This window comes from Rhodococcus sp. IEGM 1381 (assembly GCF_030056795.1).
Classification (GTDB): domain Bacteria; phylum Actinomycetota; class Actinomycetes; order Mycobacteriales; family Mycobacteriaceae; genus Rhodococcoides.
The window spans coordinates 461374-692059 of sequence record NZ_JASHKQ010000001.1; the positions used below are offsets into that span (position 1 = coordinate 461374).

Below are 230686 nucleotides of genomic sequence, written 5' to 3' on the forward strand. Positions count from 1 at the left end.
TCCTCGACCTCCTGCGCCAACGCCTGACTGAATCCCTCGAGGGCCCACTTGGAGGCATGGTACGCACCGACATTCGGGAACGCCGAGATTCCGCCGATGGACGACACCTGCACGATGTGGCCACTGCCCTGCTCACGCATGAACGGCAGCGCCGCCTGCGTAACCCAGAGCGCTCCGAAGACGTTGGTCTCGATCTGCGCCCGAGCATCTTCCTCGGAGAGTTCCTCGATCATGCCGAACTGGCCGTAGCCGGCGTTGTTGATGACGATGTCGAGTGAGCCGAATGTCTTGTGCGCCAGCTCGACGGCTGCGAAGTCAGCGGCGCGGTCGTTCACATCCAGTTCGATCGGCAGAATCGCGTCGCCGTACTGCTCCACGAGATCTTTCAGGGTGTCGGTGTTGCGAGCAGTCGCTGCGACCCGGTCCCCACGCTCGAGGGCTGCGATCGCCCACTCGCGGCCGAATCCCTTGGATGTACCGGTGATGAACCACGTTTTGGCTGTCATGAATCTCGTCCCTTCGCTACACGGACAAAAGTAGGGACGACGTCCGCTGCAAACGCCTCTCGGCGAGTGGTCGCTCGAAGCGACAAATGGGGTGAGGCCCGGGGCTTGCCAAGCGAACGCCGTCGAAAGAGTCCAACGAGGTGTCGTCGCCGACTATTCCCCACACGTCAGCTGTGTTCGGTGACCATCACTGCCATGGTGTTCGGCTCCAGCGCCTCGAAGATGTGCGGCACGTCGCCCGGGTAGGCGACATAGTCGCCCGGAGCCAGTTCGACGGCATCCCCCGTCGGCCCCACCAGGGCTCGTCCTGCACTGAGCACCACATGCTCGACGACATTCGGCGAGTGTGGGTCCGAGCGCCTCGGCTCGCCGACGTCTGCGCTGATCAGATAGATGTCCCGTCGGGCGTTCGGCGGTGACGACGCCAGCAGCGTTGCCGTGTAGTCCGCTCTGTCCGACGCGAATCTCGGCCCCTCCCCCGCACGGATCAGCCGGACCGACTGCCTCGCGGGCTCGACCAGTCTGGAGAACGGCACGCCCAGGGTGACGCTGAGCGCCCAGAGGGTCTCGAGACTGGGGTTCCCGGTTCCCGATTCCAGTTGCGAAAGAGTCGACTTCGCAATACCGGCACGGCGGGCCACCTCGGCCAGAGAGAGTCCGACGCGTCGTCGTTCCTGTTGGAGGGCTGCGGCGATAGCTGCTATCGGTGGACCGGTATCCGCCATTCGTTCACTCCATCGGTACGTACGTTTGATTTGACGAACACCTTAACATCGTCCACTATAACGATCATGCGTTCGACATGGCGAACCCTGCAGGGGGTCAACATCCGCGACATCGCGTTGGTCTGTCTGGCCGACGCCCTCGTCGGAGCCTCGTTCGGTGCGATCTCAGTGGCCGCCGACCTGCCGCTGTGGCTACCGGTGGTGATGTCGCTGGTGGTCTTCGCGGGCTCCTCACAGTTCATCTTCGTCGGCATACTGGCCGTCGGCGGTAACCCCGTCGCCGCAGTCGCGAGCGCGTTGCTCGCCAACACTCGACTGGTTCCACTCGGCTTCTCCATAGGAGCTGTGTTCGAGAACGTGTCACCGCTGAAGCGGCTTCTGGGCACGCACCTCATCACCGACGAGGCCGTCGCCTTCACCGTCGCAGAAAAGGACGAGGGCGACCGTCGAACAGCGTTCTGGCTGTGCGGAATCGGACTGTTCGCCACCTGGAACATCGGGGTCCTGATCGGCACGCTCGCAGGTGGCGCGATCACCGATACCGCCGCGCTCGGACTCGACGCCGCATTCCCGGCCATCCTGCTGGGACTGATCATGCCCGCACTACGAGACCGAGCTACCCGTAACGCCGCCCTCGCCGGCGCAGTGATCGCCCTGATTGCCTCGATGTTCCTGCCCAGTGGACTGCCGGTGCTGCTCTCTTTGATCGCCGTCGTTCCGGCCATGCTCTCCACTGCTCCTGGCCCGCAGAAGGAACCCGCATGAACCTCACGATCCCGCTGATTGCACTGGTTGTCGGCACGTACGCGCTCCGCATCGCTGGGCCGGCACTGCGCACACGGATCACTATCTCGCCACGCATCGACAGGGTCATGAATACCTCGGTTGCCGTTGTGTTCGTCGCGTTGGTCGCGACCTCCACCCTGCTCGTGGGCAAAGACTTCGCGGGCTTCGCTGCCCCGATCGGCGTCACCGTCGCGGGCATACTCGCCTGGCGAAAGGCACCCTTCGTCGTCATCGTGATCGCCGCAGCGGCAACCACTGCGGGGCTGCGCTGGATCGGCGTCAACTGACCATCCACATACGAACCACATCCGCCCCCCCGCTCGCGAACACCGACCCCCAAGTCCACTCGATGTGACATTGACCCCCAAAAAGGCCACCAGATGTCACATTGAGTACCGGGGAACGGAAACAATGGCGACCCGGCCACCGAACCTTTCGTGCACTCCCGACACGGCAACCAACCGATCGCGCCGCATTAGCGATCTCCCCCTGGGTGCCATCGACATACGGCGTGGCCAGGTGGTCGATACCTAGAGCCAACTGACCTGAGCGTCCACTATTCGCCTGCAACCACGGAATCCCGCTCCTTGGGCCAAATTGTGGACACTGACAGCAGTCGACTCGAACGGCCCGAGACCGCCGACGCATGCGTGGACCCGCCCGTCCCATGGGGTCACCATCTCCCGTACTGCCCCCTTCCCCCCGTTCACCGACGCCCCAAGTCCACTCGATGTGACATTGACCCCCGAAAAGGCCACCAGATGTCACATTGAGTACCGGGGAACGGGAACAATGGAAGAGGAACACGACTGACGACTTTGGGAGCAGCAATGACCGCGCTGGATGCAGTACGACGACGGTGGCCGAAGACGATGCCTCTGCAGCCGTTGCCGTCGGAGTCGTGGGCCAAGCAGGAGCCCACCTGGAAGGGTGCGAATCCCCAGGTCATCGAGTCTGCTCTCAAGCGTGCGAAGACGCGGACCTCGGGCAACTGGTTCGTGTTCGCCGCCAGTCGCGACATCAAGGCCGATAAGCCGTTCGGACGCTACGTGGGCACCACCGAACTCGTTGCCTGGCGCGACTCGGCAGGCAAAGTACACATCGGCCCCGGCGCGTGTCCGCATCTCGGCGCTGCGCTGGACACCGCGAAGATCGAGTGCGACACGTTGGTCTGCCGCTGGCACGGTCTGGCCCTCGGCCCGAAGGGCAAGGCGGGTTGGCGTCCGGTTCCCGCATTCGACGACGGAGTTCTGGTGTGGGTGCGCCTCGACGAGCTCGGCGGTGAGGAGCCGACGCCCGTCCCCGTGGTCCCGATCCGTCCGCCCGCCTCGACCGCCATCGCCGGCGTGGTCACCCTTGTCGGCAAGTGCGAGCCAGACGACATCATCGCCAATCGTCTCGATCCTTGGCACGGCGCGTGGTTCCACCCGTACTCGTTCGCGAGATTGAAGGTGGTCAGCGCACCCACCGAGATCGACGTGTCCGACGAGGACGATCGCTTTCTCGTCGACGTGACCTTCCGAGTCAGTCGTGGCGTCGGAGTTCCGGTACGGGCCGAGTTCGTCTGCCCCGGTCCCCGCACCATCGTCATGCGCATCCTCGACGGCGAAGGCGCGGGCAGCGTCGTCGAAACGCATGCAACGCCGCTCGCCCCAGCAGCCGACGGCACGCCGCGTACCGCAGTTATCGAGGCCACCATCGCCAGCTCCGATCGTCCGGGATTCCAGATGGCGCGCAAGGCATCCGGGCTACTGCGTCCGGCGATGAACTTTACCGCCGCGCGCTTGTGGAAGGACGATCTGGACTACGCCGAACGTCGCTACGAACTGCGCTCGACGGGCCGAGCCTGAATGGAGCTTTACCACGTGTGCTTCGCCGTGCAGGATCTCGACGCGGCGATGTCGGACCTGTCGACGACGACCGGTGCACGTTGGCGAGCGCCACGCGCAGGCACGCTGGGTGAGTGGACGTATCGCATCGTATTCTCGGTCGCCGCTCCACATTTCGAGCTGATCGAGGGACCACAGGGCAGTCCATGGGACTGCACAACCGGCCCGCAATTCCACCACCTCGGGTTCTGGTCCGACGACATGGACTTGGACCGTACGGCTCTGGACGGCGTCGGAAAAACTGTGTTCGACGCCTGCCCACTGGGCCGGGCGTTCAGCTATCACCGAATCGACAGCATCGGCGCGAGCGTCGAAGTGGTGGACCGCTCAGCCGAAACGGGCTTCCGCACGACGTGGAACCTCTGACCACCTACCCCTCGACGAACTCAGCGAGTTGCGCGATGACGGTGCCCCAACCGTCGTAGAAGCCGTACTCCTCGTGCATCTTTCGGTCTTCCTCGTTGCGGTGCATCACGTGGGCGTAGTACTCCGTTCCGTCGGGGTGGTCGGCGAACGTGATCACCGCGGTCATGAACAACTGCGGTGCGGGCCGCCATCCTTCGACGAGTGAGTTCGTGAAGACGATGCGCTCACCATCGTCGACGGCGAGGAAACAACCGTCGATGTGTGGTTCGTAAGGACCGCCGGATTCGCTGATCAGCGTGCGGAATGCACCACCGGGCTTCGGATCCCAGGCGGCGACTCGACATTGCGCCGGGGCGGGAATCCACCACTTCTCGAATTTTGCCGGGTCCGTCCACGCACTCCAGACGGCTGCGCGTGGAGCCTTGATCACGCGGGAAATGGTCAGGTCCAGAGCAGCATCGATCGATGTCATTGCGCTTCACTTTCTTTCGAGGTGTCGGTGACGAAGTGTTCGAGGCGATCGGTGCGCGATTCCCAGACGGCCCGCTGTTCCTGCAGCCAATGGCCGGCCGCATCAAGGTTGGATCGTTCGATCGTGCATGCGCGCACTCGTCCGACCTTGCGCGTGCTTATCCAGCCACTGCGTTCGAGCAGACGAATGTGCTTCATGAACGACGGCAATGTCATGTCGAACGGTTCGGCGAGCTCCCCCACAGTTGCCGGTCCCGACCCGAGCCGACCCAGAACCGCGCGCCGAGTCGGATCGGCCAAGGCCTGGAATACGTCGTCGAGAACCTCCGAATACTGAGCCATAAGGCACACTATCCAGATCCGATACTTAGTGCAAGAGCTAAGCGTTGGCGACGCGGCGTAGGAACTCGACCCCCTCTGCGCCGCAGCACTATTGGAACTGAAAATTTCCCAAGAAGTTGTCCGAAGACTCTTGGCACTCGCCACATGAGAGTGCTAATTTCTGTTCTGCACAGTTGAGGAGCGACTCACCACAGGGGTGAGCGCATCTGCGTACAGGAGGTGGTTGCTGTGCTTCGATTCGATCCGTTCCGTGACGTGGATTCACTGGCCTCGGCGATGTTGGGTGTCTCTTCCGGTTCGGACCGCGCCCCACGATTCATGCCGATGGATCTGTACAAGGTCGATGATCACTACGTACTCAGTGCCGACTTGCCTGGCATCGACCCCGGATCCATCGACGTCGACGTCGATCGCGGCACCTTGACGCTCACCGCCCATCGTTCGGTACCGGAAAGCTCTGGTGTGCAGTGGATTTCCTCGGAGCGCTTCGCAGGAACCTATCGTCGTCAGGTCTCACTCGGTGACGGCGTCGACACCGAGCGTATCGCTGCGACCTACGACAACGGCGTTCTGTCGGTGACGATTCCACTCGCAGAGCGTGCGAAACCTCGAAAGATCGACATCGCTCGCACCGAGTCGACCGGCGAGCAGAAGTCGATCGATCACGAGCCGGCCTGAATCGAACCGGCCACGACACGTCGGTGGGGTGATGCGCAATGGAATCCGACGCAGTGGTGTGGGCGGAATCGACCGACCGTGAGCACTGGTGGCGCACGGTGGTAGGCGTCGAGACGAGCATGCGGGAATGCTCGATGGCCGATGTGCTCGATCAATGTTCAGCCGAGCCTCTCGACGACGATCTCTACCCGCATACCCAGCAAGCAGCATGACAAGAGGGCCGGCACCGAACACTCGGTGCCGGCCCTCTTCGTCGAAACCCCTACAGAGACAACGAGTAGAACGTGCTCGACGGATCCAGCACGTAGACCCCGAAGGGCGGGCACTCGACGAATCCGTGGCGCACATACAACCTGCGGGCGGCGGCGAAGTAGTCCTGGGTTCCCGTTTCCAGGCTCACCCGCCCGTACCCGCGACGACGAGCATCGTCGAGCACGTGATCGAGCAGACTCGACGCCACTCCGCGACCTCGCGCCGCCGCCGACGTGCGCATCGACTTCAGCTCGCCGTGATCAGGTGTGAGTTCCTTCAGCGCAGCGATACCCCACAGCGTGTTCGCATCCCATACCGTCCACACGCTGACATCCGGCCTGCTCAGACCGGACAGATCGAGGGCGTGCACACTCTCGGCAGGCGAGCTGGCGTGCATGTCCGCGAGATGCTCGGTGAGCAGTGCCCGCACTTCCGGACGCGACAGATCGTCGACCTCGATCCGCATCTCCGACGTCACCGATTCATGAGCTTTTCGATGGCGTCGAACATCTTGAATCTTCCACTCGTGGGCACTGTTTCGATGTCATGTCCCGCGATACCCCAGCTCGACAGAAGGGTGTTGGCGGCCTTCAACCCTGTCGTGGCTGCGCGCTCCATCAACGCGACCGGCAGATCGATGCGGATGCCGTCGCCCGCGAGGACCAGCCCAGGTTCGGGGGTGCGCACTGTCGGGCGCTCGGCGAACGCACCGAGGCCGAACATGGGGCAGTCGTCTCGCCATTCGGATCGCTCCGCAATCACCTCTGCCGCAGCGGTTTCCGGGTAGATCTCGTACATTCGATCCATCAGCTGCGCGCGGGTGACCTCTTCCGATTCCTCGGCGGCGTAGGCGTGCAGCTCGACGACGGAGCCGCCGGTGCGAGCGGCCCACTGCGCCGCTTCGTCCTCGAAACGTTCGAGAACACTGATGTTGTCGATCGGCGGCATTCCGCCGGTGCCGATGAAGGCGGGCCGATCGGCGTTGACCGGCTTGCTCAGCCAGACTCGGTGCACCAGGAAGGGCGGTGTGTTCTGCAGCGCAGCAACCTGTTTACGCCACGAGGACGTACCGAGCTCGGGTGACTGTTCGAGCACCCGTTGCAATCCGGCGACGTCGGTTGCGAGTACCACGGCGTCGGCGTCGATGATTCCGCCCGCATCGACGCGGAACTTACGCAGGCCGCCGCGGGTGATCTCGCCACACGGTATGGACGTTCTGATCTCGACACCGAGCCCGGTGAGATACTCACCCAACGGATTCCACAGCGCCTGCGGGTACGCGTCGCGGGGGACGTCGAAGATCAGCCCCTCGGAAGAACCCAGGAAGTAGATGTGGAACATCATCGCCAGCTCGGCGGCCGACATCTTCTCGGGGTCCGCGAAGAAGCTGCGAGAGAACACCCCGAAGGCCAGGTGCCGCGCGGCCTCGGGAAAGTTGATGTTGCGCAGAAACTCTGCTGCCGGAGTGGTATCGAGCTCGTCGAAGGTCTTGGGCACGCTCACCGTCATCAGCGGCAGTGCCGCGATGCCGTTGAGGTCGGTGAGATCTTTCCACCGGAACGTCGGACTGCGCTTGACGAACGCGAACGCGTTGAGCGGCGGCGTATCCGGTAACCCCTTGAATCCGTCGATTCGGCCGTCGCCGTCGATCAGCGGGTAATCGTCGACCGGACGCAACCGAGCCAAGTCCGGATCTGTGCGGCGCAACAGATTTCGGAGATTGTAGTACTGCCGAAAGAACGCGTGGAAGCCGCGGCTCATGGTCGCGGGCGAGCCGTCCTCCAGCGTCGTGTCCCACCCGCCGACGCGTCCGCCCAGGTAACTTTCACGCTCGACGAGATGCACCCTCACACCACGCTCGGCCAGGGCGGTCGCGGCGCTCAGCCCTGCGATACCCCCGCCGACCACCACCACATGTGGAACGTCAGCCAGCTGACCGGCATCGGAGTATCCCTGCGACGCAGCATGGGTGACTTTCTTGGAGTCGGTCAACGCTCTTCCTCCGCGGGCCGAGAGCCGAGGAACGTGTGCACCACACCGTTCTGCCATCCGGTCATCGTCTCGCGGGCGACACTCGTGTAGCCCGCGCGCTGCATCCGCCGCATGAAGGCCGACGCGCCGTCGAAAGTCACAACGCTGCGCCACAGGTGCCGGTACAGCGTGGCGTCGCGCGTCGCCAGCCAGCCGAGCGGAATGATGATGCCCCAACTGACCACGTTCCAGGAGATCCTGGCCCGGAGCGAATCGTGTACCGAGTACTCGTGGAACGCGATGGTCGAGCCCGGACGCAGCAGCGCCAGCAGTGATTTCAGCTCGGTATCGGGTTCATCGACATTCCTGATGAGGTACGCGGCCAGGATTGCGTCGAACGGGCCGTCGACCCCGTTGACCGCCAGATCCTCGACACGCGAGTGCACGAATGTCACGTTCGAAGGCCAGTCCTTGCTACGGGCCACCTCGAGCATTTCGGCAGACGCGTCGGCAGCGACGATCTCGGCGTGCGGCGCGGCTTCGAGCAGCGCAGCAGTGGATGCACCCGTGCCGCAACCTATGTCGAGCAGACGCAGGCCTGCACCGAGATCGGGGATCCGCAGGCGCTGGGCCGACTTGAGCAGGTGTTCGTGATAGCCGGGATTCGCTCCGACGAGTCGGTCGTACGCCTTCGCGCCGACGTCGAATGCTCCGGGAACTTCGTTACGCGGCAGTCCGCTCTTACCGACCTTCACAGTGCCTCTTCCTTGCTCACGCGGGCAGAGGGCCCACCCTGGACCGTTACGACATCACCATGCTGCAACTGCCGTCCGCGCCGCACATCGACGTCCCCATTGACGCTCACCAGACCGTCGGCGATCACGCCCTTCGCCTCCGCACCGGATTCGATGAGGTTGGCGAGCTTGAGAAATTGGCCCAATCTGATCGATTCGTCGCGAATGGGGACATCGTGTGCGTCGGACATGGCTCCATCCTGTACTAGCGCGCCGTTCACTGCTACCAACGAGTCACATCGACGAGCGGAACCTGCGCAATCGCAGGCTGTTACTCACCACGAACACCGAGGACAGAGCCATCGCGGCACCGGCGAGCATGGGGTTGAGCAGACCCGCAGCGGCAAGCGGAACGGCAGCAACGTTGTAGGCGAAGGCCCAGAACAGGTTGCCCTTGATGGTGCTCAGCGTGCGCCGTGAGAGCCGGATGGCATCGCCGACGGCCCGCAGGTCGCCTCGAACCAAGGTGAGGTCGCTCGCCTCGATCGCCACATCGGTGCCGGTCCCCATCGCGAGCCCCAGGTCGGCCGTGGCCAGCGCGGCCGCGTCGTTGATGCCGTCGCCGACCATCGCCACGACCTTGCCCGACGCCTGCAGCGCCCGGACGGCGTCGACCTTGCCCGTCGGCAGGACACCGGCGATGACCTGTTCGATTCCCACCTCGGCGGCGATGGTCCTGGCGGCGGCCTCGTTGTCGCCGGTCAGCATCACCGGAGTCAGGCCGAGCGCCCGCAGTTCCGCGACGGCCTGCTTCGAAGTGGGTTTCACCGAATCGGAGACCACCAGCACCCCGCGGGCTCTGCCGTCCCACCCGAGCGCGACGGCTGTGCGGCCCTGATGTTCGGCGGTCTCGAAGGCGTCGGCCAATTCTGCCGGCAGGGGCATCGACCAGTCGGCCAACAGCGAGCGACGGCCGATGACGGCGGCGCGACCGTCCACGACGCCCTGCACCCCGAGTCCGTCGAGGCTGGTGAATTCCTCGACGGTCATGGACTGGGTCGAACCCGCGATGGCTCGGGCTATGGGATGCTCCGAGCCCGATTCCAGGGCCGCCGCAATGTCGCGCACCGTGTTCTCGCTCTCACCGTCGGCAACGTGCACCGAGTGCAGTGTCATCTCGCCGGTGGTGACGGTGCCGGTCTTGTCCAGTACGACGGTGTCGACGCGGCGGGTGGATTCGAGAATCTCCGGGCCCTTGATCAAAATCCCTAGTTGCGCGGCTCGTCCGGTGCCGACCATCAACGCGGTGGGAGTGGCCAATCCGAGCGCGCAGGGGCACGCAATGATGAGCACCGCGACCGCAGCGGTGAACGCACCGGCCGCGGAACTGCCTGTACCGAGCCAGAACCCGAGCGTGGCGACCGAGATCGCGATGACGATCGGCACGAAGATGCCCGAGATGCGATCGGCCAAACGCTGCGCCTGCGCCTTACCCGTCTGTGCGTCCTCGACTGCCTTCGCCATCTGTGCCAGCTGAGTATCCGATCCGATTCGGCTTGCCCGCACCACTATTCGGCCACCGACGTTGACCGTCGCACCGACCACGGCGTCTCCGATGCCGACCTCCACGGGCACGGATTCACCCGTCAGCATCGACCGGTCGACGGCCGAGGAGCCGCTCTCGACGGTGCCGTCGGTGGCTACCTTCTCGCCCGGACGAACGACGAACAGATCTCCGACGACCAAACTGTCGATCGGAATCTGTTGTTCTTCATCACCTTTCAGCACCGCGACCGTCTTCGCACCGAGGTTCATGAGGGCGCGCAATGCCGCCCCGGCCTGCCGCTTCGATCGGCTCTCGAACCAGCGCCCCGCCAGAATGAACGTGGTCACTCCCGCAGCGGCCTCGAGGTAGATGTTGCCTGCCCCATCCGTCCTCGCGATCGTGAACTCGAACGGATGCGTCATGCCCGGCGTGCCTGCGGTGCCGAAGAACAGTGCGTACAGCGACCATCCCAACGCCGCAAGGGTTCCCATGCTGACGAGGGTGTCCATCGTCGAGGTGCCGTGCCGCAGATTGGTCCACGCGGCGCGGTGGAACGGTAGAGCCCCCCACACGACGACGGGAGCGGCGAGCGTGAGCGAGAGCCACTGCCAGTTGGTGAACTGGAAGGCCGGGATCATGGCCATTGCGATCACCGGAATGCTGAGCACTGCCGAGACGATCAACCGCTGTTTCAGCGGATCGGTAGGGAGTTCGTCCGCGGGTTCGGCGGCGGGCAGCGTGGCGGTGAAACCGGCGGCTTCGACGGCGGCGATCAGATCCTCGGTGGCCACGCCGTCACTGGTGACGCGCGCCTTCTCGGTGGCGTAGTTGACCGTCGCCGATACCCCGTCGAGCTTGTTGAGCTTGCGTTCGATGCGGTTGGCGCACGACGCGCACGTCATGCCCCCGAGGATCAGTTCCGTTTCCTGACTCATGCCTGCCCCTCCTGTACCTCGATGGTGAATTCGGCCGTGTGCACGACGCCCCCGTGCTGGAAGTCCAGATAGAGCGCATATGTTCCCGCGGTGGGCGCGTCGACGGTGAAGTCGACCGTCGGGCCCGGCGGTCCTTCTTCGGGGTGTACGTGCAGGTAGGCCAGGTCGTCGGCCCGCAGTGCCACCAGATGTCCGTAGGCACCGAGGTACGGCTCGAGATCGGTGATCTCGCGTCCGTTCTGCTCGATGGTCGATGCGACCGTGGATTCCTCTCCTGCGGCAACCGCACCGGCGAGCGTCACGTTGTAACCGTCGACCCTCGATGTCACATCTGGTGGACTCAGGGGCTGCGGCCGATACTCGCCGGGAACGGTCAGCTCGGCTCCGAGAGTGATGTTCTCCCCACCGGCCGGGGTGAAGTCCGCGAAAAGACGGTACGGGCCGGGCGTAGTGAGATCGAGAGCCGTCGACCACATCCCCGACGCGTCACGAGTCGGATGTACGTGCTGAAAGTCCGTCAGATCGCGACGCACGACGACGAGGTGCAGTTCCTTGGTGTGCATGTCGTCGTAGTCGGTCAGAGCAGCCCCGTCCGGTCCCCGGATCGTGAAAGCGACCGGTACGTCCGCGCCGGCCGGGGCGACGGATCGATCGAGCTGGAGCGTGTAGCCATCCTGGGTGGCCTGCAGCCCGGCCGGAATGGACGACTCCCCGTCGTGCACGTCGTGCACGTCGTGACCGGTGTGCGACGCGGCCGCGGTTGCCGGGGCCGCTGGTCCGATCGTGTCGCCGACGAACAGTGCCGCGAGAAACAGAAACGCGGTCCCCACGAAGAATCCGACGAGCTTGGTGGGGGCGTCGAGTTCCTGCCGTCTTGAATGCATGGCCCTACCCTACCCCCCCAGGGTATCTAAGCGGTAGGCCCGATCGTCATCTTGAAACCGACATGGGAGGCAGCGAAGCCCAGGCGGGTATAGAAGCGGCGGGCATCCACTCGACGCGAGTCGGACGTCAACTGCACCAGAGCGCACTCTCGCCGCGTGGCCTCCTCCACCGCCCACTCGATCAACGCACCACCGAGTCCTCGGCTGCGCCACGCAGCAGCCACCCGCACGCCTTCGATCTGAGCCCGCAGCGCTCCCCCGCGCGACAGCCCCGGAATGACGGTCAGCTGCAGTGTTGCCACCACCTCGTCACCATGTACCACCACGACCTGCATGTTCCGTGGATCCGACGAGATGTCATCGAAGGCGGCGCGATACCCGGCCACGTTGTCGTCGAATTCGCGCGTTGCGCCCATCGAGTCGGCGACCAGCAGCGCCACGATCGACTCCAGGTCCGACGCAACCGCCTCGCGCACGACACACGTCGACCCGTCGGTCAGGTTGAATTCCGTCGATGTCATTCGGGGGTGAATTGTCATGCGCACGACGGTAAATCATCCGCTTTGTAACGCGAACGATCCTGAGTACGAAATGCCGGGTAACCCACTGGCAATTGCAGTCGGGTAAATCGGTTCGGGCCGTGAGCGATGGGGATCGAAACATGAATGTTGGCAAGTCGAAGCTTGCACGCGTTGCGTTGAGCGCGTTCGCGATCGGAGCACTCGGTGCCGGGGTCGTCGTTGCAGCTCCGTGGTCGACACCGGCCACCAGCACCGAGGCCTCCATCGAACTGGTGTCGACGGCAACGTGCTACGACATGGTCAGCATCGCCATCGGCGGCCGCGGCGACACGCCACGCGAGGGCGTCAAGTGGCTCACCACACCCGATGGCGAACGACTGCCTGCCGCGATGTCCGGTGACTACTCCAGCGACTGGATCGACCAGGCCGTCCGCGCGCCCAACAACGGCAACGTAGTTCCGGATTCGTACGCCGCGGTGTACGTCGAGTACCCGGCCGACCTGGCCAGCTACGAGAACGCCGTGCAGACCGGTGTCACCAACTCGCAGACCATCATGAAGTCCATCACGGCGTCCTGCCCCAAGACGCGGTTCGCCATCGTCGGGTACAGCGAGGGTGCCGATGTCGCCCGCCGCACCGCCATGGAGGTCGGTAACCAGGTCGCCTCGGCCGACGGCACGTACGGAATCGTCGATCCCTCGCAGGTCGTCGGAGTCGTCATCTTCGCCGACGCCGGCCGCGTCTCGGGAGATGGCCCGTTCCCCGGTGCCGAGAACCCGTTCAGCAACCCGGACGGCTTCGACACCAAGTACCAGAACGGCAGCAACGCAATTCCCGGACAGGGCGCATTGCCCGGCACGTCCGGCGGGTTCGGAGCGCTCGACGGCCGAGTGGCGTCCTTCTGCTCCGACGGCGACCTCACCTGTGCACTGCCGGAGAACACGTCACTGATTCATCTGGCCGCCAACGTCGGTCGTCAGGTCAATGCCGACGCACTGCAGAACGAGCAGCTCACCCCCGCCACCGGTGCAGATCTCGCACTGGCCCTGGGGCGCATCGCAGTCAACGCCTTCAACGACATCGCCTCGCAGCCCAACTGGATGCAGAGCGACGAGACATTCCTCGACGTGCTGATCAAGGTGTCCGAGCCGAACTACAAGCCCGGCACCGTCACCACTCCCGTCTCGGCCAAGGTCGACGGCGAGCAGGAGCCGATCGAAACCGGTCAGATGGTCGACCTTGTGTACCTGCCGCAGAAGATCTTCCGCGAGATCACCGGCTTCATCTCGTCCAACCAGAACACCGTTCCAGTGATCATGAACGATCCGTACGGCCTGACGTTGGGACCCGGATCCGGACACCACTTCGATTACTGGCGTGACGCCGATGCCGCCAACGGCAAGCCCTTGACCTCGGTGCAGTACGCCGCCGCGTGGCTGACCCAGCTGGCAGAGCAGGCCAACAAGGGCGAGCCGGTGAAGACCAAAGAGGTTCAAGAGAAGGCGGGACGGGCAGCGATCGAAACGATCGTGGCACCCGCGACCACTTCGCCAACACCGACTCCGACGGCCACCACGACCGCACCGGTCACCACCAGTCCCGTAGTGACCACCACGGTTCCGGTTGTGCCTGCACCTGCACCTGCGGCAGAGGCACCGGCACCGGCGGCCGAGCCGGTCGCAACCCCCGCGTGCACCGTCCCCGTCGAGGGTGAGACTCCCGTCGAGGGAGCACCGCCGGTCTGCGTCACCCCGACCGAAACACCCGCTGCAGTAGCACCCGAGACTGCGGTTCCAACCACGACGGCGGCGGTTCCTGCACCGTAGGTGAACAGAAATTCGTAGTCCGCTACGAAGTTCCGCTCACGACGGTGGGCCTGCGCATCAGCAGCACGCAGGCACCCGTCATCACCGCAACGACCACGAGCCCGGCCACCGATAGCACCAGGTGGTCGGGCTCCGTTGTGCGTGTGGCGACTGCGCGGTCGTAGGTCGAGGCGACCTGAGAGCTTGCGGCATACACCGTCACCGGCAGGGTCATGGTGAACAGCACGGGAAGCGAAAGCGCCTGTGCGCCTGATGAAGTCGCGAGAGCGGACACTACCACGAACGCGGTGACCAAAGGCAGTCCGAACGTAGCTCCGGTTGGCAGGTCGAAGTATCCCTCGATCCCGCTCGCAATGGCGATCACGAGCAGCCCACCCAGTCCGACGTACAGCTGCGGCCACCGGTAGCCGATTCCTACTCCGACGATCAGCAGGCCCACACTCAGAGCCAGCTGCGCGCCATCGCCGGAGGCGAAGCCGAACGACCCGAGGGCAGCCGCCGACACTGCGACGAGCGCCAGTAGCAGGCGCCCGTCCCGCCCGGGAAGAACGAACGCCGCCAGCACCGCGAGAACCGTCATACCGGCGAGTGCACCGAGCCACTCGACGCTCCGGGCTTCGTGACCTGCGGCAACCCAACTCAGAACGCCAGCCGCGATGGGCAACGGAAGACCGACGAGCAGAATTTTTCGGGGCTCGTGAGGCTGCAACACCTGGTTGCGGTGAGCCAGGAACAGCGCAATCGCTGCAACCGATGCGACGATCACCATCACTATCGCCCGCTGCGGGCTCACGTCGTCCTCGGCACCGACCACATCCCAGACGAACACGGGACCGTCGTTCGCCTCCAACAGCGCATCCAGTGCAGCGCCCATGAGACCGGCCCCGAGGACGGCAACTGCCAACGTGGCCTGTGCACCTCGATGCCGCCCCGCCAACACTGCAGCCGCGGCGAGTAGTGCACCGGTGGCCACTGCACCGGCCCAGTGGCCGAGCAATCCGGTCACCATTCCGACGGTCCTAAACACGATGACAAGCAGCGCTGCGATCGCCACACCGATCGAAGCGCGTGCGCTCGCACGCGCCAGCGCGACCGAGGCCACACAGGCAGAAATCGCAAAGACGTTCAGCCCGTTGACAATTGCCGAAAAAGAACCGAACTCCGCGGTGCTGCTCAACAGGGAATCGAACGGGCCGATCTCACTGATCGCATAGCCGACGACGAAACCGGCCAGAACCATCGACAGTAGTTTCATACCGCCGATCATGCCGTCAGCCGAACTTCACTCCCTGCGCCAGGGGCAGTTCGTTGGAGTAGTTGACTGTGTTGGTTGCGCGGCGCATGTAGGCCTTCCATGCGTCCGAACCGGATTCGCGTCCGCCGCCGGTTTCCTTCTCACCGCCGAAGGCGCCGCCGATCTCCGCGCCGGAGGGTCCGATATTGACATTCGCGATGCCGCAGTCAGAGCCGGCGGCGGACAGGAAGCGCTCCGCTTCGCGCAGGTCGGTGGTGAAGATCGACGACGAAAGACCCTGCGGCACATCGTTGTGCAAGGCGATTGCCTCGTCCAGGGTCTCGTACGTCAACACGTACATGATGGGTGCGAAGGTCTCGTGCTTGACGATGTCGGTCTGCGCGGGCATCGTCACGATCGCGGGCTGCACGTAGAACGAGTACTCGTCGACCACGTTCACCCGCTCCCCACCGACCACGATCGTTCCGCCGTCGGATACCGCGGTTTCGAGCGCCTTCTGGTACCCCGCGAACGCACCGGCATCGATGAGCGGCCCCACCAAAGTGTCACTGGCCAAGGGAGATCCGATAGACAGCGTCTCGTACGCCGCAACCAACTTGCCGACCAGTTCGTCCGCGACGGAGGAATGCACGATGACGCGTCGCAGCGAGGTGCAGCGCTGACCGGCCGTCCCGGCCGCCGAGAACACCAACCCACGTGTGGTCAGATCGAGATCGGCCGACGACGTCACGATCGCTGCGTTGTTGCCGCCGAGTTCGAGCAACACCCGGCCGAATCGTTCGGCAACCCGCGGCGCGACGGCCCGGCCCATTCTCGTCGAACCGGTTGCCGAAACCAGTGCGACGCGTGAATCGTCCACCAGCGCTTCGCCGGACGCGCGTCCGCCGACCACCAATTGAGAGATCTTGGGGTCCACTCCCGCCGCTGCGGCCGCACGCTCGAACAGAGCCTGCACTCCGACGGCAGTCAACGGAGTCTTCTCCGACGGCTTCCAGATGACCGTGTCTCCCGCGACCAGAGCGAGAGCGGTATTCCAACTCCACACCGCGACAGGGAAATTGAAGGCCGTGATGACGCCGACGACTCCGAGCGGGTGCCACTGTTCCATCATGCGGTGCCCGGGCCGCTCGGTGGCGATGGTGTTGCCGTAGAGCTGACGTGAAAGTCCGACGGCGAAGTCGCAGATGTCGATCATCTCCTGCACCTCACCGAGACCCTCGGAGACGATCTTTCCGGCCTCGATGGACACCAGTGCGCCCAGTTCCTCCTTGTGTGCGCGCAGTAGTTCGCCCAGTTCGCGGATCACCTGGCCCCGCACCGGGGCGGGCACCTGCGACCACGACGCAAACGCGGTGCGAGCGTCGGCGATGACGCCTTCGACATCGGCTGCCGACGCAGACGCCAGCGTCGCCAGGTTTCCGCCGGTGATGGGCGAGCGCGCGACGATCGCATCGGGTCCAGCCGGAGCGTCGAGCGCGATCGTCGCACCCAGCCGGTCGAGGATGGCGCGAGTGCGCACACTCAACTCGTCGTGGGTGATGGATGCAGACATGCGCGTACACCTTCCGTGGAGAGAACCGAACCGTCGAAGATCAGCCTACCGATGAGGGTCTTAACCGTATAATTTCCTGCGTTATGGGCTTGCTTACGGAATATTAACGCGTATCTTCGACGTTATGACGCAAGTATTACAGCGCACCGGAGTGGCGATCGACGCCTCCAACGTTCGCGACGTGATCGGTGAACACCTACTGGCCGACGGTTTCGAGCTGATCCTCGACCTCGATGCCTCGACCGGGTCCACCCTGGTCGACGCCAGAGACGGCACCCGCTACCTGGACCTGTTCACGTTCTTCGCGTCCAACGCGTTGGGTATGAACCATGCTGCCCTGATCGACGACCCGGAGTTCCGGGCCGATCTGATGCAAGCGGCCATGAACAAGCCCAGCAACTCCGACATCTACACCCTGCCCATGGCCCGATTCGTCGACACGTTCGCCCGTGTACTCGGTGACGATCGGTTGCCGCACCTGTTCTTCGTCGAGGGCGGTGCACTGGCGGTGGAGAACGCGTTGAAGGTGGCGTTCGACTGGAAGTCACGCTGGAACGAGGGTCACGGCATCGATCCGTCACTGGGCTCGCAGGTCATGCACTTCGAGCACGCGTTCCACGGCCGTTCGGGTTACACGATGTCTTTGACCAACACCGATCCGAACAAGGTTGCCCGCTTCCCGAAGTTCGACTGGCCGCGAATCCCGTCCCCGTTCATCAGATCCGGCGCGAACATGGACGAACTCGAGAACGCATCGTTGGCCGCTGCCCGCCTGGCCTTCGAGGCCAACCCGCACGACATCGCCTGCGCCATCATCGAACCCATCCAGGGCGAGGGTGGAGATCACCACTTCCGGCCCCGCTTCCTGCAGAAGTTGCGCGACCTCTGCCACGAGTTCGACGCCTTGTTCGTCATGGACGAAGTTCAGACCGGTGCCGGAATGACCGGTACCGCATGGGCTTTCCAGCAGCTCGACGTCGTTCCGGATATCGTCGCCTTCGGCAAGAAGGTGCAGGTCTGCGGCGTCATGGCCGGCGGTCGTGTCGACGACATCGACGACAACGTCTTCGCCGTCAGCTCCCGCATCAACTCGACGTGGGGTGGCAACCTCACCGACATGGTGCGGTCGCGTCGAATCCTGGAAGTGGTCGAGTCCGAGAAGCTCATCGACCGCGCAGGCACGCTCGGGGTAGTGCTGCTGACCATGCTGGAGGAGTTGGCAACGCGCCACACCGTGGTCTCCGAGGTACGCGGACGCGGTCTGATGTGCGCATTCTCCCTGCCCGACGCCGCAACTCGCGACCGAGTGATCGAGCTCTTGCGTACCGAGGAACACGTCCTCGCCCTCGGCTGCGGCGACACCGCGGTGCGATTCCGCCCCGCACTGACGATCACCGAAGCCGAGCTGACCCAGGCAGTCGACTCCATCGACCGGGTGCTGAGCATGCTCTAGCGCTCAGGCTCTATGTCTTTCTGCACCAATCGAATTTGTGATGTCGAAATGACGCCTGGACGGAAGTAGTGGTACTCCGGCGACTGCAAGAGATCACCGTCATCGACGCCACTGACTTCCCAGACATCGACCGGACCTCCGGTGTTGTTCATGCCGACAAACCAATCACGTTCCCCTGCATCGGCAGCCAGAAAGCAACCTTCCTGCTCGGGCTGGTGGCTACCCGCGATACCGCGAGCGGCACCCATTCGACGCCAGTCGAGTCCGTGCCGTCGAATCGACTCACGGTTGAGCACCGAGGTCACGTGATAGTGAATGGTCATCGGCACAAGCTAACAACGCGACACGATTGGGTACAGCGATTATTGACACATAGGAGGCCACAACACCTCCTTCGCGCATACCGCACCGCCCAGCCGGGGCGACAGCCGTCATTTTACTGACGAGACATCTCGACGACGTCATCTTCAGTGGGCGCACTCGAAGTGTGGAGGGTCAGACACATCGGTGTCTTTATCTTCTTGAACCGTCCGTTGTCTACACCCTCTAAAGATGCGAAGAATGTGCCCGCCGGGAGCCTACCGATTCCCTCCATCGAACTCTGCCTCGACTTGGCAACGTCCTCGGCAGCCTGTGTCTGGGCGGGAGCGGTCAATTTACCGAAGAATTGAGTGGATGCATTGCCTGGAATTCTGTTGTCCAACCCTTTGGGGGCCTGGGTCGCAAAGATCATGCCGAGGCCGTACTTCCTCGCCTGCGATACCAAGGCGATCGTGCTTTCCGAGGAGACTCTTTGCTTACCAGCAGGTACGAAATTCTGGGCTTCGTCGATAACAAGCAACCCGCCAAGTGGCTTGTCAGAGGGGTTCTTCCTCAACCAAGAGAACAAAGCCATTTCTAACTGGTTTACGAATCCTTCTCTCTGGAGGTCCGACTGCAGTCCAGAAAGGTTTACTATCGAGACCCTGGCCTTGAAGCCGCTAGCCGGCCTGAGAAGTTCGCCGGGATCAGCGGCTGTACCGGACTCACCGAACATGGGATCGATGGAGATCTGCGCCTTCAGATTCTGAGCTAGACCCCGGGCTAAAGTTCCTGCATCGTCCAAATCGCTGACACCATCCGGCAAATCTGACAGCAGATTGATGAAGTCATTGAGGCCGCCCGAATTGCCGCGTCCAAACCAACGGAGCGCTTCCTTGAGTACCGCACGACCGTGCATTGCCCTGTTCGAGGTTCCGGTAACAGCGCGCGGTACGAGTGCGGAGTACGCAGAATCCACAGCACTTTCGAAGAGTTCGTTGTCGTCTCTGATCGCTGCGAAGTCCGGTAGAGGATGAAACATCAACGGTCGGCCTGAAGACCGGTTCGGAGTCCAAACTTTCACATCTGTGGTCTCGAAGAACAGCTTTCGCTTGACGATGTCATCGTCGTGGTGGACTGTCGAGTCCGATGGCCAAGGTTGACTGAGACGCGCAAGATCGTTATTCGAATCAATAATGATGGACGACACGCCCTGAAGCGCGCATTCTTCCACGATGCGACGTATCAGAACGGTCTTCCCGGACCCCGACCCCGCGAAGATTGCCGTGTGCTTTCGGAGTGCACTGAGAGGCAATTCGATGGAAGCACCCGACGCCGTCTGACCTACTACAATCCGACCCTCCAACTGCGGTTCCTCGACTGGCACCGTTGGCTTGGACCCGTCGGATCCTATCGAGTCATCCTTCGACTCCACCGTAGTAATCAGATCGCTGAAGAAGCTGACTGCGGAGGCGGGCTTACGCGACGAGATCCATCTACCAAGGTCGACGTTCTCTCCGGCTAACAGGTCACGGAGTGCAACAAGGATTTTGATGTCGCTATCAGTAAATGGACGAGTCTGTCCTCCGGCGTCGTGGAACCCCGATACTGTCTGTGCCGTCTTCGGACCCGATGGCCACTGATCGTTTCTCAACAACACGACAGTTCGGTTAGGTAAGCGCTGGTCTAGGTTTGCGTAGTCACTGGCCTTCTGAATCTTACTGGTCGCGCTGGTCGGGCTTGCCGTCGTCACAACGCGGAAGTACCACTGGTGCGTCTCTTGATCCGCGTCATCAGTGCGGCTGATCCGGCCGTGCACTGACGGTTTGTTGCTAGGGACGGCGTCCGGGCTCCACGTCTGATCCGATCGGGTCGACTGCTGCACCAGGACACGGAACCCGGACAACAAGAGCGGGGGAAATGCCGAATCCTGCTTCTTGTCATCCAGAACGTCCGCGACGTCGGCTGCGTCCTTTAAAGCCTTGAATTCTTGATCCAATTCAACGAGAGCCCAGTCCGTCAAGTCCGGATTAGGATCAGGATTCGGCACCTCCCCATCGTTGGGTGCCTTGCTCTCGAACGCAAGAGTCAGCATTTCCGTCACAGTGTCAGTATTCAGACAATGGCGAATATGTTTGTCGATATTCTGCAGTAGTGAACGAGGCGTGTAGTTTTTCGCCTCACCAAACGCAGCACCCGCCACGGGCCAAGTCGCTGACGGAGCGTCGTATCCGACCTTTCGGAAGCACGTCTGAAAACGATGTTCGACCATCGTTCGAGCGAATTCAGGGTTTGGAATCCTTTGCAGAGGCGTTGCCTCCCGGAATCTGTCGCGAACAGTGGCCGTAGCCCGAGTCTCGATCTGCGTCCAGGCGGCGGGTAAGCAGGCAACCACGGTGACAGTCCTGTGAAGGTTCTGCCGCATCGACATCAACCCATGTGCAAACCCTTCCAGCGCCTGATCCTCCGCACTTGCCGCATCCTGTCCGGTCGACTTGGTCGAGCTGCCAATAACCGTATCGATCTGGTCTACCGCCATGACCGAAGGACCTGTGAGCGCCAGCAATTGCGAGATGCTTTCCACCACATCTTGATCCGTCATGGTTACCCGCTGTATGCCCCACGGCTTCAATGATTCGAGAACTGAACTGTCGGTCTCGTGAGGCTGTAGAAAGATGTAGCCCAGATCGTTGACGTCCTGGTCCTCCGCCGCTGCCAGCACAAGCGCACGAAGGGTGTTCTGCGCTCGCCGACGATACTTAGCATGCACCTTGAAGACTGCTGCAACGAATGTGTCGAGTTGTTCTTTGTCCAACGGCGCTTGACCGACAATGGGTGCCCGCTCACCCTCCGGTATTGCTGCCTGTTCCGAAAGACGCCACAGCATTTCCTGGAGCTGCGATCGCTGGGTCTGCACAACGGGGCGACTGAAGTCCTCGAGGACCGTATTCAAGATCGTCGACCAAAACCGCTCTCCGCTGAGCATGTCCACGAGAAAGAAATACCCGCGCTGTTCTTGCACGCTCGCACGGATCTCGCCGAGCAGGTGTGTCTTGCCCGCACCTGCGGGACCTGGAATCACTACCCCCAGAGGGCTCTTTGTCCGGGTGAGTTCGGTATCGCCGAAAGCAGCCATGACCTCGCGATAGGCATGCGCGTGCAGACCGCCGACATGCACATCGGACTGCGACTCCCAAATATCATCTGGCGTCGTTGCCCAGTCGAGCCGGATGGACTCAAGAGCACGCCGCTGGTCACGGTTCATCGCGTTGGCTCGATCGCGAGAAGATGGGTGAGCTGAGTGCCAACAAGAACGGCGGCAAGGCGGTCTTCGTCAGTCAACGTTTTTTGGTTCTCTTCGGGGATCAGGCTGACTCCTTCATGCTGCTGTAACTCGACAAGTGCTGTATCGAGGCTCTCTCGGCCAACATCAGACAGAGCTTCGCGGAGTAATCGCAAACCAACCCAAGCGCCGGGCCGGGATGCGAGCGCCTCGTATGCTGCTCGAATTCTTTTCTCGATCGAAGTTCGACCGAACAGCTGCGCCGCAACGAGCCCTCTCGGCTCCAAAAAGCGCTCGACACCTCGGAGCAAGGTAAACAAGACACGGGTTGCCGGGTTCGAGCCATCGGGGGCATCCGCGACGAAGAGGTTGGTGCAGTACTCCCAGCCTTTGGCCGTCAGCGTCAACTCGATGAACCGATTCGGTTTCGCAGATTCGATCAGTCCGAGCTTTACCAGTTTTGCCCTGCTGCCAGCGTCGAGTACTGGACCGAAGTTCTTCAGATCGGCATTCTTGACTACCCGATCTTCCGACATCAGAACAAGCAAGACCAGGATTTCGTTTTGAGTCAGGTCGGCGGTACTCATCCGGTGTAATTCCTCACTGTTCGCGGGTTGCGGAGTAAAGCGACTGCAGCACGGATCTGGTCGAGAACCGCAGTCAGGTCTTGCAGAACTTGGCCGTTGGTGTAACGCAGTGTCACGTATCCGCGGAGTTGGAGCATATTGTCACGTTTGCGGTCTGAAGCGTACTTGCCCACTGCACGATGCTCGTCCCCGTCGATCTCGATGACCAAGGCACTGTCCTGCCACACCAGGTCGACCCGAATGGGTGAAGTGAGCTGTGTCCCCACTCTCAATGTTTTGTTCCACTCCCGGTCGTAGGCCCACAGCTCCTTGGACAGTGCTTCTTCCAAGATGCACTCGACATCACTGTCGGCGCGCGGCGAACCAGACTTCGGGACAGAACGTCCCGGAGGCTGCGGCGGCCTTGCTGTCGTCGTTGATTCAGGAATCCTCAACTCCCACTGAGTAAATCGTTCGACCACACTGTCGGTCATCCACACACCCATACGGCCGTGGCGTGAGAGCCAATCGGCTGCAAGTTCGAGGTCGCGACCCGCAGGTCCTTCACCCTCGACGTGCACTAGCAAGGCCAGACCGGGCCGGTCTGATCCTCGCTTGAGGATGCGGGAAAGCTGCTCGGTCTGGATCTCACGTGAGAAGCCAGCGGTGGACGAAGGCGAGCCCAATGCAGTCCGAGTGAGTGCACACAGGTAAGGCGCAAAGGCACCTGTGCGAGTCGATTCACGACGCGCCAGATCATCGGCAGCCAAGAGCGACTGAGCAGTGAGATCGCCTAGTTCGGCGGCCCCAGGCAACCAGGCTGGAAACATATCGATAGCGGATTGTTCCAGCAGGCCGATGACGTTGCCCACCAGATTGCGAAACCCCACATCGACGTCTGATTTGTAGCCGAACACCAGCGGACAATCTTCAGGCAGGGGGTCAAGCGCCCGCTCCAGAGCATCAAAACTGTTGCCAAATAGCTGAATGGGCTTATCAAGAGGTAGCTGCGACCAACTCACGGCTAGCAAATTACGTAGGCCTCCCGCACACATTCGATGGCAATGGATCGGCTATGTGGGGGAAGCGATCCGGCATGGTGGCTGACTGTACGTGTGGATCAGACCAGGTGAGCGCCTGCAGTCGATGCCGACCCATGTCAAGTCATTCAGTTGGTTGTATTGGCGCACCTTGCGTCTGAGCAATCGGGAGACGCCCAGTGGGGCGACGTGCAGTCAAAGCTTCCCCCTAGGGGTTTGAGGATTGGGGGCGGATCCGTGTCAGGCTTTCCTTGACAAATCAACGTTCCGTCGTCAGGCTTTACCTGACACAGGAGGTCGATCATGGATCCCATCACCCTTGCCATCGAGGCGGATATCTCTGCTGCAACGCGGTCGGTTGTGACAGCAGCGGCCATCGAGGCCGGACGGGTTGCCGACGAGATCATCGGCACAGGTCCCCTGCCGGGCACACCGGAATGGGAGGCCGAGCAATCGACCGACCTGCCCGCACGACGCAGCCTCGCGTGGCATCTGTTGAGCCTTCGTGTCCAACTGGCGGCGGGACTCGACGGCCTCGAAACCGTTGTGGTGCTGCGGGTTCAGGGTGCAACGTGGGCGACCATCGGCACCGCAGTGGGCATGTCGCGGCAGTCCGCGCACGAGCGGTGGGGTGCCCGGTCGGCGGCCGTTCTCGATCTCGTCGGCGACGGACTCCCCAAGATCGTGCCGAACGACGACCCGGCCTGAACTACAACAGCATCCTCGCAGCACCTGCTGCCACGGCGTCTGCTGCTCGCTGGAGTGCGGGTGAAGACAGCGACCACTGCTGCCAGTACAGCAGCACGTCGTCGATTCCATTGTCATCGAAGCACTTCAGCGAGTCGCGGGCCTGCAGATCGGGGATCATGCCCCAACCGAAGCCGAGGTCGACGGCCCGCGCATAGTCCGCTGACGCCGGCACCAGATGCCGCGGCGGTTCGTGTGGTTCGACACCGAAGCGCTGTAAGTAGTTGTCCTGCAAGCGGTCGTCGGCGTCGAAGACGACCACGGGGGCGGCTCGTAAGGCTTCGGCCGTCACCCCTGCAGTGAACCATCGTTCGACGAATTCAGGTGTGGCCGACGGCCGGTAGCGCATCGCGCCGAGGCGTCGAACGGTGCAGCCACGAACCGGATCGGCGACCGATGTTATTGCGGCGGAGACGATCCCGTCGTGCAGCAGTTGAGCGGTACGGTCCTGATCTTGCCGATGCAGGTCGAAGGTCGTCTGGGACGCCAGTGGCGCGAGCACCGGCAGTACCCAGGTCGCCATCGAATCCGCATTGACCGCAAGGGAGACCGGAGCGGCGATTCCGTCGTCGTTCAGTTCGGCCCGAGTCTGGTCGGTCAAGGTGTCGATCTGGCGCGCCAGACGCAGCACAGCAATGCCGGATTGAGTGGCCACCACCGGTTTGCTTCGCTGGACCAATGTTCGCCCCAACGACTGCTCGAGTGACTTGATTCGCTGGCTCACCGCCGACGGCGTCACGTGCAACGCTCGAGCAGCGGCCTCGAACGTTCCTTCCTCGACCACTGCTTTGAGGGCTCTCAGCTGCTCGATCTCCATAATATGAAGGTACGCTTATCAACACTGAAAAACATTCGCTGGACCTAACCACGATGCCCTCCTAGCGTTACAGACATGACATCGCTTGCCGCCGCACAATCGACCCTCACCGGATTGGGCGTCGGACTCTCACTCATCGTCGCCATCGGCGCGCAGAACGCGTTCGTGCTGCGCAAAGGCCTGCAACGCACGCACGTGTTGCCGGTGGTGGCGGTATGCGCCCTGTCCGACGCGGTACTCATTCTGGCTGGGGTGGCAGGCATCGGAGTACTCGTCGACCGCTTCCCCGTCGCTCTGCGCGTCGTGACCATCCTCGGTGCCGTGTTCCTCCTCGTCTACGGACTGATGGCACTCAATCGCGCGCGCACTCCCTCGACGATGACGACCGAGACGACCGGTGGCGGTTCACTGATCGCGGCCCTCGCCACCTGCCTGGCGCTGACCTGGCTCAATCCGCACGTCTATCTCGACACCGTGGTGTTCCTGGGTTCCATCGGCAACCGTCAGCCAGGAGACCTGCGGTGGTGGTTCGCCGTCGGCGCGATGCTGGGTAGCGTGCTGTGGTTCACCGCGCTCGGCTACGGCTCACGTGTGCTCAGTCCGCTGTTCGCACGGCCGCTGGCATGGCGAATCCTCGACCTCGGGATCGGGATCATGATGCTGACCCTGGCGGCGCTGCTGGTCTTCGGCTGAACCTGATTATCTGGGTCATTCCGCAGGCTCCACTCCCGACACTTGATCCGCGGTACAACGAGTGATCTGATAGTCGCGGTAGACCGACCGCACGGTCTCGAAAACCCTGGAGGACTCCCGTGCCGTACCTCGGCCTGTTGATCATGCTGATGGCCATCTTCTGTCTGATCGACGTCATCACCGCCGACGACTCCGGCATCCGCCACCTCCCGAAAATGGTGTGGCTACTGCTCGTCATCGTCCTGCCGTTGGCCGGCTCCATCGCGTGGCTCGTCGTGGGACGACCCGAAGGCGGCGGCATCTGGGGTGGCAGCGGTGCACCGCGCACCGCGTCGGCATACCCCGAGTACGACGCCAAACCCGGCCGGGCCGTCGCCCAGTCGCAGGAAAGTGACGAGGAGTTCCTGCGCCGCTGCCGCGCCCGCGCCGAGGAGCAGCGCCGCGTCGCCCGCGAGCAGCGCAAGAGCGAATGACACCACAGCCCTCAGTGCACGCGGAATAGAAACACCATGGCCAAGCTGACGACGTTTCCCGAACCGAGTTCCGCCCTGTCCGATCCCGCCGACCTGTTTCGCGAGTACCTACGCTTCTATCGCGGCGAGTTGGTTCGGCGAATCACTGCCCTGAGCGGCGATTCCTTGACCACCACGGCCGTTCCCTCGGACTGGACGCCGCTGCAGATGCTGACGCATCTGGTGCACATGGAGCAGCGCTGGTTCGTCTGGGGATTTCTCGGCAGGTCGGTCGACGCGCCGTGGGGTGACGAGAAGGACGGCTCCTGGCATGTGCCGGCCGAGGTGGACGCCGAGACCCTGCTGACCAGGCTGAACGACGGTGCCCGACTCACCGAAGAAGTACTGAGCTCACACCGGATGGACGAATTGGCCACTCTCGGTGGACGATTCACCGATGAGAGGCCGACTCTGATCTGGATCTGCTTCCATGTACTCCAGGAGTACGCCCGTCACCTCGGCCACCTCGACGTCGCTGTCGAACTGGCCGGCGGGCCGAGAGGTGAGGGACCGGCATGAGAATCAACATCACCAGCGTCTTCGTCGACGATCAGAGCAAGGCGCTGACGTTCTACACCGAGGTACTGGGCTTCGTCGTCAAACACGATGTAGCCATGGGTGGCCCCGATCGTTGGCTCACGGTCGTCTCACCGCAGGATCCGGAAGGCACCGAGTTGCTGCTCGAGCCCAGTGGTCATCCCGCAACCGCACCGTTCAAGGATGCGCTCTTCGCGGACGGCATCCCGTTCACGCAGTTCGCGGTGGACAGTGTTGCAGCAGAATACGATCGGCTCATCGGCCTCGGCGTTCGGTTCACTCAGCAGCCCACCGAGATGGGCCCGGTGATCACTGCGGTGTTCGACGACACCTGCGGAAACCTGATTCAGATCATCGCTCCGGCGAGCTGACGCCTCAGAGGTTCGCGTACAGATCGACGGTGGTGCCGTCGGGATCGTGCACGACGGCATAACGCTGACCCCAGAACGCATCCCACGGCTGCAGGTGGCCGGTGTACCCCGCGTCGGTCACCGCTGCCCACGCCGCGTCCACTCCGGCGGCGGAACCGCAATCGAAGGCGAGCGCAACGCGATGACCGCCGCTGGGCGGCGTCCACGTCGGGTCGAAGGAGGTGATCGTGGACGGGAGATCGAACAACAGTCGAACGCCGCCGAGGTCGACCTCTACATGTTGCTCGGCATCGGCGTCGGCCGGAATATCCAGTCCCAGAACGCGATAGAACGCCAAAGCGGAAGCCATATCGGCGACGACGATTTCGATTCCTGCCAGACGTGGTGTCACGACGACAAGGCTAACCGCGTCAGCCCCAGTTCGCGGCATTTGTCAGGCAGAAGGGATGCCCCGCCGGGTCCAGCAACACGCGCCAGGTCTCACCCGGCTGGTCGCCTGGCAGCGTCGCACCCATCTGTACGGCGGCCGCCGCCGCGGCGTCGAGATCATCGACCGCAAGATCGAAGTGAAACTGCTTGCTGCCATTGGTATTCGGCCACGGCGGCGGCTGATAGTCGTCGACGCGACCGAATCCGAGCGCACTGCTCGGCCCCTGCAGCATCGCGTACTCCTGCTCCGAATGTACGACGCTCCAGCCCAACAGCGACGACCAGAATCTCGCATTGGCCGCAGGGTCTGCGCAGTCCAGGGTGACCATCTTCAGAGTGGCCACGGGTGTCTCGGTCATGGTGTTCCTCCTTCACATTGTCGATTTCTCGGGGGGTGTCGGACCAGACTCCTACACTGACGCCCGTGCCGGATAGGAAAAATGCGACAGCCACCCAGTCCGGCGTCCTGCGGCCGGATCAGCTGGCGCAGTACGTCGACCTGGTGCGGCTGCCGTGCGCGGCGGCGTTGGAACCGTGGGTCGAGAATTACTGGCAGCTTCAGTGGAATGTTCCGCCCGGCACCTCGTACCGCAGTTCGACGCTCCCGCACCCGGCCTGCACGCTCAGCGTCGAACACGGCTGGACCAGAGAAGGCGTCGTCGACCCGGTGGTGGTGACGGGAGTGCTCACACGCCGCTTCGACGTCGTGCTCGCCGAATCCGGTTGGGTCTTCGGCGTCAAGTTCCGGCCGGGCGGCTACGCGGCCTTCACTGGAACGGTGGCTCGAAGCCTGCGCGACGTCCACGTGGCTCCGCCCACTGCGTTCCAGCCCGACACAGTCGACGCCTTGGCAAATCTGGGCGGACATCTGAATGCCGACCACTGCCGAACCGTCGTCGACGCGGTTCTCACGCCCTATGCACCGGAGGTCGAGCCGGAGTACGAGGTCGTTCTGGACATCATCGGGACCATGCTGGGAGATCGGACGCTGATTCGCGTCGCCCAGGTCGAAGAGCGTTGCGGTATCGGCGCTCGGCGAGTGCAGCGGCTGTTCGAGCGTTATGTCGGAGCGACGCCCAAGTGGGTTCTCAGCCGGTATCGCATTCACGATGCACTCAGTGAGCTCGACGACGGCTACTCAGGTCCCCTGGCAGACCTTGCGGCGCGATACGGCTGGTTCGACCAGGCGCACTTCACCCGCGAGTTCACCGAACTGGTGGGAATTCCACCGAGTTCGTATCAACTGTGAGTAACGCCTTCGTCACGCATTGGGACTTTTGCCGATTCGTTTGGCACAGTATCCCGCGGTGCTCGGTAGTACCGGGCGGGGAACAGCAGCACAGAGGAAGGGTGGGCTCCAACGCATGATCAACATTCTCGTTACCGGCGGTATCGCGTTGGCGGTCTCGATTCTGTTGACGCCATTTCTCATCGCGCTGTTCACCCGGCAGGGCTTCGGCCAGGAGATTCGTGTCGAGGGCCCCGTAAGCCATTACGCCAAGCGAGGGACGCCGACGATGGGCGGCGTCGCGATCATCGTGGGTTTGTGGGCCGGCTATCTCGGCTCCCACCTCGTCGCGATGGGCGGCGACGGGCCATCGGCGTCTGCCCTGCTGATTCTCGGTCTTGCCACTGCTCTCGGCGTCGTCGGCTTTCTCGACGACTACATCAAGGTACGTATGAAGCGAAGCCTCGGCCTCAAAGCAACCGGCAAGTACGTCGGGCAGATCAGTGCAGCGGTGATATTCGCAGTATTGGCGCTGCAGTTCCGCAATGGGAACGGGCTGACGCCGGGCAACGTCGAACTCTCGCTGGTGCGCCAATCGACGTTCTTCACGATGGCACCGATCGTTTTTGTGCTGTTCTGTGTTTTCCTCATCGTCGCGTGGTCCAACGCGGTCAACCTCACCGACGGGCTCGACGGTTTGGCGGCAGGGTCGATGACCCTCGTCCTCGGCGCGTACACGGTGATGACGTTCTGGCAGTACCGGCAATCGTGTGCAACCAACTCCGTTGCCGGGTGCTACCAGGTGCGCGATCCACTCGACCTCGCCGTCGTCTGCGCCGCCGCTGCGGGTGCCTGTATCGGGTTCCTCTGGTGGAACGCCGCCCCGGCCAAGATCTTCATGGGCGACACCGGGTCGCTCGCCCTCGGCGGACTGCTCGCAGGCCTGTCGATCGTGAGCAAAACCGAGCTGATCGCCCTCGTCTTCGGAGCTCTCTTCGTGGCCGAAGCTGCGTCGGTCGTCATTCAGGTCGCCTCGTTCAAGAGCACCGGCAAGCGGCCCTTCCGGATCGCGCCCATCCACCACCACTTCGAGTTGGGCGGCTGGGCGGAGACGACGGTCATCATCCGGTTCTGGCTCTTCGCCGCGATTGCGTCGGCGCTGGGGCTCGGGTTGTTCTACAGCGAATTCCTCGCAGCAGTCGGCTGACCTCTACGATTCCGATATGACCGACGAACTGTCTCCAGTGGCCAAGGTCGATGCTCTCGCCGCCGAACTCGAACAACTCGATGCTCGACGCGTCGCCATCGGGGTCGAACTCGTCAACCTTCAATTCGGCCTCGACGGAAATGCCAAGATCCGCGCGACAGAGGTGTTCCACAGCGACTACCTGGAGCGACTGTTCAACTTGGTCGACGAACTGCGCACCGACGAGTAGGGCTCCTTACACAGCGTCCTGATCCGAGCGCGACACCACAGTCAGGCGGTAGTCCCGCAGCGACAGAGTGAGTGCGGCCAATGCTGCAATTACTACTCCACCGATCGGAAACACCGACCACGGATTGCTGATGGTGGGACTGAAGGTCGATTGTGGTCGACTACGCGTGACGTAGGACGTATCGGAACTGTAGGTCTCCGATACGGAAGGGTCCAGTGAAGTCCAGCCGAAATCTGACGCTGAAGTAGATACTTCATCACCCCAATCGACGAACATCAGCGTGTTCAGGTACGTCGCAGAGCTGCGTGGTTCCGACCGTTGCGGTGGCCAGTGCGTCCAGGCAAGGGCGCTGCCGGCTCCCAGAGCCGCGCCGATGACGATCAGCAACGCGAACAGGTGGGCGCAACTGCGCTGCCGATCCTGAACAATGCGCAGACCCGAATCGACGAGAAACGAGGCCACCACCAGACCCGTCACTACCCCTGCTGCAACAAGATAGAGCGTAATCGGGAACCAACTCGGCCGAATGTAGGTCATGCCCACATTCGGTGGACCCGCGACTGCGACATGCCAGACCACCGCTGCGCCAGCGCCCGTCGAAGCACCGACGGCGGCAAGCACCGCGACGAGCGCTTTATCGGATGGCCTGTCCACGATCGGGACTCTACCCACGGTGAGCACCCGTGTGCCGGTCCACCTGTCCTGGACCCGTCTCACATTCGGAGAATCCTCCATGCCACCGCTCGTATTCCTACTTGCCACTGCCGTTTTCGCCCAGGGAACGTCCGAGTTCATGGTCTGGTGGCATCTGAACTGTTGACCTGAAGCGTGGTTGAGGTTCTACTGTCGCTTCCATGAACACACAGGCACCCGTACACCCACGACCGATGCAGCCACCCGAACGACAGCCGATCGGATTCTGGACCGCCCGCGCCGGCGAGGCCATCCGAGCACGTACTCGCGGCGCCCTCCATGACATCGGGGTCACCCAGCCCGAATGGTGGCTCCTGCATCAGATCTCGCTGCAACCCGCAGGGGCCGACAGAGAAGCGACGATCGAGAAGATCGGCCACAACGATACCCCGGAGGCAATCGTCGAGGCGCTCGATTCCGCACGCGCGAAGGGCTGGATCACGGAGTCGAATTCACGCGTGACATTCACCCCGGAAGGTAAGGAACAATTTCGACGAGGGGCGGACGTTCAGCAGATGCTGCAGGACGAACGTATGCAGGGCATCAGCCAGGACGAATTCGTCACCGCAATTCAGGTGTTGCAGAGAACAATCCAGAACGTCGGTGGCGACGCCTGGCATTGGTGAGGTCAGTTGCGGCGAATACGGTCGACCGATACCGCGATCGCCAGTCCCAGAAGCGCGCCGAGAACGGGCAGGCCGATGATGATGAGCAGCGTCGTGTTCTGTAAGCCGAGAATTCCCGTGTATGCCGAATCGTCGACGACGAATGCGTAGTTGACCCGTCGCGGTCGGTTCTCCCACACCAGATAGCCGAGCGAGCAGACGAGACCGAGCGAAAGTCCGATGAGCGTGAACAACTTACGCATCGTTCGACGCCTCGCCGGCAGCCGTTGCAAAGGCAGCCATGCTCGGGAATTTCATGTCGAAGCTGTACTTCTCCGTGGGCTCCGGGGTTGCGCCCCAACCGGGTCGGTCGTGACGCCGGTCGATCCACACCGAGGCGATGCCGTGACGCTTGGCCGGTACATGGTCGTGGAAGAGGCTCTGGGCGACGTGGAGCAGACGCGACCGAGGGACGCCGAGGTGATCGAGGACTCCATCGATTGCGTCGAAGTGATTGTCGGACGGCTTGTATGCCCCGACATCCTCCGCGGTAACGATGGCGTCGAACTGGACGCCGAGCCGGCGATTGCTACCCGCGAAGCCTTCGCGGTGGACATTCGACAGGATGACGAGCTTGTAGTTCTCGGCGAGACTCGCCAACGCCTCGGCGGAATCCGCGAATGCAGGCCAGTCCGGTACCGACGACCCCAGCCGGTTCGCCCTTTCCGCCGATACGGGGATTCCCAGGGCATCACCGGTCCGCACGAACGCCTCGGCGAGAATCGCGGGATAGAGCATCGACGGGGAATCCTGCTGAACCCGAGACTCATTGGCTCCGAATGCGGCGAGCAGCTCGTCTTGGGACAGGGCCGCGCCGGACTGCTCCGCCCACGCAGTGAGAACGTTCAGAATCCCGGCCTCCCAGTCGATCAGCGTCCCGTAGCAATCGAAGCTCAGTACGTCGTAGTCGGCGAGGTTCATCTGGCAGGCACTCCTCAGAAGATTCGGTAGCGGCCGACTGCTCATGTCGATGCCGTCTACAGGTCATGAGCATCGTACTGCGATTCAGAGGGCCTCGGATCAGTCGATCGACAGAGGGCCCTCACATGACCAGCAATATCGCCAATTCCCAACTGTTTCAGTATCTCTCGCTCCGCAACCTAACTGATCCAGAAGCACACCTGCTGCGCGACAGAGCGTATCGAGCCGTTCACATCGGTCCTGTCACCGAGCTGACCGGTGAGTAGAGTCTCTCGTGACAGCCGATCGGGCGACGACGAAGGGCGGATCCCATGGCCATGTACAGGGACGGCGAGGTATCGGCTCTGCTGTTCGAGCGATCGGGCACCGCGGATGCGGGCGGCGACAGGACCTCGCAGGTCACAGAGTTGTGACGCGCATTCTGCTGCGGCCCGCCGTTCGGTCCGACGCCGAGTTCCTGTTCTCGATGGCGTCGGACGTCGAGGTAGTTCGATGGGTCGGAGACGGAACGCCATGGAGCAGAGAGTATTTCGATCGCCGATTCTGGCAGGCGCTGAGCGCGACAGGCAGCCGCGATCCTGACGTGCAGAGGTGGTTCATCGGGACTACCGAGGAATCGCTGCGCGTCGGGTTGCTCAGCATCATTCGTCGATCCGACCACCTGGAGGTCGGCTATTGGGTACATCCGGACCATTGGGGTCTCGGCTACGCGGGCGAGCTCCTCGTTCACGCGCAAGAGCATGCGACCGGTCTACCGTTGGCTGCGCAGGTGTATCGGGCGAACGCTGCCTCTCGTCGGGTTCTCGAGCGGGCCGGGTTCGCACTCGTCGACGACGGAGATCCGCTCACCTACCGGCGTCGCCCGATACCCTGACTCACCACATCCTGACAGGCCGGGGACGAACGGTGGTGCGGCCCGTCGTGACGCCACGCACCATGGGACGCATCAGGAATTCGTGGGGAAACCCAGCGTCGACAGCGCTGACTGTATGCAGTTTGTCGAGTTGCGACTGGTCGAATACGACATCGAGCGCAGAAATATTCTGCTGCAACTGTTCCGATGTTCGCGCCCCGATCAGCGAGCTGACGACCGATGGATGCCGAAGGGTCCAGGCCAACGCCACCTGAGCAGCGGTCACCCCGAGTTCGTTCGCGACGTCGACGACAGTCGCCGCAATCTCGAGCCCACGCACGGTCAACGTTCCGTTGGCCTTCGCGTGATCGCGACGCGTCCCTGTGGGACTCGCGGAACCGGGCGTCGCAAGATCTGCGGCAGTGTATTTCCCCGTCAACACTCCTCCGCCCAGCGGGGCCCATGGAACGACGCCGATGCCGAGATTCGTTGCCATCGGGAGCAATTCCCGCTCGGTGGTTCGTTCGATCAAGCTGTACTCCACCTGGAGGGCCGCAAACGACGGCCAGCCGCGCAGCTCTGCTGTGGTCTGCATGCGCGCGACTTCCCATGCCGGTGTATCGGAAATGCCGATGTACAGAACCTTTCCCGAACGGACCAGCTCACCGAGCGAGGCGATGATCTCGTCACTCGGCGTCATGCCGTCCCATGCGTGCAGGTACAGCAGGTCTATGTGGTCGGTGCCGAGATTCCGCAGGCTTGCTTCGACGGAGCCGCGCAGACTCTTTCTACCGCCGCCACCTGCGTTCGGGTCCGACGGATCACGCGTCGCCGCGTATTTCGTGGCGACGACGACAGAATCGCGGCGGCCCCGGAGAAATCGGCCCAGGTACTGCTCCGACTGGCCGTCGGTGTAGATGTTGGCGGTGTCGACCATGTTTCCGCCGGCATCGAGGTAGGCGTCGAATATTCGTCTCGAGTCGCCCTCATCTGCCCCCCAGCCCCAGGCGGCTCCGAATGTCATGGCCCCCAGCGAGAGTGGTGATACTCGAAGACCGGAGCGGCCCAGCAGTCGGTACTCGTCCATACGTGTCATGGTCATGTCTCCTTCGTGTGCGGTCCCACTCACCGTCCTGGCCCCGTCGGGAAACGGGAAGGACGAGATCATCCTGGGAAGGGCGATACCAGGCTGATCGAACCGAAGTGGCCTACCGTGGATCGGGTGAGTACGCAGTTGGGTCGAAACGAACTGGCAGCATTTCTGCGTGCCAGGCGCGAGGCGCTCAGGCCGTCGGATGTCGGTCTACCACCACGGATAGGGGCCTCCCGGACACCCGGTCTGCGGCGTGAGGAGGTCGCTGCGTTGGCCGGAGTGAGCGTGGATTACCTCGTTCGGCTCGAACAGGCACGGGATGTTCGGCCATCCGCCCAGGTGGTTCAGTCTCTGTCGAATGCGCTCAGGCTGTCTCCCGATCAGACCGGCTACCTGTTCTCACTCGCCGGCCATCGTGCACCGGAGCGGGCCTCCGCCCACGAGGTGCCCGACGGCATTCGGCAGTTGATCGACGACGTCGCCCCACTGCCGGCGATGGTGCTCGATCACCGACTCGACATCCTGGCCACGAACGAGATGATGGCCGCGCTGTTGCTCGACATCGACAGACGACCCGTCGCAGACCGCAACGTCCTACGAATGTGTTTCCTGGACAGTCGGTTCGATGGATTCTACGAGGCGCGCGATGACGTCGTTCGCGGTGCAGTGGCCGACCTTCGCGCTGCCTGGGTGAACCACTCACACGACGCGAAGTTGGCAGCGTTGATCGAGGAGCTCGAACGAGAGAGCACGGAATTCTCCCGCTACTGGCAGTCCCGAGAGGTGTCCGTGCGGAACCGAGGTGACAAACCGATGCGGCATCCACTTGTCGGGCTGATCACCGTGACATTCGATGTGCTCACGCCACTCGGCGACCCGGACCTGCGGCTCATCGTCTACCGTCCGGCGGACGCGCAATCCCGTTCTGCCTTGGACGAACTCGGGCGTCTGCGCGGGCAGCGATCGCAGCGGCACTTGCGCACCATCTGAATCCGACTGTGCCGGGCACAGAAAGTCGGGTTTGCGCTGCCGTTTTTGCCTATCGTTTCGGTCAGAACGAGGGAAGGTCTCCGACACATGCTCGAACGATGGAACGCAGCACTCGACTACATCGAGGACAATCTCGACCACGAGATCGACACAACCGAGCTCGCTCGCATCGCGCTGACATCGGAATACCACTTCCGGCGCGTGTTCTCGGCCCTCGCCGGGATCCCGCTGTCGCTGTACATCCGACAACGCCGAATGACATTGGCAGCAGCGGAAATCCTCGACGGACAGGGCGTACTCGACGTTGCGACCAAATATGGTTACTCGGCAGATGCATTCACCCGAGCCTTCCGCGATCTACACGGCATCACACCGTCTCAGGCACGCCGGCCCGGAACCGTCCTTCGTTCCCGACAAGCAGTGACATTTCACCTGACCATCGAAGGACGAAGCACCATGCGATACCGCATCACCGAACTGCCGCCATTCCACATCGTCGGCAAAACCACCCGAATCCCACTTCGGTTCAGCGGCGAGAACACCGCAATGACCGAATTCCACCGAAGCCTGGCCCCGGGAACCGGCGAGCAACTGCGTGAACTCGCCGACCTGCCAGAACTCCCCGAGATCCTGTTCGTCAGCGACGGCTTCGAACCCCAACGCGAGGACGGCAGTCTCTTCGACTACTACTTCGCCGTCGCCACCACATCGCCGGCAACACCCGAATGGAACACCCTCGCCGTCCCCGCATCGACCTGGGCGGTATTCGAAACACGCAGCGACACCGCACTCGCCCCCGCACTCCAACAACTCTGGGCCGACTCCTTCGGCGAATGGTTCCCCTCCAACCCCTACGAAGCAATCCCCGGACCTGAAATTCTCACCGTCACCGAAAGCACCTCCGACTGGTCCTCCGGAACGGGAGAACTGTGGATCCCGATTCAACGAAGCCTCTAGCCATTGCCTCCGTTCTTCCTCGCACCCGCCTTCCGGCGGTACTCAATGTGACCTTTGGTGGCCTTTTCGGGGGTAAATGTCACCTTCGGTGGACTGAACGAGGGGGTCCGGCATCCGACGCTCGGTAATCTGGCGATATGGGTACGAATCGACGGCAGGTACTACGTCGTCGATATTTGTCCCTGGGTTTGGGCGAGTTGGCCGCAGCCGGGGTGTTCCTGACGATTGCACTTGCGTCGGTGGTGCCGAGGCTCGACGAGGAAAGCCGTCTGGCGTTGTGGTTTGCGCTGGTCCCACTGCTGGCCGTGCTGGTGCAAGCGGGAACCTACTGGCTGCTGGCGCGCTCCTGGGTCGAGAGTCATCCGATGCCACCTTCTCTGCGCACGATCTACCGCGCCTTTCGCAAAGTAGACCTCGCGTTGCTGGTCGGCGGTTTACTAGGAGTGATGGTGTGGCTCCCCGACAACCTCGGTGCCAGTCTCGGAGTTCTTGCCATCTGGTTCTTCGGGCTCATCGAATACGTCAACTACTTCGCGATTCGACTGTCCTATCCCCCGCGCCTCTGGGTATCGACCGTGGGCCAGTTGCGCGCACCTCGTCTGGTCCGGGATCTGAACGCCGGCAGCTGACCCAGCACAGAGCACAGACGCGCAGTGCACTCGATGTGACATTCGGTGGCCTTTTCAGGGGTCAATGGCACATCGAGTGGACTGCAGGATCCCGGCCGTTGTAATCAGGAAATCCGGCGAGCCAAGATCGTCGTGAGGTCGGCCAGGGCTGAGGTGGCCGCAGACAGTGCTCGACGACCCTCTGGGGTCAGTTCGTCGAGCGCATCGGAGAGCACCTGAGAGCTGACCGCGTCGTATTCCGCCAAGAGGTGCATTGCCTTCGGTGATGCTGTGAGAGCCGCTCCGCGCATGTCGTCCGACGAGACCGATCTTTCGACGAGTTCTGCGTCAACCATTGCCTTGATCAGATTGCTCACGGTGGACCGAGCGAGGTTCAGGTGTGCGGCGAGGCTCCCCGGGCTCATATACGGCTCAGCGACGAGCGCTCTCATGATCTCGATGTGCGAATCGGGGATGTCTGGTAGTCGGGCGGCTTCTCGCGTCGCACGAAGCAGCGACCGTCGCAGCGGTCCCAGGTGTCGACCGAGTTCGATCGCGGTGGAGTGCATCGTTCGATGGTCCCACAATTAGTTTTGCCGCAAACATAGTTTTGTGACAAAATGGCTTCATGAGCGCAGACACCACCGTCCACAACCCTGTTCCGACTCAAGACCTCAGCGGCATCGTCGGACACCGCTTCATCTACACCTATGCGAACAACTGGCAGTACGAGATGTACGTCAAGAACGCGACCACCATCGACTACCGCATCCACACCGGCATGGTCGGCGGACGGTGGGTCAAGAATCAGGAAGTCGACCTTGTCCAACTCGACGACGATGTCTACAAGATCTCCTGGAACGAACCCACCGGAACATCCGTCGTCGTCAACCTCATACCCGGTAAGCGACGTCTGCACGGCACTATCTTCTTCCCTCAGTGGATCGAGCTGGACGGTACGAAAACCGTTCTGTACCAAAATGATCATCTCGACGAGATGCGCGCCTACCGTGATGCCGGACCGACCTACCCCATTTACGTGGTCCCCGAATTCGCCCGAATCACACTGTTCGAGCACGTCGGCGTCGACGACGAGACGATCGTGTCGGTCGCGCCCACCGACCTGCCCGACGGATTCGCCGACCGAACGAACTGACGTGGTCCCCGAGTTGATCTTCGTCGCACATCTTTCGTTGACCGTGGGTGAACCGATCGACGTGGGCGAGGTGGTCGATGGTCACCGCTGCCTCGTGCCGATCCTCGGCGGGACCGTCGAGGGCCCGCTACTGCGCGGCCGAGTGCCCGGCGGAGCGGATCATCAGATTCTCCGAACGGCCACACTCACAGAGTTGGACGCCAGATACGCGCTGGAGACCGATGCGGGCGAACGAATCGCTGTACACAACATGGGCATACGAAGTGGTGCCGAAGATGACATCGACGCACTTGTCCGCGGTGAAGATGTGCCCCCCGATCGGATCTACTTCCGAAGCCAACCACGCCTGTCCTGCGCCGCAAGCCGCCTCACATGGATGAACGAGCGACTGTTTCTCGGATCCGGCCAGCGATTGCCGAACTCCGTGGAGCTGGACGTTTATCAGGTGACCTGAGCGGTGCGACGACATGCACTCAATGTCACTTTCGGTGGCCTTCTCGACGGTCGATGTCACATCTAGTGGACTTAGAGGGCGGTCAGGCGAGGGACTGGCCGTAAACGTGGGTCACGGAGATGGTCACCAACACTCGTCGGTCGGCGACCATGACTGCTCGGTATTCGTTCCAGTCAGGGTGCTCACCAGCCGCGGCGCGGTAGTAGTCGACCAGGGCCTCGATTTCGGGGCTGTTCGGTGACGTACCCGGACCGGTGAGGGTGACGGTCCCTTCCGCCGTTGCCCATGCCGTGCCGTCGGCGTTGGTCACTTCGAGAGCGGCACGTGGATCTCGCCGCAAGTTGGCCGTCTTCGCTCGTCCTTCGGTCACCGAGATCCGGATGGTGTCGGCGGCGCGATCGTAGAACGGTGTCACCGGCGAGAGCTGCGGAAGTCCGCTGGACTTGATGGTGGCCAGCACGCCGATTCGGCTCTGCTCGAGCAGGTCGTGTGGATCGAATGCGCTGTCGGTCATGGATTCCCCTCAGGTCGTGTGGACAACTCGGCCGCGTAGGCCCCGATCGCTCGACGATATTTCCCCGTCGCCGGGTTCGCTGCCTGAAGCGCACTCCGTAGTGCCTGCGCCGCATCCCCGATATCCCAGAGTGTCAGCGCCGCGAATGCGTCGCGTGCAGAAAGGTATTCGCTCGAGAACTCGAAGTCTCGGAGCACGTGCAGCGCATCTGTTGGTCGCCCGACATTGCGCAACGAACTCGCCAATTGGATCCGGGCTCGGTTCTCCAGGTCATCATCGAGCCCAGCCGACAGGGAGGCTTCATACAACGGGACTGCGGCCGCTTCGTCACCCAGAAAGTCCTCCAGCGACGCACGCTCGAACAGCGCACGAGCATCCGAATACGATGCGGCCGAGAGCAAGTCCGTCATCTCGACTCGCATACGGACGGGGTCGGCGTCATCCGCTTCGCGCCAGAACGCCACTAGCGGGTCCACATTGCCTCCCCTGTCGTCATGCGGTCCATCGTCGCAGACACCGCTTGGTCTCGACGGATGGATGTGGAACTGTCCCTGCTCGAGTTGCTGGTGGAAATCGACTGGCGGCGTCGCTGATGTACATCGTCTTCGCGATACTGACCGGAGCCATCTCGGTGGGTCTGTGATCTATTGTGCTGCTACGAATTCGATGCGATTACCCACCCCGTCGCTGGTATGGAACCGTCGTCGCCCCGGGATCTCTTCCGAGTCGGCCCAGTCCACCGGATAGCCGGCCGACACCAACGCCATAGCAGTCGCATCGACATCCACGACGAAGGCCGGATGAGCCTTCCGCGCCGGCCGGAAGTCGTCCTCTATGCCGACATGGACCTCACCATCGGGACCGCCCACCCCCGGCACACGAAACCAACAGCCCCCGCGCACAGCCAACAGCGGCGGCTTCGCGATTTCCTGCCAGCCCAGCGCACCCACGTAGAACTCACGCTCGCGGTCCTCGCCGCCCGCCGGACATGCGACCTGCACATGGTGAATCATCGACCGAACGTACCGCCATCTCGATTGACACGTCGGTGAACGGTAGGCAAACGTATGGGTATGCAATTGAGATTTCTGGCCGGCGTCTCGACGGCCTTTGCAGTCAAGCTCCTGGTGATGCGAGCGCTGTCACTCAAGCTGCAGCGAGACATCGCGGCACTCAACAACGGCGACTACCGTCCCCTGCTGTCGTCGTTTCACCGAGATGCGGTGCTCAAATTTGCCGACGGTTACAGCCGCTGGTCTGGTACCCACCGCGGCCGCCCGGCCATCGAAAAATTCTTCCAGGACTTCGTCGCCGCCGGCATCAAGGGTCAGATCACCGAAATCTATAGCGGCGGCGCACCCTGGCGAATGACCCTGCTCGTGCGCTTCGACAACCAAGCCCACACCGCCCAAGGCACCGAGCTCTACAGCAACCGCACAGTGCTGCTGGTCCGTACGAGCTGGGGAAAAATCGTCTCGCAGGAAGACTTCTTCGAGGACACCACACGCATCGACGCATTCGAGAAGAAACTCCGCCAACTCTGAAATCGCCCGCCCATTCCTCCGGTGCACCACTTCTGCCTGCACTCGATGTGACATCTAGTGGCCTTTTCGGGGGTCAATGGCACATCGAGTGGACTCATGGGCGGGCCGGTAGCGAGAGGAATCAGGGACGTCGATAGGTCACCTGTGGATAGTTGTCGGCATTCGTGACGCTGGCGTGCACGTTGTATACCGTGCGGACCAGGTGCTCGGTGATCACATTTGCGGAGGTTCCCGATGCCACGATGGTGCCGTTGTTCAGGACGACGATGCGGTCGCAGAACATCGCGGCGAGGTTGAGGTCGTGCAGAGCGATGTAGCTGCTCAGAGGTAGGCCGGCGACGAGGGTGAGGATGTCGAGTTGATGTTGGATGTCGAGGTGATTGGTCGGCTCGTCGAGCAGTAGTTCGGTGGGCTGTTGAGCCAGGGCCCGCGCGATCTGGACGCGTTGGCGCTCGCCGCCGGAGAGCGTGTGCCAGCGCCGGGTGGCTTTCGACGCCATGGCGGTGTCGGTCAGTGCTCGGGCTATCGCGATGTCGTCGTCGGCCGCGTCTCCGCCGAGGATTCCGTGGTGCGGTATTCGCCCGAGGCGCACGACATCGCGGACGCTGATGTCGACGTCGGTGTCGGAGTGTTGGTCGACCATCGCCACGCGCCGGGCGATGCGTCGTCGACGCAGTGTTCGCAGGTTGTCTCCGTCGAGGAGCACGTCGCCACTGTCGGGGACAACGATGCCCGCAAGAATTCTCAGCAGAGACGACTTGCCCGATCCGTTGGGGCCGATCAGACCTATGGTCTCGCCCGGCTCCGGCTCGAAGCTGATTCCGTCGAGAATGGGGTGTCCGCTCCGTGTCCAGCGAATGTCTCTGACGTGCAGTGTCATCGGGATCTCCTGAGCCGAAACAGAATGAGGGCGAAGGCAGGAACCCCGATCAGTGCAGTGACCACTCCCACGGGAATTTCCTGAGGTGCGAACACTGTTCGGGCAATGGTGTCGACCCAGACCATGAAGATGGCACCGATGACTACCGTCGTCGGCAGCAGTCGGCGGTGCCGCGCTCCGACGAGAAAGCGGGCGGCATGTGGGAGGACCAGCCCCACGAAGCCGATTGCCCCTGCAGCGCTGACGAGGGCAGCGGTGATCAATGCAGTGATGACCAGCAACAGGATTCGCACCCATTTCACCGGAACGCCGAGAGATGCGGCCGCGTCGTGCCCGAACGTGAAGGCGTCGAGGGCGGAGGTGTTGAACAGGCACACCGTCATTCCCAGCAGCGTGACCGCACCGCACAGTGCCACGTCCCTCCAGTCGGCACCGCTCAGCGAGCCGAGCAGCCAGAACAGCACCCCACGAGTTTGCTCGGCATCGGCAGAGGAGATGACGATGAACGACGTCAAGGCCGAGAACAGTTGCGTACCTGCCACTCCCGCCAGTACGACGCGGTCGTTCCCGCCGCCCGCTCCGACGGCGAGCAGCATGACCAGGACGAACGACAACAACGCACCCGCGAACGCTCCGGTCGACAGCGACAGTGCGCCACCGCCGACTCCGAGCACAGCTACGACCACGGCGCCGGTGGACGCGCCCGACGAAATTCCCAAGACGAACGGGTCGGCCAGGGGATTACGCAGCAATGACTGCATGATCGCGCCGCACAGCGCCAGTCCGGCACCACAAACGGCGGCGAGCAATGTCCGGGGCAACCGCAGCTCCCAGACGATACCGTCCTCGATGCGACTGACCTCGGCCGTTCCGATCCCGATGTGCCCCAGTATCACTCGATACACATCGGAAACAGAGACACTGGCCGGACCGATCGTCACGGCCACGCCGATCGAGAGCACCAGCACCGCACAGCCACCGAGCAGAAGCGGGATCAGCAACCCGCGATCGGTTCGGGTCATCGGGTCGTCAGTCCCCAATTCTCGAGAGCAGCAGCCACTTTCTCGACTCCATCGACGGTGCGAATCGACGGGTTGAGATCGGCACCGTTGACGACGATGTAGCGCTTGTCCTCGACTGCGGTCAGCCGGCTCGTGACCGCATTCGACTCGAGGAACTCGATCTTGCTGTCGAGGGCATCTCCGGCGATGCTGCGGCGACTCAGATCCGCGAGGACGAGCGCCGTCGGATTGCGGTCCAGAACACTCTCCCAATTGACCTGCGGCCATTCGTCGGTGGTGTCGGCATAGATGTTCTCGGCACCCACGGAATTCGTGATGATCCCCGACGACCCGCAGCACCCTGCCATGTAGGGGGTATCGGTGTCGGCGAACCAAAACGCCAATGTCGTACCCGAGGCGTCGACCGCACCCGAAGCCTTCGCGAAGCGATCCTGCAGCTCGCTGACGAAGCGCTCACCGCGCTCGCGCACGTCGAAGATCGCCGCCAGATCACGTATCTCCTGATAGACGGTCTCGATCTCGAGCGGCTGCGTGCGAGCTCCGTCGGAATTGACGCTCTCGTCGGTCTTTCCGTTGCAGTCGGTCGGTGAGAGGTAGTTCGGTACACCGAGTTGGTCGAACTGGCTTCGGTCGGCGACGCCCCCCGGACCGAGGGTCCCGCCGAACGACGCCGACACGAAATCGGGCTCGGTGTCCAGCACGACCTCGAGTGACGGCTTGTTGTCCGCCAGCCTCGGCACCGTGGCGTTGTCCGCTTCGAGATTGGAGCGAACCGGGTCGGTCCACGTGGCGGTGCCCACCATTCGGTCGGCCAGTCCCAGGGAGAGGAGAATTTCCGTCGAGCTCTGATTCAGCGACACTGCGCGTTGCGGCGGTGCGTCGACGACGACCTCGCGGCCGCAATTGTCGATGGTCAGCGGATAACTGCCGGTCGTATCGGTCGACGCATCGGGCGTCGGTGCCGTCGAACAGGCAGAGACGAAGAGGATGGAGACAGCGCCGAATGCGGCGAGAGTGGTGCGCATCGAAGGGCTTCCTGCTTGGGGCTCGTGTCGCGGAGCCGCGGGTGGGGGGTGAATCACGACGTCCGAGCATTCGGACTTCGAGCTCTCACCCGTCACCGTTGCGCGCCAGCTCCGGAATTACACCGGATTCCCTCGTTCGTCGCGTGCTGACCCTATCGTGCGGGGGACCGCAACGGTCAGCGTGCCGCTGCTGTCACCGGTTCCTGTGCGTGGATTCGAGGGAAAGTGTTGCGCGCCAGTACAACCACGGCCAGGGCACCGGCAACCAGAACCGTTGCAGCAGCGGTGACGGCCACGATGCCACTGACATCGACGACGACACCGCCCACCAGGGCGCCTGTGGCGATCGCCAGTTGGAACGCGACCACGTAGATGGCCGACGCCTTGTCTGCGTCGGCGGGTGCCGCCCGCACAACGGCGGATTGAATGCACACCGGGAGCGTGGTGAATGCCAGCCCCCACAACGCAATGGCCACGACGGCGAACACGGCGAAGCTGCCCGGCGCTCCACTGAGCGCGCACCACAGAATCGCCGCCGCGACGGCAACCGAACCGAGGGCCGCGATGGTGGAGTGACGGGGCCAACGGTCGTACGTTCTGCCGATCACCCAGATGCCGACTACTCCGAACAGGCCGTACAGCATCAACATCAGCGTCAGTGTGGTTCCTGCCGAACCGATTGCCCGATCGACGATCAGAGCGAAATAGGTGTACGCGGCGAAATGACCGAGGACGGCCAGAAACGTCACACCACACAGAATCGCCAGGGTGCCGTCGAGCACCCGCGGTGTCGTTTTCTTGTCCGAAACAGCGCGGCTGACCGGTAGGGACGGAAGTACGAGATACAGCGCCACCGCGATGGCGGCTGCGACTACCCCCAGAATTGTTGCAGCGGTGCGCCATCCGAGCCATTGTCCCAGTGCGGCGGTGAGTGGGTTGCCGGCAACCAATGCCAACGAGGTGCCCGCGTAGACGGTGGCGATGGCCTTACCCTGCTTGCCGGGTATCGCCAGTGACGCTGCGACGGGCGCAACGACGGCCCAGAAGATGCCGTGCGTTGCCGCACAGAGCATTCGCGAGATCACCAACATCGGATAGCCGACGGACACAGCGGAGAGCAATTGCGAGAGTGCAAGCGCGGCAACGGTGATCACGACGACTCGGCGACGCGGCCATTCGCGCACGAACCTGATCAACGGCATGGTCATCACAGCGACGCCGTAGGCGTAGAAGGTCAGCAGGAGCCCGACGGCTGATTCGCCGACACCGAGGTCGCCGGATATCTCCGGGAGCAAGCCCACGGGCAGGGTTTCCGCCGTGACGTAGACGAAGGCGGCCGCTGCGAGCACCAGCAGCTTCGGAACTGGGGAAGACATGTTGTGTATCGTTACACAACATGTCGGTCTCGCGCTACAGTGACCCGGTGAACACTCGGGTGACCATGGCCGACGTCGCCGCGGCCGCGGGCGTCTCCACCATGAGCGTGTCGTACACCTACAACCAACCGAATCGCGTGTCGGATGCCACCAAGGACCGCGTCCACGCGGCAGCGGCGCGTCTCGGCTACACCGGGCCCAACCGCGCGGCCCGCTCGTTGCGGAGCGGCAAGCACAACAGCATCGGAGTCGTACTCGGAGAAAAACTGACCTATGCCTTCGAGGATCCGCAGGCTCGACGCTTCCTGTCGGGTATCGCCGACGCGTGTCTCGACGCCGACACCGCGCTGGTGATGCTTCCGAACCTGCATCGCGACAAAGATATTGCGCGAATCCGCGACGCCCAAGTCGACGGATACGTGGTGTGGACCACCGAGAGCGACGACCCCCTCCTCGACGCACTCGTCGACACCGGCCGTCCGACCTGCATCCAAGGTGGACCCGACCATCCGGGTCTGGAGTGGATCACCATCGACGATCGCGCAGCGGCCGACGCCGTGGCCACTGTTGCGTTGGACGACCGAACACGAACACACCCGGCGATCGTGGCCCTTCGACCTGATTCGCTACGCACGTCGACCGTCGTGCGCGGCGCAGACCCGTCGGACGTCTCGATGCCGGTGACGCGCGCTCGATTGGACGGTTATCGCGACGCGTGTCTGCGCCTGGGTATCGACTGGTCGACGGTGCCGACTCTGTTCACTACCCACAACGCGCGCGCAGAGGGTGCTCGCGCTGCGAGACTGTTGCTGCAGGACAACATGATCGACACCCTGCTCGTGATGAGCGACGAACTCGCCCTCGGAGCTCTCGACGCCGCGGCGGCGTTCGGGGTCGAGATTCCATCACGGCTGGCCGTCACTGGCTGGGACGACTCCACCGCTGCAGCGGCCGCGGGGTTGACCACGGTGGCGCAGTCCTTGTTCGATCAGGGACGCTCGGCGGCTCGGTGGGTACTCGGGCTGAACGACTCCGTGGACGCCGCGGCCTGGAGGGTGGAAGAACGCGGCTCGACGGGACTCGAAACGGGCCCCAAACCGTGTCCGACGTGATCTAATAGGCCTTAAAAAAGGGGATGTGCCCGGTTTATAGCGTTAAAGCAAACTCTCCGCTAGTATCCGTTGTGGCTATCCGGCCATGAGGGGGAACAGTGAGCCGAGAGCACGACGCGCCGCCCCGTCATGTCGCCGCCACCACCCGTCACGATGCGCTGACCGGACTTGCTAGTCGTGACGAGATTCTTACCCTCATCACCGCAGAACTCAATTGCCAGAGCTCGGACCGCCACTTCAGCGTCCTGCTGGTCGACATCGACGGATTCCGAGAATTCAACGACGCACTCGGACCGGACCGAGGTGACGAACTGCTGTGCATGATCGCCGACCGACTCACCGCGTCTCTGCGCCCCGGCGACACCATCGGCCGACTCGCCGGCGACGAATTCGTCGTCATCGCACGCCGATGCCACTCCATCGCCGCCCGAGCGATGGCGGCAGGATTCGCGAGCATATTCGAGCCCGCCTTCGAGCTCGGCAACCGGCAACTGACCCTCACGGCCAGCGTCGGAGTCGCCTCCAGCACCGAAACGGACATCAGCGCAACGCAATTGGTTCACAATGCCACCGCAGCGATGCACGCCGCGAAAGCCGTCGGGCGGAACAAGCATCACGTCTTCACCGACGAGTTGCACAACACCAACCGCACCCGACTCGAACTCATCGAACGGCTCCGCGGCGTCGCCATGGTCGAGCGTGAACTGACGATGGCCTACCAGCCCATCGTCGAACTGGCGACGGGGGCCGTTGTCGGCGCGGAAGCGCTCATCCGATGGAACCACCCCGAACTCGGCCTGCTGATGCCCGACAAGTTCATACCCCTCGCCGAAGACGCCGACCTCATCGTCCCACTGAGTATGTGGATCATCACCGAGGTCGCGCACACGATCGCCGACTGGCAGGCCCGCGACATCCACCTCCAGATCGGGGTGAACGTCAGCCCGGCACACTTCGCCACCGGAACCCTTGCCACGGACGTCATCGACATCGTCGACACCTATCGCATCGAACCCGGACGGCTTGCACTCGAAGTCGCCGAATCACAGACACTGCACGACCTCGATGCCGTTCATTACCAACTTCGCGACGTCCAACGCCACGGCGTTCTCATCGCCATCGACGATTTCGGCACCGGCTTCTCCTCCCTCGAGCGACTCGCCACCCTTCCGGTCGACATCCTCAAGATCGACAAATCCCTCACCCAACATCTCGACAGCGACAACCTGCACCGACGCCGCGCCATGACCACGCTGTGTACAGCCCTCGTCGACGTCACTGCCACCCTCGGCAAGGACACCGTCATCGAGGGAATCGAGACCGCAGAACAACTCCAGATCTGCACCGACATGGGCGTAACCTTCGGCCAAGGACACCTACTCGGGCGGCCCATGTCCAGTGCAGCACTCGAACAATTCATCGCCCGACACAGCACCCACAGCGAATCCGCATAACCCGAGGAACCGAACGTGAAGATCGACAACGAAGTTCAACGCTTCACCGACGCACCCCGAGCTCAGCTCTCCACCATCAACCCCGACGGCACACCACACCTGGTACCGATCGTCTTCGCCGTCGCGGACACCGGCGACCGCATCTTCACCGCCATCGACTGGAAGCCGAAGACAACCCGAAAACTCCAGCGACTCGACAACATCCGCGCCGACCCCGCCGTCAGCCTCATCGTCGACCACTACACCGACGACTGGTCCCAACTCTGGTGGATCCGCGCCGACGGAAACGCCCACATCGCCGAATCCTCCAGCACCGACGGCGCAGCAGCCATAGACGCCCTGGTCGCGAAATACAGTCAATACAAGAACAACAGACCTGGGGGCCCGGTGATCATCATCGAAAAACTGTCCTGGCGATCTTGGTCCGCTTCCTGACGCGCAATCGGCCCGCCCACTCAATGTGACATTCGGTGGCCTTTTCGACCGTCGATGACACATCGAGTGGACATGGCAGCGGGCAAACATACAACAAAATCGTTCGCCGATATGCCGCACAGTCGTCAGACTGATCACTATGGCCGCCGCACCTCCCGAGTGGATCGAGACCGAACGCCTCGTGATTCGTCGTGAGTCGGCGCACGATTCAGTCGCCGTTGCCGATGCGATTGCTCGCAATCACGCTCGGCTACTTTCGTGGATGGGGTGGGTGGCGGATGAATCTGCCCAGTTCACTACGCAAGTTGCTCGTATCGCAGACGCGCGTGAGCAGTGGGACGCCGGTGAGATGTTCGACTATGGGATCTTCGATCTTGTCGACGGGTCCTTCATGGGCAAAATCGGTATTCATCGCAGGATCGGCCCGCACGGAATCGAATTGGGGTACTGGCTCGACGCCAACGCCGAAGGACGTGGAGTGATGACAGAGGCAACCACGGCGCTCGTGCGAGAGGCACTCGAACTCGACGGCATCACATGCGTCGAAATCCATTGCGATGCAGCAAATTCGAGGAGCCGGGCCGTACCCGAAAGACTCGGCTTCGCCCTGGATCGCATCGAGCATCGATCGATTGCAGCGGCGTCCGAAACCGGCCGACACATGGTGTGGGTGTATCAGCCGGATCGTCGGTAGGTCTGGTCCGTTGTCGGGCGCACCCTGACGTTGGGACGCTCCCGTGCTTTGGCCTGTTCGTAACGTGACCGCAGATCCGACAGCACCCGTTCCGGATCCTCACGTATGTCGCTCGGAAGGTGTGTTACCACGATGAGGCCGGCGTTCTGCGCTCGCTCGCGTCTCTCCACCGTCGCTCTGTGGGCCACCGGCGACAGGTGGTACTCGAGCGAATCGATCTCCCAGTCCAATGCAACGTCGTCGAGCCAGTTGTCGGCGATCAAGAGGAATTTTCCTTGCGCGTCGTAGACGGCCACGTTGTGTTGCATCGCCGGAAGTCCGCTGCGTCGATACAGCTTCTGGGCTCGGGCTTCGGCCACAGAATGTGCGCCCGCAGCCAATTCCCGCAACACTCGCCGGGGCATCGCAGTCCCTCGCGTGCTGCCGGCGTCGAGTTCCTTCATGATCGCGTCCACCGTGGCCGCTCCCCGCTGAACGACGCTTGCGATCAGAGCCATGCACTGTTCGGTATTCCTCATTCGCCGTACCGCATCGCACAGGCACCGAACAACCGGCGCGACGCGCAGCCCCGACTTGGTCTCCGGGGTCGGCATCCGCCACGTACGCTCCACCGCTGCAAAACCCACCGACTTACGATGCTGCGACTCGGGAATGAGTGCAAACGTTTCTTCGAACGATCCGGCCGACCCCAATCCATGCAACGCCAACCCGGCCCGACCGCTGATCACGGCATCGCGGCCACAATAAATCGACACCGCGGTCGCTCGTTCCAACGGCGTCAAGGACCGGTTCTTCAAGAACACCAGTCCGGGCAGCGCCCGAGACCAGATGCCGTCGGGCAGGGTGCGTCGAACAATTGTCTTCGACGCCACCCCGAGCTCGAGCAGTTGCGCCGTCCGCACCAACCCACGATCCGACGCAGCCGCGATCACCTTCGCATCGATTTTTGCGCCGCCCCGCTTCATATCCCTGATGATGCGCTGCCCGCACGAGAACAATCGCACACAACGTCGGTAAACGTTCTGGGCTGTGGATAACTCACGCCCTGTGGACAAACGCCTGCCCCTCCGATGCGTCACCGGGTGATGGTGATCCCGCAATCGGCGTCCAGTCGGGAGTCAGGGGGCCACTCGATGTGCCATTGACCGTCGAAAAGGCCACCGTCGGTCACATTGAGTGGGCGAGCGGGGTGGGGAATGGTCGCCTGACTCGAGGCTGACGGGGATACCGTCTACCTTGCATAGGTGCATTCTGACTTCGGGAGTGAGATATGACGGCGACAGCAGTTCCCTCGGAGCGGTCCGGTTCTTCGGCTCCCCGGTCGTTTTCGCCACCCGAGCGCGGTCGTTTGCGCGAGGTTCCGCACATCGCCGGACTGGTGCTCGGGGTGTTCGCTGCGGCGTTGTTTCTGTGGAGTCTGTCGCCCACTCTTCGATACCTCATTCACGCCCCTCGTGAATACGTCGACAGGTACTACTTCGACGCGCCGGATACGAGCTTGTCGTGGGCCCTCGTTGTCGGGCTGCTGGCGGCGGCGTTGGCCAGTCGCAAGCGAATTGCGTGGTGGTTGCTGACCGTTTATCTGGTGTTGTTGGCGATCACCAATGTAGTCGAAGGCATCCAGGACAAGGACGTCAATTCGTGGATCGCGCTGGCGGTTCATGTGGTAGCGGCAGGGTTGCTGATCGCGGCGCGCAAGGAGTTCTACACCCGTGTCCGTCGCGGTGCGCTGTGGAAGGCACTCGGCGTGCTCGTTCTCGGGGCGACCGTCGGAACCATCATCGGCTGGGCGCTGGTGGCGTTGTTCCCCGGGTCGCTGCCGGAAAGCCAGACATTTCTGTGGGCCTTCAACCGCGTCACGGCGTTGGCGACCGTGGACAACGAGCAGTTCGACGGCAGGCCCAACGGCTTCGTCAACACGGCGTTGGGATTGTTCGGCGCATTGGCGCTGTTGGGGGCCGTGGTCACGTTGTTCCGATCGCAGCGGTCCAGCAATGCGCTCACCGGTCGCGACGAATCGGCGCTGCGTGGCCTGCTCGACAAGTGGGGTGCCGACGATTCCCTCGGCTACTTCGCGACGCGACGCGACAAGGGCGTCATCTTCGCCACCAGCGGCAAGGCGGCGGTGACGTATCGCGTCGAGGTGGGGGTGTGTCTGGCCAGCGGCGACCCGATCGGCAACCCCGAGGCCTGGCCGCATGCCATTTCGGAATGGCTGGACCTGGCCGAGAAGTACGGCTGGACCCCAGCTGTCATGGGGGCCAGCGAGATCGGAGCTACCGCCTACAAGCGCGCCGGGCTCAGCGTCCTCGAACTCGGCGACGAAGCAATCCTGAAAACCAGAGATTTCAACCTCAATGGACGCGAGATGCGCCCCGTGCGTCAGGCGGTCAACCGGGCTCGCAAGGCGGGTGTTGTGGTCACGGTGCGTCGTCATCGCGATATCTCGTCGGAGGAGATGGCGGAGATCATTTCCTGTGCGGATGCGTGGCGCGATACCGAGACCGAGCGCGGATTTTCTATGGCGTTGGGCCGGTTGGGTGATCCGCTCGACGGCGATTGTCTTCTGGTGCAGGCGGTTCAGGGCGAGAAGGTGGTGGGTGTTCTCTCCCTGGTGCCGTGGGGACGAACCGGTGCGTCGCTGGATCTGATGCGCCGCGATCCAGCGTCACCGAACGGAGTCATCGAACTGATGGTCACCGAACTGGCCACCGGTGCAGATCATTTCGGTGTCAGCAAAATTTCGCTGAACTTCGCCGTGTTTCGCGCTGCATTCGAGGAGGGCAGCCGAATCGGTGCCGGTCCGGTGCTGCGGATCTGGCGCAGCATGCTGGTCTTCTTCTCTCGGTGGTGGCAGCTCGAGGCGCTGTATCGGTCGAACGTGAAGTATCTGCCGGAATGGGAGCCGCGCTACCTGTGCTTCGCCGACAATCGGGTGTTGCCCAAGGTCGGCATCGCGTCGGCAATCGCCGAGGGCTTCCTCACGCTCCCGACTTTCCGGCGCGCATCGAAGCACACCGGGTCTCATGTCGCGGTGCCCGCCGCTCTGGCCGACGCCGAGGACATCCATCCCGACGGCAGCGGACCGAACACTCTCGCAGACGAACCCGTGCCCGGCCGCAAACGTCCGGACCAGGTGCGCGTCCGCATGTCGAAACTCGACCGCCTACGGAGCGAAGGTATCGAGGGCTATCCCGTCGCCTATCCCCCGACCCACACGGTCGGCGAAGCGGCAGCATCACCCCAGGGAACGACGGTCCGGATCGCGGGCCGCATACTGCGTATCCGCGACTACGGCAGCGTGTCCTTCGCCGTCATCCGAGACTGGTCGTGCGATATCCAGGTGCTGTTCGACCGCGAACGCGTCGGCGACAGAATCGAAGAGTTCGATGCCGACTTCGACCTGGGTGACCTCATCGAGGTCAGCGGAACCATCGGGTACAGCAGGCGTGGTGAGCTGTCGCTGCTGGCCACCGAGTGGCGGATGAACGCCAAATGCCTACATCCCCTGCCCGACAAGTACCGCGGTCTGACCGACCCGGAAGCGCGGGTGCGGCAACGCTACGTCGATCTGGCGATCAATCGCGATGCCCGCTCCCTGCTCATCGCGCGGTCCAATGTTGTTAAATCCCTGCGCGATTCGCTGGGAGATCGCGGATACATGGAAGTCGAGACCCCGATCCTGCAGCAGGTGCACGGCGGCGCGAACGCGGCACCGTTCGTCACCCACATCAACGCCTACAACCTGGATCTGTATCTGCGGATCGCCCCGGAGCTGTATCTCAAGCGCCTGTGCGTGGGCGGTATGGAGAAGGTGTTCGAGATCGGCCGAGTGTTCCGCAACGAGGGCGCAGATTTCAAGCACAATCCCGAGTTCACGATCCTCGAAGCCTACGAGGCACACAGCGACTACGAACGCGCAATGGTGTTGTGCCGAGAACTGATTCAGCGTGCAGCCGTTGCGGCGCACGGTCGCGAGATCATCCTGCGTCCCGACGGCCCCAACGGGGAGATGATCGAGATCGACATCTCCGGCGAGTGGCCCGTCAAGACACTGCACGGTGCCGTCGCCGAGAAGCTGGGGGTTCCCGTCGAACCGGCGACTCCACTGGAGGAGCTGCAGCGACTGTGCGACGAGAACGACATTCCATACGAGAAGTCCTGGGATGCAGGGGCCCTCGCGCAGGGTATGTACGAGCATCTTGTCGAGGACTACACGGAGTTCCCCACGTTCTACAAGGACTTTCCGACGTCGATGTCACCGTTGACGAGACCGCACCGGAGCATTCCGGGCGTGGCAGAGAAGTGGGATCTCGTTGCGTGGGGCGTGGAGCTGGGTACCGCGTACAGCGAGCTGACCGACCCCGTCGATCAACGACAGCGCCTCACCGAGCAGTCGCTGCTGGCAGCCGGTGGCGACGAGGAGGCGATGAGCTTGGACGAGGATTTCCTACAGGCGCTCGAACACGGAATGCCGCCGACCGGCGGTCTCGGAATGGGCGTCGACCGGGTCGTCATGTTGATCACCGGGGGCAGCATCCGTGAAACGTTGGCTTTCCCGCTGGCCAAGCCGCGGCAGTGACGCCGGCGTTCACCGGCCGACTGGACTGAACGACGCAAAACAGGGAATATGGTTGCAAACAGTGGCGAAAACCGGAAACGCGTCACCGCTATCGCCCTGGAGAGAACATGGACCGTGGAGACAGAACCGAGAGAAGTGCGTTGTTTCCCGTGAAACATCCGCCGGGGCAGTTCGTCGAAGTGGACGGACAGCGTCTGCATCTGTTCGTGCGCGGAACCGGGCCCACAGTCGTCCTGTGCGGTGGCCTCGGCAGCAATTGGTTCGATTGGAACGACACCGTCGACATCTTGAGCGCCCACCATCACGTCGTCGTTCTCGACCGACCCGGCTTCGGACTCAGTGATCCGCTTCCCGCCGGAGTCACCCCCACCGTGCGAGGGGAAGCCGAACGCATCCTCGGAGTTCTCGAGGCACTCGGCGTCACCGGACCGGCGGTGGTTGTCGGTCACTCGATCGCAGGCTTCTATGCCGAGGCTGTCGCCCGGCTGTACCCGTCGCGCATCCGCGGGGTTCTGCTCCTCGACTCCAGCGCCGAATCCGACCCTCGACGAATCATCCCAGCGGCCATACGCGTCGAGGCCGCTCACGCGATCGCGGCGGTGCTCAGTAGAACCGGCCTGCAGAAACTGCTCGGCCCCCGCGTTCGACGCGTCCTCAATCAGGCAACCCCGCCCGACGGCATACCGCAGCCAACGTTCGACTGGGTGGACGACATCTACCGCCGACCCACCTATCTCGCCGCCGCGCTGACCGAAGACGTCGTGTACCCGGATCTCGCTGTCGAACTGAACCGCATTCGTAAGAGGTTCCGACTCGACGTGCCCGTCATCGTTGCAGCAGCACATACGGGCCGACCGTCGCCGTGGGGCAAGAGATGGATACGAACGCAACGCAAACTCGCTGCCTACCTGCAAGCCGATTTCACGGTGCTCATCCCTGCACATCACCACGCCATGATCGACAACCCGCCGAGGTCGCAGCCCTCATCGCCGAACTGGTGTGAACCGCTCGCGGCGACGCACGTAACGTGTGTCACCGAGCCCGCAGCCCAAGACCCGAGCCGAAGCTCGGCGATGGCGCGGTAGCACGAGAGGAAATTGAAGATGGTTGCGATCAGCACAACGCAAGGTCGACAGTCGAAAATGCTCGGTCTGGGCGTTCATCGTCCCGAACGAATAGTGACCAACGACGAGATCTGCGAGTTCATCGACTCGAGCGACGAGTGGATTCAGACACGATCGGGAATCAAGAACCGGCGCTTCGCCGCACCCGAGGAGAACGTCGTCCAGATGTCCATCTCGGCAGGCCGCAAAGCCCTCGAGGCCAGCGGAATCACGGCCGACCAGGTCGACACCGTCATCGTCGCCACGTCGACTCATCTCGAGCTGACCCCCCAGGCTGCCGCAAAGGTGGCACACGGCCTCGGCACCAAGGGACCGGCCGCCTTCGACATCTGCGCTGGCTGCGCCGGCTTCTGCTACTCCCTCGCCGTCGCATCCGACCTGGTCAAGGCCGGAACATCGAAGTACGTGTTGGTCATCGGCGCGGAACAGCTCAGCGTCACCACCGACCCCTACGACCGCACCACTCGTTTCATCTTCGCTGACGGCGCGGGTGCCGTCGTCGTCGGACAGAGCGACGAAGCCGAGATCGGGCCCGCAGTGTGGGGCTCCGACGGGTCACAGTCCGACGCGATCGTGCAGACCACCGACTGGTACGAGTACATCACCACAGCCGACATGGAACGACCCTGGATCAGGATGAACGGCATCTCCGTCTTCCGCTGGGCCGCATTCGAGATGGGCAAAGCCGCGCAGAAGGTACTCGACGTGGCCGGCATCAAAACCGACGAACTGCACGCCTTCATCCCTCACCAGGCCAACAGTCGCATCACCGACCTGCTGGCCAAGAGCCTCAACCTCGACGAAGGCACTCCCGTCGCCAACGACATCGCGGAAACCGGCAACACCTCGGCAGCCTCGATTCCCCTGGCCATGGAAGAACTGTTGCGCACCGGCAAAGTCAAAGCAGGAGACACCGCACTCCTGCTCGCCTTCGGTGCCGGACTGTCCTACGCCGGACAGGTAGTCAAACTCCCCAACCTGTAATCGACGACCCCACCTCGACTTCACTCGATTCCCCACCGCGCCCGGATCCCCCAGTGCACTCGATGTGACATTCAGTGGCCTTTTTGGCAGTCAATGGCACATCGAGTGGACTTCGGGGGCGGTGTGGGCGGAAGCACGACCGGAGCGCGGGTCGAGTCGTAAGGTTGTCGTATGCCGAAGCCCCCGTTGCCCGATGATGCTGTGGAATTGTTGAAGAAGCCGAATCCCGCTGTCATGGCTGTGGTTCGTGCCGATGGAACGCCGATCACCGCACCCACCTGGTATTTGTGGGAGGACGGGAAGATCGTGCTCAATTTCGACGCGTCTCGGAAGCGTCTCGAGCACATCAGGGCCAATCCGAAGGTTTCCATTTCGGTGTTGGACGAGGCCAGTTGGTACACACATGTGACGGTGCACGGTTCGATCGAGTTGCAGGACGACCCTGATCTGGTGGATATCGACCGCATTTCGACGCATTACACCGGAAATCCGTATCCGGTTCGGGATCAACCTCGAGTGACCGGTTACGTGACCGTCGACGCGTATGTGGGCTGGGGCAAGCTCGGGACATAACCACTGCGTGCGCTCTTGCGGCGACGGTGTCGAAGTGTCAAACTCCCGCAATGGTGAATCCGCAGGGCGAGGGCAGCGATCCGTTCGACGCATCCAACAAGGATCAGCCGTACCCGGGCCAGCAGCAGTACCCGCGGTACCAGAACCCCCAGTACCAAAATCCCGAGTACCAAAATCCCCAATACCCCAACACCCACTACCAAAATTCCCAGTACCCCAACCCGCAGTACGGGAATGCACCGTATGCCGGCGGGGGCTATCAGACGCCTGCACCCACCAACACGCTGGCGATCGTCTCGCTCGTGTTGGCGGTACTGGGTCTGACGTTTCTGCCGCTGATCGCGTCGGTGTGCGCTGTGGTCTGCGGCCACCTTTCGCGTGGTCAGATCAAGCGCACCGGCGAGGGCGGATCCGGGTTCGCTACGGCAGGCCTGATAGTCGGGTACGTATCGATCGCGCTCTTCGTCATCGTCGTCGGAGCGATCATTATTTTTGCCATCGCTGCCGCGAACACGTCAACCTACTGAGACAGGCTGCGCCAGACGGCCGTTCAGGAGCGCGGCCCAGATTCCTGCGATCACCGCCAATGCAATGACAAACAGCGCCAATGCATTCCATCCCAGGGACTGGAAGACAACTCCGCCGAGCCAGCCGACGATGGACGATCCGCCGTAGTAGAAGAGGTTGTACAGCGAGGTCGCCTGAGCCCGTCCGTGTACCGCGCGTTGTCCGGTCCATCCCGACGCGATGGCGTGGGCGGCGAAGAAGCCCGTCGTCAGGATGACCAGTCCGATCAGGATCACGGCGAGGTTCGACGCCATCGTCAACGCCACTCCGACGATCATCGTCGCGGTGGCTCCGGCGAGAACTGCCGAGCGTCCGTGCTTCGTCGGCAGCTTCCCGGCCACTCGCGAGGAGACGGTACCGCTCAGATAGGCCACGAAGATCAGGCTGATGAGCGATTGCGGTAGTCCGAAAGGCACGGCCTCGAGACGGAAGCCGAGGAAGTTGTAGATCGCGACGAAACCGCCCATCAGCAGGAAGCCCTGGCCGTACAGCGCCAGCATTCCCGGCTCACGCAGGTTCACCCACAGTCGACCCGGCAGGTCGCGAATTTCGCTGTGTACGAGTGTCGTTCGCGGTTTCGGGGCCAGCCACACGAAGAGCGCCGCGGCCAGCGCAGCTATCAACGAGACGGTCAACGTGCCGATGCGCCAGTTGGTGTACTCCGCAACGGGTCCGGCGACGATGCGGCCCAGCAATCCGCCCAGCGTCGTCCCGGATACATAGGTGGCGGCGGCCAATGCGGTGTGACTGCGGTGCACTTCCTCACTGAGGTACGCGATCGCAATCGCCGGAAGTCCGCCCAGCGCAGCACCTTCGAAGAATCGAACGATCAGCAACACCTCGAGCGACGGCGAGAGCGGAACCAGCAGACCCAGCGTCGTCGCAACGAGGATCGACGCCGTCATCGCCCGCACTCGGCCAACGCGATCGGCCACCACGGACCAGGGAATCACCGACACTGCCACACCGACCGTCGCGAGACCGACGGCCAGCGACGACTGGGACGGCGTGATGTCGAGATTCGCCGCGATCAGCGGCAGAATCCCCTGCACCGAATACAGCTGAGCGAAGGTCGCGACTCCGGCGAACAGCAATGCCAGCACCAACCGTCGGTACTCGCGCGATCCCCTGGGGTGTCCCTCCCATTCGAGGACGTCGGTACGCGTCGTAGTCATACCGATCACGTTAGAAGTGCTCACTACATTCGTCCAATGCATGAGATGCATCCAATCGATACGGCAGGGCTATGATTGGTCGATGCGGCGAGGAACGATCGAGCTGTTGCCCCTGCTGCCGACGCTCGTCGCCGTAGCCGACACCGAGCACATCACCGACGCCGCCCACGTTCTCGGCATTCCACAACCCACCGTCAGCCGTCAGGTCGCTCGCGCGTCGGCGATCCTCGGAGTCGACATCGTGGAACGGCGCGGCCGCGGAATCGTGCTCACCAGCGCCGGACGCGTGTTGATCCCGTACTTGCAGCGAGCATTGAGCGACCTCGATGCCGGCATCGACGCCATGACCGAGCACGACGCCCGAGCTCGGGGCCGCATCGCCGTGGCGTTCCAGAACACTCTGGGCGAGGACGTGGTACCCGCACTGATCCGTCAGTTCCGCGTCGACCACCCGGCCGTCACGTTCGATCTGAACCAGGGCGCACGCGCTCGCTGCCTCGAACGGCTCGCCGATGGGGTATCGGACCTGGCGTTCGTGTCCCTCAGCGCCGAACACACCGACGCCAACTCGTTCCAGCTCTACGACGAGCGGCTGATGCTTGTCGTGCCCTCCGATCACCGCCTCGCGTCGAGAAGAACGGTCGATCTCGCCGACACCGCCGACGAGAACTACATTGCGATGGGCCACGGCTTCGGAATGCGATCGATCTGCGACGAGTTGTGGGCCGACGCCGGCTTCAGCCCGCGCATCGCATTCGAGGGCCAGGACACACACACTGTGCGCGGACTGGTCGGTGCCGGTCTCGGGATAGCCATCCTGCCGCGAATCCGTGCGCATGGCGGTGAGGGCGGCACCGTCGACATCGGCCTCACCCAACCCGCGGCACGCAGGCGCATCGGCATGGTGTGGAATCCTCCGGCCGACCTCCCGCGCCAGGTGGCCAGTTTTCGGTCGATGGTGCAACGCAGCGGTCGAACACTCGTGATTAGGTGAGTCGATGCAACTGGTTCTGGTGCGGCATGCACTGCCGCAGCGTTCGGAGACCTCGGCCGATCCTGCTCTCGCCGAGCTCGGCGTCGAACAATCCCGGCGGGTGCCGGATGCCGTGGCCCGGTTCCCGATTTCTCGAGTCGTCGCGAGTTCCCAGCTCCGCGCCGTTCAGACGGCACAGCCTCTGGCCGATCGGCTCGGTCTGACCGTCGAACCCGACGAGCGCTTGACCGAATACGATCGCGATTTCGGCGGCTACGTCCCGATCGAAGCGGCCAAGACCGAATTCCGCGAGGCCTTCGATCGCATCAAGGCCGGGCATCTCCCCGAACAGGTCGACGAGCACGCGTTTCGTCAGCGCGTGCTGGCCGGAGTAGCCGACATCGTGTCGGCCGGCCAGCACAACGACACCGTCGCACTCTTCGCCCACGGCGGCGTCATCAACATCCTGCTACAGGACATCCTGCAGACCCCGAAGGTCTTGGGATTTCCGATCGACTACTGCTCGGTGACGCGCATTCTCTTCTCGCGGAGCGGTGCGCGTTCGGTCTCCTCGGTGAACGAAACCGAGCACGTCTGGGACCTGCTACCCCGCAATCGGCAATCCACAGAGACCTCTTAAAATCCCAGGTCAGCACCGTCGAACACGACGTCTGCGATTACCTGTCGGTTCGGAACGGCGTCAGCGGCAGTTAGCCTCGAACTCATCATGGGTGAACTGCGTATCTTCCGACGTCCTGCCGTTGCTCTCACCGCACTGGCGTTTCCACTGGTGGCAGTCGGTGCTTTCGCACTCGGCACCGGCTACGACCTCGGCGGCGAGTCCGCTACCGACACGACCACCGTCGTCGCCGACAGCGAACAGGCCCCAGCAGCGGAACAGCAGACAGCCGATCCCCTGTCCAAGGCCAGGACCAGCCTCAACAGCGCGTCCCTTCCCATCACATTTCTCTCCAGTGGCATCGGTCAGCTGACCGAAGGCGGAACGCAGCTCAACGACGGTGTCGGGCAGCTCGCGGACGGAATCACCCAGGCTCACGACGGAACCATCCAGCTCGCCGACGGGTTCGGGCAGTACCGCGACGGCATCGGCCAGCTCGGTGACGGCGCATCGCAGATCAGCGGTGGCGTCGACCAGGTCGTCGACCAGCTGGCCGGATTCGGAGCTCTGCAGGCCGACTTCACCGCCAAGCTCGCCGCCACGGCAGACACGGTCGATCGCTTCCCGCATCCGGGATCCGACGCGATTTCCGGTGAGATCCGCGGGGTGATCGACAACCTCAACACGCAGGCCTTCGGACCGGACACCCTCGCCCAGCTGCAAACCCTCAAGGGTGGTGCTCAGCAACTGTCGACCGAACTCAACGACCCGAACAGTCAGTTCCTCGGTGCCACCGCGCAGCTCGGCGACGCCACGGTGCAGTTGCGTGACGGCCTCGGCCAGCTCGACGACGGCGGGCAGCAACTCAAAGCCGGAACCGATCAGCTCGTGACGTCGGTCAAACCCGTCGAGGGAATCGTCAACGGCATCGCCACCAACGTGCGCGACGCCTCCGCGGCACTTCCGCAGGGAACCGCTGCCGCCGGCGGCGACGACGCCACCTCCGATCAGAACGTCGCAGCCACGTCGATAAGCACCGGCACCGGTGCCACCCCGTACCTGATCGCGGCCCTCGTGGCAATCGGAGCTCTCGGCTGCGTCAGCCTCGTGAGGGTTCTCGGTAGGGACACCAAGCCCCGTTGGCTCGCCGTCGCAGCAGCCGTCGCCGCAGTGGGTGTCAGCGCCGCGTTCGCGTTCGCCTTCGCCACCGACGCCGCCATCGGACCGGTGATCGGAGCGGGCGTATTCCTGATCGTCTCCGCCGCGGCATACCTCGCTGCAGCGGGCGCAATTCAACGCGTACTCGGTGCCGTGGTGGGTCAGATCGTCAACGTTGTCGCCCTCGCGGTGCAGGTCGTCGTCTGCGGGTTCGCATACGCGTCGACGGCACCGATCTGGGGCGACCTCGCCGCATTCATGCCGATGAGCTACACCGCAGCCGGTGCCCGCATCATCGCGTCGGGCGAGATGAGCGGGACCGGGTGGCTCGCGATCGGTGCCACGGTCGCTTTGCTGGCCGTCTCGGCACTCGTATACGTGAGCGCGCGGGGTGACTCAGCCGACGGGCCGGAGCGGGTGGATAGCGGGCGGAGCCGCGAGATGGGCACCGAACTCGCTTAGAGCCTGCTGCAGATGTGGCGTCTGCATGTGACCGTCCAGGTCCTCCTGCGACTTCCACAACTCGACGGTGATGAAGGTCCCCGGCTCGACCGCCGACTCGAACAGCTCGTACGAGATGTTGCCCTCCTCCTTCCGGGTTTCGGCCACCAGGGCCGACAAGCCGTCGCGTACAGCGTCGATAGCGTCGGGCTTGGCGATGATCGTCGCGACAACCTTCAGATCGTTGCTCATGAGGTGATGTTTCCTTCTTTCGGCGAGTCCCACTTTCCTCACCGAACGTACTCCCGACACCCCTAAGCTGGGGTGTCCGTACGGAAAGGGAAGTCACAGTGAGCCACAGGACTATCGAGCAGCGCGCCACCAAGAAGGATTGGCTCGGCCTCGCAGTGCTGGTGGTACCCATTCTCGTCGTGTCGATGGACATGTCGGTTCTCTATCTGGCTCTGCCGTTCATGACGGCCGATCTCGAACCCACCAGCAATCAGACGCTGTGGATTCTCGACATCTATGGATTTCTCCTCGCCGGCCTGCTCATCACCATGGGCTCTCTCGGTGACCGGATCGGCAGGCGCACCCTCCTGATGATCGGTGCAGTCGTGTTCGGTGCGGCCTCCCTCGCCGCGACGTTCTCCACGTCCCCCGAGATGCTTCTCGTCGCACGTGCCCTGTTGGGAATCGGCGGAGCGACCATCGCGCCGAGCACGCTGTCTTTGATACGCAACATGTTTCACGATCCCGCTCAGCGCAAGGAAGCCATCGGGCTGTGGACCGCAGGTTTTGCCGGCGGAGCGGCCGTGGGTCCTGTGATCGGAGGTGTTCTGCTGGAACACTTCTGGTGGGGCTCGGTGTTCCTGATCAACATTCCGATCATGGTGGTACTCTTCGTCGCCGCACCGCTGCTGGTGCCCGAGTTCAAGGATTCCGACCCCGGGAAATTCGATCCGATCAGCGTGATACTCGCGATCTCCTCGATGCTCTCGATCGTCTATGCAATCAAACACGGCGCGCAGGAGGGGATCGATGCGGCAACGATCACCACGGCCGTGCTCGGGCTGGCGCTGGGCACAGTATTCGTCATCCGACAACGGAAGGCCGCGAATCCGCTCATCGACGTGACGCTCTTCGCCGAACGGGCCTTCAGCGCAGCAGTTGTGGTGCAGTTCCTCGTCATCTTCGCCATGACCGGGTTCAGCCTGTTCGCCTCGCAGTACCTGCAACTCGTCGTGGGCCTCGGGCCGCTCCAAGCCGGGCTGTGGCTGCTCATACCTGCTGTAGCGGCGGCGGCCGGAGCCGTCCTTGCGCCGACACTGAGCAAGGTGATCAGAACCGGAACCATCATCGCCGGTGGCCTGCTGTTCATCGCCTTCGGTTGCGCAGCAATGGTGTTCGTCGCTGCCGACTCGGGCCTGCCGTTACTGCTCACCGGGATGGCGCTGTTGACGTTCGGTATCGGAGCGGCGTCGACCTTGAATTCGGACATCGTCCTCACCGCCGCCGCACCCGAGAAGGCCGGTGCCGCATCGGCACTGTCGGAAACCGGAGCCGAATTGGGCGGGGCCGTCGGCATCGCAATCCTCGGTACGATCGGCAGCACCGTCTACCGCCACCGCATGGACGACGCCATCCCCGCGGAGACGCCTGCCGAGATCGCCGATCCGGCACGAGAGACCATCGGTGGCGCCGTCGCCGTTGCCGACTATCTGCCGGAACCGTTCGGCTCGCAACTGACCGCCGTCGCCAACTCGTCGTTCATCGACGGCTTCAACCTGGCTTCAGGCGCAAGCGCCGGCCTGATGGCCGTCAGTGCAGTTGCCGTCTTCGTGCTGCTACGTCGTCAGACTGCGTCGGCGAGGTAGCGCGCCAACCACCGCGTCGCGGACTGGCCGTTCTCGACGTTGTTGCTCTGGTATTCCTGGTGAATTCCGGAGCGGTAGAACGCCTCGATCTCACGCTGACGCTGAGCGTTCGCCTGATCGGACAGCTGGCCCTGTAGCACCGGCAGACCACCGGCTGCTGCGAGGTCCGCGATCAGGGACTGCGCTTCCTGTGAGTATTGATCGGCGACGTTCGGCGAGGGGTTGGACGAGACCGCCAAGAAGCCGGCCAGCCGCGCGACGTAATCGTCCTTGGGCGTCGAGCAGTACAGATCGCCGACGGCGCAGAACGTTCGGACCACGGGGCTGACGTAACCGAATCCGCCGACGCGGGGTCCGCCGACACCGGTTCCGACCACGGGCGGCCCCACCAGAGCGTCGGTATCGGAGCGCTTCGGGTCGGAGATCAAGCCCACCGCCACCACCTTGTCCGCGGGCACGACGCCCACTCCGGTGCCGATGGCAGCGGCGAGATCGCCCGCCGCGTCGGCCCCCTGGCTGTATCCGATGATCCCGAGTTTCGTTGCCCCACAACGATCTGCCATGGCCTTGAGCATGCCGCCCGCGTTGGTGACGGCCGCAGCACGAGACTGCCCGTACACCTCGCCCTCCCAGGGGAACGCCGTGGCGGGATACGAGACGTAGTCGGTGCGGATGTCGCTACCGAGACGGTCGGTGACGTCGGTGAGCATCCCCGGCTTGGGGGCCGCGCCCGAGCTGGTCTCCCAGGTTCCCGGAATGGCCACGACGTACATCGTCGGGCAATCGGCTGGGTCCGCGACGGCGGGCGATGCCGCCCCGACGACCAGGCCGGACGCAACAGTTGCCGCGACGCCGATACCGGCGCAGATCTTCTTGACACTCATGGGGAGGGGGCCTCACTGGTGATCGAACGCTTCGTTGTTCGATCACCACAATGACAGCGGCCTGTGACCATCAGATGCCTACATGGTTAACGGACGTAACCGTGTGGCGGATGGTCGTGAAACGCAGACGAGCTCGAAGTTGTGGACGGAATCGCACGGTAATCCGTCCACAACTTCGAGCTCGGCGAAAAAACGCGACTTACCGCTGCGGTGCCTGGGTGGGCACGATCGGCGACGGCAGTGCGGTTGCTCCCTGCAGGAAGGTGTCGACGGCGGCCGCGCAGGAGCGGCCCTCGGCGATGGCCCACACGATGAGCGACTGGCCACGACCCATGTCTCCGGCGACGAACACGCCGGGGACGTTGGTGACCCACTCGTTGGTGCGCTCCACGTTGCCGCGCTGGTTGAAGTCGACGCCCAGGTCGGTCAGGAGACCGCCCTTGTCGGGTCCGACGAATCCCATGGCGAGCAGCACCAGATCGGCTTCGAGGGTGAACTCGCTGCCCTCGACCTTCTCGAACTTGCCGGCCTTGAACTCGACCTCACAGGCTTCGAGTGCGGTGACCTTGCCGTCCTCGCCGACGAAACGCTCGGTGTTGACGGAGAAGACGCGCTCGCCACCCTCTTCGTGTGCCGACGCGACGCGGTACATCAGCGGATACGTCGGCCACGGGGTGGACGTCGCACGCTCCTCGGGCGGTCGGGCCATGATCTCGAACTGGTGCACGCTCTCCGCGCCCTGTCGGTGCGAGGTACCCAAGCAGTCGGCACCGGTGTCGCCGCCGCCGATGATGACGACCTTCTTGCCCTCGGCGCTGACGGGCGGCGCAGCGAAGTCGCCCTGCTGGACGCGATTGGCGGGTGGCAGGAACTCCATGGCCTGGTAGATGCCGTCGAGTTCGCGGCCCTCGATGGGCAGGTCGCGCCAGGCGGTGGCACCGCCGGACAGCACGACCGCGTCGAACTGCTCACGCAGTTCGTCGGCCGAGATATCAACGCCCACATCGACGCCCGTGCGGAAGACGGTGCCCTCGGCCTCCATCTGCGCCAGCCGACGATCGATGTGGCGCTTCTCCATCTTGAACTCGGGGATGCCGTAGCGCAGCAGTCCGCCGATGCGATCGGCACGCTCGAACACCGTGACGGTGTGGCCGGCGCGGGTGAGCTGTTGTGCTGCAGCAAGTCCCGCGGGACCCGAGCCGACGACGGCGACGGTCTTACCGGTGAGGTGCGTCGGGTAGACCGGCGTGACCCAGCCCTCCTCGAAGGCCTTGTCGATGATCTCGACCTCGACCTGCTTGATGGTGACCGGATCCTGGTTGATGCCCAGGACACACGACGCCTCGCACGGAGCGGGGCACAACCGCCCGGTGAACTCCGGGAAGTTGTTGGTGGCGTGCAACCGATCGATGCTGTCGCGCCAGCGGTCCTTGAACACCAGGTCGTTCCACTCGGGAATCAGGTTCCCCAACGGGCAGCCGTTGTGGCAGAACGGAATACCGCAGTCCATGCATCGACTTGCCTGGGTGCGCAGAGTGTCCTTCGAGAAGTCTTCGTAGACCTCTTTCCAGTCCATCAGGCGCAGGTCTACGGGCCGCCGCTTCGGCACTTCGCGAACCGTGTTCTTCAGAAATCCCTGTGGGTCACCCACGAGCTGCCTCCATGATCGCTTCGTCCACGTCCGCGCCGTTCTTCTCGGCTTCGGAGATGGCCAGCAGTACCTTCTTGTAGTCGCGAGGCATGACCTTCACGAAATGGTTCACCTGCTGTGACCAGTCCGCGAGGATCCGCTCGGCCACCTCGGAGCCGGTCTGCTCCTGGTGACGGGTGACGATGTCCTTCAACCAGGTGAATTCGTCGCCCTCGAGCTCGTCGATGTCGACCAGCTCGGTGTTGAGGTTGGCCTCGAACGTCTTGTTCGGATCGAAGATGAACGCGACGCCACCGGACATGCCGGCACCGAAGTTACGGCCCGTCGCGCCGAGGATGACCACCTTGCCGCCGGTCATGTACTCGCAGCCGTGATCGCCGACGCCTTCGACGACGGCAACAGCACCCGAGTTACGAACGGCGAAGCGCTCGCCGACGACGCCGCGGATGAGAGCCTCACCGCTGGTGGCACCGAACAGGAAGACGTTGCCGCCGATGATGTTGTCCTCGGCGACGAATCCCTCGGGGGCATTCAGCGAGGGGCGCAACATCAGATGCCCACCGGAGAGACCCTTGCCGACGAAGTCGTTGGCGTCGCCGTGCAGACGCAGTGTCATACCGGAGGGCACGAACGCACCGAAACTGTTGCCGGCCGAGCCGGTGAACGTGATGTCGATGGTGTCGTCCGAGAGCCCGACGCCGCCGTACGCCTTGGTGACCTCGTGCCCGAGCATCGTTCCGACGGTGCGGTTGACGTTGGTGATCTTGGACTCGAAGACGACCTTCTCGCCCTTGTCCAATGCGTTGCGGCTGGCCGCGATGAGCTGCTGATCCAGAGCCTTGTCGAGGCCGTGATCCTGAACCCCGGTGTTGTAGAGGTTCTGGTTCATGAAAGCCGATTCGACCTCTTCGAGGATCGGCGACAGATCCAGCTTCGACGCCTTCCAGTGCTCCTTGGCAGCGGTGGTGTCGAGCAGACCCACCTGTCCGACGGCCTCGTCGAGTGTGCGGAACCCGAGCTCGGCCATGAGCTCGCGAACCTCCTCGGCGATGAACATGAAGAAATTCTCGACGAACTCGGGCTTGCCCGCGAAACGCTTACGCAGCAACGGGTTCTGCGTTGCAACGCCGACGGGGCAGGTATCGAGATGGCAAACACGCATCATGATGCAGCCCGAAACCACGAGCGGAGCGGTGGCAAAACCGAACTCCTCGCCGCCGAGCAACGCGGCGACCATCACGTCACGGCCGGTCTTGAGCTGACCGTCGACCTGCACGACGATGCGGTCACGAAGACCGTTGAGCAGCAACGTCTGCTGGGTCTCGGCCAAGCCGAGTTCCCACGGTCCACCTGCGTGCTTGACCGACGTCAGCGGCGTCGCGCCGGTGCCGCCGTCGTGACCCGAGATGAGCACCACGTCGGCGTGCGCCTTGGACACCCCGGCCGCGACCGTTCCGACGCCGACCTCGGAGACCAGCTTCACGTGGATGCGGGCCTGTGGGTTGGCATTCTTCAGGTCGTGGATCAGCTGCGCGAGATCCTCGATCGAGTAGATGTCGTGGTGCGGCGGCGGCGAGATCAGACCGACACCGGGCGTCGAGTGCCGAACCTCGGCGACCCACGGGTACACCTTGTGCGCTGGAAGCTGGCCGCCCTCACCGGGCTTGGCTCCCTGCGCCATCTTGATCTGGATGTCGGTGCAGTTGGTCAGGTAGTGCGAGGTGACACCGAAGCGTCCCGACGCGACCTGCTTGACGGCCGACCGTCGCCAGTCCCCGTTCTCGTCGGGGGTGAATCGCGAGACATCCTCGCCGCCCTCACCGGAGTTCGAGCGTCCGCCGAGACGGTTCATCGCGATGGCCAGGGTCTCGTGCGCCTCGGCCGAGATGGAGCCGTAGCTCATCGCACCCGTGGAGAATCGCTTGACGATCTCGCTGGCCGGCTCGACCTCGTCGATCGAAATCGCTTGTCGCTCTTCGGTCTTGAAGCGGAACAGACCGCGTAGCGACGCGAGGCGCTCGGACTGGTCGTCGACCATCTTCGTGTATTCCTTGAAGACGTCGTACTGACCGGTGCGGGTGGAGTGCTGCAGCTTGAAGACGGTGTCGGGGTTGAAGAGGTGGTACTCCCCCTCGCGGCGCCACTGGTACTCGCCGCCCGTCTCGAGCTCGCGGTGAGCGCGTTCCTGACGGTTGTCGAGGTAGGCGACCGCATGTCGCGCTGCGACGTCGTCGGCCACCTGATCGAGATCGATGCCGCCGAGGTGACTGTTGAGCCCGGTGAAGTACTCGTCGACCAGTTCCTGCGAGAGGCCGATGACCTGGAACAGCTGAGCACCGGTGTACGACGCGAGAGTCGAGATGCCCATCTTGGACATCACCTTGAGCACACCCTTGCCCGCGGCCTTGATGTAGTTGGCGACGGCCTTGTCGAACTCGATGCCGGTGAGTGCACCGCGCTCGATCATGTCCTCGATCGACTCGAACGCCATATACGGATTGACCGCTGCGGCACCGAAACCGATGAGCAGAGCCATGTGATGCACCTCGCGAGCGTCACCGGCCTCGATGATCACACCGACCTTGGTACGGGTCTTCTCACGAACCAGGTGATGGTGCACCGCGGAGGTCAGCAGCAGCGACGGAATCGGCGCGAGCTTCTCGCTGGACTCGCGGTCCGAGAGCACGATGATCCGTGCGCCGCCCGAAATAGCAGCGGAGACCTGAGCTCGAATGGCCTCCAACGACTTTCGGAGACCCTCGCCGCCCTCGGCAACCGGGTAGAGGCCGCGCACGACCACCGAACGAAGTTCTTCCTGCGTGCCTTCGTCGTTGATGTGCACGAGCTTGGCGAGATCGTCGTTGTGCAGGATCGGCTGCGGCAGCACGATCTGCTTGCAGCTGTCGGCGTTCGGGTTGAGCAGATCGCCCTCGGGGCCGATCGTGCCGCCGAGGCTGGTGACGATCTCCTCGCGGATCGCGTCGAGCGGCGGGTTGGTGACCTGCGCGAAAAGCTGCGAGAAGTAGTCGAACAACATCCGCGGGCGAGCCGACAGCACAGCGATCGGGGTGTCGGTACCCATGGACCCGATGGCCTCGGCACCGGCCTTCGCCATCGGCGAGACCAGCACGTTCAGTTCCTCGGTGGTGTACCCGAAGATCTGCTGCCTGATGAGAACGCGATCGTGCGGCATGTGCACGTGCGGGCGCTCGGGCAGATCGTCGATCGAGGTCAGACCCTCGTCGAGCCACTGCTGGTACGGATGCTCTGCGGCGAGCTCGTCCTTGATCTCGTCGTCGGAGACGATGCGTCCCTGTGCGGTGTCCACCAGGAACATCCGGCCCGGCTGGAGCCGAACCTTGCGGACGACCTTGGACGGGTCGATGTCGAGAACGCCGACCTCGGACGCCATGACCACCAAGCCGTCGTCGGTGACCCACAGCCGGCTCGGGCGCAGGCCGTTGCGGTCGAGGACCGCTCCGATGACGGTGCCGTCGGTGAAGCACACCGACGCCGGTCCGTCCCAGGGCTCCATCAGCGACGAGTGGTACTTGTAGAACGCCCGACGCGCGGGGTCCATGGACTCGTGCCGCTCCCACGCCTCGGGAATCATCATGAGTACGGCGTGCGGCAGGCTTCGTCCACCGAGATGCAGCAGCTCGAGCACCTCGTCGAAACGTGCTGTGTCACTTGCTCCGTGGGTGACCACGGGGAAGATCTTCTCGAGCGCCTCGGAGCCGCCGAACACGTCGGAGGTGATGAGCGCCTCGCGGGCGCGCATCCAGTTCTCGTTACCGGTGGCGGTGTTGATCTCGCCGTTGTGCGCGACGCGCCGGAACGGATGCGCCAGCGGCCACGACGGGAACGTGTTGGTCGAGAAGCGCGAATGCACAAGTCCCAGTGCGCTTTCCACACGCTCGTCCTGCAGGTCGAGGTAGAAGCCCTTGAGCTGAGGGGTGGTCAGCATGCCCTTGTAGACGAAGGTCTGCGAGGACAGCGACGGGAAGTACACGGTCTCGCGACCCGGGCCGTCCTTGCCCGCGCCCTCTTCGCCCAGCTCGTGCTCGACGCGCTTGCGGATCACGAACGCACGACGCTCCAGGTCGAGATCGGTGACCGATGCGTCGGGGGCGGCGAGAAACAGCTGACGGAAGGTCGGCATCGCGTCGCGAGCCAGCGCGCCGAGGGACGAGTCGTCGGTGGGAACCTCACGCCAACCGAGAACCGCCAGGCCCTCGCTCTCGACGATGCGCTCGACACCCTCGCAGGCGCGTGCCGCGTCGCTGCGGCCCTGCGGCAGAAATGCGACCCCGGTTGCGTAGGCACCGGGAGCGGGGAGCTCGAAATCTACGACGGCGCGGAAGAACGCGTCCGGAACCTGGATGAGAATGCCTGCACCGTCACCGGTGTTCGGTTCGGAGCCGGCGGCACCGCGGTGCTCGAGGTTGACCAGTGCGGTGATCGCCTTCTCGACGATGTCGCGACTGCGGCGACCGTGCATGTCCACCACGAACGCGACACCACAGGAGTCGTGCTCGTTGACGGGATCGTAAAGGCCTTGCGGGCCCGGAGTGTGCTTCATACCTAGCCTTCGGATAAGTCCAGCCTTGAAACTCGTCGGCGACGGTGTGGTGTAACCGGCTGCTCGAACGGCCTGCGGTGCGTCCTCGCCGTTGAAGCAGCACCTGTCGATCGTCGACGCTTTCCTCTGCACGGGCAGGTGGGCACGTGATAGAAAAGTGCGGGTCGAGGTGGATCCGGCCGTGGTGAGGCCGCTCCAACTACGAACGATAAGTCAGCACCTGGGTACCTCTGCAAATAAGGTAAGCCTATTGTGGGCTTTCACCTGCGATTTTCCTTACATTCGTCGGCGTATCGGCCCCCCTCTCGGGATGGCCGGCCGCGGCGGCCGAAAAGTACACGCATGTAAGACGATCGGGCTGAGACCGTATCGGAAAAAACTGGCCGCAGCGATCGAGATCAGCTGCGGCCAGTGTGGTGGGCGGAGGGGGACTTGAACCCCCACGTCCCGAAGGACACTGGCACCTGAAGCCAGCGCGTCTGCCATTCCGCCACCCGCCCGGGTGACGGCGAGAACACTAACACGCACCCTGCCGCGCTCGAAAATCGCGGGCTTGCGTCGTTCGGAGCGAACGGCGGCACGCGGTCTGCGTCGGCGGCACCGTATATCATGCTTGAAGCGCGACCTCGTGGTGACACGCGGCTGTCGCACTCTGCGCACCTGCAGGCACCACACGGTGGAGGAACACAGTGAGAGGAGGGGTCACGATGGGCATCGTTCAACGTTTCGAGCGCAAGCTCCAGGGCGCTGTCGGCGACGTCTTCGCCCGCGTGTTCGGCGGTGGCGTCGTACCGGCCGAGGTGGAAGCGGCGCTCCAACAAGAAGCGTCGGATCTGGTTCGGCCCCTCGACGGCGGCCATTACCTGGCACCCAACAGCTACGTGATCACCATCAACAGCTCGGACCACGACGAACTCGCCGGTGATCGGGAACTCACGGTCAAGGCATTTTCCCGCCACCTCGACGATTACATCCGTGATCAGGGGTGGCAGACCTACGGTGACGTGGTGGTTCGCTTCGAGCCGTCGCCCACTCTGCACACCGGTCAGTTCCGGGCCAGTGGCTCGGTCGACCCCGATGTGGGACGATCGGCGACTGCTGCACGAAATCCGTCTGCGCAGCACGGCGCGTCGGCCAAGCAGAACGTATCGGCCCAGCAAAACGTATCGGCCAAGCCGGCACCCAGTCCCGTCCCTTCAGCTACGCAGCGACCGTCTGCCCCACCGATGTCGATACCAGGAGCCGGCCACATGACGCAGAACCCAGGCTACGACCCGCAGCGCGACCCCGCGGACGGTCATCGTCCCGATCCGCGTGCTCGCAACGGTCACGCCGGTGGCCAGGATCCCCGCTACGCCGCGCGGGAGCAGAACGGCTACGACGCTCAGGCTTATGCGCCTGCCGATTACGATCCGCGCTACGACCAGCAGCCGTACAACGGTCAGGGCTACGACGAGCAGCAGCCGTACGCCGAGCAGGGTCAGGCATACAGCGCGGCAGGCGCTCAGGATCAGGGCTACGACCCGCACGCCTACGGCAATGCCAACGGTCAGGACCAGGGCTATGACGCCCAGGGCCACAACGCGCAGGGCTATGACGCCCAGGGGTACAACGCGCAGGGGTACGACGCCCAGGGCTACCAGTACAACGGTGCCGAGGGCGGCACCTACTCCGAGTCCCCGTACCAGGAGCAGGCCTACAGCGACCCGGCAGGGCAGTACGCCGAGCCCCAGGCCGCCGGATATCAGCAGCCTGGCTACCAGCAGCCTGCGTACGACTATCCACCTGCCCCGGCTGCCTACGGTCGTGGCTACCCGCAAGGCGCGGGCGACCGCAACGACGGGTACGGCTACGACCAGCCCGCCGCGTACGCCGGTCAGGCTCAGTCGCTCGCAGCCACACTGCAGCTCGAAGACGGCAGCGGCCGTTACTTCCAGCTCCGTGACGGTCAGAACATCATCGGCCGCGGCCAGGACGCGCAGTTCCGGCTGCCCGATACCGGTGTCTCCCGCCGCCACATCGAGATTCGCTGGGACGGCCGAGTGGCCATGCTCTCCGACCTCGGGTCCACCAACGGCACCACGGTCAACGGTGCCCCGGTTCAGGACTGGCAGCTGGCCGACGGTGACGTCATCAGGGCCGGGCATTCCGAAATTCTGGTCCGGATCGTCTGACATACGGGCTGCCAGGCACGAGCGATGTTCGACTCTCGTGCTCGTCCACCCGAATGTCGTCCACCCGCGCGGCTTCACCCTATGATGCTGCGAGACAACCATGTCTGCCGCGCCGCAACGTCGAGGCGTGTGGGGAGCAGGTCCGATCGCGAAGGAGGAGGTGAATCGTCGTGCAGGGATTGATTCTGCAATTGACCAGGGCGGGCTTCCTGCTTCTGCTGTGGTTCTTCGTCTGGGCCGTCCTTCGCACCCTGCGCAGTGACATCTACGCGGCCGCAGGCATGCGAGTACCAGCGCGCTACACCGGTGGCTCCAAAGTTCTTCCGTCGTTCAACAAGCAGAAGGTGGCCAAGTACCTCGTGGTGACCCAGGGCGGTCTCGCCGGAACGCGCATCTCGCTCGGTACGCAGCCCGTCCTCATCGGACGCGCAGACGATTCGACTCTCGTTCTGACAGACGACTATTCGTCCACCAGGCATGCACGTCTCTCACCTCGTGGCGGAGATTGGTACGTCGAGGACCTCGGCTCGACCAACGGGACTTACCTCGACCGAGCCAAGGTGACCACCGCAGTGCGGGTACCCCTGGGAACCCCGGTTCGTGTCGGCAAGACCGTGATCGAGTTGCGCCCGTGACCCTCGTTCTCCGCTATGCCGCCCGCAGCGACCGCGGTCTGGTCCGCTCCAACAACGAGGACTCCGTGTACGCCGGAGCTCGGCTGTTGGCACTGGCAGACGGTATGGGCGGTCACGCTGCCGGTGAAGTGGCCTCGCAGTTGATGATCGCCGCGTTGGCCCACCTCGACGACGACGAGCCCGGTGAGGATTTGCTGGGCAAGCTCGAGGCGGCCACCCGTGAAGGCAACGCGTCCATCGCCGATCAGGTCGAGGACGAGCCCGAGCTCGACGGCATGGGCACTACCTTGACAGCAATCCTGTTCGCGGGCAAGCGAATCGGGCTTGTTCACATCGGCGACTCACGCGCATACATGCTGCGCGACGGATCGCTCACCCAGATCACCCGCGACGACACCTTCGTCCAATCACTCGTCGACGAGGGCCGCATCACCGCCGAGCAGGCGCACACGCACCCGCAGCGATCGCTGATCATGCGTGCCCTCACCGGCAACGAGATCGAGCCGACGCTGACCGTCCGAGAGGTGCGAGCAGGCGACCGGTACCTGCTGTGCTCCGACGGCCTGTCCGATGTCGTCAGCGACGAGACCATCGAGAACACGATGAACGAGGGCGAAACCGGTCCCTGCGCCGATCGTCTCATCGAACTCGCACTGCGCAGCGGTGGACCGGACAACGTGACGGTCGTCGTCGCCGACGTCATCGACCTCGACTACGGACAGAGCCATCCCATCCTCGGTGGCGCCGCCAGCACCGAGGACGAGGAGGACGCTCCTCCCCCCAACACCGCAGCAGGACGCGCCGCGGCGATGCGACCGCCTCGCTCGACGCCCAAGCGCGTCACCACACCGGTGGTCACCCCCGAGAAGAAGTCGCACAAGCTGCGCTGGACGCTGATCGCCCTCACCCTGGTGTTGCTCGCCGCAATCGGTGCGCTCGTTGCCAATTCGATCATCAAGGGCAACTACTACGTCGGCGCCGACAACAGCAAGGTCACGGTGCTGCGGGGCCTCCCCGGCTCGGTGCTGGGGTACTCGCTGCAGAGCGTGGAACTGACCGGATGCCTCGACGGCGATGGTGCCGTCACGTTGACCGCCCCGGACGCTGCGCCTGCTGACTGCATTCCGTTCGAGATCGACGACCTTCTGCCTGCCGCACGCGAGCAGGTCACGGCCGGGCTACCGTCGGGATCGCTGAACGATGCGCGCGGCCAGGTGGAGCGGTTGGCTTCCGGTGATCTGATGCAGGTGTGCGAGACCGAGCCCGTGGTCACGACAACGGTCGAGCCCGCGCCGACGACGATCATCCCGCCGCCCGGTGTGCCGTTGCCTCCGGCCGCCCCTGAGGCCGCCCCGACCACCACCGCGGTGCCGACACCGACGGTTCCGCAGATTCCCGGCCAGAACTGCAGGACCGGTACTCGATGAGTTCCCCCACCTCCGCCGGAGGGTCCTTTCCGAGTCCGCCCGGGGGGTTCGCTCCGGCACCGATCCAATCGAACCGGCGCGGAGTCGAGTTGCTGCTGCTCGGGGCCGCGGTCCTGATCACCACGATCTCGCTGGTGTTGGTCGAGGCCAGCCAGGAACAGACCATCACCTGGGATCTGGCGAAGTACGCGCTCGCGTATCTCGCGCTGATGACGGTGGCGCACTTGGCCGTACGACGCTTCGCGCCTCACGCCGATCCGCTACTGCTCCCGATCGTGGCACTCCTCAACGGCCTCGGTCTGGTGCTCATTCACCGACTCGACCTCGCCGATCAGCAGCAGGCGCAGTATCTCGGTAATCCGATCCCCTCACCCGATGCCAACCAGCAGGTGCTGTGGACGACACTGGCGATCGCCGGTTTCGTGGCGTTGCTGGTGCTGTTACGCGACTACCGCACCCTGGCCCGCTACGGCTACACCGTCGGTCTCGCCGGCCTGATTCTTCTCGCAATCCCGGCGATGCTGCCGTCCGCATTTTCGGAGGTCAACGGGTCGAAGATCTGGATCCGGCTGCCCGGCTTCAGCATTCAACCCGGTGAGTTCGCGAAAATTCTGCTGCTCATCTTCTTCGCTTCGCTGCTGGTCGCCAAGCGCGAGTTGTTCACCGTCGCGGGCAAGCACGTGCTGGGTATGGACTTTCCGCGAGCCCGCGATCTGGGTCCGATCCTGGTCGTCTGGATCGTCTCGGTCGGAGTGCTGGTATTCGAGAAGGACCTCGGCACGTCGCTGCTGATCTTCGGAACCGTGCTGGTGATGATCTACATCGCGACCGAGCGGGTCGGCTGGTTGATCATCGGGTTCGGCCTGCTGATCGTCGGATTCCTGTTCGCGTATCAGGTATTCGGCCACGTCAAGATCCGAACCGACACTTGGCTGCACCCGTTCGACGACTACAACGACACCGGATATCAGATCGTCCAGTCGATGTTCAGCTTCGCCACGGGCGGCTTGGCGGGTACCGGCCTCGGAAGCGGTCGACCGTCCCAGGTGCCGTTCGCCAAGACCGACTTCATCATCGCGACCGTCGGCGAAGAACTCGGCCTCATCGGCCTGACCGCAGTGCTGATCCTGTACTTGCTGTTCATCATTCGCGGCATGCGCACCGCGCTGGCCGTCCGGGACAGTTTCGGCAAACTGCTGGCCGCCGGCTTGTCGTTCACGATCGCAATCCAGCTGTTCGTCGTCGTCGGTGGCGTCACCAAGCTCATTCCGCTCACCGGCCTCACCACGCCGTATCTGTCCTACGGAGGATCTTCGCTTCTCGCCAACTACCTGCTTCTCGCATTGCTGATCAAGATCTCCGATGCGGCCCGTGAGCCGGCAACCCCCAAGAAGAAGCCCGCTCCTGCAACACCTATCGCGGACGCGCCGACCGAAATGGTGAAGCGCCCATGAACACTCCTCTACGCCGCGTGTCCATCGCTGTGATGGTCATGGTCGTCGCGTTGCTCGCCAACGCCACCTACCTCCAGGTCATCAAGGCCGACGATCTGCGAACCGACCCACGCAACTCACGGGTGTTGCTCGACGAGTACTCCCGCCAGCGCGGTCAGATCTCGGCGGGCGGCCAGGTTCTCGCGTCCTCCGTCGCGACCGACGACCGCTACAAGTACCTGCGTACCTACCCGCAGAACTCGATCTCTCCGGCCAGCCCGCAGGCCAACGCGCCGATCACCGGCTACTACTCGATGCTGTACTCGAGCAACGGCCTCGAACGGGCCGAGGACCCCGTGCTCAACGGATCCGACGACCGCCTTTTCGGCGGGCGATTGTTCGACCTCATCTCCGGCCGAGATCCGCGTGGCGGCAACGTCGTCACCACCATCGACCCCGTCGTCCAGCAGGTCGCATACGACCAGCTCACAGCCAAGGGCTACACCGGTTCGGTGGTGGCACTCGATCCCGCCACCGGCAACGTGCTGGCCATGGCCAGCACCCCCAGCTACGACCCCAACCTGCTGGCCAGCCACGACGGCAGCACCACAACGACGGCGTGGGAGAACCTGAGCAACGACCCGAACAAGCCGATGGTGAACCGTGCGATCTCGCAGACCTACCCGCCCGGCTCCACCTTCAAGGTGATCACCACCGCCGCCGCACTCGAGTCGGGTGCGACGCCTGATACCCAGCTCACAGCCGCGTCGAACATCACGTTGCCGGGAACCTCGACGACACTCGAGAACTACAACGGTTCGACGTGTGGCGGCGGCCAGACGGCAAGCCTGCGCGAAGCGTTCGCACGGTCGTGCAACACCGCCTTCGTCGAGCTGGGCATCGACACCGGTGTGGACAAGATGCGCGACGCCGCGGCTGCTTTCGGTATCGGCGAGGACACCTCCATTCCGCTCCCCGTGGCCGACAGCACAATCGGCGCGATCGACGACGACGCGGCCCTCGGCCAGTCCAGCATCGGCCAACGCGACGTTGCGCTTACCCCCTTGCAGGACGCCGTCATCGCCGCCACGGTCGCCAACGGCGGCGTACGGATGGCCCCGAACCTGGTGCAGCAGCTGCAATCTCCCGACCTGTCCGACCTGTCGAGCTACCAGCCGAAGTCCATGGGAGAGGCCATCAGCTCCGATACCGCTGCGACCCTGACCGATCTGATGATCGGCTCCGAGAACAACACCAGTGGCGAGGGAAAGATCCCCGGAGTTCAGATCGCCTCGAAAACCGGTACCGCAGAACATGGTTCCGATCCACGCAACACCCCACCGCATGCCTGGTATATCGGATTCGCGCCCGCGAACGATCCCAAGGTCGCCATCGCAGTCATCGTCGAGGACGGCGGAGACCGAGCGTTGGCCGCAACCGGTGGATCCGTGGCCGCACCCATCGGGCGGGCCGTCATCGCAGCCGCATTGCAGGGGAGGTGAACGTAAGGTGCCATTGAGCAACGGGGCCGTCATCGCCCAGCGTTATCGACTGCTGCGCCTCATCGCCACCGGCGGTATGGGTCAGGTGTGGGAGGCGATGGACAATCGTCTGGATCGCCGAGTGGCCGTCAAGGTACTCAAGGCCGAGTTCTCCGAGGACCCGGAGTTCTTGCAGCGCTTCAGGTTCGAGGCCCGGACCACAGCGCAGCTGAACTACCCAGGGATCGCCGGGGTCTACGACTACGGCGAGACCCGTGACGGTGCAGGCGAATCGCTGGCCTACCTCGTGATGGAACTGGTCAACGGTGAGCCGCTCAACGCCGTGCTCGGCCGCATGTCGAGGTTGCCGCTCGGCCATGCCCTGGACATGCTCGAGCAGACCGGTCGCGCCCTGCAGATCGCACATACGGCCGGCGTCGTGCACCGTGACGTCAAGCCCGGCAACATCCTGATCACCCCCACCGGGCAGGTCAAGATCACCGACTTCGGCATCGCCAAGGCCGTCGACGCGTCCCCGGTGACCAAGACCGGGATGGTCATGGGCACCGCGCAGTACATCGCCCCCGAGCAAGCGCTCGGCGAGGAGGCCACCTCGGCCTCGGACGTCTACTCGCTCGGCGTCGTCGGATACGAAGTGCTCGCAGGCACGAGGCCGTTCGTCGGAGACGGAGCCCTCACCGTCGCGATGAAACACGTCCGCGAACAGCCGGCACCGATGCCGGTCGACCTGCCGCCTGCCGTTCGCGAACTCATCGAGATCACGATGGTCAAGGACCCGGCCACGCGTTATGCCAACGGCGGCGAATTCGCCGACGCGGTCGCCGCGGTCCGTGCGGGTCGCCGACCTCCTGCACCCGGGAACTCCCGCGGCTCGGGCACCGGCCGGGTCATGATGCCGGGCGTCGTGCCGAGTCCGCAGCCGCCGTCGAGCACCCAGATGATGCCGACGTCCCAACGCGAGTACCGCGGACCCGCCACCGGAACGGCTGCCGCAGCTGTACCGGAGCCCACCGGAATGTCGTCGGCCCAGAAGGCACTCGCCTGGGGTGGCGGCGCCCTGCTGCTTCTCGCCATCCTGATCGGCGGTTACGTACTGCTGACCGGGGGCAGGGACGACACGCAGACACCGTTCGTACCGCCGACCACCACGACGCAGCCGGTCACGACCACTCGGACGACCACCGAGCCGACGACGACCACCACCGAAGAAACGACCACCGAAGAAACGACCACAACAACCACCACCACGACCACCGAACCCACCACCACCACGACGAGCCCGACCACGACGTCGGAGGAGCCGACGCAGACGACGACTACTACCCCCCGGCCGCTATTCGAGAATCCGTTTCAGCAAGAGCCACAAGGACAACGATGACGACTCCCCGTACGCTCTCCTCTCGCTACGAGCTGGGCGAGATACTCGGTTTCGGCGGTATGTCCGAGGTTCATCTGGCTCGAGACACCCGACTCGACCGCGACGTCGCCATCAAGGTCCTGCGCGCCGATCTCGCCCGCGACCCCACGTTCTATCTGAGGTTCCGACGCGAGGCCCAGAACGCTGCTGCCTTGAACCACCCCGCCATCGTCGCCGTGTACGACACCGGTGAAGCCGAGACCGAAGCCGGTCCGCTCCCGTTCATCGTCATGGAATACGTCGACGGCGACACCCTGCGCGACATCGTTCGCGGCGAAGGACCCATGCCACCGCGCCGAGCCATGGAGGTCATCGCCGACGTCTGTGCCGCACTCGATTTCAGCCACCGCAACGGCATCGTGCACCGCGACGTCAAGCCCGCGAACATCATGATCAACAACGCCGGCGCTGTGAAGGTGATGGACTTCGGCATCGCGCGCGCCATCGCCGATTCCTCGTCGCCGATGACCCAGACCGCCGCCGTGATCGGAACCGCGCAGTACCTCTCGCCCGAACAGGCTCGCGGCGAGCAGGTCGACGCTCGATCGGACGTCTACTCGCTCGGCTGCGTGCTGTTCGAGATCCTCACCGGAGAACCACCGTTCAAGGGGGACTCCCCGGTCGCCGTCGCCTACCAGCACGTGCGCGAGGATCCCCAGCTACCGTCCCTGGTCAACGACACAGTGCCGCGCGAACTCGACTCGATCATTCTCAAAGCGATGGCCAAGAACCCGGCCAACCGCTACCAGAGCGCTGCCGAGATGCGAACCGATCTGGTTCGCGTTCTCGGCGGTCAACGGCCGAGCGCGCCGATGGTGATGAACGACGAGGACCGCACCACCATTCTGGGGTCGGTCGACTCCCGTCAGGCCGACTTCTCCGGGCGGGACAAGCCCGCTGAGGCCGCCGAAGCATCGCGCCCTTCGCGACACACCGGACCCGACGACCAACCGAAGAACCGACGCGGCCTGAAGATAGCGCTCGCCTCACTCGCGGCCGTGGTCGTCGTCGCGATCGTCGGTGCCTTCCTGTGGTCGCTCGGTCCCGGTGCGGACCCCAAGACCGTCACGGTGCCGACCGTCGTCGGACTGGCCGGGGATGAAGCCCAACGCCAGCTCGAAGACATCGGACTCCGCGTCACGATCCAGGAGAAGCCCGATGCGTCGGTGCCGGAAGGATCTGCGATCGGTACCAATCCGGCGGCCGGGTCGCAGACCGAGTCACCCGGAGCCATCTCGCTCGACGTGTCCTCCGGACCTCAGCAAGTGCAGGTTCCGCGACTGACCGGTCGAACGCAGCAGCAGGCGTCCGACGCGTTGAACGAGGTGGGACTCGAACTCGATCCCACCATCGCCCGCGCACCGTCGACGCCGGAGAACCTCGACAAGGTCGTCGAGCAGAATCCGTCGTCGGGCGTGAGCATGAACGCCAACTCACAGGTGCGCATCACCCTGGGATCCGGACCGGCGCAGGTACGCATACCCAACGTCGTCGGCCAGCTCGTCGACGTCGCACAGCCGAATGTGGAGGGTGCCGGCCTCCGCGTGCAGGTCCAGAACATCGATTCCTCGCAGCCGGTGGGTCAGGTCGTCTCGACCGATCCCGCAGGCGGCACCAACGTCGCCGAGAACACCGTCGTCACGTTGCGGGTTTCCAACGGAGACAAGATCCCGATGCCGGACCTGTCCGGCCTCACCGATGCACAGGCTCTGACGGCACTGCAAACGGCGGGATGGACCGGAACGGCGTCGAACCTGTCGGCGTCGAGGCAGGCGACGCTAGACCCACTGATGGTCGGGCGAATCGTCAACCAGGCTCAGCCTGCCGGCTCCGAGATCAGCAAGACCGACACGATCACCGTGAGCATCGGTGCGTTGGGGATTCCCACCGGCTAGTAGGCAACTCAGGCGAAGGCTTCGGATACCTGAGCTTCGAGCTTGGCGACGAGGCCGGCGTCGGTCGGCATGCCGCAGACGGCGAGCCAGTTGGCCAGCATGCGGTGCCCGCCCTCGGTGAGGATGGATTCCGGGTGGAACTGAACCCCGTGAATCGGCAGCTCGGTGTGCCTCATCGCCATCACGAGACCCGATTCGGTGCGACCGATTATCTCGAGTTCCGCCGGAATGGTGTCTGCACGAACGGTCAGTGAGTGGTACCGAGTGGCGGTGAAGGGATCGCTCATCCCCTCGAGAACTCCGACGCCCGAATGATGCACCAGGCTGGTTTTTCCGTGCAGCAGTTCCGGGGCTTTCTCGACGGTCGCACCGAATACGGCTCCGATGGCCTGGTGGCCGAGACAGACTCCCAGCAGCGGCGTCTTCGCGCGGGCGGCGGCCGACACCAGATCCATCGTGGCACCAGCCCGCTGCGGTGTTCCCGGCCCAGGGCTGAGCAGAATGCCGTCGAACTGGACCGCGACCGCTTCGCGGTCGGTGAGGCGTACGTCGTCGTTGCGCCAGACCTCGACATCGACGTTCAGCTGGCCCAGGTACTGGACGAGGTTGAAGACGAAGCTGTCGTAGTTGTCGACGACGAGAATACGCATGTCGACAGCGTACTCAGCGTGGCTGCGCGTACCGCATGCGCACCGATTCGGTGTAGGCCGGCACAGAGATGTCCGCGGAGGTCGCGACGTCGTAGCGCAGGCCGTAGCGCAGCGCGTACTGCTCGTACAACCGCACGCCGGGCTCGTTCTGCAACGCTGCGCGCAGCCGGTCATGGTCACCGATCGCCGTCATCACGTACGGCGGACTGTATGTCCGGCCGCCGAGCAACAAGGTGTTGCCGATGCAGCGCGGAGCAGACGAGGCCACCAGGCGCTGATCCTGCATCGCGATCGCCGACGCGCCGCCGGCCCACAACGCGTTGAGCACGCTCTGCACATCGACCTGATGGACCACCAGATCGTCGGGCGAGGCGTCGGATGCATATGCGCCGTCGGGACCCCGGGGAGCGTCGGCCATCGTCACGGTCAGTCCGGCACCGGACGCGGCCTCGCGCCCAGCCGCGTCGGCGAGGGAATCGATACGCGCCAACGCATCGGCGACGTCGGTATCGCCGGAGGCGGTGCGCTGCTGGATCGTGTCGACCTGTTGCTCGAGCAGGTCCCTGTTGCCTCGGGCATCCTCGCTGCTGGCACGAGCCGCGTCGACGAGATCGGCGAGACGAGTGGTGTCCCCGCTGCGCAGTTCGGTGCCGTCCGAAATATGTCTGGTGGTACCGAGCAGTAGACCGACGACCGCACACACCGCGACGGCGAGAACCCACCAGCGGGTGTCGGCGCGGGTCGATCGTCGTGTCACGGGTGCTCGCAATTTGTCCGGTGGGTCGGTGCTGGGCTCACCTGGGTTAGCGTGTACAGCAACCGGGTCGGTGACTGTCACGGTCCTCGAGGAGACAATAGCCTGGGGATGCGCGACTCCTGCCGATCCACAGGTTCCCGTCGTCAGTTGTCCACAGGTCGGTCGCAGGACCGACAGCCGTCAAGAACGCGAAGAGGAAGCAATGCCGAAGTCGAAGGTACGGAAGAAGAACGACTACACGATCAACCCGGCGAACCGCACGCCGGTGAAGGTCAACGCCGGACCGTCTCCGGTCTGGTACGTGGTCCTGATGCTGGGATTCATGCTGGTCGGCCTGCTGTGGCTGATCGTCTACTACCTCGCCGCGGACGACATCGCATTCATCGGAAACCTCGGCGCCTACAACTTCTTGATCGGCTTCGGCTTCATGGTCGTCGGGCTCGTCATGACCATGCGGTGGCGCTGACAGTCGAGCGAGTTACACCGATGTCATTCATCCCCAATGTGGATAAACCCTGTGGATAACTTTTCGAACGATCCACAGGGTGTGTACGAAGAGCGCTGGGCAACACCCGTCGTTGCCATCGGAGCACTGGTGGTGGGCGGTTTTGCCCTCGGAATCGGTGCCCTGCTGTCCTCCACCGATGCCGCCGGAACGTTCCTCGTCGGCGTGGCAGCCGTCGGAATGTGGGTGATTGCGGCACTCGCCGCCGCACAGCGTCCCCGCCTGGCCATCACGCGCGACGGATCGCTGACGATGAAACGCCTCGGCGGCGTACGCACGTACTCCCGCGCCGACATCGTGCGCGTCAAAATCGTGCGCTACCCACGACTCGGCCGACGCGTCCCGATGCTCGAACTCGACATCCGCCCACCCGGCGAGGACGACGACCGACTGATCATCTTCGGCAGATGGGACCTCGGCACCGACCCGCGGGACGTATTCGATGCGCTGGACATACACGGTCTGGTGCCACCCAACGCCTGAAAGCCGAGCGGCCCGGGGTACTCGATGTGACGTTCAGTGGCCTTTTCGGGGGTCAATGGCACATCTAGTGGACCTACGGAGGGCCGAAGGCGGACAGGGAACTGTCAGATGCCCATCTGCGCGCGGAGGTCGAGCATTCGCACCGCGATGATGCCGAGGGTCACCAGAGCGACCGCGATCACCGAGATCCAGGCCATGGACACGCCGGCCGAGGTTCGTGAACTTTCCGGCCCGCGGCGTCCGTTGGGGAGAAACACCAAACCCGCGGTGGCGGCAGCACCGGCGACGAGTCCGCCCATGTGACCCCACAGCGAGATGCTGGGGATCGAGATGCTGATGAAGATGTTGAGCGCGATGACGATCAGAACCGGTGCCGGGCTTCGCTTGAGCCTGAGCAGGATGACGGCCTGGGCACCCAGTAGCCCGAATACCGCGCCGGAGGCGCCGGCGGTGAGAGACAGCGGGTTCTCGAACACCATGACCGACGCGCTACCGCCGAGCAGCGACAGGAAGTAGACAGCGAGATACCTGCTGCGGCCCAGGACCAGTTCGACATCGCGACCGATGAGATAGAGCGCGAACATGTTGACCAGCAAATGAATCGGCCCGATGTGAACGAATCCATTACCGATCAGGCGAAACACATCGCCCTCGGCCACGAGCAAACTGTTCAGAGACCACGCCTGAGCCACAGCAGAGCCGGTGAAATTGCTGGTGACATTGCCGGACTGAGCGGCGGTGATGCCGAAGACCACGACGTTGATCGCGATCAGGGCGTAGGTCAACGGGGTCTTGGCAGATCGCGTGACCGGCGCTCCGGCGACAGTCTGCGCAGTGCGGACGTTCTTGTTGCCTTCCCGCACACAATCGACGCAATGCTGACCTACAGCGGCGGCCTGCAGACACTGCGGGCACGCCGGGCGACCGCAGCGGGAGCACGCCAGACCCGTGGGGCGATCAGGATGTCGGACGCACACCGACTGGGGTGGGTTGGGTTGGTCGCCGTACGGGCCACCCCAGCCGGGGTTCGTCATCGTGAATCTTTCTGTGGAACTGGATCAGGCAATCGTGACGCTGTTGATGACGACCTCGTCCACTGGACGATCGCCGCGGCCGACCTGCGTGCTCGAGATCGCGTCGACGACCTTCTTGGACGCCTCGTCGGTGACCTCACCGAAGATGGAGTGCTTGCGGTTGAGGTGCGGGGTCTTGCCGGTGGTGATGAAGAACTGCGAGCCGTTGGTGCCGGGGCCTGCGTTCGCCATGGCCAACAGGTACGGGCGATCGAACGAGAGCTCGGGGTGGAACTCGTCCTCGAACTTGTAGCCCGGTCCACCGGAGCCGGTGCCGGTCGGGTCGCCGCCCTGGATCATGAAACCGTCGATGACGCGGTGGAAGACTGCGCCGTCGTAGAACGGTCCGGTCTTGGCACCCGACGCGTTCTGCGTCGTGTATTCCTTCGACCCGTCCGCGAGACCGACGAAGTTCGCGACGGTCTTGGGGGCGTGATTGCCGAACAGTTCGATGACGATGTCGCCGCGGTTGGTGTGCAGCGTTGCCGTTTGGGTCTTGTTTGGTGAAGTCACGTCCACCATCGTGCCATCTCGAGCGACCGGGTAGTTCACAGGTGGTGTATCAGGAGGGTCGATCGGGGTGCTGTTGTGGAACAGTGAGGGTATGACGAGCACTACGAAAACCGAGCAGGTTCACTCCTCCACCGGCGCGGCGGCATCGACGCTGCTCGGTGCCGCTTCTGCCGTGAGCAAGGGCCCTGCCGGAGTGGGTCTGCTGCTCGCCAAGCGCGGCTACGGTCTGGCACGCAAACAGGCTGCACAGCGCCGCGCCGCGACTGCGGAACGGATCATCGAGGCCAACCTCACCAGGACTGCTCTGACGGTCGAACCGAAGTCGGGAAACAAGCGCCGCGTGCTGGTGTTCGGAGTTGCCGCTGCTGTTATCGGTGGTGTCGTGTTCTACCTCGGCCGTCGTCGAAACGAGGTACCGCCGCCTGCCGACGTTCCGCCGAGCCTGGACGACTACGCCGACGGCTCGTCATAGATACAGAATCTTCTGCAGTAGGTCGAACAGGGCCGGCCTGGTTCTGATCACGGCGTCCTCGCTGCGGTCGGCGACGACAAGGGCGGTGTTGTACCGACTGGTCGATCCTTCGGCAAAGTAGTCGCTGTGACCGATCGATCCGCTGCGACCGTCGGATCCATCGGTCGAGAGCAGCGTGACCCCGTCCAGCGTGCCTGGATCACGGCCGAAGGCACCGAGGTCGGCGACGATGTCGCCGAATGCTTCGCCCGTGAACACGTGTCCGTCGGGTAACCGAAGATCCGAGACCGTGTGCGTGCCCAATCCTGGGGATCCGAGCGCCACGAACTCGTCGGCCCCGGTGTCGGCTCGAAGCGCCGACGCTGCGGTGAGCGACCCGTAAGAGTGGGCAAGCACCGACAGGTGCGGATCGCTCGCACGCGCTGCGTCGAGTCCGTCCAGAAACGGACCGAGCCGATCTGCCCCTGCGTCGGCCGCGATCGCGGACATCACGGTTCGGTTGGGATCGAGTAGGCTCCAGCCGAGCTGGGGGGCCTGGTAGTTCATCCACGTCACGACCGCCGCACTCTCGTCCTGACCTCCTGGAAGCAGTTGCTGCACAGTCGATTTCAATCCGTCCATATCGCCGTCGTAGCTCTCGATGTCGCCGTGCACGGTCGAACCGAGACCAGGTACGAACACGGCCACATGAGTAGCTGTATCGACATCACCCACCGCAACAGCCGCTGTGGTCTCCTCGTACGAAGAGTTGTCCAATACCAAAAGTTGCCGATCTCCCTGCGCCAGTACAGATTCGATCGCAACGAGCGACTCGAGTCTTTTACGCGTCTGTTCCAGCCCCGCATCCGCGTCGCTGAAGATTCCTCCGAACACGTTGTTGTCCAGCTCTTTCCGCAGCTCGGCCTCGGCCGTGAGGAGGCGAACACGCTCGGCGGCCAGAACCCGCCGGTTGGCACTGTCTCGCACTCGACCCGGCAGACCGTCGAGATTGCCGATGAGCCCTGGTTGCTCCACCATCAGCATGGTTCGTACGGCAGGCGAGAGCGCGCTCCAGAACGCGGAATTGGCAGCCGGCGTTGCGCCCGGAGTCACCGAGGCCGCAACTGCGGTCGAGACCTCCATCTCCGGGGTTCCCCCGGCAAGGCGTCGAGCAAGGGTTTCGTCGAAAGCCGTTGCTGTGCTGATCAACTGAGAGATTCGCGCCGCCAACTCCTCACGGAGACCACGGCGGTCTCGCATCGTCGACCACAGGTCCGAAAGCGCTACCGAGTACGACGCGACCGTGTCGGTCACCGAACCGTCGGAGTCGATTCCGAACCGAGATTCGCCGGCCTCCTGCTCCACGGCGCGCAGAGCTGCGATCAGACTCGCCATATCGATAGAGGCGTCGGCGACACAGCTCGCGATCCGAAGCAGCTCATCGGAGGAAGCGCGGACATCGGATCGGACGCCTCTCATCGCCTCTCGGGCAGCGTCAGCGGCCGCACCGACCCATTCGTCGCCGAACACGGCGTCCACGGACGAACCATGCACGACGACCAGTTCGCGCCACTGCCGCATCAGACCGTCGGAGGCAGTGATCAACTCACGGCTGTTCCACGATCTGAACTCGTCGAGTGTGACCATAGTGAATCCCCCGCAGCGTCGTCGTATCCGACGAGTCAACGCGACAGGCGAGTCCCGCTATGAAATCTATCCCCAGCCTGTGGATGAAATCTGGGGATCAAGGCATGCTGGGGATGAGCGTCCTGTGCACGTCACCGCGCGATTCTGTGAACCGGTCCGCTGAAGCCGTCTCCTGGGTCGGTAGGACGGCTGGTCCGAGGCGGCCTGCTCCGCTTCGCCCGGTAGAGATCTGCATCGGCTGCCCGGTAGATCTCACCCCAACGACGACCCGCGGGCATGCACGCCAGGCCGACGCTCCACTCGGCCCGATGGGCACGGCGCAACCGATCGATGATCTGCAAGGCTTCTTTCTCGAGGACCCCGGGCATGAACAACACGAACTCGTCTCCACCGAGGCGACCGAGAACATCTCGTTTGGTCAGCTGCCCTTTCCACGCTTTCGAGACCCGAGTCAGGAGTACGTCGCCCGCGATGTGGCCGTACTCGTCGTTGATCTCCTTGAAATTGTCGAGATCGAGCACCGCCAGGCTGACCGAGAGTCCACGGGCGGCGCAGGCCGGAAGCATCTTCTCTATCTTGGACTCGAAACCGAAGCGGTTGAGAAGTCCGGTCAATGCGTCGTGGGTCGAGAAATACCGCATCCGGCGTGCGAAGACGCCGAACACCTCGGTCGCACCGACAATTCCGAGAGCGACGAGAATATAAGAGATGAACGGTGTCCCGTACGGCGCGATCGCGGCACCGATCACTGCTGAAACAGCAAGCACCGCAACCCAGATGCCGGCGTTGCGCTCGGACCAGAAGGCGCCGATATGCATTCCGAGGAACATCGCGGCCTGCACACAGATCAAGAAGGCAGGCATGGTGTCGCTGCTACCCAACGCACATGCGAGTCCCACCACCGACAGGGCGGTCGCACAACCCACCGCTCGTTTGGGGCTCGGCACACCCGCCCGCACCAGAACCACGATCGCCAGTGGACCCATGACCAAGGCCAGCGCCGCCAGAACCTGCTGGGGGCCGGAAAGATTGGACCACGATGCGACGGCGCTCGCGGCGTACAGGACGGTGGTCACAGCCGCGAATACCGCGAGCATGCGGCCGGACTCGTCGAACCTCGGCCTGCTCACCAGTCGGTGCCGGTTGCGTCGGGCGATGCCTGCTCGTGCTCGTGGCAACGCTCACCGAACCGGACCACACCACTCACCTGATACCCCCCAGGCACCATCGGCCCTCCCCACGCACTACGGCCATCGCCTCACATGACCCAACGATGCCCGGACTCTAACACCTTCGAGGCGCGACCACGATTCTGCGCAGAGGAGACGCAGCAGGTCAGGATGCCTTCTCGGCGCGCGCAGCCTCCCTGGCGAGCAATCGATCCCTGGACTCCTCGAACTTGGTCGCCTTGGACTCCAAGTCCTCGACGAATGCGGCCAGCCGATCGCGATCCCGCTCGCCCTCACCCGTGAAATCGTTGCGCTCGAAGATATTCCACTTTCGCAGCACCGGCATCAGCACTTCGTCCAGATGTTGCCGGAGGTCGTAGATTCCGTTCTTGGCCAGAATCATGGCGTTCTTGCGGAAATTCGGCATGTTCAGGCCAGGCATCTGGAAGTCCGTTGCGACATCGGCGATGGCGCGAACCATTTGATCGGGCACGAGATCCAACGACGCCTCACCCAGGTTCCGATAGAAGATCATGTGCAGATTCTCGTCCGCAGCAACACGAGCCAACATTCGATCCGCCACCGGATCGCCACACGCCAACCCCGTATTACGGTGCGACACCCGAGTCGCCAACTCCTGGAACGTCACGTACGCAACCGAATGCAGGAAGTTTGCCCCGTCCATCGGCGCATCTACGCCAACAGTCATGTGGTGCATCCGAGCCCGCTCCAACTCCACCGGGTCGACTGCACGTGTCACCACCAAATAATCGCGCATGACGATTCCGTGGCGATTCTCTTCCGCAGTCCAACGCCCCACCCACGTGCCCCAGGCACCGTCCAACGAAAAATTGTCTGCCAATCCCCGGTGGTACGACGGCAGATTGTCCTCGGTGAGCAGATTGGTGATCATCGCAGTGCGGGCCAGTTCCGACAGTGACGACTGCTCGAGAGACCAGTCCTCCCCACCCATCGCCGCGAAATTCCGGCCCAGATCCCACGGAACGTAGTCATGCGGATGCCATTCCTTCGCCATCGACAGATGGCGATTCAAGTTGGCTTCCAGGGTGCCGTCGAGTTCGGTCAACAGCTCTTCATGATCGAGAACACGTGTCATCTGCGGGGCTCCTTCGAACATCGAGGTGCCCGAACCGACAATCGATTCGAGGCAGGGGCGAACACCGTCCGCCGAGACAGCTGCGACGGCACACCCCCCTGCGGTGCGCCGTCGCTACTGTTCACGCCGGTCGTGGGACCGACGTTCTTGCACACCGAGAACGCTAGGGACCACGCCCCGATTGCGAAACAGAACAGCCGAGTGTCTGGACAAATGGGCGCCGGCGACGAGCACCCTTGGGTACGGTCACAACCTTCGCGCTCGGCCCGCCTCGGATCCGTCGGCACTCGATGTCACATCTGGTGGCCTTTTCGGGGGTCAATGGCACATCGAGTGGACTTGCGCTGCCGGTGTGGGTGCGGACACGAAAAAGGACGCCCACGAAAGTGGACGTCCTTTTGTTGTGGAGCCTAGGAGATTCGAACTCCTGACATCTGCCTTGCAAAGGCAGCGCTCTACCAACTGAGCTAAGGCCCCGGGTGTTGCGGTTGAACGTGCACGAACATTACACGTTCGATCCGAGCGATCGTCACCCGGTGGAGATACTGTGCCAGACGCCGTCCGAGCTGCGCGTCGAGCGCACCTTCGATACTGTCAGCACTGCGATCACCACCGATGCGACGAGAAGAAGGATTCTCACGTCCTGCCTCTTTTCGTTCGTTCGGTGTGGGCCTAGGAGGACTTGAACCTCCGACCTCTTCCTTATCAGGGAAGCGCTCTAACCGCCTGAGCTATAGGCCCTCATCACTGATTTCGGCCGAAGAATTCCTCTCCTCGAACCGAGGGATGAGATTACCGTATCGGGCCGCTGTCTTCCAAAACGGCCCGATACGGCCACTCGTTGTGCAGGTCAGTCGCGGTCTGCCAGTGTCACTTCGACGCCACCGACCAGGTCCGACGACAGGTTGTAGATGAACGCGCCGATGGTGGTGAGAGCGGTGAAGAGTACGACATTGATCACACCGATCACCGCTGCGTAGCCGAACACCTGTCCGGCGCTGACGAGTCCACCGTCACCGGATTCGTTGACGATCTCGGTGAAAGCACTGTTGAGACGGTCCCAGACGCCCATACCGTCGAGCACGGCGTAGAGCAGGCCGACGGCCACCATCCAGACGAAGAACAGTGACACCGCGATGACGAGCGCGATCTTCAGCGTCGACCACGGATCGATCTTGCGAAGCTGAATGGTCGCGCGCAGTGGGTTGCCGTCCGCGCTGGGCACCGCCGTGATGGCGGCGGGCGCGGCGCGGTCGGCCTGGCTCTGCTCGGGATGCCGGACAGCGGACAGATCGGGCATGTCCTTTGCCAGATCCTTGCGTTCGATATGACGGGTCGGTCCGTCGATCACCGCTGCCTTCGACCTGGCGGCCTCGCGCCGTTCGGTCTTGTCCTCGGTGGACTTACGCTGAGCGGGCTCGGCGGTCGTGCGAGCAGACCGGTCGAACTCGGCATTCGGTGGAAGGGCTGCGCCTCGACCGGAGAGATTGGTCTGCGGCTGGTTCTGGGGCTGGTTCTGCGGCTGCTGACGGTCCTCTGTGCCCTGCTGTGCCGGACGCTGACCGGCACCACGCTGCCACGGCGGCGTTCCCGACCCACCTTGCGGACCCTCGGCAGGCTGAGCAGGCATTGCCTGGGTGGCGGCCGGAGCGGCGTGGTCTTGCTCGCGAGTAGCCGTGGGAACCGATCGACTGGCGCGAGTCGCGTCACCGTCACCCTCGGCCGACCTCTCCGGTGCGTGGGATACCTCGGTGGGTGCCGGGCCCCGCGGCGGAGCCGGACGAGACGGCGGCCCTGCCGGTGCCTGTCGCTGTGGGGGCTGACCGTTTACCGGCTGAGCCGCGGTGGGCTGGCCGGAACCGGGCTGAACCGGCCGAGCGGGCGGGCCCTGGTTGGTCGCTCCCGAAGGAGCCTGCGGCCGGGGTCCCTGAGGTGCAGGGGGTCCCTGAGGTGCAGGCGGCCGCTGCGGGGGCGGGCCCTGTGTCGGTCGTGCCGGGCCGTTGGGAGCACCCTGTGCCGGACGCACCGGCGGGCGGGAGTTCCCCTGGGGAGCCGGCCCGCGGCCGGCAGCGGGTGCCGGACGAGCGGCAGGCTGCGGGCGGCTACCCGGACGAGCTCCCTCAGGCCGCGCGGGCTGCTCGGCCCGCGGCGCGTCGCGGCCGTCCGGTGCGCCGCTGGGGCCGGGCCTGCTACCAGGCCGGTTGGGAGTGCTCACTTACGACTCCTTCGCTGCATCGTCTTCGGTGCCCACAGCATCCGGTTCGATCTCGTCGGCGTTGCGCGCGATCGCGAGCAGTGTGTCGCCTTCACCGAGATTCATCAACCGCACGCCCTTGGTCTGTCGGCCGGCTTTCCGGACCTGCTTGGCAGCAGTCCGAATGACGCCACCACTGGACGTGATGGCATACAGCTCGTCCTCGTCGTCGACGATGAGAGCTCCCACCAGCGTGCCACGCTTGGGGTCGTACTGGATTGTCAGTACTCCCTTTCCGCCGCGGCCCTGCTGCGGATAGTCCTCCATCGCAGTGCGCTTGGAGTAGCCACCCGACGTGGCGACCAGCAAGAACTTGTTCTCACTGACGACGTTGAGCGAGAGCAGCTCGTCCTCGCCGTTGAATCGCATGCCCTGCACACCGGACGTCGCGCGGCCCATGGGTCGCAGCACCTCGTCGGTGGCCGAGAACCGGATCGACTGACCCTGTGCCGAGACGAGCAGCAGATCGTCGTCGGAGGACGCCAGGACTGCGCCGACCAACTCGTCGTCGCCGCGGAGGTTGACCGCCACGATGCCGCCACTGCGGTTGGAGTCGAAATCGGTCAGGCGTGACTTCTTGACGAGACCGCCCTTGGTGGCGAGCACCAGGTAGGGAGCATCCTCGTAGGTCTTGATCTGGATGACCTGGGCGATGCGCTCGTCGGGCTGGAACGCCAGCAGGTTGGCGACGTGCTGTCCGCGAGCCGTTCGGTTCGCCTCGGGCAGTTCGTACGCCTTGGCCCGGTAGACGCGGCCCTTGGTGGTGAAGAACAAGATCCAGTCGTGCGTCGAGCAGACGAAGAACTTGCTGACGATGTCGTCCTGCTTGAGGCCGGCACCCATGACGCCCTTACCGCCGCGCTTCTGCGAGCGGTACAGATCGGTTCTGGTGCGCTTGGCGTATCCGGTCTCGGTGATCGTGACGACCACGTTCTCCCGGGCGATCAGGTCTTCGTCGTTGACGTCGCCGTCGGCGGCGATGATGCGCGTTCGACGATCGTCACCGAATTTCTCGACGATCTCGGCAAGTTCGTCGCGCACGATCTGCCGTTGCCGCTCCGGCTTGGCCAGGATGTCCTTCAGATCGGCAATCGTTATTTCCAGCTCCGCCAGGTCGTCGATGATCTTCTGACGCTCGAGAGCTGCGAGGCGCCGCAGCTGCATGTCGAGGATCGCCTGTGCCTGGATGTCGTCGATATCGAGTAGGTCGATCAAGCCCTGCTTGGCGACATCCACTGTCTGCGACGCGCGAATGAGGGCGATGACCTCATCCAGTGCGTCGAGCGCCTTGACGAGTCCACGCAGGATGTGGGCGCGCTCCTCTGCCCTCCGCAGCCGGTACCGCGTACGTCGAACGATCACGTCGAGTTGATGAGTGACGTAGTACCGGATCATCTGATCCAGTCGCAGGGTGCGCGGCACGCCGTCCACGATCGATAGCATGTTCGCACCGAAGCTCGTCTGCAGCTGCGAGTGTTTGTAGAGGTTGTTGAGCACCACCTTCGCGACCGCGTCCCGCTTGATGGTGACGACGATGCGCATGCCGACGCGATCGGACGACTCGTCGTCGATCTTCGAGATTCCGGCGAGCTTGCCGTCACGCACCTGCTCGTGAATCGACTGAATCATGTTGTCCGGGTTGACCTGGAACGGCAATTCCGTGATGACGATCGTGGTGCGACCCATCGCGTCTTCTTCGATCTCGACGACGCCGCGCATGCGGATGGAGCCTCGACCGGTGGCGTATGCGTCCTGAATCCCCTGGCCACCGACGATGAGCCCGTGGGTGGGGAAGTCGGGGCCCTTGACGCGTTCCATGCAGGCCGCCAGGGTGGCTTCCTCGTCGGCCTCGTGGTTGTCGAGAGCCCAGAACACCGCATCGCCGAGTTCACGCAGGTTGTGCGGAGGGATATTGGTGGCCATGCCGACGGCAATGCCGTTGGAGCCGTTCATCAACAGGTTGGGTACTCGTGACGGAAGGACCGTCGGCTCTTGGGTTTTGCCGTCGTAGTTGGGGATGAAATCGACGGTTTCCTCGTCGATGTCGCGCAGCATCTCCATCGCGAGCGGGGTCAGGCGCGCCTCGGTGTATCGCATGGCGGCGGCACCGTCGTTGCCGCGCGAACCGAAGTTGCCCTGGCCGTCGACCAATGGGTAGCGCATCGACCACGGCTGGGCCAAACGCACCAGTGCGTCGTAGATCGAGGTGTCGCCGTGGGGATGGTAGTTACCCATCGTTTCGGCAACGGGGCGTGCGGATTTGACGTAACTGCGGTCGGGGCGGAAGCCCGAGTCGTACATCGCGTACAACACACGGCGGTGCACCGGCTTGAGACCGTCGCGGACCTCGGGCAGTGCGCGACCGACGATGACGCTCATGGCGTAATCGATGTAGCTTCGCTGCATTTCCTGCTGGATATCGACCGGATCGATCCGGTCTCCACCCTCGGCATTGGTGGTCGAGCCCGGCGGGGGTCCTACCGGCGGTTCGGTGATGTCAGACATACAAATCTCCTCGAGAAACGGTCACCTCCACGCACCGAGTGAACTCGTCGGTGCGTGGAGGGAAGTGACTAAACGTCAAGAAAGCGAACATCTTTCGCGTTGCGGGCGATGAAGCTTCGGCGTGCGGACACGTCCTCGCCCATCAGCACGCTGAACAGCTCGTCGGCGGCAGCAGCATCGTCGAGGGTGATCAGCCGGAGCACACGAACAGACGGATCCATGGTGGTCTCCCACAGTTCCTTGGCGTTCATCTCGCCGAGGCCTTTGTAGCGCTGAACGCCGTCTTCGACGTTGATCTTGCGCTTGTTGGCGATGCCGGCTTCCAGCAGTCCGTCGCGCTCACGATCGGAGTACGCGAAATCCGGTTCGCCGCGGCTCCACTTGAGCTTGTACAGCGGCGGCATCGCGAGATACACGTGGCCGTGTTCGATCAACGGACGCATGAACCGGAACAGCAACGTCATCAGCAGTGTCGAGATGTGTTGGCCGTCGACGTCGGCGTCGGCCATCAGCACGATCTTGTGATAGCGGAGTTTGGCGATGTCGAACTCATCGTGGATGCCGGTGCCGAATGCGGTGATGATCGACTGGACTTCGTTGTTCTTGAGCACGCGGTCGATGCGAGCCTTCTCGACGTTGATGATCTTTCCGCGCAACGGCAGGATCGCCTGGAACATCGAGTCGCGACCTGATTTTGCCGAGCCACCTGCGGAGTCGCCCTCCACGATGTAGATCTCGGATTTGCTCGGATCGTTGGACCGACAATCGGCCAGTTTGCCGGGCAGACCACCGATATCGTTCGCGCTCTTCTTCCGCACCAGCTCTCGTGCCTTGCGCGCAGCCAAGCGGGCTTGTGCTGACGACACGGCCTTGTTGATGATCGTCTTGGCGTCGGCGGGGTTGGACTCGAACCAGTGCGAGAGATGCTCGTTGCAGGCTTTGAGAACGAACGACCGAATCTCGGTGTTGCCGAGCTTTGTCTTGGTCTGCCCCTCGAACTGCGGCTCGCCGACCCGCACCGAGATGACTGCGGCCAAGCCCTCGCGGATGTCGTCGCCGGTGAGATTATCGTCCTTGTCTTTGACGAGCTTCTTGTCCTTGGCGTACTTGTTCACGGTGGCCGTCAGCGCGGTACGGAAGCCCTCTTCGTGGGTGCCGCCCTCGTGCGTGTTGATGGTGTTCGCGAACGTGTGCACGGATTCGGAATAACCGGCGTTCCACTGCATCGCGATTTCGACCTCGTGGCCGACACCCTTGGCGGTGAACCCGACCACGGACTTATGAATTGGTGTCTGGTTCTTTTTGGCGGTGATGTGTTTGACGAAGTCGATCAGACCGTCCGGGTAGTGATAGGTCCGTTTACGTGCCTTTGCCGGCTTCGCCTCGACGGCGTCAGCCTCTTCCTCGGAGGCCGATTTCGGAGCCAAGGCAGTCTCGCCGAGTTCGTCCTCGGTAACCGCCGCAACGGCTACCCGCTCATCGGTGAAGTTGATGGTCAGTCCCTTGTTCAGGAACGCCATCTCCTGCAACCGGCGGTGTACGGTCTCGAAGCTGTAGTCGAGGGTCTCGAAGATCTTTCCGTCGGCCCAGAATCGCACCGTGGTACCGGTGTCCTTGGTATCGCCGACGGTTTCCAGCGGCCCCGGCTTGGCGTAGTCGTAGGTCTGCGTGTAGCGGTGACCGTCACGCGCGATCTGCAATTCGACCTTGGTGGACAGGGCGTTGACGACGGAGATACCGACGCCGTGCAGTCCGCCGGAGACGGCGTAGGAGTCGGAGTCGAACTTGCCACCGGCGTGCAGCTGGGTCATGACGACCTCGACGGTGGGAACACCGGAGGAGTGCATGGCGACGGGGATACCGCGGCCGTCGTCTTTTACCTCGACGCTGCCGTCTTCGTGGATGGTGACGTCGACAGTGGAGGCATAGCCGGCCATGGCCTCGTCGACGGAGTTGTCGACGACCTCCCAGATCAGGTGATGCAGGCCTCGTTCACCGGTGGAACCGATGTACATACCGGGCCTCTTACGAACTGCTTCCAGGCCCTCGAGGACCGTGATGGAAGACGCGCCGTAATCCTTGCTGTTCTCACTGTTACCTGACTTCTGGGCAGCCACGGTTAGCTGGTTCTCCTTCTACGCGTCCACTACCCCGCTCACACCTATATCAGGTGCTACCGCAGAGGGTCGGCACGGTCTTTCGGCCGTGCGCGTTCCATGCGTTTGTTCCGGGCTTGATGTCGTACCGGTCCATAGTACTGGTTGGTTGCGACAGCGTGGGCACGATGACACCCCTAAAAGGCCCCTGATTGCCTCACAGGCGCATTTTCTCGGTATCGGACGGCAAAGATGAAGGGTAAAACGGGCCACTCGGCTACAGATCGAGCACGATCCGTGCGCCGTCGGAGCGCGACACACAGATCAACATCTCGTGTTTCTGCTCCTCGGACGTGAGGCGGTTTTCGCGGTGCTGAGGTGTTCCGCTGAGCACTCGCACCCGACACGTTCCGCAGAACCCCTGTTGACACGAGTACGCGATATCGGGCCGGACGCGTCGAATAGCGTGCAGCGCAGTCTCTTCCGCACCGACAGACAGAATCTCTCCCGAGTCGACGAGCTGCACCTCGAAGTTCGTACCGTTCTTCACCGGCGGCGGCGAGAATCGCTCGAAGTGCAGATGGGTCGCCGGGAGGGCATCGAACGACGCGCGAACCAGATCGATCATGGGCGGCGGACCACATACGTAGACCGACCCGCCGGGTTCCGTGGCCCCGAGCAGATCCATGCTCGACGGCATCCCGTCCACGTCGTCGGTGCGGACGGTGACTCGTGCCGGATCCCAACCCGCGACTTCGTCCAGGAACGGCATCGACTCACGCGAGCGGCCGCAGTAGACGAGGTGCCAGTCCATCCCGAGTTCACGGGCCTTGCGCACCATCGAGATGATCGCGGTGATACCGATTCCGCCGGCCACGAACACCGCATGTTCGGACGGGACGAACGGAAATCCATTGCGCGGCCCCCGAATCGACACCTGTGTGCCCACCGTCAGGGCGTGCATCTCCGGCGATCCACCGCCGCCGCCGGGCACCAGTCTCACTGCGATCGAGTACGTCTTCTCGCTCGGCTGGCCGCACAGTGAGTACTGACGTCGACGACCGGACGGAAGGTAGAAATCCAAGTGCATTCCCGGCGCCCACGCCGGTAGAACAGACCCGTCGGCCGCGGCGAAGGTCAACTGCACCACCTGCTCGTCGATGCAGAGCACTTTCCGGGAGACCAGCGTCAATTCTCGAATGCGCGCGACCGGAGGTGCCGCATACGAGCCGTCGTACCCGTCGTTGTCGAGTAGGGCGAACCACTTGTCGAGGGCGTCGGTGACCAGAGACACCGTCTGATCCGGCTCGTCACGCCCGTACAGATTCTGCGGAATCGTACGACCTACTCGAAACGTGTCGACCTTCTGAGCCATTGCGCCGAGCCTGCTCCGCAACGTGCGTTTGGTCATCGATCAGCGGACCGCGCCGCCGGAGAGGTAGCGAGATACTGCACGGCTTGAGCCGTCGAGCCTTCCTGGGACGGATGGTAGGTGCTCTTGAAGTACCGCAACGACGCCTTGACCATGGACATCGGTGTAGGGAACAGACCCGACTTGGCCACTCGTCGGAATTCCCCGAACGACGGCGTGCGCTGCTTCGGCGACAGATGAGCCAACGTCGGATCCTGGCTCATCAGGTAGCGAACGCCGCGCGTCCAGAACCAGACGAGGGTGGGTGCAATGACGACGTAGGTACGGATTCGCCGCGTCGGCCTGACATCGAAGTAGCGCATCACCTCGTATGCCACCGAACGATGCTCGACTTCCTCGGCACCGTGCCAACGAAGCAGGTCCAGCATCACCGGATGGACGTCGGCTCGGTCGAGCTCCTTCGCATTGAGAACCCAGTCGCCGAGGAACGCGGTCAGGTGCTCGGCTGCAGCGATCAGGGCGAGCCGCTCGACCAGACTGTTCTGTCCGTGGCCCGAGCGATTACCGAGAGCGCGGCCGAACAGGAACTTCATCTGATCCACGTACGGATCGACATCGATGCCGTGTGCACGAAGCTGGTCGTGGACCTCGGTGTGGGCCTGCGCGTGCATGGCTTCCTGGCCGATGAAGCCGATCACGTCGTCGCGCAGCTGATCGTCGTGAATCAGCGGCAACGCCTCCTTGAACGTGCGCACGAACCACTCCTCGCCCTCAGGCAGAAGCAGGTGCATCACGTTGATCAGGTGCGTGGCCAGCGGATTGCCGTCCATATAGTGCAGCGGCAGAGTTTCCCAATCGAACTCGACGTTCCGAGCGTGCAGGACCACTCTGTCTTCGGGGGTTCCATCGACGTCGACAGCCGTTGTCGACGCCTTCTTCGTAGGTGCAGACACAACTTCTCCTCGTCCGATGGCCGCGTGTAACAGTATTCGGTCCCCCGACCGTCGCGTGTTCCGAATCACGCTACGCACACAGATAGTCTCACAGCAACACTGCACTCAACATCTGTTGAGGAGCACGTGGACCAGCGGGTACGACAAACCGACTTTGGGAACAATCACTATCCGTAGGTGTCTCGCGGACCCCGACCGCGCACGTGACGTTCACCTTTCCGCCAGCTCTGCGTGGTCGGACCAGTGATTCGAAGTGAGGTCACCACACCGTGGCCTACCGCCGCGGCGATCTTCGCCAGAATCTGCGACTGCATCAGCCTCAGCTGCGTCGCCCATGCCGTCGACTCGGCGGAGATACTGAGCACTCCGTCCTTGAGCGCGGTGGGTTCCGCGTGCGCCGAGATGTCCTCACCGACGACGCTGGCCCACCGCCCCAACACAGCACCTTCGGACACCTTGGCCGACCACCCACGCTTGGACGCGATGGAATTGGCGAGCGCGCCGAATGCCTGCGGATCTCGGTCGTCGGGCCCGGCTCCCGACCAACCCCGTCGCCGACGCCCCCGCAGCGCACGGACGCCACCCGTCGGAGACGAGCGCCCTTGCCCCACCGACTTACCACTGGCCTTGGCCGCGGCGCGCGCGTCCTCGAGGGCACGACGGGCAAGATCGACGCCCTTCAACTCCGGCGTCTCACCCTTGTCTGCAGATGCTCCTTCGTCGTCGTTCATCGAACCTCGCTCTCCTCGCGTGCGGTGTCGATGGTGGCCGCCAGATCCGTGATACGCGAGATACGCCCTGCCGCACCGGAATCCGAGTTCTGTTGTGCTTCGACGCCATAGCGACGAGCGTCGAGCTCGGGTGGTACGTCCTCCGGTACCGCAGCGGTGATCAACACCTGCTCGGCACCGGCAGCCACCGTCGCCAACGCAGCACGCCTCTTTCGGTCGAGTTCGGCGAACACATCATCGAGCATCAGCACGGGATCTGTGCCGTCCTCGCGCAACAGACCGAAGGATCCCAGCCGCAACGACAGAGCATACGACCACGATTCACCATGGCTGGCAAACCCTTTGGCCGGCTGGTCACCGAGCATCAATTCCACATCGTCCCGATGAGGCCCCACCAGACACACGCCACGTTCGATTTCTCGCTGCCTCATCACCGAGAGTTGGTGCAGAAAAGCAGCTTCCAGTACATCGACGTCGTCCGGTAGCGGGGCTCGGCCGGCGTCGGAGAATTCCGGCGGTAATGCTTCGGCAAGACTGCAGCGATACGACAGTGTTGCCGGGCGCGATTCCGGCGCGATGGAGCCATAGGCCTGCTGTACGAAAGGCATCAGCTCGTGCACCAAACCTATTCTGGCAGCGAGCAATCGAGCTCCGTGCGCCGCGAGATGCCCGTCCCAGACATCGAGGGTGGCGAGCGCACTTGCTCCGTCGCTCGATGACGATCCTCGACGCAACGATCCGCCGGCCGTCTTGAGCAGTGCTGAGCGCTGACGCAGAACCTTGTCGTAATCGGCACGGACAGTGGCCATTCGAGGAATCCGACTGGTGAGCAGTTCGTCCAGATACCGTCGTCGTTCGCCGGGATCCCCACGTACGAGCGACAGATCTTCGGGAGCGAACAGCACACTCTGCAACACACCCAGAATCTCCCGCGGTCGTCGCAGCGGCGAGCGATTCATCCGAGCCTTGTTGGCCTTGCCCTCGAGCAGCTCCACGTCGATGATCAGCTCACGACCGTGATTGACCACGGCGCACCCCACGAACGCCTTGGCGGCGCCCGCTCGAATCATCGGAGCGTCCGTCGACACGCGGTGCGAGGACAACGTCGACAGATAGTTGAGCGACTCGAGCAGGTTGGTCTTGCCGTGTCCGTTCGGTCCCACGAACACGGTCGAGCCCGGTCCCAGGTCGACGGTGACGTCGTCCCAGGATCGGAAGTCGTATAGCTGCAGAGACCGGACGAACACTTACTCGTGTTTCGGGGCCGGTGCGCGCAGGGTCTCGTCGGCGTCTGCCTTCTTGACCGCATGCCCACCGAATTGATTCCGCAAAGCCGAGACGGCCTTCATGGCCGGCGAATCCTCTTGTCGCGAAGCAAATCTCGCAAACAGCGCGGCGGAGATCACCGGAGCGGGCACGGCGTGACGGATGGCTTCCTCGACGGTCCAACGACCCTCACCGGAGTCCTCGGTGTATCCGGAGATCTCACTGAATTCCGGATCCTGACCGAGCGCCTCGACCAACAAATCGAGCAACCAGGACCGCACGACCGTGCCCTTGCTCCACGCCCGCAACACACCTTGCACGTCCTGCACGAGCTCTTCGGCTTCGAGGATTTCGTAGCCCTCGGCGTATGCCTGCATCAATCCGTATTCGATGCCGTTGTGCACCATCTTCGAGTAGTGACCTGCGCCGACCGGGCCGGCGTGCACAAATCCGTCCGCGCGTTCACCTTCCGGACGCAAGGCGTCGAAAATCGGCATCGCGTGGGCGACGTGCTCGTCTTGACCGCCGACCATCAGGCCGTAGCCGTTCTTCAAGCCCCACACACCACCGGATACACCGGCATCGATGTAGCCGATTCCTTTGGCGTCCAACAACTCTGCGTTGGGCTTGTCATCGGTGAATCGTGAGTTTCCACCGTCGATCACCAGATCGCCCGGCTCGAGGACATCCGCCAGGCCGGTGATGGTATCGCGGGTGATCTGGCCGGACGGAACCATCACCCACACCACCCGCGGTGCCGTCAACGCCTGAGCCAGACCGGCCAACGACGGGGTGTCCGTCACCTCCGGCCGAGGGTCGTAGCCGATGACCTCGTGACCGTGCTCGCGCAACCGCTCGCGCATGTTGAAGCCCATTTTTCCGAGACCGACCAAGCCCAGCTGCATGATGACGCGTCCTTGTCTGTGTCAGGTGCGAAAGTTCCCGCGGGTTCAACAGTAACCAGGCAGGATCAGCCCGGCAGCCTGACGGGCATCAGCAGATACGTGTATTCGGATTGCGGTGCCGCGAACTTACCTGCGTCGTCGGCCACCAGTTCTTGGTCCGACGTCGGACGCAGCACTGCAGGGCGGCTCGGCGTCGTAAATCCGAACGTCACCTTCTCGCTGTGCAGCGAGGACAACCCGTCGATGAGGTATCCCGGGTTGAAGGCAATGGTCAGTGCCTCGCCCTGGAAGTCGGCCGGCAGTGCCTCCTCGGCGCGACCTGCGTCGTCGCCACCTGCGGACAGCAATACGCCGTCGGAGTTGAATTCCAGGCGGACCTGCGCGCCACGCTCGGCAACGAGAGCCACACGCTTGATTGCCTCGATCAGCGACGCGATCTCGAGCGTCGCCACCGCAGTGTGTTCGGCCGGCAGCAGTTGACGGAACTTCGGGAATTCGGCGTCGAGCAGTCGGGTGGTGGTGCGGCGCCCGTCGCTGACGATGCCGAGCAGGCCGTCGCTACCGATGGACGAACCGGAACCGAGAGCCAGTTCGACCGGTGAGCCGGCGTTGCCGCCCAGAGTTTTTGCCGACTCGGACAACGTCTTGGCCGGGATGAGCACCGCGGTGGTGGTGTCGGCCCCGGCGGGAGTCCATTCCACTTCACGAACCGCCAACCGGAAACGGTCGGTGGCAGCGAGAACGACGTTGGTGCCGTCGATCTCGACGCGGATACCGGTGAGCATGGGAAGCGTGTCGTCCTTGCCCGCCGCAATCGCGACCTGGGCAATTGCCTCGGAGAAGACATCACCGGCCAGCGACCCGGTGTTGCTGGGCAACTCGGGGAGCTGCGGATAGTCCTCCACCGGCATCGTCGGCAGAGAGAACTTGGCGCTTCCGCAGTTGACCAGAACGCGGGTTCCGTCGACTGTGACGTCGACCGGCTTGTTCGGCAGCGACTTGGTGATATCGGCAAGTAGCTTGCCCGACACCAGAACTCGGCCTGCCGTGGCGACCTCGGCAGAGACTTTGACCTGAGCGGAGACCTCGTAGTCGAATCCGGAAACCGTCAGCCCCTGCTCGTCGGCGGCAAGAAGAACTCCACCGAGAACGGGAACGGGCGGCCGTGACGGCAGGCTACGAGCTACCCACGCCACGGAATCGGAAAAATCTTCACGAGCAACGCGAAACTTCAAACTTCCAAGCTCCATCGCTCGGCATTTCCTCTCGTTCGGTGGCGTTCGTCCTCACGGCCGGAGCGGTACAACCTCGATGGTTGCGGCTCGAACCGATGCAACGACGAGTGTGGCACATCCAGCGCAAGCACACCGTATGCCCTCCGAACCCGAGACGAAAGCTCGAGGTTCGCGCCGTGCGTGGGATTCGGGTGATCTCTTCGGGCCTGTGAACGGATCGTTCCCCAACACCTGTTTTCAAAGAAGTTCTTTCAAGGAGAAAACAGAAGTATTAATAGGTCCTGTGCAATCTGTGCACGGACGGTTCGATCCGCTGGTCGCCTCGCGTGGTGTCGTGAGGATGAATTCGGGACCAATATGCGATTGACGCTCGGCTGCCTGTGGACGAATCCCATCGGTGCACAGGCGCCCACACTCCATCCCCAGAACTTCGATGTTGTCCACATAGTTATCCACAGGTGTGAATCAATGGTCGACGTCGGAAAAATCGATCGAAATCGAGTCGAAAATCGGTCTGGATCATGGGCGAGAAACAGCGACGGCACCGAACCCGCGATGGGATTCGGTGCCGTCCTCTGCGTTCGTCTGTGCCCGGTGGGCTAGCGCTTCGAGCGCTGTTTGATCCGGGCAGTGAGCTCTTGGACCTGGTCGTACACCTTGCGGCGCTCTGTCATCTCCTTGCGAATCTTCTTGTCCGCGTACATGACCGTCGTGTGATCTCGTCCGAATGTCTGACCGATCTTGGGCAGCGACAAGTCGGTGAGCTCGCGGCAGAGATACATGGCGATCTGCCTGGCCATCGCCAGCGCTCTTGCCTTACCCGGGCCGCACAGGTCCTCGATGGAGGTGTTGAAGTACTCCGCCGTGACAGCCATGATCGTCGCGGCATTGATCTCGAGACTCGACGAATCGGGAATGAGATCGCGCAGCACCACCTCCGCCAGAGTGAGGTCGAGTGCTTGCCCGTTGAGCGATGCGAACGCCGTCACGCGAATGAGGGCGCCTTCGAGCTCACGGATGTTTCGTTCGATGCGGCTGGCAATCAGCTCCAGGACGTCGTGTGGCACGTCGAGGCGATCCATTCGAGCCTTCTTACTCAGGATCGCGATGCGTGTTTCGAGCTCGGGCGGCTGTACGTCGGTGATCAGGCCCCACTCGAAGCGGGTTCGGAGCCGCTCTTCCAGGGTTGCCAGCTGCTTGGGGGGCCGGTCGGACGACACCACGATCTGCTTGTTGGCGTTGTGCAGGGTGTTGAAGGTGTGGAAGAACTCCTCCTGGATGCCTTCCTTGCCCTCGATGAACTGAATGTCGTCGACGAGCAGCACGTCCGTCTCGCGGTAGCGGCGCTTGAACGCCACCTTGCGGTCGTCGCGGAGACTGTTGATGAAGTCGTTCGTGAACTCTTCGGTCGAGACGTACTTGACGCGCATTCCCGGGAACAGTCGCTGCGCATAGTGACCGGCCGCGTGCAGGAGATGAGTCTTGCCCAATCCCGACGCACCCCATATGAACAGGGGGTTGTAGGCGCGGGCCGGTGCCTCGGCGATGGCCACGGCGGCTGCGTGAGCGAACCGATTGGAGGCGCCGATGACGAACGTGTCGAAGGTGTACTTCGAGTTCAAGCTGTTGGCGCCCGACGACGGGGGCGTCGACTCGGGAGGTTTCGTGAAATACGTCGGCCACGAGTTCTGCACGCTCGCCAGCGCCTCGCGCTCGTCGTCCACCTCTTCGTAGTCGGCGGTCTCGGAGTCGGAAGGCTCGTCGTCTCTGCTGGTCAGGACGCGGCGCCGGTAGGTGGGCGAGCTGACGGCGTCGGGATAGGCCGACCGCTCGGAGTCGATCTTCTCGTCCTCGGGAGCGGAGATGCGGACACCGAGACCCTCGACACCCTGACCGAGATGGCGGCCCAGTGCTCCGAGAATCGGCTCCCGAAGGTCACGCTCGATCGCTTCTTGAGCGAAGGTCGAGGGAACGGCGAGCAGGGCGAAACCCTGAGTCAGAGTCAGCGGTTTGACCAGCGCGAGCCAGGCTTTCTGACCCTTGGTCAGCGGAGACCCACTGTGACGGTCGGAAGTGAGCTCCGCGACCACCTCGGGCCAGATACGCGCGAGCGCATCCGGATCGTCGTTCACGTCGATCCCTCCGTTGTCGAGCATCGGTGTCTCGGCGGTGGTTGGACCGTCGAGCGTTGGTCTCGTACGGGTACGACGCGTGAAACTCGTGCGTCGTTTCTTGCCCGCGCGGCGTCGGCGTCGGATAGCGTCGTCGATCGTGCGTCGCCGCGGCTGAGACCAGGGTCCGTGGGTGGACCCCGCAAGGTACGAATATGCCACCTGATCTGTGTTTCCACACAATTATCCACAGGTGTGGATAAACGACACCGATGTGACCCCAGGACTCTTGCCGGCTCGTGTTATCACGCACGCACAAGTCTGACCTGCATCGATGGTCGTTGTCTGTCGTACGATCGGACGAACCGCGTCGACTCGATCGGTCATCGGTGAACGATGTGGACGCGGATCACACCCTCGGTCGCCGAATCCGCCGGTGCCTGTGTATGAACTGCCGAGACGATCGGTCCGGAGCGAGTTTGACCACCGGTGATTCGATCAGTACTCTCGAACAGTCACCCAATAGCGAGGTGGCCGATGCTTGCTGGCTGCTCACAGTCTGTCTTCACTCGGATTTCTCGCTCGGGAGGCAAGCGACTTCATCCGAACTCGCTGAAACCTTTACAGCAGGCGCCGACAGATCGGCGTCTTCGAATCTCGAGGAGTGTTGACCGTGGCCAAGGGCAAGCGGACGTTCCAGCCGAACAATCGCCGCCGTGCGCGCGTTCATGGCTTCCGTCTTCGTATGCGTACCCGTGCGGGTCGTGCAATCGTTTCCGCACGTCGCGGCAAGGGCCGTAAAGAACTCACAGCCTGATACTCGTTCGTCCGAACCTTGGAGCTCGGGATGCTTCCTGAGCCGAATCGACTACACCGAGCACGTGATTTTTCCGTAGCGGTGCGTCGAGGACGCCGAATGGGTAGATCTGATCTGGTCGTCCACGCCGTTGTGCGGGACGAGCAGGACATCGCATCGACCGTTCGGGGACCACGATTCGGATTGATCGTCAGCAAGGCAGTCGGGCCGGCCGTAACTCGTCATCGAGTTGCGCGCCGGCTTCGGCATATCTGTACCGACGTGATCGGTGAGCTCCCCGAGACCACCGACGTGGTCATCCGCGCACTGCCGGGTGCCGCGACATCGTCTTCGGCAGATCTATCGGTTCAACTGCGTTCAGGATTGAAGAAGCTCGGTCTTCTCGAAGCTCCGAAGGGTCCGCCGTCATGACATTCATGGGCAACCTTCGTTCCATTCCTGTTCGATCTCTCATGTATTTCATCGGGTTGTACCGAACCTATGTGTCCCCGATGAGACCCCCTACCTGTCGCTTCTCCCCCACCTGCAGTGAGTACGCCGTCGAGGCGCTCGAGGTGCACGGGATGATGAAGGGCTCGTTGCTGGCAGTCGTCCGCCTCCTCAAATGTGCTCCCTGGCACTCTGGAGGATGGAACCCGGTGCCTGAACCCGGTAGGTGGCGCGCGAGCGTCATCGAGCTGACCGAAACCGAAGAACACCACGATCTCGTGCGAGTGGAAGAACAGAGGAGTACATAGAGCCGTGCTCGACTTCATTTACTATCCGGTTGCCTGGATTCTCTGGGTGTGGCACAAGGTGTTCGGCTTTGTGTTCCAGGATCCCAGCAATGGATTCGCCTGGGCGCTGTCCGTCGTCTTCCTCGTCTTCACCCTCCGCTTGATTCTGTACAAGCCCTTCGTCAAACAGGTTCGCACGACGCGACAGATGCAGGAGCTGCAGCCGCAGATCAAGGCTCTGCAGAAGAAGTACGGCAAAGACAAACAAAAAATGGCCGTCGAGATGCAGAAACTGCAGAAGGAACACGGCTTCAACCCGCTGATGGGCTGCCTACCCGTGTTGGCACAGGCACCGGTGTTCATCGGACTGTTTCACGTGCTGCGCTCGTTCAACCGCACCGGTACCGGCTTCGGTCAGCTCGGGTTGACTCCCGAGGAGAACCGGGAGCTGTCGAACTACGCGTTCAACGTCGCCGATGTGCAGTCGTTCCTCGACGCTCGACTGTTCGGTGCTCCGATCTCGGCGTGGATCACGATGCCGCAGGATCAGCTCAACGCATTCGCCGTGGGTCCCGACGCCTCCATCCCGGCCACGTGGGTCATTGCCGCTGTATCGATCCCACTCATGATCATCGCGGCCGTGATGACGCACTTGAACTCGCGCGCGTCTGTGGCCCGCCAGAGCGCCGCTGCAGCGGCGAACCCGCAGTCCGCAATTATGAACAAGCTCGCGCTGTACGTGTTCCCGCTGGGTGTGCTGGTCTTCGGCGCCCTGCTGCCGATCGCGATCCTGCTGTACTGGGTCAGTAACAACACCTGGACGTACGCACAGCAGCACCTGGTATTCGGAAAGATCGACAAAGAAGAAGCTGCCAAGGCTGCTGCTGCCGTGGAGAAGCGTTCCGAGAATGCGCCGAAGCCGGGTGTGAAGCCGGTATCGGTTACCAAGCCGAAGCCGGGTGCGCGGCCCAAGCTGTCGAAGATGGCGCCGGTAGACGACGATGCGACGACCGACGGCAGTGATACCTCGGGTACGACCAACGGTGCGGCAACTCCGGTCAGGCCGAAGCCGCAGGCGAACCGGAACAAGTCGACCAAGCGCAAGCGGCGCTGACCGACACGTCGAGAGAAGGACGAACATGGCAGCGGACGTAGAAGAAGCCCAGAACGACGAAGTACAGAAGCCAGTCGGTGCGGTATCCGGGGATGGAGTGAATGACGTGATGGTCGAGGCCGATCAGCTCAGTGCGGTCGACGCGGATGCGGACGAGAAGCCCGTGATCGAGGAATCCCTCGCCTCCGAGGTGGTCGAAGAAAAGGCCGCGAAGGCCGCGCCTGACGATGCCGATGACGACGATGATGACGACGACGAGGACTACTTGGTCGAGGAAGGCGAGATCGCCGGCGATTACCTCGAACAGCTTCTCGATGTTCTCGACTTCGACGGAGACATCGATCTGGACGTCGAGGGCGACCGGGCCATCGTCAGCATCGATGGCGGGGACGATCTTGCCAAGCTCGTGGGCCGTAAGGGTGAGGTTCTCGATGCTCTTCAGGAACTGACCCGCTTGGCTGTTCAGCAGTCCACCGGAGAGCGCAGCAAGTTGATGCTCGACGTTGCCGGCTGGAGGTCGAAGCGTCGTAGCGAACTGGGCAACCTCGGTGCCGAAGCAGCGCGTCGTGTGTTGGAATCGGGTGAGCGAGAAGAACTGACTCCGATGACTCCCTTCGAGCGCAAGATCGTGCACGATGCAGTCGCGAAGATTGACGGGGTCGCCAGCGAAAGCACAGGAGTCGAGCCATCTCGACGGGTCGTCGTCTTGAAGGCATAGCAGCGCTCCACAATCCCAACAGCTCCACAATCCCAACAGCTCCACAATCTGGTCAGCTTCACAATCTGATGGCCCTCACTTCGGTGGGGGCCATCGTTGTATGCGGACGGTTTTCATTTAGCGCAGCTCGAATCCCATGGATGTTATTCGGTGGTGTGTTTCCGGCCGAGAAGGGTTTGTGATCGACCTTGTCGCCGAAAAGTTCCGATCCAGGTATGCGCGACGCTTTCGTCACTGTGACGCGTGTATTGGCCACGGACTGTCTGCGGTTGACGCGAGTTGAGCGTTGTGGTTTCACGTGAAACAAATGACAAGAGTCTTCAGACGCTGCGCGGGAAGTGTGGTTCGGCAGCCCAGCAAATCCGAGGCTCGGCGGTGTAAAAGTAGGTGCCCGCAACGCTCATGGCCGAGTCGCGATGTTTCACGTGAAAGTAGGTTCACGTAAATCTGGTTCGAATCGAAATTCACTGCCTGTGGCCCGGAGCGATCATGAAGCGGGTCGCGGCATCGTGCGCTCGAGTCCAGGTGAGATTCTCTAGGTTTTGCACGATCGGAATATCCCGACTCGCGTGGGCTACGAACCGGAGTCATGGGCATAGCCGAGGACATGGTTCGGTGGAACCAGCGGCGAATGAGAATTTGATTCGATCTCACGCCCACCATCTCCCAGCGGATGGTCGACAGGACCTTTCGGGAGCAATCGAAGTATTGGTCAGTGGTTGCTCGGATACTGGGACATCGTGCGCACGGACATTCGAGTTCGTTGTCCGTCTGAGTGGCCTGCTCTGTAATCCTCGTTGCCGCGGCAGCTCGGTCTCCATCCTGGGTGTCGCCGCCCGCATCGAACTCACATGCAGTCGGGCTTCTCAGCAATGCGATACCGATTGCCTACGGACTATCTACTGCAGCCGGGCGTGGACCGCTTCCCCGGCTCGCCAACAGGTCGAGGATCTGTCACAGCGGGAATCAGACGCGACGATGTTCACGACAGAGCACAGAACTCCCGGTTCCCACAGGCCATTGCACGGCGCCGCCCTTCGGTGCGGAGCGAATTGGCGTGGGGTGATCGATCGGTTTCACGTGAAACATCGTTGTCGGCGGACCGTCGAGATGCTGAGCTGACGGCCTTCTCGAGACGAGCGGACCTGGGGTGTCCGCAGGATGGAAGTCGAAGCGTCGAATATGAAGAGTGTTTCGGTTTGTCGTCAGCTTCCGATTCAGACTCGATCCGCCCGGTTCACCCAGGGTCCTCCGCAATCGGGAGAAGGCTGCGCCAGGCGAATCCCAGGTAGGTCGAACTGGATACAGTTTCACGTTGACCACCGCTGCCAGCGATCTGTCGAGGTCCTGGAGACCCGAGGGATTTCTCGAGCTGATCGGGGTGCTTCCTAGAATGACGCTGGACAAATCGCACATGCAGTGATCGTCAGTGCGTCGACAGCGTCTCCCGCCAAACCAGCTTGGGTTACTTCTATCGAGTGTGTAGGGCTATCGGTCGAAAGCTGGATCATCAGATTCCTGCCCCCTTCGAACTGGAAGCAGTTTCACGTGAAACATCTCTGGGGTGCCGACAACTCTGGGCAACCCTCGTGACGGGTCATCGACCTGTGTCGAATCATCGCCCCGGCGACGCGTCCGGGGTTCACCATCGTCGGGCGTCGTGAAGTGCCGAGAGCCAAATCCGGATCTCGAGAGCGGAGTTTGGCAGACGCCGCCCTGGGTTTGGCAGCCGTACATGGTTGGGCATCCAACAGGAACGGCACCGCGTGGTTTGGGGAGTACACCGGAGAGCCCGACTATCAGAGCGGGACTCGGATCGGTGTGCCGCTTCGCGTAGTTACAGCGATGTCGTTTGGCGTTCCGCGCCCGGGCACGGGAAGATGTTTCACGTGGAACAAGAACGCTCGGATAGCACCCAGTTGATGGCAATCGCGGAGCAGGTATTCGGGGACCGACTCGAATTGGCCAGGCGGTATCACGACTCGCTGGCGACTGCGGGGGTCGAGCGGGGGCTCATCGGACCTCGAGAGGTTCCACGACTCTGGGAACGCCACATCCTCAACTGCGCGGCAATTGGCGAACTCATAGACGAGGGCGAGACCGTTGTGGACATCGGCAGCGGCGCGGGACTCCCCGGAATCCCGTTGGCAATTGCGAGGCCGGACTTACGTGTCACCCTGGTGGAGCCGCTTCTTCGCCGCACCGTGTACCTCGCCGAGTTCATCGAAGAACACGATCTGAACGTTCTGGTTGTGCGCGGTCGCGCAGAACAGCCCGGTGTGAAGAAGGAGGCGGGCGGTGCCGACGTGGTGACGTCGCGGGCGGTGGCACCGTTGGAGAAGCTCGCCAAATGGTCGCTTCCTCTCGTCCACGATCACGGTCGGATGCTGGCGCTGAAGGGATCGAGCGCCGGTGAGGAGATCGAGCGAGACCGGGCTTCCCTCACTCGGATGGGTGCTGGCAAGCTGGAGGTAGTGGAGTGCGGAGTGGGCCTACTTCCTACTCCTACCATCGTCGTCAGAGCGGTCCGTCAGCCTCGCAGACCGGGCCGCTACTGAGCTTCGGTTGCGGACTCATAGGTCCCGCGCTCGTCCCTATCGATCGTATTGAACAGTCAGTTCCGCACTAAGGAGCACATATGTCGGGTGGGTCCGATCCCGCTGTTTCACGTGAAACAGCATCCAAGAAGAACGCGTCCGACTCGGCCGAGTCGGCGCCGGCGGTGAAGAAGACTTCCGACTTCGAGTACACCAACGCGATCTCGCCCGACGACACTCCGATCGGTGCCGCGGCACATCGAGCCAGTCAGGTTCTGCACCCTGGATCGGTGTCGCTCCCGAAGCCGGCGAAGCGTCGCATGCTGACGATCGCCAATCAGAAGGGCGGGGTAGGCAAGACCACCACCGCCGTGAACCTGGCTGCCGCACTTGCGCTGCAGGGCCTGACGGTCCTGGTGGTCGATCTCGACCCCCAGGGCAACGCCAGTACCGCCCTGGGCGTCGAACACCACTCCGGTGTGCCGTCGAGCTACGAGGTGCTCATCGGTGAAGTCAGCGCCAAGGATGCCGTGCAGCAGAGCCCACACAGCGAACGACTGTTCTGCATTCCGGCGACAATCGATCTTGCTGGAGCCGAGATCGAGTTGGTGTCTATGGTTGCCCGTGAAGGCCGGTTGAAGACGGCCCTGTCGGTCAAGGAGCTCGCCGGAATCGATGCGGACTTCATCCTGATCGACTGCCCCCCGTCGCTGGGCCTGCTGACCGTCAACGCACTCGTTGCGGCGACGGAGGTACTCATTCCGATCCAATGCGAGTACTACGCACTCGAAGGAGTGGGACAACTTCTGCGCAATATCGAGCTGGTGCAGTCGCATTTGAACCCTGAACTTCATGTTTCCACGGTCATCCTGACGATGTACGACGGCCGCACGAAGTTGGCGGACCAGGTCGCGGAAGAGGTCCGCAAGCACTTCGGGGACGCCGTCCTGAAAGCCGTCATCCCTCGGAGCGTGAAGGTATCCGAGGCACCCGGTTACGGCATGACGGTGCTCGATTACGACCCCGGTTCACGAGGTGCGATGAGTTACCTGGACGCCGGACGAGAACTCGCCGCGCGGTCGGCCGGCATCGACGAAGCACGAAAGAAGTAAGTAGATGAGCCAAACGCGTAAAGGTGGCCTCGGCCGAGGTCTGGCCTCGCTCATTCCCACGGGTCCGGATGCCGGGCCGCGCCTCGGCAGCGCAGCCGCAGACGTGATCATCGGCGCGGATCGCAATGCCAAGGACAGGCCGGATACGTCCACAAAGCCGAAGCGCGCGCCGTCGGTCGACGACGCAACGGAGACCGCTACGGCTCCCACACCGACCCCGCCGGTGCTCAACGGAGACGACCTCTCCCCCGTCGGTGCCGTGTATCGCGAGATCGCACCGGATCGAATCGAAGCCAATCCGAAGCAGCCGAGACACGTCTTCGACGATGAATCTCTGGGTGAATTGGTGCACTCGATCCGCGAGTTCGGGCTCATGCAGCCCATCGTGGTTCGACTGGTTTCGGGTACCGCGGCCGACGGAGACGCGAAATATCAGCTCGTCATGGGCGAGCGTCGGTGGCGTGCAAGCCAGGAAGCCGGCCTCGAGACGATCCCCGCGATCGTGCGCGAGACGGCAGATGACGCGATGCTGCGCGATGCGTTGCTCGAAAACATCCATCGGGTGCAGCTCAATCCTCTCGAAGAGGCGGCGGCGTATCAGCAATTGCTCGAAGAATTCGACGTAACCCACGAGGAATTGGCCGCTAAAATCGGCCGTTCACGTCCGGTCGTGACCAACATGATTCGACTGTTGAAGCTACCGATTCCGGTGCAGCGCCGAGTGGCGGCAGGAGTTCTGTCGGCCGGGCACGCTCGTGCGCTGCTGTCGTTGGACGCAGGTTCCGATGCACAGGAGTCGTTGGCTGCGCGGATCGTTGCCGAAGGGCTGTCCGTCCGCGCGACCGAAGAAGCGGTCACCCTTGCCAATCGGGAAGATGGAACGAGCCCGGAACCGGCACTTCGACGTAAGCCGATTCAAATGCCGGGGCTTCAGGACGTCGCCGATAGGCTCTCCGATTCCTTCGATACGCGAGTGACGGTCAGCTTGGGCAAGCGAAAAGGCAAGATTGTGGTCGAGTTCGGGTCGGTGGACGACCTCGAAAGGATCGTCGAGATGATGGAAGCGCAGAAGAAAAAGTAGCGGCGTTTTTTCAGGACCAGACATACGCGGGTAAAACGTCACTGTGACGTAGCTCCGCGATCGACGGTCTCGAAAGTTGCAGTTGATGTCGAAAAAGATTGTCATGCAACACATTTCAGGGAAATGGTCCGCGCGGGCGGGTCGACGAACGGATCGCCTATTCTGGTCCAGTAACGGATCGGTTCCGAGACAGAATTTTCACGTTGGAACGAGTGCACGAAGGCTGAGGTAAGCGGTGTCGGCGATGGTGACCGGAGTGACACTCGGTTCGTTCGAGCATCTGCCGTCGCATTCGAGGCGCTGTAGCTTCTGGGTGCTCGATCCTGCATCGGAGGATTCGTCGGTCGACCTCGAGTTCGAGAACGAAGTGTGGTTATCGACCATCATGCTCGAGTGGGGATCATGTGGTCAGGTGTTGTCCGTCGACGGCAAGACGATCGGCTGCGCACTCTATTGCCCGCCCCGTGCCGTTCCGCGGGCGAGTACGTTTCCGACATCGCCCGTCAGTCACGACGCGGTTCTGCTGACACAACTACGGATCGATTCTCCGGAGGATGCCGATCTGCACTCGGCCACGCTGATTCAGGCGGTGGTGGGAGATCTCGTCAATCGAGGTGTTCGCGCCCTGGAGGCATTCGGCATTCGGCACAACGCCGACGACGCGGCGCCTGTGGTTCCGAATGCGACGGCACATCTGACGTGTTCGGCACCCACATGCATGATCGAAGCCGATTTTCTCGAGAAGGTCGGATTCGAAGTGGTTGCACCTCACCACAGATTTCCCAGGCTACGACTCGAGCTGGACCGGGATCACGGATGGAAGCAGGATGTCGAATCTGCACTGGAACAGTTGCTCATCGCAGCGAGCATCTCCGTCGTCGACATCGAGCAGAAGTCGACCGTCGGAGCCCGCTGACTCTCGAACAGGAGATCAGGGGCGATCGGCCGCGGCGAGTTCCTCGGCGAGCAATTCGGCGAACGTGAAGGTTCCGGTCGGCTGATCGTCCTGACCCAGGAGGTACAGACGTTTGACGGCGATCAGAATTGCCTCGGCGATGATGTCGCGGAACCGTGGGTCGCTCAGTACCTCGACGTCGGATTCGTTGGTGAGGTATCCGACGTCGATCTGAATGGTCGGCATGTTGGTCAGGCGCAACAGATCCCACGTCCGGCCGTGGCTGCGGCAATCGAGAAGCGGTGTGCGAGCGACAATTTCGCGCTGAACGTAGCTGGTGAGCACTTGCCCGATCATGGATGTGGAACCGTGCGAATTGCCGAAGTGGAAACTGGCGACGCCGTTGGCCACCGGGCTGGTGCTCGAGGCGCACCGGAGGGAGATCATCAGATCGGCACCCCAGGCATTGGCCGTCTCAGCGCGATCGGCCACGGAGGGATTGGTGCCACGGGCGCGGGAGAGGAACGTATCCATTCCGGTCGCAGCCATTCGGCCTTCGAGGCGACTGGCCAGGTCCCACAGGATTTCCGATTCGGAGACTCGACCCAGTGCCCCCTCGACGATGCGTCCGGTATCGGCGCCGCCGAGGTCGGGATCGATGACGATGCGCTTACCGGTCAGCTGTGGTCCCGACTTTCGGACGAGCTCTTCTTCGCTCATGGCATGCGGTGATCCACCGGTGACACGCGTTCCGAGAAGATCCAGCGAGCGCAACGTTGCCGGTCCGCAGATGCCATCCGGCGAAAGACCGATTTCGCGTTGGAACGAGGACAAGCCCTCGTGGGTGCGAGGGCCGAAGAAGCCGTCGACGCGTTCGTTGTAGAAACCGAGGTCCTGCAGTCGCGTCTGCAAGGAGGCGACGTCGTCTCCGTACAGCGGAGCGGACAACTGGTAGATGAGGGTTCGCGCGCCGAGGTGGTACGACGCTTCCTTCAATGCGCGATACGTGGCCGGGCCGACGACACCGTCGACCAACAGACCACGGTGCTGCTGGAATGCGCGTACGGCCCCACCGAGGGCACCGTCGAAGACGGAACCGGGAGCTGTCCAGTGACCGTCGTCCATCGGACCGGGCGGAACCACGGCCTCATGGAGAAAGCCGAGAGCCGACAGGGTGCCGCGGACCTCGGCGACGGCGGGTCCGGAATCGCCGTGACTGAGTTCCTGCATCCTCGAAACGCCTCCAGATCGTTCTGACTGCACCGCATCCAGATGCGGCTGATGTGCCGACGCTGGGCATCGGCACATCAGATGATTGTCGCAGAAAGACTGCCTTCCGCTGCAATCCACGCGATTCGGAGGTGAATCAGATAACGCCTTCGAGGTCCTTGAGCAGCGCGGCCTTGCCCTTGGCACCGACGATTTGCTTGACCGGCTTGCCACCCTGGAACAGGATGAGCGTCGGAATCGACATGACCTTGAAGTCGCGGGCGGCCTGCGGGTTGGCGTCGATGTCGAGCTTGGCGATCGTCAGCTTGTCCTTGTGCTCGGCGGCGATCTCCTCGAGAACCGGAGCGACCATCTTGCACGGGCCACACCAGGTTGCCCAGAAGTCGACGAGGACAGGCTTCTCGCTGGTCAGCACGTCGTCGGCGAACGATGCGTCGGTAATGGTGACTGTGCTCTTGTCGTCGGACATTTCTATCTCCTCGATGTTGGAAGCGGTGTGTGAAGGGGGCCGGTCAGGCGTTGACTGCGTCGACCGGCTGGTCGGCGTGTTCGAGCGTGTTGCTGGTGATGTCGCCCTGCTCGGCGAGCCAGCGTTCGGCGTCGATCGAGGCGGTACACCCGGTACCTGCGGCGGTGATCGCCTGCTGGTAGACGTGATCGACGAGGTCTCCGGCGGCGAAGACGCCCTCGACCGAGGTGGCCGAGGATGGGGACGCGACCTTGACGTAGCCGGCGTCGTCGAGGTCGACCTGACCCTTGACCAGCTCGTTACGGGGATCGTGGCCGATGGCGACGAACATCCCGGTGACATCGAGGGTCGTCTTCTCTCCGGTCTCGGCGTGCTCGAGCGAGATGCCGGTGACACTGGTGTCGCCGAGGACTTCGAGGACCTTGGTGTCGGTGAGGAAGCGGATCTTGTCGTTGTTCTTGGCACGCTCGAGCATGATGCGTGACGCGCGGAACTCACTGCGCCGGTGCACGATCGTGACGCTACGAGCGAACCGGGTGAGGAAGGTCGCCTCCTCCATCGCCGAGTCGCCACCACCGATGACGGCAATGTCCTGGTCGCGGAAGAAGAAGCCGTCGCAGGTTGCGCAGGCGCTGACGCCGCGTCCCAGAAGCTTTTCCTCGCCCGGGATCGACAGGTAGCGTGCTGCTGCACCCATGGCGAGGATGATCGCGCGCGCCTGGTACGTCTCGCCGCCCGCGGAGACGGTCTTGATCGGACCGGTCAGCTCGAGCTCTTCGACGTCCTCGGTGCGGATGTCGGCACCGAATCGCTTCGCCTGCTCGCGCATCTGCTCCATCAGATCGGGGCCCATGATGCCCTCACGGAACCCGGGGAAGTTCTCGACCTCGGTGGTCGTCATGAGTGCTCCACCGAACTGGGTTCCCTCGAACAGGATCGGTTCGAGCTCCGCGCGGGCCGCGTAGACACCGGCGGTATATCCGGCCGGTCCCGAACCGACGATGATGAGATCGTGAACCTTGGGGGTACTCAATGCAGACCTTCCGATCTTGTGCGGCGTGTACTGGCCGCCGACAGCCGAGTGCACACTGCACGCGCCGGTCGACGTACATCTGGTCAACACCACCCTAGAGGCAGTTGTTCCCCGGAGAGAGTTGTGTCAGCCGATATCGCGCCGAGTCAGCACATCGGGGTTGGTACCGCCGCAGTCGTTGCCCACGGCCAGGGCGATGAACTGGGCCGGCTGCGCGCCCGCCAGCACCAGCAGGGTCCCGTCTCGGCCGTCGATCCTGACCTGAGTGGATCCGAGGACCGGCGTTGCGGGGTCGACGTCGTTGGCCGCCAGACACGCCTCGAGGTCGGCCGGATCCGACAGGGCACCGGCATCACGCTTGCCGAGAATGCTGAATGCGAAACCGGAGTCGAGGTCGGCGGAATCGAGGATCAGCGATTCCTCGGGTGCCGATGACGGTTCTGCGGCAACGGATTCGGGTGCGTCCGGGGTGCGCCACACCGCTGCGAACACGACCGAACCGGCAGCGAGAAGCGCTGCGGCAGCGGCAATTCCGAGAACGACATGACCCCTGCGGGACCGGAGCGGTACGACAACCGGATCGCTGAACTGAGGACCGGATTGCTCGACGGAATAGATCGTGCGATCGATCCGTTCGACGACGTCGGGCGGAATCGACAACGTCCCGGTCGGATCCTCGCCCACCTCGTTCAGCCGAGCCGACACCGCGTCGAGACCGGCGAGGATCTGCATCGACTCCTCGTCGCGACGGACCAGCGGCCACAGCCGGCTGCTGACATCCTCCGGAAGGGCATCGGCATGCAGTTCGGCCAACAGCTCCGGCGAGAACGGGGCATCGGGTAGCGCATCGGTGCTCGACGACACGTTCCTGCCTCCCTTCGCCGAATCTGCTTTCTCTCTCACACGATATAGACGCGAGGGGCCTAGATTCGGTTCCCCGCGTCTTTCAAGTAGGCGAGCTGCGTCGACAGTTTGAGTCGACCACGTGCGCATCGACTCTTGACGGTACCGGTGGGAACGCCGAGCAGAACGGCAGCGTCGGCCACCGAGTAGCCCTCCATGTCCACGATGACGACGGCTGCACGCTGATCGGGCGGCAGCGTCATCAGAGCCTGCCGAACCAGAATGGTGGTCTCCGTCTCGGAGATGCGGTCCCTGGGGGACGCGGGCTCGTGACTTTCGTTCTCGCTCAACGGAACCGAGGGCCGCACCTTGTTGCGGCGGATGCGGTCCAGGCAGGCGTTGACGACGATCTTGTGCAACCAGCTGCGGACGGCGGCGTCGGCGCGGAACGACCCGGCCGTGCGATGGGCGGAAAGCAGCGCCTCCTGCAGAGCATCGGAGGCGTCCTCGGGTGTGTAGCTCGTGCGACGAGCCGTCAGCCACAGATGCTCGTGGTGTCGGTAGATCAATGTTGCGAATGCGTTCGGCTCCCCGGCCGCATGAGCAGCCAGAAGTTCCGCATCCGTGCGCTCCCCTAGCGCCGAATCGATACGTTCGGTCATACGAAAACGGCTCCCCCCGTGTTAACGCATTGGGGGGAGCCTAGGCCATGGAGACCGTGAAGTACGAAACAAGCCCGTATTACGTACCGAGCGTCGGGTCTAAGTGTCGAAACCGATCCCGGAGATCGACGTGGCGATGCGGCCGCCCTGCTCTCCGAGTGTGGTGATCCAGACGAGCACGTTGCCGGTGGGCTCGGCGTCGTCGAGGGCGATATCGGTTCGGCCGTTCTGCAGGGTGGCTTCACCGAGCAGAGTGGTGTCGCTCAGGCCGGGAGAGTCGTTCGGTGCCGACCTGATCTCGACAACCGTTCCCGGGGACGTCGACTCGATCCACGCATTCTTCAGCGCGGTCGACGGAATGGTGACGAGCAGGCCCACGCCGTTCTTCAGAGCGGGGAACTGCTGGAAGTACGAGTCGGTCGTCCACGCCGTACTGGGATCGTTGTCGATCACGTTGGAAGCCGTGCCGGGGTTGTCGGCCGAACCCTGCGGCGAGAAGACACTGACACCGCTCGAGGCAACGGGCCCACCAGTCTCGGCAGGGGGCGCAGCAGTATCGCCTGCGGGAGGGGCCGCCGCCGGAGTGGTCAGGCCGAATTCCTGGCTGTCGAGGGGCGCATCCGTGCTGTCACCGGCGATCGAGGTGAACAGCCAATAGCCCGCGAACGCCAGAATGACGACCGTCAACGCACCGAGTATTGCGATGGCGATATTGGTGCGGGTCGATTTGGCCTTCTCGGCGGCAATGTCCTCGGGGTCGGCGAGCGAATGCCCGGTGGCCCCCGGTGCGCGCTGCCCCAGTCGCAGAGCCGGCATCAGATCGGTCTTGTCGTTGACGACAGCTGCCTGATCGAGGACGTGCTGCACGGTGGCAGCAGTGCGGATGCCACTGTTCTGCTCCAGCGCCCGCACTGCGACAGCGGAGATCTCGAACGGAACATCGGGACGAACCTGCCTCGGCTCGAGCGGCGCGCCCTTGTCGTCCCGGTCGGCCGGTCGCATGCCGCCGACGCTGCGAGCCGGAGCCGCATCACCGGACACGACCGATCCACCGGTGGTGTCGGACAGCGGCCACCTGGCCGTGATCAGGGCGTAGAGCATGGCACCGAGACCGCGGACGTCCGAACTCGGATCGGCGTCGGCGAGAGTGGCCGGGAACGCGAGGACGGCATTGCCGCTGGAGCTGATGCGCACGCGATCGGGGTGATCGATCGACAGGGCACCGCCGCTGCGGTGTGCTGCCTCGGCCGCCGCAGCCAGAACCTTGATGGCGCGAGCAGCCCCGGTGGGTGCAGGCACGGTGTCGGCCATTTCGCGCAGCGAGCGGCCGGGCGTCCACTCCGCGACGACGATGCCGCCGGAGCTGCCACGCACCACGTCGAGCACGCGCGCCAGCCCGGGAGAATTGATCCGACCAAGGCGCAGGGTGCGCGAGAGGATCGCCTGCGGACCCTCGGTGCGATCGTTGGGTGACGCGGTGGACTGCTGATCGGCATCGACGAACGTCAGCGCCACCTCGCGGTCCAGCTTGACGTCGTGGGCCTGCCAGAACTTGAGTCCGCGTGCGCCGCCGTGCGGAGCCAGGAGTCGATACCGTCCTCCAGCGACGGAGGCGCCGGGAATGAGCGTCGGGCCCCGAAGAGTCCGCTCGGGAGCGGGGGCAGCCGCACCGGTCGCCTCGGACTTGTCAGCGGTGGTCTTCTCCGTCGTCTTGTCCGTGGTCGGAGCCGTTGCCGTGTCCTCGGAAACGGCCTCGGGCTTCGAGTCCTTGTCTGTTGTCTTCTTGTCGGCGGGGCTTTCGACCGGCAGTTGTGCCTTCGAGATCGAGACGGTCTTGTCCGTCGGGCGCGAGGCCAGAGCGGACTTGGAAATGGAGACCGTTCGATCGACCGGCTTCGGAGCAGGCTGGGTGGCGGCGGTCTTGTCGCTGCTGGCCTTGCCATCCGATTCGACCGCGTCGGCCGTCTCTGCCGACTTCTCGCTGCCCTTGTCGGAATCCTCAGCAGCCTTCGGTGCCTCGGAGGACACAGGAGTGTTGGCCTTGGTGGGAGCCGCTGTCTTGGCCGGTGTCGTGGGCTCGGCCTTCACAGGCTCGGTGCGGTCCTGGGTGTCGACTTCGACTCCGCCGCTCGTTCGGTCGGCTTCGTTTGCTGGAGACTGTGCCGGCCCCCCAGCAACATCGTCGTCGGTCACTGTCACTCCTTCAGGCGAATATGCCCCGTGTTGTTCTGCAAACGGTCGACCCGTGTGGGCGTGTGCCCCCGGGTGCCGAGGACCAGGGTACGGGAGCCGATCCCGCGCAGTGTCCCATGTGGGCTCGGTTCGAATAACGGGAATCACGCCGGTTTCTGCAGCGGCCAGATCGGCGTCTCGGTCGGCGGGCGCGCCACGGAATCTACGAACGACGCGGCTCAGGGCCACCGTGACCGCCAGGACTTCGGGAATCTTGCCGAACCAGAGGATCGAGAACGTGATGCCGAGCATCACGATGGCGTCGATCGCGACGCGGACGAAGTTTCCGATCCAGCCGTTCGTCAGGGCGTCGAGCCCGAGGATCCGGTCGATCGCGAGCATGGCAGCGCCGCCGGCCAGCGACGCGATGAGGACCAGCCAGATGGTTTTGCCGACGTTGGCCATCCGCAGGTTGCCCAGGCTCTTGTGCAGCAGGTATCCGCCGATGACCGCGCCGACGGTGTAGCCGAGGCCGGTGGCCGTTCCGAGGAGCAGCACCACCTGGTCCGGATCCGACGCGACGATCGGGGCCAGGAGCGACAGGCCGATCTTCACGGCGGTGATGCCGAGGATGATCCAGGTCGGTGTCCAGGCCTGTTCACGTGCGTAGAAGACACGCAGATGGATCAGCACCAGGGCGTACGGGATGAGGGAGAACGCCGACCAGCTGACGGCCTCACCGAGTCGGCTCGCGACATCGGCGAATCGGCCGATCCCGTACAGCGCCTCGCCGACCCACGGACCCGCGAAGGTCAGGAACACCACGATCGGGACCAGCGCGACCATCGTCAGCCGGGTGGCGACCGAGAGATCGTCGACGACGGATGGTGTGTCTCCGTTGGCGGCGTTGCGGCTGAGTCTGGGCATGATGGCCGTCAGAACCGTCACGCCGAGGATGCCGTAGGGCAGCTGCAGCACGATCCAGGCCTGCGAATAGATCGTGTTGCTTGCATCGTCGGTGCCCGACGCAATATTGGTGGCGACGATCAGACCGACCTGACTGACGACCACGTAGAGCACGATCGCCGCGGCCATCGCGCCGAACTTCTTGAGGCGCTCGTCGAATCCCCACAGCGGGCGCAGGTCGATGCGTTCGCGCCGCAGCGCGGGAATCAGCGCCAGTACCTGCGTGATGACACCCGTGGTGACGCCGAGGCCGATGACCAGCACCTGCGTGGTGCTCATCTCGTTCGGATTCAGTGTGGGGTCGTCCGGAATCAGGAAGTAGATGCCGAACACCGCGAGTACGACCAGGTTGTTGAACACCGGTGCCCACGCGCCGGGCTTGAAATTCTGTCTGGTGTTCAGCACCGCGGTGAGCAGGCCGGACAGTCCGTAGAACAGCAACGCCGGAAGTACCAGGTACGTCAGCGAGATGGTCAGGTCCTCGTTGACCTTCGGATCTCCCGACAGCATCAGCCGCGCCAGCAGTGGCGCGGCCATCGTGGCCCCGAGCGCCACGGTTCCGAGGAGTGCCACCGCGATGGTGAAGAGGCGTCGAACGAATGCCCGCCCGCCGTCGGCGTCCTCCTGCTCGGCCCGGACCAGCACCGGAACGACGATGGCTCCCAGTACCGCGCCGAGGACCAGCTCGGAGATCATGTTCGGCAGAATCGTCGAGACGGTGAATGCGCTGGCCAGCCCTGCGCCGAGGGTGGCCGTCATGGCGACCTGCTTGGCGAATCCGGTGATGCGGCTGACCAGGGTTGCTACCGCAATGGATCCCGACGCGGCCAATAACGACTTCTGCGGCCGCGGCTCGGGCTGCGGTGCGGGTCCTGTCCCGCCCGGCGGAATCCTCGTCGGAGGAACCGTTCCCGACGGCGCCTGGGGGTAGTCCTCGTCGCGGAACCGCGGGATGAGTTGGGTGACGGCGTCGTCGGCGGCCGGTTGACCGTCGAGCGGGGGCGGTGCCGGGTACGAGCGCAGCTCGGGAGCCGACTGCCGCTCCCAGGGTGCCGACCGCGGTGGCGTCGTACGCCGGAAAACCTGCGCTGCCGGCATACGCGACCTCGGCAGGTCCCCGTCGTACGGGACGTTTCCTGTCATGGTCTCTCGTACCCTTCGTCGGCCGGGTCGGGTTGGCCTCTGAATCGATGCCAGAGTCGTCGACCTGCAAGTAACAGTAGGAGAGCGCCGGCGCAAGCGGTAATTATGGCCAGCGCTTGGCCGTACGCGTTCGACCGTACGGACACCGTGGACACTTCGCCGAGCCTGCTGCCGTCGAGCGCGGTCACGGAGAAGTCGACCGACAGGTTGCGGGTGGCGTCTACCTCTGCCGGGACGGTGATGGTTCGTGATCCACGGGCCGGGAGCTGGGTGACGCCGACGTCACTGATCGTCATTTCCGGTGGCGCATCGACTCGAAGCAGCACGTTGACCGGCATCGGCAGGTCGTTGCGCGCGACGAGCAGCAACGGGCTCTGCTCGGAAGCGAGGGTGTACACGCCGCCGGGCGCGAGCACGGTCACCGATCCGTAGATGGTGTCGATGCCGATCCGGGTCGCGGCGAGTCGGGTGAATGCCATAGTGCCGGTCTTGTCGGCCATCGAACTGGCTCGGCCCGCCGTCGAGAGTGCGCGGAGCATATCTTCGCGCAGCGGCGCCGTGAACAGACGCGGGGTCAGCGCCGACTGGGGATCCTCGACCAGCGACTGCATCAGGGTCCCGATCCGAGCGCTCTGCGAACGCACCAGGTCCACGGTGCCGGTATCGAGTTCGGTGGCCGCATCGACGCTGCTCACCGGGGTGCCCGAGGTGGGCTCGGCCATCAGTTGGGAGAGCGGGCGGGGCGTCGCCAACCCGGAACGCAGCAGCGAGGACACCGTCGACAGAATGGCCGACGGCTCGTCTCCCCCCGCGGTCCAGTACTGCGGGGGTGCGACCGTGACGCTGCGCCCGGGTCGATCGGTGCCGACGAGAGCATGGAAGTTGACGGCGCCGAGTGCGTCCTGCAACCGCGCCGTGCGGGAGTCCGTGTCGAGGTCGTAGCGCTCCTCGGCGGGAGTGAGGGCAGGAGTGGACGGGGTGTCGCCCACACCGGCCAGTGCCGCTGCGGTGGCGGCGTCGTAGTGGGCGGCGGCCAGCCTGGTGGTCGATGCCGGGTCTGTGGCGGGCACATTCGTCGACAGCAGCTGGGCCATCGGTGCCGATGTCGGCGGGCTGATGCTGTTGTCGGCGACCAGCACGGTCCCGGTGCCCGCGGCGCGCAGGGCGTCGGCGGTGTCTGCGTCCACGCCTCCGGTGGTGCTCCACGTGAAACCCCGCGTCGAGGTGATGCCGAGGATGCCGTCGACGATGTCCGCAGGCCCTCTGATCGCCCCGTCGATCAGCGAGGCGTCGCCGATGTCGGCCACTGCCCCCAGGTCGGTTTGCGCGAACGGCATCGCAGTCACGCAGGTGCTCGACGCGATGGTTTCGAGACGGGACAGCCACTCGGTCGCGGCCGCGCTTCCGGTGCCGTCCCGAGCGGTGCTCGCGGGATCAGCCGGGTTGTCGACGACGAGATAGCCGCGGGTCATGTTCGAGACGGTGACGAGCAGGTCGGGATCGATGCCGATACACAGGCTCGACGCGAGGTTGCCGCCGGGATCGAGGCCCGGTTTCGTTGCGAATTCCACGGCCTTGAGGAGGGTGTCCAGCCGACCGCCCGAGGCGAGTTCTCCGGCCAGCTCGTCGTCGATCAGTCGCACTCGCTCGTCGACCGAGCCGGGTATTCCGGCGGCGAGGCGCGGGATGTCGGCCAGTGGCCACAGCACGGTCATCGCGACGGGGTTTCGGGTGTTCGGCGGCAACGGCGCCGCGTCGGGGGCGACGGGGTCCAGCTCACCGGGATTGCGGGGCAGGCCGACGACGGGGAGCAGGAAGCGTGCGTCGTCGAGTCGTGCGGTTCCGCCGTACTCAGGTGTGCCGTTGACGTTCAGCAGCAGCGGGTACACACCGGGCGTCACGATTCCGAGCGAAGGTTGGGTGGTGCTGCGCAGCTGCATCGACAGGTCGAACTGGCGACTCTCGTCGGTCTCCAGCGACTGCGCGACCGTGACGAAATCGCCGACGCGATCGAATCTTTCCTGGTCGAGAGTCAGCGAGGTTCGTAGGCCTGCCGTGGTGTCGATCGCGGCCGAAGCCTGCATGCGGACACTGACGTCGTCGACGCGTCGATCTCCGGTGTTGGTCACCGTGGCCCGGACGGTTACGAACGGATCGCTGCTGGTGGTGACGGTCGACGGGGCGACGGTTTCGATGCTCAGCGTCAGAAAGGGGTTGCCGGCCTGCGTCATCGGAGTGTCGGGAACGGCGCTGGTGGAGACGATATCGCCGACGGACGCGTCGGGCTGAGCGATGGCCATCGGAAGCTGCGTGGGGACGACCGCTGTCACACCTACGGCCGGTGCCACCGCAAGGAGGAACGAGGTCAATGCGGCGGCAGTGACCTTCCGAGCCCGCACGATCACTTCTCGCCGGGGGTCGGTGCGCTCGAGTTCCCGTTGTTCGTGTCGTCGTCGTTCATGTCATCGATGAGGCGGGTGGCGATAGCGGCGAGTTTGCGTTCGTCTGCGTAGGCGAGTCGCGACGGCAGTTCGCTAAGCGGTACCCAGGCGACTTCGGTGACTTCCAGATCCTCGTCCGAGAGTTCGCCGCCGAGGAATCGGAGAAGATAGTGGTGGACGGTCTTGTGGACGCGTCGGCCCTCGGTGACGAACCAGTAGTCGATGCTGCCCAGCGACGCCAGGACGGTTCCGCGAATGCCGGTTTCCTCGGCCACCTCGCGCATGGCCGTCTGTTCGGCGGTTTCGCCTTGCTCGATATGACCCTTGGGCAGGGACCAGAGAAGCCGTCCCCGACGGTCGGTACGCCCGATCAGGGCGGCGCAGCGGGTAGCGGGCGGACCGTCGAGGCCATCGACCACCAGGCCGCCTGCCGAGGTTTCGCGGACGGTCCGCAGTTTGGGTGCTTCGGTGTCGGCGCGTGCCTGACGCCGCCGCGGGTTGCGGCGACTCCTGTTCGATCGTTCGGCAGCAGACACCCGATCCATACTAGTTGCCCTTGCGCACTCTTCGACCGTGCCGCACCGCGGTCAATGGCCGAGACAATCGAGTCCTCGCTGCGCCAGTAGGCTCTTCCACCGTGGCCGATCAGTCCCTGTCTTCCGTTTCCGCCGAGCAGACCCATGCCCGCCGGGAGAGGTTGCTGGCCGGAGCGGCGGTCACGCTGCGCGAGCTTGCTCCGGTGTTGACTCCGCTCGGCGCTCTGTTCGCGGCCGCCGGGCACGAGCTGTATCTCGTCGGCGGAACGGTGCGCGACGCGGTTCTCGGTCGACTCGGCACAGATCTGGATTTCACCACCGACGCCAGGCCCGAGGACGTACAGGCGATGCTGTCGGGCTGGGCGGACCATCAGTGGGACACGGGCATCGCGTTCGGCACCATCAGTGCGGCCAAGGACGGCCAGCAGATCGAGATCACCACCTACCGCACCGATTCCTACGATCAGGTCTCCCGCAATCCCGAGGTGCAGTACGGCAGCAGCGTCGAAGAGGACCTCGTTCGACGCGATTTCACGGTCAATGCCATGGCCGTTCGCCTGGGTGCCGACGGCGCCCAGGAGTTCGTCGATCCGCTCGGCGGGATGGATGCGCTGCTCGAGGGCGTACTCGACACGCCGTCGGCACCGGAGGTCTCCTTCGGCGACGATCCCCTCCGCATGCTGCGTGCCGCGAGGTTCGTCTCCCAGCTCGGATTCTCGCTGATGCCCCGGGTGCACCGGGCCATCGAGGACATGGCGGATCAGATCGACCGGATCACGGCCGAGCGCATCCAGGTGGAGCTGGACAAGCTGATGCTCGGCGCGCACCCGATAGACGGCATCGACGTGATGTGCGAGACGGGGTTGGCGCAGCGGATCATCCCCGAGGTTCCCAACATGAAGCTCGAGATCGACGAGCATCACCAACACAAGGACGTGTACACGCACTCACTGACGGTGCTCAAGCAAGCGATCGATCTCGAGGACGGCGATCCGGATCTCGTATTGCGTTGGGCTGCACTGCTTCACGACATCGGCAAGCCCGATACCAAGCGTAACGAGCCGGGCGGTGGAGTGAGTTTCCATCACCACGAGGTCGTCGGTGCCAAGTTGGTGCGAAAGCGTATGCGCGCCTTGAAGTATTCCAAGAAGATGATCGAGGAAGTCTCGCATCTGGTGTTCCTGCACCTGCGATTCCACGGCTACGGCAAGGGTCAGTGGACCGACTCCGCCGTCCGCCGCTACGCCACCGATGCGGGTGAGCTACTCCCCAAGTTGCACAAGCTCGTTCGAGCCGATTCGACCACCAGGAACAAGCGGCGAGCAGCCGCGCTGCAGGCGACGTACGACGATCTCGAAGAGCGCATCGCCCGAATCGCCGAGCAGGAGGATCTGGCGCGGGTACGCCCCGATCTCGACGGCAACGCGATCATGGAGTTGCTCGGCATCCCGGCCGGTCCCGACGTGGGCAAGGCATGGAAGTTCTTGAAGGAACTTCGACTCGATCGGGGACCACTCCCCCGCGAGGACGCCGAGGCCGCGCTGCTCGAGTGGTGGCCTACGCACTAGGCGCGTCCCGCGCACGTGCGCGGAAGTTCGTGACCCACTACGAATTTCCACTTACGTCGAGCGAAGCTCGGGAAGTTTCACCACGTCAGCGCCGTGTGCGCCTACTGACGACGGCCACGGCGACCAATCCGAGGGCGTAGAGGCCCGCTCCGACGAACACCAGGGCGTGTGCTGTCGGATCCTGGCTCAGATCGGTGGTGGTGGGCCCGACGGCGAATGCCGCAGCGGCCAGAGCGCCGACGAACGCGATGTTGAAGACCGTGTCCTGCAGAGCGAACACCCGCCCGCGATGGGCATCGTCGATCTCGATCTGCATGGCGGCGTCACCGCTGAGTTTGACGGTCTGCCCGGCGATCCCGAGAAAGAAGGCTCCGATCAGCAGGCTGTTCTGCGTCAGTCCGGAGACGGCTCCGAGCTGGGCCGCCATGGCGAGGGCGAGAGCGGTGGCGATCGTGGGGGTCCGTCCGAACCGCGGCACGACGAACGGGGTGATGACGGCGGCGAGGAACATGCCGACGGCCGTGGCACCGACGGCTATCCCGAAGCCCGCGAGCCCTCCGGGCAAGGTGCTCGCGGTGGCCTCGCGCAGAACCAAGACCATGATCAACGTGTTGATGCCGAACACCACGCGGTGTGCGCCGATACCGATCATCGCGGCCGTTACTCCGGGCGCCTGCCATACGGCGAGAGCCCCCGACTTCAGTCCGGCAGCAACATCTTCGACGGGATTGTCGGTTCGGATCTCGGTGCCCGGTCCGAGTGACCGTGGTCGGAAGCGCGCCGCCGCGATCGCCCCGACGATCGACCCGGTGGCGGCGACACCCACTGCGACACCCGAGCCGAGATCGCCGGCACCGACGATGCTGATCACGGCGACGGCGAGACCGGCACCGGCGGCAGCGAAACCGGACCCGACGGTGGCCAATACCGAGTTCATCGGGACCAACCACGACTGCCGAACCACGTGGGGCAGTGAGGCAGAGGCCCCGGCAAGGACGAACCTGCTCAGCCCGACGGTGGCCAGCGCCAACAGCAACAACGGCGTCGCGCCGACCCCGGCGCACAGCAGGATGGCGGTAGCCACGATCAGCACGATGCGAACAATGTTCGCCCACAACAGAACCGACCGACGGTCCCAGCGATCCAGAAGGGCACCGGCGAAAGGCCCGACCAGTGAATACGGTACGAGCAGCACCGCAAATCCGGCCGCGATCTCAGCTGGATTCGTCGCGCGCTCGGGATTGAACAGGATCGCGCCGCTCAGTGCCGCCTGGAACAATCCGTCACCGAACTGCCCGGCGAACCGAACGGTGGTGAGCTTGCCGACTCCCGGCGACTCGCGTAGGCGGGTACGGAAGGAGGCGTCGTTCACCGAGGAGACTCTAGTTGCCGCTGGCCACCGCAGGAACCGCAGCCTTCCACCACGCCATCGTTGCGGCGGTGCCGTCGGCGAGCGAGGTGGGTTCGAGTCCCAGCATCGTCTCGCTGCGGCTCGAGTCGAGGACGTAGGGGTAGCGGAACTGGTAGAGGGTGTCGCCGAGCTCCTTCATCGGCCCTGGCACGACGCTCAGTGTGCGCATCACCCAGGCCGGAATGGTGCCTACCTTGGGCGTGGGCACGTGGGCCGCGGCGGAGAACATCTCGATCATCGACCGCTGCGATACCGCCGGAGCGGTAGGTGCGTGCAGGACGGTGTTCCAGGTCGTCGGTGACGCGGCCGCGGTGATCATCGACGCGGCGAGATCCGGTACGTAGGTGAACGAGTGGGGTAGGTCTGCGGAGGCGATGACGCGGACGGTCTTGCCGGACAGAATGGGCGCGATCACCCTCTCGCCCATGTGGGACGTCATGACGCGAGGCCCGTAGAAGTCCGAGGCAGCGACGCTGATAGTAGGAGTCGAGTGCTTCTCGCGGGCCGCCAGGAGCTGCGTCCGCACACCCAACTTGCGGTAGGTGGCGTCGCGGGGAGTGTCCTCGCGGATCGGACCGTCGACTCGGCCGTAGGCGTACAGACTTTCGGGGAACGCGACGATCGTGCCCGCGGCCGCGTCGAGCACCCGCTTTTCCATCGCTTCGAGCTTGTCCCGCCAGACCGTGTCGTCGTAGGCGGCGTGCGTGCAGTGGTAGACAGCGGTGGCACCGTCGATGTGGGGTCGTAGGTCGTCGGACTCGATGTCCACCGATCGTCGCTCGATCATCGGGTGCTCGGGCCCGCTACCGGAGCGCGTGAGGATTCGGACCGAATGGCCCTGCGCAGCAAGTTGTTCGGCAACGGTCCAGCCGACGGGCCCGGCTCCGGTGACGACGTGTAACTCGGCCATGATGTGCTCTCTTTCCTGGAAACGAGAGCGGTGCTCTCTGTTGATACGAGTGTGCGCCCCCAACGCGAGAAAAACAAGAGCAGTGCTCTCACAGAAGAGCGGCAGTTACAGTGAGCCCATGGCGAGCACTCCCCGCACCCGAGCCCGCGCGCAGACCCTGGCCGACATCACTCGGATCGGGCGCGATCATCTGGCCGCCGGTGGCGCGGCCGCATTGTCGTTGCGCGCCGTCGCGAGGGATCTCGGCGTCGTGTCCTCCGCGGTGTACCGATACGTCTCGAGCCGGGACGAATTGCTGACCTTGCTGGTGGTCGACGCATACACCGAGCTCGGGGACACCGTCGACGCAGCGGTGGACGCCGCCGAGGGACCCAGAGAGAAGTTCCTGGCACTCGGCCGGACGGTGCGGCAGTGGGGATTGCGAGAGCCGGCACGGTATGCGTTGCTGTTCGGCAGCCCGGTACCCGGCTACCACGCCCCCGCGGAGCAGACCACCGGGCCGGGCACCCGCGTGATCACCGCGCTGGTGCAGGTTCTCGACACTGCCTGGGCGGGCACCCGGCCCGCCGCCCCGACCGATGTGTCGGTACCGGCATCACTGCACGGCAGCTTCGAGGAGATCCGCCGGGAGATGGGAACAGACCTGCCCGACGAGCTGATGGCCCGAGGAGTGATGGTGTGGGCGTCGCTGTTCGGAGCGATCAGCTTCGATGTGTTCGATCAGTACGGGGCCACGACATTCGCCAGCAGGGACGACTTGTTCGAGTATCAGTTGGGATTGTTGACGAAGATCGCGGGCCTCGAGTAGGAGCAGGGACTGGCCGCATCGCTTGTGCCACATCCGGCGGTGCGCGGTGCCACAATGGCTACGTGGCAACGCATGCGGAGGAACCCGAGGACCAGACGGCGTCGGCGTTGCGCGATGTCCGGCCCGGCAGTCTGTTGGTGTCGTCGATCGAGCTCGTCGAGCCCACGTTTCGACGCACTGTCATCTACATCATCGAACACAACGATGCCGGCAGCCTCGGTGTCGTGATCAATCGTCCCAGTGAGACCGCCGTGCAGAACGTACTCCCCGACTGGGCCGATCTGGCAGCCAAGCCGCAGGCGCTGTACGTCGGTGGTCCGGTCAAACGCGATTCGGCACTGTGCCTGGCGACGCTGCGTACCGGGGTCTCGATCGACGGCGTTCCCGGATTGCGCCGCGTCGACGGCCGAGTGGTGATGGTCGATCTCGATTCCGATCCCGCCGATATCGCCCCACTGATCGAGGGTGTGCGTGTGTTCGCCGGCTACTCGGGCTGGACATTCGGGCAACTCGAAGGCGAACTGGACCGTGAGGACTGGATAGTGTTGTCTGCCTTGCCATCCGATGTGATCGGACCGCCACGCGTCGATCTGTGGGCACACGTGTTGCGTCGTCAGCCGATGCCGTTGGCGTTGCTCGCATCCCATCCGATCGACGTCGACCGAAATTAGTGCCGTAGGCACTAGTGAGCGAAAGCCTGCGCGCTCGAGTGTCCCCCTGATTTGAGTCCGGCGATCACTTCATCGATGGCAATGCACAGCATGCGACCCAGATCCGCGCTGAAACCCTCTCGGACAACGACTCTGAGTACCGCAACATCGGTGGCGTTGTCGGGCATCGTGTATGCCGGTACCTGCCAGCCGCGGGCGCGCAGCTCGTGGGAGACGTCGAAGACCGTGAATCCACAGTCTGCCTTCAACATGAACGACAGCACGGGAATCGCCGATCCGTCGGTGATCACCTCGATGTCGGGGTGTTTGTCGAGGTGTCGGCTGACGCGAACGGCGGTGTCGCGCAACGCTTTCATGATGTCGGTGTAGCCGGAGCGGCCCAGACGCAGGAAGTTGTAGTACTGACCGATCACCTGGTTGCCCGGCCTGGAGAAGTTCAGCGTGAAGGTGGGCATGTCACCGCCGAGGTAATTCACGCGGAACACCAGGTCCTCAGGGAGGTCTTCCTTGGTTCGCCAGACGGCGAATCCGATTCCCGGGTAGGTCAATCCGTACTTGTGTCCACTGGCATTGATGGACTTGACCCGAGGCAACCGAAAGTCCCATTCGAGCTCCGGATACAGAAACGGAACGACGAAGCCGCCGCTGGCCGCGTCCACATGGACCGGTACGTCCGGCCCACCGCCGTCGGCGACCTCGTCGAGTGCAGCGCAGATTTCCTGTACCGGTTCGAGTTCTCCGGTGAACGTGGTGCCGAGGATCGCGACGACGCCGATGGTGTTCTCGTCCACCGCGTCGCGAACTTGTTCCGGGGTGATGACGTAGCGACCGCGCTCGACCGGAAGGTACTTGGGCTCCACGTCGAAGTAGCGGCAGAATTTCTCCCACACCACCTGAACATTGCTGCCCAACACCAGGTTCGGAGTGCCGGTGCCGGCTCCTTTGGCTCGCCAGCGCCACTTGAGCGCCAAGCCGGCCAACATGACGGCCTCACTGGATCCGATCGTCGAGACCCCGGTGGCCGACGACGGGTCCTCGCGGTCGAGTCCGGGAGCATGGAACAGATCGGCGACGATGTTGACGCACCGTTCCTCGATGGCAGCGGTGGACGGGTACTCGTCCTTGTCGATCATGTTCTTGTCGAACGTCTCCGCCATGAGCTTCTCGGCCTGGGGGTCCATCCAGGTGGTGACGAACGTCGCCAGATTGAGGCGCGAGCTGCCGTCGAGCATCAGTTCGTCGTGGATGAAGCGGTAGGCCGCGTCGGGATCGAGTTGCTCCTCGGGAAGTCGGAGTGCCGGAACAGGATTGGTGGCGAGCCGGCCGGTGTATGCCGCCGAGACGACACCGTCGGTGCGAAGTTTCCTGCTCATCGTCTTCTCCCCATTGCCTCGAGTGACACCCAATCTAGTCCGCGGCGCTGCCCACCGGGGCCTGTTCCGATTCCGCTCGGCGCGCGAAATGCTGAGCGATCACGGTGCACACCATCAGCTGAATCTGGTGGAAGATCAACAGCGGCAGCACGATCAGTCCGACGGGTTGGCCGACGAACAGCACTGCTGCCATCGGTAGCCCGCTGGCCAGGCTCTTCTTGGATCCGCAGAACAGCAGCACCACCCGATCTTCGAAGGCGAAGCCCAACCACTTGCCTCCGTACCAGGTGATCGTCAGCACCAGGGCGAGCAACACAACGCACACTGCCACGACAACGCCGATGCGCCACGCCGCCACCGAGGACCACACGTGCTGGTTCATCGACTCGCTGAAGGCAGCGAAGACGACCAACAGGATCGAGCCTCGGTCGACGAGCTTCGTCGGCGCGCTGTGCCGGGTCAGCCATCTCGTCACCCATGGCCTGATCAACTGACCGATGGCGAACGGCAGCAACAACTGGACCACGATGTCGAGGATCGAGCCCGGATCGATGCTCACCGATCCGGTGGTGGTCATCAGCGCGATCACCAGCAGCGGGGTGACGAAGACGCCGATGATGTTGGAGAACGACGCACTCACCACGGCACCGGCGACGTTGCCGCGGGCGATGGAGGTGAAGGCAATCGAGGACTGCACCGTCGAGGGAACGAGACAGAGAAACAGCACACCCGTGTATAGGTCGTCGCTGATCAATCCGGGCTCGAGTATCCGTAGGGCCAGCCCCAGCGCGGGGAACAGCAGATATGTCGACGCCAGGATCACCGAGTGCAGCCGCCAATGCTTGAGGCCGTCCCAGGCATCTCGCGGAGACAACCTCGCACCGTAGAGGAGAAACAGCAGCGCAATGGCGATCCGGGTGACCCAGGCCAGCACCTCCTCGGCCGTGCCCGTCGCCGGGAAGAGACTCGCCAGTACCGCCACGGCGAAGATGCTCAGCAAGAAGGGATCCAGCACGGTATCCCGCAACAACTTCACTCGGCCAACTCAATCCACCGTTGCACTACGAGTGCGGGCGGTCAAGGTGTTCAGGGTGCCTGCGATCGTGTCGGCCTGGGCGGAACCGATGGTGAGCCGGTCGCCGTTGGCGAAGGTGACGAAGGCCGCGGGGCCCGCTTCGGTAGCGACGGCGTAGTTTCCGCGCCCCTTGGCTCGCAGACCCCAACCGCCGAAGTCCTTACCCGGATCGACGGTCCGCACCGAGGCACCGGTGATCTCGTCGATGTCGTAGTCGAATGCCGCCATGCCCAGGCTGGACACGTAGAGCCCGTCGCTGTCGATGTGCACGGTGAAGCGCAGCAGCGACAGAGTCAGAATTGTCAGCGGGACGAAGAGAAAGATCGGCCATGGCGAGCTGGTCAGGTAACACGTCAGCGCGGCTCCGGCGAGCGACACCGCGATGACGGTGATCCCGGCGACGCGGCTCGCACCGACCTGGACCACCAGGGGTAGCTCGGGATTGCAGCGCGGGAGATCGGCGTGCGGTGCCGACGTGCCGACGACCCGTTCGCGTTGGTCGCGCAGCCTGGACGCACCGAACAGCCCGGCGGCGAATCCGATGACGGTGCCCATCGCGATGGCCCAGCCCGGGATGGTGACGCTCTGGCCGGACGCGAGGTCCAGCTCCCGCGTCAGGGTCGCGATCTGGAGAACGCCGATCATTCCGACGACGGTGAGTCCGATGACGAGCATCGTTCGGCGCATGATCAGCAACACCCGAGCGAGCGACGCGACGGCGCTGCACCCGCCCCCCACCAGCACGATCACGATCGCGAGCGTCCAGGCGTTGGAGAGTGGATCGGCGAGGTCGTCCGGTTCGGTGCCGCTGAAGTGTGTGGCGACCTGGTCCGGTAGTCGGCCCTGCCACAGGTAGGCCAGGACGAGAACCAGGGCAGCGACAACGAGCGGTCCGAGAACACCGAAGACCACTCCGGCGGGATCGAACGTGCGGGCAGCTCTCGCTTTCATCTGCTCAGCTCGGCTGGCAGGCGTCCTTGAGGCTGCACGAGATGCACGACTGTCCGCATCCGTCCGCCTCGGCGGGCTTGGGGAGGGCCGCTGCGGCGCGTGCCCCGATGGATCCGCCGGCCGCAGCGATGAACAGCGCGGCCACGAGAGCAACGACGACTGCGACGACGGCCGATACTCCGCTCAGAGCAATAGCGGCCACTGCTCCGAGGGCCAGCACCAGTGCCGATGCAGCGGTGGTCGGCCCAGCGACGCGATTGGCGAGAACGAACGTCTCGTCGTCGCGCATGGCCTCGGTGGTGCGCACACCGGCGAAACGGTTACGCGGGAGCCGACCCAGCAGCGACAGGGCAGCGACAGCGACGACGACGAGGGCGAGCACGAACAACACAACCGAGACGATGACCACCTGGCCAGGATACGGCGCAGCGAGGTCCTGGTACCAGGCGGGCCGCGTCACACTTTAGGCTGGTCGACGTGACCGATTCCGTTGACGCATCCACCGAGTCCGTTCCCGAACACCGCTATACCGCGGAGCTCGCCGGGCACATCGAGGAGCAGTGGCAGGACCTGTGGGAGACCCAGGGCACCTTCGACGCGCCCAACCCGGTCGGCACGCTCGCCGGAGACGTCCCGAAAGACAAGCTGTTCGTCCAGGACATGTTCCCCTATCCGTCGGGCAGCGGCCTGCACGTCGGCCATCCCCTCGGTTACATCGCCACCGACGTCTTCGCGCGCTACCACCGCATGCAGGGACGCAATGTGCTGCACGCGCTGGGATACGACGCGTTCGGCCTGCCCGCCGAGCAGTACGCCGTGCAGACGGGCACGCACCCGCGCAGCACCACCGAGGACAACATCGCCAACATGCGACGCCAGTTGCGACGCTTGGGCCTCGGGCACGACCGTCGACGGTCCCTGGCGACGACGGACGTCGACTTCTACCACTGGACGCAGTGGATCTTTCTGCAGATCTTCAACTCGTGGTTCGACGCGGACCTCGGTAAAGCCCGGCCCATCTCGGAACTGGAGGCGGCATTCGCCTCGGGTGAGCGGTCTTTGGACGACGGCCGCTCCTGGGAGTCGCTGACCATCGGCGAGCGCCGTGAGGTGATCGACGGCTTCCGTCTGGTGTACGAGTCCAACTCGATGGTCAACTGGTGCCCTGGCCTGGGTACGGTGCTGGCCAACGAAGAAGTCACCGCCGACGGCCGCAGCGATCGCGGCAACTTCCCGGTCTTCCGGAAGAACCTGCGGCAGTGGATGATGCGCATCACGGCGTACTCGGACCGGCTCGTCGACGACCTCGAGTACCTGGATTGGCCCGAGAAGGTCAAGACCATGCAGCGCAACTGGATCGGACGTTCCCGCGGTGCGCAGGTCTCCTTCTCCGGCGTCGAGGTGTTCACTACTCGCCCCGACACACTGTTCGGCGCGACCTACGTGGTGCTCGCCCCCGAGCACAAGCTGGTCGACGGGCTGATCGCTCCCGAGTGGCCGGCGGATGTCTCCGACAAGTGGACCGGCGGAGCCGGGACCCCCGCGGAAGCCGTTGCGGCATATCGCGCGTCGATCGCCGCCAAGTCCGATCTGGAGCGGCAGGAGAACAAGGAGAAGACCGGCGTCTTCATCGGCGCCTACGCGACGAACCCGGTGAACGGCGAGCAGGTGCCGGTGTTCATCGCCGACTACGTGCTGACGGGCTACGGCACCGGTGCGATCATGGCCGTACCCGGCCACGACGCGCGTGACTGGGAATTTGCAACGGCCTTCGGTCTGCCTGTGCGAGAGGTGATTTCGGGCGGCGACGTCACCGAGGCAGCGTACGTCGGTGACGGCGCGCTGGTGAACTCCGACTTCCTCGACGGTCTGCCGGTCGACGAGGCCAAGGCCGCCGTCATCGCACGCCTGGAAGCGGACGGCACCGGCCGCGGCACCATTCAGTACAAGCTGCGTGACTGGCTCTTCGCGCGTCAGCGCTACTGGGGCGAGCCGTTCCCGATCGTCTGGGATGCCGAGGGCAACCCGCACGGACTGCCGGATTCTGCTCTGCCGGTCGAACTTCCGGAGGTCGAGAACTACGCACCGGTCTCCTTCGACCCGGACGACGCGGGCTCCGAGCCGTCCCCGCCACTGGCCAAGGCGTCCAAATGGGTCAACGTCGAACTGGATCTGGGCGACGGGCTGCAGACCTACACCCGTGATACCAACGTCATGCCGCAGTGGGCCGGTAGTTCCTGGTACCAGCTGCGCTACATCGACCCCACCAACTCCGAGGCCTTCGCGGACCCGGAGAACGAAAAGTACTGGGTCGGGCCACGTCCTGAGATCCACGGACCCAACGATCCGGGCGGGGTCGATCTCTACGTGGGTGGCGTCGAGCATGCGGTGTTGCACCTGCTGTACTCGCGTTTTTGGCACAAGGTGTTGTTCGATCTGGGTCACGTCAGCTCGAGCGAGCCGTACCGTCGCCTGTACAACCAGGGCTACATTCAGGCCTACGCCTACACCGACGTGCGTGGGGTCTACGTGCCCGCGGCCGAGGTGATCGAGCGCGACGGCGGCTACTTCTACCAGGACCAGCCCGTCAACCGTGAGTACGGGAAAATGGGTAAGTCACTGAAGAATTCGGTCTCCCCCGACGAGATCTTCGCCGAGTACGGTGCCGACACCCTGCGTTTCTACGAGATGTCGATGGGCCCGCTGGACACCTCGCGTCCGTGGGCGACGAAGGACGTCGTCGGCGCGCAGCGGTTCTTGCAGCGCGTGTGGCGACTGGTGCTCGACGAGGTGACCGGCGAGGTCCGCGTCACCGATGCCAAGCCCACCGAGGACACGTTGCGAGTGCTCAACCGAGTGATCGACGGTGTGCACGCGGATTACGCTGCGCTGCGCGACAATACGGCCGGTGCCAAGTTGATCGAGCTGACCAACCACATCACCAAGGCCTACCCGGACGGTGCACCGCGTGGAGTGGTGGAACCGCTGATTCTGATGCTCGCTCCCCTGGCTCCGCATCTTTGCGAGGAACTGTGGGGCAAGCTGGGTCACGAAAAGTCGTTGGCGCACGGGCCATTCCCGCGCGTGGAGAAGAAGTGGCTCGTCGCCGATACCGTCGACTATCCCATCCAGGTCAACGGCAAGGTGCGCAGCCGCATCACCGTCTCGGCCGATGCGACGAAGGACGACGTCGAGAAGACGGCTCTGGCGGACGAGAAAATCGTGGCCCTGCTCGACGGCAAGGCCCCGACCAAGATCATCGTGATCCCGGGTCGAATGGTGAACATCGTCCTGAAGTAGCCCCCGCCGAACTCGAAGTTATGGATGAAAATCTGGCGATTTCCGTCCATAACTTCGAGTTCGTTGCTGCACGGGACGAGAACGTAACACTAGGTTTCGTTTTGAGGAGATGTGTGGTGGACTCGGTACGAGTCGACAGGCGCACCATTTCGTTCAACGGAGGCACGAATGTCTACCCTTTCGCAATCTGTCCCGTCCAGAGTGCCGAGTACTGCGTCGATTGTCGTCCTGGCTGTGGGGTGCCTGATTGCCCTTCCTCTGAAGTACGCCGGGACTGCCTACTTCGTCGAACTGAGCACCGGGTCCGTCACTGTCGACGAGGTGACGCAGGCCAACGTCCTGCTTGCCGTTGGCGATACCGTTCCATTGTTCGCACTGGCGGTTTTCGTAGTGCTGCAACCGGTGTCGGCTGTGCGTCGGGCGCTCGGAGTCCTCGCGCTGGCAGCCATGATCCTCCTCGACTTCACTACGGTCCTGGGGGCCTTGACCCTCGGCCTGGAGGATCCGCTCCTATTCGGTGGTGTAATGGCCACGATTCTGATGGCGACGTCGTCGTGGGCATGGATTCTCGCACGTCGACGCTCGCTGCTTACACTGATATTGATTCCTGTCACGGCGGCCATGGGGTTCTTTTTTCACTACTCGATGTTTGCGTCGTTGATCTACAGCCCGAACGTAGCGCCGATCGCGGCGCAGATCATCTCTCAATTACTTTTGCTGTTGTCGGTGGTGGCGGTGGTCTGGCTCGCCGTCGGCATGGACGCTTTGGTCTCGTCCCCAACCACGCCACCGGTCACTCCGTCGAACAATCAGCAGCCTGTTGGGTACACCTCGGACGGCCGACCGGTCTTCGATTACAAGCCGAACTCGCGGTAAACCACGTCAGATCGCACCCAAATCGGCCGACAGCCAATGCTCCGGTTGCAGGTAGAACACAACGCTCTCCTCGTGTTCGCTGTTCGCCATCTCGAGGTAGCCGTCGACCTTCTCCGGGGGCAGGTAGCGCGCTGCCATGGCGCGCAGCATGTCGGGGGTGCATGGCTCTTCATGAGTGACCGGCCCGTCGACGGACACGTATTTGATCGTCGGATTCGACTGCTCGACCATGAGGGTGAATCGACCTGCAGCCCTGATCAATTGGGCCTTCTTCGACGTGACGCCGGTGAGGACCCACGCTTGACCGCCCGGGGTGTAGTCGTACCAGATGGGGACGGTGAGCGGCCCCCGATCCGGTCCAGCAGCGACGGACAATGCGGCGACCCGAGATTCGGCCAGAAATTCTTCGCGTTCTGCCTTCGACAGTGCCATGTGTCCACGGTAGGACTTCCGGCGTCGAACATCCAGACTTCGAGCATCGCCAGGTGACGGATCGGCGTCGAGTGTGGACAGTGGAGGGATGCCGATCGACGAACGAGAGATTCCCGGGAGTCCCGTGGGTCGCCGGGTCGTGCTCGGCCTGCTGGCAGCGGGTGCCGCGGGCATCGTGGGCGGCGGGGCACTGCAGAAGGGGTTGGCGTCCGTACTCGGGCCGATCGGAAACCGCGACCCGACTGGTCTTATCGGGCTGATTCCCGTCGGGAACAATTTTCGGTTCTACTCGGTGACGCAGGGCGCGCCCCGCAAGGACGAGAGCTCCTACGCCTTGACGGTGGGCGGGTCGGTCGACAACGCGCGCGCCTTCACTCTGCAGGACCTGCGCTCGATGCCGCAGACGTCGTTGGTTCGTGACTTCCAGTGCGTCACCGGCTGGCGGGTGCCCGAAGTGCCCTGGAGCGGAGTGCGATTGGCGGACATCCTCGATGCCGTCGGACCAACCGCGTCTGCGACTTCGATGCGCTTCACCTCGTTCGACGGCACGTACACCGAGAGTCTGACGCTCGAGCAGGCGCGTAGCGACGACGTCCTGGTTGCGCTGACCATGTTGGACGGTGCGGTGACGCACGATCACGGTGGGCCGGTTCGGCTGTTCGTGGCCTCGATGTACGGCTACAAGAGCATCAAGTGGCTCGGCGGAATCGAGCTCACGGACAACGTGGTTCCCGGATATTGGGAGAATCGTGGATACGACATCGACGCGTACGTCGGCGAATCGAACGGGCGTCGCGATGACCCCACGAGCTGACGACCGCGACCGGTTCGGCCGGGTCGAACGATACGTGCACTGGGCAGTCGGGGCCTTGGTGATCGTCTGCATGGTGACCGCGGCAATTTTGTACATCGGGTCGCTCGCGGTGATTGTCGGCAATCGCCCGGTCGTCGAGTTCGTGCACGTGTGGTCGGGCTTTCTGCTGCCGATTCCGTTGCTCGTCGGCGCGGTGTCGAGGGGCTATCGACTCGATCTGGGACGACTCAACCGATTCGTCGCCGACGACTGGAAGTGGTTGCGCTCCAAGGCTCGTCGCATCGGTGCGATTGGCGTCGGCAAGTTCAATGCCGGTCAGAAACTCAACGGCGCGCTCAGCGGCGGATCGATTCTGGTGCTACTGCTGACCGGTGCGGTGATGTATTTCCAGACCTGGAGCCCGCTGAACTGGCGTATCGGCGCGACCTTCGTACACGATTGGTTCGCACTGGGATTCGGCCTTCTGGTGGTCGGTCACATCACGTATGCGTGGCGGGACACCGAGGCGATGCGAGGCATGACGGAGGGTGTCGTGACACGCGACTGGGCGGACCGTGAACACCCGGAGTGGTGAAGGTTTGTCGTGATCCGGGGTCCCGAGCGATCCATTCGGTCGAACGGCAAACACACGCAGGCTACGGCACTCGAACCTCGTCCACCATGCGCGCGATGTGCAGAGTCAGGTAGGTCACCTCGTCGTCCGTGAGCGGAGTACCGAGTCGAAGTTCCAACACTGCCTGCAGTTTCACCGCGGTTGCGTGCGCGTCCGGGTACACGTTTCGGATTGCATCGCGCAGTTTGCCCGACCGCTCGTCCAGTTGCTTTCCCGTGCTCGCGCGGACGAAGAAGTACCGCAGGTGCGTGATGAATCGCGCCGCGTTGACAGAATCGCGATCGAATTCGCGGTTGTACTCGGCACCCATGATGTCGAAGAGCTGTGTGAAGACGCCGGTCATCTGATATGTGTACGAGAGGTCGCCGCTCGCGAAGCCGGCGTTCACCAGGTGCAGTGCAACGGCGACCGCCTCGTCCATGTTCAGCGGAGTACTGAGTTGCGTGTTGATGTAGGTCAGTACTTTCGTTGCCGCGGCGTATTCGTCCGGATACAGATGTACCACCTCGCCTCTCAGCGGGTAGGTCATCGGAATGGCGTTCTCGCTGCGCACGATCGCGAAGCTGAGATGGTCGGCCAGCGCGATCACCGTCGTCGACCCCAACACGATGCCCAGTTCGTCGCGGGCGATGTCGAGTGCTCGGTCTGCCAGCACCAGATGCTCTGGTGGAACGGCGGCGACGAGCGACCCGAAGTTGTCGGGGTCGCGTCCATCCTCGGGGACGAAGACCTTCACAACGCGGCTTTCGTCGACGGGCTGACCGGGCTTGGCCTGGAACCCCAGCCCGCGCCCGGTCACGATCACCTCGCCCCCGTGGTCTGCGCGCGCGAGAACGACGTTGTTGTTGAAGACCCGCAGGATCTCCATCACGCCTCCCGTCGGTGACATCAGGTCAACGCAGCACCGTTGCTGCGGATGACATCTCGATACCAGAAGAAAGACTTCTTCCGATAGCGTTCCAGCGAACCCGAACCATCGTCGTTCCGATCGACGTAGACGAAACCGTACCGTTTGCTCAGCTGGGCAGTGGAGGCACTGACGAGGTCGATACAACCCCACGACGTGTAGCCCAGAACGTCGACACCGTCGGCCAACGCCTCGTTCACCTGCAGCAAGTGTTTGCGCAAGTAGTCGATACGGTAGCCGTCCTCCACAGTGCGAACACCGTCGATCTCCACGAGTCGGTCTTTGGCGCCGAGACCGTTTTCGACGATGAAGAGTGGCTTCTGCCAGCGTTCCCAGTAGTCGTTCATGACAACGCGCAAGCCCTGCGGATCGATCTGCCAGCCCCACTCGGACGCCTCGAGTGTCGGATTGGTGACGCCACCGAAGATGTTGCCCGCGCCGGTGACTCGCGACGAGTCGGCCGTCTCGCACAGGCTCATGTAATAGCTGAAGGAGACGAAGTCGACGGTATTCTTCAGGTCCTCACGGTCCTGCTCGGTGATGTCGAGTTCGATTTCATTGTCTCGGAAGTAGCGCAGGAGGTAGCCCGGATACTCACCGCGGCAATGAATGTCACCGAAGGCGTAGCTCCGGTGCTGCGCTTTCATGGTGGCCACGACGTCGTCGGGGTTCGGAGTCAACGGGTATATCGGCAGTGCGAGGATCATGCACCCGATGCGTGCGTTCGGCATGATCTCACGGGCCAACCGGGTCACCCGAGCAGATGCGACCAGCTCGTGGTGGACCGCCTGGTACAAATTCTGCTGCGTCAGTTCGGCTTTCGGTGTAGCGATGCCGCCGGACAGAAATGGCTCGTGCAGAACGGAGTTGATCTCGTTGAATGTCAGCCAATACTTGACCCGGGAGCCGAATCGGTCGAACAGGACGCGGCAGTAGTTCTCGTAGAACCCGATCATCTTCCGATTGCTCCACCCGTCGTACCGGCGCGCGAGGTGCAGGGGCGTTTCGTAATGGCTGATCGTGATCATGGGTTCGATACCGTGTTTGTCGAGCTCGTCGAGCACTCGGTCGTAGAACTTCAGGCCCTCCTCGTTGGGCTCGTCCTCGTTGCCCATCGGGAAGATTCTGCTCCAGGCAACCGAGAATCGGAAGACTGTGAAACCCATTTCTGCAAACAGGGCGATGTCCTCGACGTATCGGTTGTAGAAATCGATGGCATGCAGTTTGAGATTGTCTTCGGTCGGCGTCCCGGATGGGGGTGTTGTGATGCCGTGCGGCATCACATCCTGAATGGACAGTCCCTTGCCGCCCTCGTCGTACGCGCCCTCGATCTGATTGGCGGCCGTGGCGCCGCCCCAGAGGAATCCGTCGGGAAAGTAGTTGTTCGTCATGGTGTTTTCCTCTTCAGACCGTGATTGCGATCGCAGGGGAACCGTGTACGACGGTTCCCGTCCCGATGGTTTCGATGGATGCCAGTTGCTTCGAGTTGGTGACCACCACGAGCGTCATGGGATCGAATCCGGCCTGCTGCACCGCCGCGATATCGAACTCCGCGATGACGTCTCCAGCGGTGACCGCGTCGCCGCGGGCGACTCGGGGCGTGAATCCCGCACCGTTCATCCGGACGGTGTCGATTCCGATGTGTACCAGAACCTCCACGCCCTCAGCGGATTTGATGCCATACGCGTGCCCGGTCTTCATCACGGTCACCACGGTGCCCGAAATAGGGGCGCGTACAACGCCTTCGCTGGGGATGACGCCGAACCCCTGTCCAAGAATGCCGGCGGAGAACACTCGGTCGGGGACCTCGGCGAGCGTGACTATCGTGCCGTCGACGGGCGAGACGACGTCCACCGAGCCTACTGCGACGGTTGCGTCGATCACTTCCTGTGCCTTCTCGCGATCGACGAAGAAATAGGTCAGCGTGAACGCGACGGAGATCGCGACGACCACACCGATGACTTGCAACGCGAAGCTGCCGACCGTGGTGAAGGCAGAGAGGGCGAGCAGAGACGGAAAGACGAACGTGGTGGCCGCGCTACCTCCTGTCGACGCGATTGCCCCACCGATGGCTCCACCGGCGATTCCGAAGAAGAACGGCTTCTTGAGCGGCAGGTTGACGCCGTAGATTGCCGGTTCCGTCACCCCTGCAACGAATCCGGAGATTGCGGCCGGACCGGCGACGCCGCGTCGCATGGCATTGCGGGTGCGGAAGAAGACGGCCAGTGTTGCGGCGGCCTGGGCGAGAACTGCGCTGATCAGCGGTCCCATGAGAACGGAGTTGCCGGTGACTGCAATGTCGTTGAGCATGGTGGGCACGATTCCCCAGTGCAGGCCGAACAGGACGAATACCTGCCATAGGCCGCCCATTATGGCTCCGGCGAGCCAGGGAGCGAACGCGAAGACGTTGACGATGCCCGTGGAGAGCGCGTTGGCGAGGAACGACGTGACCGGGCCGACGGTGAGGAGGACGAGCGGAACCATGACGATGATCGAAATCATGGGCGTTGCGAAGTTGCGGAACATTGTGGGAATGAACCGCATCAGTACCGTCTCGAACCGCGACTGGATCAATACGGCCACGATGATCGGAATCACCGAGCCCGTGTAGTTGAACATCGCCACCGGAATCGAGAAGAACTGCACCGGAGCATCCGACGCGCTGAGTTCCACGATGGACGGATAGACCAGCGCCCCGGCGATCACCATAGCGGTGAACTTGTTGGCACCGAACCGATTCGCGGCCGTGTAGCCCAGGAAGATCGGGAGGAAGTAGAAGACCGAGTCGGCAGCGGCGGCCAGGATGACGTAGGTCTGTGTAGTGCTGTCCAGCCAGCCGAATTGAAGGGCAAGGCTCAGTAGTGCTTTGAGCAGACCTGCGCCGGCCAGCGGCCAGACGATCGGCTGGAAGATCGAGGACACCACCTCGATGAACCCGTTGAGCAGACGCTTCGGCGACCACATCGAGCCGTCGGCAACTATGGCCGTTCGCTCGACGGGCGAATCGGTCGCGGTCAGCCGGGTGATCTCGGCGTGCACGGTCGGCACTTCGTCGCCAATCACGACCTGGTACTGGCCGCCCGACTTCATCACTGCCAGAACACCGGGGATGGATTTGATCGCGTCGGTGTCCGCCTTTCCGGTATCGCGCAGTTTGAAGCGAAGTCGGGTCGCGCAGTGGATGACCGAGTCGACATTGCCTGGGCCACCCACCCCCTCGAGAATGCCCGTTGCGAGCGACCGATGGTCGACGATTGCCATGCTGATCCTTGTCGTAGTCCCGTACCAGGGCACAAAAAAAGACCCGAGCCGCACGCATCGAAAGCGTGTAGCTCAGGTCTTGCCTCGTGACCGAGTAACAATCCTGGTGAAGCTGTGATGTAGGACACTAGCTGTTCGAGTGTCCGGGTACAAGTACCTCGTCGAGCCGCCGCCCAACTCGACGTTATGGACGGATAGCGGGCTGATGTCGTCCCTGGCTTCGAGTTCGTTGCCACCGGGGGCAGGAAGGTAACGATAGGTGGCTGTTGCTACTCGGAGAAGAAGGCCATGTGCGGGCGGGAGTGAGCGAGCAGGCGACGATGATGCTTGCGTTGATCGACGGCCTGCATCTGACGCTACTCACGGTGCCGGGCGACCGTATGGTCTATCTGGACTGCGACATCAGGCGTCCGTGAGTTCGACCCCGGTGACGCTGTGCACACGTGATCGCCGGTGCCGCGGGGTGCCAACTGCTGCAATACCATTCGCCCGTCACCGGAAACGTCGACGAGCGCGAGATCGGTGATGATGCGTTCACGACACCCTCCCCGGTGAGCGGAAGCGTGCACGTGTCGAGGATCTTCGGATTGCCGTCGCGGTCGCTGCTCCACGACGACGATGGCCCGCCGGGCGCGCCGTGGACGAGGTTCATCGCCGCCCATGCCGTTGACCATCCTGCCGGGCAGCGTGGTTCGCTACGTCCGAGGTCTTGGACACCTTCACAATTGGGTTGTTCAAGACGGAGGCGGTATACGAGAGAAGCCCGTTCCTGAACGGCCCGATGAAGACCATCGACGATGTCGAGGTCGCCACGATGGGATGGGTCGGCTGGTTCAATCCACGCCGACTCCACAGCACCCTCGACTACTCCCCACCAGGCGAACTCAGGAGTTCTACTCCTGTCAAGAATCGGCACTCCGCCCGGAGATGGTGCGAGCGTACGAGCGGCAAGAAATCCGGGACGGTTCAGGTAGCAGGCAGCTGCGAATACAGCCAAGGTTCGTCGCTGACTGCTGTTTGCCTTCTCTGGGTTGGGCAGGTGTGCATGTTGCAGACGGGCTGATTGAGAGAGGTCTACGTGCGCTCGGTGTGTTTCGGTAGTCTGCCGCGCAGTCTCATTGCTTCGCGGACACGATGCTGTGCCGTGGTTCGGGCCACGTGATGTGTTGTCTGCGAGTGGGCGGTCGATGCTTCGAGTGTTTCGATGGTGCTGGCGCGGAGCTTGGTGGAGATCGACTCGAACACGGCGGCTGTTGCTGGTCGAATTCCGGAGTATCGGGCGTCCATCGCTACGGCGGCGGCGACGACACCGCCGGCGTTGGCGATGAAGTCGGGTACAACGGTGATACCTCGCTCGAACAGCACTTGTTGCGCTTGCGGGCTGCTCGGCAGGTTCGCGCCTTCGACCACGATCTTCGCCGGTAGTGTCGCGGCCAGGTCGGCGTCGATGACGTCCTGCAGTGCGGCTGGAATGAGAATGTCCGCAGAAATGGTCAGCTCTTCCTGGGGGGCGAGTGGTTTCGCTGCAGAGTTGTAGTGTGTGACCAGCTCGTCGCCGAGATGGTCACGCAGTTCGAGTAGTTCGGCGACGTTGAGGCCGTCAGGATTGTGTAGTCCACCGCGGGAGGTCGACACGGCGACCACGTTGGCACCGAGTTGCGTGAGGCGTCTGGCTGTTGCGGCGCCGACTGCGCCGAATCCTTGTATCGAGACGCTGAGCGTTTTGATGTCGAGCCCAAGTGCTTGCGCTGCGGCGTCGGCTGATTCGGCGACTCCGTGGCCGGTGACACCGAGTTGGTCGTAGGGGAGCCCACCTAATGCGTGTGGTGTGCCGACCGCACCGCCTCTGCCGCCGACTTCGTCGAGCATGATTGCCGCATCGTCTTCGGTCAGACCGACGTCCAAGCCGAATACGTACTCCTCGGGGACCTCGTTGCGCAGTGCACGAACGAAGGATCGCAGTACCGCTTCTTTCGAGGTTGCATTCGGGTCGGCACAGATACCGGCCTTGGCGCCGCCGTAGAAGAGGTCGACTCCGGCCCACTTCCATGTCATGTTGCGTGCCAGACGAGCAACTTCGTCGACGCTGACGGTGGTGGACATGCGTGTGCCGCCCTTACCCATCCCGCGCGCAGTGTTGTCGATTACCAGTACTCCGCGCATGCCGGTGCGTGAATCAGAGACGCATACGATTTTCTCTGGGCCCCACTCATCGATCAGATCGAACATCGTTGTTCTCCTTGTAATTCGAAGATGGTCACGCGAAGCTGACGCCTTGAGCTAAGGGAAGCTCACGGGAGTAGTTGATGGTGTTGGTGGCGCGGCGCATATATGCGCGCCAGGCGTCCGAGCCGGACTCACGTCCGCCGCCGGTCGTCTTCTCGCCGCCGAAGGCTCCGCCGATCTCGGCTCCGGAGGTTCCGATGTTGACGTTGATGATGCCGCAGTCCGATCCGTCGGCGGCGATGAATTGCTCGGCTTCTCGCTGATCGGTAGTGAAGATCGACGACGACAATCCTTGGGGCACGTCATTGTGCAGTGCGACAGCCTCTTCGAACGTGTCGTATGTCAGGACGTAAAGGATCGGTGCAAAAGTTTCTTCCTTCACGATCTCGCTCTGGCCGGGCATCTTTACGATGGCCGGCTCGACGTAGTAGCTGTCTTCGTTACTGTCGCGGCGGACACCGCCGACGAGAATTCTGCCGCCTTGCTCGACAGCTTTGCCCAGTGCAGCCGCCATGTTTGCGTGTGACTTGCTGTCGATCAGAGGCCCGACCAGGATTCCGTCGGTGAATGGGTCGCCGATAGGCAGTCGCCCGTATACCTGGGTGAGTCGATCGATGAGTTCGTCGGCGACGTCGGTGTGCACGATGACGCGGCGCATGCTGGTGCACCGCTGGCCGGCGGTGCCCGCGGCAGCGAACACGATGCCGCGGGTGGCGATGTCGAGGTCGGCGGAAGGTGTGACCACTGCCGCGTTGTTACCGCCGAGTTCGAGGATGGCGCGGCCGAACCGGGCAGCGACCCGTGGTGCGATCTGCTCGCCCATACGCTCGGAGCCGGTGGCGCTGATCAGAGGAACTTTGGGGCTGTCGATGAGGGCCTGTGTGTCGGCAGCGCTCGCGGACACGAGGACGTTCAGGTTGGCCGGGGCTCCGGATTCGGAGGCTGCGCGATCGAACAGGGCGCTGCACGCCGCGGCCGTGAGCGTAGTGAGCTGTGCGGGCTTCCAGACAACGGTGTCGCCGGCAACGATGGCAATTGCGGTGTTCCAGGACCAGACAGCTGCCGGGAAGTTGAATGCCGACACGACACCGACCACACCGAGTGGATGCCACGTCTCCTGCAACCGGTGGCCCGGGCGCTCCGATGGCATGGTCCGCCCATCGAGCTGACGAGACAGTCCTACAGCGAAGTCGCAGATGTCGATCATTTCCTGCACCTCTCCGAGCGCTTCGGAGCGGATCTTGCCTACCTCGATACTGATGAGGTCTGCGACGTCTTCTTTGTGCTCGGTCAGTAATTCGCCGAGACGCTTGATCAGAAAGCCGCGGACCGGCGCCGGGACGGTTCGCCACCGCAGGAACGCCTCGTGCGCGTCGTCGATTGCCTTCTCGACGTCGGCAGCGTCGGCAGCTGGATAGTCGAAGAGGGCCTCGCCCGTGATCGGTGTTCGGGTGGTGATCGAAGTCTTGACAGTGGCGTCGAGGATAGTCAAGTCGACCCCGCATCGTTGCAAGCTGCTGCGCGCCGAATCGCGCAACTGATCTGTAGTCGGCAGAGCTATCGAGGTGGACAGTGAGGCGCTCATCGGTTTGACTCCTGGGGGGTTGTCGATGGGGTTGGTTCGATCGGCCAAGCGAGGCCTAAGTGTTCGGCTGCTGCGGTAAGCGATGCGCGCCTGATTTCTGAGTAGAGCTCGTACGGGTCGTGAACTGTGCGGCCGAGCACTCCGGCCATCCAGTCGGCATTGATCTGATCGGTACTCGTCTGGGTAAGATCCCTGCGACCTTCCGAGGTCAGATTGGACTGAAAGATCCCCGCAGCGGACTTCGGTAAAAAGTCTTCGTAGACAATGGGATCAGGGCGAAGCCACCCCTGCGCGATCATACCGCTGAGCGAGGCGCTCGGCACGGATCCGTCGGCACGTCTGTCTGTCGGTGTGAAAGTGAAGTAGGCCAAATCATCAAGCGCCAGAACATATTCGGTGGCCGGGACGTTCTTGTTCCACAACGCCGCTGCGATGGTCGTTCGGTCCGACGCCGTGACCGGTCCGTGCACTGCTGCTTCGCGTACGGCCTGTTCTATGTCACCGGTGAGCCGGTCGTAGACGCCTCTACCGCGGGGTGTTGCTGCGATTCCGCGGGCTTCGACTTCACCGAAGCGCACTCGCAGAGAGCCCTTCACGACAGTGCCGTCCGACTCGCGGAACACTCTGGGCTCGGCCAACGCGCGGAACGAAGTTTGGCGGAGCAGAAGATCGGGTCCGTTCCATCGGGGAGGTCCCTGGATAGTTTCGATCATCTCGATCCCCCGGCGTTGCATCTGCTCGTACAGCGAATCGATGTCGAGTACACGAGGGGTCAGATGATTGATGTGGGTACTTGTCACGCCTCCGATATCTGCGGCCACTGATGAGACCTGTTCGAGTTCGCGGTACCAGGCTCGATCGACGGCAGCAGGCGAAAGCTCGAATGCACTCGTCGCCAGCCGCAAGAAGGTTTCGGAATCCTTCTCGTCCAGTCCTCCGTATGTTTCGGCGCGATCTGCTAAGACGAGTAGCTCTGGCTCGAACAACCGGCGTCGTCCCAGAAAGTTGTCGAGACGCTGTTGAAGATCGGCAGAGAAGAACCGGCGATCGGAGGGTACGAGCATCGAGGTGAATACCCGGAAAGGGTTGCGTGCAAGTTCTTCCGCTTCAATCGGACGGAAGGCAGTCGACACGACCGGAACAGAAGATGAAGACGCCTCACGTAGATCGTAGAAGCCCACGGGATGCATACCCATTCCGCCGAATATCCGTGCAACCTGTGCAAGCTCGTCAGGGGTGCCAACCCGGATGGCTCCGTGACGCTCAGCGGTGACCCGCGCAGCAGATCCGAGGCGTTCGCCGACGACTCCTTGGTTAGTCAACACTTTCTTGTTGACTGCGTTGGCGACCTCGAGCATTGATGCGTACGCAGGCACTTCGTGTCCGTACAAGTCGGACAGACGCCGCGCAAACTCCGCCCGCAGTTCCCATTGCTGAATAATTGGCATGACTTGCGGCTCCAGGATTCGATTCGCGGGTCGGCAGGACAAATGAATTTCAATAAGTTCTTTTCGAAAGACAGACGCACTATCCACAGGTTGCGATGCGTGCAGTAGTCTTGGATATCCTGCAATCTTGACTGATTGAGCTGTTCGGCGCCAGCGCGGAAAACTTACAGCCTCTTTAACTAATGCTGTGGGATACGTCAGAAATAGTCTTGACTTTTACCCGTGCCGCAAACCCCGCATGGGCTCGGATTCCTATGATGCGTTTGAGCGGACGGTGCATCCAATTTCGGTACCAAAAATCGGAGATTTGTCTGTTGGTCGCAGCGATGCAATGACGCTAAGAGCTTCGATCACCGAACGTGATGGCGATGGGACTGTCCAACCGTGATGCAAAAGCTTTGTTCGTCCAGGCCACAAAATCGTCGGCGGCTTGGTCGAGCGCGTTGACAGCTGCGCCGATCAACGGGTTTGTGTCGGCTCGTCGGTAGACCACGTGGACGCGTCGACGTGGAGGAACGGGCCCGATGCGATGAAGCTGAATAGATCGGTCGATGCCCAGTGCCAAAGCCGGGACCACCGCAAGTCCGAGCCCCTGCTTCACCAGGCCACGGACGACGTCGAAGTCATTGCTGGTGAACATGACCTGGGGCACGAACCCGGCGGCCGCGCAGACCCGGTAGAAGTTTTCGGACCCGTCGGAACCCACGCGGTTGGTGACCCATTTGCGCTCGGTCGCGTCGGTGAGAACCAGCCGGTCATCGGGTGGGCTGGGCCCTTGTCCCCCTTCGATAACCACTAATTCCTCGTCGAGGATGGTACGAACGATGTTGTCCCCCGCCCATGTTCTCGGAACCAAGCCGTATTCCATTACGACTCCCAGGTCGACCTTGCCCTCGGCTACTGCCGAGGTCATGTCGTGTTGCAAGAGTCCTTCGTCTTCGACTGTGATCTTGGCACCTGGGTGCGAGAGGACTAACCGCGACAGGGCTGCTGGAACAAGCTGAGCCCCTGCCGTACCGGAGGCCCCCACTCGTAGCCTGCCTTTGGTTCCCAAGGCGTAGGTCTGCATCTCGTCCTCGGCCTCGCCGCTTCGTACAATGATTGCGTCGGCATGTTTGACAAGAGCGTCACCTGCGGGGGTTGGCCAAATGCTTCGTGGGCCTCGTTCGAAGAGAGGTACACCCACAGACTTTTCCAGGGCCGCGATCTGCTGGGACACGGCCGACGTGGTGTACCCAAGTTCTTTCGCTGCGCTGCTCAGGGAACCGACTCTGATCACCATTCGGAGAGTGTGGAGATGAACGAGGTTCAACATATGGAGCTCCTCGGTAGATGTGCTCGCCGGGATCCTGCATGTAACCAGTCAATCAGTGTGAGCGCATCCCACACCGGCTTCTCAGTTGCAACACCTATAGCGTCGGCATAGGGAGGAAGGTTGGTGCATTCGAGAAGAAACGCGCCGATGTTGGGGAACCGTTCGACGGCTTGCTCGGCCAGCGCCACAATTTCGTGTTCGGCGACAGTAGGATCGAGTGCGAATTTCTCATCGACCAATGCGGGGTACAAGTGTTGAGTGTCCTGAAAACCGACCAGGAGGAGCCGCTGCCTGTGACTTTCGGACACTCCGACAGCATCGAGATGTGCAATTGACAACGTCGTAGCGTTTGCCGTGAGAACACAAAGCCTCTCGTCCGGTCTTAAAAGCGAGAGGATCAGAGGAATCTGAAGCAGACTTGATGTGGCAACGGGAATGCTCACTGCAGCAGCGAGCGGGTGCTGATAGATCGACAGAAAGCCACAGCTCGAAGCTACTGCGGAAACGCCTGACTGCTCGAGTTGACGGGCGGTGTCAACGAAGTGATCACACAAACCTGCGGCACCGAATTCGACTACCTGGGAGTTTCGTGCGCCCGAGGTGACCGCGAGAGCCACTGGGTAGTGATAACTATCGCGGTTACCGATGTCGCCGACAGGTCGTGTGAGCGAGTTGTCGAGCATGATGATGCCAACACCTTCATTGGACTGCCCACCGCCCGTCGCTTCGACCCCCGTCATTCTGCGGCCAGATCCACTCGGAACGTCTCCTTGAGAGCAAAGACACAGGCCAGGGAGATCACGGCACCAATCATGACATAAAAGGAGACTGCGAAAGTGGCACCTGTCGCACTGACAAGCGCGCCGGCCACGAGTGGTGCCGGGGCTCCTGAGACCACGGAAGATCCCTGGTAGGCAATCGAGCAGCCTGTGTACCGATAGCGGGTCGGGTACTGCTCGGTGTACATCGGGCCCTGGATCGAACCGGGGAGCGCCCATCCGAACACAAGACCTAGGGCGATAGCAACGATAATCACGATGTTATTGCGGGTGTCCAAAAGCCAAAAGAACGGAAATGCGTACAGACCGATCAGCAGGGTGCCGGCTGCGTAGATCGGGCGTCGGCCGAATCTGTCGGAAAGAGACGCGTAGAACGGCATCGCCACCAGACACAGGCCTGCTCCAACTAGCACGCCGGTCAACGGAACCGATCGCGAGATATTCAGCTCCGTCGTTACGTATACCAAAGAGTAGACCGTAAAGAGAAAGTATCCGATGGTGTTTGCGAATTGCACAAATATGAGCAAGAAAGTAACTTTCTTCTTGTGCTCCCACACCTCTGCTACTGGTCGTCGGGTCACTTTTCCAGACTTCTGAGCAGATTCGAAGTGAGGGGTTTCACCTTGTTTGAGGCGTACGTACAGTCCTACCCCGACTATGAGGGCGCTCATCAAGAATGGCACTCGCCAACCCCAGCTGAGAAACTGCTCGTTGGGGAGTAGCCCGAACAGTGCCAGCATGCCAGCGGACGCGAGCTGTCCAGCAGGGACTCCGAGCTGCGTCGACACCGCGTAGAAGCCTCGTTTTTCGGTCGGTGCGGATTCCATTACCAGGAGCGAAGCTCCACCCCACTCGCCGCCCATAGCGACACCTTGGATGATGCGCAAAAGAACGAGAATGATGGGGGCGGCAATGCCGATTTGGGCCGCCGACGGCAGGCACCCGATCAGGAAGGTGCCGACACCCATCATGAGAAGAGTGACGACGAGTGCATTTTTTCGACTGACTCGGTCGCCGATCTGACCGAAAATTATGCCGCCGAGCGGCCGGAAAAAGAATGCGACGCCGAAGCTCGCCAAGGATGCCAAGGTGCCGGCCGTGGTCCCCATTCCTTCGAAGAACACTTTGGGGAAAACAAGGGCGGCGGCGCTTCCGTATAGAAAGTAGTCGTACCATTCGGCTGAGGTGCCGAGGAAGCTGGATTTGGCTGCTTGAATAGCCGTTTTTCGGGTGATTGCGTTTTCAATCGCGGACTCCTCCGGGCTGCCGGGGATGGGGCCAGTACGATGTACAGTGGACATAGCGGGCTCTCTTCATTCAGGTGTGACGCGTGAAATAAACGTATCTGGATGTCGGACAGCAATCCAAGGTCAGGCAAACCCCTAGTAAACCGGTCGGTCTTTGGCACCTCCGTCGAGTGCCGCCTGCCATGGGGCGACGGGTGGCGGTGCGTCCTGGTGCTCGGGAACAGGTACGTGAATAACCGTGGGTCCTTCGCGATGCAGTGATTCAAGAGCCAGCTTCTTCAGCTGAGCGACGTCGGTTGCAAGGTACCCCGGTAGGCCCATGCCGTGTGCGAGTACCGCTGGGTCGATCGGCCCTGGTTCGGTGGCGAAGTACTTCTGTTGGAGAAACAGGTGTTGAAGCATTTTGATCCAACCGAAGGACACATTGTCCAGGACGACGTAGGTGATCGGCAGGCTCAGCCGTTCGGCTGTCTCCCAGTCGCCGATCCCCATTGCGAGGCTGCCCTCTGTGGTGATGCAGAGCACTCGCTCGCCGGGATGGGCAATAGCAATGCCGATCGCTGCGGAGATCGAGTACCCCATGGGACCGTGTCCACGTGGGATCACGACTCGCCAGGCTGTTCCGTCGGCCTCCCAGTAAGCAGCGAGGTTCGGTGTCGGAGTCCCGGGGTCTGCGGCAACCCAGGTGCTGGAGCCGAAGACCTCGTGCAATGCCTCGATCACTTTGCGTGGGTGAATCTTGCCCTCGGCAACAGAAACCTGTTGACCGCCGACTTTGTCGGCCCATGCCTGTCTGCGTTCAGCAATCCAGGCTTCGCGACTCGAAGTCAGAGTGGGACCGACAGCGGGAATGTTCTTGATCAGCTGGGTCAGGACGGTTGCGGCGTCTCCGGCGAGGGGTAGGCTCCCCTCAAAATTTCGACCGGCTCGTGCGCGATCGGAATCGATCTGTGCGACCCATTGGCCCGTTCTGCGAACAACGGTGAAGCCGTTGGTGTCGGTGGAGTTGGCTCGGCTTCCGACTATCAGGATTGCGTCGCTTCCGGTCAGGTACTCGTTGGCGTACCCGCGGCTTCCGTTGCCGCCCGCAACGCCGAGTGAGAGTGGGTGGTCCTCGGCAAGGGCACCCTTCCCGTGGATGGTGGTGGCTACGGGTATGCCGGCCTTCTCGGCGAAGGCTCGCAGCTCGGCCCAGGCACCCGACGTGTGTACACCACCGCCTGCAAGAATGGCAGGCCGCTCGGCCGCGGTAAGTCGTTCCGTAGCCTTACTCACCCGATCTTGGACAGCGGGGTATCGGTCGAGGGGAAAGTTGGAGCTACCGCCGGGCACTTGTGCGTCCGATGACTCGTCCAGGACGTCCTCGGGGAGTACGACGGCGACTGGGCCGGGTCGACCAGAAACTGCGGTCTCGATGGCCTCGGTAATAAGCGATGGAATGTCGGATGCTGTTTGCGCGGTCTTGCACCACTTTGTGACGCCCGCGAAGAGTGCCTCTTGATCGATCTCGGTTATGGCCCCAGAACCCCGGCTCGAGCGATGAATGTCCGTCGTAAAAACGAGCAAGGGGATCGACGCCGCCATGGCCTCACCCAATCCACTAGCGAGGTAGACCGCGCCGGCTCCGCTCGAGGCCTCGCAGACACCCACCTTGAGATGCGAGCGCGCGTACCCGTCTGCCATGTACGCAGCGTGCCGTTCGTCACGAGCTAGCACGTGGCGGATCTCGTTACTACGCAGGCGCAACTGCTCGTAAACGACGACACCTGTATCGCCAGGAACACCAAAAATAGTGTCGACGCCGTTGCGAACAAGCGTATCGATCAGAAGCTCGGCACCTGATCGGGCGGTGCGGTCGGCGCTCGGTACCTTGGTTAACTCATGGACGGTCATTATGAAGAGTCCTAACTGATCGGGGGTAGTGCTAGAAGACTGCGTTTTCGAGATCACCGAGTACGGAATTCACGAACCTGTCGAAGTGCAGTGGTGACAGGTCGAGGTCGGTCTCGCCGGTCAGCAAAAGTTGAGCGATGCTCTCCCCTACCGCGGGTGACTGCATGAAGCCGTGGCCTGAGAAACCTGCTGCGATGTAGAGTCCGGCTACCTCTGCTGCCGGACTTACAATGGCGTGATCATCAGGTGTCATCTCACGCAGCCCTGCCCAGCTACCGGTGATTTCGAGTTCGCCGAGAAGGGGGAAGCGGTGAGACAGTGCGGTCGCAAGGCCCTCCACTCGATCCCAATCAACGCTCGCTTTCTCTGATGTCTGGACTTGGCGATCATTGCCGCCGACGACCGCGCCGCCAGATTTCTCAGGGTGCAGGTAAGCGCCGGTGGCCATATCGACGGTAAGCGGGAGGCCTCCGTGGACGGACTCCTTGGGTGCCGTGGCGAAAGCTTGACGGGAATGCGGAAACACAGGGATATCGAGACCGCACATTTGCCCAACCGTGCGTGTTTGTGGTCCTGCGGCGATTACGACCACTTCTGCCTCGATGACACCAGCGGAGGTAACGATGCCTGATACGGCGCCGTCCGTACCTACCGTGATGTCGAGGACATCGGTGTTCTGCAGAATCCGAACTCCGTTGCGGCGAGCAATATTTACGTAGCCAGCAACGGCATCCGCAGGTGATGCGGATCCGTCGCGAGGGGTGTAGGTAGCGGAGAGAAGGTCGTCGGTACGGACTCCGGGGAAGGCGTCGCTGATCTGATCGGTATCGAGAACTTCTACCTCGACGCCCAACGAGCGTTGCAACGCTACATTCTTCTCGAAGGCCACAGACGTCGCTTCGTCCGATATTAGAAATAGGTACCCGTGCCTGCGAAAATCCAAGGGCCGTTCAGTTTTGTCTTCGAACTGCTCCCAGAAACTAACGGATCGCTGAACCAATTCGATATTTACTCGTGAAGAGAATTGATGGCGAATTCCTCCCGTGGCGTAAGCCGTGGCCCCTTCGCCCAGGAGCTTACGTTCGACCACCGTGATATCGCTGTACCCGCTGGCGCTGAGATGGTATGCGATGGAAGTGCCGATAATCCCACCGCCGATAATGACGACTCGACCACCGTTTAAATGCATTTGCTCACCTGATTCATTGAAGTGTCAAGCGCTTCGGATGCGGAAATGGAAGTGCCGTTCATGCGGATCTGGTAGATCACTTCCGCGTAGGGCTTTAAGCGCTCGATGACTCTTCAATTTTTACTCCGCAGTGATGGGAGCTACAAGAGCCCGAGGTTCCAAGATTATTCACCTGCCGTGCAGCTGTGGTTCAACTCATACCTGAAGGTCGACGCGGCGTAACACCGCTGCAACTAGGCCGCCGTCTCGGTGTAGCAATGGCCGTCGGAGGGGGCTTCTGGTGCGTGTGACGACACTGCTAATGTCGACTCGACGGCAAGGAAAGACCAATGATTGAGCTCGAGTATATGGTCCGTTAAGAACCGCAACAGCTCGAAAGTCCGGCGTCGCCCTCCGAATGACAAAACGCTGCCTGCCGCGCGGCATGATTCTGGAAACGCTGCGCGGACAACTCGTGATATCAGGGCTGTTGCTCGAACCGCCTGAGGGGATTCGTGGAGTTGCGGCGAGGAATGTAGCAACCGCGGGTGCCCGGACTGGGTGCTTTGTAACGGTTGGCCCGTGCCCGGAAGCCGTGGAGTAGCCATCCATGGGAGTCGAGTTCGCCGACTATGGCGTGCGTGACCATATGGGCGGGCGCGGATGTGACTGCTGTTGCCCATGCTCTGCACTGGCGTCAGGTCGGTTTGTTCGATCGAAGGTTCGGACGTAGGCGAAGCCAAAGACTGGTTCCAGGCGTCGAGCGCGATGACGGTGGTATTCAGGACGAGCGGGCCACGAAGGGCGTAGTTTCTGCAGCCGTCAGGGCACACACCCAGATCGCTGCGATCGTTCCAACGGTCCCAAGCAGCACTGTCGACTGCTTCGAATAAGCCGAATTTACTTCACCGTGCCTCCACTCCCCCTTTTCTTTTGGGTGTCGAGCAGTCGGATTCACGAAACTGGTGCAATGGCTCGGCGCTTGACGCTCGTGTACCGCAATTCCGTCGACGTATCAGGCCGGCCAGCAACCCGATGGCCGGCAAGGCCGACGCTCCTGCCGCCGCCAATCTGGACGACGATTTTCGGCGTTGATCGTCAAGCCGCAGGCTATGGCCTCGGTCAGAGGCCGCGGAATTCGTCCCTGATCTTGACCCGGTCGGGGACGATAGGGATCGAATTCCTCGTGGTCCCGACCGGGTTATCAAACTAAATTGTCATTGTGCTCTCATCGTCCGGATCGGTATTGTTGTGGTCTGAACCCATTTGGGCAGATAACAACTGGGCAAGGTGCTCTCCGCGGCGATCGGTGAGATCTGCCAACTGAGTACGGCAGGAGTACCCATCGGCCAGGATGACTGTGTCGGCATCCGCGGCGGACACAGCGGGCAACAGTTGTTGTTCGGCAACGGCCAAGGACACTTCGTAGTGTCCCTTTTCGACACCAAAATTTCCGGCGAGACCACAGCAGCCCCCCAGTCGCTGCACTTCGGCACCGGCTGTTTCCAAAAGCGCCGCATCGGGGCTCCATCCCATCACTGCGTGGTGATGACAATGCGGCTGAGCTACCACTTTCGTACCCCGGAGAGACGGTGGGGTCCAGCCCCGGTCGGTCAGAAGTTCTGCCAGAGTCCGTGTGGCCTCCGAAACCTGACGAGCTGCATCATTGTTTACCAGTTCGAGTGCGTCAGAGCGTAAGACCCCCGTACACGAGGGCTCCATACCTACGATCGGTGAACCGCCGCTTGCCGCATCGGCCAGCGCATCTACCGTTTTACCCAGAATCTTCTTTCCACCGTCGAGCTGTCCAGTCGAGATCCAGGTCAACCCGCAACACTGCTGCTTAGTGGTGAGTCGGGGACTGTAACCAGCGTCCTCTAGAACTCGGACAGTTGCAATACCGACATCGGGTGTGAAGTAGTTCGTGAACGAATCGACAAACAATGTCACCGGGTCGCCGGTGACATCGCGACGAGCGTGGGTGGCAGCGAACCATGATCGGAAGGTTTGCTTGGCGAACGGGGGAATTGTGCGGCGTCGGTCGACACCCGCCGAGGACAAAGCAATCGGACCGAGTCCGGGAAGCTGCATGGCTGCGTTTACCAATTGCGGTGCCTTGCTTGCGATCTTGGCCCACCGCGGTAGCCATCCGAGCGAGTAGTGCGACGCAGGTCGGATCCGGCCCTTGTAGCTTTGGTGTAGCACCTCGGATTTGAAGGCCGCCATGTCCACCCCCGTAGGACAGTCGGATGCACACCCCTTGCACGACAAGCACAGATCCAACGCATCATGGACCTCCGGTGAGCGCCACCCTCCGGTAACTTCTGTGCCGTTTATCATCTCCTGAAGGACCCGCGCGCGGCCACGGGTGGAATCTCTCTCGTCTCGCGTTGCCTGATAGGAAGGGCACATGACGCCGCCTTCCGCAGTATTATCGGCTCTGCATTTTCCGACACCAGTGCATCGGTGTACCGCCTGCGTAAAGTTTCCATCGTCATTGTGGTAAGCCAACGCAAGATTGCGTCGTAGCAATGGTGCTGCGGGCACGCGCAGGTCAGCATCGAAGGGGCGTGGATCCACCACAACTCCGGGGTTGAGAATGTTTTTAGGGTCAAAGGCGTGTTTCACAGCCGCAAACAGCCCGAGTGCATCGGTGGAGTAGATCAATGGCAGCAGCTCGCTACGAGCGCGACCGTCACCGTGCTCTCCGGACAGTGACCCTCCAAACCTGGCCACGAGTTGGCCGGCAGCGAGTAGGAAGTCGCGGAACACCCGGGTGCCCCCCGGCATGTCAAGAGGAAAATCTATTCGCACGTGCAGACAGCCGTCACCGAAGTGGCCGTAGGGAAGGCCAGTGACACCGAAATCCTCCATGAGTGTGTCGAATTCTCGCAGATAGTCACCGAGTCGAACGGGAGGCACCGCTGCGTCTTCCCACCCGGCATGAGCTGGCAGGCCGGCGGGGCTGCGGCCAGCGAGGCCGGCTCCGTCGGCCCGAATCCGCCACAGGTTGGCGGCAAGTGCAGGATCGGTGACGACTAGGGAATCTAGTGCTCCGCATCCTCGCTCAACGACTCGTGCCCTGTCGATGGTCTCATCCATTGTGTCCCCAACCACTTCGACGAACAGCCATGCCGCCCCCCGCGGTAAAGGAGGAACGGCCGCCGGCCCGCGACGCTGGCGCACCACATCGACAATCCGCGAGTCGATTCCCTCACATGCAGTCGGTGCGAATTCGAGCACGGTCGGTGATGCATCTCCGGCCGAGGCAATGTCGGCATAGCCGAGCACGACCAGGATGCGGTGAGCTGGCTCGGTGACGAGCCTGACAGTTGCTTCGGTGACAAGCCCGAGCGTGCCTTCGCTGCCGATCAACATACGCGCGACGTCAAATCGGTTCTCGGGTAACAGGTGTTCGAGCGCATAGCCAGAGACTTGACGCCCGAATTGAGCGAACTCGGTGCGTATGGTTGCCAGGCCCGACGCTGTGGCCGACTGCAGGTTATTCAGTACAGCGGAATTCTTGGGTCGTCTGACCGTCGATCCTCCTACCGAGGACGTAAGGCGCAAGTCTTCACCGGTACCTGCGAGAAGGCGTAATTCTGTGACGTTGTCTGATGTTCGGCCGTAGCCCAACGTGCGCGATCCGCATGCATTGTTACCGATCATGCCGCCGATAGTGCAGCGTGTGTGGGTCGAAGGGTCGGGTCCGAACCGAAGGTTGTGCGGTGCCGCAGCGGCTTGTAGGACAGCTTGAACCGTACCGGGCTGTACAACGGCAGTTCGGGTGTCCGGGTTCATCTTCAGAACCTGGTTCATATGGCGGCTGAAGTCCAGCACGATTCCGGCACCCACAGCGTTACCTGCGACCGACGTTCCTGCCCCTCTGGCCGTGATGGGAATACCTTCGTCGCGGCACACCGTCAAAACAGATGCCACTTCATCGGAATCGCGTGGACACACAACCGCCATCGGGGTCACCCGGTACAAGGAAGCATCGGAGGAGTAAGCAGCACGTCGCGCCCCATCGACGTGGACATCTGCGATGCCACATCGGCGAAGGAGCCCGGCGAAGGATTCAACGGAAGTCATCTGTAGCATGCTACAGGATGTGGCATGCTACAGACGTGTAATGGTTGATATAGTTACCGAGTGCCCGACAACCTCCTCGAACCTCTGACTCCATCTAGTGGGCGCCGGATGGAGCAAGTCGTGACTGCTATCAGAACTGCCATCGACAATGGCCGGATGACACCTGGGGTGAAGTATTCGGTCTACCAGTTGGCTGACCAACTGAGTGTTTCTCGGACCCCGGTACGCGACGCGTTACTGCGCTTAGAGGAAGCTGGGCTGATCCGCTTCGAGGCGCGCCAAGGCTTCCGAATCATGCTCCCACATCCTCAAGAGATCGCAGACATCTTTGCTGTACGTCTCGCGCTCGAACTGCCTGCGGTTCGTAGGGCAGCTGCGCGCTGCAATACTGACACGGGAGATATTCTGAGGGATCGAATGCGGTTGATGCATCATGCTGTGAAGGATGCAGATGAGAGGTCCTTCATGAGCCATGACCAGCTACTGCACGATCATATTCTGGATTCCTCAGGTAATGCTCGTGCCCGAAAAATAGTCGCGTCGTTGCGGGAGTCGACTCGGCTTCTAGGAGCGTCCACCGCAGATCGCATCCGAACGCTTTCAGATATAAACGATGAACATACCCCTATTGTCGCCGCCATTGTCGCAAACGATCCAGACGCTGCCGAAAGAGCAATGTCTACACATCTGGTGGTAACAGGAAGACTTCTTGTCACTCAGGCAGTACGCGATCAAAAGCTCGAAGATCTGGACGTGGATACGATCTGGAACAACACAATTTCCGCATAGCGACAGGCATTTCCGAAAGCCGTCAGAAAATCCCCTACTACTCTATTTGAATGCAACCACAATGCAGCGGTGCATCACATCCGTCGACGTGTGCACAGGAGACCAAGTGGTCTGAGCCGTTAGTTCGTCGGGGCCATGGCGCTTCGCTGCTTTGATCTATCAGTTTGAGTTGTCGGTGGAGGTCGCGGCGGGTGTATACCCAGGCGAAGGGTTCGGCGGTGCGGTTGTAGCGTTCGGCTGATGGAAAGTCCGTGTTAGCAGCCTATCGCAGGTCGCCAACACGGCTGCAAAATCAGAACGGTGCTGAGCTGGCGTTTCGGCCAAGACGGTGCGGAAAATGCAATTACCGACCGACGCCCCGCGCAAGTCAGTCGAACCGTCGGACAACCAGAGTTCACCAAAACCTTTGTCGTGAGCGGAAACTCGACCCCTGCTACGAAGTTCCGCTCACCTGGTGCGAAGCACCAACTCGGTGGGGTGTGCATCCGCCGGCGTATCGATGGCATTGCGGACCGCACGCGCAACGGTGCCGGGCTGCAAGAACTTCGATCCGTCGTACTCCCCACCCTCGTGCGCGACGATCTCCCGCTGCATCTCGGTGTCGATGCGTCCGGGATGGACCGAGGTGACTCGCAACGACGGCTCTTCCAGACGCAATGCATCACCGAAGGCCCGGAGTGCGAACTTGCTCGCCGCGTAAGCTCCCCAACCCGGGTTCGCGCGAATGCCCGCACCCGAATTGATCAGCACCACATGGCCTTTGGCAGCACGTAGTGCAGGGAGTAGCAGTCGAGTGAGTTCGACGACGGCGATGACGTTCACCTCGTACTGGCGTCGCCAGTCTTGCGCCGTCGACTCCTCGACCGTCCCGAGCGCTGCCACTCCGGCGTTGTGCACCAACACGTCCAGAGAATCGATGCTCGACGCGGCGGCCGCCACGGCGTCGGGATCGGTCAGTTCCACCGGCCACGGAGTAGACCCGGCCAATTCCGACGCGATGGGCTTCAGCGAGTCGGCCGATCGGCCCCCCAGCAACACGTGGTGATCCGGGGCGAGCAGTCGGGCGATATGGGCCCCGAGGCCCCTGCTTGCTCCGGTCACCAACGCAGTACGAGTCATGCCCCCAGATTAATCGGGTCGTTCCTACAGGCTCCACTCCCAGGTTGGCTAAAAGCTCATCCCCGCCTCGGAGGCCCAGGTCTGGGTGGTGTTCGCACCGTCGAGTTCTTCGCGAACGATGTCCGCGTGGCCGGCGTGCTGCGAGATCTCGCGCAGGATGTGCAGCACTGTGAATCGTGCAGTCTGCCAGATTCGTTCAGGTGCCCAGGGTGCCGTCGGGACCGGGACGGAGAGGTTCAGATCCAACGTCGCGAGGGCGTCGGTGGTAGAACGCGCTACCTGTTCCCATTCCGCGATCAGACCGGGGACGGTCTCGTCGTCGGCCATCACGTACTCGCTGCCGGCGCTGGCCATGTCGAATTCGGACGTCTCGTCCAGGTCCGCGATCACCGTCATCCAGTGCCGTTCGTTGCTGACAACGTGGTGCAGCAGCCCGCCCAGGGTCAGCTCGCTGGCGGTCGTTCGGGTGCGTGCCTGCTCGTCGGTGATTCCGCGAACGGTGATGAGAAAGTTGGCGCGCTGTTCGGCGAGCATCTTCACGATGTCGGTGCTTTCGGTGGTCATCTTGTCCTCCTGGTGGCTGATGAATCTCACACTAGGTCCGATCGCGGACGCATTCGGTCCGCAATCCAAACGAGCGGAATTGCGCGGATGGACGCAAACTGTCTGCATGGGCGATCGAGGTTTCACTTCCACGCAGTTGGCGGCACGCGCGGCATATCTGCTCAGGGGTAACGACCTGGGCACCATGACCAGCGCCGCCCCGCGCCTGTACCCGCACATGTGGAGCTGGGACGCGGCGTTCGTTTCCGTCGGATTGGCACCGTTGAGCGTCGAGCGGGCCGTGGTGGAAATGGACACTCTGCTTTCGGCGCAGTGGACGAACGGGATGATCCCGCACATCGTGTTCGCCAACGGAGTCGACGGTTACTTTCCCGGCCCGGCGCGGTGGGCCACCGGAACCCTCGCCCCGCACGCGCCGATGAACCCACAGACCTCGGGCATCACCCAACCACCGGTGCATGCGATAGCCGTGCAGCGCATCCTCGATCACTCCAAACGGCACGGGCGAACCACGCGCGCCGTCGCCGAGGAGTTTCTCGATCGACGCTGGGGCGATCTGGTGCGGTGGCATCGTTGGCTCGCGCAGGCTCGCGACGTCGACGACAACGGACGCATCGCGTTGTTCCACGGTTGGGAGTCGGGCATGGACAACTCTCCGCGCTGGGATTCGGCGTACGCCAATGTTGTTCCTGGAGTGATGGATCCATACTTCAGGGAGGACAAGGCGGTCATCACCGATGCCTCTCAGCGGCCCAGCAACCTCGAGTACGACCGCTACATCTGGTTGGTGGAGGAGATGAAGCAGGTCGGGTACGACGACGACGCGTTGAAGACCAAAATGAGCTTTGCTGTCGAGGACGTGTTCGTCAGCGCGATCTTCGCGGTGGCATGCGACGTGCTCGCCACCATCGGGGAGGACCATTCGCGTCCGCACTCCGATGTTCGTGAGTTGCGCTCGTGGGCCGAGAAGTTCCGCAAGGGCGTCGTCGCAACGACGGATGCGCGCTCCGGTGGAGCTCGTGACTTCGATCTGCGCACCGGCCAGTGGATCGGCACCGAGACCATCGCGATGTTCGCGCCGTTGCTGTGCGGCGGCCTGCCACGCGAGCAGGAGCGCAACCTGCTTCGGATCTTCGAGGGCACACGATTCTGCGGCCATCCGGATCTGCGGTACGCCGTCCCGCCATCGACGTCGCCGGTGTCGAAGGACTTCCGCGCCCGTGAATATTGGCGTGGGCCGGTGTGGCCGGTGATGACGTGGTTGTTCTCGTGGGCGTTCGCGCGCCGCGGTTGGTCCGAGCGGTCCCTGTCCCTGCGGGACGAGGGATTGCGGCAGGCCAGCGACGGTAGCTTCGCCGAATACTACGAGCCGTTCACCGGCAAGCCGCTCGGCAGCATGCAGCAATCCTGGACGGCCGCGGCCGTGCTGGACTGGCTGGGTTAGCGCGATTCAGCTGAGGTAGCTGTCCACCAACGGGCCGACGACGTCGAACGAGGTGGCGTCGGGCACGAGGTACTTGGCGACGGTGCCGCACACGAAGGGATGCCAGGCGGAACCGGAGTCGGTTCCCACGGACGAGACGGCGAGGATGTCGCCGAAGTAGATGCCGGGCAGGTGCCGCTGAACGAGCTCGTCGTTGTGCGAGGCGACGGCCAGCAATTCTTCGACGTGACTGCGATCGACTTCGTCGCCCATGGATGCGAGCAGATCCGCTCCCTCGGCGCGGGCCCGGACGGGGTCGCTGTCGAGCAGCGTCAATGCGCCCACGGTGACGCCGCGGCTCTGTAGTTCGACGGCAATGGCGTGGGCGAGAACTCCGCCGAACGACATCCCCAGAAGGTGGACGGCACCGGCGGGCTGGACGCGAACGATGTCGCCGGCGTACGACGCTGCCAGGGCCGCGAGGGACTCGGAGCGTTCACCGGACGTCGGTACCTGGACGCCGTAGATGGGCCGGGCGTCGTCGACGTGAGTGGCCAGACCTGCATAGCAATCGACGAGCCCCACCAGGGGGTGGATGCAGAACACGGGATCGAGGTGTCCTGCGCTGCGGATCGGTGCGATGGTCGGCACCGCGTAATCGGACGGGTCGAGTTCCGTGAGAGCCAAGTGCGAGAGATCGTTCACGACAGTCATGGGTGCGCCTCCGAGCCAAGAGATGTAGTTCGTGTTTCCATTGGGTTTGTTCGTGCCGACTCTGGGTATGTCGCCCTCGGCAGCGTGAGTGTTACCCACGTCTCATTACCGACGACTCAACCACGTCTGTGGACAGAACGCATTAGTGACTGTTCACCATGGGTGCGATCTGGTGCAGTTGTCGACCTGGACGTCTCGCAACCACACCAGCAGCGCGAGGACGGCGAAGCCTGCTCCCGCGAGGCAGACGCCAGTCCACCCGAAGTGTCCCCACGCCAGCGTGCCCACGGCGGATCCGACCGATGCGCCCACGAAATACGTCGTCATGTAGACGGAGTTGATACGGGCACGGGCAGGCGGTTCGAGGGCGTAGACGATGTTCTGATTGCTCACGTGCACGCCTTGCAACGCCAGGTCGACGAACACGAACGCAATGACGAAGACAATCCAGTAGTGCCCTCCCAGGGCGAACAGTGGCCACACCGCGATGAGCAACACTGCGCTGGTACCGCTGGCCCATTGCACCAGGCCGCGGTCTGCGAGCCTGCCTGCAACGGACGCCATCAGGGCCCCCGCCACACCGGTCAATCCGATCAGGCCGATCTGTGCGGCATTGAACCCGAATCGGTCACCGGACAACAGCAGCGTCATGCTCGCGAACACGGTGCTCACCGATGCGAACGAGAGGCCGCCCAGCAAGGCTCTCGTTCGCAGCCGCGGATGGGTGCGCACCAACCGACCCATCGACAGCAGAGCCGAGCCGTAGGAGACGTCTGCGGTGGCGGTTCTAGACGGCAGTACCCGCCACAGTCCAGCGGCCGAGATCAGCATGAGCACGGCGGCGAGGCGATAGACACCCTGCCAACCGGTGACCGCGGACAACAGTCCCGAGATGCTGCGCGCCAGCAGAATGCCGGTCAGCAACCCACCCATCACGACGCCGACGATGCGCCCTGATTGCTCGGGGTGTGCCATCGACGCGGCGAACGGGACGATGACCTGCGCAGCGACCTAGAACAATCCGGCGATTGCTGTGCCGACCAACAGCCACGACAGACCCGGTGCGAAGCCGGTGATCGCCTGACCGGTTGCCGCAAGGATCATCAGTCCGACGCTCAACTTTCGGCGGTCGACGACATCACCGAGGGGAACGATCAGCAGCAGGCCGAGTGCGTAGGAGATCTGCGCGACGGTCACCGAGGCCGCCGCGGCAGATTCCGAGACGCCGAACTCGGAGGCTATGAGGTCGAGCAGGGGCTGGTTGAGGTAATTGCCGCCTGCCGAGAGTCCGGTGGCGACGGCCATCAGTGCGACGACCGGTGTGCTCACGCCGGTGCGTGAGGTAGTTGCTGTGTTCACGTAACCAGAATCCACGGTTGCGATCGTGCTGTCCAATAGAACGCTCCGCATGATCGATCTGTTCAGCAGATAGAATCGAATCCCGTGGAACTACGACACATTCGCTACGCAGTCGCCGTGGCAGAAGAGCAGCACTTCGGTCGGGCTGCCATGCGGCTGCGGGTTGCCCAGTCGGCCCTGAGCAGCCAGATTCGCGATCTCGAAAAGGAGCTGGGAGTCGAACTCTTCGCGCGTACCAGCCGGAGTGTCAACGTCACCGCGGTCGGGCAGACATTTCTCGAGCGCGCCTACAGCGTGCTCGGTGCGGTGTCCCGGTTGGTCGCCGACGTTGCCCCCGATCCCACCACCTCCACCAGACGACTACGCATCGGGATGATCGAGCCGCTCGCCCGCGTCGACGTCGTTGCGATCATCGGCCGGGTCTCGCGGCGCTATCCGAACACGACGGTGACGTTGCTTCCGCGCGCGAGTGCCGAGATTCTCGACGGCATCGCCGGTGGGGACCTCGACGTCGGCATCATCGGACTCGCGCCCGGCCGCCCGAATCCAGGATTGACTTCGACAGCCCTGTGGACCGAGCCGCATGCCCTGTTCGTCGCAGCCGAGCATCCATGGGCGCTGCGCGAGTCGGTCCGGTTGGCCGAACTCTCCGAGGTGACGATGATCGACAGGCCCGCAGGAAGCGAGGCCAGATTACAGTCCGACCACGCCTTCGTCCGATCCTCGGTGACGCGTGGGCGCATCCTCGAGGCCGACTCGGCCGAACTTATCGGGCAACTCACCGAGGCCGGGTTGGGTGTGACTCTGCTACCGACGTCGTTGGCCTCGATCTTCCCGAGACTGAGGATGATCGACGTGATCGACGCACCGACCCGAACAGTGTCGGTGGTGACGAACCCCGGGAACGCCAACGCCGTGATCGCAGCGTTCGTCGAGGATCTGATCACCGCCGTGCGCCGATAGCCTCCCACATGTCACTATTGACATGTCGACACTGGAATCTAATATATTCCTATGTCACTTCCGCACGCTCTTCTCGGTTTGCTCGCGATCGAGTCGCGCAGTGGTTACGACCTGACCGAAGCCCTGGGTGCAGACGGCATCGGCAAGCACGCCTGGACAGCCGGCCATACCAGCATCTACCCGGAGCTGAACCGACTCGACGCCATGGGCTCCGTCGAGGTGATCGAGCGTGGAGCTCGGGGCAGGCGGACCTATGCGATCACCGATGCAGGGCGGGACGAACTCAGAACGTGGCTGGTCGACGCGCCGATTCGCCCGGCAGTGGTGCGTAACGAGAATGTGCTCCGACTGTTTCTGCTCTCGGCGCTGGGGCCCGAGGACGCCATCGTCTTGTTGACGCGAATCATCGAGCACGCGGAGACGGAGGCGGCGGCGCTTCGCCGAGCCCGGCAACCACACCGAGATCAGATCCCCGATGGCCCCTCGGGCTTCGGCCAACTCGCCGCCGAGTACGGAATTCGGACCGACGACGCACTGGCCGACTGGGCCCATTGGGCAATCGAGCACTTTCGAAGCAGTATCGACGGAGGCAAGTAAATGGAACCGCAGCCGTTCGTGCTCGATACACCCGATGCGATACGCGAGCGCCACGAGTCGTTCGACGTGTATCGCGCGGAAGGGGAACATCTCCTTCGGTCCGCTGTCGTATTCGTCCACGGTGGGCCCCGTCCGCCGGGAGTCGAGTGGCGACCCAGGGACCAGCCGGTGTTCGTCGGCTATGGATCCACCGCTGCAGCATCGGGTTTCGTCGGAATTGTCGTCGAGCATCATATGGCGTCGCTGGCCGAGTGTTCGGCGGCGGCCGACGAGATCGTCACTGGGCTCGAACAGATCCGAATGCTTCCGGGAGTGGACCCGAATCGGATTGCGCTGTGGTTCTTCTCAGGGAGCGGGCTACTCGCCGCCACGTGGTTGCGGGATCCCCCGACGTGGTTGAGATGCATCGCGTTGACGTATCGAGATCATCGACGTGCCGAACGGAAGACACGGATTCGACATGCTCGACCACACCGACGAATCGCGTGATGCGGTCACCGGTGCAATGGATTGGCTTCGGGCGCATCTGCAGTGAAGGACCGCCAACGAAGGCACCCTTGGTCGACTGTCATCGACCAAGGGTGCCTTCGGTTCATTGCAAGAACGTGGCGGTTACGCAGACTTCCAGACCGCGACGACGGACGGCCGCGGCTGGGTATCGCCGCCGTCGGGCCAATGCGAGATCGGCGCGTCGGCGGTGGCGTCGTCGCTCTCGCCCGGGTGCTGTACGCACACCATGACACGCTCGTCGGTGACGATCGGACCGCAGGTCTCGCCGCCCGCGGGAACCGTCAGGAACTGCCGGGTCTCGCCGCGGCGCGGTCCGTCGAGCACTACCGCGAACAGGCCGTCGTTGGAGTCGAGTGCGTTGCCGTCGGTGGAGACCCACAGGTTGCCCTTGGCGTCGAACGCGAGGTTGTCGGGGCACGAGATGGGGCTGACCTGGCTCTTGTCGAAACCGCCGAAGTAGGTGTCGGCCTCGTTCGGGTCACCGCAGACCAGCAGGAGGTTCCAGGTGAAGGACGTGCCGGCGTGGTCGTCGTCGAGCTCGAGCACCTGACCGTTCTTGTTCGTGTTGCGGGGGTTGGCCTCGTCCGCCGCAGCCTTGCCTTCCGTGCCGCGGTTGGAGTTGTTCGTCAGCGCAACGTAAACCTTGCCCGTCACCGGGTTGGGCTCGAAGTCCTCGGGACGGTCCATCTTGGTTGCGCCCACCTTGTCGCCGGCCTGACGGGTGAACACTGCGACCTCCTCGGCCGACATACCGTCGACGAGGGACGTGCCCCGGCCGTCCTCGCCGGTCTGGAGCAGCGGGATCCATGTTCCGGTGCCGCGGAATTCACCGTTGGACGGCAGGCTGCCCGAGCCGTCGATCTCGTCGGGAGTATCGCCGGTGAGGGTGGCGACGTACAGCGTGCCCGCATCGAGCAGAGTCAGGTTGTTGCGCATCGCCGCCTGGCCGGTGCCGGGCATCATCTTTCGACTGGAGACGAACTTGTACATGTAGTCGAAGCGCTCGTCGTCGCCGCTGTACGCCACCACGGTGCCGTCGTCGGTAACGTGGATCGTTGCGGCTTCGTGCTTGAACCGGCCGAGCGCGGTGTGCTTGATCGGGGCCGACTGCGGATCCCACGGGTTGACCTCGACGATGTATCCGAAGCGGTTGACCTCGTTGGGCTCCTGCGCCAGGTCGAAGCGCTTGTCGAAGCGCTCCCACTTGCGGTCGCTCGCGGCACCCTCGACTCCGTAGCGCGAGAGCCGCTGCGCTACAACAGGATCGGTGACCGACTCGGCGTTGCCGAAGTACTGATTGAAGTTCTCCTCACCGGAGAGCACGGTTCCCCACGGCGTCAGGCCGCCCGAGCAGTTGTTGAACGTGCCGAACACCTTGGTGCCGGTGGGGTCGACGCTCGTCTTCAGGAAGTTGCTGCCCGCGGCGGGGCCGGTGACGACGAATTCGGTGGTGCCGGTGATGCGGCGGTTGTACTGCCCCATTGCTGGGGTGAGCTTGCCGGTCCCCGACTCGCCCTGTACCTGCACCACCGAAAGTCCGTGTGCGGCAAGAGCGACGTCGAACTGCTCTCGGGTGGGGTTCTCCGCGTCGTAGCCCTTGAACATTGCCGGCTCGGTGCTGTACTCGTGGTTGACCACCAGCAGGTGCGCGTTCGGAGTGCCCTCGATCGGCAGCAGGCCGGCGAAGTCGTTGTTGAAGCCGAACTGCTTCTCCTGCGCGGCGGCGCTCTGGTTGTCGAAGTCGAACGCCGGTGCGCCTGCCACGACCGCGTCACCCCAGCGGATGACGACGCCTTGTTCGTAGCCCTCGGGCACGACGACGGCGTCCTCGGTATTGGGCTCCACCGCAGTGAAGTCCACACCGTCGACCGGCGTCGAATCTGCACCCGAGGTTTCGGAACTTCCCGTGGCGGCCGGTTCGTCGGTGGAACACGCAGCCAGGGCACTACCCGCGCCCACGGCGAGCACTGCCATCGCTCCGCCCTTGATGACGCCACGCCGCGACATCGCGGTCTTGACGATGTCGCCGAAGTACTCGCCCTTCGACGTGTTGGGAATCTCGTGGAAGCAGGCATCACCGCACTTGTACTTGCACGTCAGAGATGAGCGCTTGGAGCTTCCGTCGTGAACGGCGAACAAGGGTAGTGGCTTCATGTCACGGCACGCTGTCACCCAAAAGCGAAAGTAAAGGAACGTTCAGGTGAAGTCGCGGATAACGAGGCTGCCCTAACGTGTTATAGAACCTGCGAGAGGAACGTCTTCAGTCGGTCGGTGTGCGGATCGTCGAACAGCTGCTCCGGAGTTCCGGTTTCGACGGCGCTGCCGTGATCCATGAACAGCACCTTGTTCGAGACCGATCGCGCGAAGCCCATTTCGTGGGTCACCACCACCATGGTCATGCCGCCCTTGGCGAGGTCGGCCATCAATGCCAGCACTCCCTTGACCAACTCGGGATCGAGGGCGGAGGTGGCCTCGTCGAAGAACATCACCTCGGGCTTCATCGCCAGAGCGCGGGCAATGGCGACGCGCTGCTGCTGTCCGCCGGAGAGATTGCCCGGACGCGAGTCCGCCTTTTTGGTCAGGCCCACCAGTTCGAGTTGATCCATCGCCGCCGCGCGGGCGGCCTCCTTGGATAGGCCGAGCAACTTCTGGGGGCCGAGCGCAATGTTGTCGGCAACGGTCTTGTGCGGAAACAGGTTGAACTGCTGGAACACCATGCCGATACGCTGGCGCAGCTTGTCGGGATCGTCCTTCAGAACCGACTTGCCGTCGAGCAGAATATCGCCCTGCTCCGGCTCGTGCAGTCGGTTGAGGGCGCGCAGCAACGTGGATTTTCCTGATCCGGACGGGCCGATCACAGTCGTCGTCGTGCCGGCCGGAACGTCGATGCTCACCCCTCGAAGCACCTTGTTGGTGCCGAACGACAGGTGAATGTCCTTACCTGCGAGCGAAACAGAAGTCATGTCAGCCTCTTTCCACGACGACGGCCTGCTCCACCGGGTCGAGCGTCTGCTCGGCCTTACCGGTGCGCAATCGCTTGTCGATGTAGTTCACGAGATGGGTGAGCGGCACGGTCAGCACCAGGTAGAACAATCCGGCGGCGACGAGCGGGGACAGGTTTCCGGTCTGCGCGTTGAGATCTCGGCCGACGGCGAACAGCTCACGCTGGGTGGCGAGCAGTCCCAGGAAGTAGATCAGCGACGAGTCCTTGATCAGGGAGATGAACTGATTCATCAGAGCCGGCAGGACGCGACGGACGCCCTGTGGGACGACCACCAGATTCATCGAGCGACGACGGCTGAAGCCCAGTGCCCGAGCCGCTTCCATCTGCCCGGCCTCGACGCTCTGGATGCCGGACCGGAAGATCTCGCCGATGTACGCCGCAGCGAGCAGCGAGAGTGCCGCAGCGCCGAGCCAATACGGATTGCCCCCGGTCAGACCCTGCACCACCGGGCCGATACCGAGTCCGATGATCAGAATGATGACCACCGCGGGCAAACCACGGAAGATGTCGGTGTACACGCGAGCGGGCCACCGCAGCCAACGCGTGCGCGACAAGCCGGCCAAGGCCAGCAGCATGCCCAGGACCGTACCGATGATGCCCGACGCCAACGCCAGAATCAGCGTGTTCGGCAGACCCACCTTGAACAGGTCGGGGATGGCCGACTTGTACAGCGACCAATCGAAGAAGGTATCCCCCAGCTGCGCCAGCGTGGATTTGGGTTGAACAGCAACGGCTTCGGGAGCGTTCGCATCGTTCTGAGCTGCGATGGCCGCGAAGTCGGGTAGCTCCGGCTGTGGGGCGGCCTTGCTACCCGGCTCGAAGCCGTCGGGCAGTTCGCGCGGGACCCAGTCGGAGTAGAGGGTGGCCCACGTACCGTCGGCGATCACCGCGTCGAGGCCGGAGTTCAGCGCGTCGATCAACGGTTGATTGTCGCGGGCGACGGCCCAGCCGACGAAGTTGTTCAGCGAGAACGTGTTCTGCGTGATCGCGGTGCCGTCCTCGGGTTTGACCAAGCCCTCGGCCTGCTGTGACGGGGCGACCCAGGCGTCGATCTGGCCGGTCTTGAGGTTCGCGTAGGCGGTGTTGTAATCGGGGAACTTCACCGGATCGAGGCCGAGCGTGTTCACCACGTAGTCGTCCTGCACGGTGCCCTGCACAACGCCGATCCTGGTGCCCGGGTTCAGATCCTCGAACTTGGTGATCGGACCGCCCGCGGTGGCCACGAGGGAGAAGTACCCGAAGTCGTAACCGTTGGTGAACCCGACGGTGTTCCGGCGCTCGTCCGTCGTCGTGATCGAGGACGAGCCGACGTCGAAGCGTCGGCCTGCAACCTGTGCGAGCAGGCCCGAGAACTCGGTGCCCGAGAAGTTGATCTGCAGGCCGAGTTTCTCGGCGACGGCCTTCAACAGCTCGTTGTCGTACCCGGTGTATTGGCCGGCCGAGTCCAGGCAGATGCTCGGCGGGGCGTCGGACAAGGTGCCGACAGTGAGGACGCCCGGCGTCGCCAACCCGAGCGATCCCGTATCGATCCTGTCCAGCGGGGTGACGTTCGCTGTCGTGTACTTGTCCTCCGTCGCGGCAGCGGCCGCGGCATCGAAGTTCGTCGGCGTCGACGACGCACTGTCGACACCGGGAGGGGCACACAGGTCGGTAGGACCTGCGGCCGCCTGATCGTTGGAGGATGACGTGCCACATGCCGCGAGCGTGAGAGCCATCAACAGTCCGAGAACGAGAACCACGAGCGCGCGTGAAGCGCGTACGGCAACCATGGACAAAACCCTAAGCGGACCAGGGCCCACTCACCCAAACGGCCGTCGCGCAAGGGTTTCGCTCAGCGAACTGACGTGACGTGTCTCTACTTGTGCGAGTCCCGCCACGCGATCGCTTGGCCCAGCTCGGCCAGGTCGTAATCGGGTCCGTTGACACCCACGGTGAACAACGTTGCTCCAGCGTCGACGAAGTCCGCAGCGGTGTCCGCGCCCGGCCACGAGACCGACCGAGTGATGCCCGAGACGTCGCGTCCGACGGTGGTGCCGTGCTCGGCGAGGATCTCCGACTTGCGCTTCAACGCTTCGAGGTCGGCAAAGCTGTGCCAGATGTGCGCGTACTCGGCCACCATCTTCAGCGTCTTCTTCTCGCCACCACCGCCGATCAGGATCGGGATGTCGCGGGTGGGCGCCGGGTTGCCGACGTCGAGCCGGTGTCGAATTCTGGCCAGGCTCTCCTTCAGCAGTGCCAGCCGCGAACCGGCCGTGCCGAACTCGTAACCGAAGTTCTCGTAGTCCTTCTCGTTCCATCCGGCACCGATGCCGAGGATCAAGCGGCCGCCGCTGATGTGGTCGACGGTGCGCGCCATGTCGGCCAGCAGGTCGGGGTTGCGGTAGCCACCGCCGGTGACGAGGGCACCGATTTCGACGTTCGACGTCTGCTCGGCCCAGGCACCCAGCATCGTCCAGCACTCGAAATGAGCGCCGTCGAGATCGCCGTACAGCGGGTAGAAGTGATCCCAGTTGAAGACGATGTCGACGCCCGCGTCCTCCGACCGCAACACCGCGTCGCGGATGAGTTGGTAATCGGGAGCGTGCTGGGGCTGAAGCTGAACACCGATCTTGACGGTCATGTAGGTCTCCTCGTCGTGTGGGCTGCGTCTCCCATGATGCACCCGAATGCGCCTAGCCGATGCGGACGCCGCTCTCGGCCATCATCGCCCGCAGCACGAACCCGGCCTCGGAACCGATGATCTCGCCGACGAGGGTGATGTAGCGATCGACGAATGCGCCTCCGTGTTGCTGCTCGTTCTCGTCTGCGAAGTGGTGCGCGAGCTCGTGCAGAACCACCAGTTCCCGCAGCGCCCACGCTCTGTTGCCGTGATGCAAGGGAACGGCGATGGTGGCAGTGTCCGGTTCGTAGTGTGCGGCACCCGAGCCCGAACGTGCTCGGACGGTGATCACACGACTGGCGCCGGGCCACGTGGTCGCGACCCAATCCAGCGCCAGCACCGCGTCGATGTATGTCTGCACGGATTTCAGCGACGCGAACTTTCGCTCGACCGGCAGCGTGATCTGCGAGCCCATCACCTGCACGACGCGAATCTCACGCTCCTCGGCGCGATCGAACATGGTGCGTACCAATTGCTCGGCGTCGTACACCGCGGACCGCTGCGCGTCCCTCGCCCTGCTCACCCGTTCAGCCTAATTTGTGTCGCCCGCTCGCCTCGCCTAGTGTCGTCTATCGACAACGATTGTCGAAGTCGTTCCCAGTACCAGCGTTCAGGAGATTCCGTGCTCGTCGTCGATGACCTCTGCATCGATGCCGGACGCACCCGCATCGCCCAGCACGTGTCCTTCGAGATCCCCGACGGTCGACGCCTGGGTCTACTCGGCGCATCGGGATCGGGAAAGTCGCTGATCGCCTCGGCGTTGGTCGGAGCGCTGCCGCCGGGCATCACCTGCAGCGGCAGGATTGTCGTCGACGGCCACAACGTCACCGGAGTTCCGACACCCCGGCGGCCCCCCGCCGCCCGCCCGGCGATGGTCTTTCAGGATTCGGCCACCGCCCTCAACCCGATGGTCACCGTCGGCAAACAATTGCGCACGTCCGACTCCGCCGAACTGCTCGAGCGCGTGGGTCTGCGTGATGCACGGCGCATACTGGCCTCGCACCCGCTCGAGCTGTCCGGTGGCCAACGTCAACGCGTCTGTATCGCAGTCGCATTGGCGCGTAAGAGCCCACTGGTGATCGCAGACGAACCGACGACGGCCCTCGACGTGATCGGTCAGGCTCGGGTGCTCGACGCCCTTCGTGAGGTGCCGTCGCTGCTGCTGATCACTCACGACATCGCCGTCGCCGCGCAGCTGTGCGACCATCTGATGGTCCTTGATTCAGGCCGCATCGTCGAATCTGGTTCCACAGCAGCAATTCTCGACAGTCCAAGGACGAATCTCGTCGTGCGCATGCTCGATCGAGCTCGTGCCGCGGACCCATTTCGTCAGCTGGTCGTGCCATGACCGTGGGCTTGGTGGCCACGGACATCACGCACACCTACGTTCGGCACGGATCGTCTCGCACCGCACTGGACGCTGTCTCGTGTGCGCTACCACCGGCCGGTCGTATCGCCCTGGTCGGCGAATCCGGTTCGGGCAAAACCACTGTGCTGCGCATGTTGTTGGCGTTGGATACGCCCTCTGAAGGAACCATCGAACTGGATGGGCGCACGGTCCGTCCCGGTTCCGTCCGCTCGCTCCGATGGTTTCGGCAGCGCGTGCAATACGTGCCGCAGGACCCGGCAACCAGCCTCGATCCTCGACGCAGCGTGCTCGATCTGGTCGCGACACCGCTGCGACTCCTCGGCATCGACGGGGATCATCGAGCCAAGGCAGGTGCCGCACTCGCTGCCGTCGGGCTGGACGAGCGTTATCTGCAGCGCCGACCGACGGAACTGTCCGGTGGGCAGAATCAACGCGTCGCCATTGCGCGTGCGGTGGCATGCGAACCGCAATACCTGTTGGCGGACGAGCCGGTCAGCGGATTGGACCCTGATCTGCGTGAGCAGGTCCTCGCAGTCCTGGCCGGACTGCCGAGCGCAGTGCTGATCGTGAGCCACGACCTGTCGGCGGTCACTCGACTCTGCAGCGAAGTATCTGTGATGCACGACGGCCGGATCATCGAAACCGGCAGTGTACGAGACATTCTCACCGCACCGCAGCACCCCTGTACCCGAGACCTGATCGACGCCGTACCCCGGCTTGCATGACCATCACAGGAGAATCATTGATCACCAACATGTTCCGAATCGGCACTCTCGCGTGCGTGGGCGCACTCACGCTCACTGGCTGCTTCGCATCCGGGTCCGCGTCCGGGGATGCCGAGAACCGCGCCCGTGTGGCGATGCTGCAGCCGCCACGCTCGGGCCTGTCGCAGTTCAGCGACGATGCCTTCAAGCTCTCGCGCTGGTCCACCGCCGAAACCCTCGTCAACCTCGACGATCTCGGTGATGCTCAGCCCGGTTTGGCCACTGCCTGGAACCGCGTCGACGAGCGCACCTGGAGTTTCGACATTCGACCCGACGTGAAGTTCCACAACGGTGTGCCTCTGGACTCCGCCGCCGTCGTCACCGCCCTGACCGCCGCTACAACGGCCGCGCCGAAGCCGCGCATCCTCGACGGCGTCGAGCTGACGGTGACCGACACCGACGACGACACCGTCGAGGTTGCCACCGAGGACGTCGATCCGCTGGTGCCACAACGACTCTCGAGTCCACAGCTCGCAATCCTTGCGCCCGAGGCCTATTCCGCCGGTGGCAGCAATCCCATCGGTACCGGCACCGGGCCGTTCGTATTGACTGCCGTGGACGGCACGTCGAGTGCCACCCTCGACCGCAACGAGAACTACTGGGGTGAGAACGCGAAGCTCTCCGGCATCGACGTCGACTTCGTGCCCGACGGTACGGCCCGCGCGGCCGCGCTACGTAACGGTACCGCCGATGTGGTGGAGGCGATTCCGGTGTCCCAGGCCGCCAACATCGACCAGGCACTGGTGCACGAGGTGCCGATGCCGCGTACCAACACCCTCTACCTCAATACGGCCCGCGGGGTGTTCGCCGATCCGGCAATGCGCGCTGCCGCACGGGAGTCGGTGGACAAGGATCGTCTGGTCGAGCAGGTCTACGAGGGCCGCGCCGACTCCGCGAACGGACTGCTCGGACCAGCGCTCCCGTGGGCCGCGGATCGTCCCAGCCGCACCGAGACCCCGGTGGGCGACGCCGCTGGCAAGACGATCACTCTCGCCACGTTCACCGATCGCGCCGAGCTCCCCGAGGTGGCGGTTTTGCTGCAGCAGGAGCTCGAGGCCAAGGGCTTCGTCGTGAACCAGGTGGTGCGCGAATACCAGTTCATCGAAACCGACGCGCTCAGTGGCACATTCGATGCCTTCGTCCTCTCCCGCGCCACGGTGCTCGATTCCGGCGATCCGGTGGCCTATCTGTACTCCGACTTCGCCTGTGAGGGATCGTTCAACATCTCGCAGTTCTGTGACCCGCAGGTCGACTCCGCGCTGGCAAACGCCTCTGCCGCCGAACCCGGAGACGACCGCCGCGCCGCCATCCTCGACGCCGAGAAGCTGATCCTGGAGAAGGATGCGGCGGTGCCGATGCTGCACGAACGCGTGGTTCAGGGCGAATCCGAAGGCATCACCGACGTCGCTCGCGATCCGCGCGAGCGCACGCTCATCACCAACCACACCACCTTCGAGTAAGCCGTGAGAACAACCGCCTCACGACTGATCGCGATCACCGGCGTCGTTCTCGTCGTCGGAATGCTGCCTTGGTTGTCCGATCGCGATCCGGCACTGAGCATTCTGCGGGCCCGCTCGGCCGAGCAGGAAGCAACCCCCGAGGCCTTGGAGGCCATTCGCCGCGATCTGGGACTCGACGCCGGGCCGCTGCGAATGTTCTGGGACTGGCTCACCGGCATCGCGTCGGGCAATCCCGGAACATCCTGGAACACAGGCCGACCGGTACTGCCCGGTGCCCTCGATGCCTTGACGGTCTCGCTCACACTCATGGTCTTCGCGATGGTGGTAGCAGTCGTCACGGCGGCTCTCGTCGTGTTGCCCAGTGTACGAGCAGGTGTGCGCGGCAGCCCGAAGCGCACCGGGGGTGGCGTCGCCGCAGCGTTGACATCGCTACCGGAGTTCCTGCTCGCGTCGGGGCTCGTTCTTCTCGGAGCCGTGTGGCTGTCCTTTCCGGCGTACGGCTGGAACGGCCCCGAGTACGCAGTGCTGCCCGCACTCGCACTCGGGCTGCCCGCGGGCGGGCTGATCGGACGATTGCTCGCCGACGCGGTTGCCGTCACCTTCACCGAGGGCTGGGTCATCACGTGGACGGTCGCCGGGTTCTCCGGGCCGCAGATCGCCGGCGCGGTGCTCCGCCGCGCACTTCCGGGTATCGCTCCGCAGATAGGTTTGGTCATGGTCGCCATGACGGGCGGCGCGGTGGCTGTCGAAAAGGTGTTCGCCATACCGGGATTGGGTCGCACCACCCTCGGTGATGCGCAGTCTCAGGACCTACCTGCGCTGCAGATCGACATTCTGCTCCTGCTGGCGGTCAGCGCTGTCCTTGGTATCGCGGCAGAACTTGCCCGACGGCTGCTCCTCGGCAGCGCATTGCACGAGAAGGCGATGCCTATCCCGTTCGGTGTCTTTCATCCGTCACCGCGAAGGTGGTTGGTGCCGATCGCTGCGGCATCCGCCCTCGCAGTGATGGTGATCGTTGGTCTTCCACGCGATGGGCAGGCAACCACGCGGGAGAAGTTCGGGGCTCCGTCCTTTGCCTACCCGTTCGGCACGGACGCGTCCGGACGAGATCTGTTGGCCCGGGTCGCCGACGGTGCACTGCGGTCTATCGGACTCTCGCTGGCCGTCACTCTCGCGGCGCTGGTGGTCGGGGTGCTGTTGGGCCTCGTCCCGCGCGCGTCGAGGGGCCTGGTCGAGGTGACCAACGCGGCACCGCCGGTGGTCACCGGAATTCTGGTCGCGGCGATCTGGGGTCCGAGCGCGGGCGGAGCGGCCGTCGCAGTCCTGATCGTCACGTGGGCTCCGCTTGCGGCGCACACCGCCGCGCTCGTCGAGGAAACTCGCGCTCGGCCGTACATCTCCATCCTGCCCACGCTCGGAGCAGGAAACGCACGAATTCTGTTCGGGTCCGTAGTGCCCACCGTGGTTCCGGTAGTGCTGCGGCACGCCATGATTCGTCTGCCCGGAGTCGCTCTGGCCCTGGCCGCACTCGGATTTCTCGGTCTCGGACCGCAACCGCCGACGGCAGACTGGGGATTGATCCTGTCCGACGGAGTCGCAGCGGTCGAGCGGGCGCCGTGGGTGGCAGCAGCTCCGTTGGCGTCGTTGATCGCCCTCGCCGTTCTCGCTGTATCTCTCGCCGCGGCCACGTCGGGTCGGGTGAGGTCGACCGGTAGCGTCGTCGAGACAGTCGATGCAGGAGGGCGCGTTACATGAGTTCGAGGACCGACACGTCGCCGACGCGATGGCGGTGGTCGTTTCTCGTCGACCTACGGCGGGCCACCCCTACCGTCCGACTGCTCGTACTCACCCAGATGACCTTCAACATCGGCTTTTTCATGGTGTTGCCGTATCTGTCGGTGCATCTGACGGCCGATCTGGGACTCGGGGCGGCGCTCGTCGGTGTCGTGCTCGGAATCAGAACCTTCTCGCAGCAAGGACTGTTCTTCGTCGGTGGCACCCTCGCCGATCGGTGGGGCATCAAGCCGGTCGTTCTCGTCGGCTGTGTGTTGCGGGTGGTGGGGTTTGTGGGCCTGGCCTTCGCCGATTCGCTGCCTTCCGTGCTGATCGCCACGGTACTGGTTGGATTTGCGGCGGCATTGTTCTCTCCCGCAGTCGAATCCGCAGTCGCAATCGAGGCGGGCAAGAGCGAGCGCAGTGGCTCGGTTTCTCGGGTGGAGACGTTCGCGCTCATGTCGGTGTGTAGCCAGATCGGCTCGTTCACCGGCCCGCTCGTCGGATCGTTGTTGTTGTTTGCCGACTTCCGCGTCGCGTGCCTCGTCGCCGCAGGAATTTTCGTTCTGGTCATCGCAGCCCACGTGCGGTGGTTGCCGCGCGAGCGCGGCGAGCATCGCGACGATCCGTGGCTCTCGGGCTGGACCGATGTGGTGCGCAACAGAACTTTTGTGCTGTTCGCGGTGGCGATGAGCGCGCAACTGGTGGCCTACAACCAGCTGTATCTGCTGCTGCCCCTCGAGGTGGAGCGAGCCTGGGGATCGCAGACGGTAGTGGGGTGGTTCTTCGCGATCTCGGCGGTATTCGTGGTTTCGGCGCAGCTGCCGATCACCCGACGCGTCGCGGGTACGGCACCGCGTCTCACGCTGCCGATCGGATTTGCCGTCATGGCAGTGTCTTTCGTTCTCGTAGCCGTTGCTGCGCCGCTCGAACTGCACGGATGGGTGGGTCTGGTCCCGGCGGCACTGTTCGTGTTGCTTCTCGCTCTGGGGCAGATGATTGCCATGCCCCAGGCCCGGGACCTGGTGCCGCGCATGGCTGCCGAACGTCGACTGGGCTCGTACTACGGATTCATGGCCTCGCTCGGTGGCATAGGGGTACTGATCGGATCGATCGCACTCGGTGCGGTGATCGATGCCTCCCCCGACACCGGTTGGGGTGCGGCTATCCCCTGGCTGGTCGCTGCGCTGTTCCCCATTGCCAGTGTCGTCGGCCTTCGCGTGGTGCTCGCTCGCCTCGACTGAGTTGGTTCTAGTGGTCACCGGCGCCGCAAACGCGCGCGCGTTTGCGGCGGCCCCGGCTACACCCTGATCCGCAGCACCGAGATCCGCCCGTCCTGGGTGATCTCGAAGTAGTACGACAGGTTCACCGGGCTCCCGGGAAAGTCACCCGAGATCTCTGCGGTGGTGGTGCGGCCTGCGCCGAATTCCACCGTGGAGAGTACGGCGTAGTGCACCTGCGGCACCTCGGTTCGCCAGCGTCGAATCTCGTCGATGCCGTGGTACTCGACGCCTTCGTCCTCCACAACAGCGTCGGGTGTGAACTGGGCGAAGTAGGGCTCGGAGTCCGCCAGTGTCGCGAGCTCGAAGTAGCGGTCGATGATCTGTGATTCGTTCATGAACCGAGCCTCACCCCTCCCCCACAGGGAGAGTCCACTCTCCCCCAGGGGGAGGGGTCACAATATCGACATGAACGGATTGCTGACGATCGGCGAGTTCTCCCGGATCACGCACCTGTCCGTGAAGACACTCCGGCGCTATCACGAGTCGGGGCTGCTCGAACCTGCGACCGTCGACGATTTCTCCGGCTATCGGTACTACGACACGCATCAGGTGGCGACGGCGCAGATCATCAGTCGGTTCCGCAGTATGCAGATGCCCGAGCGTGAGGTGCGGGCGATCGTCACCACACCGGATCCCGACGCCCGAGCCCGACTGATCACCGAACATCTCGGCCGACTCGAGCGGCAGTTGGACGACACGCGATCAGCGGTGACGGCACTGCGCCGGTTGTTGGATCCGACTCCGCCCACTATCGAGGTCCAACGCATACTCGACGAACAGTGTTCGGTCGCAGCAATTTCCGAGGTGATCGACGCGTCCGATGTGCTGGATTGGTACTCCGAAGCGATGGCCGAGATCGACGCAGCGGTTTCCGAGACCACCGGACCACCGGGCGGGCTCTACGACAACGAGCTGTTCACAGAAGGTCGCGGGGTCATGACCGTGTACGTTCCCACTTCAGTGAGCCCGTCCGTCGGTCGAATTCGTCCGATGACGTTGCAGCCCAATGAACTTGCAGTGACGGTCCATCATGGGCCGCACGACGACATCGACGTTACGTACGGCGCTCTCGGGGTGTACGTCGAGACGAATGGCCTGGCGATCGCGGGGCCGGTACGTGAGGTCTATGTCGTCGGTCCGCGCGATACCGCGCATTCGACGCTGTGGCGCACGGAAATCGGATGGCCGGTGTTCACGGCGACGTCGACCTCGACTTGATCAGCGACCCAGCTGTCTGCTTGCGCTGTCGAGTTCGGCATGCGCGCCGATTTTCGCGTTTCGTCCCGCTCGATCTCCGGCCTTGCGGGCACCCTCGGAGTACCCGGCGTTCGCGCTCTGGCCCCGCCAGTGTCCTCGCGCAGTCGAGGTCTGCCGATAGTAGTCGCGCAGCTCGACCTCCTTGTTACGCAACACCAATGCGGTACCGGCACCCTGCTGTTCCTGAGCGATCGCTTTGGCCTCGGTGTCTTTCTTCACCTCGCCCAGTCGCTGACCGATTCGTGCTGCGAATGCGGTCTGGAAGTTCAACCGTGCCGTCACGGCAGCGACGGGCACTTCCTCGCGCCGGGTGTAGCGTCGACGATTCTTGATCTCGCTGACGGTGCGAATGGCCGTCTCGGATTTGTAGGCACCGGATTTGATGTACGCATCCGAGGCCCGGACCATCTGGATCAGTAGAGACGAGTACAGGGCCTCGGTGGTCTCGATGTCGGAGTCGAAACCATAGGCGAACACCTGCGTCGACGATCTGGACACATCGCACTGGACGTCGTTTGCATGGGCGATGGCGACGAACAGTTGAACGTAGGTCTTGAGCCCACGCTTGCCCGGTTCACCGATGGGAATGACCTTCTGGGTAGGCGCCGCCTGCCGTTCGCGGGATGCGCTGTGCGAACGCGCCACAGCCAGGTCCACCGATGCCGACGTGGCCAAACGCTGAGCAGCCTCCATGAAGGCCTCGGCCTCGTGGGGGTTGTCGGTGGACTCCGCCTGGCGCAGCAATCCGCCGATTCGCGTCAGCATCTTGTCCGAACTCATGAGCGAAAGGGTACCGGGCACCTCCGACACGTCCGGGTTGACCGATTCAGGAACTCGATAATGACCCCGGCGCGGTGAGTTGTGTGCCACAGTTCCCCTCGACATATGTGTCGGGGGAGCATCACAGCACGATTCTGCATGCCGATCTCCGGGCGCATACCACCGCGTAGAAGTAAGTGGAGAGAACACATGGCGTCTTTGATCACGAAGGTGGCAGTGGTTGCAACAGCAGCCACGCTGCTGACGCTCACCGGATGTTCGAGCGACAGCGGTTCGAGCGGCGATTCGGGCGCTGCGTCCGAAAACGCCGACGGCCGTGGACCTATCACGTACGTCGAGGGCCAGGACACCACCGAAACCGGTGTCGTCCAGCAGATCATCTCGGAGTGGAACTCCAGCCACCCCGAAGAGCAGGTCACCTTCAAGGAGCAGTCTGCCGACGCCGACCAGGCCCACGACGACTTCGTTCAGCAGCTCCAGGCACAGCAGAGCGACTACGACGTGATGGCACTCGACGTCGTCTGGACCGCCGAGTTCGCGGCCAAGGGCTGGCTCGTGCCGCTCGAGGGCGAATTCGCCCTCGACAACGCAGGGGTTCTGCCCGCGACCGTCGCGAGCGCGACCTACAACGGCAAGCAGTACGCCGCACCGAAGAACACCAACGGTGGATTGCTCTACTACCGCAGTGATCTCCTCCCCGAAGCGCCCACCACCTGGGCCGAGCTCACCGAGGACTGCCAGGTCGCCCGGGACAACAACATCGACTGCTACGCAGGGCAATTCGCTCCCTACGAAGGTCTGACGGCCAACGCGTCGGAGATCATCAACGCGCACGGCGGTTCGATCGTCGCCGAGGACGGCAAGACCCCCACCGTCAACAGCCCGGAGGCCAAGGCCGGACTGCAGACCCTCGTCACCGCGTTCGAGACCGGCGTCATCCCGGCCCAGGACACCACGTTCAAGGAGTCCGACAGCCAGCAGGCGTTCCAGGACGGACAGACGTTGTTCCTGCGCAACTGGCCGTACGTCTACGGCACCGCCGCAGAAGAAGGTTCGGCGGTGGTCGGCAAGTACGCGGTCGCACCGCTTCCCGGAGTCACCGGAGTGGGCACCTCGACGCTCGGCGGATACAACGCCGCGATCAGCGCGTACTCCGAGAACAAGGCCACTGCGGCCGACTTCCTGCGATTCATGCAGGGCGAGAAGGCCCAGCGCATCATCGCCGAGGGCGCTTTGCCGCCCGTGCTCTCGTCGCTGTACGACGATCCCGCACTGATCGCCGCGATGCCGTACCTTCCCGCACTGAAGACATCCATCGAGAACGCAGTTCCGCGCCCCGTCACCCCGTTCTACCCGGCCGTATCGAAGGCAGTGCAGGACAACGTGTCTGCCGCCATCAAGGGTGAGAAGAGCGTGGACCAGGCGATCACGGACATGCAGGCCGGTATCGAAACCGCCGGCGCCAACTGATTTCGGGAGAACCAATGGCTGTACCTGCTGGGGTAACCAGTGGGGCCGCCGCAACCACCGCGGCCGGGGGCTCGTCCCCCGGCCGCGGTCGGCATGTGCGGTCCAAGAACAAGCGCTTCGGCCTGACGCAGGGTCGGGCTTGGCTGTTGATCGCACCGACGATGGTGATCCTCGCGATCGTCATCGTCTACCCGGTGATCCGAGCTCTGGTGATGTCCTTCTCCAAGGATCCCGGTCTCGATCCCGCTACCGGCATGTTCGTCTCCGGCGGTTCTGCCGGCTTCGACAACTACACGCATTGGATTCTGCAGCAGTGCACCTCGGCGTCGGGCACGTTGGTGCCTTGCCCGCCGGGAACTCTCGGTTCACAGTTCTGGGGTGCGGTCGGGAACACAGCGTTCTTCACGGTCGTGACCGTGTCCATCGAGGTCGTGATCGGCTTCGGTATGGCCGTCATCATGGGCAAGACCTTCGCTGGACGCGCTTTGCTGCGCGCGGCGATCCTGATCCCCTGGGCTATCCCGACGGCGGTCACGGCCAAGCTCTGGTACTTCATCTTCGCGTACGACGGTATCGCCAATCGCATTCTGGGAACGAACATTCTGTGGACCGGCGACGCGTGGCCCGCTCGCTTTGCGGTGATCATCGCCGACGTGTGGAAGACGACGCCGTTCATGGCGCTGTTGATTCTGGCCGGGTTGCAGATGATTCCCGCCGACGTCTACGAGGCTGCTCGCGTCGACGGGGCGTCGGCGTGGCAGCGTTTCACCAAGATCACGCTGCCATTGGTCAAGCCCGCGTTGATGGTCGCGATTCTGTTCCGCACCATGGACGCGCTTCGTATGTACGACTTGCCCGCCATCCTCACCGAGGGTAATCCCGCCACGCGAACCATCTCGATCCTGGTGGTGGATCAGATCCGGCAGGGATTCAACAGCGCTGCGTCGTTGTCGACCATCTCGTTCATCATGATATTCGTCGTGGCATTCATCCTGGTGAAGTTTCTCGGTGCCAATGCCGTTGCCACTCAGGACAATCAGCGTAAGGGGCCCGGCCGATGAAGCAGGCTCGCATCTATCTCGGTGTCGTCGTCATTCTCGTCTGGGGACTGGCACCGTTCTATTGGATGGTCGTCACCGCATTCCGCGACCCGCGCTACACCTTCGACACGACGCCATGGCCCACCCATGTCACGTGGCAAAACTTCGAGAATGCTCTGTCGACGGCCAACGGAAACAACTTCCTGCGGGCCGTGGGAAACAGCCTCATCGTCGGCGGAGCGACCACCCTGATCGCATTGGTCATCGGTATCTTCACGGCATATGCGCTCTCGCGCATCGACTTTCGCTTCAAGTACGTCGTGACGGGCATCATCCTGGGTGCCTCGATGTTCCCCGTCGTCGCATTGGTGACCCCGCTGTTCCAGTTCTTCACCAACATCGGCTGGATCGGCAGTTACCAGGCGATGATCATCCCCAACATCTCGTTCGTGCTGCCGCTGACGATCTACACGCTGGCGGCGTTCTTCGCCGAATTGCCCTGGGAACTCGAAGAAGCCGCGCGGATCGACGGTGCCGGACGTTTCCAGGCATTCCGCCTGGTGATGCTCCCACTTGCCGCACCTGCCTTGTTCACCACCGCGATCCTCGCGTTCATCGCAGCAGTGAACGAGTACCTCCTGGCCAGTCAGCTCTCGAGTGACAAGACCGAACCGGTGACCGTGGCCATCGCGAGGTTCACCGGCAACGATCCGCTGGTGGTGCCGTATGCCGCGATCATGGCCGCGGGCACCATCGTGGCGATTCCGCTGGTGATCATGGTGCTGCTGTTCCAGCGCCGCATCATCTCCGGACTGACGGCGGGCGGCGTCAAGTCGTGACGGCACAGGATCACCTGCAGTTACTCGCGGGCATCCTCGGGTTCTTCGCGCTGGTGGCTCTGATCGTCGCCGTCGTCGGAATTGTCGGAGGCAATCCCGGCGTACTGCCGTCCGTAGCGTTGCTCGGTCTGCTCGTTGCACTGTGGTTCGTGGTCAAGAAGATTCGCTGACTCTCAGCGGGCTTGTCACAGATGCCTGTAGTTGGCCTCGTAGGTCTCGCGGTCGCGCTCTGCGTTGGGCATCGTGCGTGGAATCGATGCAGGGTCGATCCCGTGTTGCCCGAGCCGGAACGCTCGATAGACCAAATGCAGCCCGGAGGCGAAGTAGACGACCGGGATGAAGATCAGCAGCATCATCAGGCCTGCGATCCAGTTCGGTCCCGGAAACAGTAGGAACAACATGAGTAGAGGGACGAGAGGTAAGAGGAACCGAGCCAGATACCGAGCAGTGGATCTTCGTCCGGTCAGTTCGTGCAGAACCCAGTCCTGCAAGTCCGTCGGGAGTACTCCGCCGACGTCATAGCGCAGGCGCTGACGCAAGGTGGGTGTCTTCATGTCCTGACCGTAGGTCCGCACCTGCATTCTGCGCAGGGGTAAGAGGTCCCGACAGCTGCGCCGAACGGCACTTGTTCGGGGCGTCGATCAGGGTGATGCGACTCCGAAGGCGCTTTCGGCCATCGAGACCAGTTTCGCGGGCGCGGCGCTCGGGTTCGGAGTCCAGACGAGCGCCAGCAGCGCCGAGGTGGTCGAGTCCGTCAATTCCACAGCAGTCAGTCGATCGCGGTAGGTCTCGATCATCGATGCGCTGAGGATCGCGACGCCGACACCGCGAGCAGCGAGATCGGCCACTGCGTCGGGAGCGCTCGCCTGCAACATGATCGACGGTGACAGTCCTACACCGGCGCAGTCCCGGTCGAATACGGCCCGAATCCCGGTGCCGTGCGGAAGGGAGATGATCGGGTGTGCGCACACCTGCGCCAAGGTCGCCTTCTCGTGGGCGGCCAGCGGATGCTCAGGCGGAACGGCCGCGACGATCGGCTCGTCGATCACCACCATCGATTCCAATCCGTCCGGGGCCTGAGCGGCGACACCGACGAGTGCGACGTCGAGTTCTCCGGCGCATACATCGGCCGTCAAACGATCTGAATTACCCTCCTGCAGAGCAAGTTCGACGCCAGGATGAGCCGCGTGGAAGCGCGCCAACGCGTCGAACAGCTGTGGGACGGTGCACGCGGTGACCATGCCGACTCGTACTCTTCCGCGCAGGAGGCCACTGACGTCGTCGACGGATTGTCGAACCGCGCCGGCAGCGGCCAGCGTTGCCCGCGCCTGTATCAATGCGGCCTCGCCCGCCGTGGTCAGTGTTGCTGTGCCGCCGGATCTGTCGATCAACTCGGCACCGAGTTCTCGTTCGAGCGAACGGATCTGGGCACTGACACCGGATTGGCTGATGTGCACCCGGGCGGCGGCGCGGGTGAAGTTTGCTTCCTCTGCGACGGCCACGAAGTATTCGAGCTGTCTCAGTTCCATTGCTGAACACCAAGATTGGGACCTTCGCCGGCGTCGAGCCTCGCAACAGTGCGCTTCGGTGCGGTGACGCGGTAGCTGCAGTCGATCAGTTCGGCGGCCTCGGACCAGACATCGTCGTCGGCATCGGACAGGTCGAATCCCACCCATCCTGATGGACCGAGATAGGCGGGGTGGAAGTATCGGGCTTCGAGCTCGCACGCGCGCTGCTCCTCGGCACTCTCGCACTTGACCAGAATCGACAGATCGAACTGGTCGCCACCTTTGACGCCACCGCCGAAGTAGACGAACACCGAGGCGGTGCGGAACGTCGGCCTGCCGTGGGAGATCTTCTCGGTCACTTCGGGGTAGGCGAACGCCAGTGCCCGGACGCGTTCGAGGACCGGATGCTGGGAGGTGGGATCGATGGCCACTCGAGAACCATAGCGCGCGCATGCTAGCTGCAGCTATGAGTAGAACTTCTACGGATCATCGGAACCAACTGTTGGACTTCTGACTCCGCTGGTTCGAGACTCGAAGTCATGACTCCGACACCCAAAGAAATTGCTGCGACCTACTTCGAGGCCTGGAAGAGCAAGGATTTCGACACCCTGGCGACGATCCTGCACGAGGACACTACGTTTTGCGGGCCACTCGGCACAGCGGCCAACGGTGCCGAATGTGTGGCTGGATTGAAGGGAATGTCGGAGATCGTGACCGACATCGACATGGCGCACGTCTTCGTGGACGGTCCGAATGTACTGACGTGGTTCGACCTGCACACGTCGATCGCACCGCCGGCCTCGACCGCGAATTGGCAGCGAATCGAGAACGGCAAAATCATGGAAATCAAGGTGACATTCGATCCGCGCGACATCATCGCCGCGGGATAAGCGAACGCCCGCCGGCACTCGATGTGACATTTGGTGGCCCTTTCGGGGGTCAATGTCACATCGAGTGGACCGGCGGGCGGTGTGCCACTGCCGCAGGCGCTTATGCGTCGATGATGAATGCTTCGAGTTGTTCGCGAGCAACGTCGTCGGCCAGCTGCTTCGGCGGGCTCTTCATCAGGTATGCGGAAGCCGGGACGACCGGTCCACCGATGCCGCGGTCGGCCGCGATCTTGGCAGCACGGACTGCATCGATGATGACGCCGGCGGAGTTGGGCGAGTCCCATACTTCGAGCTTGTACTCGAGGTTGAGGGGAACGTCACCGAAGGCGCGGCCTTCGAGGCGGACGTAGGCCCACTTGCGGTCGTCGAGCCAGCCGACGTGGTCCGACGGTCCGATGTGTACGTCCTTGGCGTTGAACTCCTTCTGGAGGTTCGACGTCACAGCCTGGGTCTTGGAGATCTTCTTCGACTCGAGGCGAGTGCGCTCGAGCATGTTGAGGAAGTCCATGTTGCCGCCGACGTTGAGCTGCATGGTGCGGTCGAGCTGGACGCCGCGGTCCTCGAACAGCTTCGCCATGACGCGGTGGGTGATGGTGGCACCGACCTGGCTCTTGATGTCGTCGCCGACGATGGGGACCCCTGCGTCCTCGAACTTCTTGGCCCAGACGGGATCGCTGGCGATGAAGACGGGCAGTGCGTTGACGAAGGCGACGCCTGCGTCGATGGATGCCTGTGCGTAGAACTTGTCGGCTTCTTCTGATCCGACGGGCAGGTAGGACACGAGGACGTCCACCTTGGCGTCGCGAAGGGCCTGGGCGACGTCGACTGCTTCGCCGTCGGCTTCGGTGATGGTCTCGCGGTAGTACTTGCCGAGGCCGTCGAGGGTCGGTCCGCGAAGGACGTGGACGTCCTTCGGGGGCACGTCGGCGATTTTGATGGTGTTGTTCTCGCTCGAGAAGATGGCCTCGGAGAGATCGAAGCCGACCTTCTTGGCGTCCACGTCGAACGCGGCGACGAACTCGACGTCGCGGACGTGGTACTTGCCGAACATGACGTGCATGAGGCCGGGAACGGTGGCGTTCGCGTCCGCGTCCTTGTAGTACTCGACACCCTGGACCAGGGATGAGGCGCAGTTGCCCACACCCACAATGGCCACGCGGATTGCGTTGTTGTTCTCACCCATGGTCGGGTTCTCCTTCTGTCTTGACTGTCCGGTTCGGTGCTGTGTGGGACGGTGCTGGGTTGGGGCCGGCCTGCTCGGCGGCGATGACTTCGTTGAGCCAGCGCACCTCGCGTTCGCTCGATTCGAGACCGAGCTGGTGTAGCTGCCGGGTGTAGCGGTCGAGAGTCCCGTTCGCCTTGGCCACCGCGTCGCGAAGGCCTTCTCGGCGCTCCTCGACCTGGCGACGTCTGCCTTCGAGAATGCGGACCCGAGCTTCCGCCGGGGTTCGGCTGAAGAAGGCCAGATGTACGCCGAATCCGTCGTCGGTGTAGTTCTGCGGTCCGGTGTCGGCCACCAATTCGGCAAATCGTTCCGTGCCGAGTGGGGTGAGCACGTACACCCGCTTTGCTCGTCTTTTCACGAGCAATTCGGGACCGGCGTCCTCGGCGATGAGACCGTCGGTTTGAAGTCGACGGAGTGCCGGGTACAGCGATCCGTACGAAAACGCTCGAAAGGCTCCGAGCAGGCCGGTCAGCCGCTTGCGGAGCTCGTAACCGTGCATGGGTGACTCGAGAAGCAGTCCGAGAATTGCAAGTTCGAGCATGCAACTCCCCCTTCTCGAATCCAACGATCACATCATGGCGATGCGATTGACCGCACTATCGAAGAATGTATCGCGCCGATACATATTCTGACAACTCGGTGCCGTGTATCGGTCACCGATACCGAGCGAACCGGTTGACGCCACGACCGCGTGACGACATCGATCGACGGCAAACAGGTCCATGAACGTATCCTCCGACGCATGACCCCGGTCGACGCTCTCGCCGCCGCTGCCGCCCTTCACCTAGGCTTTCAGCGGGTGGTGACCGCCGTCGTCTACCCGGCGTTGGCGGAGGTGCCGGACGACGACTGGCCGCGTGCTCACGACGCCCACTCGCGGCGGATCACCCTCATCGTTGGGCCGGTCTACGTACTACTCGCTGCTGCGTGTCTGTGGGTGTTGGCGTCCGGTTCAACCCACCTTGTTGTCCTGATCAGCGTTGCCGGCGCCGTGATCTCCGCGCTCGCGACTGCATTCGTGGCTGCTCCCGTCCACGGCGAACTAGGGCGTACGGGACGCAACGGACACCTGATGAGTCGGCTGCGATCAGCAGACCGCGTACGTCTCTGCGGTGCAGTGTTGTGTGCCGTTTTCGCTCTGTTCGCGTGATCGAGCGCGGGCAAACGCGGATGGGCCTGCCCCGCGAAGCAGACGGATGGTCGGTTCAGCGAACCGGTGCCACCATGAGCACCGCGTCGACTCGGTACTCGCCCCACTGCTGCGCAGCCGTCCCGATTCGGTGCCAGCCTCGCCTGCGGTAGAAGCCGAGGGCGGCGCTACTCGGATCGACGAGCAGCACCGGTGCCCGGCCCGCGTCCCGTGCAGCATTCATTGCGTGTACGAGCAACGTCGTTCCGCTGCCCGGTACGGAGCCGTCGGTTACCAAGCGCGACACGACAGCGAGTCGATCGGCAGCGACGCCCGTTGCTCGCTGCCACTGCGCGCTCGCATCGTCCGCACCAGGGTCCTGTCCCGCTGATGCCGTCTGATGCAGCGCGATATGTCCGACGACGGCGTCGTCGTGCTCGGCGACCCAGGCTGCGAGTTCGTTCGGTGCGGCAAGCCAGTCGGCTCGCACCGCCGCTGCGCGCACGGGGTACTGCTGCGTCACGTGCGAACGTTGCAGGATGGGTAGGAGGGCGCTCAGGTCGCCGTCCCGTCGGGGCCGCACGTGGATTCCCGATGCGGCGAACATGTCAGCGAGTGTAGGGCGGTCAGATGATGAAACTCTCGAAAGGGCCGGCGTCGCCCGGAACGCTACTGCGACGCGTGTGAGCAGTCGTGACGACATGAACTTCCCATTCGGCGAGGGAGTCGTCACGCTCGGGCAAGAATCTCGTCGAATCCGGTTCCGATGGGGAGAGTGCCGTACTCGTGTCCGCGTTCTCGTCCGAGCCGTCCGGCGATGAACGCCTCCGACGACGCCGTCGGCGCGTGGCGAACCATGAGTGAGGCTTGCAACGCGAGCGCCATGGCTTCGACGACGGTGCGGGCACGGAGCTGTGCATCGACAAGATCCATTCCAGCAAGCTCTTTCACCTGCTGCCGAACCGAGTCGAGGTGCCGGTCGAGAAGCGTGTTGCCGCCGCGTGCGAGATTCACCTCGTGGTCTAAGGCGACGACGGAATCAGGTTCGCGGGTCATCGCTCGCAACACGTCCAGCGCGATGACATTGCCCGATCCTTCCCAGATGGCCATGACCGGCTGTTCGCGGTAGCGACGAGCCAGCGGGAAATCCTCCGTGTATCCGTTGCCGCCGAGGCATTCCAGAGCCTCGTAGGCGTGGTGCGGCCCGCGTTTGCAGATCCAGTACTTCGCGACGGCGGTGGCGAGCCGCCGAAACGACTTCTCGTGGTCGTCGGCATCGATGTCCTGAGCGCGCGCGAGACGCAGCGCGGTGATGGTCGCGGCTTCCGATTCGAGGGCCAGGTCTGCCAGCACCGACTTCATGGCCGGTTGGTCGGCGAGGACTGTGCCGAATGCGCTTCGGTGCCGGGCATGCCACAGTGCTTCGGCCACGGACTGACGCATTCCGGCGGCACTGCCCAGGATGCAGTCGAGGCGAGTCTGCGAGACCATCTCGATGATGGTGCGTACACCGCGCCCGGGTTCACCGATCATCACCGCGACCGAGCCGTCGAGCTCGATTTCCGATGATGCGTTGGACTTGTTGCCGAGTTTGTTCTTCAACCGTTGGATTCGGAAGGTGTTACCTTCACCGTCGGGCAGGATACGAGGGAGTAGGAAGCACGAAAGACCCGATCCCGCAGCACCTTCCGCCTGAGCCAGGACGAGAAACGCGTCGGACATCGGTGCCGAACAGAACCACTTGTGGCCGGTGAGCAGATAATCCGCACCCGGACCCCCGCGACCGGCGGGCACAGCGATGGTGGTGTTGGCTCGAACATCCGACCCGCCTTGCTTTTCGGTCATCGACATACCGAACAGAGCGGAACCTTTCCCGGGTAGGTCCAAAAATACCGCTGTAGCTGCGCGAGAGCGCCCTCGGGACCCAGCGGGCCGCCACGTCCGGCTGCAATTCCAGAGACGGGATGACGGCGTGAGTCATCGAGATCGGGCAGGCGTGACCGGGCTCGACTTGCGAGAACAGCATGAACGTAGCGGCACGTGCGACGTTGGCACCCGGTTTCGGGTCTGCCCACGCCGAGGTGTGCGCTCCGTGCGCTACCGCCGCAGAGATGATGCGGTGATAGGCGGGGTGGTACTCGACCTCGTCGACGCGATTGCCCCAGCGATCGAAAGGGCGGAACTCGGGGATGATCGAGTTGGCGAATTCGGCGTCGTGCTGAAAGTCATTGCTACCGACCAACGCTCCGACGTCGGTGAGTTCGTCGGTGGCCCAGGACGCGTCATGGCGTCGGACTCCCTCGACGAGTGCGGTGTCCGTGAGAAATTCGTTGATGTCGGTCCGTGGGTCCGGCTGATTACTGACGGTATGTGTGTGGTGCGGAGCCGGGTGGGTGACCGGCTCCTCGATGGTACTGCTCATGTCAATTCCCTTCGGATGCAGAACCGGCGCTCCGAAGAGCCCTGCATATTGTTGTGCAACAGATCAATTCATCGATTGGTTGAGAACCGCGTCGGGGATTCGAAGGGTGGCGAAGATGACCGCCACTGCCTCTTCGAGCGAGTATCCGAAACTTTCACCGGTGGCCGTTTTCTGCACGACGAGCCCGAAGATCGCGGACCAGAACGCCTTCGCCTCCACATCGATACTGGCGCGAAGCTGCCAGCCGGTGCGCGTCAACGTTCCGAGCAGGGCCGCTTCGCCCGAGGCGTGCAGTGTTCGGAGTGTGGTGGAAATAAGGTCTCGTAGCTCCCCGCGGCGGCCGGTCATCACCATGGCTTCGACGAAGATCTCGACGCTGGGTGACGCCGTGCCGAGAAGAGACCCCACCAGCTTGTGCGTGTAGTCGCCGATGGTGGCGGCATCGGCCGCGTCCAATTCGGCCTGCTTACCGGCCCGCAGAATCGCCGCGCACGCGACCTCGACGAACAGCTTCTCTTTCGAACCGTAGTAGTACGTCACCTGATTGGGATGGGCATCGGCGGCCGAGCAGATTCTGGCGATCGACACGGCTTCCCCGTGCTCCAGGAAGAGCTCCGTGGCGGCGTCGAACAAAACCTGACGGGTGTGCTTACCGGCTCGGCGCGTGGCGCGAGCAGCCGGCACAGGCTTGGGATCCATCACCGTGCCCCTTTCTTGTTTGTATGATAAACAATAGCGAGGAGCTGCCCCGGTGACAAGCCCGAACCATCAGCCACCCGCATGAACCTGTCCGTATGAACCCGAAGGTGACCATGACCCACTACAAGAGCAACCCCCGCGACATCGAGTTCAACCTGTTCGAGGTCCTGCGGGTGCAGGATCTGTTCGACTCGGGCATCTGGTCCGATCTGGATACGGACACGGTGCGTTCGATGATCGAGGAGGTGCACCGCCTTGCGGAGGGCCCGGTCTCGGAGTCCTTCGCCTTCGCCGACCGGAATCCACCCACGTTCGATGCGTCCACCCACTCGGTGAGCATCCCCGAGGAGTTCAAGAAGTCGTTCAGAGCGTATTGGGATGCCGGGTGGGCGTATGTCGCCCTCGATCCGGCGGTCGGCGGAACACCCGCACCCCGAGCCGTGTCGTGGGCACTGGCCGAAATGGTCCTGTCCGCGCAACCGGCGGCGTTCATGTACGCCGCAGGGCCCACCTCGGCGCACATCCTGTACCAGTTGGCCACGGAGGATCAACGTAAGTGGGCGACGACGATGGCGTCGCGCGGCTGGGGCGCGACCATGGTCCTCACCGAACCCGAGGCGGGATCCGACGTCGGCTCGGCGCGCACGACCGCGCACCCGCAGCCCGACGGCAGCTGGCACATCGACGGGGTCAAACGGTTCATCACCTCCGCCGATTCCGACGACCTGTTCGAGAACATCGTCCACCTCGTTCTGGCTCGACCGGAGGGCGGCGGGCCCGGAACGAAGGGACTGTCGCTGTTCATCGTGCCGAAATATCACTTCGACTTCGACACCGAACAACTCGGCGAGCGCAACGGCGCCTTCGTCACCAACCTCGAGGACAAGATGGGACTGAAGGCATCGGCAACCTGCGAACTCACCTTCGGTCAGCATGGAACCCCGGCGCAGGGATGGTTGGTCGGTGAGGTGCACAACGGTATCGCGCAGATGTTCGACATGATCGAGTACGCACGAATGTTCGTCGGCACCAAAGCAATTGCGACACTGTCGACCGGGTACCTCAACGCCCTCGACTACGCCAAGCAGCGCATCCAGGGCTCGGACATGGCCACGCTCGGCGACAAGACCGCACCACGGGTCCCGATCACGCGTCACCCGGACGTCCGCCGGTCACTGATGCTGCAGAAGGCCTACACCGAGGGGTTGCGTGCTCTCTACCTGTACACAGCAGCTCATCAGGACAATTCTCTGGCCGCGCAGGTATCGGGTGCCGACGCCGACACCGCCCGCCGGGTCAACGATTTACTGCTGCCCATCGTCAAAGGCGTCGGCTCCGAGCGCGCCTACCAGTACTTGACAGACAGCCTGCAGACCTTCGGCGGTTCGGGATATCTGCGGGACTACCCCATCGAGCAGTACATCCGTGACGCGAAGATCGACACGCTGTACGAGGGCACCACTGCGATACAGGCCCAGGACTTCTTCTTCCGCAAGATCATTCGGGACAAAGGCGTCGCGCTCACCCATCTTTCCGGCCGGATCGACGAATTCATCGAGAACGAGAACGGACGACCGGACCTCAACGTCGGTCGCGCCCGCCTCAAAGCTGCGCTCGAGGATGTGCAGGCCATGGTGGGCGCCCTCACCGGGTATCTGATGGCAGCACAGGATTCTCCCGAGGCGCTGTACAAGATCGGTCTTGCTTCGGTTCCGTTACTGATGGCGGTCGGCGATCTCCTGATCGGTTGGCAACTGCTTCGACAAGCAGACCTGGCCGCGCACGCGCTCGAGACGACGACGTCCGATTCCGACCGAGCCTTCTACGAGGGCAAGGTTGCCACCGCACACTTCTTCGCCACCACGATCTTGCCGACACTGCACACAACTCGTCGACTGATCGAATCCACCGAAACCAGAATCATGGAACTCGACGAAGCATCGCTCTGATCGATCGTGACGCCGGCGGCGGGCTACTTGTAGACGGCAATCGGGTTTCCGGCGAAGTCGTAGAGGATTCGTCCGCTGTCGGTACGGAATTCGATCTCGGGTCTCTCTTGGTTGTCGATCGTGAGGCTGTCCACGACGGCATTCGGGTTCCCGAGTGACTCGGGAACTCCGGCAAGCACATTGGCCACGAGCGTGTGGTCGATCGACATCCAGTCGAAGGTTCCGGCGTCGTTCAAGCTGGACGACGAGTAGGGCCCGGGGTCGAATCCGCCGTAGACCGCCACATCCTCGACGGCACGGTTCGCGTCGAATCGGTAGATGTCGGCGCGTTGATCGATCAACCGGATGCTGACGGAGACGACCTCCGAAGACCCGAACCGGTCGACGTACTGTTGTCGGAAGTTGTCGAGACCGGCCGCGGTATCGAAGACGAAGGGCCGCGCGACAATCGGCGTCACACCGTCGGCAACCTCCACCACAGATGTCGGGCTCGATGTGGGAACAGCAGCCATTATCGGCTCGTCGTCGGCCTGGGAGTCGAGCAGAAACACGGTCAATCCGACGGCGACGACGATGACGGCGAGAAGTGCGTAGAGCACCCGACGTTTGGGTTCGTAGTGCCGCGGCGGCGGTTCGGGCAGGTCGACGTCGGTCTGCAGGTCATCGGTCAGAGCGCGAAGATCGCTGAGTGTGACTGCAGCGACGGCTCTTTCGATGCGAAGTCGGTGTTCCTCGTACGTCATCTGCCCGTCGGAGTACGCCCTGTCCAGCGCGGTGGCCGTCGTGGCGCGATCGATTTCCCGCGCGCGCTTGCTCGCATTTCCCGACATGATCAGCCCTTATCCTTCCGGATCCCATGGTCTGACGGAGGTGAAGTTGCCATCGAGATCGAGTGTGAGGTGCCCGCTCTCACCGAATTCGTTGTTGGCGAAGACCGACACCTCAGGGCCGCTGCCGTAGTCGCGCACAAGAAGGTAGACGGTATCGACCTGGGTGAGGTTCAGGCTCGCGCCCGCACCGGCGATCACACCGGCAACGACAGGCAGCTCCAGCGCACCGATGTCGACGGTCGGTGTGGATGCCGCGCGGGCCGTCGGGCTACCGAATTCCTCCAGCGATCCGTCGCGGTAGATCGAGTCGATACCGAGAAAAGGACGCGCGGGGTCGACGCGGGTGTAGACGGCGTAGTCCGGATAGACGCTGAGGTCGTCGAGCACCGTCGTGCCGAACTGATCCCGTGCAATCGACACGATGCGTTCGAGACCCTCGAGTTCGAGGTATCCCGCGGATCCGAACTGGTGGCGAGGGTCGTCGGCCACGGCACAGGAGCGAATGCCGAAGGTGAGGGCCACGACGGCACCGATCAAGGGCACGACCACGGTCAGCAAACCCAGCTGGCGTCCACGTCGCCCGGGCACGGTGACGCTCTTCCACGGGGCCATCTCCGTGAGATCGGTTTCGCCCTGCAAATCCTCGATCAGTCGGTGGAGATCTCCCAGAGTGGCAGCTCTCATGGCTGCTGCCACTCGCGCCGCGTGTTCGGCGTCGGTGAGCTGTCCGTCGTCGCGGGCCCTATCTAGAGTGGCGCACGCATCGGTGCGATCTCCGTCTCTCGCCCGCGTGGAGGGGGCAGACCGTGTCGGCACAGGTGGAGCATAGTGTTCCGAGGCCGAAATGGGACCTGCTCGCGGCCGAGGCGGGGTTCGCAAGTCCGCATCGGAGGGGCCGCACGTACTCTGGTCCTCGTGCGACTTCAGCGACAGGTGGTGGACTACGCCCTTCAGCGTCGGTCGCTGCTGGCCGAGGTCTACTCCGGTAGGACGGGTGTCGCAGCGGTCTGTGATGCAGATCCGTACCTGCTTCGCGCTGCCAAGTTCCATGGACGTGGCAGCGATGTGGTGTGCCCCATCTGCCGCAAGGAGCAGCTCACGCTGGTGTCTTGGGTGTTCGGCGAGAAGCTCGGGACACTGTCCGGGTCGGCGAGAACGGCGGACGAACTCGTCCGCCTCGCGGCGACCCAGGAGGAGTTCTCGGTCCATGTGGTCGAGGTGTGCCGTTCGTGCAGCTGGAACCACCTCGTCCAGTCCTACGTCCTCGGGGCCGTTCCCGCGCCCAAGCAACCCCGTCGTCCGCGATCGGGTTCCCGCCAACCGAACCGTCGTACCGCGAGTGAGTGACACAATCGCTCGGCTGATGCCTTTTCGCGAGAAGTCGACGCGGCCGCCGAAATTACTGGAGATCTGTACGTGAGTTCCCCCTACGACAACAACTCGGGTAGCAACGAACCTGGCCGTAGCGACTCCGGACGGCGTCCTGACGTGCCGGGCCCACCGCGCGGCAGCAGGCATTCCGATCCGCCCGGGCGTCGCCCCGTGCCTCCGCCCGGCCAGCGTCCGATGCCGCCTCAGGGTCGGCCACCGATGCCTCCCCCAGGTCAGCGCCCCGGACCTCCTCCGGGACAGCGACCGATGGCGCCGCAGGGCAGGCCGCCGATGCCGCCGCCCGGTCAGCGCCCCGGCCCTCCGCCCGGTCAGCGTCCGATGTCGCCGCAGGGTCGACCACCTGTGCCTCCGCCCGGTCAGCGTCCGGGACCCGCTTCCGGCCGGCGTCCCTTACCGCCGCAGGGTCGGCCCCCGGGTGAACGTCGCTATGGGGAGCCGCCGTTCACGCCGGGTGCGCGCTCCGCAGTAGGGCCTGCGTCCGCCGCGGCCGGCGTCACCCGATCGGGATCCGTCCCGCCGCCACACGAACCGAACGATCCATCAGCTCGCTCCTCGGGCAGTGAACCGCCTGAGCCCCCGGAAAGAGGTCCCGCCGCGAAAACGAAGAAGAAGTCCAAGTGGCGGGTCGTTCGGCGCACGATGTACGCGTTGATCGCCTTGGGCCTGATCGTGCCGATCTTGGCCTTCATGGTGGCGTACACGCTGGTCGACGTGCCGCGGCCCGGTGACCTCAGAACCAACCAGGTCGCCACTGTCTTTGCGTCGGACGGCACGAGCGTGATCGGCAAGGTGGTGCCCCCCGAAGGCAACCGGACCGATGTGACGATCGACCAGATCCCGGAGCACGTGCGCAATGCCGTGCTCTCGGCCGAGGACCGCGATTTCTACTCCAACCCCGGATTCTCGGTGACCGGATTCGGCCGGGCTCTGCGAGACAACGTACTAGGACGCGATAGCGCAGGCGGCGGTTCGACGATCACCCAGCAGTACGTGAAGAACGCCTTGGTCGGTAACGATCGGACGCTGACACGCAAAACGCGCGAGCTGGTCATTTCCTCTAAGATGGCGCGGCAGTGGTCCAAGGATGACATTCTCGCGGCCTATCTGAACACCATCTACTTCGGTCGTGGCGCGTACGGCATCGCAGCCGCGTCGACGGCATATTTCGGTAAGTCCGTCGATCAGCTCTCGGTCGAAGAAGGTGCCGTTCTGGCGGCGACCATTCAGCAGCCTTCGGGTCTGGATCCCGAGTTCAACCCGACGGGTGCTCAGTCGCGCTGGAACTACGTGCTCGACGGCATGGTCTCGCAGGGCCAGCTCGACGCGACCCAGCGAGCCGCGATGCAGTATCCGCCGTGGATCCCCAGCTCACAGGTGGACTCCGGCGATGCCGACGACGCGGGTCCCAACGGCCTGATCAAGGCCCAGGTGCTGCGCGAGTTGTCCGCTGCCGGGGTCAGTGAGCAGGACCTCAATACCGAGGGTCTGCAGATCACCACGACAATCGATCCGAAGGCGCAGGCAGCTGCGGTCGAGGCCGTGGACAACAACCTCGAAGGCGAGCCGTCGGAACTGCGGACGGCCTCGGTATCGATCGATCCGCGCAGTGGTGCGGTCCGTTCCTACTATGGCGGCGCGGACGGGCGCGGATTCGACTTCGCGCAATCGGGGCTGCAGACCGGCTCCTCGTTCAAGGTGTTCGGCCTCGCCGCTGCCCTGGACCAGGGCATTCCACTGTCGAAGATGTACGACAGCTCCTCGCTCGACGTCAACGGCATCCAGATCAGCAACGTCGAGGGCGAATCCTGCGGAACCTGCACCATCGCCGAGGCCCTCAAGCGGTCGCTCAACACGAGCTTCTACCGCATGATGCTCGGCATGGACAACGGCCCGCAGGCCATCGCGGACATGGCCCACAAGCTCGGCATCCCGCAGGAGATCGAGGGCGTCGGCCCCACGTTGACCGAGCCCGACAACGCGGGCCCGAACTACGGAGTCGTGCTCGGCCAGTATCAGTCTCGGGTCCTCGATATGGCCTCTGCCTACGCGACACTGGCAGCGTCGGGGGTCTACCACACCCCGCACTTCGTGCAGAAGGTCGTCACGGCCGACGGCACGGTGTTGCTCGACCGCGCACCCGAGGCGGGCCAGCAGGTGGTCTCGGCTGCGGTCGCGGACAACGTGACCTCGGCGATGCGTCCGATCGCCGGATACTCCAACGGCCACAACCTCGCAGGCGGTCGTCAGTCGGCAGCCAAGACCGGTACCGCGCAGCTCGGCGACACCGGGCAGAACAAGGACGCGTGGATGGTCGGCTACACCCCGTCGCTGTCGACGGCGGTGTGGGTCGGTACCGAACAGGGTCTGCCGCTCGAGAACAGTTACGGCGGTCCGATCTACGGATCGGGCATACCGTCGGACATCTGGAAGGCGACGATGGACGGGACGCTGGAGGGCACCTCGAACGAGACGTTCCCGACGCCCGAGGCCATTGCCGGTCAGGCCGGAGTACCGCAGTATTCCGCGCCCGCCCCGACGGCAACTGTCGCGCCGTCGACTGCTCCGCCACAGGTGACCCTGCCGATTCCGACGGAGATCTCTCCGCCGGTCGTCATCACTCCACGGCAGGTCGAAATTCTGCCCGGCGTGACGATCCCGCTGCCCGGATTGGCACCGGCCCAGCCGGCGCCAGCGGCACCCGAACCGGCGACACCCGGGCAATAGCGACTCACCGGTGACGACCGAACCCGACCGCAAGGGTCGAGCATTGGCGAGCCCCGGTCGTCTCGACTCGGCGAGTGCGACGGGCCGGGATTTACCCAGGAGCGCAGCGGGCCGGGATTTACCCAGGAGCGCAGCGGGCCGGGATTTACCCAGTCGGACCGATCCGATGATCGGGGAACTGTCCTCGGTCATCGGTGGTCCGGTCGGGCGACACGCGGTGATCGGACGGCAACGGTGGTTCACCGCACTGCGGGTGATCCTGCTGCTGGCCGTGATCTTTCTGTGCTTCGGTTGGTTCGCGAAGGCGGCGTGCATTCAGCAGGCTCCGGTGGGCCCCAACGGTGAGCTCGGACTGGATTGGAGTGGCAGCCGGCAATACGTGGCGATGTGTTACTCGGACACCGTGCCGCTCTACGGTGCCGAGCGACTCGACCAAGGTGCGTTCCCGTACAAGAAGTCCTGGGAAGAAACCAATGCCGACGGCTCCACCCAGGTTCGGTACATGGAGTACCCGGTGCTCGCTGGGCTGTACCAGTACGGCTCGATGGTCGTCGGGAAGATGTGGAACTCGCTCAGTTTCCTTCCCCAGGCCCTGCCCGTCGTCGTGTATTTCAACGTGGTTGCCCTGGGGCTGGCCGTCGCCTGGTTGGTCACCGTGTGGGCCACGGCAATAGCTGCCGGACGGCGCATCTGGGACGCGGCCCTGGTGGCTGCGTCGCCGCTGGTGATCGTGCACGGCTTCACCAATTTCGACGCTCTCGCAGCGGCTTTCGCTCTTACCGGTCTGCTGGCATGGGCCAAGAAGCGTCCGGTTCTCGCCGGTGTGCTGATCGGACTCGGCGGTGCCACCAAGCTCTATCCCCTGTTGTTCCTCGGTCCGCTGTTGGTGCTGTGCTGGCGCACCGGACGGATGCGGGAGTGGGGCCTGACTGCCGGAGCCGCGATCGGAGCCTGGCTGGCCGTCAATCTTCCGCTCGCACTGCTGTATCCGTCGGGGTGGTACGAATTCTTCCGGCTCAACTCCCAGCGCGGGGCCGATCCGGATTCGCTGTACAACGTGGTCACCTCGTTCACCGGCTGGCCCGGTTTCGACGGTCCGCTGTACGCAGGTGCCAAGCCCCTGATCCTCAATGCCGTGACGCTGGTGTTGTTCGCCATCGTGTGTGCGGTGATCGCCTACATCGGCACGACGGCCCCGGTGCGGCCGCGGCTCGCGCAGTTGGTGTTCCTGGTAGTGGCCGGCTTCCTGCTCACCAACAAGGTGTGGAGCCCGCAGTATTCGCTCTGGCTGGTTCCACTGGCCGTCCTGGCACTACCGCATCGCCGAATACTGTTGGCGTGGATGACAATCGACGCGTTCGTCTGGTTCCCGCGGATGTACTACTACCTGGGCGTGGATAACAAGGGCCTTCCCGAACAGTGGTTCACCGCAGCCGTCGTGGTGCGCGATATCGCCGTTATCGGGTTGTGTGCGTTGATCATTCGACAGATCTACCGGCCGTCCCAAGACCTCATTCGAAACGGCAGCGCCGTCGACCCGCTCGGTGGCGTTCTCGACGGCGCTGCAGATCGGACCACTGCAGATCGGACCGGGGCCCGCAAGGTCACATATAGCGGCCCAGCTGTTTGACGGCCTCACCGGCGTGCTTGGCCGCGATGCCGTCGCCGATGGCCTGTAGTTTCCATTCACTGCCCTGGCGATACACCTTGGCCATCACCAGGCCGGTGAACGGCATGCCGCCCTGCAGGGTGAAGCGCGCCAGCTCGGTGTTGGTCGTGTTGTCCACCAGCCGGCAGAATGCGTTGGCTACCTGCTCGAACGTCTGGCCACGGTACGAGGTGACGGTGAAGATGATGCCGGTGACGTGCTGGGGAACTTTCGTCAGGTCGACCACAATGACCTCGTCGTCCCCCTCGCCCTCTCCGGTTAGGTTGTCGCCCTGGTGCACGATCGAGCCGTCCTTGGCTTTGAGCTGACCGTAGTAGACGACATCGTTGACGTTGCGGTCCGCGAGCATGATCGCGGACGCGTCCAGGTCGATGTTCGCCGCGCGGCCTCCGCCGCCGAAGAGGCCGCCCTTTTTGGGAGTGGTCACCGGGTCCCAGCCCAGGCCCATGCGAATGACCGTCAGGGCCACGCCGCCGTCCTTGCGGAGTGTGACCTTCTGGCCCTTGGTGAGGCTGACAGGCTTGGACTTGGTGAGGCTGACCTCCGGAGCCTCGGTGCGGACCGGGGCGACGGGTGGTGCCGGCGGCGCAACAGGAGGCGGTGGAGTGGCGGGAGCGGGAGGAGGTGTCGGTGCAGGGGCGTCGTCAACGGACACACCGTGATCGGTCACCAATGCGGCGAATCCACCTGCGTAACCCTGTCCGACGGCCCGAACCTTCCAGCTGCCCTGGCGACGGTAGATCTCGAGTGCGATGACGATCGATTCCGAGCTCAAGCCGTCGATGGCGTACTCGTACAACACATTTCCAGCGATGTCGCTGACCCGCGCGACAGGAGCGGTGGAACGACCGAAGTTGCTCGACGCGTCGTCGAGGGTGATGACCGCGCGGATCTGTTCGATGTCGGCGGGAACTGCAGCGAGCGATACGGTGAGCCGGGCTGGACCGCCTTGGATGGGCTCGAGGCGGACGCCTGGGCCGGTGGGCTGGTTGAAGAACACGAAATCTGCGTCCGTCCGTACCTTCCCAGCATCGGTGACCAGCAGTGCGGACAGGTCCGCGGGTACGGCCAACGCGATGGAGACGACGACGTCACCGACGGTGAGGGGGCCATTCTGACCCTTGGACAACGGTTGACCGGCCGGAGCAGACAATGTGATGGACTCTCTCTCGAAGTGCTGGTTACCGTCATCCAATGTACTTGTTCGATTTGTCCGACTGGTGTGGCCGAGCGTCGTGGCCGGTCAGATCGTGCGAAGGGTGAACAGGTCGCCCGGTGTGCAGCCGAGCACCCGGCATACCGCGGTGAGAGTCGAGAATCTGATGGCCTTGGCGCGGTCGTTCTTGAGCACCGAGAGATTCACCACGCTGACTCCGGCCAGACGCGAGAGCTCGGCAAGCGTCATGCCGCGGGCGTCGAGAATCTCGCCGAGATGGCAGACGACCAGATGGTCGACGAACTCCTCCGCCATCAGACCAGACCATCGGCATCGCGAGCGAGCTTGGATCCCTGAGTGATCGTGGCGTAGACGAACTGCAGAAAGACTGCGATGACGACGGCTGTGTACAGGCCGGTGTTGGATCGGGAGGTATCGACGATCTCGCTCGAGCCGAGGGCTCCGACGACACTGTTGGTGCCGAGCATATCGACGAATCCGGTGATGGCGGTATACGCGACGATGCAGACGCCGATCAGCACGATGTCGTTGCGCGCTCCGTTGGTGAACGGGTTGCCGGCGATGACGCGGTCGCAGAAGCGGTAGACGAACAGTAGGCCTAGGAGAATGATGACCATCCCGACGACGATGGAGCCGTAGCGCATGACGTCGATGACGCTCATCAGTCGCGTCAGTTCCACCTTCGGCACGCTGAGCTCGATCGCGTTGCCCGGCTGCAACTGGCCACCGAACAGTTCGGCAGGTGGGGTGTCACTTCTGGGTTCCAACTTCGCCAGGACGAAGTCGGACGAGTGGTACTGCCACAGCCTCCATCCCGACCACACCACCGCGATTCCCGCGTACAGCGCCATCGCCCATTTGTTGGCTCGTGCCGAGCCGAGTCCGTATGCCATCCCGGAGCCTCCATATCGATAGTCGATAACAACGAATATCGATAACCTATCGCTTATCGATAGGGTGTCAAGGGGTTGGTCGAAGTTACCGTCGCAGCGCGACCGCCATGTGGTGACCGATCTCCGACGCCAAGCCGGCGGTATCGGCCGGCAGGATGTCGATGGTGTCCTCGGAGTAGACGATGTAGCGACCGTCCCGCTCGAAGTCCATCCAGAAGAATGCGACGGCGTCGGTGTCGCGTCGGTTGTCGTAGGTTCTACCGCGCGCGACGATGACCTCACCGACCGCAGATCGTGGACGGTGAAAGAAAGTTCGGAACTGCTCGTGTGCTGTGGCCCCTCGGGTCGCGGTGGACAGATGCCTGCCTCCCGATGTTGCTGTGGCAGTGGCACGTTCGAGTCGCATCGTCGGTCGTCGGCCCGCCGCATTGGCTGGAATGGAGCCGAGAACTCGGGCAGGTGCCTGGGCAGGGCTGGTCAACGCGATAGTGACGGCACCACCCGAGGAGGCGTCGGGTCCCGGCTGCTGGGTGAGCACGGCGGCGACATCGTGGCGCACCGCCGCGTGGGCACGGATGGTTCCGCGGCGAGGATCGCGTGTGTCGCCGCGACATTCGATGCGAACAACAGGGTCGACGAGGGTGCGAACAGCCGCGCCGAGGTCGTCGTCCATCAGGGCATCGATTCTCGCCGAGGCCTCCCGGCGCAGTAGTTGGTACCGGTCCTCGGTGTCGACGTCGACGGTGACCGCTAGGGGGTACGGCAGTCGGTCACGTCCGAATCGACTGCAGAGCATCATGAAATCGATGCCGTTCATGGTCCAGCTCGTCATCCTCAGCCGCCGAGTACCGGTGGTGCGACCAGAGGCAGATCACCGATCAGTTCACTACCGTTGCTGACGTCCACCAGGTAGCCGGGAGTCGTATGGTCGGTGTCGTTGTCGCCGGCTCCCCTCGCGCCTCCCGCCCCCATGCCGCCCATTCCCGGTGTGCCGTGCGCCCCTGCACGGCCCGACGTTGGTGCGCTGCCCGTTCCGCTACCGCCCGGTCCGCCGCCGGTGGTCCCGGTGCCGCCGATCGGCGAGCCGAGAACGGAGCTGCCGTAACCGGAGCTTCCATAACCGGAGCCGCCGTACCCCGAGCCGGAACCGCCACCCGCGCCGCCGCCGTAACCCGAGCCGCCGTAGCCGCTGCCCGACCCAACGCTCCCTCCAGAACCGGCGCTACCCCCAGAACCAGCGCCGACGCCCGACCCTGCGGTGCCGCCTGAACCTGCGCCGCCGGCAGATCCCGGTCCGGAAGCCGATGCGGCACGCGTCTCACCGGTACTGTCGGCCGGCGGCAGCGATCCCGCTTGTCCGGATTCGGGCTGTCCCGATCTCATCCCTGGTTGCCCGGCATCGGCAGGGCCCGCGCCGCCAGGTTGTGTCGGAGCTGCGGCCGGATCGGCCGTATTCGCCGATCCCGCACCGACACCCGAGGTGGATCCGCCGCCGCCCGGTCCCCATCCGGACGTCGAACCGCCACCGCCAGCGCTACCGTCGGCGATGGGGTTGTGTGCCGCAGGCAGCACCGGAACCTGGGCGTCGGATTGAAGTACCCCCGGCACGTAGACAGAACGCATGACCTGGCGGGCCTGCTCTTCCTGCTCGTCGTGCAATCGCGCTATCTCTTTGATCGAATCGGCGAATGGCAGTCCGCTCGGAAACGACGACTCGAGCATGCTCGCCCCGACGCCGATGTCGACGATCGGTGGTACGGCAGCCCTGGTCTGGGTGAATCCTGCGTGTGCCTCGAGCAGCTTGTTGCTGATCATGGTCATGGCGGTGGACAGTGCCGTGGCCGAGGACGTGTAGTCGCCGATCCCGCCCCGCACGGCGACGGAGGTGGGCCCCGACCAGCCGGAATTCATCGCGCCTTCGATCCCGTTTCGGAAGCTGTCGGATCCTTCGGTGGCTGCGGCGGCCAGGTCGTTCCAGTTCTGCGACGACGTCGATATCGACTCCGCGGCGAGCGTGTTGACCCTCTGCACGATCTCCGCGTGCTTCATCACGTCGAACGCCTCGGTGACCACGACCTCGTTCGGCTCGTACTCACCCTCGTATCCGTACGAATTGTTCTTCTTCGAGAACGTATTCTCGATGAGCGAATTGACGGCCTCAGGACCGAAGCCGGCTGCAGGCCCGTGATCGATGATGGCCTGCACCTGCTGTTGGAGTTCTGCATACGGATCCGCCATACCCACCCCTTGCCTGACGTCTTCTCTCCCCGACGACCAGTTAGACGCGGCGCACGGCGGTTAGGTTCCGTAGCCACTCGAGAATTTCCTCGCTGGCCCGGACGCCGGAAGATTCGGTGACCGTCAACCCGGGGCGGGTGAAACCGAGCAGCTCCAGTTCGCCGTGCCGCGGACGGATCGCGGCGTCGGCAGCGATGAGCATCTCGGCGTCGAGTGCGCCGTCACCTGCGGCGAAGACTCGGGCATCGGCGTCGAGGGTGCCGTCCTGAATCAGCCTGGAACGAACCTCGGCCACCGCGGAGCTCTTGCACACCGTGTTGGGCATCGTGTAGATCTTGCGCCCCTGCTGCGAGACGTTCCAGTCCCGCACAGCGCACCACTGCGACCACTCTGCAACGAAGTCCTTGGGTACAGCCGTCGTGTCCACGACGAGATAGCAGAACAGGCCGTCGGCCTCGCGGTACTTGAGTACCCAATCCTCGGAGACCCGCGATCTCAACTCGGCCCCGATTCCGGCCAGATCCAAATCGAACCCGTTGCGCCAGTGCATGTCCGGCTCGCCGTCGACCAGAATGTTGCCGCCGTTGCTGGTGATGGCGTACCGCCAGGGTGCCCCGGGCAGCGCGATCCGCTGAAACTGTTCGATGGTCCGCGTGGTGGTCGGCACTACGACCGTGGTCTCGCTCAAATCCCGAAGCAGTGACACCGAGCTAGAAGACATGTACGACAACGGTTTTCCCTCGTACACCTCCACGCACTCGAAGGCGTCGTCCAGTGGAACCCCGAGTGCTCCCTCGGAGAAGATCATCGTGCGGTCGAGGTCCACGGCGACCAGAGCGCTCACGACGCGTCCCCGCTCGAGACGTTCTTGATCAGTCCCATGCACGAGTAGGCGAGGTCGGGAACCACGTCCACCGGGACTCCCCTGGCCGCGGCGAGCATCCTGATGTGTTCGTGCTCCGGCGCATCCGCGTCACGCACCAGCACTCGCCACGGAACGCGGCGCAGTAGCACCCTGGTGGTTTCGCCGACCCCGGGCTTGACGAAATTGACGTGTGAGATGCCGTATTCCGCACGGACCTTCTCGACCGACGCCCAACCGGACCAGGTGGGTGTTCGGTCGGAGGCGAGTACCGATCTCACCGACGTGGTTACTTCGTCACGGACGTCGTCGAAACGCGCAGCGACGGTGTCGAGTAAGTGGCGTGAGACGTCGTCGGGTGCGAGATCGGCGTAGTACTTCGCTCCGTGGAAATCACCGGGCCGAATCAGGCTGTCGTTGAGCACGGTTCGTGAAACCAGGCCCGAGACAGTCGAGTTCAAGCAGGCCGATGCGATGAGGAAGTCGTCTCGAGTACCGTACGTGCGCGCGCAGTTGCCTGGATCGGCGAGCACGGCCAGATCGTCGTCGAACTCGGCTCCGGGAAAGTCTCGGAGTGCTGCGGTGAGTTCGCGGGCGATCGCACCCTTGCCCGTCCAGCCGTCGACGAACACCACCGACCGCGAGTCGTGATGGTCGGCAAGGTAGCGCAGGGCCACGGCGTCGATGCCTCGATCACGCACGATCGAGACGGCGTAGTGCGGAATCTCGATACCGTGAGCGGTGAATGCCCAGCGACGCATCAGGATTCCAACGGGTGTGCCCGCGCGAGCGAGTGATGCGAGGGCGATGTCGTGTCCGCGCTCGGCCAGGACGACCTCGGTGACGGTACCGACGGCGACGGCCAATCGTGATGCGCTTTCCTGCAGCACTTTCTCGAACAGTTCGCGGTAGGCGAGATCCGGTTGGTACTCGACCGGGAGCGACTCTGCGTAATGTGCCTCACCGGCTTGAATACGCTTCTCGCGCTCCTCGATTCCTGCTTCCAGTGAGACCGACGAGAGGTCCTTGAGCAGCCAGGTGACTTCTTCGGCTGCGTAGGAACCGAATTGGGGTCCTCTAAGCGGTCGCGCTCGCCGAGCTAGCTCGAGCGCCACCGGGTCTGCTCCCGTCACGACGACCAGCACTACGTCGGCACCCGAGGCGGCGAGAGTCCCGGCCGCGGCCGCCAGAGCATCTGTGTCTGCGGGGGCATCGGCGACGAGCACCAGTGTGGCGTCCTGCGGGGCAGACGCGTTGTACAGGTAACGCAGTCCCGATTCGTCCTCGGGTGCAGTGAATTCGAAGCCGCGGCGCAGAGGGTAGTCGGGCGCGTCGAGCACGTATGCCGGTGACCGAGTGGTGGTCTGGAACAACGCACTGTGACCCCGCTTCTGCAGCGCCGCCGCCAGTCGGAGCGGCAGGTACATCAGCTCCTCGTGGCCGATCACCACCACGGCCTTCGAGTCGGCCAGCGCAGCATCGACGGTGGCCGCAAGGGCGTCGATCGCGATGTCGAAACCGGCCGCGTCGGATCGCAGAAACCCGTGCCGTCCGCCGTCGGGCAGTGTCGCCGGCCACTGCGCGTCGACCCGGTGCACCGAACCGGACCGAGCAGCAACGGGATTGAACGTCGGATCGGGGAGGGCGAGCACCGTCTCCACCAATCCGGGGGCGAGCTCCACCGATCCCTGCGCGAGGCTCACGTTGTCGATTCGGATGCCGAGCTCGGTTGCCACGGCCGCTGCGGCAGCAAGATGTTCGGCGGTGCGCATGTCGACGAGGGATGCGATGACGTAGTGGCCGCGCCCGGCCGAGGGGTGGATCTGACGTAACGCGTCCAACGCTGTCGCTCCGGTCGAGATCTCGTCGTCCACCAGGATCAACGGCAGATCGCCGGCGAGAAGATCGGGCGATGTCGGCATCAGCAAGTGGTCGGTGGCGTGCGAATGACCCTCCTCGAACTCGCCGTGCACGGTCATCCCGGGAACGATGCGCCGAGTCGAGTGCAGGTAGCAATGCGCACCCAGGGCAGTCGCGACGGTGTGTCCCAATCCCGTTGCAGTCTCCGCGAATCCGAGCACATCGACATCGGACCCGCCCACCGCAGCGGCGACGAGGCCAGCCAGTTCCTCGCCGGCCGAAACGACGACGTCGGGATCGACGGGAATGTGCTTGCCGAGCACGGTCGAGACCAGCAAGTGGGCACGTCGTGGGTTGCGCCGCAGACCGGGTCGAACCAACTGCGTGGCAGCCCAGGACGACGACGAGCCGGTATCGGTCAACGCGATGCCGTCGGCCGGATTGTGGTTCATCGCTGTGCCAGCGCGGTCAGTAGGTCCACGAACGTGATTCCTTCGTTGGTGACGCCGAATGCCTTGGCGCGCAGTACCGTCTGCTTCGCCCAATTGCGGTGTGGGCCCAGTTCGTTCATCTTGTTCCGGTAGCCGGACGCCTGCACGCCACCCTGGTCGGACGAGAGGATGTCGAGTGCATCGTGATACTCCTCGTGCGTCACCGCGGACAGCGCGTGAACGGCGGGGACGTGCGAGGGATGAATGACGGTCTTGCCCTGGATTCCGTTGGCTCGGTCGAGAGCAACCTCGCGTAGGAGCGCGTCGAGGTCACTGCTGACCAGTTGCTGGCGGAAGCGGACGGCGTCCTGGTCGACGAAGGGCGTCTGCCGTAGCAACGGACGGAACATGCGTTCGTGGTCTGCGAAGTACTCCCACACCGGGCCGGTGATGACGTATCCGGACCCGTCGTAGCGGCCGAGATGGTTGACGATCGCACTGATGACGTCGGCGACGACGCGGACGTCGTAGATCGTCAGGTCGCGGTCGCGTCGGATGCCGAAGGTGCCGCACATGTCGGTGGCTCCGATGCGCACGGCCAGCACCGTGTCGCGGTAGGTCCCGAGCAGCTCACGGATGGCAACGAGTTCCACGTCTCGAGTCTCGCGGTGCACTACCTCCGGCGATTCGAGGACGGGCATCGCGAACAGGCGGGTGCCATGTGACTGTGACGCCGCGACGATCTCGTCGAGGAACTCGGCTCCGCGTGCCGCAGTGAACTTCGGCACGACGAATCCGGCGAGCCCGCCCGCGCCCTGGGTGAGTCCGGCGCAGATGGTTCGGATGTGCTCGGGGGTGCGCGCTCGGACGAACACGAGCGAACTCGTACCCGAGAGTTCGTTCAGTGTTCGGATGGCGTTGGCCAACGCTTCGTCCAGATCATGATCTGCGACAGCGTCTTCGAGATCGATGACGATGGACCGCACGCCCTCGTCGGTGCGTTTGTTCACCGTCGCGGTCAAGTCGGGGCGTGTTGCCGGGATGTACAACGTGGCTCCGAGAGCTGTTGCCACGACGTCGTTTCCGTCGCTCGTCTCGATGTCTTCCGGCTGCCGGAAGAAGACTCGTGCACGGGTGTCTGCGTCGAGATGGCGAAAGTGTTGCACCACTGTCCTTCGTGTGAATGTGATCAGTGCGAGCTGCGCATGCGTTCGATCACGCCTGCGATGAAGACCGAAATGGTATCCAGATCCTGCAGATATGACCAGTAGTCGGGATGGGTACCCGTCAGCGCTGTGCTCGCCCTGTCGATCCGGGCGAGCTGAGCATCCAACACCGAGCCCCATTCGGCAACCAGGCCACGATTGATCGCGAGTTGTTGAGCGTCACGAAGTTTGAACCGGACTTTGTTCTCGGTTTCTTTCGGGTCGGCCTTCACCGCGCGCAGCAGACGAACTCGATCGGTCACCGCGTCGACCAGATGTTCGGCATCGCTCAGGTGTTGGCGCGCCTGGGTCACCAGATCCAACGACTGCTCGGGATTGCCGGCGTCGAGCGCCGAACGCGCCGCGCGCAGATCCTCGTCCGCCTGCTCGATGTGTCGCGCACTCGACCGTTCGTTGCGCGAAAGATCAGCCGAGCTCTTGGCATTGAACTCGCGAAGCAGGCTCGAGAAGGCGGGGGCGATGCCCTCGGATCGCGTTCGGACGGCTTCGATTCGGGTGCGTACCGAGGACAGTGCCGTTCTGGCCTCCTGAAGACGGCCGGGGGCCGAGTCCACTGCCGCGCGCAAAGCTGCGGCTCGTTCGCGCACCTGAGCGGCGCTCTCTCGTGCGCGCAGCGGATCGCGCTGATTGCTCTGCAATTGCGTTGTTGCCGAGTCGAGTTCGCGCCACGCCAGACGTAGTGACGGGTACCCGGCGTACTGCTCGTCGACGGTGGCTCGGGCGGCATCGGCCTCCTTCAGCGCGTCCTGCACCAGGCGCGGTGTGGCCGCGAATTGGGCGGAGGCCTGCTCGAGGGTGCCGCGATGGGCATCGTAGAACCTGTCGACGGCCGCGCTGGCATTGTGCAGTAGTCGGGTCGCATTGTCGAATGCCGATCTGGCGGCAGCCGTGGTGATTCCGTCGAATCGATCCGTTGCGGTGAGGTAGGCGGCCCCGGCGTCGAAGCACTGCTTCTCGGTGTCGGCCCATCGGACTGCGAGTCTGTCCTCGGGGCGCAAGGCGGTGGAGGCCTCGACGCCTGCCGATGCGATGGACTGACGCTTGTCCATATCGAGGAAGGCGGCGACGGCGTTGTCCTGGGATCGGCGCGCGGAGGCGTCGGATTCGGGTCCTCTGCGGAACACCCCAGGCCAGCGACTTGTCACCTGCTCGATAGTACTGACGGGAACCCTGGCGATGTCGCACTCGTTGGCGGAGTACGTCCAAGAACCGGACATTCCCACTACGGTTGTACCCGTAACGGGAAACCATTTGCGAAAGGACCTCTCCATGGGCGTCAGCCTCAGCAAGGGTGGCAATGTCTCGCTCACCAAGGCAGCTCCGAACCTGACCGCGGTCATAGTCGGACTCGGGTGGGACATCCGCACGACGACCGGTACCGACTTCGATCTCGATGCCAGCGCCATCGCGCTGAACTCGACGAAGAAGGCCCCGAGCGACGGACACTTCGTGTTCTTCAACAACTTGAAGTCCCCCGACGGCTCCATCGAGCACACCGGAGACAACACCACCGGTGAGGGCGACGGAGACGACGAGCAGATCAAGGTCGATCTCGCCGCTGTACCGCCGGAGATCGAGACAGTCACCTTCCCCGTGTCGATCTACGATGCGGACGCACGCTCGCAGTCGTTCGGTCAGGTGCGCAACGCGTTCATTCGCGTCATCAACCAGGCCGACAATTCCGAGCTCGCTCGCTACGACCTCAGCGAGGATGCCTCCACCGAGACCGCCATGGTCTTCGGTGAGCTGTACCGCAACGGCGCGGAGTGGAAGTTCCGCGCAGTCGGTCAGGGCTACGCATCCGGCCTCGCAGGCATCGCCCGCGACTTCGGAGTAAACGTCTAGTCAAGACTCTCCCAAGATTGGGGATACCCCCGCTTCATCGTTCATGATGGGCGGGGGTTTTTCCGTATTTGTCTGCTCCAACCGGTCGCTCCTGCCGGCTCCGCTCCTAGCCAGAAGGGCCACACCTGTGGTTGTGAAGATCTTCGGATGGTCGATCGCGGTCACCATCGTCTCCGTCATCGTGGCCTTCCTCTACGGCGGGATCGAGGCGATGATCCTCGTCCTCATCCTCGGCGTGCTCGAGGTGTCCCTGTCCTTCGACAACGCCGTCATCAACGCCACCGTGCTGCGACGGATGAGTGAGTTCTGGCAGAAGATCTTCCTCACCATCGGCATCGTCATCGCCGTGTTCGGTATGCGGCTGCTCTTCCCGTTGGTCATCGTCTGGGCTGCGTCCGGTCTCGGCCCGGTAGCTGCGATCGACCTCGCGTTGAACCCGCCGCCGAACGACGCGGCGTACTTCGACGACGGCCGACCCAGCTACGAAACGCTGCTCACCGACGCGCACCCGCAGATCGCAGCGTTCGGCGGGATGTTCCTACTGATGCTCTTCCTCGGCTTCATCTTCGAGGATCGAGAGATCACGTGGCTGAGCTGGCTCGAGAAGCCGCTCGCCCGTATCGGCCGCCTCGATCAGCTCTCCGTGGTCGTTGCAGGCTTGCTGTTGGTGCTGAGCGCAGAATTCCTCGCCGACGACGACAAGATCTCGACCGTGATGGTCTCCGGCGTACTGGGCATGATCACCTACATCTCGGTGAACGGGCTCGGTGAACTCTTCCACGTCGAAGAAGAAGGCGAGGAGTCCTCGGGCGGACCGAGCGAGCTGGCGAAGGCCACGGGTAAGGCCGGCTTCTTCCTGTTCCTCTACCTCGAAGTGCTCGACGCATCCTTCTCGTTCGACGGCGTCATCGGTGCCTTCGCCATCACCGCGGACCCGATCATCATTGCGCTGGGCCTGGGCTTCATCGGTGCAATGTTCGTCCGCTCGATCACGGTGTTCCTCGTGCGCAAGGGCACGTTGTCCGACTATGTGTACCTCGAGCACGGCGCGCACTGGGCGATCGGTGCGTTGTCGGTCATTCTGCTGGTGTCGATCGGCGTGCACATCAACGAGCTGATCACCGGATTCGTGGGCATCCTGTTCATCGGAGCTGCTTTGCTGAGCAGTATCCGACGCAACAAGCGCCTCGAAAAGGAAGGCGTGGACACCGCAGTCAGCGTCTGATCTGCGGGTCCGCTGTGGTCCGAGTACGACGGGTCACAGCTCCGAGATATCCACCAGTCCGTCCTGGAGGGCCCGTGCCACCAGGCCTGCCTTGGTCGGGGCCGGTCGTCCGACCGAGGTGTACTTGGCCCGAATGCGGGTGAGGTGGGTGTTGACCGTGCCGAGCGAGAGAAACAGCGCCTTGGCAACCTCGGTCTTGGAGTCGTGCTTGATCCAGCAGAGCAGGACTTCGATCTCACGGCCGGTCAGGTCCGGCCGCGCGGGAAACGGGCTCGCAGACGCCGGGACGGGGTGTATCTGCATCGCGGGCGGAACCAGGCTGATGGGACCCCGTGCACCTCGCGTCGTCGGGACTGCCGAGTCGTTCGCGGAGGGCAAGGGTTCGAGCAGTGCAGACATCAAAATCTCCCGGACGCCGAAGTGGGTTGAGACCAACTAAACCAATGTGGACGATTCTCACAGGTAATGCTCAGGTTTTCTGCCCTGATTTCTAGGGGCATTGAACCGTCAACCGTCGCGTCAGCGTGTCACGGCGGTACGACAGACTCGCGTCCGTCGGCGTCGAGATCGATGCGTAGGTCGCGGCTCGAGTCGCTGACCAGGTTCGACGCGATCTTCCCGCGCCCGGGAGGCAAGATCCGAGCGGTCACCGCTCCGCCCTGTGCGCCCCGAGGGGCAACAGAAACTGTGGTGCTCACCCGTCTACAAATTGTGTGATGAACCACAGTCGGCATCAATCTCGTGGCGGAAGTTCGGGCACCGGCAACCAACCGTCTTCGACCGCCCGCTTGTACAGATCGGTCTTCGTCGGTGCCGGACGCCCGGCTTCGGCGTACTTGTTGCGGATGCGTACGAGGTAGTCGTTGACGGTCTGCTCGGACAGTCCGGCGAGACTGGCTACTCGCGCGGCCTTCTCCCCCGACGCATACAGCGCGAGTACCTCGCGTTGGCGTGGGCTGAGGCCGACGTCGGGAAGCTGCGGATCGCCGTCGATCGCGGCAGCCCAGTCGGTTGTGACGACCTGTCCGCCGCTCGCGGCGCGTCTGATCGCCGAGACGATCGCGGCCGCGGGTGCCGACTTGCGCACCACGCCCAGTACACCGGCGCGGGCAGCCGAGCGCACCAGAAACGCGTTCTCGGCACCGGTGTAGACCAGTACCCGCGCACCGGCGGCGTGCAGTTGCTCCACGTTGGACCTCGGGGACGAGCCGTCACCCAGCCGAAGGTCGAGAACCACCAGATCGAGCGTCTGCCGCTGTTCGAGCAGTTCGCCCACGGTGGCCGCGATGGACACCAGTTCGAGATCGGGTTCGTCCGCGAGCATCGCCTGGAGGCCGAGAGCCACCGACTCGTGGTCCTCGACCAGGCCGACGCGTCGTACGTCGGCCCCCTGCTCGCTCGTGTCTTCCTGAGAATTCGACACCTGTGTCATGTCCCCGCCCCGCCCTGCGTACTACTGCCCCGGTGATGTCGTCAGCGATATCGTTGCTGGTCGGGGCGATATTACAGACGACTGGTCGGTTTCGCCCGGGAAAGGAACGCGCATCCGAGCCCGGACGAACAGCACGAAGAACACCAGCAACAACAGTGCTCGGCCCCACACCCCGACGAGGACGAAGAACTCCTCGTCGTTGGCGTCGGTACCCGAAGCGAGCGCGGCGAAATACTTGAAGACGCCGATTCCCATCGACAGATCGACGAGCAGATACGCGCCGACGAGTCCCCACGGAACCCGAAGCAGAACCAGGAACGGCAGAAGCCACAGCGTGTACTGCGGCGAGTGCACCTTGTGCAGCAGCATGAACCCGCACAGCATCGAGCCGCTCACTGCGACCCACGGGTAGGTCCCAGTCACCTTTGCGCGACGCCAACCGAGCCACAGCGCGAGAGCGAAGGCGAAGAACACCAGCAGCGGAGACGCGACGTCCACCACGTCTTGGAAAGACTTCTCGGCCTCGGCGTAGGCATCGGGGGTCATCTGGTCGCTGATGTAGAAGTGGCGCAATCCCCAGTACCAGATGGAGTTGGTCGTCAGGTCCGCCTGCCGCAGCGATTGGAAGGTGAACGATGCGCGCCACCCCTCGTAGCCGAATACTGCGAACGGCAGATTCACTGCGACCACGGTGCCGATCGCGGCACCGGCGACCATCAGACCGCCGCGGATGTCCCATCTGCCCCGGTCGGTGTCTGCGGATTCGTGACCGTCGACTCCCCTGGTGACCACGTACGCGATCAGTGGCAGCACGAATGCACCGGGATAGAGCTTGAGGCAGAAGCCGATCGCCAACAACACCGACGCGAGAACTGCTCGCCGTCGTAGTGGCATCGGCAACGTCATGACGAAGATCGCGCCGACGGCGGCGGCGACGACGGGTAGTTCCCAGTTGTGGAAGGCGTACATCACCAGCGGCGGGCCCATCGACCACAGCAGTGCCGACCAGCCGGCCATCCGGCCGAGCATCCACGCGGTGACCAGACCGAAAGGCGCGAGAATCAAGGCCGATGTCAGCAGAAACTGGGCGTCGGTATGCGCAGGAATGGCGCCCAGCCACATCAGCACGCCGCTGAGAACGGGGTACTCCACCGTTCCCCCGGTGAGGATTCCGTCGCTGGTGATGGCTCCGTGGATGTACGGGAAGATGTGGTTGTCGATATCGCGACCGAGCCAGAGAAACTGAATGTCGGAGTAGCAGACCGAGGAATCCTTGATCGCGTCGAATATCGTGCTGCGACCCGATGCGTCGAACGGCGCGACCGCGCAGCGGGCCTTGTTGAGATATCCGAGAATCAGCCCCAGTGCAGCCATCGTGACGACCACGACGACCGTCATCGGATTGGCGCGGACCCCGGATCGCATGACGCAAGACTATGACGCGCGAACGCCGGCCCGTACGCCCAGCAGGAATTAGCAGGTCAGCGCCCTGTCGTGTATCTTCGAGGGGTTGCTGACGCAACGACCCTCCTGCCACGGATAGTCCGTGGCCGTTTTCACTAGTCCACAGGAGGTGATGAGGTCTTATGCGTCATTACGAATTGATGGTCATTCTCGACCCCAATCTGGACGAGCGCACTGTCGCTCCGTCGCTCGATACGTTCCTCAACGTCGTTCGCAAGGATGGCGGCACCGTCGACAAGGTCGATGTGTGGGGCAAGCGTCGTCTGGCCTACGAAATCCTCAAGCACGCCGAGGGCATCTACGCCGTTGTGAACCTCAACGCCGAGCCTGCCACCGTCAGCGAGCTGGATCGTCAGCTCGGACTCAACGAGTCCGTGTTGCGTACGAAGGTCCTGCGACAGGGCAAGTAATTGTCGTTGCCCGCCTCTAGGCTGGCATCTACAACGCTTACTACTGAAAGAGGAACCATGGCAGGCGAGACCGTCATCACCGTCATCGGAAACTTGACGGCTGATCCAGAACTTCGATTCACCCCCGCCGGTGCGGCGGTTGCCAACTTCACGGTTGCATCCACGCCGCGCACATTCGATCGTCAGACGAACGAATGGAAAGACGGCGACGCGCTCTTCATGCGCTGCAACATCTGGCGCGAGGCAGCGGAGAACGTTGCCGAGAGCTTGACCCGAGGCTCGCGAGTGATCGTGAGCGGACGGTTGCGGCAGCGTTCGTACGAAACGCGTGAGGGTGAGAAGCGGACAGTCGTCGAGCTCGAAGTCGACGAGATCGGACCTTCACTCCGCTACGCCACCGCAAAGGTCAACAAGGCCAACCGCGGTGGAGGTGGCGGCGGAGGCGGCTTCAACTCCGGCTCCGGCTCCGGTTCCTCCGGCGGATCGAGCGGCGGCCGCTCGAACTCCTCGTCCAATTCCGGTTCCGGCGGAGACGATCCCTGGGGCAGTGCTCCAGCGGCATCGGGCTCCTTCGGCGGACGTGGCGGAGACGAAGAGCCACCGTTCTAGATCCTTCGATCGAGAACAACCAGATGTAACGGAGAAAGACCCATGCCCAAACCGCCATTGCGCGACAAGGTGCTCAAGAAGAAAGCGTGTTCCTTCTGCAAGGAGAAGAACGCGTCGATCGATTACAAGGACACGACGTTGCTGCGTAAGTACGTCAGCGATCGCGGAAAGATCCGTGCTCGCCGTGTCACCGGCAACTGCGTCCAGCATCAGCGTGACGTGGCCGTTGCCGTGAAGAATTCGCGTGAGGTAGCACTGCTGCCTTACGCCGCGACGGCTCGATAGAAAGGGGCGATTGGTATGAAACTGATCCTCACCGCTGATGTGGACAACCTCGGTGCGCCTGGCGACACCGTAGAGGTCAAGGACGGCTACGGCCGTAACTTCCTGCTGCCCCGCGGACTGGCCATCCAGGCCACCCGTGGAGCTCAGAAGCAGGTCGACGGCATTCGCCGCGCTCAGGAAGCTCGTGCCGTCCGCGGACTCGAGCACGCCAACGAGCTCAAGCAGGCCATCGAAGGCCTCGAGGCCGTCACGCTGTCCGTCAAGACCGCGGGCGACTCGGGCAAGCTGTTCGGCTCGGTCACCGCGTCGGACGTCGCTTCTGCGCTGAAGGCTTCCGGTGGCCCGGTTGTCGACAAGCGCAGCATCGATCTGCCGAAGGCACACGTCAAGAGCACGGGCAAGCACGACATCGTCGTGAACTTGCACCCCGACGTGACCGCCAAGTTCAAGCTGGAGGTCGTCGGAAGCTGATTTCGGCTTTCGGCCCAGTACGGCTGCAAAAAAGCCCCGCGAACCTCGGTTCGCGGGGCTTTTTCGTGTCTTCTCACAAAGATCAACTGTCGCAATGGGTTCCGATTTGTGAAGGATCTCTCTCGGCGACATCTTTAGCCAAGGTTTGCGTAGCCTTTACGTGGGGGCGACATTCGATGCCGGAACGATCGACCGACCTGACGCCTAGACGCCCGGAGGAACTGCCGTGACAACGACAGCAGAGCACGACTCAGAACCCAGCCCGAAGACCCGATCCGAGCCACCGTCTCGGATCGGGTCGATAATGAAATACGATCTCCCGGCCTCTCTGGTCGTTTTCCTTGTGGCAGTGCCACTTTCGATCGGTATCGCAGTCGCCTCCGGTGCCCCGATCATGGCCGGGCTCATCGCCGCTGTGGTCGGCGGCATTCTCGCCGGCATCCTCGGGGGATCACCACTGCAGGTCAGCGGTCCCGCCGCGGGTCTGACGGTGGTGGTTGCCGAGTTGGTCAACCAATTCGGCTGGGGCATAACGTGCGCCATCACAGTTCTTGCCGGTGCTGTGCAGATCCTGTTGGGAATGAGCCGAATTGCGCGTAGCGCCCTGGCGATTTCGCCGGTGGTGGTACATGCCATGCTCGCCGGAATCGGCATAACCATTGCGCTGCAGCAGATTCACGTCCTCCTCGGCGGTGAGTCCGAGAGTTCGGCCGTGCAGAATATCCTCGCGATTCCCACGTCCGTGGCGAACGGTCAATGGCCGTCGATCATCGTCGGTGGAATCGTTGTGGTGCTCATGTTCGCCTGGCCGCGGTTGGCCGAGCTGTCCAGCGTGTTGGCGAAGGTCGCCAAGGTTCCCGCCGCACTCGTCGCAGTGGTCACTGCCACCGCCGTCTCGATCTTGTTCTCCCTCGATGTCGAGCGAATCGAATTGCCGGGCAATTTGATCGAATCGTTGAGCTTCCCCATCATGCCCGACGGGCAGTGGAGTGCCTTCGTGACCGGTGTCATCACCATCGCGTTGATCGCCAGCGTCGAGAGCCTGCTCTCCGCAGTTGCCGTAGACAAGATGCACAGTGGTGAGCGCACCAACTTCGATCGAGAATTGATGGCACAGGGTGCGGGCAACATGGCCTCCGGTGCCATCGGTGGTCTGCCGATCACCGGTGTCATCGTGCGCAGTGCCACGAACGTCAAGGTCGGTGCCAAGTCTCGTGCGTCGGCGATTCTGCACGGGGTGTGGATTTTGATCTTCTCGGTACTGTTCATCTCGATCGTCGAGCTGGTCCCGTTCGCTGCACTCGCGGGTCTGTTGGTGATGATCGGTGTGCAGCTGATCAAGTTGGCGGACATCAAGATTGCGAACAAGACCGGTGACATCGCGGTCTATGCGGTGACGGTCGTCGGTGTGGTGGCACTGAATTTGCTCGAAGGCGTGCTCATCGGATTGGCTCTGTCGATCATCCTGGTGCTGCGCCGTGTCGTGTGGGCGAAGGTGCGCGCGGAGGAGACGGTCGACGGTACCTGGCGCGTCACCATCGAGGGTTCGTTGAGCTTTCTCGCGCTCCCAAGGCTGACGCACGTGCTGTCCACCGTCCCTGGCGGAACAGACGTCACGGTGCGCTTGGGCGTCGACTTCCTGGACCACGCGGTGCACGACGCGTTGAACGAGTGGATGCGGCAGCACGAACTCAGTGGTGGCACAGCGAAAGTCGAGGAAGTGGGTACGGCGTCGATGGCTGCCGCCGCCGAGGGTCCACCAAAGCGTGGGTCTGCGACGGTACGCAGTTCGTTGGCTCCGTGGCGCGCCTGGCAGCTCAAGAGCGATGTTGCGCAGAAGGATTCGCCGGTGGCGCTGCGGGCTGTGATGAGCGGGGTGGCCGAGTATCATCGCACCCACGCACCCAATATTCGTCCGCACCTCGAGGGGCTGACCGACAGCCAGGATCCGGACACGCTCTTTCTCTGCTGTGTGGATTCGCGCGTCATGCCGAACACGATCACCAGTAGCGGTCCGGGCGATCTGTTCACGGTCCGCAATATGGGCAACCTCGTTCCCGCGAAGGGTCAGGATTGCTCGGTGGAGGCCGCGCTGGCGTTCGGTGTCGATCAGCTGGGCACCTCGTCGGTGGTGGTGTGCGGACACTCGGGCTGCGGTGCCATGAAAGCGGTGCTGAGTGGGCCGGAGAATGCCGCCGACGAGTCCGTGGCGGAATGGCTGGGTCACGCGGTGGCGAGCGTGGACGCATACCGCAGCGGACACGTGGTGGGTCGTCAGGCCGCAGAGCTGGGTTTCGGCGAGGCGGATCAACTCGCCATGGTGAACGTGGCCGTGCAGTTGCAGACTCTCACTCGCCACCGTGTGGTGGGCCGTGCCAACGCCGAGGGGCGCCTACACATCACCGGACTGTTCTTCGACATTCCGACGGCCCGGGTGCTCCAGATCAGCACCAAGGAGGTCACGGTGCTGGATCCGGCCGATTGCCCGCAGAAGAGCCACGTCTGACATCTGATCGGCAGTGACGAGTGGCCCGATTCCAAGCCTGGAATCGGGCCACTTCTGCCGAAACGGGATAGTGGTCTGTTTCTGTGAGCAATCCCAGCGCGTGTGACCTAGTTCACCCTGAGGTTCACCTGGCATTTACTCAACACGCCCGAGCTGTCAATTCGGCCGACACGCCGATCCAGAATCAATGCACAGGAAGAAAACTTTATGTACACCCCTCGAGCAGGCGGAATCGTCGAAACTGTGAAAGTTATACCCAGGTTATCCCCAGGTGGTCAACACCGTTGTTCAAGCTCATCCACATTTCGTCCACAGATTCATGCACAGGCTGTGTTGTGACTCCTGCCGATACCGCTTAACGTCCGTGCAGCGTCTCTCTCGATGCCGTGCAAAGGCGACGAGACGGCGTGAATCCGGTGTCGATCAGTACCTGTCGGTGCCCGGGGGTAGAACTTGCTCGAGCGCACGTTCGGGTGTTATTCGGCGTGCTGAAGACTAATGGGGAGAGGACGGCCGGTTCGCGTGGCAGTTGTGGACGATCGAGGACAGTCCGACTACTCCGGCTCCTCCTCCAGCGAGGGACCCGGTGAGGATTTCGGTCGCCAACCCCCGCAGGACATGGCAGCCGAGCAGTCCGTCCTGGGCGGGATGTTGCTGAGCAAGGACGCCATTGCCGACGTGCTCGAGGTGCTTCGGCCGGGTGATTTCTATCGGCCGGCGCACCAGAACGTCTACGACGCGATTCTGGACCTCTACAGCCGCGGCGAGCCCGCCGACCCGGTCACCGTCTCGGCCGAATTGGATCGACGCGGGGAGCTCAAACGCATCGGAGGTCCGCCGTACCTGATCACGCTGACTCAGACGACGCCCACGGCGGCCAACGCCGGGTACTACGCCGAGATCGTTGCCGAGAAGTCGATTCTGCGCCGCCTCGTGCAGGCCGGTACCCGCATCGTGCAGTTCGGCTACGCCGGAGCCGATGGCCAGGACGTCGCCGAAGTCGTCGACCGCGCGCAGGCCGAGGTCTACGAGGTCACCGAGCGACGCACCTCCGAGGACTTCCTGCCCCTCGAAGAGTTGCTGCAGCCCACGATGGACGAAATCGACTCCATCGCCAGTCGCGGTGGCATTTCTCTGGGCGTACCAACAGGATTCGCCGAACTCGACGAAATCACCAACGGTCTTCACCCTGGTCAGATGATTATTGTCGCGGCGAGACCTGGCGTGGGTAAGTCGACCCTAAGTATGGATTTTATGCGTTCGTGCTCCATCAAGCACGGCATGCCCAGTGTCATCTTCTCTCTGGAGATGAGTCGCACCGAGATCGTCATGCGACTGTTGTCCGCCGAGGCGAAGATCAAGCTCGGCGACATGCGTTCCGGAAAGATGACCGACGATGACTGGACCAAGCTGGCCCGGCGCATGAGTGAGATCAGCGAAGCACCGCTCTTCGTCGACGATTCGCCCAACCTGACGATGATGGAGATTCGCGCCAAGGCACGTCGCCTCAAGCAGCGCAACGGCCTGAAACTCATTGTGGTGGACTACCTTCAGCTGATGTCGTCCGGCAAAAAGGTCGAATCTCGCCAGCAGGAGGTCTCGGACTTCTCGCGTCAGCTGAAGCTTCTCGCCAAAGAGCTCGAATGCCCGGTGGTCGCGGTGTGCCAGCTCAACCGTGGTCCTGAGCAGCGAACCGACAAGAAGCCGATGGTCTCCGACCTCCGTGAGTCCGGCTCACTGGAGCAGGACGCCGACATGGTGATTCTGCTGCACCGCCCCGACGCAATCGAGCGCGACGACCCCCGCGGCGGTGAGGCCGACCTGATTCTCGGCAAGCACCGTAACGGTCCGACCGCGACAATCACTGTGGCACACCAGCTGCACCTATCGAGATTCGTCGATATGGCGCGAGGATAGGGCGATGTTCCCGTGGGCTGACCGCGTTCATACGTGGACTGCGGTCGTTGCTGCTTGTCCGACCGCGATTTGACTGCCTTGACGCCACTTTCGGATCAGGTTGTCGGACCGCGCTTGGAGTTCGCGTACATTGACGAATCCGGTGATACCGGCATGGGCACTGGCGGTTCAGCGACATTCACACTCGGATGTGTCTTGATTCCAGCCGACGATTGGACGACAAGGCTGGACCATGTCATCGAGATGCGACGGGGTGTCCGCGATCTGTACCGAATTCCGATGAGACAGGAAGCGAAGGCGAACCATATTGTCGGAGTGAAGAAGGTCTACCGCGATCTTGGCCTGGGCGATGGGCAAATGCGCGACCTGTACCAGCGGCATCTAAAATCTCTGGTAACCGTGTCATCCGGAGTCTTCGCAATCTCGATTCGTAAGGACCTCGTGCAGAAGCGTGATCTCGACGTCTTCGATAGATCGTGGACGTATTTATTGGAACGACTGCGTAAGCGCAGTGATTCGAGCGGTGTTCCGATCGTGATCGTCCACGACATCGGTCAGAACGACGAGGTGCGAAAGCTGGTTCGCCGGTTTCGGCGCATTACATGGTCCGCACTAGGCGACCGGGTCAATGCGCGCCACATTATCGAGGATTCTGTACCTAGAGATTCGCAGCAGTCCTACTTCATACAGCTTGCGGACCTGGTTGCCTACGCTGCTTCCGTGAAAGTGCTCCCCCGCAACGGGCGAACGGCGAAGATCTGCAACGACGAGATGTGGGACCTGCTTGCGCCGATTCATGTCAACAAGGTCTCGCAGCGAGGCGACGGAATCTACTTGTTTCCGCCGAAATGAAGAGGGGCCTCCTCACGGAGGCCCCTTGACGGCTAACCTACCTCGGCCATGCGGCCGGCTCAGCTAGCAACTTTAGGACACCATGCCGGGGCCAACATAGTCAAGCGGTGAAGCCACAGGAGCACCGGAACCAAGGGCGCAGTTCAACTTGCTACGTCAGCGACGTGCAAGGCTTACGGCCCGACCTTCTCGCTTCAGCTCCAGTTCCTTGCCACGGAAGTCGAGTGCCGGTGGTTACGGTATGCCCCCTCAACCGTGGTCCTGAGCAGCGAACTGAGAAGAAGCCGATGGTCTCGGACCTCTATGAGTTCGGCTCATCGGAGCAGGATGCGGACATGGTGATTCTGTTGCATCGTCCCGGCGCCATTGAGCGCGACGACCCCCGCGGCGGTGGGGCTGACCTGATTCTCGGCGAGCACCGTAACGGTCGAACCGCGACAATCACTGTGGCGGAACGACTTCGAGTTCAGGTTCGTGGACATCGCGCGCGGCTAGAGCCAACAGTGCTGACCCAGCACTATTCGGTACGTATCGCGCGGTAACAGTCCCAGCTACCAAGGCTCCCCGATACCGCCGGGTCGCGTATCCTTTCTGGAGTTCAGCCCAAAATCTAACGCAGCAATCAACGAAAGTAATCATGCCCGAGGACCAGAACACAGACGTTCCACCGAATCATCTTTCCATCGATCCGCGTAGCGCCTTCTACAGCGAAGAGGTTCTTCGCCGTGACGTGGGTATTCGCTTCAACGGCGTCGAGAAGACGAGTATTCGCGAATACAACGTGACCGAGGGATGGGTGCGAGTAGAAGTCCCGACCGCGAAGGATCGCTACGGAAATCCCATGCTCGTCAAGCTCAAGGGCACGGTCGAACCGTACTTCCGCGACGCAAAATAGCGGACTTCGCCCGGGGTTTACTCGACAGTGGCACCGGCCGCCACCATGGATTCGAGGGCTCGCCGATGCTCGTCCTTGGTCGACCCCGCGCAAGCAGCGGAGTGCACCGTGACGCGGTAGCCCAGTGAACACGCACTTTCCGCAGCAATTCGAACACCGAAATCCGTGAGGTACCCGGTAATCACCAAGTGCTCCACCCCGACGAGCCTCAGCTGGGCATCGAGATCGGGGTTGGACCAGATGTCGCGGTCGAACTTCGTTGCGATGAGGTCTCCTGGCAGAGGCGTCATCGACGGGTGGAAGCGGGCACCGTCACCGTCCGCGTCGGAACGCAGCGGATCGGTCGCATCCTGGCTCAGATAGCGAGTGCACACCACCAGTGCGCCCGTAGCGCGCTGGGCTGCACGGACCGATTCGGCGCGAGCCAATGCGTCGGGATCGTGTCCGAGCTCTATGATCCAGGGCTGAAAGTCGATCTCCAACAGTGCTGTTCGCGGCACATCAGTATCGAGTTCCGACTGCAGCGGGTGCATCTTCGAGCGCGGTGAGATCCTGGGCGGTGAGCTGAACCTCGAGTGCCGCGAGGTTGGCGTCGAAGTGTCCGATGTTGGTGGTGCCGGGAATAGGAATCACGTGGGGACCCTGGGCAAGTACCCACGCCAATGCCACAGCGGCAACGGTGGATTCGTGCCTCGATGCAACTGCGGACACCACCTCGACGATCGATCGGTTTTGATCGGCGGCAGCTTCGGAGAATCGGGGAAGTGCCAACCGCATGTCGGTCGCCGGAAGTGTGGAGGTGTCGAGCGAACCGGTGAGAAATCCTCGACCCAACGGTGAAAACGGCACGAACACCGCGTCGTTCTCGCCCGTCCACTCCACCATGTTTCCCACAGGCTCACCATCGTGTGTAGTGCCCTGCCCCAATGCGTTTCGAGTCCACAGGGATAGTTCGGACTGCACCGCAGCGACCGGATGGATACTGTGGGCCACCCGTGCCTGCTCGACAGTGACCTCGCTGAGGCCCAGGGCGCGCACCTTGCCCGCCGCCACCAATTCGGACAGGGTTCCCCAGGAGTCCTCGATCGGTACCTGGTCGTCGACGCGGTGGAGGTAGTACAGATCGATGGTGTCCACACCGAGGTTCCGCAGGCTCGAGTCGCAGGCCTGCGCGAGGTGTTCCGGCGTACCGTTTCGCGTCAGGACAGGCGCACCGCCGTCGGCGTTCCCGATCAAGCCGGCTTTCGTGGCGATCACAGCATTCGTCCCGGCCAGAGCGCGGCCGACGACCCTCTCGTTGTGTCCGGCAGCGTAGGCGTCGCTGGTGTCGAAGAAGTCGATCCCTGACGCGAGTGCGTGCGCCAGGATGTGTGCACCGGCAGTGTCCGAGGAGGTGTCCGCACCGGTGTAGGCCCAGCTGATACCCATGCAGCCGAGGCCGATGGCACCGACATTGCGTCCGAGTGCCGGGACGCTACGAGTGGAAATCGACATGAATGCTCCTGTGCTCGTTGGATGATGGAGGGACGACCGCGAGACCATCGCAGTCGAGACCCTGTGCGATCAGGTCCTCGTAGTGCGAAATTTTCGTTTCCAGCGCAGACCGTGCTTCGGCGAGACGACGTTGCTTCTCGTCGACGCGTAGCCGGTGCGCGCTCAGAATGTCGATCCGTTCCTGATGTGTGGACGAACCCTGGTTCACCAGAATCACGAATCGACGCATATCGGCCGTGGGCATCCCGGTCGACCGAAGACGAACCAGAAGTTTCACGAGTGCGACCAGTCTCGGGCTGAACGCGCGCCTACCCATCGTCGTGCGTGGGATCTCCGGTATCAGGCCCTCCCGCTCGTACCAACGCAACGTGTCCTGCGTCAGCCCCGAGGACTCGGCCATCTCGGCAATTCCGATACTCGCGGGCTCGGTGTCGGTCGTGGCCGGTGAATGCGGTGCTGCGGTCATGGGCCAGACGCTACGTCTTCGAGTGCACTCCAACGCAAGCTGAAATCGGCCACGGGCTCACACCAGTCCGGCGTGCCCGCGAAAGAGTATGGCGGCGGCCGCATCGGTGCGTGCGGAATCCCCCGTGGTGAAGCGGTCGAGGAGTAGCCCCCTGAACCCTGCGCCCAATGCGGTGGCTCGTACGGAGGCCGTCGCCGAGTCCATCCCACAACGGGCCATCGCTGCGGCCAAAGCGTCGGTCAGTGCCCGAACGCTGGCACTTGCGAAGTCCGCGAGAACGCCGGATTTGATGGACGCAATTCCGATGACCTGCATCAGGATTCGTGAGCTGACCGCATCGGTACCGTCGGTCATCGACGTCCACAGGTGGTGCAGTCGTTGCTCGAGCTGCTTCGAATCGCGCACGTCGCCGAACATCTCGTCGAATGCCGGCCGTTGACTGGTCAGCGCCTGCACGATCAAGTTCTCACGAGAATCGAAGTAGTAGATGAGCATTCGAGAGCTGGTACCGAGTTCGGCGGCGAGCGGGCGGAGCGTCAGATCGTCGAGTCCATGGGTGCCGATGTACTCGACAACACGGCCGAGCAGTTCGACTCGCTTGTCGTGATCGAGGGGACGGGCCATCACTTGACTGTACCGGTCGCTACATGTATTCATAAACGCTATGAGTGAACCGATCGCTACACAAACTCCTCGCCACGCTGTCATCACCGGGTACGTTGCAACGACGGCACTGGCGGACGACGCCGACACCACCTGGGAGTACTTGCTCGACGGTCGGAGCGGGATCGGCCCCCTCGTGAGCGCGTTCGTCTCGGATTACGACCTGCCGGTTCGCATCGGAGGCGTCCTGCAGATGGCGCTATCCGACCATCTGACCCGCGTGGAGCAGCGCAGACTGTCTTTTGTCGAACAGCTGGCGGTTGTGCTCGGACGGCGACTCTGGAGTGATGCAGGGCTGGACGACATGGACACGGACCGACTCGCAGTGGCAGTGGGCACCGGGTTGGGCGGCGGTGACGCGTTGATCGGTGCCGTCGACGCGATGAGGGCGGGTGGCTACCGAAAGGTGTCGCCGATGTCGGTGCCGATGGTGATGCCGAATGGGCCTGCAGCACACATTGGACTCGAGGTCGGAGCCCGTGCGGGGGTGTTCACACCGGTATCGGCGTGTTCCTCGGGTTCGGAAGCCCTGGCTCACGCGTGGCGGTTGATTGCTACAGGCGAAGCGGATGTCGTGATTGCGGGCGGCGTCGAGGGGCATATCGATGCCGTACCGATCGCGAGCTTTTCGATGATGCGTGCCATGAGCACGCGCAACGACGAACCGACGCGCGCGTCGAGGCCTTTTGATCGTGATCGCGACGGATTCGTGTTCGGGGAGGCTGGAGCGCTGGTGATCGTCGAGTCGGAACAGCACGCTGTGGCTCGTGGTGCGCATATTCATGGTCGGCTGTTGGGCGCGGGTATCACCTCGGACGGGTTCCATATCGTGGCACCGGATCCGAAGGGTCGGGGAATTCGCAAGGCAATGGAAAAGGCCATCGGCGCAGCAGGTTTGAGTGCTCGGGACATCGGTCACGTCAATGCACATGCAACCGCGACTCCGATAGGTGATCTGTCGGAGGCCAAGGCCATTGCCGCCACGGTCGGCCACGCGTCCGTCTACGCACCGAAGTCCGCGCTCGGTCATTCCATCGGTGCAGTCGGGGCACTCGAGGCAATTCTCACGATGCTGTCGATACGTGAATCCGAGGTGCCGCCTACTCTCAACCTCGACAATCAAGACCCAGCCATCGACCTGGACGTCGTCGGATCGCGGCGCCGTCAGAAGGTCGACTACGCGCTCAGCACGTCGATCGGGTTCGGCGGGCACAACGTCGCCCTCGCGTTCGGTCGCTACTGATCAGATTCGATACCGGATCAGACGAGAGCTGTTGCCGACCACCGCGACCGAGGACGCGTTGTGCAGGATCGCGGCGAGGACCGGAGACAGTGCTCCACCGGCACTGACCACGAGGCCCAGCGCGTCCACTGCGATCGACATTCCGTAGTTCTGCCTGATGACGGACACTGATTGTCGACCGAGATCTCGCACGTCGAGCAGCCGTGACAAGTCGTCGCTGGCCAGCGCCACGTCGGCGGTCTCGACGGCAACATCTGTGCCCGCCAACCCCATTGCGATTCCGATATCCGCCACCGTGAGGGCGGGAGCATCGTTGGTGCCGTCACCGACCATGGCCACAACGTATTTCTCTTCTTGCATGTGGCGACTTCCAGGCTCGCCGCGGGTGCGTGACGCCTCGAACTCGTCTGTGCTCGCGACTGATCTCACGGTGCAGGTGACATCTCCGGCAAGGGCGAGGGACCTTGTGCCCTGTCGCTGACCTGGCCGCACCGCCACGCTTGACGCATGACCCAGACCCCGGCGCCGGCCGCCGAACCGATCTCTACCCCGCCGCCCGTCCCACCGCCGCACAAGCACGTATCCCCGCTCCTGTGGACGGCCGGTATCCCCATCCTGCTGGCCGTATCCGGATTCTTGCTCCCGACACCGGATGGAATCGACCCGCACGGCATGGCCATGCTCGGGATCTTCGTGGGCACCATCGCCGGGCTCATCTTGCAGCCCCTACCCACCGGCTCCGTTGCTCTGATCGGCCTGGCCGTCGCCATGATCACTCGCACCCAAGTGCCCGCGGACGCGCTCGCCGGCTTCAGCAACTCCACCATCTGGCTGATCGTCGCGGCATTCTTCATCGCGGAGGGCTTTCTCGTCACCGGCCTCGGTGAACGCATCGCGCTGCACTTCGTGGTCAGAATGGGACGCTCGAGCCTGGGGCTCTCCTACGGTATGGCGCTGACCGACCTTTTGCTTGCCCCTGCGACGCCGTCCAACACCGCCCGCGCCGGCGGGGTCGTCTATCCGATCATCGCCTCACTGAGCAAGCTGGAGAATTCACAGCCCGAGCCCGACGAGTCGCGCAAACGCCTCGGCGCGTTCCTTCTGCTCACCTCGCTACAGGTCAATGTCGTCACCTCGGCGATGTTCGTGACCGCGATGGCAGGTAACCCGCTGGCGGTGGCAGCCGCGGCCGAATTGGGCGTCGACATCTCCTGGGCCCGCTGGGCGATCGCTGCGAGCGTGCCCGGTATCGCCAGTATCGTCGCCGTGCCATGGGTGATGTCCAAGATCTACCCACCGACGGTGAAGAGGACGCCGGAGGCACCGAAGCACGCCAGGGAGCGGCTCGCCGCCTCGGGTTCTACCTCGCGTCCCGAGAAGATCATGGCCGCGACGTTCGTCGGTTTGCTCGTACTATGGTGTGCTGGTTCACAACTCGGCATCAATGCCACCTCCGCAGCCTTTGCCGGTGTTGCCGTGCTTCTCGTCACCAAGGTGCTCACGTGGAAGAACCTGGTCACCGATACCGGTGCCTGGCAGACGCTGGTGTTCTTCGCGGTGCTCGTCGGAATGGCCTCTCAGCTGCAGGCCTATGGCGTCATCGGCTGGGTCGGAGACAAGGTTTCGGGAGGCGTCGCGGGCCTGCCGTGGTTGGTCGCTTTCGCGATACTGACCGCTGTCTACTTCTATGCCCACTACCTGTTCGCCTCGAACACAGCCCAGATCGTTGCGATGTATGCGGTCTTCCTCGCCGCAGCGCTGGCCGCGGGCGCTCCTCCGCTGTTCGCAGCTCTGGTCCTCGGGTTCATCGGAAATCTGTTCGGGGGTCTAGCCCACTATTCGTCCGGCCCGGCCGGAGTGATCTTCGGATCCGGCTTCGTCAAGACCTCGGAATGGTTCCGCATCGGCTTCGTCATGAGCGTGGTGCTCATCGCGATCTGGACGGTTATCGGCGGAGCGTGGATGAAGCTACTCGGAATCTGGTGAGCGGCAGGGCGCTCAGTCCGGGCGCCCCCGCCACCGGGCTCTGATGGTTTCCTTGGGAACCGCGGCGATCGCGGTGAGCGGTATGTCTGCGGGGCAGACGGTGGCGCATTCGCCGAAGGTCGAGCAGGGACCGAACTCGGCATCCATCGAATCGGTCATCGCCAGTGCGCGCGTTCCCCGTTCGGTCCGGCCTTGGACCATCAACGACAGATGCGCGAGCTTGGAGCCGACGAACAGGTGAGCAGCACCGTTGGGGCAGGCGGCTACACACGCACCGCAGCCGATGCAGCCA

219 protein-coding genes, 3 tRNA genes, 3 pseudogenes and 1 riboswitch (2 of these 226 running past the window's edge) are annotated in these 230686 nt (G+C 63.3%); of the genes and pseudogenes, 99 read left to right on the forward strand and 126 right to left on the reverse strand.

Annotated features, from left to right (window positions below):
• Positions 1-506, reverse strand: the 5' portion of a protein-coding gene (locus QM797_RS02220; protein WP_283273490.1) for an SDR family oxidoreductase. The gene continues 322 nt to the left of window position 1, outside the view; 506 of the gene's 828 nt are visible here — the first part of the coding sequence; it begins with the start codon at positions 504-506; the stop codon falls past the left edge of the window.
• 167 nt (positions 507-673) lie between these two features.
• Complete coding sequence (locus tag QM797_RS02225; RefSeq protein ID WP_283273491.1) at positions 674-1231, reverse strand: helix-turn-helix domain-containing protein; 558 nt, start codon at positions 1229-1231, stop codon at positions 674-676.
• 66 nt (positions 1232-1297) lie between these two features.
• Between QM797_RS02225 and QM797_RS02230 the strand changes: the two genes are divergently transcribed.
• The 4 genes from QM797_RS02230 to QM797_RS02245 all read left to right on the forward strand — a co-directional run bounded on the left by QM797_RS02230 (position 1298) and on the right by QM797_RS02245 (position 4272).
• Complete coding sequence (locus tag QM797_RS02230; protein ID WP_283273492.1) at positions 1298-1996, forward strand: AzlC family ABC transporter permease; 699 nt, start codon at positions 1298-1300, stop codon at positions 1994-1996.
• Positions 1993-2304, forward strand: coding sequence for an AzlD domain-containing protein (locus QM797_RS02235; protein WP_283273493.1), 312 nt, complete (start codon positions 1993-1995; stop codon positions 2302-2304). Before QM797_RS02230 ends, QM797_RS02235 begins: the two co-directional genes overlap by 4 nt.
• Positions 2305-2847: 543 nt before the next feature.
• Positions 2848-3867, forward strand: a complete 1020-nt coding sequence (locus QM797_RS02240) for a Rieske (2Fe-2S) protein (protein ID WP_283273494.1) — start codon at positions 2848-2850, stop codon at positions 3865-3867.
• The gene (locus QM797_RS02245; RefSeq protein ID WP_283273496.1) at positions 3868-4272 is read left to right on the forward strand and encodes a VOC family protein; all 405 of its coding nucleotides are present in this window, start codon (positions 3868-3870) and stop codon (positions 4270-4272) included. It begins immediately after the preceding gene.
• Positions 4273-4276: 4 nt separating this feature from the next.
• Here the strand turns inward: QM797_RS02245 and QM797_RS02250 are convergent, their stop codons facing one another.
• On the reverse strand, positions 4277-4744 hold the full coding sequence (locus QM797_RS02250; RefSeq protein WP_283273497.1) for an SRPBCC family protein: 468 nt from the start codon (positions 4742-4744) through the stop codon (positions 4277-4279).
• Entirely contained in the window at positions 4741-5085 is a 345-nt protein-coding gene (locus QM797_RS02255; protein ID WP_283273498.1) for an ArsR/SmtB family transcription factor, read from the reverse strand. The genes QM797_RS02250 and QM797_RS02255 overlap by 4 nt, the downstream gene beginning before the upstream one ends.
• Positions 5086-5313: 228 nt before the next feature.
• On the opposite strand from QM797_RS02255, the gene QM797_RS02260 reads away from it, so the two are divergent.
• Both QM797_RS02260 and QM797_RS02265 read left to right on the forward strand, forming a co-directional pair.
• On the forward strand, positions 5314-5763 hold the full coding sequence (locus QM797_RS02260; protein WP_283273499.1) for an Hsp20/alpha crystallin family protein: 450 nt from the start codon (positions 5314-5316) through the stop codon (positions 5761-5763).
• A gap of 38 nt (positions 5764-5801) precedes the next feature.
• Positions 5802-5975 (forward strand): hypothetical protein, encoded by a 174-nt coding sequence (locus QM797_RS02265; RefSeq protein ID WP_283273501.1) that lies wholly within the window; start codon positions 5802-5804, stop codon positions 5973-5975.
• 50 nt (positions 5976-6025) lie between these two features.
• Here the strand turns inward: QM797_RS02265 and QM797_RS02270 are convergent, their stop codons facing one another.
• The 7 genes from QM797_RS02270 to QM797_RS02300 are packed head-to-tail and all read right to left on the reverse strand — an operon-like array spanning position 6026 to position 12624.
• Positions 6026-6481, reverse strand: a complete 456-nt coding sequence (locus QM797_RS02270) for a GNAT family N-acetyltransferase (RefSeq protein WP_283275246.1) — start codon at positions 6479-6481, stop codon at positions 6026-6028.
• A gap of 8 nt (positions 6482-6489) precedes the next feature.
• The gene (locus QM797_RS02275; RefSeq protein ID WP_283273502.1) at positions 6490-8007 is read right to left on the reverse strand and encodes an FAD-dependent oxidoreductase; all 1518 of its coding nucleotides are present in this window, start codon (positions 8005-8007) and stop codon (positions 6490-6492) included.
• Positions 8004-8741: a class I SAM-dependent methyltransferase gene (locus QM797_RS02280; RefSeq protein ID WP_283273503.1), complete on the reverse strand. Its 738-nt coding sequence runs from the start codon at positions 8739-8741 to the stop codon at positions 8004-8006. Before QM797_RS02280 ends, QM797_RS02275 begins: the two co-directional genes overlap by 4 nt.
• Complete coding sequence (locus QM797_RS02285) at positions 8738-8971, reverse strand: RNA-binding S4 domain-containing protein (RefSeq protein WP_032401604.1); 234 nt, start codon at positions 8969-8971, stop codon at positions 8738-8740. The genes QM797_RS02280 and QM797_RS02285 overlap by 4 nt, the downstream gene beginning before the upstream one ends.
• 43 nt (positions 8972-9014) lie before the next feature.
• The gene (locus tag QM797_RS02290; RefSeq protein WP_283273504.1) at positions 9015-11201 is read right to left on the reverse strand and encodes a heavy metal translocating P-type ATPase; all 2187 of its coding nucleotides are present in this window, start codon (positions 11199-11201) and stop codon (positions 9015-9017) included.
• Positions 11198-12085, reverse strand: coding sequence for a DUF8832 domain-containing protein (locus QM797_RS02295; RefSeq protein ID WP_283273505.1), 888 nt, complete (start codon positions 12083-12085; stop codon positions 11198-11200). The genes QM797_RS02290 and QM797_RS02295 overlap by 4 nt, the downstream gene beginning before the upstream one ends.
• Before the next feature lie 26 nt (positions 12086-12111).
• A complete protein-coding gene (locus tag QM797_RS02300) occupies positions 12112-12624 on the reverse strand; it encodes a GNAT family N-acetyltransferase (protein ID WP_283273506.1) in 513 nt (170 codons plus the stop codon).
• A 122-nt stretch (positions 12625-12746) separates the two neighbouring features.
• Here QM797_RS02300 and QM797_RS02305 point away from each other — a divergent pair, with 122 nt between their 5' ends.
• On the forward strand, positions 12747-14432 hold the full coding sequence (locus tag QM797_RS02305) for a cutinase family protein (protein WP_283273507.1): 1686 nt from the start codon (positions 12747-12749) through the stop codon (positions 14430-14432).
• A 22-nt stretch (positions 14433-14454) separates the two neighbouring features.
• Here the strand turns inward: QM797_RS02305 and QM797_RS02310 are convergent, their stop codons facing one another.
• Together QM797_RS02310 and amaB (QM797_RS02315) are read right to left on the reverse strand one after the other, a co-directional pair.
• Positions 14455-15687: a hypothetical protein gene (locus QM797_RS02310; RefSeq protein ID WP_283273508.1), complete on the reverse strand. Its 1233-nt coding sequence runs from the start codon at positions 15685-15687 to the stop codon at positions 14455-14457.
• 16 nt (positions 15688-15703) lie between these two features.
• A complete protein-coding gene (gene amaB, locus QM797_RS02315; protein WP_283273509.1) occupies positions 15704-17239 on the reverse strand; it encodes an L-piperidine-6-carboxylate dehydrogenase in 1536 nt (511 codons plus the stop codon).
• A gap of 124 nt (positions 17240-17363) precedes the next feature.
• On the opposite strand from amaB (QM797_RS02315), the gene lat reads away from it, so the two are divergent.
• Complete coding sequence (lat, locus tag QM797_RS02320; RefSeq protein ID WP_283273510.1) at positions 17364-18692, forward strand: L-lysine 6-transaminase; 1329 nt, start codon at positions 17364-17366, stop codon at positions 18690-18692.
• Here the strand turns inward: lat and QM797_RS02325 are convergent.
• The 4 genes from QM797_RS02325 to QM797_RS02340 all read right to left on the reverse strand — a co-directional run bounded on the left by QM797_RS02325 (position 18689) and on the right by QM797_RS02340 (position 23863).
• Positions 18689-19015: a hypothetical protein gene (locus tag QM797_RS02325; protein ID WP_283273511.1), complete on the reverse strand. Its 327-nt coding sequence runs from the start codon at positions 19013-19015 to the stop codon at positions 18689-18691. The two genes, lat and QM797_RS02325, sit on opposite strands and share 4 nt — an antisense overlap.
• Before the next feature lie 113 nt (positions 19016-19128).
• Positions 19129-22257 (reverse strand): ATP-binding protein, encoded by a 3129-nt coding sequence (locus QM797_RS02330; RefSeq protein ID WP_283273512.1) that lies wholly within the window; start codon positions 22255-22257, stop codon positions 19129-19131.
• A complete protein-coding gene (locus QM797_RS02335) occupies positions 22254-22862 on the reverse strand; it encodes a hypothetical protein (protein WP_283273513.1) in 609 nt (202 codons plus the stop codon). The genes QM797_RS02330 and QM797_RS02335 overlap by 4 nt, the downstream gene beginning before the upstream one ends.
• Positions 22859-23863, reverse strand: a complete 1005-nt coding sequence (locus QM797_RS02340) for an endonuclease domain-containing protein (RefSeq protein WP_283273514.1) — start codon at positions 23861-23863, stop codon at positions 22859-22861. Before QM797_RS02340 ends, QM797_RS02335 begins: the two co-directional genes overlap by 4 nt.
• A gap of 321 nt (positions 23864-24184) precedes the next feature.
• Between QM797_RS02340 and QM797_RS02345 the strand changes: the two genes are divergently transcribed.
• Positions 24185-24589 (forward strand): hypothetical protein, encoded by a 405-nt coding sequence (locus tag QM797_RS02345; RefSeq protein WP_283273515.1) that lies wholly within the window; start codon positions 24185-24187, stop codon positions 24587-24589.
• A 1-nt stretch (position 24590) separates the two neighbouring features.
• Here QM797_RS02345 and QM797_RS02350 read toward each other — a convergent pair whose 3' ends face one another.
• Entirely contained in the window at positions 24591-25445 is an 855-nt protein-coding gene (locus tag QM797_RS02350) for a LysR family transcriptional regulator ArgP (RefSeq protein ID WP_283273516.1), read from the reverse strand.
• A 75-nt stretch (positions 25446-25520) separates the two neighbouring features.
• Between QM797_RS02350 and QM797_RS02355 the strand changes: the two genes are divergently transcribed.
• The 4 genes from QM797_RS02355 to QM797_RS02370 all read left to right on the forward strand — a co-directional run bounded on the left by QM797_RS02355 (position 25521) and on the right by QM797_RS02370 (position 27558).
• Positions 25521-26138: a LysE/ArgO family amino acid transporter gene (locus QM797_RS02355; RefSeq protein ID WP_283273517.1), complete on the forward strand. Its 618-nt coding sequence runs from the start codon at positions 25521-25523 to the stop codon at positions 26136-26138.
• A gap of 119 nt (positions 26139-26257) precedes the next feature.
• Positions 26258-26611: a PLD nuclease N-terminal domain-containing protein gene (locus QM797_RS02360; protein ID WP_283273518.1), complete on the forward strand. Its 354-nt coding sequence runs from the start codon at positions 26258-26260 to the stop codon at positions 26609-26611.
• Positions 26612-26647: 36 nt separating this feature from the next.
• Positions 26648-27169: a mycothiol transferase gene (locus QM797_RS02365; RefSeq protein ID WP_283273519.1), complete on the forward strand. Its 522-nt coding sequence runs from the start codon at positions 26648-26650 to the stop codon at positions 27167-27169.
• Positions 27166-27558, forward strand: a complete 393-nt coding sequence (locus tag QM797_RS02370; protein WP_032401616.1) for a VOC family protein — start codon at positions 27166-27168, stop codon at positions 27556-27558. Before QM797_RS02365 ends, QM797_RS02370 begins: the two co-directional genes overlap by 4 nt.
• Before the next feature lie 4 nt (positions 27559-27562).
• On the opposite strand, the gene QM797_RS02375 is transcribed toward QM797_RS02370, so the two are convergent.
• Positions 27563-27988 carry a VOC family protein gene (locus QM797_RS02375; protein WP_502942252.1) on the reverse strand — a complete coding sequence of 142 codons (426 nt, stop codon included), beginning with the start codon at positions 27986-27988 and terminating at the stop codon, positions 27563-27565.
• Positions 27969-28346, reverse strand: a complete 378-nt coding sequence (locus QM797_RS02380; protein ID WP_283273521.1) for a VOC family protein — start codon at positions 28344-28346, stop codon at positions 27969-27971. The genes QM797_RS02375 and QM797_RS02380 overlap by 20 nt, the downstream gene beginning before the upstream one ends.
• A gap of 65 nt (positions 28347-28411) precedes the next feature.
• Between QM797_RS02380 and QM797_RS02385 the strand changes: the two genes are divergently transcribed.
• From QM797_RS02385 to QM797_RS02395, 3 genes are all read left to right on the forward strand, one after another.
• Complete coding sequence (locus QM797_RS02385) at positions 28412-29236, forward strand: helix-turn-helix transcriptional regulator (protein WP_283273522.1); 825 nt, start codon at positions 28412-28414, stop codon at positions 29234-29236.
• A 115-nt stretch (positions 29237-29351) separates the two neighbouring features.
• A complete protein-coding gene (mraY, locus tag QM797_RS02390; RefSeq protein WP_283273523.1) occupies positions 29352-30422 on the forward strand; it encodes a phospho-N-acetylmuramoyl-pentapeptide-transferase in 1071 nt (356 codons plus the stop codon).
• Between the two features lie 16 nt (positions 30423-30438).
• Positions 30439-30651: an oxidoreductase gene (locus QM797_RS02395; RefSeq protein WP_283273524.1), complete on the forward strand. Its 213-nt coding sequence runs from the start codon at positions 30439-30441 to the stop codon at positions 30649-30651.
• Positions 30652-30657: 6 nt separating this feature from the next.
• On the opposite strand, the gene QM797_RS02400 is transcribed toward QM797_RS02395, so the two are convergent.
• Positions 30658-31305: a hypothetical protein gene (locus QM797_RS02400; RefSeq protein ID WP_283273525.1), complete on the reverse strand. Its 648-nt coding sequence runs from the start codon at positions 31303-31305 to the stop codon at positions 30658-30660.
• 200 nt (positions 31306-31505) lie between these two features.
• Between QM797_RS02400 and QM797_RS02405 the strand changes: the two genes are divergently transcribed.
• Positions 31506-31970, forward strand: coding sequence for a MarR family winged helix-turn-helix transcriptional regulator (locus QM797_RS02405; protein WP_283273526.1), 465 nt, complete (start codon positions 31506-31508; stop codon positions 31968-31970).
• A gap of 2 nt (positions 31971-31972) precedes the next feature.
• Here QM797_RS02405 and QM797_RS02410 read toward each other — a convergent pair whose 3' ends face one another.
• Together QM797_RS02410 and QM797_RS02415 are read right to left on the reverse strand one after the other, a co-directional pair.
• Positions 31973-32212: a hypothetical protein gene (locus tag QM797_RS02410; RefSeq protein ID WP_283273527.1), complete on the reverse strand. Its 240-nt coding sequence runs from the start codon at positions 32210-32212 to the stop codon at positions 31973-31975.
• Complete coding sequence (locus QM797_RS02415) at positions 32205-32930, reverse strand: haloacid dehalogenase type II (RefSeq protein WP_283273528.1); 726 nt, start codon at positions 32928-32930, stop codon at positions 32205-32207. The genes QM797_RS02410 and QM797_RS02415 overlap by 8 nt, the downstream gene beginning before the upstream one ends.
• A 125-nt stretch (positions 32931-33055) precedes the next feature.
• Here QM797_RS02415 and QM797_RS02420 point away from each other — a divergent pair, with 125 nt between their 5' ends.
• Positions 33056-33196, forward strand: coding sequence for a hypothetical protein (locus QM797_RS02420; RefSeq protein WP_283273529.1), 141 nt, complete (start codon positions 33056-33058; stop codon positions 33194-33196).
• Positions 33197-33339: 143 nt separating this feature from the next.
• A complete protein-coding gene (locus QM797_RS02425) occupies positions 33340-33804 on the forward strand; it encodes a GNAT family N-acetyltransferase (protein WP_283273530.1) in 465 nt (154 codons plus the stop codon).
• 1 nt (position 33805) lies between these two features.
• Here the strand turns inward: QM797_RS02425 and QM797_RS02430 are convergent, their stop codons facing one another.
• Positions 33806-34879: an aldo/keto reductase gene (locus QM797_RS02430; protein ID WP_349307179.1), complete on the reverse strand. Its 1074-nt coding sequence runs from the start codon at positions 34877-34879 to the stop codon at positions 33806-33808.
• A 126-nt stretch (positions 34880-35005) separates the two neighbouring features.
• On the opposite strand from QM797_RS02430, the gene QM797_RS02435 reads away from it, so the two are divergent.
• From QM797_RS02435 to QM797_RS02445, 3 genes are all read left to right on the forward strand, one after another.
• A complete protein-coding gene (locus tag QM797_RS02435; RefSeq protein WP_283273532.1) occupies positions 35006-35866 on the forward strand; it encodes a helix-turn-helix transcriptional regulator in 861 nt (286 codons plus the stop codon).
• 87 nt (positions 35867-35953) lie between these two features.
• Entirely contained in the window at positions 35954-36823 is an 870-nt protein-coding gene (locus QM797_RS02440) for an AraC family transcriptional regulator (protein ID WP_283273533.1), read from the forward strand.
• Between the two features lie 137 nt (positions 36824-36960).
• Complete coding sequence (locus QM797_RS02445) at positions 36961-37452, forward strand: hypothetical protein (protein WP_283273534.1); 492 nt, start codon at positions 36961-36963, stop codon at positions 37450-37452.
• A 104-nt stretch (positions 37453-37556) separates the two neighbouring features.
• On the opposite strand, the gene QM797_RS02450 is transcribed toward QM797_RS02445, so the two are convergent.
• Positions 37557-38000, reverse strand: coding sequence for a MarR family winged helix-turn-helix transcriptional regulator (locus tag QM797_RS02450; protein WP_283273535.1), 444 nt, complete (start codon positions 37998-38000; stop codon positions 37557-37559).
• Positions 38001-38059: 59 nt separating this feature from the next.
• On the opposite strand from QM797_RS02450, the gene QM797_RS02455 reads away from it, so the two are divergent.
• Together QM797_RS02455 and QM797_RS02460 are read left to right on the forward strand one after the other, a co-directional pair.
• Positions 38060-38587 (forward strand): phenolic acid decarboxylase, encoded by a 528-nt coding sequence (locus tag QM797_RS02455; protein WP_283273536.1) that lies wholly within the window; start codon positions 38060-38062, stop codon positions 38585-38587.
• Between the two features lies 1 nt (position 38588).
• Complete coding sequence (locus QM797_RS02460; protein ID WP_283273537.1) at positions 38589-39041, forward strand: DUF3237 domain-containing protein; 453 nt, start codon at positions 38589-38591, stop codon at positions 39039-39041.
• An 82-nt stretch (positions 39042-39123) separates the two neighbouring features.
• Here the strand turns inward: QM797_RS02460 and QM797_RS02465 are convergent, their stop codons facing one another.
• From QM797_RS02465 to QM797_RS02475, 3 genes are all read right to left on the reverse strand, one after another.
• Complete coding sequence (locus QM797_RS02465; RefSeq protein WP_283273538.1) at positions 39124-39555, reverse strand: PPOX class F420-dependent oxidoreductase; 432 nt, start codon at positions 39553-39555, stop codon at positions 39124-39126.
• Positions 39552-40031, reverse strand: a complete 480-nt coding sequence (locus QM797_RS02470) for a tetratricopeptide repeat protein (RefSeq protein WP_283273540.1) — start codon at positions 40029-40031, stop codon at positions 39552-39554. The genes QM797_RS02465 and QM797_RS02470 overlap by 4 nt, the downstream gene beginning before the upstream one ends.
• Before the next feature lie 168 nt (positions 40032-40199).
• Positions 40200-40568, reverse strand: coding sequence for a VOC family protein (locus QM797_RS02475; protein WP_283273541.1), 369 nt, complete (start codon positions 40566-40568; stop codon positions 40200-40202).
• 60 nt (positions 40569-40628) lie between these two features.
• Here QM797_RS02475 and QM797_RS02480 point away from each other — a divergent pair, with 60 nt between their 5' ends.
• Complete coding sequence (locus QM797_RS02480) at positions 40629-41099, forward strand: nuclear transport factor 2 family protein (RefSeq protein WP_283273542.1); 471 nt, start codon at positions 40629-40631, stop codon at positions 41097-41099.
• A gap of 121 nt (positions 41100-41220) precedes the next feature.
• On the opposite strand, the gene QM797_RS02485 is transcribed toward QM797_RS02480, so the two are convergent.
• The 4 genes from QM797_RS02485 to QM797_RS02500 all read right to left on the reverse strand — a co-directional run bounded on the left by QM797_RS02485 (position 41221) and on the right by QM797_RS02500 (position 45402).
• Positions 41221-41979: an ABC transporter ATP-binding protein gene (locus QM797_RS02485; RefSeq protein ID WP_283273543.1), complete on the reverse strand. Its 759-nt coding sequence runs from the start codon at positions 41977-41979 to the stop codon at positions 41221-41223.
• Positions 41976-43001, reverse strand: a complete 1026-nt coding sequence (locus QM797_RS02490) for a FecCD family ABC transporter permease (RefSeq protein WP_283273544.1) — start codon at positions 42999-43001, stop codon at positions 41976-41978. The genes QM797_RS02485 and QM797_RS02490 overlap by 4 nt, the downstream gene beginning before the upstream one ends.
• Positions 42998-44026 carry an ABC transporter substrate-binding protein gene (locus QM797_RS02495; protein ID WP_283273545.1) on the reverse strand — a complete coding sequence of 343 codons (1029 nt, stop codon included), beginning with the start codon at positions 44024-44026 and terminating at the stop codon, positions 42998-43000. Before QM797_RS02495 ends, QM797_RS02490 begins: the two co-directional genes overlap by 4 nt.
• Positions 44027-44031: 5 nt before the next feature.
• Positions 44032-44158: riboswitch (cobalamin riboswitch) on the reverse strand.
• Positions 44159-44202: 44 nt separating this feature from the next.
• Positions 44203-45402, reverse strand: a complete 1200-nt coding sequence (locus tag QM797_RS02500) for an MFS transporter (RefSeq protein WP_283273546.1) — start codon at positions 45400-45402, stop codon at positions 44203-44205.
• Positions 45403-45449: 47 nt separating this feature from the next.
• On the opposite strand from QM797_RS02500, the gene QM797_RS02505 reads away from it, so the two are divergent.
• From QM797_RS02505 to QM797_RS02520, 4 genes are all read left to right on the forward strand, one after another.
• A complete protein-coding gene (locus QM797_RS02505; protein ID WP_283273547.1) occupies positions 45450-46514 on the forward strand; it encodes a LacI family DNA-binding transcriptional regulator in 1065 nt (354 codons plus the stop codon).
• A 98-nt stretch (positions 46515-46612) separates the two neighbouring features.
• Positions 46613-47968: a putative bifunctional diguanylate cyclase/phosphodiesterase gene (locus QM797_RS02510; protein ID WP_283273548.1), complete on the forward strand. Its 1356-nt coding sequence runs from the start codon at positions 46613-46615 to the stop codon at positions 47966-47968.
• A gap of 15 nt (positions 47969-47983) precedes the next feature.
• Positions 47984-48403 carry a TIGR03668 family PPOX class F420-dependent oxidoreductase gene (locus tag QM797_RS02515; RefSeq protein ID WP_283273549.1) on the forward strand — a complete coding sequence of 140 codons (420 nt, stop codon included), beginning with the start codon at positions 47984-47986 and terminating at the stop codon, positions 48401-48403.
• Positions 48404-48542: 139 nt separating this feature from the next.
• The gene (locus QM797_RS02520) at positions 48543-49097 is read left to right on the forward strand and encodes a GNAT family N-acetyltransferase (protein WP_283273550.1); all 555 of its coding nucleotides are present in this window, start codon (positions 48543-48545) and stop codon (positions 49095-49097) included.
• Here the strand turns inward: QM797_RS02520 and QM797_RS02525 are convergent.
• On the reverse strand, positions 49079-50101 hold the full coding sequence (locus tag QM797_RS02525) for a hypothetical protein (RefSeq protein WP_283273551.1): 1023 nt from the start codon (positions 50099-50101) through the stop codon (positions 49079-49081). The genes QM797_RS02520 and QM797_RS02525 overlap by 19 nt on opposite strands.
• Positions 50102-50367: 266 nt before the next feature.
• On the opposite strand from QM797_RS02525, the gene lysX reads away from it, so the two are divergent.
• The 5 genes from lysX (at position 50368) to QM797_RS02550 (ending at position 56887) form a co-directional block, all read left to right on the forward strand.
• A complete protein-coding gene (gene lysX, locus QM797_RS02530) occupies positions 50368-53679 on the forward strand; it encodes a bifunctional lysylphosphatidylglycerol synthetase/lysine--tRNA ligase LysX (RefSeq protein WP_283273552.1) in 3312 nt (1103 codons plus the stop codon).
• A gap of 149 nt (positions 53680-53828) precedes the next feature.
• The gene (locus tag QM797_RS02535) at positions 53829-54764 is read left to right on the forward strand and encodes an alpha/beta fold hydrolase (RefSeq protein ID WP_283273553.1); all 936 of its coding nucleotides are present in this window, start codon (positions 53829-53831) and stop codon (positions 54762-54764) included.
• A gap of 18 nt (positions 54765-54782) precedes the next feature.
• Entirely contained in the window at positions 54783-55787 is a 1005-nt protein-coding gene (locus tag QM797_RS02540; protein WP_283273554.1) for a beta-ketoacyl-ACP synthase III, read from the forward strand.
• A 171-nt stretch (positions 55788-55958) separates the two neighbouring features.
• Positions 55959-56360: a PPOX class F420-dependent oxidoreductase gene (locus QM797_RS02545; RefSeq protein ID WP_037174944.1), complete on the forward strand. Its 402-nt coding sequence runs from the start codon at positions 55959-55961 to the stop codon at positions 56358-56360.
• A 50-nt stretch (positions 56361-56410) separates the two neighbouring features.
• On the forward strand, positions 56411-56887 hold the full coding sequence (locus QM797_RS02550) for a DUF4190 domain-containing protein (RefSeq protein WP_283273555.1): 477 nt from the start codon (positions 56411-56413) through the stop codon (positions 56885-56887).
• Here the strand turns inward: QM797_RS02550 and QM797_RS02555 are convergent.
• On the reverse strand, positions 56876-58102 hold the full coding sequence (locus QM797_RS02555) for an MFS transporter (RefSeq protein ID WP_283273556.1): 1227 nt from the start codon (positions 58100-58102) through the stop codon (positions 56876-56878). The two genes, QM797_RS02550 and QM797_RS02555, sit on opposite strands and share 12 nt — an antisense overlap.
• An 82-nt stretch (positions 58103-58184) precedes the next feature.
• On the opposite strand from QM797_RS02555, the gene QM797_RS02560 reads away from it, so the two are divergent.
• The 3 genes from QM797_RS02560 to QM797_RS02570 all read left to right on the forward strand — a co-directional run bounded on the left by QM797_RS02560 (position 58185) and on the right by QM797_RS02570 (position 61314).
• The gene (locus QM797_RS02560; RefSeq protein ID WP_283273557.1) at positions 58185-59096 is read left to right on the forward strand and encodes a LysR family transcriptional regulator; all 912 of its coding nucleotides are present in this window, start codon (positions 58185-58187) and stop codon (positions 59094-59096) included.
• Positions 59097-59100: 4 nt separating this feature from the next.
• Positions 59101-59715 carry a histidine phosphatase family protein gene (locus QM797_RS02565; protein WP_283273558.1) on the forward strand — a complete coding sequence of 205 codons (615 nt, stop codon included), beginning with the start codon at positions 59101-59103 and terminating at the stop codon, positions 59713-59715.
• Positions 59716-59802: 87 nt separating this feature from the next.
• Positions 59803-61314, forward strand: coding sequence for a phage infection protein (locus QM797_RS02570; protein WP_283273559.1), 1512 nt, complete (start codon positions 59803-59805; stop codon positions 61312-61314).
• Here the strand turns inward: QM797_RS02570 and QM797_RS02575 are convergent.
• Positions 61249-61545 carry a putative quinol monooxygenase gene (locus tag QM797_RS02575; RefSeq protein ID WP_283273560.1) on the reverse strand — a complete coding sequence of 99 codons (297 nt, stop codon included), beginning with the start codon at positions 61543-61545 and terminating at the stop codon, positions 61249-61251. The two genes, QM797_RS02570 and QM797_RS02575, sit on opposite strands and share 66 nt — an antisense overlap.
• Positions 61546-61643: 98 nt before the next feature.
• On the opposite strand from QM797_RS02575, the gene QM797_RS02580 reads away from it, so the two are divergent.
• Positions 61644-63170, forward strand: coding sequence for an MFS transporter (locus QM797_RS02580; protein WP_283273561.1), 1527 nt, complete (start codon positions 61644-61646; stop codon positions 63168-63170).
• On the opposite strand, the gene QM797_RS02585 is transcribed toward QM797_RS02580, so the two are convergent.
• From QM797_RS02585 to QM797_RS02600, 4 genes are all read right to left on the reverse strand, one after another.
• A complete protein-coding gene (locus QM797_RS02585) occupies positions 63149-64054 on the reverse strand; it encodes a cutinase family protein (RefSeq protein ID WP_283273562.1) in 906 nt (301 codons plus the stop codon). The genes QM797_RS02580 and QM797_RS02585 overlap by 22 nt on opposite strands.
• A gap of 199 nt (positions 64055-64253) precedes the next feature.
• Positions 64254-65705, reverse strand: a complete 1452-nt coding sequence (locus QM797_RS02590) for a glutamate synthase subunit beta (RefSeq protein WP_283273563.1) — start codon at positions 65703-65705, stop codon at positions 64254-64256.
• Positions 65698-70287, reverse strand: coding sequence for a glutamate synthase large subunit (gltB, locus tag QM797_RS02595; RefSeq protein ID WP_283273564.1), 4590 nt, complete (start codon positions 70285-70287; stop codon positions 65698-65700). The genes QM797_RS02590 and gltB overlap by 8 nt, the downstream gene beginning before the upstream one ends.
• A 414-nt stretch (positions 70288-70701) precedes the next feature.
• A tRNA-Leu gene (locus QM797_RS02600) sits at positions 70702-70787 on the reverse strand.
• 207 nt (positions 70788-70994) lie between these two features.
• On the opposite strand from QM797_RS02600, the gene QM797_RS02605 reads away from it, so the two are divergent.
• The 7 genes from QM797_RS02605 (at position 70995) to pknB (ending at position 80770) form a co-directional block, all read left to right on the forward strand.
• Entirely contained in the window at positions 70995-72461 is a 1467-nt protein-coding gene (locus QM797_RS02605; RefSeq protein WP_283273565.1) for an FHA domain-containing protein, read from the forward strand.
• Between the two features lie 170 nt (positions 72462-72631).
• A complete protein-coding gene (locus QM797_RS02610; RefSeq protein WP_032378775.1) occupies positions 72632-73096 on the forward strand; it encodes an FHA domain-containing protein FhaB/FipA in 465 nt (154 codons plus the stop codon).
• Complete coding sequence (locus QM797_RS02615) at positions 73093-74523, forward strand: PP2C family protein-serine/threonine phosphatase (RefSeq protein ID WP_283273566.1); 1431 nt, start codon at positions 73093-73095, stop codon at positions 74521-74523. The genes QM797_RS02610 and QM797_RS02615 overlap by 4 nt, the downstream gene beginning before the upstream one ends.
• Positions 74520-75977: an FtsW/RodA/SpoVE family cell cycle protein gene (locus QM797_RS02620; RefSeq protein WP_283273567.1), complete on the forward strand. Its 1458-nt coding sequence runs from the start codon at positions 74520-74522 to the stop codon at positions 75975-75977. The genes QM797_RS02615 and QM797_RS02620 overlap by 4 nt, the downstream gene beginning before the upstream one ends.
• On the forward strand, positions 75974-77458 hold the full coding sequence (locus QM797_RS02625) for a peptidoglycan D,D-transpeptidase FtsI family protein (protein WP_283273568.1): 1485 nt from the start codon (positions 75974-75976) through the stop codon (positions 77456-77458). Before QM797_RS02620 ends, QM797_RS02625 begins: the two co-directional genes overlap by 4 nt.
• Before the next feature lie 7 nt (positions 77459-77465).
• Entirely contained in the window at positions 77466-78836 is a 1371-nt protein-coding gene (locus QM797_RS02630) for a serine/threonine-protein kinase (RefSeq protein WP_283273569.1), read from the forward strand.
• Complete coding sequence (gene pknB, locus QM797_RS02635) at positions 78833-80770, forward strand: Stk1 family PASTA domain-containing Ser/Thr kinase (RefSeq protein WP_283273570.1); 1938 nt, start codon at positions 78833-78835, stop codon at positions 80768-80770. Before QM797_RS02630 ends, pknB begins: the two co-directional genes overlap by 4 nt.
• Positions 80771-80778: 8 nt before the next feature.
• On the opposite strand, the gene QM797_RS02640 is transcribed toward pknB, so the two are convergent.
• Both QM797_RS02640 and QM797_RS02645 read right to left on the reverse strand, forming a co-directional pair.
• Positions 80779-81420, reverse strand: coding sequence for an aminodeoxychorismate/anthranilate synthase component II (locus QM797_RS02640; protein ID WP_283273572.1), 642 nt, complete (start codon positions 81418-81420; stop codon positions 80779-80781).
• 13 nt (positions 81421-81433) lie between these two features.
• Complete coding sequence (locus QM797_RS02645; RefSeq protein ID WP_283273573.1) at positions 81434-82177, reverse strand: DUF881 domain-containing protein; 744 nt, start codon at positions 82175-82177, stop codon at positions 81434-81436.
• A 202-nt stretch (positions 82178-82379) separates the two neighbouring features.
• Between QM797_RS02645 and crgA the strand changes: the two genes are divergently transcribed.
• Together crgA and QM797_RS02655 are read left to right on the forward strand one after the other, a co-directional pair.
• Positions 82380-82643: a cell division protein CrgA gene (gene crgA, locus QM797_RS02650; RefSeq protein WP_032378768.1), complete on the forward strand. Its 264-nt coding sequence runs from the start codon at positions 82380-82382 to the stop codon at positions 82641-82643.
• A 36-nt stretch (positions 82644-82679) separates the two neighbouring features.
• Positions 82680-83165 carry a PH domain-containing protein gene (locus QM797_RS02655; protein WP_283273574.1) on the forward strand — a complete coding sequence of 162 codons (486 nt, stop codon included), beginning with the start codon at positions 82680-82682 and terminating at the stop codon, positions 83163-83165.
• A gap of 104 nt (positions 83166-83269) precedes the next feature.
• Here QM797_RS02655 and QM797_RS02660 read toward each other — a convergent pair whose 3' ends face one another.
• Both QM797_RS02660 and QM797_RS02665 read right to left on the reverse strand, forming a co-directional pair.
• On the reverse strand, positions 83270-84199 hold the full coding sequence (locus QM797_RS02660) for a rhomboid family intramembrane serine protease (RefSeq protein WP_283273575.1): 930 nt from the start codon (positions 84197-84199) through the stop codon (positions 83270-83272).
• Positions 84200-84223: 24 nt separating this feature from the next.
• On the reverse strand, positions 84224-84760 hold the full coding sequence (locus QM797_RS02665) for a peptidylprolyl isomerase (RefSeq protein ID WP_283273577.1): 537 nt from the start codon (positions 84758-84760) through the stop codon (positions 84224-84226).
• An 82-nt stretch (positions 84761-84842) separates the two neighbouring features.
• Here QM797_RS02665 and QM797_RS02670 point away from each other — a divergent pair, with 82 nt between their 5' ends.
• Positions 84843-85223 carry a hypothetical protein gene (locus QM797_RS02670; RefSeq protein ID WP_283273578.1) on the forward strand — a complete coding sequence of 127 codons (381 nt, stop codon included), beginning with the start codon at positions 84843-84845 and terminating at the stop codon, positions 85221-85223.
• Here the strand turns inward: QM797_RS02670 and QM797_RS02675 are convergent.
• The 15 genes from QM797_RS02675 to dnaA form a co-directional block, all read right to left on the reverse strand.
• Entirely contained in the window at positions 85218-86849 is a 1632-nt protein-coding gene (locus tag QM797_RS02675; RefSeq protein WP_283273579.1) for an alpha/beta hydrolase, read from the reverse strand. The two genes, QM797_RS02670 and QM797_RS02675, sit on opposite strands and share 6 nt — an antisense overlap.
• Before the next feature lie 131 nt (positions 86850-86980).
• On the reverse strand, positions 86981-87979 hold the full coding sequence (locus tag QM797_RS02680) for a GGDEF domain-containing protein (RefSeq protein ID WP_269601860.1): 999 nt from the start codon (positions 87977-87979) through the stop codon (positions 86981-86983).
• A 205-nt stretch (positions 87980-88184) separates the two neighbouring features.
• Positions 88185-89135, reverse strand: a complete 951-nt coding sequence (locus QM797_RS02685) for an acyl-ACP desaturase (protein ID WP_283273580.1) — start codon at positions 89133-89135, stop codon at positions 88185-88187.
• A 404-nt stretch (positions 89136-89539) separates the two neighbouring features.
• Positions 89540-89612 (reverse strand) — tRNA-Ala (locus QM797_RS02690).
• A gap of 190 nt (positions 89613-89802) precedes the next feature.
• Positions 89803-89876: transfer RNA gene (locus tag QM797_RS02695), tRNA-Ile, on the reverse strand.
• 109 nt (positions 89877-89985) lie between these two features.
• Positions 89986-91350 (reverse strand): DUF3566 domain-containing protein, encoded by a 1365-nt coding sequence (locus QM797_RS02700; RefSeq protein WP_283273581.1) that lies wholly within the window; start codon positions 91348-91350, stop codon positions 89986-89988.
• Entirely contained in the window at positions 91351-93894 is a 2544-nt protein-coding gene (gene gyrA / locus QM797_RS02705) for a DNA gyrase subunit A (RefSeq protein WP_283273582.1), read from the reverse strand. It lies immediately after the preceding gene.
• Positions 93895-93962: 68 nt separating this feature from the next.
• Complete coding sequence (gene gyrB / locus QM797_RS02710) at positions 93963-96011, reverse strand: DNA topoisomerase (ATP-hydrolyzing) subunit B (protein WP_283273583.1); 2049 nt, start codon at positions 96009-96011, stop codon at positions 93963-93965.
• Between the two features lie 256 nt (positions 96012-96267).
• Positions 96268-97401: a PDR/VanB family oxidoreductase gene (locus QM797_RS02715; RefSeq protein WP_283273584.1), complete on the reverse strand. Its 1134-nt coding sequence runs from the start codon at positions 97399-97401 to the stop codon at positions 96268-96270.
• Positions 97398-98315, reverse strand: a complete 918-nt coding sequence (locus QM797_RS02720; protein WP_283273585.1) for a metal-dependent hydrolase — start codon at positions 98313-98315, stop codon at positions 97398-97400. The genes QM797_RS02715 and QM797_RS02720 overlap by 4 nt, the downstream gene beginning before the upstream one ends.
• A 167-nt stretch (positions 98316-98482) precedes the next feature.
• A complete protein-coding gene (locus tag QM797_RS02725) occupies positions 98483-99046 on the reverse strand; it encodes a DUF721 family protein (protein ID WP_283273586.1) in 564 nt (187 codons plus the stop codon).
• Positions 99043-100293: a DNA replication/repair protein RecF gene (gene recF, locus QM797_RS02730; protein WP_283273587.1), complete on the reverse strand. Its 1251-nt coding sequence runs from the start codon at positions 100291-100293 to the stop codon at positions 99043-99045. The genes QM797_RS02725 and recF overlap by 4 nt, the downstream gene beginning before the upstream one ends.
• Positions 100294-101217 carry a phosphogluconate dehydrogenase (NAD(+)-dependent, decarboxylating) gene (gnd, locus tag QM797_RS02735; RefSeq protein WP_283273588.1) on the reverse strand — a complete coding sequence of 308 codons (924 nt, stop codon included), beginning with the start codon at positions 101215-101217 and terminating at the stop codon, positions 100294-100296. It lies immediately after the preceding gene.
• Between the two features lie 65 nt (positions 101218-101282).
• Complete coding sequence (dnaN, locus tag QM797_RS02740) at positions 101283-102467, reverse strand: DNA polymerase III subunit beta (RefSeq protein ID WP_283273590.1); 1185 nt, start codon at positions 102465-102467, stop codon at positions 101283-101285.
• 584 nt (positions 102468-103051) lie between these two features.
• On the reverse strand, positions 103052-104608 hold the full coding sequence (gene dnaA, locus QM797_RS02745) for a chromosomal replication initiator protein DnaA (protein WP_420030298.1): 1557 nt from the start codon (positions 104606-104608) through the stop codon (positions 103052-103054).
• 628 nt (positions 104609-105236) lie between these two features.
• Here dnaA and rpmH point away from each other — a divergent pair.
• The 9 genes from rpmH (at position 105237) to QM797_RS02790 (ending at position 113574) form a co-directional block, all read left to right on the forward strand.
• A complete protein-coding gene (gene rpmH / locus QM797_RS02750) occupies positions 105237-105380 on the forward strand; it encodes a 50S ribosomal protein L34 (RefSeq protein ID WP_026347786.1) in 144 nt (47 codons plus the stop codon).
• Between the two features lie 30 nt (positions 105381-105410).
• The gene (rnpA, locus tag QM797_RS02755) at positions 105411-105791 is read left to right on the forward strand and encodes a ribonuclease P protein component (protein WP_283273594.1); all 381 of its coding nucleotides are present in this window, start codon (positions 105411-105413) and stop codon (positions 105789-105791) included.
• Positions 105788-106117, forward strand: coding sequence for a membrane protein insertion efficiency factor YidD (gene yidD, locus QM797_RS02760; protein ID WP_283273596.1), 330 nt, complete (start codon positions 105788-105790; stop codon positions 106115-106117). Before rnpA ends, yidD begins: the two co-directional genes overlap by 4 nt.
• A 4-nt stretch (positions 106118-106121) precedes the next feature.
• The gene (gene yidC / locus QM797_RS02765; protein ID WP_283273599.1) at positions 106122-107210 is read left to right on the forward strand and encodes a membrane protein insertase YidC; all 1089 of its coding nucleotides are present in this window, start codon (positions 106122-106124) and stop codon (positions 107208-107210) included.
• 190 nt (positions 107211-107400) lie between these two features.
• Positions 107401-107928 (forward strand): Jag family protein, encoded by a 528-nt coding sequence (locus QM797_RS02770; RefSeq protein ID WP_502942288.1) that lies wholly within the window; start codon positions 107401-107403, stop codon positions 107926-107928.
• Positions 107929-109808: 1880 nt separating this feature from the next.
• The gene (gene rsmG, locus QM797_RS02775; RefSeq protein ID WP_283273601.1) at positions 109809-110486 is read left to right on the forward strand and encodes a 16S rRNA (guanine(527)-N(7))-methyltransferase RsmG; all 678 of its coding nucleotides are present in this window, start codon (positions 109809-109811) and stop codon (positions 110484-110486) included.
• A gap of 80 nt (positions 110487-110566) precedes the next feature.
• Entirely contained in the window at positions 110567-111577 is a 1011-nt protein-coding gene (locus QM797_RS02780; protein WP_283273603.1) for a ParA family protein, read from the forward strand.
• Between the two features lie 4 nt (positions 111578-111581).
• On the forward strand, positions 111582-112658 hold the full coding sequence (locus QM797_RS02785; RefSeq protein ID WP_283273604.1) for a ParB/RepB/Spo0J family partition protein: 1077 nt from the start codon (positions 111582-111584) through the stop codon (positions 112656-112658).
• A 235-nt stretch (positions 112659-112893) separates the two neighbouring features.
• Positions 112894-113574, forward strand: a complete 681-nt coding sequence (locus QM797_RS02790; protein WP_283273605.1) for a GNAT family N-acetyltransferase — start codon at positions 112894-112896, stop codon at positions 113572-113574.
• Positions 113575-113589: 15 nt separating this feature from the next.
• Here the strand turns inward: QM797_RS02790 and QM797_RS02795 are convergent, their stop codons facing one another.
• The 8 genes from QM797_RS02795 to QM797_RS02830 form a co-directional block, all read right to left on the reverse strand.
• On the reverse strand, positions 113590-114783 hold the full coding sequence (locus tag QM797_RS02795; protein WP_283273606.1) for an N-acetylmuramoyl-L-alanine amidase: 1194 nt from the start codon (positions 114781-114783) through the stop codon (positions 113590-113592).
• A 136-nt stretch (positions 114784-114919) separates the two neighbouring features.
• Complete coding sequence (trxA, locus tag QM797_RS02800) at positions 114920-115252, reverse strand: thioredoxin (RefSeq protein WP_037152116.1); 333 nt, start codon at positions 115250-115252, stop codon at positions 114920-114922.
• Positions 115253-115295: 43 nt separating this feature from the next.
• The gene (gene trxB, locus QM797_RS02805) at positions 115296-116285 is read right to left on the reverse strand and encodes a thioredoxin-disulfide reductase (RefSeq protein WP_283273607.1); all 990 of its coding nucleotides are present in this window, start codon (positions 116283-116285) and stop codon (positions 115296-115298) included.
• A 126-nt stretch (positions 116286-116411) separates the two neighbouring features.
• The gene (locus QM797_RS02810; RefSeq protein WP_283273608.1) at positions 116412-117149 is read right to left on the reverse strand and encodes an RsmA family anti-sigma factor; all 738 of its coding nucleotides are present in this window, start codon (positions 117147-117149) and stop codon (positions 116412-116414) included.
• 59 nt (positions 117150-117208) lie between these two features.
• Complete coding sequence (sigM, locus tag QM797_RS02815) at positions 117209-117790, reverse strand: RNA polymerase sigma factor SigM (RefSeq protein ID WP_052058538.1); 582 nt, start codon at positions 117788-117790, stop codon at positions 117209-117211.
• 99 nt (positions 117791-117889) lie between these two features.
• Positions 117890-122071 carry a lipid II flippase MurJ gene (locus QM797_RS02820; protein WP_283273609.1) on the reverse strand — a complete coding sequence of 1394 codons (4182 nt, stop codon included), beginning with the start codon at positions 122069-122071 and terminating at the stop codon, positions 117890-117892.
• Positions 122068-124476 (reverse strand): DUF6049 family protein, encoded by a 2409-nt coding sequence (locus QM797_RS02825; protein ID WP_283273610.1) that lies wholly within the window; start codon positions 124474-124476, stop codon positions 122068-122070. Before QM797_RS02825 ends, QM797_RS02820 begins: the two co-directional genes overlap by 4 nt.
• Positions 124473-125048, reverse strand: coding sequence for an NUDIX hydrolase (locus QM797_RS02830; protein WP_283273612.1), 576 nt, complete (start codon positions 125046-125048; stop codon positions 124473-124475). Before QM797_RS02830 ends, QM797_RS02825 begins: the two co-directional genes overlap by 4 nt.
• Positions 125049-125149: 101 nt before the next feature.
• Here QM797_RS02830 and QM797_RS02835 point away from each other — a divergent pair, with 101 nt between their 5' ends.
• The gene (locus QM797_RS02835) at positions 125150-126616 is read left to right on the forward strand and encodes a CCA tRNA nucleotidyltransferase (protein ID WP_283273614.1); all 1467 of its coding nucleotides are present in this window, start codon (positions 125150-125152) and stop codon (positions 126614-126616) included.
• Positions 126617-126701: 85 nt separating this feature from the next.
• Here QM797_RS02835 and QM797_RS02840 read toward each other — a convergent pair whose 3' ends face one another.
• Complete coding sequence (locus tag QM797_RS02840) at positions 126702-127988, reverse strand: MFS transporter (RefSeq protein WP_283273615.1); 1287 nt, start codon at positions 127986-127988, stop codon at positions 126702-126704.
• 10 nt (positions 127989-127998) lie between these two features.
• Positions 127999-128937 (reverse strand): NAD-dependent epimerase/dehydratase family protein, encoded by a 939-nt coding sequence (locus QM797_RS02845; RefSeq protein ID WP_283273616.1) that lies wholly within the window; start codon positions 128935-128937, stop codon positions 127999-128001.
• 118 nt (positions 128938-129055) lie between these two features.
• Here QM797_RS02845 and QM797_RS02850 point away from each other — a divergent pair, with 118 nt between their 5' ends.
• A complete protein-coding gene (locus QM797_RS02850; protein ID WP_283273618.1) occupies positions 129056-129745 on the forward strand; it encodes a TetR/AcrR family transcriptional regulator in 690 nt (229 codons plus the stop codon).
• A gap of 62 nt (positions 129746-129807) precedes the next feature.
• Positions 129808-130416 (forward strand): YqgE/AlgH family protein, encoded by a 609-nt coding sequence (locus tag QM797_RS02855; protein ID WP_283273619.1) that lies wholly within the window; start codon positions 129808-129810, stop codon positions 130414-130416.
• An 11-nt stretch (positions 130417-130427) separates the two neighbouring features.
• On the opposite strand, the gene gad is transcribed toward QM797_RS02855, so the two are convergent.
• From gad to QM797_RS02875, 4 genes are read right to left on the reverse strand one after another with little or no spacing between them, the layout of a single operon-like run.
• A complete protein-coding gene (gene gad / locus QM797_RS02860; protein ID WP_283273621.1) occupies positions 130428-131789 on the reverse strand; it encodes a glutamate decarboxylase in 1362 nt (453 codons plus the stop codon).
• 34 nt (positions 131790-131823) lie between these two features.
• The gene (locus QM797_RS02865) at positions 131824-132825 is read right to left on the reverse strand and encodes a bile acid:sodium symporter family protein (protein WP_283273622.1); all 1002 of its coding nucleotides are present in this window, start codon (positions 132823-132825) and stop codon (positions 131824-131826) included.
• A 9-nt stretch (positions 132826-132834) separates the two neighbouring features.
• On the reverse strand, positions 132835-133815 hold the full coding sequence (locus QM797_RS02870) for a DUF1648 domain-containing protein (RefSeq protein WP_283273623.1): 981 nt from the start codon (positions 133813-133815) through the stop codon (positions 132835-132837).
• A 4-nt stretch (positions 133816-133819) separates the two neighbouring features.
• Positions 133820-134224: an SdpI family protein gene (locus QM797_RS02875; RefSeq protein ID WP_283275247.1), complete on the reverse strand. Its 405-nt coding sequence runs from the start codon at positions 134222-134224 to the stop codon at positions 133820-133822.
• Between the two features lie 68 nt (positions 134225-134292).
• On the opposite strand from QM797_RS02875, the gene leuS reads away from it, so the two are divergent.
• On the forward strand, positions 134293-137115 hold the full coding sequence (gene leuS / locus QM797_RS02880; protein ID WP_283273624.1) for a leucine--tRNA ligase: 2823 nt from the start codon (positions 134293-134295) through the stop codon (positions 137113-137115).
• 168 nt (positions 137116-137283) lie between these two features.
• Positions 137284-137991: a hypothetical protein gene (locus QM797_RS02885; protein WP_283273625.1), complete on the forward strand. Its 708-nt coding sequence runs from the start codon at positions 137284-137286 to the stop codon at positions 137989-137991.
• Between the two features lie 6 nt (positions 137992-137997).
• Here the strand turns inward: QM797_RS02885 and QM797_RS02890 are convergent, their stop codons facing one another.
• On the reverse strand, positions 137998-138423 hold the full coding sequence (locus QM797_RS02890; protein WP_283273626.1) for a pyridoxamine 5'-phosphate oxidase family protein: 426 nt from the start codon (positions 138421-138423) through the stop codon (positions 137998-138000).
• An 88-nt stretch (positions 138424-138511) separates the two neighbouring features.
• Here QM797_RS02890 and QM797_RS02895 point away from each other — a divergent pair, with 88 nt between their 5' ends.
• Positions 138512-139237 (forward strand): molybdopterin-dependent oxidoreductase, encoded by a 726-nt coding sequence (locus tag QM797_RS02895; protein WP_283273627.1) that lies wholly within the window; start codon positions 138512-138514, stop codon positions 139235-139237.
• Positions 139221-139811, forward strand: coding sequence for a cytochrome b/b6 domain-containing protein (locus QM797_RS02900; protein ID WP_283273628.1), 591 nt, complete (start codon positions 139221-139223; stop codon positions 139809-139811). The genes QM797_RS02895 and QM797_RS02900 overlap by 17 nt, the downstream gene beginning before the upstream one ends.
• Positions 139812-139872: 61 nt before the next feature.
• On the opposite strand, the gene QM797_RS02905 is transcribed toward QM797_RS02900, so the two are convergent.
• From QM797_RS02905 to QM797_RS02915, 3 genes are read right to left on the reverse strand one after another with little or no spacing between them, the layout of a single operon-like run.
• Positions 139873-140718, reverse strand: coding sequence for a PRD domain-containing protein (locus tag QM797_RS02905; protein WP_283275248.1), 846 nt, complete (start codon positions 140716-140718; stop codon positions 139873-139875).
• Positions 140719-140738: 20 nt separating this feature from the next.
• Positions 140739-142148, reverse strand: coding sequence for a glycoside hydrolase family 1 protein (locus QM797_RS02910; RefSeq protein ID WP_283273629.1), 1410 nt, complete (start codon positions 142146-142148; stop codon positions 140739-140741).
• A 13-nt stretch (positions 142149-142161) separates the two neighbouring features.
• Positions 142162-144018 carry a beta-glucoside-specific PTS transporter subunit IIABC gene (locus tag QM797_RS02915; RefSeq protein WP_283273630.1) on the reverse strand — a complete coding sequence of 619 codons (1857 nt, stop codon included), beginning with the start codon at positions 144016-144018 and terminating at the stop codon, positions 142162-142164.
• A gap of 266 nt (positions 144019-144284) precedes the next feature.
• Here QM797_RS02915 and QM797_RS02920 point away from each other — a divergent pair, with 266 nt between their 5' ends.
• The gene (locus QM797_RS02920; protein ID WP_283273631.1) at positions 144285-144434 is read left to right on the forward strand and encodes a hypothetical protein; all 150 of its coding nucleotides are present in this window, start codon (positions 144285-144287) and stop codon (positions 144432-144434) included.
• A gap of 658 nt (positions 144435-145092) precedes the next feature.
• Here the strand turns inward: QM797_RS02920 and QM797_RS02925 are convergent.
• The 9 genes from QM797_RS02925 to QM797_RS02965 all read right to left on the reverse strand — a co-directional run bounded on the left by QM797_RS02925 (position 145093) and on the right by QM797_RS02965 (position 159771).
• Complete coding sequence (locus tag QM797_RS02925) at positions 145093-146247, reverse strand: Glu/Leu/Phe/Val family dehydrogenase (RefSeq protein WP_283273633.1); 1155 nt, start codon at positions 146245-146247, stop codon at positions 145093-145095.
• A gap of 28 nt (positions 146248-146275) precedes the next feature.
• Positions 146276-147829, reverse strand: coding sequence for an L-piperidine-6-carboxylate dehydrogenase (gene amaB / locus QM797_RS02930; RefSeq protein ID WP_283273634.1), 1554 nt, complete (start codon positions 147827-147829; stop codon positions 146276-146278).
• Positions 147826-149277, reverse strand: coding sequence for a 2-oxoadipate dioxygenase/decarboxylase (gene hglS / locus QM797_RS02935; RefSeq protein ID WP_283273635.1), 1452 nt, complete (start codon positions 149275-149277; stop codon positions 147826-147828). The genes amaB (QM797_RS02930) and hglS overlap by 4 nt, the downstream gene beginning before the upstream one ends.
• Before the next feature lie 337 nt (positions 149278-149614).
• A complete protein-coding gene (locus QM797_RS02940) occupies positions 149615-150592 on the reverse strand; it encodes a LysR family transcriptional regulator (protein WP_349307180.1) in 978 nt (325 codons plus the stop codon).
• A complete protein-coding gene (locus QM797_RS02945) occupies positions 150586-151332 on the reverse strand; it encodes an aspartate/glutamate racemase family protein (protein WP_283273636.1) in 747 nt (248 codons plus the stop codon). Before QM797_RS02945 ends, QM797_RS02940 begins: the two co-directional genes overlap by 7 nt.
• Positions 151329-152672, reverse strand: coding sequence for an MFS transporter (locus QM797_RS02950; protein ID WP_283273637.1), 1344 nt, complete (start codon positions 152670-152672; stop codon positions 151329-151331). The genes QM797_RS02945 and QM797_RS02950 overlap by 4 nt, the downstream gene beginning before the upstream one ends.
• A gap of 81 nt (positions 152673-152753) precedes the next feature.
• The gene (locus QM797_RS02955) at positions 152754-154511 is read right to left on the reverse strand and encodes a thiamine pyrophosphate-binding protein (protein ID WP_283273638.1); all 1758 of its coding nucleotides are present in this window, start codon (positions 154509-154511) and stop codon (positions 152754-152756) included.
• 31 nt (positions 154512-154542) lie between these two features.
• On the reverse strand, positions 154543-155700 hold the full coding sequence (locus tag QM797_RS02960; protein ID WP_283273639.1) for an NAD(P)/FAD-dependent oxidoreductase: 1158 nt from the start codon (positions 155698-155700) through the stop codon (positions 154543-154545).
• A gap of 1188 nt (positions 155701-156888) precedes the next feature.
• Positions 156889-159771, reverse strand: a complete 2883-nt coding sequence (locus QM797_RS02965) for an FAD-binding and (Fe-S)-binding domain-containing protein (protein WP_502942254.1) — start codon at positions 159769-159771, stop codon at positions 156889-156891.
• A gap of 108 nt (positions 159772-159879) precedes the next feature.
• On the opposite strand from QM797_RS02965, the gene QM797_RS02970 reads away from it, so the two are divergent.
• Positions 159880-160560 carry a GntR family transcriptional regulator gene (locus QM797_RS02970; protein WP_283275251.1) on the forward strand — a complete coding sequence of 227 codons (681 nt, stop codon included), beginning with the start codon at positions 159880-159882 and terminating at the stop codon, positions 160558-160560.
• A 447-nt stretch (positions 160561-161007) separates the two neighbouring features.
• Here QM797_RS02970 and QM797_RS02975 read toward each other — a convergent pair whose 3' ends face one another.
• Positions 161008-161679, reverse strand: a complete 672-nt coding sequence (locus QM797_RS02975) for an SDR family oxidoreductase (protein ID WP_283273641.1) — start codon at positions 161677-161679, stop codon at positions 161008-161010.
• Positions 161680-161727: 48 nt separating this feature from the next.
• A complete protein-coding gene (locus QM797_RS02980; RefSeq protein ID WP_283273642.1) occupies positions 161728-162243 on the reverse strand; it encodes a DinB family protein in 516 nt (171 codons plus the stop codon).
• A gap of 106 nt (positions 162244-162349) precedes the next feature.
• Here QM797_RS02980 and ggh point away from each other — a divergent pair, with 106 nt between their 5' ends.
• Positions 162350-163687, forward strand: coding sequence for a glucosylglycerate hydrolase (ggh, locus tag QM797_RS02985; RefSeq protein WP_283273643.1), 1338 nt, complete (start codon positions 162350-162352; stop codon positions 163685-163687).
• Between the two features lie 6 nt (positions 163688-163693).
• Here the strand turns inward: ggh and QM797_RS02990 are convergent, their stop codons facing one another.
• Together QM797_RS02990 and QM797_RS02995 are read right to left on the reverse strand one after the other, a co-directional pair.
• Positions 163694-164380 (reverse strand): thioesterase domain-containing protein, encoded by a 687-nt coding sequence (locus QM797_RS02990; protein WP_283273644.1) that lies wholly within the window; start codon positions 164378-164380, stop codon positions 163694-163696.
• A gap of 153 nt (positions 164381-164533) precedes the next feature.
• Positions 164534-165790: pseudogene (locus QM797_RS02995) on the reverse strand (MFS transporter).
• A 33-nt stretch (positions 165791-165823) separates the two neighbouring features.
• On the opposite strand from QM797_RS02995, the gene QM797_RS03000 reads away from it, so the two are divergent.
• The 3 genes from QM797_RS03000 to QM797_RS03010 are packed head-to-tail and all read left to right on the forward strand — an operon-like array spanning position 165824 to position 167788.
• A complete protein-coding gene (locus tag QM797_RS03000) occupies positions 165824-166702 on the forward strand; it encodes a LysR family transcriptional regulator (protein WP_283273646.1) in 879 nt (292 codons plus the stop codon).
• Between the two features lie 51 nt (positions 166703-166753).
• Entirely contained in the window at positions 166754-167299 is a 546-nt protein-coding gene (locus tag QM797_RS03005) for a PadR family transcriptional regulator (RefSeq protein ID WP_283273647.1), read from the forward strand.
• On the forward strand, positions 167300-167788 hold the full coding sequence (locus tag QM797_RS03010) for an alpha/beta hydrolase family protein (RefSeq protein WP_283273648.1): 489 nt from the start codon (positions 167300-167302) through the stop codon (positions 167786-167788).
• A gap of 123 nt (positions 167789-167911) precedes the next feature.
• Here the strand turns inward: QM797_RS03010 and QM797_RS03015 are convergent, their stop codons facing one another.
• From QM797_RS03015 to QM797_RS03035, 5 genes are all read right to left on the reverse strand, one after another.
• The gene (locus QM797_RS03015) at positions 167912-169963 is read right to left on the reverse strand and encodes a PhoX family protein (protein WP_283273649.1); all 2052 of its coding nucleotides are present in this window, start codon (positions 169961-169963) and stop codon (positions 167912-167914) included.
• 80 nt (positions 169964-170043) lie between these two features.
• Positions 170044-170772, reverse strand: a complete 729-nt coding sequence (locus tag QM797_RS03020) for an amino acid ABC transporter ATP-binding protein (RefSeq protein WP_283273650.1) — start codon at positions 170770-170772, stop codon at positions 170044-170046.
• A gap of 1 nt (position 170773) precedes the next feature.
• The gene (locus QM797_RS03025; protein WP_283273651.1) at positions 170774-172582 is read right to left on the reverse strand and encodes an ABC transporter substrate-binding protein/permease; all 1809 of its coding nucleotides are present in this window, start codon (positions 172580-172582) and stop codon (positions 170774-170776) included.
• An 86-nt stretch (positions 172583-172668) separates the two neighbouring features.
• Positions 172669-173433, reverse strand: a complete 765-nt coding sequence (locus tag QM797_RS03030) for an LLM class F420-dependent oxidoreductase (RefSeq protein WP_283273653.1) — start codon at positions 173431-173433, stop codon at positions 172669-172671.
• A 52-nt stretch (positions 173434-173485) separates the two neighbouring features.
• Complete coding sequence (locus QM797_RS03035; RefSeq protein ID WP_283273654.1) at positions 173486-173995, reverse strand: TIGR04338 family metallohydrolase; 510 nt, start codon at positions 173993-173995, stop codon at positions 173486-173488.
• Between the two features lie 99 nt (positions 173996-174094).
• On the opposite strand from QM797_RS03035, the gene QM797_RS03040 reads away from it, so the two are divergent.
• The 5 genes from QM797_RS03040 to QM797_RS03060 are packed head-to-tail and all read left to right on the forward strand — an operon-like array spanning position 174095 to position 180082.
• Positions 174095-174820 carry an ATP-binding cassette domain-containing protein gene (locus tag QM797_RS03040; RefSeq protein WP_283273655.1) on the forward strand — a complete coding sequence of 242 codons (726 nt, stop codon included), beginning with the start codon at positions 174095-174097 and terminating at the stop codon, positions 174818-174820.
• Positions 174817-175566 (forward strand): ABC transporter ATP-binding protein, encoded by a 750-nt coding sequence (locus QM797_RS03045; protein WP_283273656.1) that lies wholly within the window; start codon positions 174817-174819, stop codon positions 175564-175566. The genes QM797_RS03040 and QM797_RS03045 overlap by 4 nt, the downstream gene beginning before the upstream one ends.
• Positions 175563-177065, forward strand: a complete 1503-nt coding sequence (locus QM797_RS03050) for an ABC transporter substrate-binding protein (RefSeq protein ID WP_283273657.1) — start codon at positions 175563-175565, stop codon at positions 177063-177065. The genes QM797_RS03045 and QM797_RS03050 overlap by 4 nt, the downstream gene beginning before the upstream one ends.
• Positions 177066-177068: 3 nt before the next feature.
• Entirely contained in the window at positions 177069-178820 is a 1752-nt protein-coding gene (locus QM797_RS03055) for an ABC transporter permease subunit (protein ID WP_283273658.1), read from the forward strand.
• On the forward strand, positions 178817-180082 hold the full coding sequence (locus QM797_RS03060) for an MDR family MFS transporter (RefSeq protein ID WP_283273659.1): 1266 nt from the start codon (positions 178817-178819) through the stop codon (positions 180080-180082). Before QM797_RS03055 ends, QM797_RS03060 begins: the two co-directional genes overlap by 4 nt.
• 56 nt (positions 180083-180138) lie before the next feature.
• On the opposite strand, the gene QM797_RS03065 is transcribed toward QM797_RS03060, so the two are convergent.
• Positions 180139-180456 carry a nuclear transport factor 2 family protein gene (locus tag QM797_RS03065; RefSeq protein ID WP_283273660.1) on the reverse strand — a complete coding sequence of 106 codons (318 nt, stop codon included), beginning with the start codon at positions 180454-180456 and terminating at the stop codon, positions 180139-180141.
• Positions 180457-180526: 70 nt separating this feature from the next.
• Between QM797_RS03065 and QM797_RS03070 the strand changes: the two genes are divergently transcribed.
• On the forward strand, positions 180527-181339 hold the full coding sequence (locus tag QM797_RS03070) for a MerR family transcriptional regulator (protein WP_283273661.1): 813 nt from the start codon (positions 180527-180529) through the stop codon (positions 181337-181339).
• Here the strand turns inward: QM797_RS03070 and QM797_RS03075 are convergent, their stop codons facing one another.
• Positions 181340-182158 (reverse strand): DUF2786 domain-containing protein, encoded by an 819-nt coding sequence (locus QM797_RS03075; protein WP_283273662.1) that lies wholly within the window; start codon positions 182156-182158, stop codon positions 181340-181342.
• A gap of 189 nt (positions 182159-182347) precedes the next feature.
• Here QM797_RS03075 and QM797_RS03080 point away from each other — a divergent pair, with 189 nt between their 5' ends.
• The 4 genes from QM797_RS03080 to QM797_RS03095 are packed head-to-tail and all read left to right on the forward strand — an operon-like array spanning position 182348 to position 185677.
• A complete protein-coding gene (locus tag QM797_RS03080) occupies positions 182348-183628 on the forward strand; it encodes an ABC transporter substrate-binding protein (RefSeq protein WP_283273663.1) in 1281 nt (426 codons plus the stop codon).
• 14 nt (positions 183629-183642) lie between these two features.
• On the forward strand, positions 183643-184689 hold the full coding sequence (locus QM797_RS03085; protein WP_283273664.1) for a carbohydrate ABC transporter permease: 1047 nt from the start codon (positions 183643-183645) through the stop codon (positions 184687-184689).
• Positions 184686-185507: a carbohydrate ABC transporter permease gene (locus tag QM797_RS03090; RefSeq protein WP_283273665.1), complete on the forward strand. Its 822-nt coding sequence runs from the start codon at positions 184686-184688 to the stop codon at positions 185505-185507. Before QM797_RS03085 ends, QM797_RS03090 begins: the two co-directional genes overlap by 4 nt.
• Entirely contained in the window at positions 185504-185677 is a 174-nt protein-coding gene (locus QM797_RS03095; protein ID WP_283273666.1) for a hypothetical protein, read from the forward strand. Before QM797_RS03090 ends, QM797_RS03095 begins: the two co-directional genes overlap by 4 nt.
• 15 nt (positions 185678-185692) lie before the next feature.
• On the opposite strand, the gene QM797_RS03100 is transcribed toward QM797_RS03095, so the two are convergent.
• From QM797_RS03100 to QM797_RS03110, 3 genes are all read right to left on the reverse strand, one after another.
• Positions 185693-186061, reverse strand: a complete 369-nt coding sequence (locus tag QM797_RS03100) for a DUF5313 family protein (protein WP_283273667.1) — start codon at positions 186059-186061, stop codon at positions 185693-185695.
• Positions 186062-186148: 87 nt separating this feature from the next.
• Positions 186149-187036, reverse strand: coding sequence for a LysR family transcriptional regulator (locus QM797_RS03105; RefSeq protein WP_283273668.1), 888 nt, complete (start codon positions 187034-187036; stop codon positions 186149-186151).
• Positions 187027-187446, reverse strand: a complete 420-nt coding sequence (locus tag QM797_RS03110; protein ID WP_283273669.1) for an MmcQ/YjbR family DNA-binding protein — start codon at positions 187444-187446, stop codon at positions 187027-187029. The genes QM797_RS03105 and QM797_RS03110 overlap by 10 nt, the downstream gene beginning before the upstream one ends.
• Positions 187447-187554: 108 nt before the next feature.
• Here QM797_RS03110 and QM797_RS03115 point away from each other — a divergent pair, with 108 nt between their 5' ends.
• Positions 187555-187905 carry a nuclear transport factor 2 family protein gene (locus QM797_RS03115; protein WP_283273670.1) on the forward strand — a complete coding sequence of 117 codons (351 nt, stop codon included), beginning with the start codon at positions 187555-187557 and terminating at the stop codon, positions 187903-187905.
• A 100-nt stretch (positions 187906-188005) separates the two neighbouring features.
• Here the strand turns inward: QM797_RS03115 and QM797_RS03120 are convergent, their stop codons facing one another.
• The gene (locus QM797_RS03120; RefSeq protein ID WP_283273671.1) at positions 188006-189088 is read right to left on the reverse strand and encodes an inositol-3-phosphate synthase; all 1083 of its coding nucleotides are present in this window, start codon (positions 189086-189088) and stop codon (positions 188006-188008) included.
• Positions 189081-189671, reverse strand: coding sequence for a PadR family transcriptional regulator (locus QM797_RS03125; protein WP_283273672.1), 591 nt, complete (start codon positions 189669-189671; stop codon positions 189081-189083). Before QM797_RS03125 ends, QM797_RS03120 begins: the two co-directional genes overlap by 8 nt.
• A 201-nt stretch (positions 189672-189872) precedes the next feature.
• On the opposite strand from QM797_RS03125, the gene QM797_RS03130 reads away from it, so the two are divergent.
• On the forward strand, positions 189873-190280 hold the full coding sequence (locus tag QM797_RS03130; protein WP_283273673.1) for a hypothetical protein: 408 nt from the start codon (positions 189873-189875) through the stop codon (positions 190278-190280).
• 55 nt (positions 190281-190335) lie between these two features.
• Here QM797_RS03130 and QM797_RS03135 read toward each other — a convergent pair whose 3' ends face one another.
• The 3 genes and pseudogenes from QM797_RS03135 to QM797_RS03145 all read right to left on the reverse strand — a co-directional run bounded on the left by QM797_RS03135 (position 190336) and on the right by QM797_RS03145 (position 193380).
• Complete coding sequence (locus tag QM797_RS03135; RefSeq protein WP_283273674.1) at positions 190336-190866, reverse strand: GNAT family N-acetyltransferase; 531 nt, start codon at positions 190864-190866, stop codon at positions 190336-190338.
• 122 nt (positions 190867-190988) lie between these two features.
• Positions 190989-192681, reverse strand: a pseudogene (locus tag QM797_RS03140) (acyl-CoA dehydrogenase family protein).
• Positions 192682-192744: 63 nt separating this feature from the next.
• Complete coding sequence (locus QM797_RS03145; RefSeq protein ID WP_283273675.1) at positions 192745-193380, reverse strand: TetR/AcrR family transcriptional regulator C-terminal domain-containing protein; 636 nt, start codon at positions 193378-193380, stop codon at positions 192745-192747.
• Between the two features lie 113 nt (positions 193381-193493).
• On the opposite strand from QM797_RS03145, the gene QM797_RS03150 reads away from it, so the two are divergent.
• Positions 193494-195329 (forward strand): acyl-CoA dehydrogenase, encoded by a 1836-nt coding sequence (locus QM797_RS03150; protein WP_283273676.1) that lies wholly within the window; start codon positions 193494-193496, stop codon positions 195327-195329.
• Between the two features lie 23 nt (positions 195330-195352).
• Here the strand turns inward: QM797_RS03150 and QM797_RS03155 are convergent, their stop codons facing one another.
• Both QM797_RS03155 and QM797_RS03160 read right to left on the reverse strand, forming a co-directional pair.
• Positions 195353-196159, reverse strand: a complete 807-nt coding sequence (locus tag QM797_RS03155) for a DUF1707 SHOCT-like domain-containing protein (protein WP_283273677.1) — start codon at positions 196157-196159, stop codon at positions 195353-195355.
• Between the two features lie 9 nt (positions 196160-196168).
• On the reverse strand, positions 196169-196975 hold the full coding sequence (locus tag QM797_RS03160; RefSeq protein WP_283273678.1) for a DUF1707 domain-containing protein: 807 nt from the start codon (positions 196973-196975) through the stop codon (positions 196169-196171).
• Between the two features lie 99 nt (positions 196976-197074).
• Here QM797_RS03160 and QM797_RS03165 point away from each other — a divergent pair, with 99 nt between their 5' ends.
• Positions 197075-197506 carry a DUF5318 domain-containing protein gene (locus QM797_RS03165; protein WP_283273679.1) on the forward strand — a complete coding sequence of 144 codons (432 nt, stop codon included), beginning with the start codon at positions 197075-197077 and terminating at the stop codon, positions 197504-197506.
• A gap of 470 nt (positions 197507-197976) precedes the next feature.
• Here the strand turns inward: QM797_RS03165 and QM797_RS03170 are convergent, their stop codons facing one another.
• On the reverse strand, positions 197977-198240 hold the full coding sequence (locus tag QM797_RS03170; RefSeq protein ID WP_283275347.1) for a hypothetical protein: 264 nt from the start codon (positions 198238-198240) through the stop codon (positions 197977-197979).
• On the opposite strand from QM797_RS03170, the gene QM797_RS03175 reads away from it, so the two are divergent.
• Both QM797_RS03175 and QM797_RS03180 read left to right on the forward strand, forming a co-directional pair.
• Entirely contained in the window at positions 198191-200275 is a 2085-nt protein-coding gene (locus QM797_RS03175) for a transglycosylase domain-containing protein (RefSeq protein ID WP_283275252.1), read from the forward strand. The genes QM797_RS03170 and QM797_RS03175 overlap by 50 nt on opposite strands.
• A 166-nt stretch (positions 200276-200441) precedes the next feature.
• Positions 200442-201905: a glycosyltransferase family 87 protein gene (locus tag QM797_RS03180; protein WP_283273680.1), complete on the forward strand. Its 1464-nt coding sequence runs from the start codon at positions 200442-200444 to the stop codon at positions 201903-201905.
• On the opposite strand, the gene QM797_RS03185 is transcribed toward QM797_RS03180, so the two are convergent.
• From QM797_RS03185 to QM797_RS03225, 9 genes are all read right to left on the reverse strand, one after another.
• Positions 201880-203097 (reverse strand): TerD family protein, encoded by a 1218-nt coding sequence (locus QM797_RS03185; RefSeq protein ID WP_283273681.1) that lies wholly within the window; start codon positions 203095-203097, stop codon positions 201880-201882. The two genes, QM797_RS03180 and QM797_RS03185, sit on opposite strands and share 26 nt — an antisense overlap.
• A gap of 90 nt (positions 203098-203187) precedes the next feature.
• Positions 203188-203415 (reverse strand): helix-turn-helix domain-containing protein, encoded by a 228-nt coding sequence (locus QM797_RS03190; protein ID WP_283273682.1) that lies wholly within the window; start codon positions 203413-203415, stop codon positions 203188-203190.
• Complete coding sequence (locus QM797_RS03195) at positions 203415-204014, reverse strand: hypothetical protein (protein WP_283273683.1); 600 nt, start codon at positions 204012-204014, stop codon at positions 203415-203417. The genes QM797_RS03190 and QM797_RS03195 overlap by 1 nt, the downstream gene beginning before the upstream one ends.
• An 85-nt stretch (positions 204015-204099) precedes the next feature.
• A complete protein-coding gene (locus QM797_RS03200) occupies positions 204100-204831 on the reverse strand; it encodes an ESX secretion-associated protein EspG (protein ID WP_283273684.1) in 732 nt (243 codons plus the stop codon).
• Positions 204832-204848: 17 nt separating this feature from the next.
• Entirely contained in the window at positions 204849-206252 is a 1404-nt protein-coding gene (locus tag QM797_RS03205; protein WP_283273685.1) for a PPE domain-containing protein, read from the reverse strand.
• 40 nt (positions 206253-206292) lie between these two features.
• Entirely contained in the window at positions 206293-207096 is an 804-nt protein-coding gene (locus QM797_RS03210; RefSeq protein ID WP_283273686.1) for an HAD family hydrolase, read from the reverse strand.
• Complete coding sequence (locus QM797_RS03215) at positions 207093-209426, reverse strand: phosphoribosyltransferase (protein ID WP_283273687.1); 2334 nt, start codon at positions 209424-209426, stop codon at positions 207093-207095. The genes QM797_RS03210 and QM797_RS03215 overlap by 4 nt, the downstream gene beginning before the upstream one ends.
• Positions 209423-210571, reverse strand: coding sequence for an HpcH/HpaI aldolase/citrate lyase family protein (locus QM797_RS03220; RefSeq protein ID WP_283273688.1), 1149 nt, complete (start codon positions 210569-210571; stop codon positions 209423-209425). The genes QM797_RS03215 and QM797_RS03220 overlap by 4 nt, the downstream gene beginning before the upstream one ends.
• A gap of 23 nt (positions 210572-210594) precedes the next feature.
• Entirely contained in the window at positions 210595-211680 is a 1086-nt protein-coding gene (locus QM797_RS03225; protein WP_283275253.1) for a hypothetical protein, read from the reverse strand.
• 220 nt (positions 211681-211900) lie between these two features.
• Here QM797_RS03225 and QM797_RS03230 point away from each other — a divergent pair, with 220 nt between their 5' ends.
• The gene (locus QM797_RS03230) at positions 211901-212476 is read left to right on the forward strand and encodes a TerD family protein (protein WP_283273689.1); all 576 of its coding nucleotides are present in this window, start codon (positions 211901-211903) and stop codon (positions 212474-212476) included.
• A gap of 127 nt (positions 212477-212603) precedes the next feature.
• Positions 212604-213701: a DUF475 domain-containing protein gene (locus QM797_RS03235; RefSeq protein WP_283273690.1), complete on the forward strand. Its 1098-nt coding sequence runs from the start codon at positions 212604-212606 to the stop codon at positions 213699-213701.
• Positions 213702-213734: 33 nt separating this feature from the next.
• Here QM797_RS03235 and QM797_RS03240 read toward each other — a convergent pair whose 3' ends face one another.
• The 4 genes from QM797_RS03240 to QM797_RS03255 all read right to left on the reverse strand — a co-directional run bounded on the left by QM797_RS03240 (position 213735) and on the right by QM797_RS03255 (position 216558).
• A complete protein-coding gene (locus QM797_RS03240; RefSeq protein WP_283273693.1) occupies positions 213735-214100 on the reverse strand; it encodes a helix-turn-helix transcriptional regulator in 366 nt (121 codons plus the stop codon).
• Positions 214101-214228: 128 nt separating this feature from the next.
• Complete coding sequence (locus QM797_RS03245; RefSeq protein WP_283273694.1) at positions 214229-214399, reverse strand: hypothetical protein; 171 nt, start codon at positions 214397-214399, stop codon at positions 214229-214231.
• A 35-nt stretch (positions 214400-214434) separates the two neighbouring features.
• A complete protein-coding gene (locus QM797_RS03250; protein WP_283273695.1) occupies positions 214435-215133 on the reverse strand; it encodes a response regulator transcription factor in 699 nt (232 codons plus the stop codon).
• 21 nt (positions 215134-215154) lie between these two features.
• Positions 215155-216558: a glycosyltransferase family 87 protein gene (locus QM797_RS03255; RefSeq protein WP_283273696.1), complete on the reverse strand. Its 1404-nt coding sequence runs from the start codon at positions 216556-216558 to the stop codon at positions 215155-215157.
• 161 nt (positions 216559-216719) lie between these two features.
• Here QM797_RS03255 and rpsF point away from each other — a divergent pair, with 161 nt between their 5' ends.
• From rpsF to QM797_RS03300, 9 genes are all read left to right on the forward strand, one after another.
• Entirely contained in the window at positions 216720-217007 is a 288-nt protein-coding gene (gene rpsF, locus QM797_RS03260; protein WP_008711385.1) for a 30S ribosomal protein S6, read from the forward strand.
• A 57-nt stretch (positions 217008-217064) separates the two neighbouring features.
• The gene (locus QM797_RS03265) at positions 217065-217616 is read left to right on the forward strand and encodes a single-stranded DNA-binding protein (protein WP_032378699.1); all 552 of its coding nucleotides are present in this window, start codon (positions 217065-217067) and stop codon (positions 217614-217616) included.
• A gap of 42 nt (positions 217617-217658) precedes the next feature.
• Positions 217659-217901 (forward strand): 30S ribosomal protein S18, encoded by a 243-nt coding sequence (gene rpsR / locus QM797_RS03270; RefSeq protein WP_008711381.1) that lies wholly within the window; start codon positions 217659-217661, stop codon positions 217899-217901.
• Positions 217902-217916: 15 nt separating this feature from the next.
• The gene (gene rplI / locus QM797_RS03275; RefSeq protein ID WP_283273698.1) at positions 217917-218372 is read left to right on the forward strand and encodes a 50S ribosomal protein L9; all 456 of its coding nucleotides are present in this window, start codon (positions 217917-217919) and stop codon (positions 218370-218372) included.
• Between the two features lie 226 nt (positions 218373-218598).
• A complete protein-coding gene (locus QM797_RS03280; RefSeq protein ID WP_502942255.1) occupies positions 218599-220878 on the forward strand; it encodes a SulP family inorganic anion transporter in 2280 nt (759 codons plus the stop codon).
• Between the two features lie 522 nt (positions 220879-221400).
• Complete coding sequence (gene dnaB / locus QM797_RS03285) at positions 221401-222795, forward strand: replicative DNA helicase (RefSeq protein WP_027495083.1); 1395 nt, start codon at positions 221401-221403, stop codon at positions 222793-222795.
• A gap of 54 nt (positions 222796-222849) precedes the next feature.
• The gene (locus tag QM797_RS03290) at positions 222850-223647 is read left to right on the forward strand and encodes a DUF3800 domain-containing protein (RefSeq protein ID WP_283273700.1); all 798 of its coding nucleotides are present in this window, start codon (positions 222850-222852) and stop codon (positions 223645-223647) included.
• 230 nt (positions 223648-223877) lie between these two features.
• A complete protein-coding gene (locus QM797_RS03295; RefSeq protein WP_283275254.1) occupies positions 223878-224189 on the forward strand; it encodes a DnaB-like helicase C-terminal domain-containing protein in 312 nt (103 codons plus the stop codon).
• Between the two features lie 95 nt (positions 224190-224284).
• Positions 224285-224542 carry a DUF3297 family protein gene (locus QM797_RS03300; protein WP_283273701.1) on the forward strand — a complete coding sequence of 86 codons (258 nt, stop codon included), beginning with the start codon at positions 224285-224287 and terminating at the stop codon, positions 224540-224542.
• Between the two features lie 17 nt (positions 224543-224559).
• Here the strand turns inward: QM797_RS03300 and QM797_RS03305 are convergent, their stop codons facing one another.
• From QM797_RS03305 to QM797_RS03320, 4 genes are read right to left on the reverse strand one after another with little or no spacing between them, the layout of a single operon-like run.
• Positions 224560-225042 carry a cysteine hydrolase family protein gene (locus tag QM797_RS03305; protein WP_283273702.1) on the reverse strand — a complete coding sequence of 161 codons (483 nt, stop codon included), beginning with the start codon at positions 225040-225042 and terminating at the stop codon, positions 224560-224562.
• A gap of 1 nt (position 225043) precedes the next feature.
• Positions 225044-226036: an aldo/keto reductase gene (locus QM797_RS03310; protein WP_283273703.1), complete on the reverse strand. Its 993-nt coding sequence runs from the start codon at positions 226034-226036 to the stop codon at positions 225044-225046.
• Complete coding sequence (locus QM797_RS03315; protein ID WP_283273704.1) at positions 226017-226502, reverse strand: MerR family transcriptional regulator; 486 nt, start codon at positions 226500-226502, stop codon at positions 226017-226019. Before QM797_RS03315 ends, QM797_RS03310 begins: the two co-directional genes overlap by 20 nt.
• A gap of 57 nt (positions 226503-226559) precedes the next feature.
• Positions 226560-227126, reverse strand: coding sequence for a TetR family transcriptional regulator (locus tag QM797_RS03320; RefSeq protein WP_283273705.1), 567 nt, complete (start codon positions 227124-227126; stop codon positions 226560-226562).
• A 40-nt stretch (positions 227127-227166) separates the two neighbouring features.
• Here QM797_RS03320 and QM797_RS03325 point away from each other — a divergent pair, with 40 nt between their 5' ends.
• Complete coding sequence (locus QM797_RS03325) at positions 227167-228408, forward strand: KasA/KasB family beta-ketoacyl-ACP synthase (protein WP_283273707.1); 1242 nt, start codon at positions 227167-227169, stop codon at positions 228406-228408.
• On the opposite strand, the pseudogene QM797_RS03330 reads toward QM797_RS03325, so the two are convergent.
• A pseudogene (locus tag QM797_RS03330) lies at positions 228409-228774 on the reverse strand (HAD-IC family P-type ATPase); the annotation flags it as partial.
• 141 nt (positions 228775-228915) lie between these two features.
• On the opposite strand from QM797_RS03330, the gene QM797_RS03335 reads away from it, so the two are divergent.
• Positions 228916-230394, forward strand: coding sequence for a DASS family sodium-coupled anion symporter (locus QM797_RS03335; RefSeq protein ID WP_283273709.1), 1479 nt, complete (start codon positions 228916-228918; stop codon positions 230392-230394).
• A 12-nt stretch (positions 230395-230406) separates the two neighbouring features.
• On the opposite strand, the gene QM797_RS03340 is transcribed toward QM797_RS03335, so the two are convergent.
• On the reverse strand, positions 230407-230686 hold the final stretch of the coding sequence (locus QM797_RS03340) for a succinate dehydrogenase/fumarate reductase iron-sulfur subunit (RefSeq protein WP_283273711.1). 470 nt of this gene lie beyond the right edge of the window; 280 of the gene's 750 nt are visible here — the last part of the coding sequence; its start codon lies off the right edge, out of view; the stop codon is at positions 230407-230409.

What these genes read in the sequence shown, in the direction of transcription:
- QM797_RS02625 (WP_283273568.1), top strand. Translation starts at nt 75,974, where the DNA reads ATGAACACTCCTCTACGCCGCGTGTCCATCGCTGTGATGGTCATGGTC.
- QM797_RS02395 (WP_283273524.1), top strand. Translation starts at nt 30,439, where the DNA reads ATGACCGACGAACTGTCTCCAGTGGCCAAGGTCGATGCTCTCGCCGCC.
- trxA (WP_037152116.1), bottom strand. Translation starts at nt 115,252, where the DNA reads ATGTCCGACGACAAGAGCACAGTCACCATTACCGACGCATCGTTCGCC.
- QM797_RS02905 (WP_283275248.1), bottom strand. Translation starts at nt 140,718, where the DNA reads ATGGAGATCCTGCGGGTCTTCAACAACAACGTCGTTCTCGCGCGCGCA.
- QM797_RS02485 (WP_283273543.1), bottom strand. Translation starts at nt 41,979, where the DNA reads ATGACACTGCACGTCAGAGACATTCGCTGGACACGGAGCGGACACCCC.
- QM797_RS02455 (WP_283273536.1), top strand. Translation starts at nt 38,060, where the DNA reads ATGAGCGCAGACACCACCGTCCACAACCCTGTTCCGACTCAAGACCTC.
- QM797_RS03320 (WP_283273705.1), bottom strand. Translation starts at nt 227,126, where the DNA reads ATGGCCCGTCCCCTCGATCACGACAAGCGAGTCGAACTGCTCGGCCGT.
- QM797_RS02405 (WP_283273526.1), top strand. Translation starts at nt 31,506, where the DNA reads ATGAACACACAGGCACCCGTACACCCACGACCGATGCAGCCACCCGAA.
- QM797_RS03060 (WP_283273659.1), top strand. Translation starts at nt 178,817, where the DNA reads ATGAGTTCGAGGACCGACACGTCGCCGACGCGATGGCGGTGGTCGTTT.
- QM797_RS03325 (WP_283273707.1), top strand. Translation starts at nt 227,167, where the DNA reads ATGAGTGAACCGATCGCTACACAAACTCCTCGCCACGCTGTCATCACC.
- QM797_RS02785 (WP_283273604.1), top strand. Translation starts at nt 111,582, where the DNA reads ATGAGCCAAACGCGTAAAGGTGGCCTCGGCCGAGGTCTGGCCTCGCTC.
- QM797_RS03015 (WP_283273649.1), bottom strand. Translation starts at nt 169,963, where the DNA reads ATGAAGCCACTACCCTTGTTCGCCGTTCACGACGGAAGCTCCAAGCGC.
- QM797_RS02250 (WP_283273497.1), bottom strand. Translation starts at nt 4,744, where the DNA reads ATGACATCGATCGATGCTGCTCTGGACCTGACCATTTCCCGCGTGATC.
- QM797_RS03265 (WP_032378699.1), top strand. Translation starts at nt 217,065, where the DNA reads ATGGCAGGCGAGACCGTCATCACCGTCATCGGAAACTTGACGGCTGAT.
- QM797_RS02675 (WP_283273579.1), bottom strand. Translation starts at nt 86,849, where the DNA reads ATGGTCACACTCGACGAGTTCAGATCGTGGAACAGCCGTGAGTTGATC.
- QM797_RS02420 (WP_283273529.1), top strand. Translation starts at nt 33,056, where the DNA reads ATGACCAGCAATATCGCCAATTCCCAACTGTTTCAGTATCTCTCGCTC.
- QM797_RS02900 (WP_283273628.1), top strand. Translation starts at nt 139,221, where the DNA reads ATGACCCCACGAGCTGACGACCGCGACCGGTTCGGCCGGGTCGAACGA.
- QM797_RS02725 (WP_283273586.1), bottom strand. Translation starts at nt 99,046, where the DNA reads ATGAACGACGACGAAGGAGCATCTGCAGACAAGGGTGAGACGCCGGAG.
- QM797_RS02660 (WP_283273575.1), bottom strand. Translation starts at nt 84,199, where the DNA reads ATGACGAACCCCGGCTGGGGTGGCCCGTACGGCGACCAACCCAACCCA.
- QM797_RS02685 (WP_283273580.1), bottom strand. Translation starts at nt 89,135, where the DNA reads ATGACACGTGTTCTCGATCATGAAGAGCTGTTGACCGAACTCGACGGC.
- QM797_RS03250 (WP_283273695.1), bottom strand. Translation starts at nt 215,133, where the DNA reads ATGACACAGGTGTCGAATTCTCAGGAAGACACGAGCGAGCAGGGGGCC.
- QM797_RS02820 (WP_283273609.1), bottom strand. Translation starts at nt 122,071, where the DNA reads ATGACAGGAAACGTCCCGTACGACGGGGACCTGCCGAGGTCGCGTATG.
- QM797_RS03080 (WP_283273663.1), top strand. Translation starts at nt 182,348, where the DNA reads ATGGCGTCTTTGATCACGAAGGTGGCAGTGGTTGCAACAGCAGCCACG.
- QM797_RS02330 (WP_283273512.1), bottom strand. Translation starts at nt 22,257, where the DNA reads ATGAACCGTGACCAGCGGCGTGCTCTTGAGTCCATCCGGCTCGACTGG.
- QM797_RS03310 (WP_283273703.1), bottom strand. Translation starts at nt 226,036, where the DNA reads ATGTCGATTTCCACTCGTAGCGTCCCGGCACTCGGACGCAATGTCGGT.
- QM797_RS02585 (WP_283273562.1), bottom strand. Translation starts at nt 64,054, where the DNA reads ATGAGTGTCAAGAAGATCTGCGCCGGTATCGGCGTCGCGGCAACTGTT.
- hglS (WP_283273635.1), bottom strand. Translation starts at nt 149,277, where the DNA reads ATGCCAATTATTCAGCAATGGGAACTGCGGGCGGAGTTTGCGCGGCGT.
- QM797_RS03170 (WP_283275347.1), bottom strand. Translation starts at nt 198,240, where the DNA reads ATGAAGGCCAAGATCGGCACGATCAGGCCCAAGGCGATCAACGCGTAC.
- pknB (WP_283273570.1), top strand. Translation starts at nt 78,833, where the DNA reads ATGACGACTCCCCGTACGCTCTCCTCTCGCTACGAGCTGGGCGAGATA.
- QM797_RS02655 (WP_283273574.1), top strand. Translation starts at nt 82,680, where the DNA reads ATGTGGATAAACCCTGTGGATAACTTTTCGAACGATCCACAGGGTGTG.
- QM797_RS02965 (WP_502942254.1), bottom strand. Translation starts at nt 159,771, where the DNA reads ATGACTTCCGTTGAATCCTTCGCCGGGCTCCTTCGCCGATGTGGCATC.
- QM797_RS02555 (WP_283273556.1), bottom strand. Translation starts at nt 58,102, where the DNA reads ATGACTACGACGCGTACCGACGTCCTCGAATGGGAGGGACACCCCAGG.
- QM797_RS02960 (WP_283273639.1), bottom strand. Translation starts at nt 155,700, where the DNA reads ATGCATTTAAACGGTGGTCGAGTCGTCATTATCGGCGGTGGGATTATC.
- QM797_RS02890 (WP_283273626.1), bottom strand. Translation starts at nt 138,423, where the DNA reads ATGGCACTGTCGAAGGCAGAACGCGAAGAATTTCTGGCCGAATCTCGG.
- QM797_RS02335 (WP_283273513.1), bottom strand. Translation starts at nt 22,862, where the DNA reads ATGAGTACCGCCGACCTGACTCAAAACGAAATCCTGGTCTTGCTTGTT.
- QM797_RS02560 (WP_283273557.1), top strand. Translation starts at nt 58,185, where the DNA reads ATGCGGCGAGGAACGATCGAGCTGTTGCCCCTGCTGCCGACGCTCGTC.
- QM797_RS02295 (WP_283273505.1), bottom strand. Translation starts at nt 12,085, where the DNA reads ATGCATTCAAGACGGCAGGAACTCGACGCCCCCACCAAGCTCGTCGGA.
- QM797_RS02230 (WP_283273492.1), top strand. Translation starts at nt 1,298, where the DNA reads ATGCGTTCGACATGGCGAACCCTGCAGGGGGTCAACATCCGCGACATC.
- QM797_RS02440 (WP_283273533.1), top strand. Translation starts at nt 35,954, where the DNA reads ATGCTCGAACGATGGAACGCAGCACTCGACTACATCGAGGACAATCTC.
- QM797_RS02430 (WP_349307179.1), bottom strand. Translation starts at nt 34,879, where the DNA reads ATGACACGTATGGACGAGTACCGACTGCTGGGCCGCTCCGGTCTTCGA.
- QM797_RS02235 (WP_283273493.1), top strand. Translation starts at nt 1,993, where the DNA reads ATGAACCTCACGATCCCGCTGATTGCACTGGTTGTCGGCACGTACGCG.
- QM797_RS02970 (WP_283275251.1), top strand. Translation starts at nt 159,880, where the DNA reads ATGGAGCAAGTCGTGACTGCTATCAGAACTGCCATCGACAATGGCCGG.
- QM797_RS03100 (WP_283273667.1), bottom strand. Translation starts at nt 186,061, where the DNA reads ATGAAGACACCCACCTTGCGTCAGCGCCTGCGCTATGACGTCGGCGGA.
- QM797_RS02465 (WP_283273538.1), bottom strand. Translation starts at nt 39,555, where the DNA reads ATGACCGACAGCGCATTCGATCCACACGACCTGCTCGAGCAGAGCCGA.
- QM797_RS02780 (WP_283273603.1), top strand. Translation starts at nt 110,567, where the DNA reads ATGTCGGGTGGGTCCGATCCCGCTGTTTCACGTGAAACAGCATCCAAG.
- QM797_RS02715 (WP_283273584.1), bottom strand. Translation starts at nt 97,401, where the DNA reads ATGACCAAACGCACGTTGCGGAGCAGGCTCGGCGCAATGGCTCAGAAG.
- QM797_RS02475 (WP_283273541.1), bottom strand. Translation starts at nt 40,568, where the DNA reads ATGATTCACCATGTGCAGGTCGCATGTCCGGCGGGCGGCGAGGACCGC.
- QM797_RS03155 (WP_283273677.1), bottom strand. Translation starts at nt 196,159, where the DNA reads ATGTCGGGAAATGCGAGCAAGCGCGCGCGGGAAATCGATCGCGCCACG.
- lat (WP_283273510.1), top strand. Translation starts at nt 17,364, where the DNA reads ATGACGCAAGTATTACAGCGCACCGGAGTGGCGATCGACGCCTCCAAC.
- QM797_RS02415 (WP_283273528.1), bottom strand. Translation starts at nt 32,930, where the DNA reads ATGAACCTCGCCGACTACGACGTACTGAGCTTCGATTGCTACGGGACG.
- QM797_RS03045 (WP_283273656.1), top strand. Translation starts at nt 174,817, where the DNA reads ATGACCGTGGGCTTGGTGGCCACGGACATCACGCACACCTACGTTCGG.
- QM797_RS03200 (WP_283273684.1), bottom strand. Translation starts at nt 204,831, where the DNA reads ATGAACGGCATCGATTTCATGATGCTCTGCAGTCGATTCGGACGTGAC.
- QM797_RS02980 (WP_283273642.1), bottom strand. Translation starts at nt 162,243, where the DNA reads ATGACCACCGAAAGCACCGACATCGTGAAGATGCTCGCCGAACAGCGC.
- rsmG (WP_283273601.1), top strand. Translation starts at nt 109,809, where the DNA reads ATGTTTCACGTGGAACAAGAACGCTCGGATAGCACCCAGTTGATGGCA.
- gyrA (WP_283273582.1), bottom strand. Translation starts at nt 93,894, where the DNA reads ATGTCTGACATCACCGAACCGCCGGTAGGACCCCCGCCGGGCTCGACC.
- QM797_RS03005 (WP_283273647.1), top strand. Translation starts at nt 166,754, where the DNA reads ATGTCACTTCCGCACGCTCTTCTCGGTTTGCTCGCGATCGAGTCGCGC.
- QM797_RS03180 (WP_283273680.1), top strand. Translation starts at nt 200,442, where the DNA reads ATGATCGGGGAACTGTCCTCGGTCATCGGTGGTCCGGTCGGGCGACAC.
- QM797_RS03315 (WP_283273704.1), bottom strand. Translation starts at nt 226,502, where the DNA reads ATGACCGCAGCACCGCATTCACCGGCCACGACCGACACCGAGCCCGCG.
- QM797_RS03205 (WP_283273685.1), bottom strand. Translation starts at nt 206,252, where the DNA reads ATGGCGGATCCGTATGCAGAACTCCAACAGCAGGTGCAGGCCATCATC.
- QM797_RS03255 (WP_283273696.1), bottom strand. Translation starts at nt 216,558, where the DNA reads ATGCGATCCGGGGTCCGCGCCAATCCGATGACGGTCGTCGTGGTCGTC.
- rpsR (WP_008711381.1), top strand. Translation starts at nt 217,659, where the DNA reads ATGCCCAAACCGCCATTGCGCGACAAGGTGCTCAAGAAGAAAGCGTGT.
- QM797_RS02300 (WP_283273506.1), bottom strand. Translation starts at nt 12,624, where the DNA reads ATGACAATTCACCCCCGAATGACATCGACGGAATTCAACCTGACCGAC.
- QM797_RS02870 (WP_283273623.1), bottom strand. Translation starts at nt 133,815, where the DNA reads ATGAAAGCGAGAGCTGCCCGCACGTTCGATCCCGCCGGAGTGGTCTTC.
- rplI (WP_283273698.1), top strand. Translation starts at nt 217,917, where the DNA reads ATGAAACTGATCCTCACCGCTGATGTGGACAACCTCGGTGCGCCTGGC.
- amaB (WP_283273509.1), bottom strand. Translation starts at nt 17,239, where the DNA reads ATGTCTGCATCCATCACCCACGACGAGTTGAGTGTGCGCACTCGCGCC.
- QM797_RS02670 (WP_283273578.1), top strand. Translation starts at nt 84,843, where the DNA reads ATGACGAGCACTACGAAAACCGAGCAGGTTCACTCCTCCACCGGCGCG.
- QM797_RS03150 (WP_283273676.1), top strand. Translation starts at nt 193,494, where the DNA reads ATGACCCACTACAAGAGCAACCCCCGCGACATCGAGTTCAACCTGTTC.
- QM797_RS02285 (WP_032401604.1), bottom strand. Translation starts at nt 8,971, where the DNA reads ATGTCCGACGCACACGATGTCCCCATTCGCGACGAATCGATCAGATTG.
- QM797_RS03085 (WP_283273664.1), top strand. Translation starts at nt 183,643, where the DNA reads ATGGCTGTACCTGCTGGGGTAACCAGTGGGGCCGCCGCAACCACCGCG.
- QM797_RS03215 (WP_283273687.1), bottom strand. Translation starts at nt 209,426, where the DNA reads ATGAACCACAATCCGGCCGACGGCATCGCGTTGACCGATACCGGCTCG.
- gltB (WP_283273564.1), bottom strand. Translation starts at nt 70,287, where the DNA reads ATGAAGCACACTCCGGGCCCGCAAGGCCTTTACGATCCCGTCAACGAG.
- QM797_RS02975 (WP_283273641.1), bottom strand. Translation starts at nt 161,679, where the DNA reads ATGACTCGTACTGCGTTGGTGACCGGAGCAAGCAGGGGCCTCGGGGCC.
- QM797_RS02325 (WP_283273511.1), bottom strand. Translation starts at nt 19,015, where the DNA reads ATGACCATTCACTATCACGTGACCTCGGTGCTCAACCGTGAGTCGATT.
- QM797_RS02240 (WP_283273494.1), top strand. Translation starts at nt 2,848, where the DNA reads ATGACCGCGCTGGATGCAGTACGACGACGGTGGCCGAAGACGATGCCT.
- QM797_RS02495 (WP_283273545.1), bottom strand. Translation starts at nt 44,026, where the DNA reads ATGCGCACCACTCTCGCCGCATTCGGCGCTGTCTCCATCCTCTTCGTC.
- QM797_RS02245 (WP_283273496.1), top strand. Translation starts at nt 3,868, where the DNA reads ATGGAGCTTTACCACGTGTGCTTCGCCGTGCAGGATCTCGACGCGGCG.
- QM797_RS02270 (WP_283275246.1), bottom strand. Translation starts at nt 6,481, where the DNA reads ATGCGGATCGAGGTCGACGATCTGTCGCGTCCGGAAGTGCGGGCACTG.
- QM797_RS03025 (WP_283273651.1), bottom strand. Translation starts at nt 172,582, where the DNA reads ATGGTTGCCGTACGCGCTTCACGCGCGCTCGTGGTTCTCGTTCTCGGA.
- QM797_RS02450 (WP_283273535.1), bottom strand. Translation starts at nt 38,000, where the DNA reads ATGCACTCCACCGCGATCGAACTCGGTCGACACCTGGGACCGCTGCGA.
- QM797_RS02290 (WP_283273504.1), bottom strand. Translation starts at nt 11,201, where the DNA reads ATGAGTCAGGAAACGGAACTGATCCTCGGGGGCATGACGTGCGCGTCG.
- QM797_RS02520 (WP_283273550.1), top strand. Translation starts at nt 48,543, where the DNA reads ATGGCCGCCGCACCTCCCGAGTGGATCGAGACCGAACGCCTCGTGATT.
- QM797_RS02795 (WP_283273606.1), bottom strand. Translation starts at nt 114,783, where the DNA reads ATGCAGGAACTCAGTCACGGCGATTCCGGACCCGCCGTCGCCGAGGTC.
- QM797_RS02540 (WP_283273554.1), top strand. Translation starts at nt 54,783, where the DNA reads ATGGTTGCGATCAGCACAACGCAAGGTCGACAGTCGAAAATGCTCGGT.
- QM797_RS02480 (WP_283273542.1), top strand. Translation starts at nt 40,629, where the DNA reads ATGCAATTGAGATTTCTGGCCGGCGTCTCGACGGCCTTTGCAGTCAAG.
- QM797_RS02550 (WP_283273555.1), top strand. Translation starts at nt 56,411, where the DNA reads ATGGTGAATCCGCAGGGCGAGGGCAGCGATCCGTTCGACGCATCCAAC.
- QM797_RS02575 (WP_283273560.1), bottom strand. Translation starts at nt 61,545, where the DNA reads ATGAGCAACGATCTGAAGGTTGTCGCGACGATCATCGCCAAGCCCGAC.
- QM797_RS02620 (WP_283273567.1), top strand. Translation starts at nt 74,520, where the DNA reads ATGAGTTCCCCCACCTCCGCCGGAGGGTCCTTTCCGAGTCCGCCCGGG.
- lysX (WP_283273552.1), top strand. Translation starts at nt 50,368, where the DNA reads ATGACGGCGACAGCAGTTCCCTCGGAGCGGTCCGGTTCTTCGGCTCCC.
- QM797_RS03105 (WP_283273668.1), bottom strand. Translation starts at nt 187,036, where the DNA reads ATGGAACTGAGACAGCTCGAATACTTCGTGGCCGTCGCAGAGGAAGCA.
- QM797_RS03090 (WP_283273665.1), top strand. Translation starts at nt 184,686, where the DNA reads ATGAAGCAGGCTCGCATCTATCTCGGTGTCGTCGTCATTCTCGTCTGG.
- gad (WP_283273621.1), bottom strand. Translation starts at nt 131,789, where the DNA reads ATGAGCAGGAAACTTCGCACCGACGGTGTCGTCTCGGCGGCATACACC.
- QM797_RS02570 (WP_283273559.1), top strand. Translation starts at nt 59,803, where the DNA reads ATGGGTGAACTGCGTATCTTCCGACGTCCTGCCGTTGCTCTCACCGCA.
- QM797_RS02945 (WP_283273636.1), bottom strand. Translation starts at nt 151,332, where the DNA reads ATGACGGGGGTCGAAGCGACGGGCGGTGGGCAGTCCAATGAAGGTGTT.
- dnaN (WP_283273590.1), bottom strand. Translation starts at nt 102,467, where the DNA reads ATGGAGCTTGGAAGTTTGAAGTTTCGCGTTGCTCGTGAAGATTTTTCC.
- gnd (WP_283273588.1), bottom strand. Translation starts at nt 101,217, where the DNA reads ATGCAGCTGGGCTTGGTCGGTCTCGGAAAAATGGGCTTCAACATGCGC.
- QM797_RS02345 (WP_283273515.1), top strand. Translation starts at nt 24,185, where the DNA reads ATGGATCCCATCACCCTTGCCATCGAGGCGGATATCTCTGCTGCAACG.
- QM797_RS03050 (WP_283273657.1), top strand. Translation starts at nt 175,563, where the DNA reads ATGACCATCACAGGAGAATCATTGATCACCAACATGTTCCGAATCGGC.
- QM797_RS03125 (WP_283273672.1), bottom strand. Translation starts at nt 189,671, where the DNA reads ATGCTCGAACTTGCAATTCTCGGACTGCTTCTCGAGTCACCCATGCAC.
- QM797_RS03335 (WP_283273709.1), top strand. Translation starts at nt 228,916, where the DNA reads ATGACCCAGACCCCGGCGCCGGCCGCCGAACCGATCTCTACCCCGCCG.
- QM797_RS02845 (WP_283273616.1), bottom strand. Translation starts at nt 128,937, where the DNA reads ATGGCCGAGTTACACGTCGTCACCGGAGCCGGGCCCGTCGGCTGGACC.
- QM797_RS02265 (WP_283273501.1), top strand. Translation starts at nt 5,802, where the DNA reads ATGGAATCCGACGCAGTGGTGTGGGCGGAATCGACCGACCGTGAGCAC.
- QM797_RS02225 (WP_283273491.1), bottom strand. Translation starts at nt 1,231, where the DNA reads ATGGCGGATACCGGTCCACCGATAGCAGCTATCGCCGCAGCCCTCCAA.
- QM797_RS03010 (WP_283273648.1), top strand. Translation starts at nt 167,300, where the DNA reads ATGGAACCGCAGCCGTTCGTGCTCGATACACCCGATGCGATACGCGAG.
- rpsF (WP_008711385.1), top strand. Translation starts at nt 216,720, where the DNA reads ATGCGTCATTACGAATTGATGGTCATTCTCGACCCCAATCTGGACGAG.
- amaB (WP_283273634.1), bottom strand. Translation starts at nt 147,829, where the DNA reads ATGAGCGCCTCACTGTCCACCTCGATAGCTCTGCCGACTACAGATCAG.
- QM797_RS03070 (WP_283273661.1), top strand. Translation starts at nt 180,527, where the DNA reads ATGAACGGATTGCTGACGATCGGCGAGTTCTCCCGGATCACGCACCTG.
- ggh (WP_283273643.1), top strand. Translation starts at nt 162,350, where the DNA reads ATGGGCGATCGAGGTTTCACTTCCACGCAGTTGGCGGCACGCGCGGCA.
- sigM (WP_052058538.1), bottom strand. Translation starts at nt 117,790, where the DNA reads ATGACCGAACGTATCGATTCGGCGCTAGGGGAGCGCACGGATGCGGAA.
- QM797_RS03130 (WP_283273673.1), top strand. Translation starts at nt 189,873, where the DNA reads ATGACCCCGGTCGACGCTCTCGCCGCCGCTGCCGCCCTTCACCTAGGC.
- QM797_RS03240 (WP_283273693.1), bottom strand. Translation starts at nt 214,100, where the DNA reads ATGTCTGCACTGCTCGAACCCTTGCCCTCCGCGAACGACTCGGCAGTC.
- QM797_RS03075 (WP_283273662.1), bottom strand. Translation starts at nt 182,158, where the DNA reads ATGAGTTCGGACAAGATGCTGACGCGAATCGGCGGATTGCTGCGCCAG.
- QM797_RS02940 (WP_349307180.1), bottom strand. Translation starts at nt 150,592, where the DNA reads ATGTTGAACCTCGTTCATCTCCACACTCTCCGAATGGTGATCAGAGTC.
- dnaA (WP_420030298.1), bottom strand. Translation starts at nt 104,608, where the DNA reads ATGCTCGACAACGGAGGGATCGACGTGAACGACGATCCGGATGCGCTC.
- QM797_RS02640 (WP_283273572.1), bottom strand. Translation starts at nt 81,420, where the DNA reads ATGCGTATTCTCGTCGTCGACAACTACGACAGCTTCGTCTTCAACCTC.
- QM797_RS02375 (WP_502942252.1), bottom strand. Translation starts at nt 27,988, where the DNA reads ATGCCGCGAACTGGGGCTGACGCGGTTAGCCTTGTCGTCGTGACACCA.
- QM797_RS02365 (WP_283273519.1), top strand. Translation starts at nt 26,648, where the DNA reads ATGGCCAAGCTGACGACGTTTCCCGAACCGAGTTCCGCCCTGTCCGAT.
- QM797_RS03020 (WP_283273650.1), bottom strand. Translation starts at nt 170,772, where the DNA reads ATGACTTCTGTTTCGCTCGCAGGTAAGGACATTCACCTGTCGTTCGGC.
- QM797_RS03115 (WP_283273670.1), top strand. Translation starts at nt 187,555, where the DNA reads ATGACTCCGACACCCAAAGAAATTGCTGCGACCTACTTCGAGGCCTGG.
- QM797_RS03145 (WP_283273675.1), bottom strand. Translation starts at nt 193,380, where the DNA reads ATGGATCCCAAGCCTGTGCCGGCTGCTCGCGCCACGCGCCGAGCCGGT.
- rnpA (WP_283273594.1), top strand. Translation starts at nt 105,411, where the DNA reads ATGCTTCCTGAGCCGAATCGACTACACCGAGCACGTGATTTTTCCGTA.
- QM797_RS02950 (WP_283273637.1), bottom strand. Translation starts at nt 152,672, where the DNA reads ATGTCCACTGTACATCGTACTGGCCCCATCCCCGGCAGCCCGGAGGAG.
- QM797_RS02370 (WP_032401616.1), top strand. Translation starts at nt 27,166, where the DNA reads ATGAGAATCAACATCACCAGCGTCTTCGTCGACGATCAGAGCAAGGCG.
- QM797_RS02445 (WP_283273534.1), top strand. Translation starts at nt 36,961, where the DNA reads ATGGGTACGAATCGACGGCAGGTACTACGTCGTCGATATTTGTCCCTG.
- QM797_RS02380 (WP_283273521.1), bottom strand. Translation starts at nt 28,346, where the DNA reads ATGACCGAGACACCCGTGGCCACTCTGAAGATGGTCACCCTGGACTGC.
- QM797_RS03190 (WP_283273682.1), bottom strand. Translation starts at nt 203,415, where the DNA reads ATGGCGGAGGAGTTCGTCGACCATCTGGTCGTCTGCCATCTCGGCGAG.
- QM797_RS03230 (WP_283273689.1), top strand. Translation starts at nt 211,901, where the DNA reads ATGGGCGTCAGCCTCAGCAAGGGTGGCAATGTCTCGCTCACCAAGGCA.
- QM797_RS02355 (WP_283273517.1), top strand. Translation starts at nt 25,521, where the DNA reads ATGACATCGCTTGCCGCCGCACAATCGACCCTCACCGGATTGGGCGTC.
- QM797_RS03300 (WP_283273701.1), top strand. Translation starts at nt 224,285, where the DNA reads ATGCCCGAGGACCAGAACACAGACGTTCCACCGAATCATCTTTCCATC.
- crgA (WP_032378768.1), top strand. Translation starts at nt 82,380, where the DNA reads ATGCCGAAGTCGAAGGTACGGAAGAAGAACGACTACACGATCAACCCG.
- QM797_RS02925 (WP_283273633.1), bottom strand. Translation starts at nt 146,247, where the DNA reads ATGTTCGATCTGATCGATGAGTGGGGCCCAGAGAAAATCGTATGCGTC.
- QM797_RS02490 (WP_283273544.1), bottom strand. Translation starts at nt 43,001, where the DNA reads ATGACCCGAACCGATCGCGGGTTGCTGATCCCGCTTCTGCTCGGTGGC.
- QM797_RS03030 (WP_283273653.1), bottom strand. Translation starts at nt 173,433, where the DNA reads ATGACCGTCAAGATCGGTGTTCAGCTTCAGCCCCAGCACGCTCCCGAT.
- QM797_RS02565 (WP_283273558.1), top strand. Translation starts at nt 59,101, where the DNA reads ATGCAACTGGTTCTGGTGCGGCATGCACTGCCGCAGCGTTCGGAGACC.
- QM797_RS03120 (WP_283273671.1), bottom strand. Translation starts at nt 189,088, where the DNA reads ATGGGTGAGAACAACAACGCAATCCGCGTGGCCATTGTGGGTGTGGGC.
- QM797_RS02850 (WP_283273618.1), top strand. Translation starts at nt 129,056, where the DNA reads ATGGCGAGCACTCCCCGCACCCGAGCCCGCGCGCAGACCCTGGCCGAC.
- yidD (WP_283273596.1), top strand. Translation starts at nt 105,788, where the DNA reads ATGACATTCATGGGCAACCTTCGTTCCATTCCTGTTCGATCTCTCATG.
- QM797_RS03065 (WP_283273660.1), bottom strand. Translation starts at nt 180,456, where the DNA reads ATGAACGAATCACAGATCATCGACCGCTACTTCGAGCTCGCGACACTG.
- QM797_RS03225 (WP_283275253.1), bottom strand. Translation starts at nt 211,680, where the DNA reads ATGGACAAGCGTCAGTCCATCGCATCGGCAGGCGTCGAGGCCTCCACC.
- QM797_RS02350 (WP_283273516.1), bottom strand. Translation starts at nt 25,445, where the DNA reads ATGGAGATCGAGCAGCTGAGAGCCCTCAAAGCAGTGGTCGAGGAAGGA.
- QM797_RS02990 (WP_283273644.1), bottom strand. Translation starts at nt 164,380, where the DNA reads ATGACTGTCGTGAACGATCTCTCGCACTTGGCTCTCACGGAACTCGAC.
- QM797_RS02605 (WP_283273565.1), top strand. Translation starts at nt 70,995, where the DNA reads ATGGGCATCGTTCAACGTTTCGAGCGCAAGCTCCAGGGCGCTGTCGGC.
- QM797_RS02255 (WP_283273498.1), bottom strand. Translation starts at nt 5,085, where the DNA reads ATGGCTCAGTATTCGGAGGTTCTCGACGACGTATTCCAGGCCTTGGCC.
- QM797_RS02545 (WP_037174944.1), top strand. Translation starts at nt 55,959, where the DNA reads ATGCCGAAGCCCCCGTTGCCCGATGATGCTGTGGAATTGTTGAAGAAG.
- QM797_RS02305 (WP_283273507.1), top strand. Translation starts at nt 12,747, where the DNA reads ATGAATGTTGGCAAGTCGAAGCTTGCACGCGTTGCGTTGAGCGCGTTC.
- QM797_RS02915 (WP_283273630.1), bottom strand. Translation starts at nt 144,018, where the DNA reads ATGGCAATCGTCGACCATCGGTCGCTCGCAACGGGCATTCTCGAGGGG.
- QM797_RS03195 (WP_283273683.1), bottom strand. Translation starts at nt 204,014, where the DNA reads ATGGCATACGGACTCGGCTCGGCACGAGCCAACAAATGGGCGATGGCG.
- QM797_RS02410 (WP_283273527.1), bottom strand. Translation starts at nt 32,212, where the DNA reads ATGCGTAAGTTGTTCACGCTCATCGGACTTTCGCTCGGTCTCGTCTGC.
- mraY (WP_283273523.1), top strand. Translation starts at nt 29,352, where the DNA reads ATGATCAACATTCTCGTTACCGGCGGTATCGCGTTGGCGGTCTCGATT.
- QM797_RS02955 (WP_283273638.1), bottom strand. Translation starts at nt 154,511, where the DNA reads ATGACCGTCCATGAGTTAACCAAGGTACCGAGCGCCGACCGCACCGCC.
- QM797_RS03135 (WP_283273674.1), bottom strand. Translation starts at nt 190,866, where the DNA reads ATGTTCGCCGCATCGGGAATCCACGTGCGGCCCCGACGGGACGGCGAC.
- QM797_RS02310 (WP_283273508.1), bottom strand. Translation starts at nt 15,687, where the DNA reads ATGAAACTACTGTCGATGGTTCTGGCCGGTTTCGTCGTCGGCTATGCG.
- QM797_RS02665 (WP_283273577.1), bottom strand. Translation starts at nt 84,760, where the DNA reads ATGGTGGACGTGACTTCACCAAACAAGACCCAAACGGCAACGCTGCAC.
- QM797_RS02910 (WP_283273629.1), bottom strand. Translation starts at nt 142,148, where the DNA reads ATGACGAACAACTACTTTCCCGACGGATTCCTCTGGGGCGGCGCCACG.
- QM797_RS02895 (WP_283273627.1), top strand. Translation starts at nt 138,512, where the DNA reads ATGCCGATCGACGAACGAGAGATTCCCGGGAGTCCCGTGGGTCGCCGG.
- QM797_RS03175 (WP_283275252.1), top strand. Translation starts at nt 198,191, where the DNA reads ATGTACGCGTTGATCGCCTTGGGCCTGATCGTGCCGATCTTGGCCTTC.
- QM797_RS02885 (WP_283273625.1), top strand. Translation starts at nt 137,284, where the DNA reads ATGTCTACCCTTTCGCAATCTGTCCCGTCCAGAGTGCCGAGTACTGCG.
- QM797_RS02500 (WP_283273546.1), bottom strand. Translation starts at nt 45,402, where the DNA reads ATGTCTTCCCCAGTTCCGAAGCTGCTGGTGCTCGCAGCGGCCGCCTTC.